256 protein-coding genes and 4 pseudogenes (2 of these 260 cut by a window edge) are annotated in these 214,736 nt (G+C 71.4%); 102 read left to right on the plus strand and 158 right to left on the minus strand.

All coding sequences use genetic code 11. The features are described 5' to 3' along the window. Together ACFPLC_RS25685 and ACFPLC_RS25690 are read left to right on the plus strand one after the other, a co-directional pair. Window positions 1-656, plus strand: the 3' portion of a protein-coding gene (locus ACFPLC_RS25685) for a hypothetical protein (RefSeq protein WP_378203565.1). 190 nt of this gene lie to the left of the window's left edge; the window shows 656 of its 846 coding nt (coding positions 191-846); the start codon falls outside the window, past its left edge; the stop codon is at window positions 654-656. Next, window positions 649-1,311 (plus strand): ribonuclease FAU-1 family protein, encoded by a 663-nt coding sequence (locus ACFPLC_RS25690; protein ID WP_378203562.1) that lies wholly within the window; start codon window positions 649-651, stop codon window positions 1,309-1,311. The genes ACFPLC_RS25685 and ACFPLC_RS25690 overlap by 8 nt, the downstream gene beginning before the upstream one ends. Here ACFPLC_RS25690 and ACFPLC_RS25695 read toward each other — a convergent pair. Beyond that, on the minus strand, window positions 1,268-1,567 hold the full coding sequence (locus tag ACFPLC_RS25695) for a hypothetical protein (RefSeq protein ID WP_378203559.1): 300 nt from the start codon (window positions 1,565-1,567) through the stop codon (window positions 1,268-1,270). The genes ACFPLC_RS25690 and ACFPLC_RS25695 overlap by 44 nt on opposite strands. Window positions 1,568-1,664: 97 nt before the next feature. Between ACFPLC_RS25695 and ACFPLC_RS25700 the strand changes: the two genes are divergently transcribed. After that, window positions 1,665-2,768, plus strand: coding sequence for a branched-chain amino acid aminotransferase (locus tag ACFPLC_RS25700; protein ID WP_378203556.1), 1,104 nt, complete (start codon window positions 1,665-1,667; stop codon window positions 2,766-2,768). A 78-nt stretch (window positions 2,769-2,846) separates the two neighbouring features. On the opposite strand, the gene cobT is transcribed toward ACFPLC_RS25700, so the two are convergent. Next, complete coding sequence (gene cobT, locus ACFPLC_RS25705) at window positions 2,847-3,923, minus strand: nicotinate-nucleotide--dimethylbenzimidazole phosphoribosyltransferase (RefSeq protein ID WP_191317002.1); 1,077 nt, start codon at window positions 3,921-3,923, stop codon at window positions 2,847-2,849. Window positions 3,924-3,997: 74 nt separating this feature from the next. Here cobT and ACFPLC_RS25710 point away from each other — a divergent pair, with 74 nt between their 5' ends. Beyond that, a complete protein-coding gene (locus tag ACFPLC_RS25710; protein ID WP_378203552.1) occupies window positions 3,998-4,675 on the plus strand; it encodes an IspD/TarI family cytidylyltransferase in 678 nt (225 codons plus the stop codon). On the opposite strand, the gene ACFPLC_RS25715 is transcribed toward ACFPLC_RS25710, so the two are convergent. Then, on the minus strand, window positions 4,672-5,118 hold the full coding sequence (locus ACFPLC_RS25715) for a hypothetical protein (RefSeq protein WP_191317004.1): 447 nt from the start codon (window positions 5,116-5,118) through the stop codon (window positions 4,672-4,674). The two genes, ACFPLC_RS25710 and ACFPLC_RS25715, sit on opposite strands and share 4 nt — an antisense overlap. A gap of 139 nt (window positions 5,119-5,257) precedes the next feature. Here ACFPLC_RS25715 and ACFPLC_RS25720 point away from each other — a divergent pair, with 139 nt between their 5' ends. Continuing rightward, a complete protein-coding gene (locus ACFPLC_RS25720; RefSeq protein WP_191317005.1) occupies window positions 5,258-6,007 on the plus strand; it encodes a GntR family transcriptional regulator in 750 nt (249 codons plus the stop codon). Further along, window positions 6,004-6,846, plus strand: coding sequence for a phosphoribosylaminoimidazolesuccinocarboxamide synthase (locus ACFPLC_RS25725; RefSeq protein ID WP_378203548.1), 843 nt, complete (start codon window positions 6,004-6,006; stop codon window positions 6,844-6,846). Before ACFPLC_RS25720 ends, ACFPLC_RS25725 begins: the two co-directional genes overlap by 4 nt. Before the next feature lie 53 nt (window positions 6,847-6,899). Here the strand turns inward: ACFPLC_RS25725 and ACFPLC_RS25730 are convergent, their stop codons facing one another. Continuing rightward, window positions 6,900-7,889, minus strand: a complete 990-nt coding sequence (locus ACFPLC_RS25730) for an aldo/keto reductase family protein (protein ID WP_378203545.1) — start codon at window positions 7,887-7,889, stop codon at window positions 6,900-6,902. A 115-nt stretch (window positions 7,890-8,004) separates the two neighbouring features. Then, window positions 8,005-8,652: a DUF3043 domain-containing protein gene (locus ACFPLC_RS25735; RefSeq protein ID WP_378203542.1), complete on the minus strand. Its 648-nt coding sequence runs from the start codon at window positions 8,650-8,652 to the stop codon at window positions 8,005-8,007. Window positions 8,653-8,800: 148 nt separating this feature from the next. On the opposite strand from ACFPLC_RS25735, the gene ACFPLC_RS25740 reads away from it, so the two are divergent. Further along, complete coding sequence (locus tag ACFPLC_RS25740) at window positions 8,801-9,178, plus strand: HesB/IscA family protein (RefSeq protein ID WP_004562664.1); 378 nt, start codon at window positions 8,801-8,803, stop codon at window positions 9,176-9,178. A 90-nt stretch (window positions 9,179-9,268) separates the two neighbouring features. Here the strand turns inward: ACFPLC_RS25740 and ACFPLC_RS25745 are convergent, their stop codons facing one another. Further along, a complete protein-coding gene (locus tag ACFPLC_RS25745; protein ID WP_378203539.1) occupies window positions 9,269-9,439 on the minus strand; it encodes a hypothetical protein in 171 nt (56 codons plus the stop codon). Between the two features lie 147 nt (window positions 9,440-9,586). On the opposite strand from ACFPLC_RS25745, the gene ACFPLC_RS25750 reads away from it, so the two are divergent. Further along, the gene (locus ACFPLC_RS25750) at window positions 9,587-10,579 is read left to right on the plus strand and encodes a carbohydrate kinase family protein (RefSeq protein ID WP_378203536.1); all 993 of its coding nucleotides are present in this window, start codon (window positions 9,587-9,589) and stop codon (window positions 10,577-10,579) included. A gap of 71 nt (window positions 10,580-10,650) precedes the next feature. Here ACFPLC_RS25750 and asnB read toward each other — a convergent pair whose 3' ends face one another. Continuing rightward, window positions 10,651-12,585: an asparagine synthase (glutamine-hydrolyzing) gene (gene asnB, locus ACFPLC_RS25755; protein ID WP_378203533.1), complete on the minus strand. Its 1,935-nt coding sequence runs from the start codon at window positions 12,583-12,585 to the stop codon at window positions 10,651-10,653. A gap of 185 nt (window positions 12,586-12,770) precedes the next feature. Here asnB and ctaC point away from each other — a divergent pair, with 185 nt between their 5' ends. Then, window positions 12,771-13,715, plus strand: a complete 945-nt coding sequence (gene ctaC / locus ACFPLC_RS25760; protein ID WP_378203530.1) for an aa3-type cytochrome oxidase subunit II — start codon at window positions 12,771-12,773, stop codon at window positions 13,713-13,715. 32 nt (window positions 13,716-13,747) lie between these two features. Continuing rightward, window positions 13,748-14,167: a cytochrome c oxidase subunit 4 gene (locus ACFPLC_RS25765; protein WP_378203527.1), complete on the plus strand. Its 420-nt coding sequence runs from the start codon at window positions 13,748-13,750 to the stop codon at window positions 14,165-14,167. A gap of 139 nt (window positions 14,168-14,306) precedes the next feature. Here the strand turns inward: ACFPLC_RS25765 and ACFPLC_RS25770 are convergent, their stop codons facing one another. Then, a complete protein-coding gene (locus tag ACFPLC_RS25770) occupies window positions 14,307-15,266 on the minus strand; it encodes a GlxA family transcriptional regulator (protein ID WP_378203524.1) in 960 nt (319 codons plus the stop codon). An 83-nt stretch (window positions 15,267-15,349) separates the two neighbouring features. On the opposite strand from ACFPLC_RS25770, the gene ACFPLC_RS25775 reads away from it, so the two are divergent. After that, a complete protein-coding gene (locus ACFPLC_RS25775) occupies window positions 15,350-16,288 on the plus strand; it encodes a DMT family transporter (RefSeq protein ID WP_378235936.1) in 939 nt (312 codons plus the stop codon). Here ACFPLC_RS25775 and trpD read toward each other — a convergent pair. From trpD to ACFPLC_RS25790, 3 genes are all read right to left on the minus strand, one after another. Continuing rightward, window positions 16,281-17,315 (minus strand): anthranilate phosphoribosyltransferase, encoded by a 1,035-nt coding sequence (gene trpD, locus ACFPLC_RS25780; protein ID WP_378203518.1) that lies wholly within the window; start codon window positions 17,313-17,315, stop codon window positions 16,281-16,283. The two genes, ACFPLC_RS25775 and trpD, sit on opposite strands and share 8 nt — an antisense overlap. Before the next feature lie 5 nt (window positions 17,316-17,320). Next, window positions 17,321-17,731, minus strand: coding sequence for a response regulator (locus ACFPLC_RS25785; RefSeq protein ID WP_378203515.1), 411 nt, complete (start codon window positions 17,729-17,731; stop codon window positions 17,321-17,323). A gap of 62 nt (window positions 17,732-17,793) precedes the next feature. Next, a complete protein-coding gene (locus tag ACFPLC_RS25790) occupies window positions 17,794-18,207 on the minus strand; it encodes a hypothetical protein (RefSeq protein ID WP_378203512.1) in 414 nt (137 codons plus the stop codon). A gap of 95 nt (window positions 18,208-18,302) precedes the next feature. On the opposite strand from ACFPLC_RS25790, the gene ctaE reads away from it, so the two are divergent. The 4 genes from ctaE (at window position 18,303) to qcrB (ending at window position 22,649) form a co-directional block, all read left to right on the plus strand. Next, a complete protein-coding gene (gene ctaE, locus ACFPLC_RS25795; protein ID WP_191316685.1) occupies window positions 18,303-18,926 on the plus strand; it encodes an aa3-type cytochrome oxidase subunit III in 624 nt (207 codons plus the stop codon). A gap of 62 nt (window positions 18,927-18,988) precedes the next feature. After that, a complete protein-coding gene (qcrC, locus tag ACFPLC_RS25800; RefSeq protein ID WP_176175746.1) occupies window positions 18,989-19,807 on the plus strand; it encodes a cytochrome bc1 complex diheme cytochrome c subunit in 819 nt (272 codons plus the stop codon). Further along, on the plus strand, window positions 19,804-20,970 hold the full coding sequence (qcrA, locus tag ACFPLC_RS25805) for a cytochrome bc1 complex Rieske iron-sulfur subunit (protein WP_378203508.1): 1,167 nt from the start codon (window positions 19,804-19,806) through the stop codon (window positions 20,968-20,970). Before qcrC ends, qcrA begins: the two co-directional genes overlap by 4 nt. Continuing rightward, window positions 20,967-22,649: a cytochrome bc1 complex cytochrome b subunit gene (gene qcrB, locus ACFPLC_RS25810; RefSeq protein ID WP_378203505.1), complete on the plus strand. Its 1,683-nt coding sequence runs from the start codon at window positions 20,967-20,969 to the stop codon at window positions 22,647-22,649. Before qcrA ends, qcrB begins: the two co-directional genes overlap by 4 nt. A 68-nt stretch (window positions 22,650-22,717) precedes the next feature. Here qcrB and ACFPLC_RS25815 read toward each other — a convergent pair whose 3' ends face one another. Then, complete coding sequence (locus tag ACFPLC_RS25815) at window positions 22,718-22,999, minus strand: Lrp/AsnC family transcriptional regulator (protein ID WP_191316689.1); 282 nt, start codon at window positions 22,997-22,999, stop codon at window positions 22,718-22,720. Between the two features lie 45 nt (window positions 23,000-23,044). Beyond that, window positions 23,045-23,782, minus strand: coding sequence for a maleylpyruvate isomerase family mycothiol-dependent enzyme (locus ACFPLC_RS25820; RefSeq protein WP_378203501.1), 738 nt, complete (start codon window positions 23,780-23,782; stop codon window positions 23,045-23,047). 44 nt (window positions 23,783-23,826) lie between these two features. On the opposite strand from ACFPLC_RS25820, the gene ACFPLC_RS25825 reads away from it, so the two are divergent. Further along, window positions 23,827-24,732, plus strand: coding sequence for a helix-turn-helix domain-containing protein (locus tag ACFPLC_RS25825; protein ID WP_378203498.1), 906 nt, complete (start codon window positions 23,827-23,829; stop codon window positions 24,730-24,732). A 364-nt stretch (window positions 24,733-25,096) separates the two neighbouring features. Here the strand turns inward: ACFPLC_RS25825 and ACFPLC_RS25830 are convergent, their stop codons facing one another. Then, window positions 25,097-26,800: a DEDD exonuclease domain-containing protein gene (locus ACFPLC_RS25830; protein ID WP_191316692.1), complete on the minus strand. Its 1,704-nt coding sequence runs from the start codon at window positions 26,798-26,800 to the stop codon at window positions 25,097-25,099. Between the two features lie 97 nt (window positions 26,801-26,897). Between ACFPLC_RS25830 and ACFPLC_RS25835 the strand changes: the two genes are divergently transcribed. The 4 genes from ACFPLC_RS25835 (at window position 26,898) to ACFPLC_RS25850 (ending at window position 31,343) form a co-directional block, all read left to right on the plus strand. Continuing rightward, on the plus strand, window positions 26,898-28,295 hold the full coding sequence (locus ACFPLC_RS25835; RefSeq protein ID WP_378235937.1) for an NYN domain-containing protein: 1,398 nt from the start codon (window positions 26,898-26,900) through the stop codon (window positions 28,293-28,295). 66 nt (window positions 28,296-28,361) lie between these two features. Continuing rightward, window positions 28,362-28,619, plus strand: coding sequence for a hypothetical protein (locus ACFPLC_RS25840; protein ID WP_378203491.1), 258 nt, complete (start codon window positions 28,362-28,364; stop codon window positions 28,617-28,619). A 441-nt stretch (window positions 28,620-29,060) separates the two neighbouring features. Further along, entirely contained in the window at window positions 29,061-30,116 is a 1,056-nt protein-coding gene (locus ACFPLC_RS25845) for a C40 family peptidase (RefSeq protein WP_378203489.1), read from the plus strand. A 69-nt stretch (window positions 30,117-30,185) separates the two neighbouring features. Next, the gene (locus tag ACFPLC_RS25850; protein ID WP_378203486.1) at window positions 30,186-31,343 is read left to right on the plus strand and encodes a glycosyltransferase family 4 protein; all 1,158 of its coding nucleotides are present in this window, start codon (window positions 30,186-30,188) and stop codon (window positions 31,341-31,343) included. Here ACFPLC_RS25850 and ACFPLC_RS25855 read toward each other — a convergent pair. Then, window positions 31,340-31,954: a nucleoside/nucleotide kinase family protein gene (locus ACFPLC_RS25855; protein ID WP_378203483.1), complete on the minus strand. Its 615-nt coding sequence runs from the start codon at window positions 31,952-31,954 to the stop codon at window positions 31,340-31,342. The genes ACFPLC_RS25850 and ACFPLC_RS25855 overlap by 4 nt on opposite strands. A 64-nt stretch (window positions 31,955-32,018) precedes the next feature. Between ACFPLC_RS25855 and ACFPLC_RS25860 the strand changes: the two genes are divergently transcribed. The 10 genes from ACFPLC_RS25860 to ACFPLC_RS25905 all read left to right on the plus strand — a co-directional run bounded on the left by ACFPLC_RS25860 (window position 32,019) and on the right by ACFPLC_RS25905 (window position 43,924). Beyond that, on the plus strand, window positions 32,019-32,432 hold the full coding sequence (locus tag ACFPLC_RS25860; RefSeq protein ID WP_378203480.1) for an SRPBCC family protein: 414 nt from the start codon (window positions 32,019-32,021) through the stop codon (window positions 32,430-32,432). Window positions 32,433-32,457: 25 nt separating this feature from the next. After that, the gene (locus ACFPLC_RS25865) at window positions 32,458-33,669 is read left to right on the plus strand and encodes a cytochrome P450 family protein (protein ID WP_378203478.1); all 1,212 of its coding nucleotides are present in this window, start codon (window positions 32,458-32,460) and stop codon (window positions 33,667-33,669) included. Between the two features lie 186 nt (window positions 33,670-33,855). Beyond that, a complete protein-coding gene (locus ACFPLC_RS25870; protein ID WP_378203475.1) occupies window positions 33,856-35,136 on the plus strand; it encodes an adenosylmethionine--8-amino-7-oxononanoate transaminase in 1,281 nt (426 codons plus the stop codon). A gap of 207 nt (window positions 35,137-35,343) precedes the next feature. Continuing rightward, window positions 35,344-37,575, plus strand: a complete 2,232-nt coding sequence (locus tag ACFPLC_RS25875) for a bifunctional SulP family inorganic anion transporter/carbonic anhydrase (RefSeq protein WP_378203472.1) — start codon at window positions 35,344-35,346, stop codon at window positions 37,573-37,575. Between the two features lie 211 nt (window positions 37,576-37,786). Further along, the gene (locus tag ACFPLC_RS25880; RefSeq protein ID WP_378203469.1) at window positions 37,787-39,967 is read left to right on the plus strand and encodes a SulP family inorganic anion transporter; all 2,181 of its coding nucleotides are present in this window, start codon (window positions 37,787-37,789) and stop codon (window positions 39,965-39,967) included. 135 nt (window positions 39,968-40,102) lie between these two features. Further along, on the plus strand, window positions 40,103-40,822 hold the full coding sequence (gene bioD, locus ACFPLC_RS25885; protein ID WP_191316715.1) for a dethiobiotin synthase: 720 nt from the start codon (window positions 40,103-40,105) through the stop codon (window positions 40,820-40,822). A 78-nt stretch (window positions 40,823-40,900) separates the two neighbouring features. After that, window positions 40,901-41,914 (plus strand): biotin synthase BioB, encoded by a 1,014-nt coding sequence (gene bioB / locus ACFPLC_RS25890; RefSeq protein ID WP_378203466.1) that lies wholly within the window; start codon window positions 40,901-40,903, stop codon window positions 41,912-41,914. Further along, the gene (gene bsaP / locus ACFPLC_RS25895) at window positions 41,901-42,107 is read left to right on the plus strand and encodes a biotin synthase auxiliary protein BsaP (protein WP_378203463.1); all 207 of its coding nucleotides are present in this window, start codon (window positions 41,901-41,903) and stop codon (window positions 42,105-42,107) included. Before bioB ends, bsaP begins: the two co-directional genes overlap by 14 nt. A gap of 132 nt (window positions 42,108-42,239) precedes the next feature. After that, complete coding sequence (locus ACFPLC_RS25900; RefSeq protein ID WP_378203460.1) at window positions 42,240-42,836, plus strand: DUF2567 domain-containing protein; 597 nt, start codon at window positions 42,240-42,242, stop codon at window positions 42,834-42,836. 47 nt (window positions 42,837-42,883) lie between these two features. After that, complete coding sequence (locus ACFPLC_RS25905; protein ID WP_378203457.1) at window positions 42,884-43,924, plus strand: M48 family metallopeptidase; 1,041 nt, start codon at window positions 42,884-42,886, stop codon at window positions 43,922-43,924. 25 nt (window positions 43,925-43,949) lie between these two features. Here the strand turns inward: ACFPLC_RS25905 and ACFPLC_RS25910 are convergent, their stop codons facing one another. Both ACFPLC_RS25910 and ACFPLC_RS25915 read right to left on the minus strand, forming a co-directional pair. Further along, window positions 43,950-44,666: an LON peptidase substrate-binding domain-containing protein gene (locus ACFPLC_RS25910; RefSeq protein ID WP_378203454.1), complete on the minus strand. Its 717-nt coding sequence runs from the start codon at window positions 44,664-44,666 to the stop codon at window positions 43,950-43,952. A 40-nt stretch (window positions 44,667-44,706) separates the two neighbouring features. Beyond that, window positions 44,707-45,339, minus strand: a complete 633-nt coding sequence (locus tag ACFPLC_RS25915) for an NUDIX hydrolase (protein WP_378203451.1) — start codon at window positions 45,337-45,339, stop codon at window positions 44,707-44,709. Window positions 45,340-45,451: 112 nt separating this feature from the next. Between ACFPLC_RS25915 and nadA the strand changes: the two genes are divergently transcribed. From nadA to ACFPLC_RS25935, 4 genes are all read left to right on the plus strand, one after another. Next, a complete protein-coding gene (nadA, locus tag ACFPLC_RS25920; RefSeq protein ID WP_378203448.1) occupies window positions 45,452-46,462 on the plus strand; it encodes a quinolinate synthase NadA in 1,011 nt (336 codons plus the stop codon). Further along, on the plus strand, window positions 46,459-48,102 hold the full coding sequence (locus ACFPLC_RS25925) for an L-aspartate oxidase (RefSeq protein WP_378203445.1): 1,644 nt from the start codon (window positions 46,459-46,461) through the stop codon (window positions 48,100-48,102). The genes nadA and ACFPLC_RS25925 overlap by 4 nt, the downstream gene beginning before the upstream one ends. Further along, window positions 48,099-48,992 (plus strand): carboxylating nicotinate-nucleotide diphosphorylase, encoded by an 894-nt coding sequence (nadC, locus tag ACFPLC_RS25930; protein ID WP_378203442.1) that lies wholly within the window; start codon window positions 48,099-48,101, stop codon window positions 48,990-48,992. Before ACFPLC_RS25925 ends, nadC begins: the two co-directional genes overlap by 4 nt. A gap of 88 nt (window positions 48,993-49,080) precedes the next feature. After that, a complete protein-coding gene (locus ACFPLC_RS25935) occupies window positions 49,081-50,223 on the plus strand; it encodes a S8 family serine peptidase (RefSeq protein ID WP_378203620.1) in 1,143 nt (380 codons plus the stop codon). A 65-nt stretch (window positions 50,224-50,288) separates the two neighbouring features. Here ACFPLC_RS25935 and ACFPLC_RS25940 read toward each other — a convergent pair whose 3' ends face one another. The 6 genes from ACFPLC_RS25940 to ACFPLC_RS25965 all read right to left on the minus strand — a co-directional run bounded on the left by ACFPLC_RS25940 (window position 50,289) and on the right by ACFPLC_RS25965 (window position 54,453). Continuing rightward, on the minus strand, window positions 50,289-50,642 hold the full coding sequence (locus ACFPLC_RS25940; RefSeq protein WP_378203439.1) for a hypothetical protein: 354 nt from the start codon (window positions 50,640-50,642) through the stop codon (window positions 50,289-50,291). Further along, window positions 50,639-51,910, minus strand: coding sequence for an alpha/beta hydrolase (locus tag ACFPLC_RS25945; RefSeq protein WP_378203436.1), 1,272 nt, complete (start codon window positions 51,908-51,910; stop codon window positions 50,639-50,641). Before ACFPLC_RS25945 ends, ACFPLC_RS25940 begins: the two co-directional genes overlap by 4 nt. A 75-nt stretch (window positions 51,911-51,985) precedes the next feature. After that, window positions 51,986-53,305 (minus strand): WXG100 family type VII secretion target, encoded by a 1,320-nt coding sequence (locus tag ACFPLC_RS25950; RefSeq protein ID WP_378203433.1) that lies wholly within the window; start codon window positions 53,303-53,305, stop codon window positions 51,986-51,988. After that, a complete protein-coding gene (locus tag ACFPLC_RS25955; protein WP_378203430.1) occupies window positions 53,302-53,685 on the minus strand; it encodes a hypothetical protein in 384 nt (127 codons plus the stop codon). Before ACFPLC_RS25955 ends, ACFPLC_RS25950 begins: the two co-directional genes overlap by 4 nt. Window positions 53,686-53,788: 103 nt before the next feature. Continuing rightward, window positions 53,789-54,091, minus strand: coding sequence for a hypothetical protein (locus ACFPLC_RS25960; protein ID WP_003057455.1), 303 nt, complete (start codon window positions 54,089-54,091; stop codon window positions 53,789-53,791). 17 nt (window positions 54,092-54,108) lie between these two features. Continuing rightward, window positions 54,109-54,453 (minus strand): WXG100 family type VII secretion target, encoded by a 345-nt coding sequence (locus ACFPLC_RS25965; RefSeq protein WP_152603733.1) that lies wholly within the window; start codon window positions 54,451-54,453, stop codon window positions 54,109-54,111. A 216-nt stretch (window positions 54,454-54,669) separates the two neighbouring features. On the opposite strand from ACFPLC_RS25965, the gene ACFPLC_RS25970 reads away from it, so the two are divergent. The 3 genes from ACFPLC_RS25970 to ACFPLC_RS25980 all read left to right on the plus strand — a co-directional run bounded on the left by ACFPLC_RS25970 (window position 54,670) and on the right by ACFPLC_RS25980 (window position 58,461). Then, entirely contained in the window at window positions 54,670-55,653 is a 984-nt protein-coding gene (locus tag ACFPLC_RS25970; RefSeq protein WP_378203427.1) for a hypothetical protein, read from the plus strand. A gap of 32 nt (window positions 55,654-55,685) precedes the next feature. After that, entirely contained in the window at window positions 55,686-57,089 is a 1,404-nt protein-coding gene (locus ACFPLC_RS25975; protein WP_378203424.1) for a class I adenylate-forming enzyme family protein, read from the plus strand. A gap of 115 nt (window positions 57,090-57,204) precedes the next feature. Further along, window positions 57,205-58,461: an IS4 family transposase gene (locus ACFPLC_RS25980; protein WP_378235794.1), complete on the plus strand. Its 1,257-nt coding sequence runs from the start codon at window positions 57,205-57,207 to the stop codon at window positions 58,459-58,461. Window positions 58,462-58,714: 253 nt separating this feature from the next. On the opposite strand, the gene ACFPLC_RS25985 is transcribed toward ACFPLC_RS25980, so the two are convergent. Then, window positions 58,715-59,419: a S1 family peptidase gene (locus tag ACFPLC_RS25985; RefSeq protein WP_446681643.1), complete on the minus strand. Its 705-nt coding sequence runs from the start codon at window positions 59,417-59,419 to the stop codon at window positions 58,715-58,717. A 204-nt stretch (window positions 59,420-59,623) separates the two neighbouring features. On the opposite strand from ACFPLC_RS25985, the gene ACFPLC_RS25990 reads away from it, so the two are divergent. From ACFPLC_RS25990 to ACFPLC_RS26000, 3 genes are all read left to right on the plus strand, one after another. Next, complete coding sequence (locus tag ACFPLC_RS25990; protein WP_378198778.1) at window positions 59,624-59,755, plus strand: hypothetical protein; 132 nt, start codon at window positions 59,624-59,626, stop codon at window positions 59,753-59,755. A 24-nt stretch (window positions 59,756-59,779) separates the two neighbouring features. Then, the gene (locus tag ACFPLC_RS25995) at window positions 59,780-60,400 is read left to right on the plus strand and encodes a hypothetical protein (protein WP_378198775.1); all 621 of its coding nucleotides are present in this window, start codon (window positions 59,780-59,782) and stop codon (window positions 60,398-60,400) included. A 238-nt stretch (window positions 60,401-60,638) separates the two neighbouring features. Then, window positions 60,639-60,860, plus strand: a complete 222-nt coding sequence (locus ACFPLC_RS26000; RefSeq protein WP_378198772.1) for a hypothetical protein — start codon at window positions 60,639-60,641, stop codon at window positions 60,858-60,860. Here the strand turns inward: ACFPLC_RS26000 and eccCa are convergent. Next, complete coding sequence (gene eccCa, locus ACFPLC_RS26005) at window positions 60,857-64,783, minus strand: type VII secretion protein EccCa (RefSeq protein ID WP_378198769.1); 3,927 nt, start codon at window positions 64,781-64,783, stop codon at window positions 60,857-60,859. The two genes, ACFPLC_RS26000 and eccCa, sit on opposite strands and share 4 nt — an antisense overlap. 143 nt (window positions 64,784-64,926) lie before the next feature. Between eccCa and ACFPLC_RS26010 the strand changes: the two genes are divergently transcribed. The 7 genes from ACFPLC_RS26010 (at window position 64,927) to xynC (ending at window position 71,692) form a co-directional block, all read left to right on the plus strand. After that, window positions 64,927-65,697 carry a WXG100 family type VII secretion target gene (locus ACFPLC_RS26010; protein ID WP_378198766.1) on the plus strand — a complete coding sequence of 257 codons (771 nt, stop codon included), beginning with the start codon at window positions 64,927-64,929 and terminating at the stop codon, window positions 65,695-65,697. A 32-nt stretch (window positions 65,698-65,729) separates the two neighbouring features. Beyond that, window positions 65,730-66,773 (plus strand): WXG100 family type VII secretion target, encoded by a 1,044-nt coding sequence (locus ACFPLC_RS26015; protein WP_378235938.1) that lies wholly within the window; start codon window positions 65,730-65,732, stop codon window positions 66,771-66,773. A 3-nt stretch (window positions 66,774-66,776) separates the two neighbouring features. Beyond that, entirely contained in the window at window positions 66,777-68,138 is a 1,362-nt protein-coding gene (locus ACFPLC_RS26020) for a WXG100 family type VII secretion target (protein ID WP_378198762.1), read from the plus strand. Next, entirely contained in the window at window positions 68,138-68,608 is a 471-nt protein-coding gene (locus ACFPLC_RS26025; protein ID WP_378198759.1) for a hypothetical protein, read from the plus strand. Before ACFPLC_RS26020 ends, ACFPLC_RS26025 begins: the two co-directional genes overlap by 1 nt. Continuing rightward, window positions 68,605-68,925 (plus strand): YbaB/EbfC family nucleoid-associated protein, encoded by a 321-nt coding sequence (locus ACFPLC_RS26030; RefSeq protein ID WP_004558471.1) that lies wholly within the window; start codon window positions 68,605-68,607, stop codon window positions 68,923-68,925. The genes ACFPLC_RS26025 and ACFPLC_RS26030 overlap by 4 nt, the downstream gene beginning before the upstream one ends. Beyond that, a complete protein-coding gene (eccD, locus tag ACFPLC_RS26035) occupies window positions 68,925-70,295 on the plus strand; it encodes a type VII secretion integral membrane protein EccD (protein WP_378198756.1) in 1,371 nt (456 codons plus the stop codon). The genes ACFPLC_RS26030 and eccD overlap by 1 nt, the downstream gene beginning before the upstream one ends. A gap of 122 nt (window positions 70,296-70,417) precedes the next feature. Continuing rightward, window positions 70,418-71,692 (plus strand): glucuronoarabinoxylan endo-1,4-beta-xylanase XynC, encoded by a 1,275-nt coding sequence (gene xynC / locus ACFPLC_RS26040; RefSeq protein ID WP_378235939.1) that lies wholly within the window; start codon window positions 70,418-70,420, stop codon window positions 71,690-71,692. Between the two features lies 1 nt (window position 71,693). On the opposite strand, the gene ACFPLC_RS26045 is transcribed toward xynC, so the two are convergent. After that, a complete protein-coding gene (locus ACFPLC_RS26045; RefSeq protein WP_378198751.1) occupies window positions 71,694-72,734 on the minus strand; it encodes a type VII secretion protein EccE in 1,041 nt (346 codons plus the stop codon). A 141-nt stretch (window positions 72,735-72,875) separates the two neighbouring features. Here ACFPLC_RS26045 and eccB point away from each other — a divergent pair, with 141 nt between their 5' ends. The 3 genes from eccB to ACFPLC_RS26060 are packed head-to-tail and all read left to right on the plus strand — an operon-like array spanning window position 72,876 to window position 75,630. Continuing rightward, window positions 72,876-74,297: a type VII secretion protein EccB gene (gene eccB, locus ACFPLC_RS26050; RefSeq protein ID WP_378198748.1), complete on the plus strand. Its 1,422-nt coding sequence runs from the start codon at window positions 72,876-72,878 to the stop codon at window positions 74,295-74,297. An 11-nt stretch (window positions 74,298-74,308) separates the two neighbouring features. Then, window positions 74,309-75,004, plus strand: coding sequence for a response regulator transcription factor (locus ACFPLC_RS26055; RefSeq protein ID WP_235190866.1), 696 nt, complete (start codon window positions 74,309-74,311; stop codon window positions 75,002-75,004). Further along, window positions 75,001-75,630: a response regulator gene (locus tag ACFPLC_RS26060; RefSeq protein ID WP_091307348.1), complete on the plus strand. Its 630-nt coding sequence runs from the start codon at window positions 75,001-75,003 to the stop codon at window positions 75,628-75,630. Before ACFPLC_RS26055 ends, ACFPLC_RS26060 begins: the two co-directional genes overlap by 4 nt. Before the next feature lie 72 nt (window positions 75,631-75,702). On the opposite strand, the gene ACFPLC_RS26065 is transcribed toward ACFPLC_RS26060, so the two are convergent. Further along, window positions 75,703-76,497 carry a carbon-nitrogen hydrolase family protein gene (locus ACFPLC_RS26065; protein ID WP_378198743.1) on the minus strand — a complete coding sequence of 265 codons (795 nt, stop codon included), beginning with the start codon at window positions 76,495-76,497 and terminating at the stop codon, window positions 75,703-75,705. Window positions 76,498-76,581: 84 nt separating this feature from the next. Here ACFPLC_RS26065 and hisD point away from each other — a divergent pair, with 84 nt between their 5' ends. From hisD to hisB, 3 genes are read left to right on the plus strand one after another with little or no spacing between them, the layout of a single operon-like run. Beyond that, window positions 76,582-77,907 (plus strand): histidinol dehydrogenase, encoded by a 1,326-nt coding sequence (gene hisD / locus ACFPLC_RS26070; protein ID WP_378198740.1) that lies wholly within the window; start codon window positions 76,582-76,584, stop codon window positions 77,905-77,907. Continuing rightward, window positions 77,904-79,004, plus strand: a complete 1,101-nt coding sequence (locus ACFPLC_RS26075; RefSeq protein WP_378198737.1) for a histidinol-phosphate transaminase — start codon at window positions 77,904-77,906, stop codon at window positions 79,002-79,004. The genes hisD and ACFPLC_RS26075 overlap by 4 nt, the downstream gene beginning before the upstream one ends. Next, window positions 79,001-79,600 (plus strand): imidazoleglycerol-phosphate dehydratase HisB, encoded by a 600-nt coding sequence (hisB, locus tag ACFPLC_RS26080; RefSeq protein ID WP_308675145.1) that lies wholly within the window; start codon window positions 79,001-79,003, stop codon window positions 79,598-79,600. The genes ACFPLC_RS26075 and hisB overlap by 4 nt, the downstream gene beginning before the upstream one ends. On the opposite strand, the gene ACFPLC_RS26085 is transcribed toward hisB, so the two are convergent. Continuing rightward, on the minus strand, window positions 79,597-80,319 hold the full coding sequence (locus tag ACFPLC_RS26085) for an MBL fold metallo-hydrolase (RefSeq protein WP_378198732.1): 723 nt from the start codon (window positions 80,317-80,319) through the stop codon (window positions 79,597-79,599). The two genes, hisB and ACFPLC_RS26085, sit on opposite strands and share 4 nt — an antisense overlap. Before the next feature lie 17 nt (window positions 80,320-80,336). On the opposite strand from ACFPLC_RS26085, the gene ACFPLC_RS26090 reads away from it, so the two are divergent. Then, entirely contained in the window at window positions 80,337-80,495 is a 159-nt protein-coding gene (locus tag ACFPLC_RS26090) for a hypothetical protein (RefSeq protein ID WP_378198729.1), read from the plus strand. 4 nt (window positions 80,496-80,499) lie between these two features. On the opposite strand, the gene ACFPLC_RS26095 is transcribed toward ACFPLC_RS26090, so the two are convergent. Then, entirely contained in the window at window positions 80,500-81,060 is a 561-nt protein-coding gene (locus ACFPLC_RS26095) for a TetR/AcrR family transcriptional regulator (protein ID WP_378198726.1), read from the minus strand. A gap of 37 nt (window positions 81,061-81,097) precedes the next feature. On the opposite strand from ACFPLC_RS26095, the gene ACFPLC_RS26100 reads away from it, so the two are divergent. Then, a complete protein-coding gene (locus ACFPLC_RS26100; RefSeq protein ID WP_378198723.1) occupies window positions 81,098-82,138 on the plus strand; it encodes an epoxide hydrolase family protein in 1,041 nt (346 codons plus the stop codon). Between the two features lie 39 nt (window positions 82,139-82,177). Here ACFPLC_RS26100 and ACFPLC_RS26105 read toward each other — a convergent pair whose 3' ends face one another. Next, entirely contained in the window at window positions 82,178-84,361 is a 2,184-nt protein-coding gene (locus tag ACFPLC_RS26105; RefSeq protein ID WP_378198720.1) for an MMPL family transporter, read from the minus strand. 205 nt (window positions 84,362-84,566) lie between these two features. On the opposite strand from ACFPLC_RS26105, the gene ACFPLC_RS26110 reads away from it, so the two are divergent. Next, entirely contained in the window at window positions 84,567-85,160 is a 594-nt protein-coding gene (locus ACFPLC_RS26110) for a TetR/AcrR family transcriptional regulator (RefSeq protein ID WP_191310895.1), read from the plus strand. 78 nt (window positions 85,161-85,238) lie between these two features. On the opposite strand, the gene ACFPLC_RS26115 is transcribed toward ACFPLC_RS26110, so the two are convergent. Both ACFPLC_RS26115 and soxR read right to left on the minus strand, forming a co-directional pair. Further along, window positions 85,239-85,772 (minus strand): RNA 2'-phosphotransferase, encoded by a 534-nt coding sequence (locus tag ACFPLC_RS26115; protein ID WP_378198717.1) that lies wholly within the window; start codon window positions 85,770-85,772, stop codon window positions 85,239-85,241. Window positions 85,773-85,805: 33 nt separating this feature from the next. Further along, entirely contained in the window at window positions 85,806-86,267 is a 462-nt protein-coding gene (gene soxR / locus ACFPLC_RS26120; protein ID WP_378198714.1) for a redox-sensitive transcriptional activator SoxR, read from the minus strand. 52 nt (window positions 86,268-86,319) lie between these two features. Here soxR and ACFPLC_RS26125 point away from each other — a divergent pair, with 52 nt between their 5' ends. Both ACFPLC_RS26125 and ACFPLC_RS26130 read left to right on the plus strand, forming a co-directional pair. Continuing rightward, complete coding sequence (locus tag ACFPLC_RS26125; RefSeq protein ID WP_378198711.1) at window positions 86,320-87,009, plus strand: thiamine pyrophosphate-dependent enzyme; 690 nt, start codon at window positions 86,320-86,322, stop codon at window positions 87,007-87,009. Window positions 87,010-87,011: 2 nt separating this feature from the next. Continuing rightward, window positions 87,012-87,905, plus strand: coding sequence for a transketolase family protein (locus tag ACFPLC_RS26130; protein WP_378198708.1), 894 nt, complete (start codon window positions 87,012-87,014; stop codon window positions 87,903-87,905). Here the strand turns inward: ACFPLC_RS26130 and ACFPLC_RS26135 are convergent. Both ACFPLC_RS26135 and ACFPLC_RS26140 read right to left on the minus strand, forming a co-directional pair. Further along, window positions 87,883-88,947, minus strand: coding sequence for a hypothetical protein (locus ACFPLC_RS26135; protein WP_378198705.1), 1,065 nt, complete (start codon window positions 88,945-88,947; stop codon window positions 87,883-87,885). The genes ACFPLC_RS26130 and ACFPLC_RS26135 overlap by 23 nt on opposite strands. 65 nt (window positions 88,948-89,012) lie before the next feature. Then, complete coding sequence (locus ACFPLC_RS26140; RefSeq protein WP_378198702.1) at window positions 89,013-89,225, minus strand: hypothetical protein; 213 nt, start codon at window positions 89,223-89,225, stop codon at window positions 89,013-89,015. Between the two features lie 251 nt (window positions 89,226-89,476). Here ACFPLC_RS26140 and ACFPLC_RS26145 point away from each other — a divergent pair, with 251 nt between their 5' ends. After that, a complete protein-coding gene (locus ACFPLC_RS26145) occupies window positions 89,477-89,902 on the plus strand; it encodes an NUDIX hydrolase (protein ID WP_378235941.1) in 426 nt (141 codons plus the stop codon). Here ACFPLC_RS26145 and ACFPLC_RS26150 read toward each other — a convergent pair. The 3 genes from ACFPLC_RS26150 to ACFPLC_RS26160 are packed head-to-tail and all read right to left on the minus strand — an operon-like array spanning window position 89,888 to window position 91,868. Continuing rightward, window positions 89,888-90,433: an NIPSNAP family protein gene (locus ACFPLC_RS26150; protein ID WP_378198696.1), complete on the minus strand. Its 546-nt coding sequence runs from the start codon at window positions 90,431-90,433 to the stop codon at window positions 89,888-89,890. The genes ACFPLC_RS26145 and ACFPLC_RS26150 overlap by 15 nt on opposite strands. Before the next feature lie 37 nt (window positions 90,434-90,470). Beyond that, on the minus strand, window positions 90,471-91,643 hold the full coding sequence (locus ACFPLC_RS26155) for an acyl-CoA dehydrogenase family protein (protein WP_378198693.1): 1,173 nt from the start codon (window positions 91,641-91,643) through the stop codon (window positions 90,471-90,473). 48 nt (window positions 91,644-91,691) lie between these two features. Beyond that, window positions 91,692-91,868: a hypothetical protein gene (locus ACFPLC_RS26160; RefSeq protein ID WP_378198690.1), complete on the minus strand. Its 177-nt coding sequence runs from the start codon at window positions 91,866-91,868 to the stop codon at window positions 91,692-91,694. 170 nt (window positions 91,869-92,038) lie between these two features. On the opposite strand from ACFPLC_RS26160, the gene ACFPLC_RS26165 reads away from it, so the two are divergent. The 6 genes from ACFPLC_RS26165 to ACFPLC_RS26190 all read left to right on the plus strand — a co-directional run bounded on the left by ACFPLC_RS26165 (window position 92,039) and on the right by ACFPLC_RS26190 (window position 95,983). Next, window positions 92,039-92,902, plus strand: a complete 864-nt coding sequence (locus ACFPLC_RS26165) for a hypothetical protein (RefSeq protein ID WP_378198687.1) — start codon at window positions 92,039-92,041, stop codon at window positions 92,900-92,902. 32 nt (window positions 92,903-92,934) lie between these two features. Further along, window positions 92,935-93,552: an imidazole glycerol phosphate synthase subunit HisH gene (hisH, locus tag ACFPLC_RS26170; RefSeq protein ID WP_378198802.1), complete on the plus strand. Its 618-nt coding sequence runs from the start codon at window positions 92,935-92,937 to the stop codon at window positions 93,550-93,552. A gap of 36 nt (window positions 93,553-93,588) precedes the next feature. Next, complete coding sequence (gene priA, locus ACFPLC_RS26175) at window positions 93,589-94,326, plus strand: bifunctional 1-(5-phosphoribosyl)-5-((5-phosphoribosylamino)methylideneamino)imidazole-4-carboxamide isomerase/phosphoribosylanthranilate isomerase PriA (protein ID WP_191310914.1); 738 nt, start codon at window positions 93,589-93,591, stop codon at window positions 94,324-94,326. A 142-nt stretch (window positions 94,327-94,468) separates the two neighbouring features. Further along, window positions 94,469-95,062 (plus strand): TetR/AcrR family transcriptional regulator, encoded by a 594-nt coding sequence (locus ACFPLC_RS26180; protein ID WP_378198683.1) that lies wholly within the window; start codon window positions 94,469-94,471, stop codon window positions 95,060-95,062. A 56-nt stretch (window positions 95,063-95,118) separates the two neighbouring features. After that, window positions 95,119-95,460, plus strand: a complete 342-nt coding sequence (locus ACFPLC_RS26185) for a DUF1330 domain-containing protein (RefSeq protein WP_378198680.1) — start codon at window positions 95,119-95,121, stop codon at window positions 95,458-95,460. A gap of 49 nt (window positions 95,461-95,509) precedes the next feature. Then, window positions 95,510-95,983, plus strand: coding sequence for a GNAT family N-acetyltransferase (locus ACFPLC_RS26190; protein WP_378198678.1), 474 nt, complete (start codon window positions 95,510-95,512; stop codon window positions 95,981-95,983). Here the strand turns inward: ACFPLC_RS26190 and ACFPLC_RS26195 are convergent. Further along, on the minus strand, window positions 95,967-96,353 hold the full coding sequence (locus ACFPLC_RS26195; RefSeq protein WP_378198675.1) for a PPOX class F420-dependent oxidoreductase: 387 nt from the start codon (window positions 96,351-96,353) through the stop codon (window positions 95,967-95,969). The two genes, ACFPLC_RS26190 and ACFPLC_RS26195, sit on opposite strands and share 17 nt — an antisense overlap. Then, window positions 96,350-96,916 (minus strand): putative glycolipid-binding domain-containing protein, encoded by a 567-nt coding sequence (locus ACFPLC_RS26200; protein ID WP_378198672.1) that lies wholly within the window; start codon window positions 96,914-96,916, stop codon window positions 96,350-96,352. Before ACFPLC_RS26200 ends, ACFPLC_RS26195 begins: the two co-directional genes overlap by 4 nt. A 133-nt stretch (window positions 96,917-97,049) precedes the next feature. Here ACFPLC_RS26200 and ACFPLC_RS26205 point away from each other — a divergent pair, with 133 nt between their 5' ends. After that, on the plus strand, window positions 97,050-97,988 hold the full coding sequence (locus tag ACFPLC_RS26205) for a hypothetical protein (protein ID WP_378198669.1): 939 nt from the start codon (window positions 97,050-97,052) through the stop codon (window positions 97,986-97,988). Here the strand turns inward: ACFPLC_RS26205 and ACFPLC_RS26210 are convergent. The 3 genes from ACFPLC_RS26210 to ACFPLC_RS26220 form a co-directional block, all read right to left on the minus strand. Continuing rightward, on the minus strand, window positions 97,978-98,952 hold the full coding sequence (locus tag ACFPLC_RS26210; RefSeq protein WP_378198666.1) for a hypothetical protein: 975 nt from the start codon (window positions 98,950-98,952) through the stop codon (window positions 97,978-97,980). The two genes, ACFPLC_RS26205 and ACFPLC_RS26210, sit on opposite strands and share 11 nt — an antisense overlap. Continuing rightward, on the minus strand, window positions 98,949-99,449 hold the full coding sequence (locus ACFPLC_RS26215) for a SigE family RNA polymerase sigma factor (protein WP_378198663.1): 501 nt from the start codon (window positions 99,447-99,449) through the stop codon (window positions 98,949-98,951). The genes ACFPLC_RS26210 and ACFPLC_RS26215 overlap by 4 nt, the downstream gene beginning before the upstream one ends. A 68-nt stretch (window positions 99,450-99,517) precedes the next feature. Beyond that, entirely contained in the window at window positions 99,518-100,690 is a 1,173-nt protein-coding gene (locus tag ACFPLC_RS26220; RefSeq protein ID WP_378198799.1) for a phytase, read from the minus strand. 107 nt (window positions 100,691-100,797) lie between these two features. Between ACFPLC_RS26220 and hisF the strand changes: the two genes are divergently transcribed. Genes hisF through ACFPLC_RS26240 form a run of 4 tightly spaced genes read left to right on the plus strand, consistent with a single transcriptional unit; the run spans window position 100,798 to window position 102,654 of the window. Further along, window positions 100,798-101,571: an imidazole glycerol phosphate synthase subunit HisF gene (gene hisF / locus ACFPLC_RS26225; protein ID WP_378198660.1), complete on the plus strand. Its 774-nt coding sequence runs from the start codon at window positions 100,798-100,800 to the stop codon at window positions 101,569-101,571. Beyond that, the gene (locus tag ACFPLC_RS26230) at window positions 101,568-101,945 is read left to right on the plus strand and encodes a hypothetical protein (protein ID WP_378235942.1); all 378 of its coding nucleotides are present in this window, start codon (window positions 101,568-101,570) and stop codon (window positions 101,943-101,945) included. The genes hisF and ACFPLC_RS26230 overlap by 4 nt, the downstream gene beginning before the upstream one ends. Beyond that, on the plus strand, window positions 101,942-102,304 hold the full coding sequence (gene hisI, locus ACFPLC_RS26235) for a phosphoribosyl-AMP cyclohydrolase (RefSeq protein ID WP_378198655.1): 363 nt from the start codon (window positions 101,942-101,944) through the stop codon (window positions 102,302-102,304). The genes ACFPLC_RS26230 and hisI overlap by 4 nt, the downstream gene beginning before the upstream one ends. Beyond that, a complete protein-coding gene (locus ACFPLC_RS26240) occupies window positions 102,301-102,654 on the plus strand; it encodes a DUF1304 domain-containing protein (RefSeq protein WP_191310939.1) in 354 nt (117 codons plus the stop codon). Before hisI ends, ACFPLC_RS26240 begins: the two co-directional genes overlap by 4 nt. A 1-nt stretch (window position 102,655) precedes the next feature. Here ACFPLC_RS26240 and ACFPLC_RS26245 read toward each other — a convergent pair whose 3' ends face one another. Together ACFPLC_RS26245 and ACFPLC_RS26250 are read right to left on the minus strand one after the other, a co-directional pair. Next, window positions 102,656-102,817 carry a DUF397 domain-containing protein gene (locus ACFPLC_RS26245; protein WP_378198651.1) on the minus strand — a complete coding sequence of 54 codons (162 nt, stop codon included), beginning with the start codon at window positions 102,815-102,817 and terminating at the stop codon, window positions 102,656-102,658. Between the two features lie 13 nt (window positions 102,818-102,830). After that, entirely contained in the window at window positions 102,831-103,664 is an 834-nt protein-coding gene (locus ACFPLC_RS26250) for a helix-turn-helix domain-containing protein (protein ID WP_378198649.1), read from the minus strand. Window positions 103,665-103,812: 148 nt separating this feature from the next. On the opposite strand from ACFPLC_RS26250, the gene ACFPLC_RS26255 reads away from it, so the two are divergent. Continuing rightward, the gene (locus tag ACFPLC_RS26255; RefSeq protein ID WP_378198646.1) at window positions 103,813-104,886 is read left to right on the plus strand and encodes a DUF3592 domain-containing protein; all 1,074 of its coding nucleotides are present in this window, start codon (window positions 103,813-103,815) and stop codon (window positions 104,884-104,886) included. Window positions 104,887-104,921: 35 nt separating this feature from the next. Here ACFPLC_RS26255 and ACFPLC_RS26260 read toward each other — a convergent pair whose 3' ends face one another. Further along, a complete protein-coding gene (locus tag ACFPLC_RS26260) occupies window positions 104,922-105,536 on the minus strand; it encodes a TetR/AcrR family transcriptional regulator (protein WP_378198643.1) in 615 nt (204 codons plus the stop codon). A gap of 46 nt (window positions 105,537-105,582) precedes the next feature. Beyond that, window positions 105,583-106,194, minus strand: coding sequence for a TetR/AcrR family transcriptional regulator (locus ACFPLC_RS26265; RefSeq protein ID WP_378198640.1), 612 nt, complete (start codon window positions 106,192-106,194; stop codon window positions 105,583-105,585). Window positions 106,195-106,246: 52 nt separating this feature from the next. Here ACFPLC_RS26265 and ACFPLC_RS26270 point away from each other — a divergent pair, with 52 nt between their 5' ends. The 8 genes from ACFPLC_RS26270 to ACFPLC_RS26305 all read left to right on the plus strand — a co-directional run bounded on the left by ACFPLC_RS26270 (window position 106,247) and on the right by ACFPLC_RS26305 (window position 113,711). Then, complete coding sequence (locus ACFPLC_RS26270; RefSeq protein WP_378198637.1) at window positions 106,247-107,170, plus strand: NADP-dependent oxidoreductase; 924 nt, start codon at window positions 106,247-106,249, stop codon at window positions 107,168-107,170. Window positions 107,171-107,374: 204 nt separating this feature from the next. Beyond that, window positions 107,375-108,934, plus strand: coding sequence for an anthranilate synthase component I (locus ACFPLC_RS26275; protein WP_378198634.1), 1,560 nt, complete (start codon window positions 107,375-107,377; stop codon window positions 108,932-108,934). 73 nt (window positions 108,935-109,007) lie between these two features. Then, the gene (locus ACFPLC_RS26280) at window positions 109,008-109,535 is read left to right on the plus strand and encodes a Trp biosynthesis-associated membrane protein (RefSeq protein ID WP_378198796.1); all 528 of its coding nucleotides are present in this window, start codon (window positions 109,008-109,010) and stop codon (window positions 109,533-109,535) included. Between the two features lie 124 nt (window positions 109,536-109,659). Continuing rightward, window positions 109,660-110,469, plus strand: a complete 810-nt coding sequence (gene trpC / locus ACFPLC_RS26285; RefSeq protein ID WP_191310952.1) for an indole-3-glycerol phosphate synthase TrpC — start codon at window positions 109,660-109,662, stop codon at window positions 110,467-110,469. Beyond that, window positions 110,466-111,677, plus strand: coding sequence for a tryptophan synthase subunit beta (gene trpB, locus ACFPLC_RS26290; RefSeq protein ID WP_378198631.1), 1,212 nt, complete (start codon window positions 110,466-110,468; stop codon window positions 111,675-111,677). Before trpC ends, trpB begins: the two co-directional genes overlap by 4 nt. After that, window positions 111,674-112,465 carry a tryptophan synthase subunit alpha gene (trpA, locus tag ACFPLC_RS26295; protein WP_378198628.1) on the plus strand — a complete coding sequence of 264 codons (792 nt, stop codon included), beginning with the start codon at window positions 111,674-111,676 and terminating at the stop codon, window positions 112,463-112,465. The genes trpB and trpA overlap by 4 nt, the downstream gene beginning before the upstream one ends. 59 nt (window positions 112,466-112,524) lie before the next feature. Further along, window positions 112,525-113,010, plus strand: coding sequence for a Uma2 family endonuclease (locus ACFPLC_RS26300; RefSeq protein ID WP_378198624.1), 486 nt, complete (start codon window positions 112,525-112,527; stop codon window positions 113,008-113,010). Window positions 113,011-113,057: 47 nt separating this feature from the next. Beyond that, window positions 113,058-113,711 carry a peptidoglycan recognition protein family protein gene (locus ACFPLC_RS26305; protein ID WP_378198621.1) on the plus strand — a complete coding sequence of 218 codons (654 nt, stop codon included), beginning with the start codon at window positions 113,058-113,060 and terminating at the stop codon, window positions 113,709-113,711. On the opposite strand, the gene ACFPLC_RS26310 is transcribed toward ACFPLC_RS26305, so the two are convergent. Then, window positions 113,703-115,061, minus strand: a complete 1,359-nt coding sequence (locus ACFPLC_RS26310) for a glutamine synthetase family protein (RefSeq protein ID WP_378198618.1) — start codon at window positions 115,059-115,061, stop codon at window positions 113,703-113,705. The two genes, ACFPLC_RS26305 and ACFPLC_RS26310, sit on opposite strands and share 9 nt — an antisense overlap. A 55-nt stretch (window positions 115,062-115,116) precedes the next feature. Here ACFPLC_RS26310 and ACFPLC_RS26315 point away from each other — a divergent pair, with 55 nt between their 5' ends. The 4 genes from ACFPLC_RS26315 to lgt are packed head-to-tail and all read left to right on the plus strand — an operon-like array spanning window position 115,117 to window position 119,917. Next, the gene (locus ACFPLC_RS26315; RefSeq protein ID WP_378198615.1) at window positions 115,117-116,544 is read left to right on the plus strand and encodes an APC family permease; all 1,428 of its coding nucleotides are present in this window, start codon (window positions 115,117-115,119) and stop codon (window positions 116,542-116,544) included. Beyond that, window positions 116,541-117,665, plus strand: coding sequence for an amidohydrolase family protein (locus ACFPLC_RS26320; RefSeq protein ID WP_378198612.1), 1,125 nt, complete (start codon window positions 116,541-116,543; stop codon window positions 117,663-117,665). Before ACFPLC_RS26315 ends, ACFPLC_RS26320 begins: the two co-directional genes overlap by 4 nt. Continuing rightward, entirely contained in the window at window positions 117,662-118,831 is a 1,170-nt protein-coding gene (locus tag ACFPLC_RS26325) for a M20 metallopeptidase family protein (RefSeq protein WP_378198609.1), read from the plus strand. The genes ACFPLC_RS26320 and ACFPLC_RS26325 overlap by 4 nt, the downstream gene beginning before the upstream one ends. 18 nt (window positions 118,832-118,849) lie before the next feature. Further along, on the plus strand, window positions 118,850-119,917 hold the full coding sequence (lgt, locus tag ACFPLC_RS26330) for a prolipoprotein diacylglyceryl transferase (RefSeq protein WP_378198606.1): 1,068 nt from the start codon (window positions 118,850-118,852) through the stop codon (window positions 119,915-119,917). Window positions 119,918-119,920: 3 nt separating this feature from the next. Here the strand turns inward: lgt and ACFPLC_RS26335 are convergent, their stop codons facing one another. After that, window positions 119,921-120,706: an SDR family oxidoreductase gene (locus tag ACFPLC_RS26335; protein ID WP_378235943.1), complete on the minus strand. Its 786-nt coding sequence runs from the start codon at window positions 120,704-120,706 to the stop codon at window positions 119,921-119,923. A 300-nt stretch (window positions 120,707-121,006) separates the two neighbouring features. Here ACFPLC_RS26335 and gltB point away from each other — a divergent pair, with 300 nt between their 5' ends. The 5 genes from gltB to ACFPLC_RS26360 all read left to right on the plus strand — a co-directional run bounded on the left by gltB (window position 121,007) and on the right by ACFPLC_RS26360 (window position 132,877). Continuing rightward, on the plus strand, window positions 121,007-125,560 hold the full coding sequence (gene gltB / locus ACFPLC_RS26340) for a glutamate synthase large subunit (protein ID WP_378198793.1): 4,554 nt from the start codon (window positions 121,007-121,009) through the stop codon (window positions 125,558-125,560). Then, window positions 125,553-127,061 carry a glutamate synthase subunit beta gene (locus ACFPLC_RS26345; protein WP_378198603.1) on the plus strand — a complete coding sequence of 503 codons (1,509 nt, stop codon included), beginning with the start codon at window positions 125,553-125,555 and terminating at the stop codon, window positions 127,059-127,061. Before gltB ends, ACFPLC_RS26345 begins: the two co-directional genes overlap by 8 nt. 113 nt (window positions 127,062-127,174) lie before the next feature. After that, entirely contained in the window at window positions 127,175-130,417 is a 3,243-nt protein-coding gene (locus ACFPLC_RS26350; protein WP_378198600.1) for a hypothetical protein, read from the plus strand. 113 nt (window positions 130,418-130,530) lie between these two features. Then, window positions 130,531-131,412: a trypsin-like serine peptidase gene (locus ACFPLC_RS26355; RefSeq protein ID WP_378198597.1), complete on the plus strand. Its 882-nt coding sequence runs from the start codon at window positions 130,531-130,533 to the stop codon at window positions 131,410-131,412. A gap of 82 nt (window positions 131,413-131,494) precedes the next feature. Further along, a complete protein-coding gene (locus ACFPLC_RS26360; protein WP_378198595.1) occupies window positions 131,495-132,877 on the plus strand; it encodes an alpha/beta hydrolase in 1,383 nt (460 codons plus the stop codon). Between the two features lie 9 nt (window positions 132,878-132,886). Here ACFPLC_RS26360 and ACFPLC_RS26365 read toward each other — a convergent pair whose 3' ends face one another. After that, the gene (locus ACFPLC_RS26365; protein ID WP_378198592.1) at window positions 132,887-133,483 is read right to left on the minus strand and encodes a hypothetical protein; all 597 of its coding nucleotides are present in this window, start codon (window positions 133,481-133,483) and stop codon (window positions 132,887-132,889) included. Window positions 133,484-133,507: 24 nt separating this feature from the next. Here ACFPLC_RS26365 and ACFPLC_RS26370 point away from each other — a divergent pair, with 24 nt between their 5' ends. After that, a complete protein-coding gene (locus ACFPLC_RS26370; RefSeq protein WP_191310980.1) occupies window positions 133,508-134,899 on the plus strand; it encodes a class II 3-deoxy-7-phosphoheptulonate synthase in 1,392 nt (463 codons plus the stop codon). Between the two features lie 16 nt (window positions 134,900-134,915). On the opposite strand, the gene ACFPLC_RS26375 is transcribed toward ACFPLC_RS26370, so the two are convergent. The 5 genes from ACFPLC_RS26375 to pknB all read right to left on the minus strand — a co-directional run bounded on the left by ACFPLC_RS26375 (window position 134,916) and on the right by pknB (window position 141,124). Then, complete coding sequence (locus tag ACFPLC_RS26375) at window positions 134,916-136,211, minus strand: wax ester/triacylglycerol synthase family O-acyltransferase (RefSeq protein WP_378198589.1); 1,296 nt, start codon at window positions 136,209-136,211, stop codon at window positions 134,916-134,918. A 185-nt stretch (window positions 136,212-136,396) separates the two neighbouring features. After that, window positions 136,397-137,101 carry a hypothetical protein gene (locus tag ACFPLC_RS26380; RefSeq protein ID WP_378198586.1) on the minus strand — a complete coding sequence of 235 codons (705 nt, stop codon included), beginning with the start codon at window positions 137,099-137,101 and terminating at the stop codon, window positions 136,397-136,399. Between the two features lie 138 nt (window positions 137,102-137,239). Continuing rightward, the gene (locus ACFPLC_RS26385) at window positions 137,240-138,745 is read right to left on the minus strand and encodes an SPFH domain-containing protein (RefSeq protein WP_378198583.1); all 1,506 of its coding nucleotides are present in this window, start codon (window positions 138,743-138,745) and stop codon (window positions 137,240-137,242) included. A gap of 148 nt (window positions 138,746-138,893) precedes the next feature. Then, a complete protein-coding gene (locus ACFPLC_RS26390) occupies window positions 138,894-139,103 on the minus strand; it encodes a hypothetical protein (RefSeq protein ID WP_003100783.1) in 210 nt (69 codons plus the stop codon). After that, window positions 139,100-141,124, minus strand: coding sequence for a Stk1 family PASTA domain-containing Ser/Thr kinase (gene pknB, locus ACFPLC_RS26395; protein WP_378198580.1), 2,025 nt, complete (start codon window positions 141,122-141,124; stop codon window positions 139,100-139,102). Before pknB ends, ACFPLC_RS26390 begins: the two co-directional genes overlap by 4 nt. Before the next feature lie 103 nt (window positions 141,125-141,227). On the opposite strand from pknB, the gene ACFPLC_RS26400 reads away from it, so the two are divergent. Beyond that, window positions 141,228-141,596, plus strand: coding sequence for an Rv2175c family DNA-binding protein (locus ACFPLC_RS26400; protein WP_378198790.1), 369 nt, complete (start codon window positions 141,228-141,230; stop codon window positions 141,594-141,596). Window positions 141,597-141,995: 399 nt separating this feature from the next. Here the strand turns inward: ACFPLC_RS26400 and ACFPLC_RS26405 are convergent. After that, window positions 141,996-142,703, minus strand: a pseudogene (locus ACFPLC_RS26405) (MFS transporter); the annotation flags it as partial. Here ACFPLC_RS26405 and ACFPLC_RS26410 point away from each other — a divergent pair. After that, the gene (locus ACFPLC_RS26410) at window positions 142,702-143,223 is read left to right on the plus strand and encodes a CGNR zinc finger domain-containing protein (RefSeq protein ID WP_378198577.1); all 522 of its coding nucleotides are present in this window, start codon (window positions 142,702-142,704) and stop codon (window positions 143,221-143,223) included. The pseudogene ACFPLC_RS26405 and the gene ACFPLC_RS26410 overlap by 2 nt on opposite strands. A gap of 4 nt (window positions 143,224-143,227) precedes the next feature. On the opposite strand, the pseudogene ACFPLC_RS26415 reads toward ACFPLC_RS26410, so the two are convergent. Then, window positions 143,228-143,890: pseudogene (locus ACFPLC_RS26415) on the minus strand (LLM class F420-dependent oxidoreductase); the annotation flags it as partial. 62 nt (window positions 143,891-143,952) lie between these two features. Here ACFPLC_RS26415 and ACFPLC_RS26420 point away from each other — a divergent pair. Continuing rightward, complete coding sequence (locus ACFPLC_RS26420; RefSeq protein WP_378198574.1) at window positions 143,953-144,207, plus strand: hypothetical protein; 255 nt, start codon at window positions 143,953-143,955, stop codon at window positions 144,205-144,207. Window positions 144,208-144,292: 85 nt separating this feature from the next. Here the strand turns inward: ACFPLC_RS26420 and ACFPLC_RS26425 are convergent, their stop codons facing one another. The 3 genes and pseudogenes from ACFPLC_RS26425 to ACFPLC_RS26435 form a co-directional block, all read right to left on the minus strand. Next, complete coding sequence (locus tag ACFPLC_RS26425; protein ID WP_378198571.1) at window positions 144,293-144,613, minus strand: hypothetical protein; 321 nt, start codon at window positions 144,611-144,613, stop codon at window positions 144,293-144,295. 306 nt (window positions 144,614-144,919) lie between these two features. Continuing rightward, window positions 144,920-145,102, minus strand: a complete 183-nt coding sequence (locus tag ACFPLC_RS26430; protein ID WP_378198568.1) for a DUF397 domain-containing protein — start codon at window positions 145,100-145,102, stop codon at window positions 144,920-144,922. Next, window positions 145,099-145,968: pseudogene (locus ACFPLC_RS26435) on the minus strand (helix-turn-helix domain-containing protein). The gene ACFPLC_RS26430 and the pseudogene ACFPLC_RS26435 overlap by 4 nt, the downstream one beginning before the upstream one ends. A gap of 148 nt (window positions 145,969-146,116) precedes the next feature. Between ACFPLC_RS26435 and ACFPLC_RS26440 the strand changes: the two are divergent. From ACFPLC_RS26440 to ACFPLC_RS26455, 4 genes are all read left to right on the plus strand, one after another. Further along, a complete protein-coding gene (locus tag ACFPLC_RS26440) occupies window positions 146,117-146,350 on the plus strand; it encodes a hypothetical protein (RefSeq protein ID WP_378198563.1) in 234 nt (77 codons plus the stop codon). Next, entirely contained in the window at window positions 146,347-147,171 is an 825-nt protein-coding gene (locus ACFPLC_RS26445; RefSeq protein WP_378198561.1) for an SAM-dependent methyltransferase, read from the plus strand. The genes ACFPLC_RS26440 and ACFPLC_RS26445 overlap by 4 nt, the downstream gene beginning before the upstream one ends. A 410-nt stretch (window positions 147,172-147,581) precedes the next feature. Next, on the plus strand, window positions 147,582-147,980 hold the full coding sequence (locus ACFPLC_RS26450; RefSeq protein ID WP_378198558.1) for a hypothetical protein: 399 nt from the start codon (window positions 147,582-147,584) through the stop codon (window positions 147,978-147,980). A 28-nt stretch (window positions 147,981-148,008) separates the two neighbouring features. After that, the gene (locus ACFPLC_RS26455; RefSeq protein WP_378198555.1) at window positions 148,009-148,548 is read left to right on the plus strand and encodes a hypothetical protein; all 540 of its coding nucleotides are present in this window, start codon (window positions 148,009-148,011) and stop codon (window positions 148,546-148,548) included. Between the two features lie 70 nt (window positions 148,549-148,618). Here the strand turns inward: ACFPLC_RS26455 and ACFPLC_RS26460 are convergent, their stop codons facing one another. The 55 genes from ACFPLC_RS26460 to ACFPLC_RS26730 form a co-directional block, all read right to left on the minus strand. Next, the gene (locus tag ACFPLC_RS26460) at window positions 148,619-148,882 is read right to left on the minus strand and encodes a hypothetical protein (protein ID WP_378198552.1); all 264 of its coding nucleotides are present in this window, start codon (window positions 148,880-148,882) and stop codon (window positions 148,619-148,621) included. Continuing rightward, on the minus strand, window positions 148,879-149,880 hold the full coding sequence (locus ACFPLC_RS26465; RefSeq protein ID WP_378198549.1) for a GH25 family lysozyme: 1,002 nt from the start codon (window positions 149,878-149,880) through the stop codon (window positions 148,879-148,881). The genes ACFPLC_RS26460 and ACFPLC_RS26465 overlap by 4 nt, the downstream gene beginning before the upstream one ends. 3 nt (window positions 149,881-149,883) lie before the next feature. Further along, window positions 149,884-150,555, minus strand: coding sequence for a hypothetical protein (locus tag ACFPLC_RS26470; RefSeq protein ID WP_378198546.1), 672 nt, complete (start codon window positions 150,553-150,555; stop codon window positions 149,884-149,886). Continuing rightward, window positions 150,552-150,785 (minus strand): hypothetical protein, encoded by a 234-nt coding sequence (locus ACFPLC_RS26475; RefSeq protein ID WP_378198544.1) that lies wholly within the window; start codon window positions 150,783-150,785, stop codon window positions 150,552-150,554. The genes ACFPLC_RS26470 and ACFPLC_RS26475 overlap by 4 nt, the downstream gene beginning before the upstream one ends. Then, window positions 150,778-151,299, minus strand: a complete 522-nt coding sequence (locus ACFPLC_RS26480; protein WP_378198541.1) for a hypothetical protein — start codon at window positions 151,297-151,299, stop codon at window positions 150,778-150,780. The genes ACFPLC_RS26475 and ACFPLC_RS26480 overlap by 8 nt, the downstream gene beginning before the upstream one ends. Window positions 151,300-151,301: 2 nt before the next feature. Then, window positions 151,302-152,087 (minus strand): hypothetical protein, encoded by a 786-nt coding sequence (locus tag ACFPLC_RS26485; RefSeq protein WP_378198538.1) that lies wholly within the window; start codon window positions 152,085-152,087, stop codon window positions 151,302-151,304. Beyond that, window positions 152,087-153,217: a hypothetical protein gene (locus ACFPLC_RS26490; RefSeq protein WP_378198535.1), complete on the minus strand. Its 1,131-nt coding sequence runs from the start codon at window positions 153,215-153,217 to the stop codon at window positions 152,087-152,089. The genes ACFPLC_RS26485 and ACFPLC_RS26490 overlap by 1 nt, the downstream gene beginning before the upstream one ends. Further along, window positions 153,217-153,861, minus strand: a complete 645-nt coding sequence (locus ACFPLC_RS26495) for an SGNH/GDSL hydrolase family protein (protein WP_378198532.1) — start codon at window positions 153,859-153,861, stop codon at window positions 153,217-153,219. Before ACFPLC_RS26495 ends, ACFPLC_RS26490 begins: the two co-directional genes overlap by 1 nt. Then, window positions 153,858-155,120 (minus strand): hypothetical protein, encoded by a 1,263-nt coding sequence (locus ACFPLC_RS26500; protein ID WP_378198529.1) that lies wholly within the window; start codon window positions 155,118-155,120, stop codon window positions 153,858-153,860. The genes ACFPLC_RS26495 and ACFPLC_RS26500 overlap by 4 nt, the downstream gene beginning before the upstream one ends. 12 nt (window positions 155,121-155,132) lie before the next feature. Next, entirely contained in the window at window positions 155,133-155,996 is an 864-nt protein-coding gene (locus ACFPLC_RS26505; RefSeq protein ID WP_378198526.1) for a phage tail family protein, read from the minus strand. Continuing rightward, a complete protein-coding gene (locus tag ACFPLC_RS26510) occupies window positions 155,996-158,593 on the minus strand; it encodes a phage tail protein (RefSeq protein ID WP_378198523.1) in 2,598 nt (865 codons plus the stop codon). Before ACFPLC_RS26510 ends, ACFPLC_RS26505 begins: the two co-directional genes overlap by 1 nt. After that, window positions 158,574-158,750 (minus strand): hypothetical protein, encoded by a 177-nt coding sequence (locus ACFPLC_RS26515; RefSeq protein WP_378198521.1) that lies wholly within the window; start codon window positions 158,748-158,750, stop codon window positions 158,574-158,576. Before ACFPLC_RS26515 ends, ACFPLC_RS26510 begins: the two co-directional genes overlap by 20 nt. A 32-nt stretch (window positions 158,751-158,782) precedes the next feature. Continuing rightward, window positions 158,783-159,283 carry a DUF7426 family protein gene (locus ACFPLC_RS26520; protein WP_378198518.1) on the minus strand — a complete coding sequence of 167 codons (501 nt, stop codon included), beginning with the start codon at window positions 159,281-159,283 and terminating at the stop codon, window positions 158,783-158,785. Window positions 159,284-159,294: 11 nt separating this feature from the next. Next, window positions 159,295-160,068: a phage tail tube protein gene (locus tag ACFPLC_RS26525; RefSeq protein WP_378198515.1), complete on the minus strand. Its 774-nt coding sequence runs from the start codon at window positions 160,066-160,068 to the stop codon at window positions 159,295-159,297. Window positions 160,069-160,079: 11 nt separating this feature from the next. Beyond that, on the minus strand, window positions 160,080-160,514 hold the full coding sequence (locus ACFPLC_RS26530; protein ID WP_378198512.1) for a minor capsid protein: 435 nt from the start codon (window positions 160,512-160,514) through the stop codon (window positions 160,080-160,082). Continuing rightward, on the minus strand, window positions 160,511-160,861 hold the full coding sequence (locus tag ACFPLC_RS26535; protein ID WP_378198509.1) for a hypothetical protein: 351 nt from the start codon (window positions 160,859-160,861) through the stop codon (window positions 160,511-160,513). The genes ACFPLC_RS26530 and ACFPLC_RS26535 overlap by 4 nt, the downstream gene beginning before the upstream one ends. Then, on the minus strand, window positions 160,858-161,181 hold the full coding sequence (locus tag ACFPLC_RS26540; protein WP_378235944.1) for a hypothetical protein: 324 nt from the start codon (window positions 161,179-161,181) through the stop codon (window positions 160,858-160,860). The genes ACFPLC_RS26535 and ACFPLC_RS26540 overlap by 4 nt, the downstream gene beginning before the upstream one ends. After that, window positions 161,163-161,612 carry a hypothetical protein gene (locus ACFPLC_RS26545; RefSeq protein ID WP_378198504.1) on the minus strand — a complete coding sequence of 150 codons (450 nt, stop codon included), beginning with the start codon at window positions 161,610-161,612 and terminating at the stop codon, window positions 161,163-161,165. The genes ACFPLC_RS26540 and ACFPLC_RS26545 overlap by 19 nt, the downstream gene beginning before the upstream one ends. Before the next feature lie 63 nt (window positions 161,613-161,675). Beyond that, the gene (locus ACFPLC_RS26550; RefSeq protein ID WP_378198501.1) at window positions 161,676-162,263 is read right to left on the minus strand and encodes a hypothetical protein; all 588 of its coding nucleotides are present in this window, start codon (window positions 162,261-162,263) and stop codon (window positions 161,676-161,678) included. Beyond that, window positions 162,260-162,628, minus strand: a complete 369-nt coding sequence (locus ACFPLC_RS26555) for a hypothetical protein (protein WP_378198498.1) — start codon at window positions 162,626-162,628, stop codon at window positions 162,260-162,262. The genes ACFPLC_RS26550 and ACFPLC_RS26555 overlap by 4 nt, the downstream gene beginning before the upstream one ends. A gap of 3 nt (window positions 162,629-162,631) precedes the next feature. Beyond that, window positions 162,632-163,690 (minus strand): major capsid protein, encoded by a 1,059-nt coding sequence (locus tag ACFPLC_RS26560; RefSeq protein ID WP_378198496.1) that lies wholly within the window; start codon window positions 163,688-163,690, stop codon window positions 162,632-162,634. 17 nt (window positions 163,691-163,707) lie between these two features. Further along, window positions 163,708-164,388 (minus strand): hypothetical protein, encoded by a 681-nt coding sequence (locus ACFPLC_RS26565; protein ID WP_378198493.1) that lies wholly within the window; start codon window positions 164,386-164,388, stop codon window positions 163,708-163,710. Window positions 164,389-164,412: 24 nt separating this feature from the next. Next, window positions 164,413-164,568, minus strand: a complete 156-nt coding sequence (locus ACFPLC_RS26570) for a hypothetical protein (RefSeq protein WP_378198490.1) — start codon at window positions 164,566-164,568, stop codon at window positions 164,413-164,415. Window positions 164,569-164,591: 23 nt separating this feature from the next. Beyond that, complete coding sequence (locus ACFPLC_RS26575) at window positions 164,592-164,993, minus strand: hypothetical protein (RefSeq protein WP_378198487.1); 402 nt, start codon at window positions 164,991-164,993, stop codon at window positions 164,592-164,594. Between the two features lie 10 nt (window positions 164,994-165,003). Beyond that, window positions 165,004-166,131: a phage minor capsid protein gene (locus ACFPLC_RS26580; protein ID WP_378198484.1), complete on the minus strand. Its 1,128-nt coding sequence runs from the start codon at window positions 166,129-166,131 to the stop codon at window positions 165,004-165,006. A gap of 6 nt (window positions 166,132-166,137) precedes the next feature. After that, the gene (locus ACFPLC_RS26585; protein ID WP_378198482.1) at window positions 166,138-167,724 is read right to left on the minus strand and encodes a phage portal protein; all 1,587 of its coding nucleotides are present in this window, start codon (window positions 167,722-167,724) and stop codon (window positions 166,138-166,140) included. Window position 167,725: 1 nt separating this feature from the next. Then, on the minus strand, window positions 167,726-168,055 hold the full coding sequence (locus ACFPLC_RS26590; protein ID WP_378198479.1) for a hypothetical protein: 330 nt from the start codon (window positions 168,053-168,055) through the stop codon (window positions 167,726-167,728). Then, complete coding sequence (locus ACFPLC_RS26595; RefSeq protein ID WP_378198476.1) at window positions 168,055-168,459, minus strand: hypothetical protein; 405 nt, start codon at window positions 168,457-168,459, stop codon at window positions 168,055-168,057. Before ACFPLC_RS26595 ends, ACFPLC_RS26590 begins: the two co-directional genes overlap by 1 nt. Next, window positions 168,456-169,760: a PBSX family phage terminase large subunit gene (locus tag ACFPLC_RS26600; protein ID WP_378198473.1), complete on the minus strand. Its 1,305-nt coding sequence runs from the start codon at window positions 169,758-169,760 to the stop codon at window positions 168,456-168,458. Before ACFPLC_RS26600 ends, ACFPLC_RS26595 begins: the two co-directional genes overlap by 4 nt. Next, window positions 169,747-170,277 (minus strand): helix-turn-helix domain-containing protein, encoded by a 531-nt coding sequence (locus ACFPLC_RS26605; protein ID WP_378198470.1) that lies wholly within the window; start codon window positions 170,275-170,277, stop codon window positions 169,747-169,749. Before ACFPLC_RS26605 ends, ACFPLC_RS26600 begins: the two co-directional genes overlap by 14 nt. A gap of 420 nt (window positions 170,278-170,697) precedes the next feature. After that, on the minus strand, window positions 170,698-170,988 hold the full coding sequence (locus tag ACFPLC_RS26610; RefSeq protein ID WP_378198467.1) for a hypothetical protein: 291 nt from the start codon (window positions 170,986-170,988) through the stop codon (window positions 170,698-170,700). A 2-nt stretch (window positions 170,989-170,990) separates the two neighbouring features. Next, entirely contained in the window at window positions 170,991-171,209 is a 219-nt protein-coding gene (locus ACFPLC_RS26615; RefSeq protein WP_378198464.1) for a hypothetical protein, read from the minus strand. Continuing rightward, entirely contained in the window at window positions 171,206-171,496 is a 291-nt protein-coding gene (locus ACFPLC_RS26620) for a hypothetical protein (protein ID WP_378198461.1), read from the minus strand. The genes ACFPLC_RS26615 and ACFPLC_RS26620 overlap by 4 nt, the downstream gene beginning before the upstream one ends. Beyond that, entirely contained in the window at window positions 171,493-172,149 is a 657-nt protein-coding gene (locus ACFPLC_RS26625; RefSeq protein WP_378198458.1) for a hypothetical protein, read from the minus strand. Before ACFPLC_RS26625 ends, ACFPLC_RS26620 begins: the two co-directional genes overlap by 4 nt. Further along, entirely contained in the window at window positions 172,146-172,769 is a 624-nt protein-coding gene (locus tag ACFPLC_RS26630; RefSeq protein ID WP_378198455.1) for a hypothetical protein, read from the minus strand. Before ACFPLC_RS26630 ends, ACFPLC_RS26625 begins: the two co-directional genes overlap by 4 nt. Further along, window positions 172,766-172,987: a hypothetical protein gene (locus tag ACFPLC_RS26635; protein ID WP_378198453.1), complete on the minus strand. Its 222-nt coding sequence runs from the start codon at window positions 172,985-172,987 to the stop codon at window positions 172,766-172,768. Before ACFPLC_RS26635 ends, ACFPLC_RS26630 begins: the two co-directional genes overlap by 4 nt. Next, window positions 172,984-173,310 carry a hypothetical protein gene (locus ACFPLC_RS26640; protein WP_378198450.1) on the minus strand — a complete coding sequence of 109 codons (327 nt, stop codon included), beginning with the start codon at window positions 173,308-173,310 and terminating at the stop codon, window positions 172,984-172,986. The genes ACFPLC_RS26635 and ACFPLC_RS26640 overlap by 4 nt, the downstream gene beginning before the upstream one ends. Next, entirely contained in the window at window positions 173,303-173,974 is a 672-nt protein-coding gene (locus ACFPLC_RS26645) for a hypothetical protein (RefSeq protein WP_378198447.1), read from the minus strand. Before ACFPLC_RS26645 ends, ACFPLC_RS26640 begins: the two co-directional genes overlap by 8 nt. Then, on the minus strand, window positions 173,967-174,431 hold the full coding sequence (locus tag ACFPLC_RS26650) for a hypothetical protein (RefSeq protein ID WP_378198444.1): 465 nt from the start codon (window positions 174,429-174,431) through the stop codon (window positions 173,967-173,969). The genes ACFPLC_RS26645 and ACFPLC_RS26650 overlap by 8 nt, the downstream gene beginning before the upstream one ends. Further along, window positions 174,428-174,631 (minus strand): hypothetical protein, encoded by a 204-nt coding sequence (locus tag ACFPLC_RS26655; RefSeq protein ID WP_378235945.1) that lies wholly within the window; start codon window positions 174,629-174,631, stop codon window positions 174,428-174,430. Before ACFPLC_RS26655 ends, ACFPLC_RS26650 begins: the two co-directional genes overlap by 4 nt. Further along, the gene (locus ACFPLC_RS26660; RefSeq protein ID WP_378198439.1) at window positions 174,628-174,939 is read right to left on the minus strand and encodes a hypothetical protein; all 312 of its coding nucleotides are present in this window, start codon (window positions 174,937-174,939) and stop codon (window positions 174,628-174,630) included. Before ACFPLC_RS26660 ends, ACFPLC_RS26655 begins: the two co-directional genes overlap by 4 nt. Further along, a complete protein-coding gene (locus ACFPLC_RS26665) occupies window positions 174,936-175,697 on the minus strand; it encodes a hypothetical protein (RefSeq protein WP_378198436.1) in 762 nt (253 codons plus the stop codon). Before ACFPLC_RS26665 ends, ACFPLC_RS26660 begins: the two co-directional genes overlap by 4 nt. Window positions 175,698-175,902: 205 nt before the next feature. Continuing rightward, window positions 175,903-176,115 carry a hypothetical protein gene (locus tag ACFPLC_RS26670; RefSeq protein WP_378198434.1) on the minus strand — a complete coding sequence of 71 codons (213 nt, stop codon included), beginning with the start codon at window positions 176,113-176,115 and terminating at the stop codon, window positions 175,903-175,905. Beyond that, entirely contained in the window at window positions 176,115-176,525 is a 411-nt protein-coding gene (locus tag ACFPLC_RS26675; protein ID WP_378198431.1) for a response regulator transcription factor, read from the minus strand. The genes ACFPLC_RS26670 and ACFPLC_RS26675 overlap by 1 nt, the downstream gene beginning before the upstream one ends. Before the next feature lie 115 nt (window positions 176,526-176,640). Beyond that, window positions 176,641-176,868, minus strand: coding sequence for a hypothetical protein (locus ACFPLC_RS26680; RefSeq protein WP_378198428.1), 228 nt, complete (start codon window positions 176,866-176,868; stop codon window positions 176,641-176,643). Then, complete coding sequence (locus ACFPLC_RS26685; RefSeq protein ID WP_378198425.1) at window positions 176,865-177,584, minus strand: hypothetical protein; 720 nt, start codon at window positions 177,582-177,584, stop codon at window positions 176,865-176,867. The genes ACFPLC_RS26680 and ACFPLC_RS26685 overlap by 4 nt, the downstream gene beginning before the upstream one ends. Continuing rightward, the gene (locus ACFPLC_RS26690) at window positions 177,581-177,964 is read right to left on the minus strand and encodes a hypothetical protein (RefSeq protein WP_378198422.1); all 384 of its coding nucleotides are present in this window, start codon (window positions 177,962-177,964) and stop codon (window positions 177,581-177,583) included. Before ACFPLC_RS26690 ends, ACFPLC_RS26685 begins: the two co-directional genes overlap by 4 nt. Next, window positions 177,961-178,299, minus strand: coding sequence for a hypothetical protein (locus tag ACFPLC_RS26695; RefSeq protein ID WP_378198419.1), 339 nt, complete (start codon window positions 178,297-178,299; stop codon window positions 177,961-177,963). Before ACFPLC_RS26695 ends, ACFPLC_RS26690 begins: the two co-directional genes overlap by 4 nt. Then, complete coding sequence (locus ACFPLC_RS26700; protein ID WP_378198417.1) at window positions 178,296-178,976, minus strand: hypothetical protein; 681 nt, start codon at window positions 178,974-178,976, stop codon at window positions 178,296-178,298. Before ACFPLC_RS26700 ends, ACFPLC_RS26695 begins: the two co-directional genes overlap by 4 nt. After that, window positions 178,970-179,788, minus strand: coding sequence for a hypothetical protein (locus tag ACFPLC_RS26705; protein WP_378235946.1), 819 nt, complete (start codon window positions 179,786-179,788; stop codon window positions 178,970-178,972). The genes ACFPLC_RS26700 and ACFPLC_RS26705 overlap by 7 nt, the downstream gene beginning before the upstream one ends. After that, window positions 179,761-180,069, minus strand: coding sequence for a hypothetical protein (locus tag ACFPLC_RS26710; RefSeq protein WP_378198409.1), 309 nt, complete (start codon window positions 180,067-180,069; stop codon window positions 179,761-179,763). The genes ACFPLC_RS26705 and ACFPLC_RS26710 overlap by 28 nt, the downstream gene beginning before the upstream one ends. A 2-nt stretch (window positions 180,070-180,071) precedes the next feature. Next, window positions 180,072-180,512, minus strand: a complete 441-nt coding sequence (locus ACFPLC_RS26715; protein ID WP_378198406.1) for a hypothetical protein — start codon at window positions 180,510-180,512, stop codon at window positions 180,072-180,074. After that, window positions 180,512-181,282 (minus strand): hypothetical protein, encoded by a 771-nt coding sequence (locus ACFPLC_RS26720; protein WP_378198403.1) that lies wholly within the window; start codon window positions 181,280-181,282, stop codon window positions 180,512-180,514. The genes ACFPLC_RS26715 and ACFPLC_RS26720 overlap by 1 nt, the downstream gene beginning before the upstream one ends. 143 nt (window positions 181,283-181,425) lie before the next feature. Beyond that, complete coding sequence (locus ACFPLC_RS26725) at window positions 181,426-181,704, minus strand: hypothetical protein (RefSeq protein WP_378235947.1); 279 nt, start codon at window positions 181,702-181,704, stop codon at window positions 181,426-181,428. Next, on the minus strand, window positions 181,701-181,934 hold the full coding sequence (locus tag ACFPLC_RS26730; protein ID WP_378198397.1) for a helix-turn-helix domain-containing protein: 234 nt from the start codon (window positions 181,932-181,934) through the stop codon (window positions 181,701-181,703). The genes ACFPLC_RS26725 and ACFPLC_RS26730 overlap by 4 nt, the downstream gene beginning before the upstream one ends. Window positions 181,935-182,182: 248 nt before the next feature. Here ACFPLC_RS26730 and ACFPLC_RS26735 point away from each other — a divergent pair, with 248 nt between their 5' ends. After that, complete coding sequence (locus ACFPLC_RS26735; protein WP_378236283.1) at window positions 182,183-182,605, plus strand: helix-turn-helix domain-containing protein; 423 nt, start codon at window positions 182,183-182,185, stop codon at window positions 182,603-182,605. A gap of 2 nt (window positions 182,606-182,607) precedes the next feature. Here the strand turns inward: ACFPLC_RS26735 and ACFPLC_RS26740 are convergent, their stop codons facing one another. Next, window positions 182,608-184,074 (minus strand): recombinase family protein, encoded by a 1,467-nt coding sequence (locus ACFPLC_RS26740; RefSeq protein WP_378198392.1) that lies wholly within the window; start codon window positions 184,072-184,074, stop codon window positions 182,608-182,610. Between the two features lie 94 nt (window positions 184,075-184,168). On the opposite strand from ACFPLC_RS26740, the gene ACFPLC_RS26745 reads away from it, so the two are divergent. Further along, window positions 184,169-184,423 carry a hypothetical protein gene (locus tag ACFPLC_RS26745; protein WP_378198574.1) on the plus strand — a complete coding sequence of 85 codons (255 nt, stop codon included), beginning with the start codon at window positions 184,169-184,171 and terminating at the stop codon, window positions 184,421-184,423. Between the two features lie 85 nt (window positions 184,424-184,508). Here ACFPLC_RS26745 and ACFPLC_RS26750 read toward each other — a convergent pair whose 3' ends face one another. From ACFPLC_RS26750 to ACFPLC_RS26760, 3 genes and pseudogenes are all read right to left on the minus strand, one after another. Then, window positions 184,509-184,829, minus strand: coding sequence for a hypothetical protein (locus tag ACFPLC_RS26750; protein WP_378198571.1), 321 nt, complete (start codon window positions 184,827-184,829; stop codon window positions 184,509-184,511). A gap of 305 nt (window positions 184,830-185,134) precedes the next feature. Next, window positions 185,135-185,317 (minus strand): DUF397 domain-containing protein, encoded by a 183-nt coding sequence (locus ACFPLC_RS26755; protein WP_378198568.1) that lies wholly within the window; start codon window positions 185,315-185,317, stop codon window positions 185,135-185,137. Continuing rightward, window positions 185,314-186,183, minus strand: a pseudogene (locus ACFPLC_RS26760) (helix-turn-helix domain-containing protein). The gene ACFPLC_RS26755 and the pseudogene ACFPLC_RS26760 overlap by 4 nt, the downstream one beginning before the upstream one ends. 148 nt (window positions 186,184-186,331) lie before the next feature. Between ACFPLC_RS26760 and ACFPLC_RS26765 the strand changes: the two are divergent. The 4 genes from ACFPLC_RS26765 (at window position 186,332) to ACFPLC_RS26780 (ending at window position 188,763) form a co-directional block, all read left to right on the plus strand. Continuing rightward, complete coding sequence (locus tag ACFPLC_RS26765) at window positions 186,332-186,565, plus strand: hypothetical protein (protein WP_378198563.1); 234 nt, start codon at window positions 186,332-186,334, stop codon at window positions 186,563-186,565. Continuing rightward, on the plus strand, window positions 186,562-187,386 hold the full coding sequence (locus tag ACFPLC_RS26770; RefSeq protein WP_378198561.1) for an SAM-dependent methyltransferase: 825 nt from the start codon (window positions 186,562-186,564) through the stop codon (window positions 187,384-187,386). Before ACFPLC_RS26765 ends, ACFPLC_RS26770 begins: the two co-directional genes overlap by 4 nt. Window positions 187,387-187,796: 410 nt before the next feature. Further along, window positions 187,797-188,195 carry a hypothetical protein gene (locus tag ACFPLC_RS26775; RefSeq protein ID WP_378198558.1) on the plus strand — a complete coding sequence of 133 codons (399 nt, stop codon included), beginning with the start codon at window positions 187,797-187,799 and terminating at the stop codon, window positions 188,193-188,195. Window positions 188,196-188,223: 28 nt separating this feature from the next. Next, window positions 188,224-188,763 carry a hypothetical protein gene (locus ACFPLC_RS26780; protein WP_378198555.1) on the plus strand — a complete coding sequence of 180 codons (540 nt, stop codon included), beginning with the start codon at window positions 188,224-188,226 and terminating at the stop codon, window positions 188,761-188,763. Window positions 188,764-188,833: 70 nt separating this feature from the next. Here the strand turns inward: ACFPLC_RS26780 and ACFPLC_RS26785 are convergent, their stop codons facing one another. The 40 genes from ACFPLC_RS26785 to ACFPLC_RS26980 form a co-directional block, all read right to left on the minus strand. Next, window positions 188,834-189,097, minus strand: a complete 264-nt coding sequence (locus tag ACFPLC_RS26785; RefSeq protein WP_378198552.1) for a hypothetical protein — start codon at window positions 189,095-189,097, stop codon at window positions 188,834-188,836. Continuing rightward, on the minus strand, window positions 189,094-190,095 hold the full coding sequence (locus tag ACFPLC_RS26790; protein WP_378198549.1) for a GH25 family lysozyme: 1,002 nt from the start codon (window positions 190,093-190,095) through the stop codon (window positions 189,094-189,096). Before ACFPLC_RS26790 ends, ACFPLC_RS26785 begins: the two co-directional genes overlap by 4 nt. A 3-nt stretch (window positions 190,096-190,098) precedes the next feature. Then, window positions 190,099-190,770: a hypothetical protein gene (locus ACFPLC_RS26795; RefSeq protein WP_378198546.1), complete on the minus strand. Its 672-nt coding sequence runs from the start codon at window positions 190,768-190,770 to the stop codon at window positions 190,099-190,101. Beyond that, a complete protein-coding gene (locus ACFPLC_RS26800; RefSeq protein WP_378198544.1) occupies window positions 190,767-191,000 on the minus strand; it encodes a hypothetical protein in 234 nt (77 codons plus the stop codon). Before ACFPLC_RS26800 ends, ACFPLC_RS26795 begins: the two co-directional genes overlap by 4 nt. Beyond that, a complete protein-coding gene (locus tag ACFPLC_RS26805; protein ID WP_378198541.1) occupies window positions 190,993-191,514 on the minus strand; it encodes a hypothetical protein in 522 nt (173 codons plus the stop codon). The genes ACFPLC_RS26800 and ACFPLC_RS26805 overlap by 8 nt, the downstream gene beginning before the upstream one ends. 2 nt (window positions 191,515-191,516) lie before the next feature. Next, window positions 191,517-192,302, minus strand: a complete 786-nt coding sequence (locus ACFPLC_RS26810; RefSeq protein WP_378198538.1) for a hypothetical protein — start codon at window positions 192,300-192,302, stop codon at window positions 191,517-191,519. Next, window positions 192,302-193,432 carry a hypothetical protein gene (locus ACFPLC_RS26815; protein ID WP_378198535.1) on the minus strand — a complete coding sequence of 377 codons (1,131 nt, stop codon included), beginning with the start codon at window positions 193,430-193,432 and terminating at the stop codon, window positions 192,302-192,304. The genes ACFPLC_RS26810 and ACFPLC_RS26815 overlap by 1 nt, the downstream gene beginning before the upstream one ends. After that, window positions 193,432-194,076 (minus strand): SGNH/GDSL hydrolase family protein, encoded by a 645-nt coding sequence (locus ACFPLC_RS26820; RefSeq protein ID WP_378198532.1) that lies wholly within the window; start codon window positions 194,074-194,076, stop codon window positions 193,432-193,434. The genes ACFPLC_RS26815 and ACFPLC_RS26820 overlap by 1 nt, the downstream gene beginning before the upstream one ends. Further along, the gene (locus ACFPLC_RS26825; protein ID WP_378198529.1) at window positions 194,073-195,335 is read right to left on the minus strand and encodes a hypothetical protein; all 1,263 of its coding nucleotides are present in this window, start codon (window positions 195,333-195,335) and stop codon (window positions 194,073-194,075) included. The genes ACFPLC_RS26820 and ACFPLC_RS26825 overlap by 4 nt, the downstream gene beginning before the upstream one ends. A 12-nt stretch (window positions 195,336-195,347) precedes the next feature. Beyond that, entirely contained in the window at window positions 195,348-196,211 is an 864-nt protein-coding gene (locus ACFPLC_RS26830; protein ID WP_378198526.1) for a phage tail family protein, read from the minus strand. Continuing rightward, a complete protein-coding gene (locus ACFPLC_RS26835; protein ID WP_378198523.1) occupies window positions 196,211-198,808 on the minus strand; it encodes a phage tail protein in 2,598 nt (865 codons plus the stop codon). Before ACFPLC_RS26835 ends, ACFPLC_RS26830 begins: the two co-directional genes overlap by 1 nt. Then, complete coding sequence (locus tag ACFPLC_RS26840) at window positions 198,789-198,965, minus strand: hypothetical protein (protein WP_378198521.1); 177 nt, start codon at window positions 198,963-198,965, stop codon at window positions 198,789-198,791. The genes ACFPLC_RS26835 and ACFPLC_RS26840 overlap by 20 nt, the downstream gene beginning before the upstream one ends. Before the next feature lie 32 nt (window positions 198,966-198,997). Further along, a complete protein-coding gene (locus ACFPLC_RS26845; RefSeq protein WP_378198518.1) occupies window positions 198,998-199,498 on the minus strand; it encodes a DUF7426 family protein in 501 nt (166 codons plus the stop codon). An 11-nt stretch (window positions 199,499-199,509) separates the two neighbouring features. Continuing rightward, window positions 199,510-200,283: a phage tail tube protein gene (locus ACFPLC_RS26850; RefSeq protein WP_378198515.1), complete on the minus strand. Its 774-nt coding sequence runs from the start codon at window positions 200,281-200,283 to the stop codon at window positions 199,510-199,512. Window positions 200,284-200,294: 11 nt separating this feature from the next. Continuing rightward, a complete protein-coding gene (locus ACFPLC_RS26855; RefSeq protein WP_378198512.1) occupies window positions 200,295-200,729 on the minus strand; it encodes a minor capsid protein in 435 nt (144 codons plus the stop codon). Next, on the minus strand, window positions 200,726-201,076 hold the full coding sequence (locus ACFPLC_RS26860) for a hypothetical protein (RefSeq protein WP_378198509.1): 351 nt from the start codon (window positions 201,074-201,076) through the stop codon (window positions 200,726-200,728). Before ACFPLC_RS26860 ends, ACFPLC_RS26855 begins: the two co-directional genes overlap by 4 nt. After that, window positions 201,073-201,396 carry a hypothetical protein gene (locus ACFPLC_RS26865; protein ID WP_378235944.1) on the minus strand — a complete coding sequence of 108 codons (324 nt, stop codon included), beginning with the start codon at window positions 201,394-201,396 and terminating at the stop codon, window positions 201,073-201,075. The genes ACFPLC_RS26860 and ACFPLC_RS26865 overlap by 4 nt, the downstream gene beginning before the upstream one ends. Next, window positions 201,378-201,827: a hypothetical protein gene (locus ACFPLC_RS26870; RefSeq protein WP_378198504.1), complete on the minus strand. Its 450-nt coding sequence runs from the start codon at window positions 201,825-201,827 to the stop codon at window positions 201,378-201,380. Before ACFPLC_RS26870 ends, ACFPLC_RS26865 begins: the two co-directional genes overlap by 19 nt. A 63-nt stretch (window positions 201,828-201,890) precedes the next feature. After that, complete coding sequence (locus ACFPLC_RS26875; RefSeq protein ID WP_378198501.1) at window positions 201,891-202,478, minus strand: hypothetical protein; 588 nt, start codon at window positions 202,476-202,478, stop codon at window positions 201,891-201,893. Further along, on the minus strand, window positions 202,475-202,843 hold the full coding sequence (locus ACFPLC_RS26880; protein WP_378198498.1) for a hypothetical protein: 369 nt from the start codon (window positions 202,841-202,843) through the stop codon (window positions 202,475-202,477). The genes ACFPLC_RS26875 and ACFPLC_RS26880 overlap by 4 nt, the downstream gene beginning before the upstream one ends. A 3-nt stretch (window positions 202,844-202,846) precedes the next feature. Beyond that, window positions 202,847-203,905, minus strand: coding sequence for a major capsid protein (locus ACFPLC_RS26885; protein ID WP_378198496.1), 1,059 nt, complete (start codon window positions 203,903-203,905; stop codon window positions 202,847-202,849). A 17-nt stretch (window positions 203,906-203,922) separates the two neighbouring features. After that, a complete protein-coding gene (locus ACFPLC_RS26890) occupies window positions 203,923-204,603 on the minus strand; it encodes a hypothetical protein (RefSeq protein ID WP_378198493.1) in 681 nt (226 codons plus the stop codon). Between the two features lie 24 nt (window positions 204,604-204,627). Next, window positions 204,628-204,783, minus strand: a complete 156-nt coding sequence (locus tag ACFPLC_RS26895) for a hypothetical protein (RefSeq protein WP_378198490.1) — start codon at window positions 204,781-204,783, stop codon at window positions 204,628-204,630. A 23-nt stretch (window positions 204,784-204,806) separates the two neighbouring features. Further along, window positions 204,807-205,208 carry a hypothetical protein gene (locus tag ACFPLC_RS26900; protein WP_378198487.1) on the minus strand — a complete coding sequence of 134 codons (402 nt, stop codon included), beginning with the start codon at window positions 205,206-205,208 and terminating at the stop codon, window positions 204,807-204,809. Window positions 205,209-205,218: 10 nt separating this feature from the next. Beyond that, window positions 205,219-206,346, minus strand: coding sequence for a phage minor capsid protein (locus tag ACFPLC_RS26905; protein WP_378198484.1), 1,128 nt, complete (start codon window positions 206,344-206,346; stop codon window positions 205,219-205,221). 6 nt (window positions 206,347-206,352) lie between these two features. Then, window positions 206,353-207,939 (minus strand): phage portal protein, encoded by a 1,587-nt coding sequence (locus ACFPLC_RS26910; protein ID WP_378198482.1) that lies wholly within the window; start codon window positions 207,937-207,939, stop codon window positions 206,353-206,355. 1 nt (window position 207,940) lies between these two features. Next, entirely contained in the window at window positions 207,941-208,270 is a 330-nt protein-coding gene (locus ACFPLC_RS26915; protein ID WP_378198479.1) for a hypothetical protein, read from the minus strand. Beyond that, entirely contained in the window at window positions 208,270-208,674 is a 405-nt protein-coding gene (locus ACFPLC_RS26920; RefSeq protein ID WP_378198476.1) for a hypothetical protein, read from the minus strand. Before ACFPLC_RS26920 ends, ACFPLC_RS26915 begins: the two co-directional genes overlap by 1 nt. Continuing rightward, window positions 208,671-209,975 (minus strand): PBSX family phage terminase large subunit, encoded by a 1,305-nt coding sequence (locus ACFPLC_RS26925; RefSeq protein ID WP_378198473.1) that lies wholly within the window; start codon window positions 209,973-209,975, stop codon window positions 208,671-208,673. The genes ACFPLC_RS26920 and ACFPLC_RS26925 overlap by 4 nt, the downstream gene beginning before the upstream one ends. Further along, window positions 209,962-210,492 carry a helix-turn-helix domain-containing protein gene (locus ACFPLC_RS26930; RefSeq protein ID WP_378198470.1) on the minus strand — a complete coding sequence of 177 codons (531 nt, stop codon included), beginning with the start codon at window positions 210,490-210,492 and terminating at the stop codon, window positions 209,962-209,964. The genes ACFPLC_RS26925 and ACFPLC_RS26930 overlap by 14 nt, the downstream gene beginning before the upstream one ends. Window positions 210,493-210,912: 420 nt before the next feature. Continuing rightward, the gene (locus ACFPLC_RS26935; protein ID WP_378198467.1) at window positions 210,913-211,203 is read right to left on the minus strand and encodes a hypothetical protein; all 291 of its coding nucleotides are present in this window, start codon (window positions 211,201-211,203) and stop codon (window positions 210,913-210,915) included. Window positions 211,204-211,205: 2 nt separating this feature from the next. Beyond that, window positions 211,206-211,424 carry a hypothetical protein gene (locus tag ACFPLC_RS26940; RefSeq protein ID WP_378198464.1) on the minus strand — a complete coding sequence of 73 codons (219 nt, stop codon included), beginning with the start codon at window positions 211,422-211,424 and terminating at the stop codon, window positions 211,206-211,208. Continuing rightward, on the minus strand, window positions 211,421-211,711 hold the full coding sequence (locus ACFPLC_RS26945; RefSeq protein ID WP_378198461.1) for a hypothetical protein: 291 nt from the start codon (window positions 211,709-211,711) through the stop codon (window positions 211,421-211,423). Before ACFPLC_RS26945 ends, ACFPLC_RS26940 begins: the two co-directional genes overlap by 4 nt. Then, complete coding sequence (locus tag ACFPLC_RS26950) at window positions 211,708-212,364, minus strand: hypothetical protein (RefSeq protein ID WP_378198458.1); 657 nt, start codon at window positions 212,362-212,364, stop codon at window positions 211,708-211,710. The genes ACFPLC_RS26945 and ACFPLC_RS26950 overlap by 4 nt, the downstream gene beginning before the upstream one ends. Then, on the minus strand, window positions 212,361-212,984 hold the full coding sequence (locus ACFPLC_RS26955) for a hypothetical protein (RefSeq protein ID WP_378198455.1): 624 nt from the start codon (window positions 212,982-212,984) through the stop codon (window positions 212,361-212,363). The genes ACFPLC_RS26950 and ACFPLC_RS26955 overlap by 4 nt, the downstream gene beginning before the upstream one ends. Beyond that, window positions 212,981-213,202 (minus strand): hypothetical protein, encoded by a 222-nt coding sequence (locus tag ACFPLC_RS26960; protein ID WP_378198453.1) that lies wholly within the window; start codon window positions 213,200-213,202, stop codon window positions 212,981-212,983. Before ACFPLC_RS26960 ends, ACFPLC_RS26955 begins: the two co-directional genes overlap by 4 nt. Continuing rightward, window positions 213,199-213,525 carry a hypothetical protein gene (locus tag ACFPLC_RS26965; RefSeq protein ID WP_378198450.1) on the minus strand — a complete coding sequence of 109 codons (327 nt, stop codon included), beginning with the start codon at window positions 213,523-213,525 and terminating at the stop codon, window positions 213,199-213,201. Before ACFPLC_RS26965 ends, ACFPLC_RS26960 begins: the two co-directional genes overlap by 4 nt. After that, window positions 213,518-214,189 (minus strand): hypothetical protein, encoded by a 672-nt coding sequence (locus ACFPLC_RS26970; protein ID WP_378198447.1) that lies wholly within the window; start codon window positions 214,187-214,189, stop codon window positions 213,518-213,520. Before ACFPLC_RS26970 ends, ACFPLC_RS26965 begins: the two co-directional genes overlap by 8 nt. Continuing rightward, entirely contained in the window at window positions 214,182-214,646 is a 465-nt protein-coding gene (locus ACFPLC_RS26975; RefSeq protein ID WP_378198444.1) for a hypothetical protein, read from the minus strand. Before ACFPLC_RS26975 ends, ACFPLC_RS26970 begins: the two co-directional genes overlap by 8 nt. After that, window positions 214,643-214,736 carry the final stretch of a hypothetical protein gene (locus ACFPLC_RS26980; protein ID WP_378235945.1) on the minus strand. 110 nt of this gene lie beyond the right edge of the window, so 94 of the gene's 204 nt are visible here — the last part of the coding sequence; its start codon lies off the right edge, out of view — the gene reads right to left on this strand; its stop codon occupies window positions 214,643-214,645. Before ACFPLC_RS26980 ends, ACFPLC_RS26975 begins: the two co-directional genes overlap by 4 nt.

The following is a 214,736-nucleotide window of genomic DNA, read 5'->3' on the forward strand; positions in this document are numbered from 1 at the left end:
CCATCGCGTTCGGCGCCTACGTCTTCCCGGCGCACCGCGCGGCGGCGGCCGCGGTGTTCGTCGTCGTGGTGACCGGCGCGGGGTTCGCCGGGCCGAAGATCCCGACGATCGTCGTGCGGGTCGCGGGGGGTCTGCTGCTCGCCGCGGGGCTCGTGCTGGTCGTCGTGTGCGTCGCCGTGCCGCCGGTGGGAACGGCGGACGGCCTGCGGCCCCCGGATTTCGCGGGTGTGCTCGTCGCCGCGGTGCTCGCGCTGCCGTTCCTGCGGCCGGCCGGACGCGGGAACGCGGGCCCGCGCGTACTGCTGCTCGGCGCGTTCGCCGTCCTGGCCGCCTTCGCCGCGCTCTACCAGCTCGGCGCGGTGCGGCTCGGGCTGTCGCTCACCTCGCTGCGCGACCTGCTGTCCGCCGCCGACGCCGACGCGCTGCAACCGCTGCTCACGGTCGTCGCGGTGGTCGCCACCGTGGTGCCCGCGCTCGCCGCCGGGGCCGAGGTCCGGGCGCGGGCGGGGACGCCGGGGCTCGCCGGGCTCGCCGCCGCCGCGGTCGCCGCGTTCTTCCTGCCGGTGCTGCCCGTGCTCGTCGTCGCGGGGCTGGCCACCGTGTTCGAGCTGCTACTGGGCGTACGCGCGCGCAGGTACAGTGAAGCGCGTGAGTGATCGACGCTGGCGGCCGGGGGAGACCGTGGTCGAACGGTTCCACCGCCCCGACGGCTCGATCGGCCAGGTCCACCCGCTGCGCGTCCTCGAAGACGACGGCCGCGTCCTGCTGGCCTGGCTGCCGGCGGGCACGCCGATCGTCGGCAGCAGGCTCGCCGACGGCCGCCTGATGCGGGACGCCCCGCTGGACCAGCGGTTCCGCATCCCGCGGGTGCCGGTCCCGGATTCCTGGCACGGTGCCTCGACGCTGCGCCGGATTCCCGAAGACGAGTGGTCGTCGGTCTGGTGGTTCTTCGACCTCGACGGCCGGTTCAAGAACTGGTACGTCAACCTGGAGATCCCGCTGGGCCGCACGCCGGGCGCGGTGGACCGGATCGACGGCGTGCTCGACGTCGTCGTCGAGCGCGACGGCAGCTGGCGCTGGGACGACGAGGACGAGGCCGAGGCGGCCATCGAGGTCGGCCGCCTGACCCTCGAGCAGTTCGACCGGCTGCGCGCGGAGGGCGAGCGGATCGGCGCGCTGGCCGAGCGCGGCGCCTACCCGTTCGACGGGACCGACACCGAATTCCGCCCGGATCCCGGCTGGCCGTTGCCGGAGCTGCCGCCGGAGCTCAGCCCGCGGTCAGGAGAAGGATCAGCGCCAGCACGGCGTTGACGACCGCGAGGATGACGACCGACTTCGTCGGCAGCACCTTCGGGAACGCCTTGCCGTGGATCTTCCGCCACCACACGACGCCGAAGACCCCGGCGATCAGGCCGAGGAAGCCGCCGAAGCCGCTGTCCAGCACGGCCCAGCCGACCATGCCGAGCAGGCCGACGCCGAAGGTCAGCAGCGCCGCGGCGACGAAGGTCTTGATGTCGGCGCCGGTCGTCTTGGGCCGGGGGACCGGCTCAGTGGAGTGGTAGGTCACGGCGTCATCCTAGAGGCGGCACGCCCCGGGCGCGGAAAACCCGGGAACAGATGGACATCCGACTAACGCGCGTCCGAGCAAGCGGTATCGTCTAGCCATGACGACCACGACACAGTTCGCCCATGTCCCGCACCCGAGTCCTGCGAGCGCGGACCGTGTCGCGGAGGTACTCGCCGCCCCCGGGTTCGGGGCGTACTTCACCGACCACATGGTCACCCTCAAGTGGTCCAAGGCCGAAGGCTGGCACGACGCCCAGGTCGGCCCCTACGCCCCCTTCACCCTCGACCCGGCGACGTCGGTGCTGCACTACGGCCAGGCCATCTTCGAGGGCCTCAAGGCCTACCGCCAGCCGGACGGCACGATCGCGTCGTTCCGCCCGGACGCCAACGCCGCGCGGTTCCGCGACTCGGCCGAGCGGCTCGCCATGCCGCAGCTGCCCGAAGAGGTCTTCGTCGAGTCGCTGCGCGAGCTCATCGCCGTCGACGGCCGCTGGGTGCCCACCCGCCAGGGTGATTCGCTGTACCTGCGGCCGTTCATGATCTCGACGTCCACCGGGCTCGGCGTCAACAGCCCGGCCGCCGACTACGTGTACACGGTCATCGCGTCCCCGGCCGGGTCGTACTTCTCCGGCGGCGTGAAGCCGGTAAGCGTCTGGCTGTCCACCGAGTACGTCCGGGCGGCGCCCGGCGGCACCGGCGCGGCCAAGTGCGCCGGCAACTACGCGGCGTCGTTCGTGGCGCAGGCGCAGGCCGTCGAGAAGGGCTGCGACCAGGTGGTCTGGCTCGACGCCGTCGAGCGGCGCTGGGTCGAGGAGATGGGCGGGATGAACCTGTTCTTCGTCTTCGGCTCGGGCGAGAACGCACGGGTGGTGACGCCCGAGCTGACGGGGTCGCTGCTGCCCGGCGTCACGCGCAAGTCGCTGCTGCAGCTGGCTTCGCGGCTCGGGTACAAGATCGAGGAGCGCCGCATCTCCACCGAGGAGTGGGAGAAGGGGGCGGCTTCGGGTGAGCTGACCGAGACGTTCGCGTGCGGCACCGCGGCGGTGATCACCCCGGTCGGGCACGCCAAGCACGCGGGCGGCGAGTTCACCATCGCCGACGGCCAGCCCGGTGAGCTGACGATGAAGCTGCGCGAAGAGCTGACCGGGATCCAGGAGGGCACCCGCCCCGACCCGGACCACTGGATGGTCAAGCTCGGCTGAGCGTCTTGAATGACTCATTCCTGGCGTCCGACGCCAGGAATGAGTCATTCATTGCGTCCGGGGCCGCTTCCGTCCGCGTCAGGAAGCGGGAGCGGCGATGAGCGGACCGGAAACCCCGGCCTGCTCGTGGGTGGCCGTCTCGGCGAGGACGCGGGCGGCCATCATCAGCAGCGGCAACGCGGTCACCGCGCCGGTGCCTTCGCCGAGCCGGACGTCCAGTTCCAGCAGCGGGCCCAGGTCCAGGTGCTCCAGGGCGAGGGCGTGCGCCGGTTCGGCCGTCCGCTGGCCCGCGACCCACCAGCGGCGCGCGCCGGGGGCGAGGTCCTCGGCGACCAGTGCCGCCGCGCAGGCGACGAGGCCGTCCAGCACCACCGGCGTCCGACGGACCGCGGCCTGGGCGAGGAACCCGGCCATCGCGGCGATGTCCGCGCCGGCCGTGGTGCGCAGCAGGTCGACCGGGTCGGCGAGCACCGCGCGGGCCCGGCGCAGGGCGTCGCGCACGGCGGTGGCCTTGCGCATCCACGCGTCGTCGTCGATGCCGGAGCCGCGGCCGACGACGGCGACCGGCTCGCTGCCGGTCAGGGCCGCCACCAGCACCGATGCGGGCGTGCTGTTGCCGATCCCGAGGTCGCCGGGGATGAGCAGGTCGGCGCCGCCGTCGACCTCGGCGTCGGCGATCGCGATCCCGGCGCGGATCGCCTTCTTCGCTTCGTCGGCGGTCAGGGCGTCTTCGACGTCGATGGAGCCGGAGCCGCGGCGGACCTTGAACTCGCCGATCGCGCGGGTCGCCGGGGCCTCGGTGTCGACCGCGAGGTCGACCACGCGCACGCTCGCGCCCGCGGCGGCGGCCAGCACGTTGATCGCGGCGCCGCCGGTGAGCATGGTGCCCAGCAGCTGCGCGGTGACCTCCGCCGGATAGGCGGAGACGCCCTTCGCGGCGATGCCGTGGTCACCGGCGAAGACGACGACCCGTGGCCGCGTGAACGGCCGTGGCGGCGACTGTCCCTGGCAGGCGGCGATCCAGACGCCCAGCTCTTCGAGCCGCCCGAGCGATCCCGCGGGCTTGACCAGCTTGTCGTGCAGCGCGATCGCGGCCGACCGGGCGTGGTCGTCGGGCGGGGTGATCTCGGGGAACTCGATGTTGTCCGGCTCCACACCAGGCCCTTCCTCTTCCAAGGCAACGCTGTGGCCAACTTACCGGGAAGGGCGGGCCGGTAGTCTCGCGGCTCGTGGAGACGACGGCGGCCGCGGTGGTGCTGGCCAGTGGCGCGGGCACCCGCGTCGGCGCGAAGCTGAACAAGGTCTACCTGCCCCTGGCCGGGCGGCGCGTGGTGGCCTGGTCGCTCGATGCCTTCCGCAAGGTTCCCGGCATCGGCGTGCTCGTGCTGGTCATCCGGCCGCAGGACCGCGAACTCGCCGACGAGGTGGCCGGCGACGGCGTCGAGATCGTGCACGGCGGCGACACCCGCCAGGCGTCCGAGCTGAACGCGCTGCGCCACCTCGCCCCCAGGATCACAGGCGGCCGGGTCGACGCCGTGCTGCTGCACGACGCGGCCCGGCCGCTGGTCCACCCCGAACTGGTCGGTGCGGTGCTGGCCCGGACACGCGAGGACGGGGGGGCTGTGCCGGGCCTGGCCGCGGACGACGTCGTCGAGGTGGATGCCGGGCACCTGGTCGCCCAGGTGCCCGGCGCGATCCGCGTCCAGACGCCTCAGGGCTTCCGGGCCGGACCGCTGCTCGAGGCCTACGAGAAGGCCGAGCGCGAAGGCTTCGTCGGAACGGACACTTCCTCGTGCATGGAGCGGTTCTCCTCCCTGCCGATCCGCTGGGTCCCGGGTGCTCCCGAGAACCTCAAGATCACCTATCCCCACGACCTCGTCGTCGCGGAGCGGCTGCTGGCCCGCTAGGCGCACGCGGGCGGCCCGCCGTCGTCTCCCTCCGTGGGCGTCCCGGTCGGCCGGATGGTCACGTCGTGGCGCAGTTCCGGCGGGATCCGGCAGTCCGGCTGTGGCCGGAGTGCCTGCAGCGGCGCGCCCGGGGTGCCGGGCTCCGCCAGGGTGAGCACCGCCCGCAGCGTCCACACCGGGCTGGCGTGGTACTGCCAGGTGACGACCTTCGGGCTGAACACGTCCGTGCCAGGGAAGGTCGGCACGCGGTAGGCGCTGGCCCGGTGCTCGTCGCGGAGGATGATGACGTCCGCGCAGGTCGGCCAGCGGTGCACGGCCGCGTAGACCTCCGGCGCCTCGCGGCCGCCGAACAGGTGCAGCACCCATTTGCGGCGCCGGAGTTCCTCGAGGAGTTCCTCGAGGCCCTGGCCGCTGGAGCCGGCGTGCGGTGTGGTCGGGGACACACTTTCGAGGGTAACTTGTGCACTAGAGCACAGTCCAGTGCGTGTACTAGTACACCTGGGTGGTTCTGAACAGGCCTTTGTGGGACACCCCCCGGCGTGCTAGAACACTTGTGCGTGTTTACCGGCGTGAGGAGCCGCCTTGCCCACCCTCGACCGCCCTGAGCCGCCGTACCTGCAGATCGCCGGCCGGATCCGGGACGACATCCTGTCCGGCCGGCTGCAGGAGGGCGACGCGGTGCCGTCCGCCCGCGAGATCGCGCGCACCTGGGCCGTCGCCATGGCGACGGCCACCAAGGTGCTGGCCACGCTGCGCTCGCAGGGCCTGGTGCGGCCCGTGCGCGGCGTCGGCACGGTCGTCGACCGCGGCGGCCTGCACCGCACGGCGCGCGATCGCGCTGCCGCGTCGGTGCGCACGGGCCGGATCTACCCGCCCGGCCACTACGCGGTGATCCGCTCGGCCGGCCTCGAGCCGGCGTCCGAGCGCGCCGCGGCCGCCCTCGGCCTGGAGGAGGGAGCCCCGGTGATCCGGCGGCGGCGTACCACCTACGGCCCGGACTCGCGGCCGCTGTCGACGTCGACTTCGTGGCTCGACGGTGCTCTGTCGGCGAAGGCGCCGGCGCTGCTGGTGGCGGAGCGCATCGTCGAGGGCACCGCGGCCCACGCGGCCGCCCGGCTCGGCACGAAGATCGCGACGACGCAGGAACGGCACGCGGCGGGGCGCGCGGGCGAGGAGGAGGCGGCCGAGCTCGGGCTGCCCGCCGGGTCGCCGGTGCTGCTGGGCCGGAGCACCTTCCTGGCGGCCGACGGGACGGTCGTCGAGTACGGTGAGTCCGCCGCCTTGCCCGACCACTGGGTTTTCTACGAGTACACGACTGAGGACGGCGAATGAAGCACATCCACGCGGGCAAGGTCCGTGACCTGTACGAACTCGACGGCGGGGACATCCTGCTGGTCGCGTCCGACCGCGTCTCGGTCTACGACGTCTCGCTGCCGACGCCGATCCCGGACAAGGGCAAGCTGCTCAACCAGCTCTCCGCCTGGTGGTTCGAGCGGATGGCCGACGTCGTCCCGAACCACGTCGTGTCGACCACCGACGTGCCGGAGCAGTTCGCGGGCCGCTCGATGCGCTGCAAGCCGCTGAAGATGGTCAAGGTCGAGTGCATCGCCCGCGGCTACCTCGCCGGCCTCGGCCTGCGGGAGTACCAGCGCGACGGCAAGATCTCCGGCGTCGCGCTGCCGCCGGGCCTGGTCGAGGGCGACAAGCTGCCGGAGCCGATCTTCACGCCGACGACCAAGGAGTCCGACACCGGGCACGACGAGTTCATGACCTTCGACGAGGTCCTGAACGAGATCGGCGAGGACACCGCGAAGCGGCTTCGCGAGCTGACGCTGGAGATCTACACGAAGGGCGCCGAACACGCGGCCGCCCACGGCGTCATCATCGCCGACACGAAGCTGGAGTTCGGCTTCGACGCCGACGGCACGCTGACCCTCGGCGACGAGGTCCTGACCTCGGACTCGTCCCGGTTCTGGCCGGCCGACGAGTGGGAGCCGGGCCGTCCGCAGCACGCGTTCGACAAGCAGTTCGTCCGCGACTGGTCGCGGTCGACGGGCTGGGACCAGACCCCGCCCGGGCCGGAGATCCCCGCGGACATCGTCGAGCAGACGCGGCAGCGCTACACCGAGGTCTACGAGCGGATCACCGGGAAGACCTGGGTCCGGGGCTGAAAAGCCCGTGAATGGCACACCGGGGGAATCGGTGTGCCAGTCACGGACTGGCGTCAGGGGCTCTTGGTGAGGGTGGCGTCGCGCTCGACGACGTCGCCGAGGACGTCGTCGATGGCGGTCAGCAGGTCGGCGTCGAGCTTCTTGCCGGCGGCCTTGACGTTCTCGTGCACCTGTTCCGGCCGCGAAGCCCCGATGATCGCGGAGGCGACGTTCGGGTTCTGCAGCACCCACGCGACGGCCAGCTGGGCGAGGCTCAGGCCGGCCTGCTCGGCGAGCGGTTCGAGCCGGGCGACGCGCTCGAGGACGTTTTCGTCGAGGAAGCGGGCGACCATGTCGGCCCCGCCCTTCTCGTCGGTCGCGCGCGAGCCTTCGGGGTAGGCCTGGCCGGGCTTGTACTTGCCGGTCAGCACGCCGTGGGCGATCGGCGACCAGACGATCTGGCTGAGGCCTTCGCGCTCCGAGGTGGGGATGACCTGCTCCTCGATGACGCGCCAGAGCATGTTGTACTGCGGCTGGTTCGACACGAGCGGGATGTGCAGCTCGCGGGCGAGGGCGGCGCCGCGGGAGATCTGCTCGGCGGTCCATTCGGAGACGCCGACGTAGAGCACCTTGCCCTGGCGGACGAGGTCGGCGAAGGCGACCATGGTCTCTTCGAGCGGGGTGTGCCGGTCGAACCGGTGCGCCTGGTAGAGGTCGACGTAGTCGGTGCCGAGCCTGGTCAGGGAGGCGTGCGCCGATTCCATGATGTGCTTGCGGGACAGGCCCTTGTCGTTGGGGCCCTTGGGGCCGGTCGGCCAGAAGACCTTGGTGAAGATCTCGAGGCTTTCCCGCCGCTGGCCCTTCAGGCCACGCCCGAGCACGGACTCCGCGGCGGTATTGGCATACGCATCAGCCGTATCGAACGTGGTAATCCCAGCATCCAGGGCGGCTTCGATGCACGCGCGGGCCTGGTCTTCCTCGACCTGGGAACCGTGGGTGAGCCAGTTCCCGTACGAGATCTCACTGACGTTGAGGCCGCTGCGGCCGAGACGACGAAACTCCATGGCCGCGAGCTTAGGCGGTAATCGTTTGCTCTGCTAACGACCTGGAGTGACTCCAGCCACGCGGACAGCAAGAAGCCGGGTCGAGCGTCGCTCGACCCGGCTTCTTCCAAGTCGCTCAGTTCGGGATCGGGTCCCCCGGCTTCAGCCGCGGCTTCGGCATCCGCAGCCGCCGGATCTGGGACGCCCGGACGAACGCGTACCAGCCGATCGACCGGCCGTTCACCGCTTCTTTCGGGAACTTCTCCCGCACCAGCTTCGCGATCTTCCGGCCGTTCACGAAGCCCTCGATCGCCATCACCAGCAGCATCGCCGTGCACAGCAGCGTGATGTACGACTGCACCTGGGGCAGCGGCACCAGCAGGGCCAGGAACACCACGATGGCCAGCGGCATGAACAGGCCGAGCAGGTTGCGCCGGCTGTCGACCAGGTCGCGGACGTACCGCTTGACCGGCCCCTTGTCGCGCGGCAGGAGCGCGCTGTCGTCGCCGCGCATCATCGCGTCGCGGCGGGCCTTGGCGGCCGCGCGGCGGTCTTCCTTCGTCTGGGGGTTCGCCTTGCGCAGCTCCTTGTTGCGCTTCATCGCCTCACGCATCGTCGTGGGCGGCGGCGCCACCGGGCCACGGCGCTTCGCCTCCGCCTCGCGGCGCTTCGGCGTAGCCTTGCCCTTACCGGGCGTGTACGCCTTGCCGGCGACGTCGACGGCTTCGGCCGTCTGCGGCTCTTCGGCGGCGGTGTCTGTGGTGCTTCGGCGCAGGAACCTCACCTCACCAGGGTATTGCAGGCGTCACGCCGCCGTTCACCAGGTCGATCCATGTGCGACCATGGTGGGGGAACAGATCGGACGTCCCCGGTGTTGAGCACGTCAGCACGAGGAGTATCCGCAGCGAGTTCGACTTTGATGAGGGAGTGCCATGACGACCGCTGAGCACGCCGGCGCGACGCAGGCCGAGACCGCCGAGGAGACCCACGGCGTCACGTTGACCGACGCCGCGGCTTCCAAGGCGAAGGCCCTGCTCGAGCAGGAGGGCCGCGACGACATGCACCTGCGCATCGCCGTCCAGCCCGGTGGCTGCGCCGGCCTGCGTTACCAGCTGTTCTTCGACGAGCGCACGCTCGACGGCGACCTGTTCCGCGACTTCGACGGCCTCAAGGTCGCCGTGGACCGGATGAGCGCGCCGTACGTGTCGGAAGCCGTCATCGACTTCGTGGACACGATCGAGAAGCAGGGCTTCACGATCGACAACCCGAACGCCACCGGCTCCTGCGCCTGCGGCGACTCGTTCCACTGAGCCGTCGGCCCGAAGAGCCACAGCACGCGAGAAGGCCCCGTCTCCCGGAAGGGAGGCGGGGCCTTCTCCGTTGCTGCGCAGATCGGGGGATCAGACGTAGGCGTCGAGCTCGGCCACCTGGGCGTGGCATGCCTCGTCGACCTGCCACGGTTCGGCCGTGACGGGGGCGGCCGGAAGGCTTTCGGCCTGGAGCGTCGCCGGGATGAAGGCACAGTCGGCGATCAGCTCGGACAGGGTCTCGGGTTCGGTGACGGCGTTCACGATTCGTAACGCTATTGATCCGCTCTCGACTGGAAAAGGAGTACCAGCCGGTAGTGTCGGCGGGGTACGCGCGAACTACCCGGATGGGTCATGACCCGGGGGTAACTTCGCGCCTTTTGCCGTGAGGTCGACCAGAAGGAGCAGCCGGTGGCAGACAGGGCCAGGATCGCGGTGTCCGGCAGTATCGCGACCGACCACCTCATGCACTTCCCGGGCAGGTTCGCCGAGCAGCTGGTCGCCGAGCAGCTGCACCGCGTCTCGCTGAGCTTCCTCGCCGACGACCTGGTGGTCCGGCGCGGCGGCATCGGCGCGAACATCGCCTTCGGCCTCGGGGTGCTCGGCGTCCAGCCGGTCCTCGTGGGCGCCGTCGGCGCCGACTTCGCCGACTACCGCTCCTGGCTGGAGCGGCACGGCGTCGACACCTCGGGCGTGCTCGTGTCCGAGGTCGCGCACACCGCGCGGTTCGTCTGCACCACCGACGAGGACCTCTGCCAGATCGCGACGTTCTACGCCGGCGCGATGGCCGAGTCCCGCAACATCGAGCTGTCGCCGATCGCCGAGCGCGTCGGCGCGCTGAGCCTGGTGCTGATCAGCCCGGACGACCCCGAGGGCATGATCCGCCACGCCGAGGAGTGCCGCCAGCGCGGGTACGCCTTCGCCGTCGACCCCTCGCAGCAGCTGGCCCGGATGACCGGCGAGCAGGCACGCGCGTTCGTCGCCGGCGCGAAGTACCTGTTCAGCAACGACTACGAGTGGGAGCTGCTGCTCCAGAAGACCGGCTGGACCGAGGCCGACGTCCTCGACCAGGTCGGCCTGCGGATCACGACGCTGGGCGAGAAGGGCGTCGAGATCGTCGGCAAGGACGGCGTCGCCCTGCAGATCGGCGCGGTCCCCGAGCGCACGAAGGCCGACCCGACGGGCGTCGGCGACGGTTTCCGCGCGGGCTTCCTGGCCGGCCTCGACGGCGGCCTCGGCGTCGAGCGCGCGGCCCAGCTCGGCTCGCTGATCGCGGTGCTCGTCCTGGAGACGGTCGGCACCCAGGAGTGGACGTTCGACCGCGCGGAGGCCCTGGCCCGCATCGGCGAGGCCTTCGGCCCGGACGCGGCGGAGGAGATCTCGGCGGTCCTCCCCGCCGCCTGACGCCCGCCCGGTCGTGAGTGAGAAACAGTGTTCTAACCCTGTTTCTCACTCACGACCGGCTGCGGCAGACCTCAGAGCTTGACCGGGTAGACCGGCTCGGGGATCTCCGGCTTGATGCGGTGCTCGACGAAGATGCCGTGCCACAGCATGAACACGATCAGCGCCCACAGCTGGCGGCTGCGGTCCAGCTGGCCCGCCTTGTGCTCCTCCAGCAGCGCCAGGATCGCCTTCTTGTCCAGCAGCTCCTCGGTGCGCGAATCGCTGATGATCCCGCGAGCCCAGTCGTACATCTCGTTGCGCAGCCACAGCCGGATCGGGACCGGGAAGCCCAGCTTGCGGCGGTTGAGCACGTGCGCCGGGATGATCTTGGCCAGGGCCTGGCGCAGCGCGTACTTCGTCGTGCCGTGGGCGAGCTTCTGGTCCAGCGGGATCGACGCCGCGACCTTGAACACCTCGGCGTCGAGGAACGGCACCCGCAGCTCCAGCGAGTTCGCCATCGTCACCTTGTCGGCCTTGACCAGGATGTCGCCGCGCAGCCACGTGTACAGGTCGACGTGCTGCATGCGGGCCACCGGGTCCCAGCCGCGCGAGACCTCGTACCAGGGCGCCGTGACGTCCTTGAAGCCGACACCCTCCTGGTACGTGCGAAGGACGTTCCGCAGCTGGTCGTCGCGGAAGTTGCGGGCGTTGCCGTAGTAGCGGTCCTCCAGCGGCAGCGCGCCGCGGCGCAGCAGGTCCTTGCCGCGGGTGCCCTCGGGGATCTTCGTCGACACCTTGCCGATCAGCTTCCGCATGCCGCCGGGGATCTTCTCGAACGGCGCCAGCGAGATCGGCTCGTTGTAGATCGTGTAGCCGCCGAACAGCTCGTCCGCGCCTTCGCCGGACAGCACCGCCTTGACGTGCTTGCGGGCCTCGCGGGCGATGAACCACAGCGGGACCAGCGCCGGGTCGGCCACCGGGTCGTCGAGGTACCAGACGATGAGCGGCAGCACCTCCATCATCTCGTCCGCCGACACCGTCCGGACCACGTGCTTCACGCCGATCGCGGCGGCCGACTCGGCGGCGACGTCGACCTCGGAGTAGCCCTCGCGCTCGAACCCGGTGGTGAACGCGATCAGGTTCGGGTTGTGCTCCTTGGCCAGCGTGCAGGTGGCCGTGGAGTCGATGCCGCCGGAGAGGAACGCGCCGACCGTGACGTCGGGGTCGGAGATCATGTGCTTGCCGACCGAGTCGCGCATCACATCGGCGATCCGCTGGTACAGCTCCTCGGCCTCGGCGGGCCCGTGGACCGGCTTCGCGCTGAACTGCGGGTGGAAGTAGCGCGTGAACTTCGCCTCACCGCCGGGCACCACCTCGAACGACGTCCCGGACTCGACGCGCCGGATCGCGGAGTGCAGCGACTCGGGCTCGGGCACGTACTGCAGGACCAGGTAGTGCTGCAGGGCGGTGCGGTCCAGCTCCTGCGTGACGCCGAGGACGTCCGACAGCTCCAGCAGGCTCTTCTTCTCGCTCGAGAACGCCACGCCGCCGGGGCCGGCCGAGTAGAACAGCGGCTTGATCCCGAACGGGTCGCGCGCGCCGAAGACCCGCTTCTCCTGCGAGTCCCAGATCATGAAGGCGAACATGCCGCGCAGGCGCTTCACCCAGTCCGCGCCGAGGTAGTGGAAGCCGGCGACGATGGCCTCGCCGTCACCCTCGGTCTCGAACTTCGCGCCGTGCTGCTCGGCGAGCTCCGCCCGCAGCTCGAGGTAGTTGTAGATCTCGCCGTTGAAGTTCATCGTGTACCGGCCCGGCGCCTCGGGCGGGCCCCAGACCAGCGGCTGGTGCGCGTGCTCGACGTCGATGAAGGCGAGCCGGTTGAAGCCGTAGACGACCTCGGCGTCGGCCCAGGTGTCCTGCTCGTCGGGGCCGCGGTGACGCTGGCAGCGCATGGCCGCGCCGACGGCGTCACGCGCGTTCGCAGCGTCGGTCTCGGTCGCGCAGATCAGTCCAAGCAGGCCGCACACGGGTACTCACACACCTTCAGGGTCTTCACCGGGCTGGGGGAAGGCCTCAGTATGCCGGGGCCGTCGTGGCGAGTACCACGCGCGTCGACGGTTACCCCTTAGTCAGCGGGACCGGTGAACTCGGCTAGAGTCCGGCTGTCACAAAGATCGGTCGTAGGAGGCTCTGGGTGAAAGGGCGAGGCGCAGTGGGACAACCCGAGCGCACCCTGGGGAAGCGGACCGTGCGCGTCGCCGCGCTGGCCGTGCTGGTCGCGCTGACCGCGACGGGCTGCTCCGGCGACGAGATCCTGCGGTTCGGCTGGCCGGTCGGTGTCACCGAACAGGCGAACCAGATGCGGACGCTCTGGACGTGGACCGTGGTCGCGGCGCTGGTCGTCGGCGTCATCGTGTGGGCCCTGATCTTCTGGACCGCCACGTTCCACCGCAAGAAGAAGACCGCCGACGGCGAGCCGGAGGAGCTGCCGCGGCAGTTCCAGTACAACATCCCGCTCGAGCTGTTCACGGTCGTCGTCCCGACGATCATGGTCTGCGTCCTGTTCTTCTTCACCGCGACGACGGAGTCGAAGGTCCTCGACAAGGTCCCGAACCCGGACGTCAAGGTCCAGGTCGTGGCCTTCCAGTGGAACTGGGAGTTCAAGTACGAGGACGCCAACGCGGCGAAGCCCGACGGCAGCGGCCAGGTCAGCACGGTCGGCTCGTCCGGCGAGATCCCGCTGCTCGTGCTCCCGGTGGGCAAGACCATCCAGTACGACCTGGTCTCCACCGACGTCATCCACTCCTTCTGGGTGCCGGAGTTCCACTTCAAGCGGGACGTCATGCCGAACCCGGAGAAGAACAACCAGGACAGCTCCTTCCAGAACAAGATCGACCGCGAAGGCTCCTTCGTCGGCCGGTGCGCGGAGCTGTGCGGCACCTACCACTCGGTGATGAACTTCGAGGTCCGCGCGCTGTCGGCGGACAAGTACGACCAGTACATCGAGCTGCGCAAGCAGGTGAACCCGGCGACGGGCCAGACGTTCACCGCCGCCGAAGCGCTGGCCAAGATGAACTGCGGCGAGCTGTGCACCCCGCACGCGGTGACCACCCAGCCGTTCAACACCGACCGCACGGCACGCACCGCGTCCAACTGACGCCCAGCGGACAACAGGAGTAGGAAAAGACCATGAAGGTCGAAGCCCGCATCTTCTTCATCGTGGCGATCTTCGCCGTGTTCATGGCGGGGGTCTACTGGGTGTGGACCGCGCTGGCCGCGACCCACGATGCCGAGCCGGTGGGCATCGTCGCGCTGTTCCTCACCGGTGGCCTGGCGTTCCTGGCGGGCAGCTACATGCAGTTCGTCGCCCGCCGCATCGAACCGCGCCCGGAGGACCGCGAGGACGCCGAGATCAGCGACGGCGCGGGCGAGCTGGGCTTCTTCAGCCCGGGCAGCTACTGGCCGATCGGCATGGCGGCCACCGCGGCGCTCGCTGCCCTGGCGCTGGCGTTCTTCCACATCTGGCTGCTGGTCATCGCGCTGGTCGCGCTGCTCATCACGATCGGCGGCCTGGTGTTCGAGTACCACACGGGCCCGTCGCACGACTGAGTCCCGAGTTCCGAACCGGCCGTCACGCACCCGCGTGGCGGCCGGTTTGCTGTCCACGGGAGGTCTGGGAGCGCCGCCGCGGTGCAGTGAATGACTCATTCCTTGCGTCCTACGTCAGGAATGAGTCATTCACTGCGGTTCAGCCGCGGAAGGCGGTGCGGTAGGACGACGGGCTCGTCCCGCGCAGGCGGCTGAACTGGTGCCGCAGCGCGGCCGCCGAGGCGTAGCCGCACGCCGCCGCGATGTCCTCCACCGACAGGCCGCCCTCCTCCAGCAGCGCCTGGGCGCGGTCCAGCCGCCGCTCGGTCAGCCAGCGGTGCGGAGTGGTACCCGTGGCGGCCGAGAAGCGGCGCAGGAACGTCCGCTCGCCCAGCCCGCTGCGGCGGGCCAGCTCCGCCACCGTGAACGGCTGGTCCAGCCGCCGCTCCACCCACTCCAGGGCCTCCGCGACCACGGCGTCGTCACCCGCCGCCGTCGCCGGCACGGGCGCCTGGACGAACTGCGCCTGGCCGCCCGCGCGGTGCGGGGCCGCCACCATCCGCCGGGCCAGCGTCGTGGCCGCCGCGACGCCGCGCAGCCGGCGGACCAGGTGCAGGCACAGGTCGACCGCCGCGACCGTGCCCGCGCTGGTCAGGATGCCGCCGTCGTCGGCGTACAGCGCCTGCGGGTCCACCTGAGCCGTCGGGAACCGCTGCCGGAACTCCGCCTCGTAGACCCAGTGGACCGTGCAGCGGCGGCCGTCGAGCAGGCCCGCGTACCCCAGCGAGAACACGCCCGCGCAGAACCCCGCCACCCAGGCGCCCCGCCCGGCGGCGTCGCGCAGGACGTCCAGCACCGGTTCGGGCGGCGGCGCGGTCCGGGGCGCGCACGTCGGCACGATCAGCAGGTCCGCCGACGCCGCGAAATCCAGGTCCCGCAGGCCGGAGAGCCCGAAGCCGGACCAGCTCTCGACCGCGCCCCCGGCCGGCGAGCAGACGGCGAAGTCCCAGCCCTCGATGCCGTCGGCGCTGCGGTCGGTGCCGAAGACCTCGCACGCGACCCCCAGCTCGAACGGCGAAACGCGGTCGGCGAGCACCACCGCGACCCGGTTGACGTCCATGGCGGCCAGTGTGTCACAAGTTTTGCGGCCGTTGTCATCTCTGACACTGGTCGCGGGGATCGAGTGCGACGAACCTGGTCGGCATGACGAACTCCGAAACCCGCCCGCTGCTCCAGTGGTCCGCGGCGATGGCGATGTCCGGCACGATCGGCGCCGTCGTCCTCGAAAGCGGCGCGGCCGCCCCGGCCGTGGCCTTCGCCCGCTGCTTCGTCGGCGGCGCGCTGCTCGTGCTCTGGTGCCTCTCCCGCGGCTGGCTGCAGGCCTGGCGGCCGTCCCGCCGCGACCTCGGCCTCGCCGTCCTGGGCGGGCTGTTCCTGGTCGGCAACTGGGTGCTGCTGTTCGCCTCGTACGCGCTGTCGTCGATCTCGGTCAGCACGGTCGTCTACCACACCCAGCCGCTGATCCTGGTCGGCCTGGCGGCGGCCTTCCTCGGCGAGAAGGTGGCGAAGAGCCACCTGGCCCGGGCCGCGATCGCGTTCGGCGGAGTGGCGTTGATCTCGCTGTCCGCCCACGGCGAGGACGGCAAACCGGTGCAGCTCGCCGGCATCGCCTTGGCCCTGGGCGCGGCGGTGCTCTACGCGGGAGCGTCCTTCGTCGCGAAGCAGCTGAAGCACATCCGCCCGCACCTGCTGGCCGCCGTGCAGACGACGGTGGGCGCGCTGGTGCTCGCACCCCTGCTGCTCGTCACGCCCCTGCCCACCACGACTTCCGGGCTGCTGTGGCTGGTTCTGCTGGGCACGGTCCACACAGCACTGATGTACGTGCTGATGTACGCGAGCATCGGCAAGCTGCCGACGACGACGGTGGCGCTGCTGTCCTACCTGTACCCGGTGGTGGCGGTGCTGGTGGACATCGCGTTCTACGGCCACCGTCCGAACTGGCCGGAGGCGCTGGGCATGCTCGCGGTCCTGGCGGCCGCGCTGGCCCCGCAGCGCCGCCGTCCGGCCGCCGCACCGGAGAAGCCGGCCGGTGCGGCGGCCGAGCCGGCCGGGCGCTGCCGAGCGGGTGAGCGGGTCAGCTGAAGGCGATCCAGCGGTCCAGCAGCGCGGCCGCGGCGCCCGAGTCGATCGCCTCGGCCGCCCGCGTCAGGCCGGCCCGCAGGTCGTCCTCCAGGGACTCCGAGAAGCCCGTGAACGCCGCGAGGGCCGCCGCCGCGTTGAGCAGGACGGCGTCGCGGACCGGGCCCGGCTTGCCGCCCACCAGCTCGCGGACCACCTCGGCGTTCGCCGCCGCGTCGCCGCCGCGCAGGTCCTCCGCCGTCGCGCGGGGGATGCCCACGGACGCCGGGTCGAAGCTGCGCTCGGTGACCGTGCCTTCGGAGACCACCCACACGGTCGACGTGGTCGTCGTGGTGATCTCGTCGAGGCCGTCGTCGCCGCGGACCACCAGGGCGCGCGTGCCGCGGCGGGCGAACGTCTCCGCCAGCACCCGCGTCTTGTCCGGGTACGCGCAGCCGATCAGCGCGGCGCCCGGCTGTGCCGGGTTGGTCAGCGGGCCGAGCAGGTTGAACGTGGTCGGGATGCCGAGCTCGCTGCGCACCGGGCCGGCGTGCCGCAGCGCCGGGTGGAACGCCGAGGCCAGGAAGAACCCGATGCCGACCTCGGTGAGGCTGCGCTGCACGTCCTCCGGCGGCAGCGAGATGGTCACGCCGAGCGCCTCGAGGACGTCGGCCGCGCCGGACTTCGAGGACGCGCTGCGGTTGCCGTGCTTGGCCACCGGCGCGCCCGCCGCCGCGGTGACGATCGTCGCCATCGTCGAGATGTTCACCGAGTTGGAGCCGTCACCGCCGGTGCCGACGATGTCGACCGCCGGGCGGTCCAGCTCGACCCGCTTGGCGTGCGCCAGCATCGTGGCCGCCATGCCGGCGATCTCCTCGGGCGTCTCGCCCTTGGCGCGCAGCGCCACCGCGAACCCGGCGATCCGGGCCGGGCTCGCCGCGCCGCTCATGATCTGGTCCATCGCCCACGCCGTGTCCTCCGCGGAGAGGTCGGCGCCCGCGATGAGCTGCTTGAGCAGGGGTGGCCAGGTGCGGGGGACCGGGGTGGTCACCGGGCTCAGCCGTTCACGACGGGGACCCGTCGCGCGCGCAGCACGTCGGCGACGGTCTCCGCGGCGGTCAGCGGGTCCAGCGGGTGCACCAGCACGGCGTCCGCCTGCGACCAGGTGGCCAGCCACCGGTCGTCCCTGCGCCGCACGGCGACCACGATCGGGGGGCAGTCGGTGATTTCACTCTTCAGCTGGCGGCACAGGCCGATGCCGCCGGTCGGCTGGGCCTCGCCGTCGAGGATCGCCAAGTCGACGTTCCCCTCGTCCACCTCGGCCAGCACGTCGGCGATGCCGGCCGCCTCGACGTACTCCACGCGCGCCAGGTCCGCCGCCGGACGACGGCCGACCGCGTTCACGATCGCCTCGCGCACCTCCGGCTTGTGGCTGAACACCAGGACCCGCATCGACTGCTCGCCCATTGAGCACGCCCTCTCTCGTCACCGCACGACTCGCACGCCGATCGTATCGGCCGAGACCGACATCACGCGGTCGGCTCCGGCTGTTGCGCGTCCCAGCCCAGCGCGTCGCCGCCCAATCGTTGCGCGAGGCCCGCCATCCGGGACCGTTCCTGGGCGCAGTGCAGCGCGTCGAGGACCTGGACGCGCACCGCGAGCACCCGCGCCGGATCACCCGGATCGGCCTGTTCCCGCAGCTCATAGCCGTCCTGGGCGAGGATCGACGCCGCCTCTTCGAGCCGGTCCGGCGGCAGCAGCAGGTGGTGCCGCAGGACGGCCGGTGCCGTGCTGACCCAGTCGGGTGAAGCGGCGAGGACGGCGGAGTCCGCGACGACCGGGTCGAAGGCCTCGGCGACGATCTTCAGCCCGGGCGCGTCAGCGCTCAGACCGGGCGTTTCCCGCTTCTTGACCAGGTCAAGCAGGCGGTCGAGTAAACCCATGAGTAGCTCTCACCTTCCCGGGCATCCGGTGTGATCGGTTACGCAGACGGCTCGCCGTGGACCCACCCGGCGGAGCGGCGGTGCGAGAGGACATAATGCGACGCGTGACAACGGCAGCTCCCACCATCAGTCAGCGGGTCCACTCGCTGAACCGGCCGAACATGGTCAGTGTCGGCACCATCGTGTGGCTTTCCAGCGAGCTGATGTTCTTCGCCGGACTGTTCGCGATGTTCTTCACCGTCAAGGCGCAGAACTCGTCCGGCCAGTGGCCGCCGCCGCTGCACGACGAGCCGTTCCACCTCAACGTGGCGTACGCGATCCCGTTCACGGTGATCCTCGTGCTGTCCTCGCTGACCTGCCAGTTCGGCGTGTTCGCCGCCGAGCGCGGTGACGTCTACGGGCTGCGCCGCTGGTACATCATCACGTTGATCATGGGCGCGATCTTCGTCGGCGGCCAGGCCAACGAGTACCACAACCTGGTCGAAGAGGGCATGACGATCCCGTCCGGCCCGTTCGGGACCGTCTTCTACCTCGCCACCGGGTTCCACGGCCTGCACGTCATCGGCGGGCTCATCGCCTTCGTGTACCTGCTCATCCGCACGAAACTGAGCAAGTTCACGCCCGCCCAGGCCACGTCGGCGATCGTCGTGTCCTACTACTGGCACTTCGTCGACATCGTGTGGGTCGGCCTCTTCGGTGTGATCTACCTCCTCCCGTAGGTCGCACCCAGCCGCCACCACCTTCACCATCGGCCTGAACTGACAGCAAGGGTTGCCGCAAGATGACCACCAGCACCAAGTCCTCGGAGCGCCGCTACCGCGCGCGGTCGAAGCTGCGGAGGCGGTTCGCCGGCCTGCTCGCGCTCGGTATCGCGCTGGTGGGCGCCGGCGCCCTGTACGCCGTGTTCGCCCCGGAGCCGCAGACCGCGCAGGCCCAGGGCACGCCGGCGCAGCTGCGCCTCGGCGAGCAGGTCTACAACAACACCTGCATCGCCTGCCACGGCGCGAACCTCGAGGGCGTGCAGGACCGCGGCCCGAGCCTGATCGGCATCGGCGACGCCGCGGTGTACTTCCAGACTTCTTCGGGCCGCATGCCCGCCGCGCGCCAGGAGGCGCAGGTCGAGCGGAAGCCGCCGAAGCTGACCGAGGCCGAGATCGACGCGGTCGGCGCCTACATCCAGGCGCACGGCGGCGGTGTCCAGCGTCCCGCCGAGAAGGGCGAGGCCCTGCGCGGCGACGACCCGGCCCGCGGCGGCGAGCTGTTCCGCCTCAACTGCGCGTCGTGCCACAACTTCACCGGCCGCGGCGGCGCGCTGTCCGCCGGCAAGTACGCGCCGAACCTGGACCCGGCCAGCGAAGAGCAGATCTACACGGCCATGCTCACCGGCCCGCAGAACATGCCGAAGTTCTCCGACCGTCAGCTGTCGCCGGAGGAGAAGAAGGACATCGTCGCCTACGTGAAGTCGGTGTCGGACGGCAACAATGACCCGGGTGGTAACGGCCTCGGCGGGGTCGGCCCCGCTTCGGAGGGCGTGATCGCCTTTATCGTCGGGATCGCCGCGCTGATCGGCGTGACGTTGTGGATTGGATCGAAGGCATGAGTGCCGAGGGGCCGAAGCCGCCGTCGGAGGCGGAGCTGGCTGAGATGGACCGCGACCAGCTGCTGAAGCTGGGCGGGCAGCTCGACGGGGTCGAGATCGTCGAGTACCCCACCCCGTGGCCCGTGGAGGGCACCCGGGCGGAGAAGCGGGCCGAGCGCCTGGTCGCGTTCTGGTTCGGCCTGTCCGCGCTGGCCGGAATCGGGTTCGTCGTCTCGCTCATCTGGTGGCCGTGGAAGTACGAGTCGCCGGACAACGAGAGCGGCCACTTCTGGTACAGCCTCTACACCCCGATGCTCGGCATCACGCTCGGCCTGGCCATCCTCGGCCTGGGCATCGGCGTGATCCTGTACACGAAGAAGTTCGTGCCCGCCGAGGTCGCGGTGCAGCAGCGCAGCGACAACCAGGGTGGGGGATCGGCCGAGGTCGACCGCCAGACGATCCTGGCGCACCTGGCCGACGCCGGGAACCGCAGCACCATCGCCCGCCGCTCGCTGATCAAGCGCTCGGCGATCGCCGGTGCGGGTGCGCTCGGCCTCGCGGCCGCGGCGCTGCCCGTCGCGTCCTTCATCAAGGACCCGTGGAAGGACAGCGAGTCCCGCGACTCGCTGTGGCACACCGGCTGGCAGCCGAACTTCCCCGGCGAGAAGGTCTACATGCGCCGCGCCACCGGCAAGCCGGTCGAGGTCGAGCACGGCAAGGAGACCGAGATCTCCCTGGTCAAGGCCGAGGACCTGGACGCCGGCGCGATGGAGACGGTGTTCCCGTTCCGCGAGTCCGAGCGCAACGACGCGGAGGCGCTGGCCAAGGCGCTGACCCGGGTCGACAACCCGGTCATGCTGATCCGCCTGCGCCCGACCGACGCCGCCAAGGTGGTCAAGCGGGCCGGCCAGGAGGACTTCAACTTCGGCGACTACTACGCGTACACGAAGATCTGCAGCCACGTCGGCTGCCCGACCTCCCTGTACGAGCAGCGGACCAACCGCATCCTGTGCCCGTGCCACCAGTCGCAGTTCGACGCCCTCCACTACGCCAAGCCGATCTTCGGCCCGGCGACCCGTCCGCTGGCCCAACTACCGATCACGGTGGACGAAGAGGGATACTTGATCGCGCGAGGCGACTTCATCGAGGCCATCGGTCCGGCCTTTTGGGAGCGTAAGTCATGAGTTCACTCACCACGCCGACCAAGGGCTCGAGTGCCGTCGAGCGGCACCTGGGCGAGGCCGCGAACAACGCCGACCAGCGGTACCACCTGGCCAAGGGCCTGCGGCACCAGATGAACAAGGTGTTCCCGACCCACTGGTCGTTCCTGCTGGGCGAGATCGCGCTCTACAGCTTCATCATCCTGCTGCTCACCGGTGTGTACCTGACGCTGTTCTTCGACCCCTCCATGCAGGAGGTCGTCTACCACGGCAGCTTCAAGAACATGCAGGGCCTGGAGATGTCCCAGGCGTTCCGCACGACGCTGGACATCTCGTTCGACGTCCGCGGCGGCCTGTTCATGCGGCAGCTGCACCACTGGGCCGCGCTGATCTTCGTCGCGTCCATGGCCGTCCACATGCTGCGCATCTTCTTCACCGGTGCGTTCCGGCGGCCGCGTGAGGCGAACTGGGTGATCGGTGGCCTGCTGCTGATCCTGGGCTGCTTCGAGGGCTTCTTCGGCTACTCGCTGCCGGACGACCTGCTCTCCGGTACCGGTATCCGCGCGACGCTGTCGGGCATCGTGCTCTCGGTGCCGGTGGCCGGCACCTGGATCCACTGGGCGCTGTTCGGCGGGGAGTTCCCCGGCGACCAGATCATCCCGCGCCTTTACACGCTGCACATCCTGCTGATCCCGGGCATCATGCTGGCCCTGGTCGGGGCGCACCTGGCGCTGGTCTGGTACCAGAAGCACACGCAGTTCCCGGGCGTGCGCCGCAAGGAGACCAACGTCGTCGGCGTCCGGATCATGCCGTACTTCGCGCTCAAGGGCGGGGCGTTCTTCACCCTGGTCGTGGGCGTGCTGGCGCTGATGTCGGGCCTGTTCCAGATCAACCCGGTGTGGAACTTCGGCCCGTACAACCCGGCGCAGGTGTCGGCGGGCTCGCAGCCCGACTGGTACATGGCCTGGGCCGACGGCATGCTCCGGATCTGGCCGGCGTGGGAGGTCTACCTCGGGAACTACACGATCCCGGCGGTGTTCTTCCCCGGCGCGGTCGGCATGCCGATCCTGTTCGGCCTGCTGCTGACCTACCCGTTCCTCGAGCGGAAGCTGTCCAAGGACACCGCGCACCACAACCTGCTCCAGCGGCCGCGTGACGCACCGGTCCGCACGGCGCTGGGCGCGATGGCGCTGGGCTTCTTCATGGTCATCGAGCTGTCCGGCTTCAACGACATCATCGCCGACCAGTTCGACATCTCCCTGAACGCGACGACGTGGGCGGGCCGCATCGGCGTGCTGATCGTGCCGCCGCTGGCCTACTACTTCACCTACCGCATCTGCCTCGGCCTGCAGCGGGCCGACCGCGAGGTGCTGGAGCACGGTGTCGAGACGGGCATCATCAAGCGGCTGCCGCACGGTGAGTTCATCGAGATCCACCAGCCGCTGGCGGGCGTGGACAGCCACGGCCACGCGGTCGCGCTCGAGTATCAGGGCGCGTCGGTGCCGAAGAAGATGAACAAGCTGGGTTCGGCCGGTCACGCGGTGCCGGGCACGTTCTGGTCCCCGGACCCGGCCGAGGAGACCGCGGCGCTGCAGCGGGCCAACGGCAACGGGCACTCCGGAGCCGAGAACGGCCAGCACGGCCAGCACGGCGAGTTCGACTCCGCCGAGACGGCGTCGACCGCGAAGCAGTCGGACCACTAGGTCCACCGAACGACGAAGGCCACCTCCTGCGCGGAGGTGGCCTTCGTCGTTCTCGGCTCTGGCCGGTGCTAGTCCTCGACGCCGATCGAGAAGGCCGATTCGGTGTCGGCGCGGCTGTAGGACCGGAACGCGATGTGCGTGACGGTGTCCAGCACTCCCGGCACCTTGCCGATCTTCCCGGGGATCAGGTCGGCCAGGTCCTCGTGCGTGGACACCTGCACGGTGGCGATGAGGTCGACGTCCCCGGCGCACGAGTAGACCTCGCCGACGCCCTCGATGTCGGCGATCGCCTGCGCCGCGTCCGGGATCGCGTCCGCCTCTGCCTGGATCAACACGATCGCGGTGATCACCTGGGTCCTCCAAGACTCGTCTGCGGGTGTCGCCCGCGATCCTAGCTACGCCGCGGTGTGGGCCAGCCAGTGCGCGGCGAGTGCTTCGTCGCCGGTGATCGTGACGCGGTCCGCGGGGAGGCGCCGGGTGAACACGAGCAGGAGGTCGGCGACCGGGCCGGTCAACGTCACGTCCGCGGGCCGGCTTTCGCGCGTCCACCGGACGCCGTCGGGGGTGCGGGTGATCAGCCAGCCCGGGCCCTCGCCGGGGTCCAGGAGGAGGGTCTGGCCGGTGCCGCGCAGCTCGGCGAAGCCCGGCTTGAGGCTCGCCGTGACGGGGTCGGACAGCAGTTCCAGCCACTCGCTGATCGCGTCGGCGGCGAGGTCCGGGGCCACGGTGAAGCTCTTGCCGGCGGCCAGGGCCGCGTCGGCGTGGTGGACGGTGGTGTCGTGCAGCATCCGCCGCAGCCAGAACCCGGCCGGCTGCGGGCCGAAGAACGTCCACACCGGGGTGTCGGCGGCGGCCTTGACGGCTTCTTCGAGGTCTGCGGCGCCTTGGTTCAGCCAGTCGGACCACTTGTCAGGAGTGCCCGGGTCGGCGTCGAACGGGTCCGGGACCGGCGAAGGTCCGGTGCGGACGATGCTCGCGGCCCAGCGGTGTGCCTGGCCGACGTGGCCGACGAGCACCCGCAGCGGCCACTCCGGGCAGGTGGGGACTCGTCGGTCCGGATCGGCGTTCTCGACGGCCGCGGCGAACCCGGCGGTGTGCTCGCGGAGGCCTGCGGCGAGTCTCGTGTTGTCCATGGCCGTACCGTAGGAATTCCACCCGGCTGGAGGTTCGACGGAAGGTGACCGGAAACACACTGGGGATCGGTGAGCTGGCGCGCCGGACGGGCGTGCCCGTCCGCACGATCCGGTTCTACTGCGACGAGGGCGTGCTCGAACCGGTGCGCAGCGCCGGCGGCCACCGCCGCTTCGACGGCGCGGCGATCGACCGGCTCACCCTGGTGCGCCGCCTGCGCGGGCTCGGGCTGGGCCTGCGTCCGATCACCGACGTCCTCGCCGGTCGCCGTTCCCTGGAGGAGGCGGTGGCGGCCGAGCGGACGGCGCTGGACCGCGAGCTGGCGACCCTCAACTGGCGGCGTTCGGTGCTGCGGGCGGTCTCGGAGGTGGCACCCGCCGACCGCGCGGCGCGCCTGGAGCTGCTGTCCGCGGTCGAGGACGGGTATGCGGCGCACGAGACGCTGGTGCGTCTCTGGCGCCCGATGACGACGGGCCCGATCCCGCCGGACACGGCCCGCATGTTCCTGGACATGAGTGCCCCGCAGCCGCCGTCCCAGCCGACGACGGGCCAGGTGGTGGCGTACGCGGAGCTGGTGCTGCTCGCGGCGGACGCCCGGCTGGCGTCGTCGCTCGCGGAGAGCACCCTGGCGGGCCACGACCGCATCGCGGACCTGGGCGCGCTCCACGCGGAGGTGGGGGAGGCGTGCATCCGGGCGGCGGTGCGCATGGCGGCAGGGGCCCCTCCTGCCCCGGGGCCGGAGCTGGACCGTTTCGTGGCGGCCCACGCGTCGGCCCTGGGAGCGGCGGACAGCCCGACGTTCCGCAGGGCGCTCAACCACCGGACGGCCCCGGACCGCAACCCGCGGCTGAGGCGCTACTGGCACCTGGCGGGGGAGATCACGGGGGAGGAGGTCCCGATGGGCCTCGCCCACACCTGGCTCCTGGACGCCCTGAACACCTCAGTCGCCTGACCCACCCAGCCGCTTCCGCTCACCTGGTGGGTCGGCCCACGTACCTGGAGGGTCGGCCTGCGTACCCAGGCGGTCGGCTCGCGTGCCTGGAGGGTCGGCTGGCGTACCCAGGCGGTCGGCTTGCGTCCTTGACGGTCGGCTTTGGACCGACCCTTCCGGTACGCAGGCCGACCCTTGGGGTACGCAGGCCGACCTTTCCGGTACGCAGGCCGACTCTTCCGGTACATCCCCGCGGAAGGCGGAGTCCGGCGAAGCCGCGGGGGTTAGGCGGCGGAGGATGTCTGGATGCAGTGAATGACTCATTCCTGGCGTCCGACGCCAGGAATGAGTCATTCACTGCGTTGGGGCGCGGTGGCCGATGTCCTCAGTGGATGTGTTCCAGGGAGTGGGCGTCCGCGACCAGGTCGAGCCATCCCCGCCAGCCCGCCACCGCGGCCGGCTCCGCCCACGGCCGGGTCGTGCGGACCAGCCTGACCCCCGGCCGGGCGAGCCAGCGCAGCAGCACCCCCACCTCCTCCGGCGGCGCTCCGTGCAACGGCCCCGGCTCCGGGAGCACCGTCTCCGCCGACGCCACCAGCGCCTCGACCACCGGCATCGGCGGTACTCCGCGCCGGGCCACGCCCGCCGAGGCCAAGCGGCCGTAGCGGATCACCGCCAGCTCCCAGCCGCCCGCTCCGTCCGGGCCCGCCGCGATCAGCTCGCCGATCGACGCCAGCGACGCCTGCCGGTGGGCCCGGCCCAGCGCCCGGATCAGGCCCGCCAGCTCGTCGCGGTGGCGGGCCGCCTGCTCGTAGTGCTGACCCGCCGCCAAGCGCTCCACGTGGGCCGCCGCCGTGTGCAGCGGCCCGCCGTCCACGCCCGCGATCAACCCCGACACCGACTCGACCGCCGGGCCGTACGCCTCCACGCTCTGCCGTCCCGCGCACGGCGCTCCGCAGCGCCCCAGCTCCGCCAGCACGCACGGGGTGCCGTTCGCCGAGCGCGGTGAGATCCGCTGCGTGCACGTCCGCAGGCCGGACGCCCCGGCCAGGGTGTCCGCCGTCACGCGGGCGTCCGCCTGGTTGCGGAACGGGCCCAGCACCCCCGGCCGCGGCAGGCGGACCACCGACAGCCGCGGGAAGGCCTCGTCCGTCAGCCCGATCCACCAGCCCTGGTGCCGGTTCTTCGACCGCCGGTTGTACGCCGGCCGGTGGGCCGCGATCAGCCGCAGCTCCCGCACCTCCGCCTCCAGCGCGTGCGCGCACACCACGTGGTCGACGCGCTCGGCGAGCGCCACCATCTCGCGGATCCGGCTGCGGTTCTCCGAGCCCGTGAAGTACGTCCGCACCCGCCGCCGCAGGTCCTTCGCCGTGCCGACGTACAGGACCTCGTCCTTCGGCCCCTTGAACAGGTAGACGCCCGGCGCCGCGGGCAGGTCCGCCGCCAGGTGCCGCTTCGCCCGCTGGGCGACGGTCACCTCCGGCAGGTACCCCATCAGCTCCTCGAGCGAGTGCACGCCCAGGTTCCCGACCCGCTCCAGCAGGCCGTGCAGGACGTCCACGGTCGCCCGCGCGTCGTCCAGCGCGCGGTGCGTCGGGCGCGTCCTCGCCCCGAACAGCAGCGCCAGCGCCGTCAGGTTGTACCGCCCGACCTCGTCCCGCGGCACCACCCGCCGCGCCAGCCGGACCGTGCACACCACCGTCAGCTTCGGCCACGCGTACCCGTGCCCCTCGCACGCCGCCCGCATGTGGGAGGTGTCGAAGCCGGAATTGTGCGCCACCAGCACCGCACCCCCGATGAACTCGAGGAACGCCGGCAGCACCTCCTCGATCGGTGGCGCGTCGTAGACCATGGCCTGGGTGATCCCGGTCAGCGAGACGATCTGCGGCGGGATCGGCGCGCCCGGGTTCACCAGCGTCGCGAACTCACCCAGCACCTCGCCGCCGCGCACCTTCACCGCCCCGATCTCGGTGATCCCCGACGGCCCCGGCGGGGCCCCGGTCGTTTCGAGGTCGAAGACGACGAAAGTGGTGTCCCGCAAGGGAGTTCCGAGCTCGTCGAACGCGAGCTGAGCCTGGACCGAACGCATGAGCGGGACTGTAGGGGTGACCACCGACAGTTTCCGCGCGCCGCCGGTCCGTGTGGTGCGCGGGGCGGGATGCGGAGGCGGGGCCTACCCTGGACCAATGCACCCGCAGCCGCTCGTGCCGGAGCCGCCGGAGGACCCCCAGGGTCCCTCGGGCGTCGCGTCGCGCCCCGAGCCGGCCGAGGAGCCCGCTGACCAGGCCGGACATCCCGAACCCGCCACCTGGCCTGCGCTGCCCGAACCGGTGCGCGAACGCATCGCCGAGCTCGCCGCGGCCGCCGTCGCCAAGCTGTCCGCCACCGACGTGCCGCGCCAGCTGCGGCCGGTCGCCAAGTTCGCCCCGGCCAAGCGGGCCAAGCTCGGCGGCGCCGCCCTGCTCGCCGCCCTCGGTGACTCCTCCCAGTTCCGGACCGCGGTCATCGAGTGGCTGCGCGAGCACCGCACCGACGCCCTCGACCCCAACGCCACCGACTCCGTCGCCGCGGCGGCCGCCGCCGTCCTGCTCGGCGAGTCCGGGGCCGCCGGGCGCGTCCGGCTGGTCGCCCGGAACGCCGAGGAAAACGCCCTGCGCGCCGAACGCGACGCCGCGCTGGCCCGCAGCCAGCGGCTCGAAGCCGAGCTCGCGCAGGTCCGCGCCGAACTCGCCGAAGCGAAACAAGCCGCCGAAAACGCCCGCGGCGAGCGAGAGGGCGAAGTCGAGAAGCTCCTGAAGCGCCTTCGCGAACAAGGCGTCCAGCTGCGCCAAGCCAGGGACGCGGCCGACGCCGCGGCCGCCGACGCCGAGCGCGGTTCCGCGGCGCACCACGACGAGATCGCCGCCCTCACCACCCAGCTCGAGCGCGAACGCCAGCGCGTCGCCGCCGAGCGGGCCCGCGCCGAGCGCGCGGTCGCCGACGCCGAGATCGCCCGCCAGTCCGCGCGCGAGGCCCGGCAGGCCGACGAGGTGCGGCTCGCCCTGCTCATCGACACCATCGACGGCGCCGTCACCGGCCTGCGCCGCGAACTCGCCCTCGGCGCGCGCGGCGCCCGCCCGGCGGACATGGTCCGCGGGGCCAGCGCCGGCACCGGCCAGGGCGGCAAGATCGCCGACGTGTCCGCGCTGGACCGCTACCTCGCGCTGCCCAACGTGCACCTGATCGTCGACGGCTACAACGTCACCAAGACCGGCTACCCGGAGCTCGCCCTCGCCGACCAGCGCGACCGGCTGATCCACCAGCTGTCCGCGCTGGCCGCGCGCACCTCCGCCGAGGTCACCGTCGTGTTCGACGGCGCCGGCGTGCTCTCCGTGCCCGCCTCGGTGCCCCGCGGGGTGCGGGTGCTGTTCTCCGACCGCGGGGTGCTGGCCGACGACGTCATCCGCAACCTCGTCGCGGCCGAGCCGGCGGGGCGGCCCATGGTCGTCGCGACGTCCGACCGGGCGGTCGCGGACTCCGTGCGGGGCCGCGGCGCCCATCCGGCGCCGTCATCGGTGCTGGTCAGCCGCCTTTCGCGGGTCTGAGCCACCGAAACTGTCGGTGGTGGCGCCTACCGTCGTCCTCAGTCAGCACCGACGTGAGGAGGACACATGACCGGCACTCCCGAGCTGTCCGAAGTGGACGTCTCGCACATCGCCGTTTCGGACATCGAGAACCTGGTGGTCGATTGCGACCGCTGCGTCGTGCGCGGCATCTCGTGCCACGACTGCGTGGTGAGCGTGCTGCTCGGCGCGCCACCCGCCGTGGTGTGGGACGCCGACGAGCGGCGCGCGATCGACGCGCTGGCTGAAGCGGGGATGGTGCCGCGGCTGCGGCTGGTCGAAGAACCGATCCGGCGCACCGCCTGATTTCGACCGTTTCGTGGCGGCGCGCCGAATGGTCGATTGAATCGGTGAACGGTCGGTAGTCGAAAGCGCGCCGGTGAAACCCCAGCGTGTAACGCCCATCACATGTTTTCTCCCTCCCTGGTCCGATGGTGTTCCGCGGCGTCACTCAGCGTTTTTGGCCGACGGATGGTGGACGTGGTGGCGCTCTTTTCGTAACCTGTCCGAGATCTCGTGGCCCTCGGCCGTCTGTGGAGGCGGCGACGCGAGATCGCCGCCGGACGCAGCTTTGTCGGGAAGCTGGGAACCGGAACCACCACCGCGTGCTTCACCTGTTGCGGCTCGTGCATGTCAAAACGCACGGCCCCGGGCGCGTGGTGGCGGGACAGCGGCGAAGAGGAATCCCCGGCCTCTTCGTGCCCCGGTCCCGTCGGCGGCCGAGACGCAAAGGAGACCCGCGCGACCGTGCAGTCGCATTCCCTCAGGCGCGTGGTTTCAGGTGCCCTCGCCGCGGCCTCGGTGATCACCCTCGTCACCGTGGCGCAGCCGACGGCCACCGCCGCCCCCGTCCCCGTTCTCCAGACCCCGCCCACCGGCTCCGACGCCCTCGCCCAGTACCGCGACCTCGCCGCCCAGGCCGAGAAGCTCAACGAAGACCTGCTTTCGGCACAGGACGACCTGAAGAAGAAGCAGGGCGAGCTCGACAAGGCCAACGCCGACGTCAACGCGGCGAAGCAGCAGGCCGCCACGGCGTCCGAGAGCCAGAAGAAGTACCAGACCGAGGTCGACAAGTTCGCCGGTGCGTCGTTCACCAGCGGTGTCCAGCTGAACAAGCTGTCGGCGCTGCTGGCCGGCACGTCCACCCAGGACTTCCTCGACCGCTCCTCGGCCCTGGAGGTCATCGCGACCGGCAAGAACGCCGCGATGGGCAACCTCACCGGCGCCGTCCAGCAGGCCACCGACGCGGCCGCCAAGGCCAGCGACGCGGCGAAGCGCGCGCAGGACGCGCGGGACGCCGCGGCCAAGCTGACCGAGGACATCAAGGCCAAGCAGAAGACGCTGAACGACCAGATCAAGCAGCTGGACGCGGCCAACAAGAACCTGAGCCAGGCGGACAAGAACGCCCGGAAGGACACCGGCGGGTCCGCGCCCACCAACATCAAGGCCCCGACCGCGGCCGCCCAATCGGCGGTCGAGGCCGCGCTGAGCAAGCTCGGCAGCGCGTACGTCTACGGGGCCACCGGCCCGACCAACTTCGACTGCTCGGGCCTGACGTCGTGGGCGTACAAGCAGGCCGGGATCACCCTGCCGCGGACCAGCCGCGAGCAGTCCACCTTCGGCGCCGCGGTGCCGCGGGACCAGCTCCAGCCGGGCGACCTCGTGTTCTTCTACTCGCCCGTTTCGCACGTCGGCATGTACATCGGCGACGGCAAGATGGTCCACGCGCCCGACACCGGTGACGTCGTGAAGATCTCGCCGCTGCAGAGCCAGTACTCGGGAGCGCGCCGCCCGACGGCGTAACCCGGACAGCACGCCGAAGGGGCGGTACCGCACACGCGGTGCCGCCCCTTCGCCGTTAGCCTCTGGGGCGTGCTCAAGACCCTGCTCGTGACCAACGACTTCCCGCCGCGGCCCGGGGGGATCCAGAACTACCTGAACTCCCTGGCCACCCGGCTGCCGTCGGACGACCTGGTCGTCTACGCGCCGTCGTGGGAGTCGCGGACCGGGTCGCACGAGGAGTTCGACGCGGAGGCACCGTTCGAGGTCGTCCGGCACCCGACGTCGCTGATGCTGCCGACGCCGGACGTGCTCCGCCGGGCGAAGCAGATCATGCGCGCGCGGGACTGCGAAGCCGTCTGGTTCGGGGCCGCGGCGCCGCTCGCGCTGCTGGGGCACCCGCTGCGCCGGGCCGGAGCGCGCCGCGTCGTCGCCTCGACGCACGGCCACGAGGTCGGCTGGTCCATGCTCCCGGCGTCGCGGCAGGCGCTGCGGCGCATCGGGGACACCGCCGACGTCGTCACCTACGTCAGCCGGTACACGCGGGCCCGCTTCGCCGCGGCGTTCGGCGCGATGGCCGGGCTGGAACTGCTGCCCTCCGGGGTCGACACCGAGGTGTACCGGCCGGATCCGGCCGGGCGCGCGGAAATCCGCGCCCGGCACGGCCTCGGCGACCGGCCGACCGTCGTCTGCGTGTCGCGGCTGGTCCCGCGCAAGGGCCAGGACCAGCTGATCCGCGCGCTGCCGTCGATCCGCGAACAGGTCCCGGACGCGGCGCTGCTGATCGTCGGCGGCGGCCCGTACCGCAAGAAGCTCACGGAACTGGTCGCCGGGCTGGGCCTGGAGCGCGACGTCGTGCTCACCGGGTCGGTGCCGTGGGCCGAGCTGCCCGCGCACTACGCCGCGGGCGACGTCTTCGCGATGCCCGCGCGCACCCGGGGGAAGGGCCTCGACGTCGAAGGGCTCGGCATCGTCTACCTGGAGGCCTCGGCGACCGGGCTGCCGGTCGTGGCCGGCAACTCGGGCGGGGCGCCCGAGGCGGTGCTCGACGAGGTCACCGGGCACGTCGTGGACGGCCGGGACGTCGTCCAGCTGAGCGAGACCCTGGCCAGCCTGCTGGCCGATCCGGTGCGTGCGCAGCGGATGGGCCGGGCCGGCCGGGAGTGGGTGACGGCGAACTGGCGCTGGGACGTCATGGCGGGCCGGCTGTCCGGCCTGCTCGACGGCGATCCGGTGGCCGTCGTCCGTTAAGGCGTGTAGAGCGCGGGGTGCCGGGGATCGTCGACGCGCACGACGACGTCGGCGAGCGAACTGGGGTCCACTTCTTCCTCGTAGCGTTCGTAGGCCGGGATCGCCCAGGCCTCCGGCACGCGGCGGCGCAGCGCGGCGGGGGAGAGCCACAGGTGCACGGCCAGGTCGACGGCCAGCCCGGCGCCGAGCAGCAGTTCGCCGTCGAGGAGCACGACCCCGCCTTCGGGTAGCGGCACCCGCTCGGCGCGGGTCGCCCGGTCGCGCTCGGCGTCCCACAGCGACGGCAGGACCTCTCCGGAGCCCTTCAGCGGCTCCAGGACTTCGCGGCGGAGGGCCCCGAGGTCGAGCCAATCGGTGTAGCGGGCGTCGGGGTTCGTGCGGCCGTGTTCGAAACGCAGGGAAGCGGGACGCAGGAAGTCGCTCGCCGACACGCGCAGGGTCGCGCGGCCGCGCAGGCGCAGGGGATCGACGAGGGCGTCCGCCAGTTGCGCGGTTTCGGTCGCGCCCGCCGCGCCGTCGACGGCCACCGCGATCCGTGGCCCGGTGAGCGCGTCGATGCGCTCGGTCAGTTCTTCGGCCAGGACGGCGGGGGAGATCGGGCGGTAGCGCACGGGATCCCATCCTGCACCCGGGCCGGTCGCCGGTTTTGTCGTACCCCGGTGCGAGGATGAAGTCATGACTTCTTCAGTGGGGAAGACAGCCGATGTCGGGTGGAACATCGGCGTCTCGCGCACCTTGCCGTACCCGGCCGAGGCGGTGTGGGACTTCCTGGTCAGCCGGGAGGGCGTCGCGATCTGGCTCGGCCCCGGCGTCGAGCTGCCCCGGGAACCGGGCGCGGAGTACGAAACGGCGAACGGCACGGTCGGCGAGATCCGCAGCTTCGCCGACGGCGACCGCGTGCGGCTCACCTGGCGGCCGAGCGACTGGGACCACGACTCCACCGTGCAGGTGCGGCTGAGCGGTTCGGGAGCGAAGACGACGCTGCGGTTCCACCAGGAATGGCTTGCGGACGCGGAAGAGCGCGAGGAACAGCGGGCATACTGGCAGGACGTGACCGAGCGCGTCGTGGCGGCCTTGGCCGAGCGCTGACGCGGTGAGTTCTGGGGGGTCTGGCATGACGACCGGCGAAATCGTCGAGGTGGCGGAGGACTTCGCGCAGGACGCGCACCTGTTCGCGGAAATGCTGCGCGGGGGCGGCCCGGTGCGCCGCGTGCGGCTGCCACCGCGCGGGCTGCCGGCCTACGTGGTCACCGGGTTCGCCGAGGCGCGGGCGCTGCTGTCGGATCCGCGGCTGCGGAAGAACAGCCAGGGCATCCGCGAGGTGTTCGAAGCGAAGCTGCCGCCGGAAGCGCTGCAGAACGGACTGGGGCAGGACCTGAGCTGGCACATGCTCAACTCGGACCCGCCGGACCACACCCGGCTGCGGAAGCTGGTGAACAAGGCGTTCACCGCGCGGACGGTGGCCCGGCTGCGGCCGCGGGTCGAGGAGATCACCGCGGAACTGCTGGACGCGCTGGCCGGGCAGGAGCGGACCGACCTGGTGGCCTCGTTCGCCGCGCCGCTGCCGATCACGGTGATCTGCGAGCTGCTCGGGGTGCGCGAGGAGGACCGCGCGGAGTTCTCCGGCTGGTCCAAGACACTGCTGAGCGCGGCGGTGCAGCCGGAGCAGATCCAGGCCGCGGCGGCGAGCATGTTCGCCTACCTGACCGGCCTGATCGCCCAGAAGCGCGCCGAGCCGGCCGAGGACCTGCTGTCGGACCTGGTGCACGCGAGCGACGACGGGGATTCGCTGTCCGAGCCCGAGCTGGTGTCGATGGCGTTCCTGCTGCTGGTGGCGGGCCACGAGACGACGGTCAACCTGATCGCCAATGGCGTCCTGGCGCTGCTGCGCGAGCCGGAGCAGCTGGCCCGCCTGCGCGCGGAGCCGGAGCTGCTGCCCGGCGCGGTGGAGGAGTTCCTGCGGTTCGACGGCCCGATCCACCTGGCGACGCTGCGGTTCACCGCGGAGCCGGTGGAGGTGGCCGGGGTGACCATCCCGGCGGGCGAGTTCGTCCTGGTCTCGCTGCTGGGCGCGAACCGCGACGCGGAGCGGTACCCGGAGCCGGACAAGCTCGACATCACCCGCGCGGCCGGCGGGCACCTGGCGTTCGGCCACGGGATCCACTACTGCGTGGGAGCGCCGCTGGCCCGGCTGGAAGCGGAGATCGCGATCGGCGGCCTGCTGGAGCGGTTCCCGGACCTCGCGCTCGACGCCAAGCCGGATGAGCTGGTGTACCGGACGAGCTCGCTGGTCCACGGCCTGGAAGTGCTGCCGGTCCGCCTCTGAGCCGCACCGCGGTCGTGAGTGGCAAAGCGGGTTAGAACCCTCCTTACCACTCACGACCGGGTGCGGACGGGCGTGGAGCCGCCTGCCTCCGCGGCTCGGGGCGGGGGAGGCCGTGTCGTAGGCTCCGCCTTCCTCCCCGCCACCACCCTCAACGGAGGCGCTTCGCGCCACTGTTTTAATGCGAGGATGGACTCCGCCGACCTGCTCGCCCTCGACGCCCAGCACGTCTGGCACCCGTACGCGCCCATGCCCGCGAAGGTGCCGTCCCTGCTGGTCACCGAAGCGAGCGGCGTCCGGCTGACGCTGGCCGACGGGCGCGAGCTCGTCGACGGGATGTCCTCGTGGTGGTCGGCCGTCCACGGGTACCGGCACCCGGTGCTCGACGCCGCCCTCGCCGCCCAGGCCGGGCGGATGAGCCACGTCATGTTCGGCGGGCTCACCCATGAGCCCGCCATCACCCTCGCCAAGACCCTCGCCGACCTCAGCCCCGAGGGCCTCGAGCACGTCTTCCTCTGCGACTCCGGCTCCGTCTCCGTCGAAGTCGCCGTCAAGATGTGCCTGCAGTACCAGCGTTCCCGCGGGCGCACCGGCAAGCACAAGCTGCTCACCTGGCGCGGCGGCTACCACGGCGACACCTTCACCCCGATGAGCGTCTGCGACCCCGAAGGCGGCATGCACTCGCTCTGGCGCGGGGTGCTGCCCGAGCAGATCTTCGTGCCCGCGCCGCCGTCCGGTTTCGACACCCCGCCCGATCAATCCTATGTGGACATCCTGGCCGCGGAAATCGAGCGGCACCAAGGCGAACTCGCCGCCGTGATCGTCGAACCCGTGGTGCAGGGCGCCGGCGGGATGCGGTTCCACCACCCCGCCTACCTGCGCGCCCTCCGCGAAATCACCGAAGCGCACGACGTGCTGCTGATCTTCGACGAGATCGCGACCGGCTTCGGCCGCACCGGCGCCCTGTTCGCGGCCGAACACGCCGGGGTCACGCCCGACGTCATGTGCGTCGGCAAGGCGCTCACCGGTGGCTACCTGAGCATGGCCGCCGCCCTGTGCACGCCGGAAGTCGCCGACGGCATCGCCCGCGGCGAACTGCCCGTCCTCGCGCACGGCCCGACCTTCATGGGCAACCCCCTCGCCTCGGCCGTCGCCAACGCCTCCCTCGGCCTCCTCGCCGACGGCCGCTGGCGCAAGGACGTCACCCGGATCGAAAAGGCCCTGCTCGACGGGCTGGCCGCGGCGCGAGACCTGCCCGCCGTCACCGACGTGCGGGTGCTGGGCGGGATCGGCGTGCTACAGCTCGACCACCCCGTCGACATGGCCGTCGCCACCGACGTCGTCACCGCGCACGGTGCTTGGCTGCGGCCGTTCCGGGACCTCGTCTACGCCATGCCGCCGTACGTTTCGACTGACGACGACCTCGCCGTGATCACCCGCGCGATGCTCGCGGTCGCCGAAAAGGCCTGAATTCAGCACATCGGGTGTGACCACCGGCACACCGAGACCCGAAGGTCCCTCACCGTCGCCCTGCGTGGCAGAGCATGATCGAAACCACGCGAACGGTCGAGGCGGTAAGTGTGAAGAAGCCGGGAAACCGGTCCGTCCTGTGCCCGTGCGAACGCGAGAAATGCTTGCGTAGCGGACTTTTCGCCCATTTTCGGCGATCCTGCCCCCATGATCGAGATCGTTCGTGGCGAACACGACACCGGACCCCCGAAGCCCGCCCCGCACCTGGAGAACCTCAAGCACGACTTCCTCGCGTCGATCGTCGTCTTCCTCGTCGCCGTCCCCCTGTCCCTCGGCGTGGCCTTCGCCGCCGGGGCGCCGTTGCTCTCCGGCCTGATCTCCGCCGTCGTCGGCGGGCTGGTCGCGAGCCTCTGCGGCGGATCGCCGCTGCAGGTCAGCGGCCCCTCCGCCGCCCTCACCGTGGTGCTGGCCGACACGATCGCCACCCACGGCTGGCCCGTCACCTGCGCGATCACCGTCGCCGCGGGCCTGTTCCAGATCCTCTTCGGCCTCACCCGGGCCGCCCGCGCGGCGCTCGCCGTCTCGCCGGCCATCGTGCACGGCCTGCTCGCCGGCATCGGCGTCACCCTGGTGCTCGGGCAGCTGCACGTCGTCCTCGGCGGCTCGGCGCAGGGTTCCGCGCTCGCCAACGTCCTGGCGCTGCCGGGGCAGGTGGCCGCGCACCACGACCAGGCCGTGCTGATCGGCGTCGTCACCCTCGGCGTCCTGCTGGCCTGGCCGCGGCTGCCGAAAGCCGTCCGCCGGGTGCCCGCGCCGCTCGCCGCCGTCGCCCTGGCCACCGGCCTGTCCGTCGCGACCGGCATGAGCCTGCCGCGCGTCGACCTCCCCGCCGGGCTGCCGGCCCTGCACATCGTCCCGCGGCTGCCGGACGGCGGCTGGGGGAGCTTCGCCGTCGCCGCGGTCACCATCGCGCTCATCGCCGGCCTGGAGAGCCTGCTGTCCGCGGTCTCGGTGGACAAGCTCCGCGGCGGCCCGCGCACCGACCTCGACCGCGAACTCATCGGGCAGGGCGCGGCGAACGTCGCCGCCGGCGCGCTCGGCGGGTTCCCCGTCACCGGCGTCATCGTGCGCAGCATGACCAACTACGAGGCCGGCGCGCGCACCCGCGCGTCGTCGATCCTGCACTGCGCCTGGATCCTCGCCGCCTGCCTGCTGCTCACCGGCGTGCTGCGGCTGATCCCGCTGGCCGCGCTGGCCGCGTTGCTGGTGTACGTCGGCACGAAGCTGGTGAACCTCCACCGGCTCAAGGAGGTCCGCCGGCACGGCGACCTGCCGGTGTACGTCGTCACGCTGGCCGGCGCGGTGGCCGTCAACCTGCTCACCGGGGTGGCGGCGGGGATCCTGCTGGCGCTCGCGCTGATGCTGCGGCGGATGATCTTCTCCGGCATCCACGTCGAGCAGGACGGCGACCGCCACCGCGTCGTCATCGAAGGCGCGCTGACGTTCCTGTCCGTGCCGCGGCTGACCCGCGTGCTCGCCGGGGTGCCGCCGCACGCCGAAGTCACCCTCGAGCTGCTCGTCGACTACCTCGACCACGCCGCGTTCGACTGCCTGCGCGGCTGGCAGCAGGCGCACGCGGGGCCGGTCACCGTCGACGAGATCGGGCACCCCTGGTTCGAACGCGGCCGCTCGGGTGAGCCGACCGTGCGCCGCAGCGTCGCCGCGCGCGTGGTGCCGCGGTGGCTCGCGCCGTGGTCGCAGTGGCAGGCCGAGCACGTCGTGCTGCCGGTCCAGCGCACCGCCAGCTCGCTGCTGTGCCGCGGTGCTTCGGAGTTCCAGCGCCGCACGGCGCCGTTGCTGCGCGAGACGTGGGACGGGCTGGCGCACGGCCAGCAGCCGCACACGCTGTTCATCACCTGCGGCGACGCGCGGATCGTGCCGAACCTGATCACCACCAGCGGGCCGGGCGACCTGTTCACCGTGCGGAACATCGGCAACCTGGTGCCGCCCGCCGACGGCACGGACTCGTCGGTCGGCGCGGCGATCGAGTACGCCGTCGGCGTACTGGAAGTCGCCGAAATCGTGGTGTGCGGGCATTCCGGCTGCGGCGCGATGAAGGCGCTGCTCGGCCGGGCCCCGGACGGGTTCGACCAGCTCGGCAGCTGGCTGCGGCACGGCGAAGCGACGCTCCGGCGCCGCAGCCGCGAGGCACCGCTGCTGGTCGGCGGCGAGCGGCCGGCCGCCGAAGCCGACCAGCTCGCGCTGCAGAACGTCGTGCAGCAGCTGGAAACCCTGCGCGGCTACCCGGTGGTCGCCGCCGCACTGGACCGAGGTGCGCTGCGGCTCACGGGGATGTACTTCGACGTCGGTGCCGCGCAGGTGTCCCTTTTGGACGATGCGGCACGCGGGTTCGTCCCCGCGGGGGCGCTGGAGCACTGATCCCCGGCGAGCGCCCCAAGGCCACCTTGGGGCGCTCGCCGACCGGACGAAAACCCTTGTATAGCCCCGAGTTTATCTATCGCTTGATCGAAAAGCTTCTGTTTCCAGCGTGTTAACGGCATGTCCGATTTGTGACAAAAGGGTGAAATATCGCCAGTCCTTCACTCGAACGGGTGGAACATAGCGGACATTTCACTCGATTTCCGGTTGCATGGCGATCATGAGACCCCTCGCCGTGCTCCGCCACGACCTGCCGGCCTCACTGGTCGTCTTCCTCGTAGCAGTCCCCCTGTCCCTCGGCATCGCCCTCGCTTCGGGCGCCCCGGTCGCCGCCGGGCTGGTCGCCGCCGTCGTCGGCGGCATCGTCGCCGGCGCGCTCGGCGGCTCCGCGCTCCAGGTGAGCGGGCCCGCCGCCGGCCTGACCGTGGTGATGGCCGAAACCATCCAGACGTTCGGGTGGGCGGTCACCTGCGCGATCACCGTCGCCGCCGGCGCGTGCCAGATCCTGCTGGGGCTGAGCCGCATCGCGCGGGCCGCGCTGGCCATCTCGCCGGCGATCGTGCACGGCATGCTGGCCGGTATCGGCGTCACGATCGTGCTCGGCCAGCTCCACGTCATCCTCGGCGGCAAGGCCCAGAGCTCGGCCGTGGAGAACGTCGCCGAGCTGCCCGCCCAGATCGTCGCCCACCACGACTCGGCCACCATCGTCGGCCTGCTCACCATCGGCCTGCTGCTGATCTGGCCGAAGCTGCCCTCCGTCGTCCGCAAGGTGCCCGGGCCGCTCGCCGCGATCGCGGTGGCGACCGTGGTGTCGGTCGCCTTCGGGATGACGCTCCCGCGCGTCGAACTGCCCGGCGACCTGCTGAACGTCCACCTCGTCCCGCAGCTGCCGGACGGCTGGGGCGGATTCGCCCTCGCCGTCGTCACGATCGCGCTGATCGCCAGCGTGGAGAGCCTGCTTTCGGCGGTCGCGGTCGATCGCATGCACACCGGGCCGCGCGCCAACCTCGACCGCGAGCTGGTCGGCCAGGGCACCGCCAACATGATCTCCGGCGCGCTGGGCGGCCTGCCCGTCACCGGCGTCATCGTCCGCAGCTCCACCAACGTCGCCGCCGGGGCGAAGTCCCGGGTGTCGGCGGTGCTGCACGGCGTCTGGGTGCTGCTGTTCGTCGTCCTGCTCGCCGGGCTGATCGAGAGCATCCCGCTGGCCGCGCTGGCCGGGCTGCTGGTGCACGTCGGCGCGAAGCTGGTCAACCCCGGGCACATGAAAACCGTGCTGGCGCACGGGGATCTGCCGGTGTACCTGCTCACCCTCGGCGGGGTCGTGGTCTTCGACCTGCTGACCGGCGTGCTCGCGGGCATCGGGCTGGCGGTGGTGCTGATGCTGCGGCGCACGGTCTGGTCGGGCATTCATGTCGAGCGCGAGGGTGAAGACTGGCGCGTCGTCGTCGAAGGCGTCCTGACGTTCCTGTCGGTGCCGCGGCTGTCGAAGGTGCTCGGGAGCATCCCGGGCGGGGTGACGGTGCGGCTGGAGCTGGTCGTGGACTACCTGGACCACGCGGCGTTCGAGAGCCTGCACACCTGGCAGACGGCGCACGAGCGGGCGGGCGGCACGGTGGAGGTCGACGAGGTCGGCCACCCGTGGTTCGGCGAGGGCAAGGCGGGCCGTCCCACGCGGTCCCGGATCGCCGCGCGCCGGGCGGTGCCGCGCTGGCTCGCGCCGTGGTCGGAGTGGCAGGCGGCGGAGGGGGTCGACATCCCGGCCCAGCAGACCCGCCGCGGCGCCACGGAGTTCCACCGCCGGGCCGCGCCGCTGCTGCGCGACACCCTGTCGGGCCTGGCCGACGGCCAGCGCCCCCGCACGCTGTTCATCACCTGCGGCGACTCGCGGATCGTGCCGAACCTGATCACCACCAGCGGGCCGGGTGACCTGTTCACCATCCGCAACATCGGCAACCTGGTCCCGCCGGGGCAGGCCGACGCGTCGATGAACGCGTCGATCGAGTACGCGGTGGGCGTCCTCGGGGTGGCGGAGATCGTCGTCTGCGGCCATTCCTCCTGCGGCGCCATGGCGGCGCTGGCGGACGGCCCGCCCCCGGGGCCGTTGTCGGCCTGGCTGCGCCACGCGGAGCCGAGCGCGCACCGGCTGGGTTCGGCCACGCTGGACGGCGCCGTCCCGGATCGGGAGGGCGACCGGCTGGCGCTGCACAACGTGCTCCAGCAGCTGGAGCACCTGCGCGAGTACCCCTCGGTGGCGGCGGCGGAGTCGGCCGGGAAGCTCCAGCTGACGGCGATGTACTTCCACGTCGGCAACGCGCAGGTCTACCTGTTCGACGCCACCGAGCGGACCTTCCGCCCGGCCGGGGCGCCGGTGGTGGTGCCGGGCGCCTGACCTGCGCGGCTCGGCTCGTGAGTGGTAAGGCGGGTTAGAACCCGCCTTACCACTCACGACCGGCTGCGGCAGAGCGTTGACCACGGCCCGCGTGCGCAGCCGGGCAGGGAGTCACTATGTTGATGGCCCGTGACCATGCTGGTGATGACGGGGACCGGGACCGGGGTCGGCAAGACGATCACCACGGCGGCGATCGCGGCCCTCGCGGCGGCCGGAGGGCAGCGGGTGGCCGTGCTGAAGCCGGCCCAGACCGGGGTGCGGCCCGACGAGCCCGGCGACCTCCAGGACGTCGTGCGCCTCGCGGGGCCGGACGTCACCACGCGCGAGCTGCGCCGCTACCCGGATCCGCTCTCCCCGGAAGCGGCCGCCCGGCGCAGCGGCCTGCCCACGCTCGATCCCGGCGAGATCGCCCAGGCCGCCTCCGACCTCGACACCGCCCACGACCTGACCCTGATCGAGGGCGCCGGCGGGCTGCTCGTGCGCTTCGACAGCGCCGGGGCTAGCCTCGCCGACGTCGCCTGGTCGCTCGGCTCGCTCGTGATCATCGTGGCCGAGGCCGGTCTCGGCACGCTCAACGCCACCGCGCTCACCGCCGAGGTCGCCGGCAAGCGCGGGCTGACCGTCGCCGGCGTGATCATCGGCGCCTGGCCGGCCGAGCCGGACCTCGCGGCGCTGTCCAACCTCGAAGACCTGCCGGTCGCGGCCGGTGCGCCCCTGCTCGGCGTGCTGCCCGCCGGCCTCGGCCAGGCCTCCCGCGAGGACTTCCTGGCCGCCGCGCGCGCCGGGCTCTCGCCGTGGTTCGGCGGCGAATTCGACCCGGAGCTGTTCGCCGGGTGCGCTTCCGCCGGGAAGTGACCTGCATCGCTGTCCCCTCGACGCCGCTTCGTGCACGATGAGGGACGTTTGCCGCACCACCTCGATCAAGGAGCGCCCGTGACCGCAGTCCCGGACACCGATGTCCTCACCCTCGCGCGCGAGCAGGTCCTGGAAAACGGCGTCGGCCTGGGTGAACAGCAGGTCCTCGACGTGCTGCGGCTGCCCGACGAGCGGCTGCCCGACCTGCTCGCCCTGGCGCACGAGGTGCGGATGCGCTGGTGCGGGCCCGAGGTCGAGGTCGAGGGCATCATCAGCCTCAAGACCGGCGGCTGCCCCGAGGACTGCCACTTCTGTTCCCAGTCCGGCCGCTTCCCGACGCCGGTGCGCTCGGCGTGGCTCGACATCCCGAACCTGGTCAAGGCCGCCCGGCAGACCGCCGAAACCGGCGCGACGGAGTTCTGCATCGTCGCCGCCGTCCGCGGCCCGGACAAGCGGCTGCTCTCGCAGGTCCGCGAGGGCGTGCGCGCCATCCGCGAGGACGGGAACGACATCCAGATCGCCTGCTCGCTGGGCATGCTGACGCAGGAGCAGGTCGACGAGCTCGTCGACATGGGCGTCCACCGCTACAACCACAACCTCGAGACGGCGCGCTCGCACTTCCCGTCGGTGGTCACGACGCACACGTGGGAAGAGCGCTGGGAGACCTTGCGCATGGTCGCCGACGCGGGGATGGAGGTCTGCTGCGGCGGCATCATCGGCATGGGGGAGACGGTCGAGCAGCGCGCGGAGTTCGCGGTGCAGCTGGCGTCGCTGAACCCGGACGAAGTGCCGATGAACTTCCTCATCCCGCAGCCCGGCACGCCGTACGAGCACTACGAGATCGTGGAGGGCCGCGACGCGCTGCGGACGGTCGCGGCGTTCCGGCTCGCGATGCCGCGCACGATGCTGCGCTTCGCCGGCGGGCGCGAGCTGACGCTGGGCGACCTCGGCGCGGAGCAGGGCATGCTCGGCGGGATCAACGCGATCATCGTCGGCAACTACCTGACCAACCTGGGTCGGCCGGCTTCGGCCGACCTGGAGATGCTGGACGAGCTCAAGATGCCCATCAAGGCGCTCAGTGACAGCCTCTGACGCACCGGAGTTTTGTGTCCACTGTGGACAATCGTCGCCGGGTGGGGCGGACCACCCGGCGTGCCACAACCCGCGGACGGCGCTGGAGCCGCCGCGGTACTGCACGTTCTGCGCGCGCCGGTTGGTGGTCCAGGTGAGCCCGCTCGGCTGGACGGCCCGCTGCAGCCGGCACGGGGAAACAGCGAGCGGCTGACGGGTAACGAACCAGATCGTTCATAAAGGCGCGGCTGGCGACCGACAAGGGTCGGCGACACGGCCAGCGGCTCACGGCGCCCACGCACCGACCGGTTACGCTCGGTGGGCACAACCGCAGGAGGGAGTCCGGGTGAGTGAGTCGTCGGGGCCCGCGCACCGGCCGTCGGCCGTGGCCGGGCCGTGGTCGGTGCCCGTGCTGTTCCGGGAGCGGCGGCCGCGCGTCGTCGTGAAAGCCGACCTGCTGCCCGCCGTCAGCGTCCTGGGCGTCCTCACCCTGCTGAGCTTCCCGCTCGCCTTCGCCTGGTCGCGGCTCGCGCCGCCGGAGCGGGTCCGCATCGTCGACGCCGACGGCACCCAGGGCGCCCTGGAGCTGGAGAGCTGGCACCGCTTCGACGACCTGGCCGTCTTCGGGTTCCTCCTGCTCGGCCTGGGGATCGTCGTCGGCGTCGTCGTCTGGCTGCTGCGCGAACGGCGCGGCCCGGTGGTGTTCCTCGCCGCGGTGGCCGGCGTCGCGCTCGCCGGGGCCCTCGCCAAGCTGCTCGGTCCCACCTGGGCGAACATGCACTACACCATCACCACCCCGCCCGCGCTGGGCGCGGTGATCGAACTGGCGCCGCGCCTGGAGTCGTGGTGGGTGGTGCTGACCGGCCCGCTCGGCGTGTCGATCGCCTACAGCCTGCTGGCCACCTGGAACGGGCGCGACGACCTGGGCCGCCGCCTCGGCTGACCGATTTGCCCTAGGCTGGTGACCTCGACTACAGGGGGGATCCAGGAGTGACCGAGGACATCGAGGTTTCGCGGCACAACGCCGTCCGCTTTCCCGGCATCAGCCCGCGCGCGTACGAGCACCCGGTGGACCGCGGCGCGCTCGCCACGCTGCGCGCGGTGCCGGGTTTCGCCCAGGTCGTCAAGACGGTTTCGGGCTTCTACAACGAACGCGGCGAGCGGCTGATGGCGCTGGCGTCGTCGATCCGTGTCGGGCCGAAGCAGTACCCGGAGCTCGAGCGGCTGCGCCACGAATGCGCCGAGACGCTCGACCTGCCCGCGGTGCCGAACCTGTTCGTCTTCCAGGACCCGCGGATCCGGGCGGAGACGGTCGGCATGGACGAGCCGTTCATCCGCGTCAGCACCGGGCTCGTCGAGCTGATGAACCAGGAGTCGCTGCGGTTCGTGCTCGGGCACGAGATGGGGCACGTGCTGTCCGGGCACGCGGTCTACCGCACGATCATGGTGCGCCTGATCGGCCTGCAGCTGGCGATGTCGTGGACGCCGGTCAGCGCGCTCGGCATCCGCGCGATCATCGCGGCGCTGCGGGAGTGGTTCCGCAAGGCCGAGTTGTCGTGCGACCGGGCCGGCCTGCTGTGCAGCCAGGACCCGACGGCGGCGTTGCGCGCCCAGATCCAGGTGGCGGGCGGCATCGACCCGGCCCGCATCGACGTCCCGTCGTTCCTGCAGCAGGCCGCCGAGTACGAGTCGGTCGAGGACATCCGCGACAGCTTCCTCAAGCTCAAGTCGGTCGAGACGGAGTCGCACCCGTTCGCGGTGGTCCGCGCGGCGCAGCTGCAGAAGTGGGCGGCCTCGGAGAACTACCGCGCCATCCTGGCCGGCGACTACGCGCGCCGCGATTCCGACACCCCCACGGCGGACTGGAAGGACGACCTGAAGTCGGCGGCCCAGTCGTACAAGGAATCGTGGAACTCGTCGACGGACCCGCTGACGAAGGTGTTCAGCGACGTCGGTGAAGCGGTTTCGGGCGCGGCGGGCAAGGTGTGGAACAAGTTCGGCAACGGGAACGGCGGCGGTTCGGAGTCCTGATCCGCTTTGCTGCCCAGAGCCAGGGTCAGTTCAAGCTGGCCGGGCGGCTGAGGTCCGTCAGCTCGCCCGGCGGCAGGGGCACCGCGCCCAGCGTGTTGAGAAAGCCCGTCTCGCGCGTCAGGAGGCGGCAGGCGATGCGGAGCCGGCGCAACGGGTGGCGTTCCTCCAGCAGGCGCTGGCGGTCCTCCAGGGGCAGCAGGCAGTCCGCCGCCAGCGTGTAGGCCAGCTCGGCGATCGTCGTGTCCGGGTCGGGGGCGTGCCAGTCGTCGCTGTGCCAGGCCGTTTCGCAGTACCTCTGGTGGGCCGCGCGGGCGACCGTGGCCAGGCGCTCGGCCATGCCGCCCGCCGGGGCGACCGGGTCGTCGTCGACCCACTCCACCGAGGCGATCAGGTACGGCGCCGACACGCAGTCGAGCTCGCGCAGGCGGAAGCGGCGCCGGGCCTCCGTCACCACGTCGAAGCGGCCGTCCGGCAGGCGCTTGGCCTCGCGCAGGACCGTGCTGCAGCCGATCTCGTACAACTGGTCCAGACCACGGACCTCGCGGGTCAGCGACGAGCGCAGCGCGACCACGCCGAACTCGCGGTCCGGCACCGTGCCGCTCACCAGGTCCGCCGTCAGCTGCCGGTAGCGCGGTTCGAAGATGTGCAGCGGGAGCTTGGTGCCGGGCAGCAGCACGGTCTGAAGCGGGAACAACGGCAGGATCGTCGTCGTCGCGTCGCTTTCCGGTTCCGGCTCGGTCACGCGTCCACCGTAAGGGCAGAACGCCGCCGCCGCAGGATGGTCACCGGTTGGGTGGTTTGAACACCGCAAAGGGGTCGGTGATCTGCATGCCCTTGCCGGCGAAGGAGAACAGGGCCGCCGGTCGCCCGCCCGCGCGGCCCGGCGGTGCCGTGTGGCCGGTGGGCACCAGCAGCCCGCGCCGGGACAGCACCCGCTGCAGGTTGGTCGCCGAGACGCGGTAACCCAGCGCCGCCGAATACAGGCCGCGCAGCGCGGAAATCGTGAACTCGTCGGGGGCCAGTGCGAAGCCGAGGTTGGTGTACGACAGTTTCGACCGCAGCCGGTCGCGGGCGCGCAGCACGATCGCCTCGTGGTCGAACGCCGTCCTCGGCAGCGAGGCGACGTCGTGCCACTCGGTGTCCTCGGGCACCTCGGGGTCGACGTCCGACGGGACGAGCCCGAGGAACGCCGTCGCCACCACGCGCGGCCCCGGCACCCGGTGCGGGTCGCTGAACACCGCCAGCTGCTCGACGTGCTTGAGCTGCCGGACGTCCACCTTCTCGGCGAGCTGGCGCCGGATCGACGTCTCGACGTCCTCGTCGGGCCGCAGCCGGCCGCCCGGCAGCGACCAGCGGCCCAGGTGCGGGTCGAGGGCCCGGCGCCACAGCAGCACCCGCAGTGTGTCCGAGCGCACTTGAAGGACCGCGCCCAAAACCTCGTGGGCCAGGGGGGCCTGGGTGTTAAGATGACTTCGCACGGTTTTCGATTGTAAGGCGAAAACCGGAGACAGGTCCAGGAGGGCCAGCATGACTTCGACGCTCGATCAAGACCTCACCCCCTACGGCGGGGTCGAGGCGAACGCGGCCTGGGCGGAGGAGGTGCGGCGCCTGGCGAAGCAGCGCGACGCGGTCCTGCTCGCGCACAACTACCAGGTGCCGGAGATCCAGGACATCGCCGACCACACCGGCGACTCCCTCGCGCTCAGCCGCATCGCGGCGAGTAGCGACGCCTCCACCATCGTCTTCTGCGGCGTGCACTTCATGGCCGAGACCGCGAAGATCCTCGCGCCGGAGAAGACGGTGCTGATCCCGGACGCGCGGGCCGGCTGCTCGCTGGCCGACTCCATCACCGGCGCCGAGCTGCGCGCCTGGAAGGCCGAGCACCCGGGCGCGGTGGTCGTCTCCTACGTCAACACCACGGCCGAGGTCAAGGCCGAGACCGACATCTGCTGCACGTCGTCGAACGCGGTCGACGTCGTCGCTTCCATCCCGGCCGACCAGGAGGTTCTCTTCCTGCCGGACCAGTTCCTCGGCGCGCACGTCAAGCGCGTCACCGGCCGGGACAACGTCCACGTCTGGGCGGGCGAGTGCCACGTCCACGCGGGCATCAACGGCGCCGAGCTGGCCGAGCGCGCCGCGGCCGACCCGGACGCCGACCTGTTCATCCACCCCGAGTGCGGCTGCGCGACGTCGGCGCTCTACCTGGCCGGCGAGGGTGCCGTGGCGCCGGACCGGGTCAAGATCCTTTCCACCGGCGACATGGTCCACGAGGCCCGCGACACGAAGGCCAAGACCGTGCTGGTGGCCACCGAGATCGGCATGATCCACCAGTTGCGCAAGGCCGCGCCGGGCATCGACTTCCGCGCGGTGAACGACCGCGCGTCCTGCCGGTACATGAAGATGATCACGCCCGCCGCGCTGCTGCGCTGCCTGCGTGACGGCCTCGACGAGGTCCACGTCGACGTCGAGACGGCCGCTCGCGCGCGGGCTTCCGTGCAGCGGATGATCGAGATCGGGCAGCCCGGCGGCGGCGAATGACCACGCCGGTTAATGACCCACGGGCGAAAACCCCGGTCTGGGAAGCTCGTGCCGATCTGGTCGTGATCGGCAGCGGGGTCGCGGGGCTGACCGCGGCGCTGCGCGCGCAGGCGCTCGGGCTGCACGTCCTGGTGGTCACCAAGGCCGCCGTCGCGGACGGCAACACGCGCTGGGCCCAGGGCGGCGTCGCCGTGGTCCTGGCGGACCAGCACGACCTCGGCGACTCGGTCGCCAAGCACGCGGAGGACACCCTCACCGCGGGCGCCGGCCTCTGCGACGAGCCGGCGGTGCGCTCGATCATCGACGGCGGCCCGGCCGCGGTCGCCCGGCTGCGGGCGGACGGCGCGAAGTTCGACGTCGCCGCCTCCGGGCTGCTCGCGCTGGGCCGCGAGGGCGGGCACAGCGCGTTCCGCGTGATCCACGCGGGCGGCGACGCGACCGGCGCCGAGGTCGAACGCGCCCTGGTCGCGCAGGCCGGGCGGGCGGGGGTGCCGGTGCTGGAGCACCACATCGCGGTCGACGCGCTGCTCACCCCCGGCGGACGGGTCGCCGGCGTCACGGTGCTCGACCGCCACGGCGTGCCCGGCGCCGTCCGCGCCTCGGCCGTGCTGGTGGCCAGCGGCGGGATCGGGCAGCTCTACCAGGCGACGTCGAACCCGGAGATCGCCACCGGCGACGGGCTCGCGCTCGCGCTGCGGGCCGGGGCGGCCGTGGCGGACATCGAATTCGTGCAGTTCCACCCGACCGTGCTCTACACGCCGGGTGCGCGCGGCCGCTGCCCGCTGGTCACCGAGGCGGTGCGCGGCGAGGGCGCCACCCTGGTCGACGGCGCCGGCCTGCCGGTGATGCGGGGCGTGCACCCGCTCGGCGACCTCGCGCCGCGTGACGTCGTCTCGGCGGCGATCACCCGGCGGATGGCGACCGCGCCCGGCGGCGTCGACGACCACGTCTTCCTCGACGCGACCGGCGTCGAGGGGTTCGCGCAGCGCTTCCCGACGGTGTTCGCCGCCTGCGCGGCGCTCGGCCTCGACCCCGCCGTGGACCCGATCCCGGTCACCCCCGCGGCGCACTTCTCGTGCGGCGGTGTGGTGACCACTGTGGACGGACGCTCGTCGGTGGCCGGGCTCTACGCGGCCGGCGAGGTCGCGCGGACCGGGCTGCACGGCGCGAACCGGCTGGCGTCCAACAGCTTGCTCGAAGGACTGGTCGTCGGGCAGCGCGTGGCCGAAGCGGTCGCAGCGGACCTCGCGGCCGGGCTGCTGGCCGACCCGGCCCGCGGGCGGCTGCCGTCGCGGACCACCGCGCCGGCGGCCGAGCGCGACTCCCTGCAGCGGGTGATGAGCCGGTACGCGGCCATCGGACGCGACGCCGACGGGCTGGCGGCCGCCGGTTCGGTGCTCGACCTGTCGCTTTCGGACACTCCGTTGTGGACGCACGCGGGTGTCGAAGACGCGGCGCTGACCGTGGTGGCGCAAGCGCTGCTCGCCGCGGCCGTCCGGCGCACCGAGTCGCGGGGCTGCCACGTGCGGACCGACTTCCCGGCCCGCGACGACGGCTGGCGGCGCAGCCAGCTCATCCGGCTCAGCCCGTCCGGTCAGCCCGTGCTGGCCGACCCGATCGCACTGGAAGGCGTGGCATGACGTTCCCGATCTCCGACTCCGTCCGCCGCCTGATCGCCGCTTCGGGCCTCGACGTCGACGACGTCGAGCGCGTGGTGTCCACGGCGCTGGGCGAGGACCTGCGGTACGGGCCGGACGCGACGACGGCGTCGACGGTGCCGGCCGACGCGGCCGCGGTCGCCGAGCTGACCCCGCGCGTGGACGGGGTGGTCGCCGGGCTGCCGGTGGCGCTCGCGGTGTTCGACCTGGTCCTGGGCGACGGGTACGAGGTGCTGGCCCGGCGCGAGGACGGCGACCGGCTGGTCGCGGGGGAGCCGGCGCTGGTGCTGGCCGGCCCGGTGCGCGGCCTGCTCACCGCCGAGCGCACGGCGCTGAACCTGCTGTGCCACCTCTCCGGCGTCGCCACCGCGACCGCCGCCTGGGTGTCCGAAGTGGACGGCACTGGCTGCGCGATCCGGGACTCCCGCAAGACGTTGCCGGGGCTGCGGCTGCTGCAGAAGTACGCCGTCCGCTGCGGCGGCGGGGTCAACCACCGGCTCGGCCTCGGCGACGCGGTGCTGATCAAGGACAACCACGTCGTCGCCGCGGGGTCGGTGACGGCGGCGCTGGCCGCGGCCCGGGCGCACGCGCCGGAACTGGCCTGCGAGGTCGAGGTGGACACGCTTGCGCAGCTGGAGGAAGCCCTGGCCGCCGGGGCGGACGAGGTGCTGCTGGACAACTTCACGCCGAAGGAGTGCCGCCGCGCGGTGGCGCGCCGCGACGAAGTTTCGCCGAAGACGCGGCTGGAATCCTCTGGTGGACTCACCCTCGACCGTGGTAAGGCCTACGCACTGTCCGGTGTGGACTACCTGTCGGTGGGCGGGCTGACCCACTCTTCACCGGCGTTGGATCTGGGCATGGACCTTCGCTGAGCCGGCGTTCCGGGCTAGACTGGCGGTGGCGGACTTCCTTGTCCGCCACCGTCTTTCGGCTTCGGGGGTGCGGGTGCGGATACCGGCGGTGCTCGCGGTTTCGGGTCTGGTGGCGGCCTTCGGCGTCTTCGGGGCACCGGCCGCTTCGGCGCAGGGCTGCGCGAACCCGTCCGGCACGTACACCGGCGAGGTCCCGTGGGGGCAGCGCCAGGTCGACCCGGCGCGGCTGTGGCCGCTGACGCGGGGCAGCGGTCAGCTCGTGGCCGTGATCGGCACCGGCGTCGACGCGCAGAACACGCAGTTCGGCCCCGGCCAGCTCGACTCGGGCGCCGGCACCGAGCGCACGGACTGCGACGGCCGTGGCACGATCGCGGCCGGGATCGTCGGCGCCCAGCCGGATCCGTCGACGACCTTCACCGGCGTCGCGCCCGGCGTCCGGCTGCTGCCGATCCGGTACACCACCGGCGACGGCGACGGCGGCGACCCGGGCGAGCTGGCCGCGGCGATCGACCGGGCGGTGGACCGGCGCGCGGGCGTCATCCTGGTCGCCGTGCCCGCGGCGGCCGACAGCCCGGCGCTGTCGGGGGCGGTTTCGCGGGCGCGCTCGCGAGGAGCGGTGGTCGTCTCGGCGGCGTCGGCGACCCAGCAGGGCGCGCGGACGTACCCGACGGCGACGTCCGGTGTCCTGGCCGTCGGCTCGGTGAACCCCGCGGGCGCGCCGGTGCAGACGGAGGCGGGGGATTACGTCGGTATCGCGGCGCCGGGCGCGGAGCTGGTGAGCACGTCGGCGGGGGCGGGCGGCGCGGTGGCGCACCGCTGGCCGCTGACCGACCCGGGCCTCGCGGCGGCGTACGTCGCCGGGGTCGCGGCGCTGGTGCGGGCCTACCACCCGGAACTGTCCGGCGACCAGGTCGTCACGCGCTTGACGTTGACGGCCCACCGCCCGCCGTCCGGTGGGCACGACCCGCGGCTCGGCTGGGGAGTCCTGGACGCCTACGCGGCGGTGTCGTCGACCCTGCCTGCCGACATCGCTCCGCCGGGCGCGGTTCCGTCCGCGGCCTCGGCGCCGGCGGTGGTCCCGGCCGAGGCTGCTGCGGCACGTCCGCGGGACATCGCCGCGGGCACGATCGCCGTGGCCGGGGTGGCGCTGGCCGCGGCCGCGGGGGTGGCGGTGGCGGCGGTCCGGCGTGCTCGGCGCCGGGGCTGGCGCCCCTCCCGCTTCACCCCGTAGCCCGGGTTGTGATCAGCGGGGCATCACGGGTGATTGGCGGGGCATCACGCGTGATCGGAGGGGCATCAGGCGGGGACGGGGCGGGTCGAGCCGATGATCGTCACCGCTCCGGCGACGTGGATCGTGAAGTCCGCGCCGGCGCGGGTGAAGCGGGTGATCTGCTCGCGGGGGGTGCTGCGGTCGTGGGACTCCCAGCCGTCGCGGTGCAACGCCGGGAGGAGCGACGCCAGGCGGGTTTCCGGTGCGTCCGGGTGGTCCACGCGGACGCCGTACTGCCAGCACAGCAGGTTTCCCGGGTGAATCGGGTCGCAGTCCAGCTCGCCCGAGACCGTCGGGTCCGCCGGGCCGCCGAAGGCCGCCGCGACGTCGTCGATCACCGTGGTCAGCTCGCCCGCCAGGCGGGTCAGTTCCGGGGTCACCGCGCCAGGCTCCCATCGGAGGTGAGGACGCGGTAGATGTTCGTCCACGAATCGGAACCCGGCTTCAGCACGTCGTTGTGCGACGACACGCCCCACAGCGGCGAGCCGTCGGCCTCGGCGCCGGTGCCGAGCTCGGTGACGCCGGGGAAGACGTCCGGGTCCGCGCCGTGGCCGATGCCGGTCCACTCCAGGCCCCACGCGTTGCCCTGGGCGAGGACGATCGGGTCGAGCGGCGCCGTCATCGAGAACCGCTGGACCCCCGCCTGGCTCGGCGGCAGGTCGGACGGCGACCACACGCCGTGGCCCATGCCGGCCGACTCGACGTGCAGGACGCGGTCGACGTCGAGGCCGTGCGCCTCCGCGAGCCCGACCGTCGCCCCGCCGTAGCTGTGCCCGATCGCGGTCAGCGTGACGCCGGAGCCCGCGTGGCTGGCGATCTCGCCGCGCAGGTCGTCGGCAAAGTGCTTGAGGTCCGGGGCCATCGCCTGCGCGTACGCCGCGTCCGGCCCCTGCGCCACCGGGCCCTGCGGGAACACCCCGTCGGCCCAGACGACGACCGCCGTGCGCCCGGCCGGGTCCGCGGCCACCAGGCTGCGTCCCAGACCGGCGTAGGCGTCGAAGTTGGCCATCTGCGTGTTGACGCCGGGCACGAACAGCCCGACGTTCCGCGTCCCCGGCTCGATGTGCCCGACGAGCTCGGCGATCCGGCCGTTGCCGGCAGGATCGAACCGGAGGATCTGCCGGTCGTGCGCGAGGATGTCCTCGTACAGCTTGATCCTGGCCTGCGACCGGGCGATTTCGTCCGCATTGGTCGTCGTCGCCAGCCGCAACCGCTCGGCGGTCAAGGCATCGGCGACCTTGACGCGGTTGTCCGCGATCGCGTGCGCCCACGCGCCGGTGTCGGCCGCACCGCCGATCCCCGCCGGGTTTCCTGCGCGCGGCAACGGATCCTCGGGCAGGAGCGCCCGGTACATCGCGGCGACCTGCGCGTCGGCGCGCCGGTAGCCGGCCGCGCAGGCGGTAAGTCCACTTTGGATGGTTCGCAGCCGGGAGACGCTCGACTCGAGTTTCGCGCCCAGCTCGGTCATGGTCTTCTCGAACGTCTTGGCCGCGGCGGCGGACTCGCTCACCTGGCCGAACGCCGTGGCGGGCAGCTTCTCGGCCGCCACCGCCGACTGCACCTCGGCCAGTGCCCCGGCCCGGGAACCGGACTCGCCCGCCTCCGCGTCGAGGCGGGCCGGGGCCACGCGATATCCAGCCGCCGTCACGGCCGCCTCCCGTTCCGCCGCAGGGGTCGTGAGTGGTAAGGCGGGTTAGAACCCGCCTTACCACTCACGACGGGGTCAGTACGCTTCCGGGTCTTCGCCGATGACCGGTGGTGCGACCGGCGCCGACTGGCCCCAGACGTTCTCCGTCTCCACCAGCCAGGCCGGGATCCGCCGCCCGGACCCCATGTCTCCGCCGCCGCCCATGCCCATCGGCATCATGGGCATCATCGGCATCGCGCCCTTGGCCGCCGACGCCGCCGCGGCTCCGGCCGCACCGCCGGCCAGCCCGCTCAGCGCGTTGCCCGCGCCGCCGTCGCCGGCCAGGCCGGAGTGCGCCGCCGGGGCTTCACCGGGACCGCTCAGGCCGCCGCCGCCGACCGGGACGCCACCGCCCCCGCCGCCGAGCGAAGGCGCGTCACCGCCGCCGATCGGGATGCCGCCACCGGAGCCACCCGCGACGCCGGCACCACCACCGCCGCCGAGCTTCGTGCCCGGCGGTTGTTCCTTGTCTTCCTTCGGGTCCTTGCCGGTCGCCCACGACGGCACCTTCGGCATGATCGAGCCGAACCGGCCGAACGCGGCGGCCGAAGCCGCGGCGAGCCCGGCGGTGAACATGTCGCCGAACAGCGGGTTCGACGTCGGCACGGTCGTCCCGGGCTGCGTCGTCGTCGTGCCGCCGCCGGGCAGCGGGTGCCCGTCGGCCGGGGTGACGACGACACCGCCACCACCGGTCATGCCGTTGCCGACGAGGCCGGGCGAACCGGCGCTCCCGGAGCCCCCGCCGGCGGGCGGGGTCGAAGGGGTCTGGACGGCGTTCGGCGACGCCGGGATCGACTCCTCCGCGGCGGTGTACTCCCCGGCGAGCTGGGTCATGACCACGATCGCTTTGCCGTGCGCGGACCCGGCGGCGTTCGCGGCGGCCTGCTGCGCTTCGACGTTCGCGATGGCCTGCTGACGCTGCTGCGCCGCGGCCTGCACGACGGCGGGCGAGGCGTCCGGCGGCAGCAGCGGCGGATTCACCGCGAGCGCGACGTCGGCCGGGGCGACGTCCGGCACCGGGACCGGCGGCGGCATCTCCTTCTTGGCCTTCACCAGCGCGTCGGCGGCGTCGCCGAGCGTCACGTTCATCGCCTCCGCGGTCTGCGCCACCTTCGAGATGCCGTTCGCGAGGTCGATGATCATCCGCTGGTACTGGTCGGCCGCGCCCCCGGTCCACTGGCCGGAGAACTCGGTCAGTTCGGAGTTCAGGTTGTGGGCCTGCTCGTGCAGGTGCAGCGCGGCGGACTTCCACTTCTCGGCGGCGTGCCGCGCGCTGTTCGGGTCGCCGGCCTGCAGCATCGCGTAGAGCTGCTGGTGGCTGTAGGCGGCGAAGTTCGTGTGCGCGGTGTTCGTCATCCCTTGCCGCTCCCGTTCGTGTCGCCGCCCAGCAGGCCCAGCACCGGGTCGAGCAGGCCGGTGACTGCGCCCGAAGCGTGCAGGTCCCCGGCCACCGACTGGTCGGCGTGCTGGTAACCGTCGGCCACCGTCGTGGTGACGTCCTGGGCGAACCCGATCGCGCTGCGAACCTGGTCGAGCAGGCCCTGCATCTCCGAGACGGCGGCGCGGTGGGCCTCGGCCAGCGACCCGGCCTCGCCGAACTCGCCGAACAGCAGCGGCTCCTCGCCGAGGGTGAGCAGGAAGTCGTTCGGTTTCGACATCGCGTGGATCTGGGTTTCCAGCTCCCGCACGAAGTCCTTCAGCGATTCCAGGTGGACGTAGTACGACTGGTCTGGCATCGGTCCCGGCTCTCTGGGCGCGACTGGCGGACAGGGGGAAAGCCGGTCGGCCGGTGCGAGCGGGGGGTTTCCCGCACCGGCCGACCGACGTCTGGGGCGCGGATCAGCCCGCGAACAGTCCCTGGTTGCGGTTCTCCAGCGACTGCTGGAGGTCGTGCGCCTCGCCGACCTTCCCGCCGAACTGCGCGATGATCGCGACGATGTCCGCGGTGGCCTGGCGCAGGCGCGTCTCCGCCTGGCGGGCGGCGTCACCGGCGGAGCTGCCGGAGGCGTACCAGGTCGCGGTGATCGGCTGCAGGTTCTGGTGCAGCTGCTCCAGCTGCGAGGTGAGCGCCTTGGCCTTGGCGGCCAGGGATGCCGAGCTGTGCTGCAGCGCGGCGAAGTTGATTTCGACGACGTCGGCCATGGTGGGCGTCCTCTCGGTCAGGGGTTGAGGCGGGGGAGCACGCCCGAGCCCTCGAGGGTGTTGCCGACCCCCTGGAAGCTCTGGTGGACGTCGGCGTCGCCGCGGCCGTAGTTCGCGTGGCTGGTGTGCACGAGCTGCGACATCGTGTCGAGCTCCTTCACCGCGGCGGACATCTTCTCCTGCAGCCGGCGCTGGAGGTCCCAGAAGGCCACGGCCTGGTCACCCTTGTAGTTGCGCAGCGCCTCGGTCAGCTCGGACTCCAAGCTGGCCATCGTGGACTTGGCGTTCGTCGCGGTTTCCTCGAAACCCTGGACGGCGCGCGTCATGGCAGCGGAATCTGCCTGGAATCCCGGACTGGACATCGACGGGCCACCTCCTTCCTGAAGCGAATTCCCCTGGCGCGGTGGTCCGCGCGGTGTGAAAGTCACGCTAGAAAAGAGGCCAGTGTGGTCAAACGGCACAACTGCCGGTCGCGGTGACGGCACTATTACCCACGTGGACCGGGGTAGGGCGTTCCCCACCCCGGGACGGTGGTGCGCTCCAGTGCCTCCGCGGTGTCCCCGAGCCAGGCTTGAGCCATGGCAGACAAGGGAAATCCGCTGGTCACGCTCCGCGCGTGGCACCGCCCGCTGGTGGTGCTCGCCGGGGCGATGGGGGTGCTGTGCGCGGTCTCGCTGCTCGGGCTCCTAATCGATGATCGCACGCTGGTCAACGCGCCGATCTGGCTCAAGCCGTTCAAGTTCTCCGTGTCGATCGGACTGTACGCGCTGACGCTGGCGTGGCTGCTGACGCACGTGCGCCGCGGCCGCCGCGCCGGCTGGTGGTTCGGGACGCTGTTCGCCGCCGGCATCGGCCTGGACTTCGTGCTGCTGGTGTGGCAGATCGTCGTCCGCGGCCGCACACTGCACTTCAACCAGTCGACGCCCACCGACGCCGCGATCAACAACGTCGTCGCGGGCGGCGCGTACACGGCGTGGCTGATGACCGCGGCCGTCGCCGTCCTGCTGCTGTTCCAGCGCATCCCGGACCGGGCCCTGAGGTCGGCCTTGCGCTGGGGCGCCGCTCTCGCCGTGGCGGGGATGTACGTCGCGACGCTGATGTTCTCGCCGACGCCGGCGCAGCAGGCGGTGCTCGAGGCGAACGGCAAGTACTCGACGTTCGGCGCGCACTCGGTCGGCGTCGACGACGGCGGCCCCGGCCTGCCGGTGCTCGGCTGGAGCACGACCGGCGGGGACCTGCGGATCCCGCACTTCATCGGCATCCACGGCCTGCAGGTGCTGCCGCTGGTCGCGTTCGGGCTGCTCCTGCTGGCCCGCCGCCACCGGGTGCTCGAATCCGACGTCGTCCGCCGCCGGCTGGTCCGGACCACGGGCGCGGGCTACGCGGGCCTGCTCGCGTTGCTCACCTGGCAGGCCGAGCGCGGCCAGTCCGTCGTGCACCCGGACTTCTGGACGCTCGCGGCCGCCACCGGCCTGATCGCGGCGCTCGCCGTCGCGGTCAAGCTGTCCCTGCGGGTGCGGCCCCCGGTCGGCTCTGCCGAAATTCTGAGATCCGCCCGGTAGACCGGGATCCCCCGGGCGAGAGGTGAGTCGCGATGGTCCACCCGCAGGCACTGCTGGACGAGCTGGAGCGCGCTCCGGAGATCCCCGCGTTCGAACACGGCGCGCGGGTGACCACCCGCGGCGAGTTGCGGGAGCTGATCGGCCGGTTCACCGCGGGTCTGCGGGCGGCGGGTCTCGGCCCGGGTGACGGCGTCGGCCTCGCCACCGCCGTCACCCCGGAGGGGTTCGCGGCGCTGATCGCGGTGCACGTGCTCGGCGCCCGCGCGGTCGCGGTGCGGCCCGGGCTGCCGGAGGCGCAGCTGCGGCACATCCTCGGCGACGTCGCGGCGGTGGTCGCCGACGAGCCGTGGGAAGCCGGAGTTCCGGTGCTGCCGGTGGACTCCCTGGTGGCCCGCTTCACCGAGCCGGTGCCGCAGGGACGCCTCGACGACATCGCGACGGTCGTGTTCACCAGCGGCAGCACCGGTGTCCCGAAGGGGGTGGCCTACCGCTACCGCGCGCTGACCGAGGGCCGGGTCTGGCGGCCGCCGGTACCGGGCTCGGCGCACGAGCGGCTGGGCGCGGGGTTCGGGCGGTACCTGCTGTTCGGGTCCCTGGCCAGCGCGGTGATGGTCGAGCAGCTGGGGGTGTGCCTGCTCGCGGGCGGAACGGCGGTGATCCCGCAAGCGCCGCCGGACTTCCCGGCGGTGCTGCCGCGGCTGGGCATCACGGCGGCGCTGACGACCGTGCCCCGGCTGCACCGGATCCTCGACGTGCTCCGCTCCGAAGACGTCGACCTGAGCGCCTTGCGGACGCTGATCGTGGCCGGGTCGCCGGTGCCGCCGCACACGCTCGCCGAGGCGGCCGAGCGGATCGGGCCCGCGATGCACCACGCGTACGGCCAGACCGAGACCGGGATACTGACCGTCTGCCGGGCCGACGAGGGCCTCGGCTCGGTCGGGAAGCCCTGCGACACCGTGGAAATCTCGGTGCGCGAGGGCGAGGTGTGGGTGCGGACGCCGTCGGCCTTCTCGGGCTACTGGCGCGACGGGGCGGCCACGGCCGAGGTGCTGCGCGACGGCTGGGTGCGCACGCAGGACCTCGGGTTCCTGGACGCCGAGGGCTACCTGCACCTGTCCGGCCGCGCGCGGGACGTGGTGATCGTGAACGCGATCATCCACTACTGCGGGCCGATCGAGCGGGCGATCGCCGCGCACCCGGACGTCGACCAGGCGTACGTCGTGGCGGTGCCGGACTCCTTGACGGGCGAAGCGGCGCACGCGTTCGTGGTCCCGGCGCCGGGCCGGTCGCCGGACCTGGACGAGGTGCGCAAGGCGGTGGCGGCCGAACTGGGGGAGGCGGCGGTGCCGGCGCGGTTCAGCTTCGTGGGTGCGGTTCCGGTGGCGCCGTCCGGGAAACCGGACAAGGCCGCGCTGCGAGCCTCCATTGTGGACTGACCCGGTCGTGAGTGGTAAGGCGGGTTAGAACCCAATGCCGCTTAGCTTAAGTTGATGTTGTGCTGGTCGGTGTGGTGCTTCTGGCGGTGTCGGTTGGCTGGTTAGTGTCGCTGCCGTGAGCGGGATTGGTGGCGGGTGGGCGGACTCGATGTCGGTGGGGGTGCTGGCCACGGCGGTGCCACGGGACGCGGTGGACACTGCGATCGCGGTGACCCGCCGGGGCGCGAAGCGCTCCGGCGGGAAACTGCCCCCGCACGTGATGGTGTACTACGCGATGGCGCTGTCGTTGTTCGCCGACGACGATTACGAAGAGGTCATGACCCGCCTCGCCGGCACGCTGGCCTCGTGGGGATGCTGGGATCCGGGCTGGGACATTCCCACCACAGGCGGGATCACCCAGGCCCGCCAGCGGCTGGGCGCCGAGCCGCTGGCGGAGGTGTTCGACACGGTCGCGGTCCCGGTAGCCGATGAGCTGACCCAGGGCGCGTTTCTGGGGCCATGGCGGCTGATGAGCATCGACGGATTCGAGTGGGACGCCCCCGACACCGACGCCAACGTCGCCGAGTTCGGGTATTCCGGCGGCACCGGCGAGAAAGCATCCGCGTTTGCAAAGGTTCGGGTACTGACCATCGCCGAGTGCGCCTCCCACGCAGTCGTGGCCACCCGGATCGGCGGGCGCGGGACCGGCGGGAAGCGCCAGGGCGAACAGACCCTGGCCCGCCGGCTCTGGCCCGCACTGGCCGAGGACTGGCTGCTGATCGCCGATTCCGGTTTCTACAGCTACCAGGACTGGAGCAAGGCGGCCGCCACCGGCGCGGCCCTGCTCTGGCGGCTGCCCGCCACGGTGAAGACCCCGAAGCTGATGGATCTGGACGACGGATCCTACCTGTCGGTACTGATCAACAAGACCGTGCGCAGCACCACCCGCCGCGCCGAGATCCTGCAGACCGCCCGCGACGGCGGTGACCTCGACCCCGCCGAGGCGACCGTGGTGCGCGTGATCGAGTACACCGTGCCCGACCGCGGACCCGACCCGGACGAGGTGATCCGCGTGATCACCACCATCGGCGATCCCGCCGACGCCCCGGCCGAGATACTCGCCCAGGCCTACCACCAGCGCTGGGAGCACGAGACCGGCAACGACCAGCTCAAAACCCACCTCCGCGGCCCCGGCCGGGTCCTGCGATCGAAAAGCCCGGACATGATCCGCCAGGAAATCTACGGCTACCTGCTCACCCACTACGCCATCAGCACACTGATCTGCCGAGCCGCCACCGAAGCCGACATCGACCCCGACCGGGTCAAATTCCTGCGCACCGTCCGCCTCGTTCGCCGCCAGACCACCTCCGGCCCGGCGGCCTTTTCCCCCTAACCAGCAGACCAGAACACTCACCACCGCCATCACCACCCGCCGTCACCTCAACCCGCAACGCCGGCACAGAACCTACCCACGCGTGGTCAAACGAGCCCGCCACACCGCATACCGGATTAAGAAACCCACCGACACCGGCACCCACCACAACGGACCCGCCACCATCACCCTCACCACCGCCGCATGATCAACACAAGCTAAGTGGCATTGGGTTAGAACCCGCCTTACCACTCACGACGAGCTGCGGCAGGCTTCAGACGCCGGCGGTGGTGCGGATCCAGCTGCGGCTGGAGGCGATGCTGGCGTAGTTCTGCGTGCCCTGCGGGTTCGAACCGGAGTTGTTGCCCGTCGAGCACACCCCGACCTGCATGCCGTTGTAGAGCTGCGGGCCGCCCGAGTCGCCGTGCCAGGCCGAGCCGTTGATGCCCTGGCTGGCGATCGCCGTGCCGCCGTAGGCGTCCGAGCTCAGGCCCGTCACGCGCACGTTGGCCGTCTTCAGGGTGCTCGACGGCGGGCTGCTGCCCTGCGTGCGGCCCCAGCCGTAGATCTGGTTGGTCGACCCGGTCGGCGGGTTGCCGGTGCCGAGCGTCATGTACGTCGTATTGACCGCCGTCGACAGGTGCAGCAGGGCGATGTCCCCGTTCGGGGACGCCTTCTGCTGGTCGACGTTCGCGTTCGTGCCCTGCTGGAGGGTCACGCTGCCGACCTTGACGTGCATGCCCGGCGAGTTCAGGCAGTGCCGGGCGGTGAGCACCCACTGCGGGGCGATGATCGTGCCGGAGCACTCGAAGCCGCCGTAGGTCGTCACGTTGTTCCAGTAGATCTGGGCGCCCCAGGGCGCGGAGGAGACCGTGGTCCCGCCGATGATGTCCTGCTGGGCGTCCGCCACCCCCGCTGAGACCAGGCTCAGCGCCGCGGCGGCGGCGCCCACCGCGGCTACAGCCCTCGACATTCGCATGAAAATGCCCTTCGGCCAAGGTGATCCGGGTATCCGTCCCGAACGGGACGTCCAGCTCAACGTAAGAGCCGTGAAGGATTTTCGGAACCTACCGAAGTCGGTTACCCGTGGGCGTGTGCCGGTTCGCCGGACTGGTGGATCGCCTCGAGCGGCACCTACTACTGGGTCCTCGGCTACCTCGCCTCGGCCGTCACCGACGAAGCGGTGGCGGAGCGGTTCCGGGCGGCGGTCACCCACGGCTTCCGCACGATCGATCTCGGCGACCTCACCGAGGCGGCGCGGAAGTTCGCCGTCGAGCTCGAAAAGGTGGCGAAGTCCTGGGCCGGCCCCCGCTAGGCTCCCGGCGCGGGAGGGGGAGACATGACAGCACCACAGCACGATCCCGAGCTCTTCGACGAGCTCATGCGCACCGAGCTTCGCAACCAGCCGGTGAGCCGCTACGCGGTCGCCACGCTCGTGTCGGGGTTGCTGGGCGGCCTGCTCGCGCCGGTGTTCGGCGCCATCGCGATCGCCCGGATCAGGAAGCAGCGCCAGCGGGGGCTGGTGCTGGTGATCTGCGGGTTGGTGGCCTTCACGGCGTGGATGGGCGTGCTCGGGTACAAGATCGCCCACGGGACGGCGTGGTGGCAGCAGCTCGGCCGGGACCGGCTGCCCGAGAGCGTGGTGCACGGGCTCGACCTGGCCGCGGGCGCATGCTTCTGGTCCCCGTCCACCTCGGGCGAGGCCGACGTGCTCCGGACGTCGTGCACCGAGCGGCACACCGGCGAGGCGTTCGGGGTCATCCCGCTGGGCGAGGGCCCGATGCCCGACATCCTCGAGCTCTACCGGGCCACCCTGGCCCGGTGCGAGGCCGGCGCCGGCTCGGTGTCCGGCGTCCGCGTCCAGGTCATGACGCCGACGTCGTCGAGCTGGGCGCAGGGCAAGCACCGGGTGGTCTGCTACTACCACTTCGACGCCGAGAAAACCGGGCCGGCGCGATGACCACGGCTCCCGTGGTCGCACTGTCCGATGTGGACGGCCGCTGCTCGACCTGGTCCGGTCGGGCGGGCTGCCGCTGGACCACCGGCTGACACCGGAGCTGGTCGGTGGTGCTCGTCTTCCTCGGGACGGGTGCCGCGCAGGTCGCCGGCCTCGGGTACGCCCTGTTCGCCGGCACACCCCGGTTTCTCCGTGGTGCGCTGCCCGCCGGGTCGACGACGCGCGAGCCCGATTCGTCCGCGTGGCCCGGCGGCGGGCGGACGAGGGCGACGAGCGGACGGGAGAGGCGGTGGGGCAGGCCCTCGGCGAGGTGTTCTTCCTGCTCGAGGACTACCCGATCGACCCCGATCTCCGCGAGCCGGGCGACCTCACCGACGCCGAACTCCTCGACGGCGTGCGGGCCGCGCTGGAGGCCGTGCGCCGGGGTTCTGCGCGCAGAACCGATCCCGGCCCCGAAGCCTAGGCTTCCGCCGGTTTCGTCCACGCCACCTGCACGAGCCCCGTCCCGTGCCGCCGCGACACGAGCGTTCCGCGGCCCGGCGGCTGGGGTGACGGCTTCACGTCCGCCAGCAACGCGCCCTCGTCCTTCGCTCCCGACATGATCAACCCCGGCGAGCCCAGCTCCCGCAGCCGCTGCAGCACCGGCTCGAACAACGCCCGCCCGGCACCGCCGGACCCGCGGACGATCACCAGGTGCAACCCGATGTCCCGGGCCTGCGGCAGGAACTCCAGCAGCGGCTGCAGCGGGTTGCGGCCCACCGTGGCCACCAGCTCGTAGTCGTCCACCAGCACGAACAGCTCGGGCCCGCGCCACCAGGACCGGTTTCGCAGCTGCTCGGGCGTCACCGACGGGCCGGGCAGGCGGTTGCGCATCGCCTGCGCGCACTCCGCGATCAGGTCGGTCAGCTTGCCCTCCGCACCCGCGTACCCCAGCAGGTGCGGCTCGGACACCGCACCCAGCAGACCCCGCCGGTAGTCCGCGACGATGATCGCCGCTTCCTCCGGCGTGTACGCCGACGTGATCCCGGACGCGATCGCGCGCAGCAGCGACGACTTGCCGGACTCCACGTCGCCGAACGCGACGAAGTGCGGGTCCGCCGCGAAGTCCAGGTACACCGGCCGCAACGTCGACTCCGCGACACCCAGGGTGACCTGCCGCGAAGGCGCGGGCGGCAAGGTGTCCAGCGGCACTTCCGGCGGCAGCAGCCGGACCTGCGGGGCGCGCGGCCCCTGCCACGCCTCGGAGATCCGCCGCACCAGGTCGACGCCGCCCGCGCCGATCGTCTCCGGGCGCTGGTCGGAGTCGATGCGGGGCAACGCCGCCAGGAAGTGGAGCTTCTCCGCCGTGATGCCGCGGCCCGGGCGGTCGGCGGGGACGTTGGCCGCCACCTTGCGGTCGATCGAGGAGTCCATCGGGTCGCCCAGGCGCAGCTCGAAGCGCGTCCCGATCGCGTCGCGCAGCTGGGCGCGGACGCCGATCCACTGGTTGAGCGACACGATCACGTGGATGCCGAAGCCGAGCCCGCGCGCGGCCAGGCCGGTGATCTGCTCCTCCAGCTGCTCGTACTCCTGGCGGATCGTGGTCCAGTTGTCCACGAACAGGAACACGTCGCCGAACTCGCGCTCGTCTGTGCTCTCGGTGTACTCCGCACGGCGAGCGCGGAACGCGGCCATCGACTCGATGCCCTGCGCGGCGAAGAACTCCTCGCGCTGCTCCAGCAACGTCGTCAGCTCGGCGACGACCCGGCGGCAGCGCTGCGCGTCCCGGCGCGTGGCGTACCCGGACACGTGCGGCAGCCCGGCGATCGGCGCCAGTGCGCCACCGCCCATGTCGAGCACGAAGATCTGCACCTCGGCCGGCGTGTGCGTCAGCGCGAGCACGCCCGCGATGTCCTTCATCAGCGTCGACTTCCCGCTCTGCGGCGCGCCGACGATCAGCGCGTGCCCGGCCGCGCCGGAGAAGTCGGCCCACAGCAGGTCGCGGCGCTGCTCGAACGGCTTGTCCACCAGCGCCACCGGGATCGTCAGCTTCCCGTTGCCGCCCCAGCCGAGCGGGCAGAGGCCGCGCCCGGCGTCCTCGCCGAGCGGCGGCAGCAGCTGGTCCAGCGTCGGCGGTTCGGCCAGCGGCGGCAGCCAGATCTGGTGCGCGGCCGGGCCGCGGCCCTCCAGGCGCGAGAGCATCGCGCCGATGATCGTCTCGCCGGTGCCCTCGGCTTCCGAGACGGAAGACACCTCGGTCGTCACCGGGATTTCCACCGGCGCCAGGGAGAACGGCAGCACGCCCAGTTCCCGCCCGTCCTCGCGCACGACCGTGCTGCGCGGCGGCAGCTCGCCGGAGACGTAGGCCGCCTTGAGCCGGATCAGTGTTTCGGTGTCGGATTTGAGGTACGCCGAGCCCGGCACCGGCGGCAGGTGGTAGGCGTCCGCGACCCCCAGCACCGCGCGGCTTTCGGCGGCGGAGAACGTCCGGAGCCCGATCCGGTACGACAGGTGGGAGTCGAGCCCGCGCAGCCGGCCCTCTTCCAGCCGTTGCGAGGCCAGCAGCAGGTGGATCCCGAGCGACCGCCCGAGCCGGCCGATCGCGACGAACAGGTCGATGAACTCCGGGCGGGAGGACAGCAGCTCGCTGAACTCGTCGATGATCACCAGCAGCGACGGCAGCGGGTCCAGCGGCGCGCCGTCCGCCCGGGCCTTCTCGTAGTCGCGCACCGACGCGTAGTTCCCGGCCGCGTGCAGCAGTTCCTGCCGCCGCAGCAGCTCGCCGTTGAGTGCGTCCGCCATGCGGTCGACCAGCGCGAGGTCGTCGGAGAGGTTGGTGATGACGGCGCACGTGTGCGGCAGCCCGGTCATCCCGGCGAAGGTCGCGCCGCCCTTGAAGTCGATGAGCGCCAGGTTGAGCGTCTCCGAGCTGTGCATCACGGCCAGCGCCGTCACCAGCGTCCGCAGCAGCTCGCTCTTGCCCGACCCGGTCGCGCCGATGACCAGGCCGTGCGGGCCCATCCCGCCCTCGGCCGACTCCTTGAGGTCCAGCTCGACCGGCCGCCCTTCCGGGTTGACGCCCAGCGGGATCCGCAGCCGGTCGCGGGCCGGCCGGGGCGCCCAGGTGACGGCGGTGTCGGTGTCGCGCGGGTCGCCGATGCCGAGCAGCCCGGCCAGCCCGAACGTCGACGACATCGGCTTCTCGCCGACGACCGCGGCCGGGGTGTGCAACGGCGTCAGCATCCGGGCGAGGGCTTCCGCGGCGCCCCGGTCGAGGACGTCCGGGCGGCCGAGGAAGCCGAGCCGCTGCTCGCCGCCTTCGCCGACGACCATGCCGAGGGAGTCCGGTGCGGTGTGCAGGCTCAGCAGCTTCTCGGACGACGACGCCCGCGGGTGCTCCTGCCCGACTTCGAGCACCGTGACGCCGAGCCTGCCGTCCGGGCCGACCAGCCGGGGCTCGCCGTGGGCGTTGCCGCCGTCGACCAGGACCACCAGGTGGGGCAGGTCGAGTTCGGCGGCCGCGCGCCGGCTGAACGCGGGGCGTTCGCCGAGGTCGGCGCCCAGGAGCTCGGCCAGCCCGGCCGCGGTCTCGGCGGCCAGGCGCCGCGAGCCGACGGCGTCGGCCGCGCCGGCCGCGGTCGCGTGCGGCAGCCACTTCGCCCATTCCCAGTCGTGCTGCCGGTCCGGCGACACGCAGAGCGCGATCCGCAGGTCCGCGGGGGAGTGGAAGGTGACGAGCTGGCACAGCAGCGCGCGCACCAGGCCGAGCACGGCCGGCCGCCGCCCGGCCACGGTGACCGCGGCGAACGACCGCAGCGACAGCGCGACCGGCAGGCCGTCCACCGTCGAGTAGGTGCGGATGAAGTGCTTGAGGCTGGTGGAGGACACCGGGTCCAGGTCCTCCAGCGGCACGGTCTGCGGCGCCTTCAGCGGGGTCGCGAGCCGCTGCGGCCCGGTGCCCGCGCGCACCTGCGCGAACTGCGGTTCGCCGCGGCGGCGGTCCCACAGCTTCCCGGTCTCGACGTAGGCCCACAGGTCGGCCGGGTCGGGCTGGACGGCGACCATGGCCGCGCGCTGGCCGTCGGCGATGTCGCGGACCTGGGTGCGCAGCCCGGAGAGGTAGCGCTGGTAGTCCCGGCGTTCGTCGTTGATCTGCGCCTTCTTCGCCATCCCGCCGCGGCCCAGCGACATCACCACCATGCCGCCCATGGCGCAGAGGAAAAGGGCGCCGAAGATCCACGTCATCACGCCGCCGTCGCGTCCGATGTAGACGAACGACATCGCGCCCATGCCGAGCATCATCGGCAGGAACATCATCAGCTGCACCATGCCGCCGGAAGAGCTCTTCGGGAGCATCGGCGGCGACTGCAGCACGATCTCGGACGGGCGCTCGGGCGGGATGCTCATGCGGCAATGCTCCAGCGGATCGGGGCGGCTCTGACCGGTATTTTGGCCACTCGCCGCCCGGGCACGGTGGGTACTTTTGCCGTCCGCCCGCTTCCGGGGCCGAACTTACGCTCGGGCCGTGCAAGCCACCCGGAAGGAGAGCCATGGCCGGCGAGTACCGGGCTGAGCCCGAGGCGATGCGCTCCGCCGTGGGCAACGTCGGGGGCATCCTCGCGCACGGCATCAACGCCGTGGCCGACCTCGAACGGCTCGTCGTGCCGCCGATGTCGTTCGCGACGTTCGGCAGCGCGGTCGCCGCCGCGAACGCGGCCCTGCACTCCGGCCAGATCACCGCCGTCCGGACGCTGCTGCAGCTGCTGCAGCAGATCAACGGGCTGGTCAAGGCCAGCGCCGACGCCTACCAGGCGGCCGACCAGGACGTGGCCTCCGGCTACGGCGGCGGGCACGCGCCGAGCGGCACCGCGTCGTCGATCTGGGGCAGCTCGCACGCTTCCGAGCTGGCCACCCTGGCCATCAACGACAGCGCGGGCGCCCACGGCGAGCCGTCGTCGGTCGGCAACGTGCTGCGCTACCTGGGGGACGCGCGGCTGGGACGGCTCGGCGACCACCCGATCACCGACACGCGCTTCCACGGCGTCGCCGACTTCAACGACTGGCTCGCCGGTGACGCCGACAACCAGGCGCGGGTCGGGCTGATCGAGGTCTACGCGGGCACCGCGCGGACGTTCTCCGACGTGCCCGGCGGCGTGCACAGCGGCGACGTCGTGGTCGTGGAGCCGCTGCTGTTCTCCGACCGCCAGCCGGTCATCGGCGTCGCCGGCGACGGCGGCCGCCTCTACAACCACGGGCTGCTCGACGCCCGCACCGGCGGGCTGGCGAAGGTCAGCGTCTACCGGCCCGCCTCCGTCGTCTGATCGTCCGCCCCTCGAACTTCATGTGAGGACCGATGCTGACTTTCCCGAACTCCAGCGCGATGGACGCGACCGCGTCCTCGGGCGGGCCGATCACCATCCTCCCGCAGATCGTCACCGGCCAGCCGGAGCAGATCGCGAAGCACGTGGCGGACCTGGTCCGCAAGGCCGAGCAGTTCCTCTCGATGTACCAGGAGCTGACCAAGGCCGCCGACCAGCTGGGCAAGATCTGGTCCGGGGCGGCGAGCGAGTCGGCGCTGAAGAAGATCAGCGACTCGCTCGACCAGCTGACGAAGATCATCACCGTCGTCCAGAAGGGCGCCGAGCTGCTCGGCGTCTCCGGGACGCTGATCAAGACCGCGCAGGAGGCCTACCGCGCGGTCGTTTCCGCGGTGAACCCCACGGTCGCCGCGCTGATGTCGAACTGGTGGACCTACGGTGCCGCGGTCGCTTTGTCGACCGCGACGAGCGCGTCGCTGCGGGCGTTCATCACCGCGATCGGCGCGCTGCTCAAGGCGCTCGGCGCAGTCGACCTCGCCCAGCAGGTGACCACACTCGCGCAGGTCATCGGCGAGATCGAGAAGCTCTTCCACCACTCCTCCGGCAGTTCGGGCGCCACGACGCCGTCGATCGGGAGCACCCCGGTCACCGCGCCGCAGACCCCGCCGCCGGTGGCGAGCCCGTCGGGGCAGCAGGCGGTGGCAGGCGGGAGCGGCGGGGGGATCCCGCAGCAACCCTCGTTCACCGACTACACCCCGCCCGCGCTCGCCACCGGCGGCGGTTCCAGCGGCGGCACCGCGGTGACCGGCAACGGCGCCCCGCTGAACCCGGCCAACAGCTGGATCGCCGTCGACCACCCCGGGACGACGCCGTCGATCCCCGCACCCGCACCCGCACCCGCACCCGCGCCGGTGCCCGCGGCCGGGCACGCCGACGAGGTCGTCATCCACACCAACCTCACCACCGGTGAGTCCACTGTGGAGGCTCCGGGCGGGCAGGACTTCGACCTGGACATCGCCCTGGACTACAACGGCAAGCACTTCAGCCAGCACGTCGGCTACGACGCGGCCGGGAACTGACCGGTGGCGGGCTCGGGGGTGGTCGACGCGTCCGGGGTGGTCAGCTCCGTGCTGTCCGGGTACCGGCGCGTGCTCGTCGAGTGCCGCCGGCGCGTCACCGGCGATCCGGGTGCGCTGAGCGCCGCCTCGCAGCGGGTCGCGACCCGGGCGTCGGCGGTTTCCGGCCAGGCGAAGGAAATCGGCGAGTCCGCGAAGACGCTGCACGCGGACTGGGACGGTGACGCCTACACCGCGTTCGCGACGGCCGCGGGCGAGCTCGGCGAGGACCTCGCCGAAACGGCCGCGAAGCTCGGCGACCAGGCGAACCGGCTCGCCACCGCGGCCCGGCTCGTGCAGTCCGCGGAAGCAGCCGTCGACTCGGTGCTCGCGCAGTTCGACTCCTACGCCGCCCAGCTGACCGCCCAGGCCCGCGCGGTGAACTCCGCTTCGGTCGGCGCGTTCATCCAGGCCGCGCGGCACCTCGGGGAACAGAGCGTCGCCGCGGCCCGCCAGGTCGTCGACGAGTTCGCCGACGCGCTCGCCGAGTTGTTCCCGCCCGAAGGCGTCGGACGCCTGGAACACGAGCTCGGCAAGTGGGCCCGCGGGCCGCTGCACTGGCTCAACGGCGAGCCCCTGGACGGCCGGAAGCGGCCGCGGACCGTGCCGTCGTGGTTCGGCAACTCCGGCTGGAAGAAACTCACCTGGGACGGCCTCGAAGGCACCCGCGCGCCGAAGAAGGCCGACACGCCGTTCGGGCAGCCGGAAGCCGAAGGCCTGAAGAACAAGATCGGCCGCAACACCGAGATCACCTACTACAAGTTCCAGCACGAGCAGGACGGCTGGTCCCCGGAGTACGACGGGAAGATCACCTCGAAGGGCTGGGACGCGTCGGCCTCCGGGCACGCGGAACTCGCGGCGCTGCACGGCGAGGCCGAAGCCAAGAAGGCGTGGGGCGTGGCCGAAGCCCACGCCAAGGGCACGGTGTTCGCCGGCGGCGAGGCGAGCGCGTCCGGCACGATCGGCGCCCACGGCGTCGGCGCGCACGCGAACGCTTTCGTGGGCGGGAAGGTCGAGGGCGAGGTCGCCGCGGACGTCGCGGGCATCGGCGTCGGCGCGAACGGCACGCTGCAGTACGGCCTCGGCGCGCAGCTCGACGCCCAAGCCGTCTACGACGCCGGGCACCTCAAGGTCAACTTCAAGGCGGGCGCGGCGCTCGGCCTCGGCATGGGGGTCGGCGCGAAGATCGACATCGACCTGCCGAAACTCGGCCACACGATCGGCGAGTACGGCGGTGCGGCGGTCGACGCGGTCAGCCACGCGGCAACGGACGCGGCCGACGCCGTCGGCGCCGCTTGGGACGACGCCGTGGCGTACGTGGGGCTGTGATGACCCTCCCCCTCGACTTCGTCATCCCGGACGGCTGGACCGCCGTCGACCCCGGCGACTCCGGCGCGGTGTTCGTCGCCGTGCACGACGCCGCCCCGGGCGAGTTCGTCCCGAACATCACCGTGAGCGTGCAGCAGCGGCCCGACGACACGACGATCGACGCCATCGCGGAAGAAGCGGTCGAACGCCTTTCGCGGACGCTGGCCGGGCTCGACGTGCTGAACCGCCGCGACGTCGGCGACACGGCCGCCCCCGCCGTGATGCAGCTGCTGCGCCTGCGCACCGGCGAAGGCACCGAGCTGATCCAGACCCAGGTGCACCTGACGGTCCCCGGCGCCACGCCGGCGGAGCGCCTGGTGCTCGAGCTCGCCTGCACGGCCGCACCCGCGACCGCCCGGCGGCTCTCGCCCGGTTTCCAGCGGTTCGTGGCCAGTGTCCACGTCCGGCAGCAAGAAGGGAAAGCACAGTGACCGATCCGTACGCGGTGCCCGACATGGACGAGCTGCTGGCGCAGGTGCGCAAGCAGACCGAAGAGGTCCAGCGGATCCAGCGCACGGTCGAGGCGATGGAGGTCAAGGCGCACTCGCGGCAGAACGAGGTCACCGTCACCCTCCGCGGCGACGGCCGCTTCACCTCGATCGACATCGACCCCCGCGCGATCCGCGAGTACGACGCCCGCAACCTCTCGGAGATCGTGCTGGAGGCGGTGAACGCCGGGCTGCAGAAGCTCGCCGAGGCGTCCTCCGCCAAGTTCGCCCCGGTGATCGCGGCCGCGAAAGACGTGTGATGACGGCATCGCTCACCGGGACGACCCGGCGGGTCACGGTGGTCACGCCGCGGGCCCGCGTCGACGTCGCTCTCCCGCAGCAGTCGACGTTCGCCGAGCTGGTCCCGCAGCTCGTGCGGCTGGCCGGGGCGTCCGGGCAGGCGTCGGCCGAGCACCCGGGCTGGGTGCTGTCGAGGCTCGGCGGTGCGCCACTGGCACTGGGCCTGAGCGTCGCCGCGGCCCAGATCCGGGACGGCGAAGTGCTGCACCTGACCCCGCGGGAGCGCCCGCGGGGTCCGCTGCTGTTCGACGACGTCGTCGACTCGATCGCCAGCGTCGCCGACACGTCCGGTGGCTGGGGCCCCTCGGTGGCCCGGCGGTCCGGCCTGGTGGCGGCGGTGGTCCTGCTCCTGGCCGGTGGCTTGCTGGTGCAGGCGGCGGCGTCGGGCAGTGTCCTGGCCCCGATCGGGACCGGGCTGCTCGCCCTCGTGCTGCTGCTCGGCGGCGGCGCGTTGAGCCGCGCCTACGGCGACGCCGAGGCGGGTGCGGCGGGCTCGCTGGCCGGCGTCGGCGTGGCGTTGCTGGCCGGGATGTCGGTGCTGCCACCGCATCCGCTGTTCTCGCTGTCGGCGGGCCCGCTCGCCGCGGGCCTGGCGGCGGTGACGGTGTACGGCGTCTTGGCGGCGGTCTCGGTGGCCGACCGCCTGCCGTGGTTCGTGGCGATCACCGGCGCGGCGGGCTTCGGCGCGCTGACCTGCGGGGTCGTCCTGCTGGCGGGGGTGTCCCCGCGCTCGGCGGCGGCGGTGGCCGCGGTGCTGTGCACGGCGCTGGCCGCGGTGGCGCCGATGCTGGCGTTGCGCCTGGCCCGCCTGCCGCTGCCGCGCGTCCCGGACGACATGGAGGCGTTCCGCGCGGACGAACAGCCGTCGCTGGGCACGGAGATGATCGGCCGGACGTCCCGGGCGCAGGCGGTGCTGACCGGGTTGCTGGTGGCACTGGGATCGGTGGTGCTGGCCGGTTCCGTCGTGCTGGCCTCGGGTGGGCCGTGGGAAGCCGGGCTCGCGGGTTTGCTGGGGCTGGCGTGGATCCTGCGGTCACGGTCGTACGCGGGCCGGGCGCAGCGGCTGGTGCTGATCGGCTTCGGCGTCGCCACGCTGGTGTCCGCCGGGGTGTGGCTGGTCGCGTCGGGCCAGCGCACGGCGGTGTTCGCGGTGGGCTGCGCGGTCGTGTGCGCGGCGGTGCTCTGCCTGGTGTACGCCACGCGGGTGGCGCGCGGGCTGCGGTCGCCGTACTGGTCCCGGCTGCTGGACGTGACGGAGTTTCTCGTGCTGCTGTCGCTGGTGCCGGTGGTTGCGATGATTGCCGGGGTGTACGAAGCCGTCCGCGGCTGAGTCGTCGTCCGGCGGTCGACATATTCGACTGAACGTTTCATTGACCGTGCCGCACGGCCACTGTTAGGACTGTTTCGGGAGCGCTCCCAGGCTGTTGGTCCAGACGACTCCAGGGAGATGCCATGACCGCACGTCCAGAGCAGTCCGAAATCGAGGGTTCGCCGCTCCTGCGCCGGCGGACCGTGCTGGCCGCCGGCGCCGCCCTGCCGGTGGTGCTGGCGGCGACCGCGTCCCCGGCCGCGGCCGCCGCCGCGGTGGTCGTCGAGCCGTCGAACGTGCAGCAGACGATCCAGGGCTTCGGCGGGATGAACCACACCGTCTGGGCCGGCGATCTCACCGCCGCCCAGCGCGAGACGGCGTTCGGCAACGGCACGAACCAGCTGGGGTTCAGCGTGCTGCGCATCCCCGTCCACGAGGACCGCAACAACTGGAGCCGCGAGGTCGCCACGGCCAAGCGGGCGAGCGACCTCGGCGCCAAGGTCTTCGCCTCGCCGTGGAACCCGCCCGCCTCGATGACCGAGAGCTTCTCCGGCGGCAAGCGGCTGAAGTACGGCTCCTACGGCGCCTATGCCCAGCACCTGAACGACTTCACCGCGTTCATGAAGAACAACGGCGTGAACCTGTACGGCATCTCGGTCCAGAACGAGCCGGACTACGCGCACGACTGGACGGCGTGGACCGCCGCCGAGATCGTCAAGTTCCTGCGCGAGAACGCCGGCTCGCTCACCACCCGGGTCATCGCGCCCGAGTCGTTCCAGTACCGCAAGAACATGTCCGACCCGATCCTCAACGATCCCACCGCACTGGCCAATGTGGACATCATCGGCGCGCACCTCTACGGCACCTCGTTCGCGGACCTGCCCTACCCGCTCTTCCAGCAGAAGGGCGCCGGCAAGGAACTGTGGATGACGGAGGTCTACTACCCGAACAGCACCGACTCGGCCGACCTGTGGCCGCAGGCGCTCGACGTCGGCGAGCACATGCACCGCGCCTTGGTGGACGGCCGGTTCCAGACCTACGTGTGGTGGTACATCCGCCGCTCGTACGGCCCGATGCGCGAAGACGGCCAGATCAGCAAGCGCGGCGCCTGCATGGCGCACTTCGCGAAGTGGGTCCGCCCCGGCTACCAGCGGATCACCGCGACCGCGAACCCGCAGGCGAACGTCTACATCTCGGCGTACAAGAGCGGGGCCAGGATCGTCATCGTCGCCATCAACAAGAACACCGCGGCGGCCGACCTCGCGTTCACCCTCCGGGACACCGGTTCCGCGACCGCGCAGACCTGGTTGACCAACCAGAGCGCGAACCTCGCGCCGTATACCGGCATCACCATCTCCAACGGAGCTTTCAACGCCCAGCTGCCGGCCCGCAGCATCCGGACGTTCGTCGTGAACTGAGTCAGGAATCCAGGGCGAGGGGCAGCGTCCGGCGCACCCCGGCCCCGTGCCGCCCGTGCAGCGGAACCACCGCGGGCGGCACGGGGACCGGAGCGCCCGCCCGTGCCCCCACGCGGATCGTGATCTCCGCTTTCTCCTGGCCGCCGGCCGTCTGTGTCAGCGTGTACGACGTCGCCGTGAACGCCGCCCCGGGCACCGCCACGTCCAGCACCCGGGCGGACCGCGGCGTGAAGCACATCTGCGTGGAATCACCCCACACCCACGACTTCCACCGGTCCGGCGGCCCGGCCGCCGTCCCCTGGACGCCCAACGCCACCCGGAGCTCCTTCGCCAGCTCGCCGGCCTCCAGCACCGTGCTCTGGTACCCGGCTTCCGCCACCGCGCCCATCAGGCTCAACGCCGCCGACGCCGTGCTCCGCAGCGCGCCGAGCTCACCCCCGCCGCGGGCCAGCGCCGCGATCGGCGCTAGGTCCGGCCGGTAGCGCACCGCCAGCCACCGCACCCGCAGCACCTGGTCGCCGTGCGGGATCGCCCAGGTCAGCAGCTGGGCCGAGGCCAGCGGGATGTCCGCCCGCGCGTACGCCGAGCGCAGGGCGTCGACCAGCGGTCCCGGCGCACCCGGGCCGGGGGTCAGGCGGATCAGCGCGCTCCACCCGCCGTCGATCTCCGCGACGCCGAAGCGGTTGCCCGCGCGGTCGACGTGCTGGCGGACCTTCACCGGCCCGGCCACGTGCAGCAGCGGGTCCGGGCCGTCGCGGCGGGTGTCGTGGCGGCGCAACCGGAACGCCGTCCACGTCAGTGCCCAGCCGGCCGGGTGCCGCCCGGCGAAGCGCACCGACGTCAGCAGCACCACCAGCCCCGCGGCGGCGCTCACGGCGATCTTCACCGGCTGCGTGACGCTGTCGACCAGCCACGCGAGCAGCACGGCGATCGCGGCGAGCTCCCACACCGCGGCCTGCAGCGGGCGGATCGGCAGCAGCCACGGCAGCGGCGTGGCCGCGGGCCGGGACGGTGGCGGGTGGACGGCGGTATCGACGGACACGGGCTCCCCTTTCCCCGGCCTCCGACGCTACTGCCTGCCCGGATAGGGCGTGGGCGTAAAAATTACCCTCGCCGCACCCTCCTCCGGTGCCTAGCATCGGCTGCTCGGGAGGATGACGCACACATCCGGGGGCACAGCAGCGTGTGGACGCAGCGGGACCAGATCCAGGCGTACCAGTTCCTCCGCCGCAGGCTCGTCTCCGCGCTCGTCGCCGCCGACGCCAACCACCCCGTCTCGCCCAGCCGCCGTCTCGTGCTCGGCACGGTGCTCGGGGTCGTGGCCGCTCTCCTGGTCACCGCCGTCTTCGGCATCATCGGCCTGCTGAACCCCTCCGGCGGCAAGGACTGGCTGGCCGGCGGCAAGGTGATCGTCGAGGAGGGCACCGGCGCCCGGTTCGTGCTCGGCGCCGACGGCGTCCTGCACCCGGTGCTCAACTACGCCTCCGCGCGGCTGCTGGCCGGGGGCAACGGCAGTGCGACCGTGTCCGTGTCGCCGGAGAACCTCGGCAAGGCCGGCCGCGGCACCCAGATCGGCATCCCCGGCGCGCCCGACTCGCTGCCTTCGCCGAACGCGCTCGTGACCGTCCCCTGGACGAGCTGCAGCCGGACCACCCAGGACGCGCCCGCGTCGGCCGAGCCGCGCACCGCGGTCCTGCTGGCCGCGCCCGCGTCCGGCGTCGACCTGCCGCGCGACCAGGGCGTGATCGTACGGCTGCCGCGGGGGGAGCGGTTCCTGCTCGCCGGCGGACGGCGGCACAAGCTGAGCGACGAAGCCGCGACCGCGCTGCAGTTCGACAGCTACCCGACGATCGCGGTGGCCTCGCGGTGGCTCGACACCGTTCCGGCCGGCCGCGACCTGACCGCGCTGCCGGTCGCCGGCGCCGGGAACCCGGGGCCGGCCGTGGGCGGCCGCGGCACCCGCGTCGGCGAAGTCCTCGCGGTCGTCGACGCGATGGCCGCGCCCGGCACCGCGACGTCGTACTACCTCGTCCGCCGCGAGGGTCTCGAACCGGTCGGGCAGACCGAGGCGAGCCTGCTGGTGACGACGGAGGCCAACGCCGCCGCCTACCCCGGCCCGCCCGCGCCGGTGGAGGTGCGCGCGGCCGACGTCGCCGCGGTCGCGAAGGTCGCCGCGCCGCGCGCGGGCGGTGCCGACCCGGCCGGCTACCCCGACCGCATCCCCGGCAAGGCCGCGATCACCGGCAGCTCCGTCGCGCTGTGCGTTCAGGGCAGCCGGCTGCTCGTTTCGGCCGAATTCCCGCTTCCCGTTGGCGCCAAAGCCATCCAGGTCGCCACCCGGACCGAAGCAAGGGTGGCGGACGAGGTGTTCGTGCCTCCCTCGGGGGGAGCCGTCGTCGTCGAAGCCGGTTCGGCCACCGCGTACCTGGTGACCGACACGGGCCGGAAGTACCCGGTGGTGAACGCGCAGGCCCTGGCCTCGCTCGGCTACGGAGGCGTTGCCGAACCGCCGGTCGCAGGTAGTTTGCTGGCATTGGTGCCGACGGGCCCCGCGCTGGACCCGGCCACGGCCGGGCGGCCGGCTCCGTCGGGTGGAACGGGGTGAAAGTCGTGCACATGACAGAAGAGCGTCCGACCGAGGGTGAGCTGGACCAGGGGCGGGTCCGGGTCGCGGTCATCGAAGACCACCCGCTGTACCGCGTCTCCGTGGAACGTGTGCTGGCCGAGGCGGACTTCGTCGAGCTCGGCGCGGTCGTCGACTCGGTCGCCCGGTTCCACGTGCACCGGCAGCCGCCGGGCAGCGTGGTCCTGCTCGACCTGGGCCTGCCGGGCGTCGCGGGGGCGGCGGCCGTGCTGGAGGTGTGCGAGCTCGGGCACCACGTGCTGGTGGTGTCCGCGCAGGCGGAACCGGAGGTCGTGCTCGGCGCGATCGCCGCGGGGGCGCGGGGGTTCCTGTCGAAGGACGTCGACGCCGACGAGCTGCTGATCGCGATCAAGACGGTCGCCGGCGGCGGCGCGTACGTCTCGGCGGTGGTCGCCGGGATGATCATGAAGGACAACGCCGACCGGCCCGCCGTGTCGGCCGAAGCGGAGCTGTCCCCGCGCGAGGAGCAGGTGCTGCGGCTGGTGGCGGCGGGGGAGCGGGACGTCGACATCGCGCTGATCCTCGGCATCGGCGTCCGGACGGTCCGCGGTTACCTCGACCGCATCCGCGACAAGACGGGCGAGCGGCGGCGGCCGGGCCTGGTCAAGGAGGCCATCCGGCGCGGCCTGATCGGTGAGGCCGGCCCCCGGCGCGGCGGCCGCAAGTGAGCGGGCGCATCGCGGTCGGGGTCATCGAGGACCACCCGCTCTACCGGTACGCGCTGACCCGCGTGCTCACCGAGGCCCCGGACATCGAGCTCGGCGCGGTGGCGGATTCGGTGGCCCGGTTCGCGGTCCAGGACCAGCCCGCGGGCAGTGTCGTCGTCCTCGACCTCAAGCTGCGCGGTGTCCAGGACGCGGCCGCGGTCCTGGAAGTGGGGCAGATGGGGCACAAGGTGCTGGTGGTGTCCGCGCACGCGGAACAGCCGGAGGTCCTGGGCGCGATGCAGGCGGGCGCGAAGGGCTTCCTGTCCAAGGACGTCGACGGCGACGAGCTCCTGCGCGCGATCCGCACGATCGCCGACGACAACGCGTACGTGTCGCCGACGCTGGCCGGGATGATCATCCAGGACAGCGAGGAGCGGCACGCGGGCCCGAAGATCGTGCTGTCGGAACGGGAGAAGCAGGTGCTGCGCCTGGTGGCGGCGGGGGAGCGGGACGTCGACGTCGCGGAGATCCTGAACATCAGCGTCCGTACGGTCCGGTCGTACCTGGACCGCATCCGCGACAAGACCGGCGAACGCCGCCGCGCGGGCTTCGTCCGCGTCGCCATCCGCGAAGGCCTCCTCCGCTAGCCCCCGGCCCCCATGCAGTGAATGACTCATTCCTGGCATCGGACGCCAGGAATGAGTCATTCACTGCGTCGGTCAGAGGCGGCGGTTGGCGAGGGCCCCCGTCGCTGTGCGGGCCTGGGCCGAGATGGCCGGGTCCACGTCCACCAGCAGCGTCTCCGGGCCCGCGCCCGCGGCGGCGTGCACCCGGCCGAAGCCGTCCGCGACCAGCGAGTACCCGATTCCCGTCGGCGCCTTCGGGTTGACCGTGCCCCCCGTCGCCGCGGGGTCGGCCTGGCCGCAGGCCAGCACCCAGCACCCCGAGTCGAGCGCCCGCGCCCGCACCAGGACCTCCCACTGCTCACGCTTGCCCTCGCCCGCGCCCCACGACGCCGGCAGCAGCACGACGTCGGCGCCGTCGTCGGCCAGCGCGCGGAACAGCTCCGGGAACCGCAGGTCGTAGCAGGTCGCGACGCCGTAGACGACGCCGTCCAGCTCGAACGTCATCGGGGCGGTGCCCGGCGCGACCGTGTCGGACTCGGCGAACCCGAACGCGTCGTAGAGGTGGATCTTGTCGTAGCCGCGGTGGTGCCCGCCGCCGGTGATCAGAAGCGTGTTGCGGACTCGCCCGGCGTCCGCGGGGGTGAACATCCCGGCGACCACGACCACGTCGTGCTCGGCGGCCACCGCGGCCACGGCCGACGCCCACGGGCCGTCGAGAGGCTCCGCGACCGGCTCCAGTGGCCGCCCGAACCGCGCCATGGCCGCTTCGGGGAACACGACGATCCGCGCGCCGTCGGCCACCGCGGCCTCGACGCCTTCGCGAACGAGCTTCAGGTTCGCCTCCGGATCGTCACCCGAGTTGACCTGGCACAACGCGATTCGCGCCACCGCTGCCTCCTGCATGCTGGGATCGGCCGTCACCGGGGAGTATCGCTGAAAAGGTGCTGGACGTGACCTCGTACCCTGGTGGTCATGTTGAACCGCACCGACCTGCGTGGGCAGGTCCCGACCGCCGCCGAACTGCGCGCCACGCTGCCCCGCGCCGAATACGACGTGGACGCGGCGCTGCATCACGTGCGCCCGGTGGTCGAGGCGGTCCGTGACCGCGGTGTCGAAGCCGTCCTCGAGTACACCGAAAAGTTCGACAAGGTGCGCCCGGCGTCCGTGCGGGTGCCGCGGGCTTCCTTGACGCAGGCACTGGCGGAGCTGGACCCCGCCGTGCGTGCCGCGCTCGAGGAATCGATCAGCCGCGCCCGGAAGGTGCACGCCGAGCAGCGCCGCACCGACGTCACGACGACCGTCGTCGAGGGCGGCACGGTCACCGAGAAGTGGGTGCCTGTCGAGCGCGTCGGGCTGTACGCGCCGGGCGGGCTGGCCGTGTACCCGTCCACCGTGGTGATGAACGTCGTCCCGGCGCAGATCGCCGGCGTCGGTTCGCTGGTCGTCTGCTCGCCGCCGCAGGCCGCGTTCGGCGGGCTGCCGCACCCGACCATCCTCGCCGCGGCCGAGCTCCTCGGCGTCGACGAGGTGTGGGCGGCCGGCGGCGCGCAGGCCGTCGCGCTGCTGGCGTACGGCGGCACGGACACCGACGGCGCCGAGCTCGCGCCGGTCGACATCGTCACCGGGCCGGGCAACATCTACCTCACCGCGGCCAAGCGGCTGCTGCGCGGCCTGATCGGCATCGACGCCGAAGCCGGGCCCACCGAGATCGCCATCCTCGCCGACGAAACGGCCGACCCGGTGCACGTCGCCGCCGACCTGATCAGCCAGGCCGAGCACGACCCGCTCGCTGCGAGCGTCCTGGTCACGACGTCGATCGAGCTGGCCGACGCGGTCGACAAGGAGCTGGTGAACCGTGTCGCCGCGACGAAGCACAGTTCGCGGGTCGCCGAAGCCCTGTCCGGCAAGCAGTCCGGCGTGATCCTGGTGTCCACTGTGGACGACGGACTGCGGGTGGTGGACGCCTACGCCGCCGAGCACCTGGAGATCCAGACGGCGGACGCGCGTTCGGTCGCGGCCCGGGTCCGCAACGCGGGCGCGATCTTCGTCGGCGCGTACGCCCCGGTGTCGCTCGGCGACTACTGCGCGGGGTCCAACCACGTGCTGCCCACCGGCGGCTTCGCCCGCCACTCCTCGGGCCTGTCGGTGCAGAGTTTCCTCAAGGGCATCCACGTCGTGGACTACTCCGAGGACGCGTTGCGCGAGGTCGCCGGCCGCGTCGTCGCGCTGGCCGACGCCGAGGACCTGCCCGCGCACGGCGAGGCCGTCGCCGCGCGCTTCGGGGGTTCGGTCCGATGACGATCGGCGAAGAGGTCACCCTGGACCGGCTGCCGCTGCGCGAGGACCTGCGCGGCAAGTCGCCCTACGGCGCGCCGCAGCTGGACGTCCCGGTCCGGCTGAACACGAACGAGAACCCGTACCCGCCGCCCCCCGAGCTGGTCGCGGACGTGGCGGAGGCGGTGCGGGCGGAGGCGGCCGAGCTGCACCGCTACCCGGATCGCGACGCCGTGGCGCTGCGGCAGGACCTGGCCGACTACCTGAGCGTGTCGACGCGGGTGGTGCTGTCGGAGGCGAACGTCTGGGCCGCCAACGGGTCCAACGAGGTGCTGCAGCAGATCCTGCAGGCGTTCGGCGGTCCCGGGCGCAGCGCGCTGGGCTTCGAGCCGTCGTACTCGATGCACCCGATCATCGCGTCCGGCACCCGCACCGAGTGGGTGCCGGCGCCGCGCCGCGAGGACTTTTCGCTGGACACGGCGGCGGCGGCCGAGGTCATCGCTTCCCGGCGGCCGGACGTCGTGTTCGTGACCAGCCCGAACAACCCGACGGGTGGGTCGATCCCGCTCGACGAGCTGCGTTCCGTCTTGGACGCGGCCACCGGGATCGTTGTGGTCGACGAGGCGTACGCGGAGTTCTCGTCCCAGCCGAGCGCGGTCTCACTGCTGGCGGACTACCCGGCTTCGCTGATCGTGTCGCGGACGATGAGCAAGGCGTTCGCCTTCGCGGGCGGCCGGCTCGGTTACCTGGCGGCGGCGCCGGCGGTGGTCGACGCGCTGCAGCTGGTGCGCCTGCCGTACCACCTCTCGCGGCTCACGCAGGCGGCGGCCCGGGCGGCGCTGCGGCACGCGGACGCCACTTTGGACAGTGTGCACAAGCTGGCCGCGGAGCGCGACCGGGTCGTGGAAGCGTTGGCGGGACTGGGGTACGACCCGGTGCCGAGCGACTCGAACTTCGTCCTCTTCGGACGATTCACGTCTCCGTCGGCGGCCTGGCAGTCCTACTTGGACGCCGGAGTGCTGATCCGCGACCCGGGCATCCCGGGTCACCTGCGCGTGAGCATCGGCACCCCGGAAGAGAACGACGCCTTCCTCGAGGCGAGTAAGGAAGTCTCGCGATGACCCGCATCGGCAAGGTCGAACGGACCACCAAGGAGTCCTCGATCTCCGTGCAGCTGGACCTGGACGGCACGGGCGAGGTCGAGATCTCGACCGGCGTCCCGTTCTACGACCACATGCTCACGGCGTTCGGCGTCCACGGCTCCCTCGACCTGAAGGTCGAGGCCACCGGCGACGTCCACATCGACGCCCACCACACGGTGGAGGACACGGCGATCGTGCTGGGCCAGGCGATCCGCCAGGCCCTGGGCGACAAGAGCGGCATCCGCCGCTTCGGTGACGCGTGGATCCCGATGGACGAGACGCTGGCCCACGCGGCGATCGACGTCTCCGGGCGCCCGTACTGCGTCCACGTGGGCGAGCCGGAGCAGTTCAACACGTTCACCATCGGCGGCAACTACCCGTTCGTCCTGACCCGGCACGTGTTCGACTCGCTGGCGTTCCACGCCCAGATCGCGCTGCACGTCCGGGTGATCCACGGCCGCGACCCGCACCACATCGCGGAGGCGGAGTACAAGGCGGTGGCCCGAGCCTTGCGAGCGGCGACGGAGCCGGACCCGAGGGCGGGCGGCATCCCGTCGACGAAGGGCGTGCTCTAAACCGCGTAGACGGCCCCGGGCGTGGCGACCGCGTCGGTTCCGGCGCGGTCGGCAGCCTCGCCCGGTGCGAGGAACGGGCCGAGGTGGGTGAGCACGAGCTTCCCCGCGGCTTGGGCGGCGCGGGCCGCGTCCTCCGGAGTCAGGTGCACGGCCGAAGGCTCAGGCCCGTCGGCTTCGCAGAGGAACAGGTCCGCGCCGCCGGCCAGCCGGTCGAGCGCCGCGCACGGGCCGGTGTCCCCGGAGTAGGCCAGCACCCGGTCGCCGTCGGTGACGCGCACGCCGAAGGCGGGGAAGCCGTGCTCGACCGCGGCGGTGGCCAGGGTGAGGCCGTTGACTTCGGCGAAGTGCCCGTCGTGCAGCTCGTGCACGGCGAAGGCCTGCTCGATCGGCGCGGGGCCGGTGTTGCTCAGGAAGGCACCGAGCCGTTCGCCGATCCCCGGCGGCCCGTAGAGAGGAAGCGGTTTCGCAGGCCGGAGATCGGCGAACAGCAGCGCGTAGACGGCGGGCAGCAGGTCGGCGACATGATCGGCGTGCAGGTGCGAAATCCAGACGGCGTCGACCTCGGTCAGCGTGGCGTGGTCCTGCAGCGCGGCGAAGGTGCCGGGCCCGGCGTCCAGCCAGACGGTGGCGCTTTCGCCGCGCACGAGGTAACCGGAACACGGCTCACCGGGCCGCGGGTAGGGGCTCGCACTGCCCAGCACGATCAGTTCCAGGGGCATGTGGCACCCTAACCGGCGTGAACAGTGGTGTGGTCGGCGTGCTCCTGCTCGCCCTCGGCGGTTTCCTGGTCGGCGGCGTCTACTCGACCTGGAAGACGGCCAAGTTCATGGCGGTGGTCCTGGGGATCGCGGCGGCCCTCGCCATCGGCGGCGCCATCTTCTGGTTCGTCAGCTAGACGCTCACTCGTCGGCCAGTCGCTGGATGGTGGTGGCCAGCCACGCCTCGAGCTCGGCGGGATCGCCGGGCTCGGACCGCAGCACCCGGCGGCGCGTCGAGACTCCGAGCACGAAGGCGTCGATCGCGGCGGCCCGGCTGCGGGCCTCGGCGTCGTCGAGGCCGCTGTCGCGCAGGTAGCGGTGCAGCGGTTCCAGCGAGTTCGTGTCGAGGAACGCGGCGAGCGCCTCCGCCGCCTCCGGGCGCTCGCCTGACGCACGCTGCAGCACCAGCAGCGGATCCGCGCCCGGGGCACCGGACCAGCGCCGGACGATGTTCGCCGCGAGCCGGGCCCCCAGCGTGGCGCGGTCGCCGTCGAAGGAGTCCGCGACGGGGATCTCCACGCGGGTCGCGGCCAGGAACAGGCCGTCCTTGCCGCCGAAATAGCGCGTGATGAGGTTGGGTGACACGCCAGCGGCGTCGGCCACACCTTTGACCGTGACCGCCGTGTAGCCGTGCCGGGCGAACTGGTGCCGGGCCTGCTCGAGGATCCGCTGCCGGGTGGCGGCCGCGTCGCGCGCGCTCATGTGTACGAGCATACACATAATGTGTACGCTGATACACATGGACGACGAGACACGTGACCGGCTCCGGCGGACGCGGCGGGTCACGACCCCGTGGAGCGAAGACCGCACGCGCGGCATCGGCGGCACCCGCCTCGACGCGCTCCTCGAGCGCTGGGCGGACGGATACGACTGGGAAGCGCACGAGCGCCGCATCGCCGGATACCCCTGGGTGACGGTGCGGGCGGACGGTACCGACCTGCGGGTCATCCACCAGCGGTCCGCGGATCCGGACGCGCCGGTCGTCGTGCTCCTGCACGGCTGGCCGGACTCGGTGCTGCGGTTCGAGCGCGTGCTGCCGCTGCTCGCGGACGTGCACGTGGTGGTGCCCGCGCTGCCGGGCTTCCCGTTCGCGGCTCCGCTCACCACGCCCGGGATGTCGGCCACCCGGATCGCCGGCGTCGTCGCGGCCGCCCTCGCGGACCTCGGCTACGAGCGGTACACGGTGTCCGGCGGCGATGTGGGCGGCACGGTCGCCGAGATCCTCGCGGCCGAACACCCCGACCGGGTGGCCGCCCTGCACCTGACGAACGTCGCCCCGCAGCGCGCGCTCACGGCGGACCCGGCGAAGCTCCCACCGGACGCGGCGGCTTACCTCACCCGGACGGGGCAGTGGTTCCGGGCGGAGGGCGGGTACATCGCCGCGCAGTCGACGCGGCCGAACACCCTTTCCGTCGCCCTCGGCGACTCGCCCGCCGGACTGGCGGCGTGGATCGTCGAGAAACTCGAGTCCTGGTCCGACGCGGGGGCGTTCACCACGGACGAGCTGCTCACCTGGGTCACCGCGTACTGGGTCACCGGCACGATCGGCACCTCGTTCGCCACCTACACCGAGCCGGCGGCCCTCCCCGCCCGGGTCGGCGCGCCGACCGTGCTTTCGGTGTTCCCGCGCGACACCAAACCGGAGCCGCGGAGCTACGCCGAGGCGTTCCTGAACGTCCGCGAGTACGTGGAGCACGCGGCCGGAGGGCACTTCGCGGCGTGGGAGCAGCCGGAGTGGTATGCCGACGACGTCCGCCGCGCGGTCACGCTGGGCAGCTGAAACCGGGCCCGCCCTGGTGAAGGCGGGCCCGGTTTCGCGTCAGCGGCTCGCGCCGACCAGTTCCCGCCCGTCGTCGCCAGGGGCGTCGTCCAGCTGCTTCGTCAGCTTCTCGCCCTCCACGTCCACGTCCGGCAGGATCCGGTCCAGCCACTTCGGCAGCCACCACGCGCTGCGGCCGAGCAGGGACATCACCGCCGGCACCAGCGTCATGCGGACCACGAACGCGTCCACCAGCACACCGAACGCCAGCGCGAAGCCGATCGACTGGATCAGCGACGACTCGGCCAGGACGAACCCGGCGAACACGCTGATCATGATCAGCGCCGCCGCGACGACCACGCGTGCTCCGTGCCGGAAGCCCGTGACCATCGCTTCCTGCGGCTCCGCGCCGTGCACGTGCTCCTCGCGCATCCGCGTCACCAGGAACACCTGGTAGTCCATCGCGAGCCCGAACAGCACGCCGATCAGCAGGATCGGCAGCATGCTCATGATCGGGCCGGTCGACTCGACGCCGAGCAGGTCCGTGAGCCAGCCCCACTGGAACACCGCGACCACCGCACCGAACGTCGCCGCGACCGAGCCGAGGAAGCCGATCGTCGCCTTCAGCGGGACCACCACCGAGCGGAACACCAGCATCAGCAGCAGGAACGCCAGCCCGACGATCAGCGCCAGGTACGGCAGCATCGCGTCCGACAACTTCTCCGAGACGTCGATGTTCGCCGCCGTCTGGCCGGTGACGGCCAGCTTCGCGTCCAGCGACCCCGATTCGGCGCGGATCGCACTCACCAGGTCTTCGGTCTGCGTGCTGCTCGGGCCGCTCTTCGGGATCACCGTGAGCAACGCCGTGTCGCCGGCCTGGTTGAGCCGCGGCGGCGTGACGGCGGCGACGTCCGGCAGCTTCTGGATGCCGGCCGCGGCCTGGCCGAGCGCGGCCTGGCGGTTGGCGCTCCCGGAGACGTCGACGACGACCAGCAGCGGCCCGTTCGAGCCTTCGCCGAAGCTGCGGCTCGCGATCTCGTACGCCTTGCGCTGCGTCGACTCCGGCGCCGCGGTGCTGTCGTTGGGCAGGCCGAGCTGCATGCTCAGCGCGGGCAGCGCGACGACGGCCATCCCGGCCAGCGCGACCAGCAGCACGGCGATCCGGTGGCGGCCGACGAACCGCGCCCAGCGTTCGCCGTGCGTCGGTTCGACCGGCTTGCGGCGCAGCCGGATGCGGCCGCCGGCGACCCGGGCCCCGGCGAAGCCGAGGATCGCGGGCAGCAGCGTCAGGGCGATGAGCACGGCGATCGCGACGGTGGCGGCGGCCGCGACGCCCATCTGGCCGAGGAACGGGATGCCGATCACGGTGAGGCCGGCCAGCGCGATGATGACGGTGAGCCCGGCGAAGACCACGGCGGACCCGGCGGTGCCCGCGGCCCGTCCGGCGGCTTCTTCGGGGTCGCGGCCGATGCTCAGCTCGTGGCGGTAGCGCGACACGATGAACAACGCGTAGTCGATGCCGACGGCCAGGCCGATCATCAGCGCCAGGACCGGCGTGTTCGAGTTCAGCTCGAGGAACCCGGACGCGAGGAAGATGCCCGCCATCCCGGTGCCGACGCCGATCAGCGCGGTGAGCAGCGGGATCCCGGCCGCGAGCAGCGAACCGAACGTGATGATCAGCACGACGGCGGCGACCGCGACGCCCAGGCCTTCGGTGGCGCCGGTCGCAGGCACGCCCTGCACGGCGTCCCCGCCGAACTCGACGGTGAACCCGGCGGCGCGGGCGGTGTTCGCGGTGTCCAGCAGCGCCTGACGGTCTTCGTCGGTCAGTTCGAACGCTTTCGCTCCGTAACTGACCTGGGCGAGGGCGACGCGTCGATCGGGTGAGACCGACTGCGCCTGGAACGGGTCGACCACGGCCGCGACCTTCGGCGCCGTCTTCAGCTGCCCGACGAGGGCTTCGACCGCCGCCTTGCCCTTGGCGTCGGCCACCGTGGTCCCGGCCGGAGCCTCGATGACCACGCGCGCGGTCGCGCCACCGGCGTTGGCCTGCGGAAACTTCTCGGTGAGCTGGTCGATCGCCCGCTGCGACTCGGTGCCGGGGATCGTCACCGAGTTCGACAGCTGGCTCGAGAGCGTCAACGCGCCCAGGCCGAGTGCCACCAGGACCGCCGCCCAGACGGCCGCGACCAGCGCTCTGCGCCGGAAGGAAAACCGGCCGAGCCGGTACAGGAAGGTCGCCACGAGTCAGCTCCGTTTCGCCCGAACGGGGTCAGTTCACTCCACAGGGTCCTTTCCAAGCTAGCCGATCGGCAAGGACGACTCCAAGCCGATCGGCAAGTATGTGACTTGCCGAACAGCAAGGTTTATTCCTTGCCGTTCGGCTAGTAAGGCGGTTTGCCGATCGACAAGGCGTGACGTAGGCTCCGACGGCTGCTGAGGAGGAAGAATGACCGCCGGCCCGGCCGAGGACACCCGGACCCGACTGCTGCAGACCGCGCTGCGCCTGTTCACCGAACACGGGGTCGAGGGCACGTCGCTGCAGATGATCGCCGACGCGCTGGGCATCACCAAGGCGGCCGTGTACTACCACTTCAAGACGAAGGCGGAGATCACCGAGGCGGTCGCCGAGCCCGGTGTCCGCGACCTGGACGAGCTCGTGCGCCGGGCCGCGGCGCAGAAGCGCCGGGGCGCGCAGGTGGACCTGCTGCTGGAGGGGTTCGTCGACCTGGTGATCCGCCACCGCGCGCTGGTGGCGCTGTTTTCGAGCGACCCGGGCATCGCCCGCGCGATCGAGAAGTCCGCCCACGGCGGCATGGAAGGCTTCGGCCGCGCGTTGCTGGGCATCCTGTCGGGGCCCGAACCGGACACGACGGCCCGCGTCAACGCCCTGGTGACGTTGACGGGCATCGCCATGGCGGGCGGCTCCCCGGACCTCGCCGGGCTGGGGGACGAAGAGTTGCGCGCGGAGCTCCTGGACGTGGGCCGCCGCCTCCTGGGGCGCCCCCGCCGCCGCGCCGCCACCCCGCTCGCCACCCTCTGACCCCGAGCCGACCCTTCAGGTACGCAAGCCGACCCGCCAGATACGCAAGCCGACCCGCCAGGTACGCGCGGGCGCCGGTCAGCTGGTGAAGGTCAAGTACTCCGGCGGTACCGCCGACGTCAGCCAGACCTTGTTGGCGCTCACCTGGAAGGCGTGACCTTCCGCGGCCATCGCGGCGGCGTCGACCCGGAGGATCACCGGCTTGCCGCGGCGGGCGCCGACGATTCTCGCCGTCTCCATCGTCGCCGACAGGTGGACCGCGTGGCGGTTCATCGGGCGCAGGCCCTCGCGGAAGATCGCGTCGAGGTACTTCGCGACCGTGCCGTGGTACAGCACGTCCGGCGGCGTCGCGTCCGGCAGGCCCAAGTCGACCGCGACGCTGTGGCCCTGGCTCGCGCGGATGCGCGTGCCCGTTTCGTCGAAGGCGAAGCGGCGCTTGTTGTTCTTCTCGACCACTTCGTCCAGCTCCGGGCGGGTGATCGCGAGCGCGCGCAGGAGCGCGTCGACCGGTGTCCAGCCACCGGGGGCGAGGGTGAGGCCGAGAGCGGCCGGATCGTGGCGGAGGTGCCGGGACAGCCGCTTCGAGATGCGGATGATTTCCTTTTCGTTCATGGCCTTTCCAGCATCTCCCCGCGCGCAAGCGGTTTAGATGCCGCCTTCGACCGCAGGCCGCAGCTTGCTCGCGCCCGGCCCGAAGCGGGCCAGCTCGTCGTCGTTGTTGTACAGCGCGCAGCTGCGCAGCGACAGGCAGCCGCAGCCGACGCAGCCGGTGAGCCGGTCGCGCAGCCGCTGCAGGGCGTCGATCCGCGCGTCGAGCTCGTGCTGCCAGTCGCGGGAAAGGCGCGCCCAGTCCGCCTTCGTCGGGGCGTGGTCCGCCGGCAGCGTCGCCAGCGCCGAGCTGATGTCCTCGAGGGAGAGCCCGACCCGTTGCGCGGCGCGGATGAACGCGATCCGGCGCAGTACCGAACGCCCGTAGCGGCGCTGGTTGCCCGCCGACCGCTCCGAGCTGATCAGCCCCTTCTCCTCGTAGAACCGCAGTGCCGTGTGCGGAACCCCGCTGCGTTCCGCCACCTGTCCGATGCTGAGATGTTCAGCGAGCCTGGTCACCTGGTCAGGCTATCCTTGACTTCGAGTTTAGTCGAGGTTGCATCGTCGGGTCATGACCACTGTGACCGCACCGGGCCACGCCGATCTGCCCCGGCTGATTTCGCTGATGACCGGCGACGAAAAGCACAGCGCCGCCGCGGAGTCCACATTGGACGTGTTGTGGGTGCTCTACGACCGCGTGCTCGACGTCACGCCCGAGAATTTCCGTGATCCCGGCCGCGACCGGTTCCTGCTGTCCAAAGGGCACGGGCCGATGGCGTACTACGCCGTGCTCACCGCGAAAGGCTTCATCGACGAGGCGGAACTGGCAACGTGGTCCGACGCGGTGTCGCGGCTGGGCTACCACCCCGACCGGCGCCGCATCCCCGGCGTCGAAATCTCCAGCGGCTCCCTCGGCCACGGCCTGCCGATCGCGTTCGGCACCGCGCTCGGCCTGCGCGCCCGCGGCCTGACCGCGAAGGTCGTGACGCTGGTGGGTGACGCCGAGCTGGACGAAGGCTCGAACCACGAGGCGATCGTCGTCGCAGCGCGCGAAGGCCTCGAAAACCTGACCACCGTGGTGATCGACAACCAGTCGTCGACGCGCGGCTGGCCGGGCGGCATCGCGCGCCGCTTCGCCGCCGAAGGCTGGGAGACGCGCACGGTGTCCGGCCGCGACCACGCCGCGCTGTACGACGCCTTCACCGCCGCCCACCCCGGCCGGCCGCTGGCCGTGGTCGCCGTCGTCGAACCGAAAGGCTGACCATGCTGCCGATGCGGGAAACCTTCCTCGCCACCACCGAACGGATCGTCGACGCCGACCCGGACGTCGCGGTCGTGCTGGCCGACATCTCGGCCGCGCAGCTCGCCGGCGCCGCGCGGCGGCACCCGGACCGGGTGATCAACGTCGGGATCCGCGAACAGTTGCTGGTCAGCACGGGCGCCGGGCTGGCGCTGGCCGGACTGCGGCCGATCGTGCACACGTTCCCGCCGTTCCTGGTCGAGCGCGCCTTCGAGCAGATCAAGCTGGATTTCTCGCACCAGGAGGTGGGCGGCGTCCTGGTGTCGTGGGGAGCGTCGTACGACATGCCGGCGGCGGGCCGCACGCACCAGTCCCCGGGCGACGTCGCGCTGATCGATTCCCTGCCGGGCTGGACGGTCCACGTGCCGGGCCACCCAGCCGAGGCCGAGCGCCTGCTGCTGGAGTCGATCCCCGGAGACGGCCGCGTCTACCTGCGGCTTTCGGCGCAGGAGAACGCTTCCCCGCACCTGGGGGTGGGGTTCACGCGGCTGCGGCAGGGAGCGCGCGGCGTGGTGGTGGCGGTGGGCCCGGTGCTCGACCGCGTCCTGCGCGCGACGGCGGGCCTGGACGTGACGGTGCTGTACGCCTCGACGATCCGCCCGTTCGACGGCGCCGGCTTGCGCTCGGCGGCGCTGGCGGCCGCGGCCGACGTGGTGCTGGTGGAGCCGTACCTGGCGGGGACGTCGGCTCACTGGGCGGCGGAGGCGCTTTCCGGCGTGCCGCACCGGTTGCGGTCGCTGGGCGTGCGGCGGGACGCGGAGGTCCGGACGTACGGGGGGATCGGGGACCACGATCTGGCGCACGGGCTGGACGCCGGGTCGCTGGGGTTGTCGATCAGGGAGTTTTTGGGGGAGTAGAAGCGCTGTCGCCGGTGCTGGGGGTACCGGCGACAGGGTGCACGTAGCTGAGGTTTGCCTCATCGTCTCCGGCGAGCAGATCCATCAGCTTGACGTTGTTCGCGCGTTCCGCTTCGGTGTCGCCCGGCTGCTCCAGGTGCAAGCTCTCGTAAAGCTTGAACCGATTGAGATCGAGTACCGTCCGCACCATTTCCATGTACTCGGCGGCAGCGGCGATCGAGGCGCGATAGGCGATGTAGGCGAGGAAGTACGGCCCGAGTGCGGTCAGGAGCCACCAGCCGTCCGTGCACAGGAAGCCGACCGTTTCGGCGGTGACGAGAAGGGCGACGACGCACAGCCGGACGGAGGTGTCCAGCTGTTGCCTGGCGTCTTGGAGGTAGCTCAGATGGGTCTCCGGTGCGATCAGGGCGATGTATGGGGTCGTCCGGACGGCGTCCAGCGCGTACTGGCGGCCGATGGAATCTTCGGCGGAGCGCAGCGTGTTGCCCAGCCGGGTCGGCATCATCCGATCCGGGTCGGGATAGTGCGCGAGCAGGGCTGGAATCGACGCCATCGCTGCGTGTGTTCCGCTGGCGCGATGGGCCTCGGTGCTGAACATGAGGTTTTCGAGCTCTCGCTTCAGCTGCTCCGGGTCCCACTTGATCGGGTCCTGCGCGGTGGCGGGGTCGTCCGCCAACGCGCGGAGATAACGGCCGACGAGCAACTTCGTGAGCACACGGTTTCGGCGTTGTTCGAGTTCGTCCCTTCGAGCCAGAAGGCGTTCGAACCGCTTTCGGTGGTGCGTGATGCGCCGGCGGAGCAGGGCGACGGCGATCCGCGAACTTCCCCAGTACCCTTCCAGGATTTTCGTCATGGCGAGCTGCAGTGGGTGCAGGAACAGGGCCACCAGCACGGTGCCCAGCAGCAGCCAGGCGACGTCGCTCACCTTCACGGTGGTCAACTCGTGGGCCAGACGGCCGAGGGACGGCGGTCCCCACCACGCCCCGCTTTCGATGAGGAAAAACGTCCACGCGCTCAGGAAGAGAGCCGGCAGGATGCTCACGACGCTGAAATAGCGGCCGATTCGTGAGCCCAAGTTCATTGCCGTGTCCGGAAGCGAAGGAGCGGTCACGGGATCCGCTTTTCGCGGGGCACCATGTCACGGCAATCCCGGCACCAATATCCTCTGCGCGTCTTGAGGAGCTTGGTCGTGCGGTGCTTCGGGCAGTGGCCGTCGCCCTGCGGCCGCTCGCTGTCGCCGGGCGGCTTGATCGGCGGGTTCTGGATCGGCAGGAGCCGCTGGGTACGGGCGAGTGCGACGAGGAGCCGAAGCCTGCGCATGCGCCTCACCCCGCCCTCCAGGATCCGACCATGGTAGGTCAGCATTCAGGCCCAGTCGAGGAGTGTGGGACGAGGTCAGGATGGGGTTTTCGCCCTGGGCGGTGCCTGCCGTGGGGATCGTCGCCGTGGCGGTGGCCGGGGTTTTCGGGGTTGGGTGGGCGTGGCTGACCGTCGGGGTGCTCGTCGTCGCCGGGGGCGGGTGGCTCGGGCGGGGCGTGCTTCGGGAGCCGCGGGTCGATAGCGTGATCGCCATGCCAGCGATCCGGCCGATCGTCCTTGCCGTCATCCGGCGGGGGAGTGCCCTCCTCGTCTTCGAAGCGCGCGATGAGGTCAAAGGCGAGACCTTCTGCCGGCCGCTCGGGGGTGGGATCGAGTTCGGGGAGACCAGCCAGGACGCCCTCGTGCGGGAGTTCCGCGAAGAGCTCGACGCCGAGATCGAAGTCAAGCAGCTGCTCGGCGTGCTCGAGAACGTCTTCACCTGGCAGGACCGGCCCGGGCACGAGATCGTCTTCCTCTACGCCGCCGAGTTCGCCGACCGCGGCCGGTACGAGCGCGACGAAATGAAGATTCTCGACGATCCCGCCACCGCGCGCTGGGTCGACCTCGCCGAGTTCCGCGAGGGCCGCAAGATCCTTTACCCCACGGGGCTCATCGAACTCCTCTCACCGGATCAGTGACCGCGAAGTCGGCACGAGCTCGAACGACGACTCCGAAGCGACCCGGCTGAACGACACCGAGAACGGCCCGTCCGTGCGGACCGGCAGCTGCGGGAAGGTGTTCGGGGACGGCTCCGTCTCGAACGCCGCGAACGCCTCCTCCGGCGGTGGCGCCGGCGCGGCGGAAACCGTCACGTGCACCCCCGGGCCCGGCGGTGGCGAAGCCAGGCCGCGGCGCACCGGGCGCAGCAACAGCACGTTGTCGGAGTCGATCATCGTGGCGTTCGCCGCCGCGCGGTGTTCCTTCCAGACCGGGCCGAAGTAAAACTCCTCGAGCGCCTGCTTGCGGGCCTCCATCGAGCGGAACCCGCGCAGCCACACGAACTCGTCCGGCGACGCCCGCGCGCGGAACAGCCCGAACAAGTGCGCGCCCGCCGCCTCCTGCGGCTCGACGAACTCGCGCTCGAACAGCTCGATCAGCTCATCGCGCCGACCTGGGTGCAGGGTGTATCGCCGCAGCTCCACCACGGTCTCGAATTCGGAAAACGTCATGCCGCAGAAGCTAGCGGGTACCACCGACAAAAACTGATCATCGGAACGCGGCCAGCCCCGTGACCGCCTGGCCGAGCGACAGCGCGTGCATCTCTTCGGTGCCCTCGTACGTCAGCACCGTCTCGAGGTTCGCCATGTGCCGCATCACCGGGTACTCCAGCGAAATCCCGTTCGCGCCCAGCATGGAACGGGCCTCGCGCGCCACCGAAAGCGCCGACCGGACGTTCGCCAGCTTCCCGAAGCTGACGTGGTTGTGGTGCAGGGCGCCGGCGTCCTTCAGCCGCCCGATCTGCAGCGCCACCAGCCCGGCCCGGTTGACCTCCACGACCAGGTCGGCGAGCTTGCGCTGGGTCAGCTGGAACCCCGCGAGCGGCTTGCCGAACTGCGACCGCGAAAGCGTGTACTCCAACGCGGCTTCGTAGCACGCCCGCGCCGCGCCGACGACCCCGAACAGGATCCCGAAGCGGGCCTCGTTCAGGCAGGACAGCGGCCCGCGCAGTCCGCGGACCTCGGGGAACGCCGCCGACGACGGCAGCCGGACGCCGTCGAGCACCAGTTCCGCCGTCAGGGACGCCCGCAGCGACAGCTTGTGCTTGACCTCGTTCGCGGTGAAGCCCGGCGTCGACGTCGGGACGACGAAGCCGCGGATCCCGTCGTCGGTCTGGGCCCAGACGACGGCCACGTCGGCGACGGTTCCGTTGGTGATCCACATCTTCGTGCCGGACAGCACCCAGTCGCCGCCGTCGCGCACCGCGCGCGTCCGCATCGAGCCCGGGTCGCTGCCCGCGTCCGGTTCGGTCAGGCCGAAGCAGCCCAGGGCGTCCCCGGTGGCCATCCGCGGCAGCCACTCCTGGCGCTGCTCTTCGCTGCCCCACCGGTGGATCGCGTACATCGCCAGCGAGCCCTGCACCGAGACGAAACTGCGCAGCCCCGAGTCGACGGCCTCGAGTTCGCGGCAGGCGATGCCGTACGCGACGGCGCTGGTGCCGGCGCAGCCGTAGCCTTCCAGGTGCATGCCGAGCAGGCCGAGCGAGCCGAAGCCCTTCGCCAGCTCCGCGGCGGGGAGGGCGCCCGTTTCGTACCAATCGGCGACGTGGTCGAGCAGCTGGTCCTTCGCGTACGCGCGGACGGCGTGGCGGATGGCGCGGTCCTCCTCGGCGAGCCCGGCGTCGAGGTCGAGGAAGTCGTGCGGGTCAGGGCTGCTGCTCATGAGGACTCCCGGGGGACGCGTCGATGCGGCCCCCGCAGGAAACCACAGTCAGGCTTCTGTTCTCCGCGTGGCGTTCGTCACGCGCGCAGCAGACGTACCCGGCGTGCACCGCGAGCGGGTCTGCTGTCGGGGGATCAGCAGCTCGGTGAACTGCGGGAACGGCACGCTTTCGATGTCGTCGCGCCAGGCGTGCAGCATCTGGGACAGCAGATCGTCCTCGGCCATCTTCGCCTCCCTGGCGTCCGGTCGCGCAGCATCAAGGCACACGATCGGGTGAAGTGATACCCGGCGAGCGGGACGGTCAAACGGGTGTCTTCAAGATTTTTTCGGGAAGTGCGTGCTCTGTGGCAGGATGACGTCGCCGCCGCCAAGGCCTCAACTCCTGAGGAGCGCACATGCGCGCACTGCGGACGGCAAGTCTGCTCGCCCTCACCACCGCCACCTTGCTCGCCGCCACCGGCGTCGCCGCTGCGCACGGCACCCGCTGGCAGCAGGTCGGCCACACCACCGCCGAGAACCGGATCAGCGGCGAAGGCCTCGCGACCCTCCGGCTGCCCGGCCACGCTCCCGAGATCGTCTACCGCAACGGCGCCACCATCCCGCAGCCGCTCAAGGACGAGGGCTGGGGCCACGTCGGCGACCCCGACTCCCTGCGCGGCTACGTCTTCGACGTCTACCAGGACACCCGCACCGCGACGCCCACGACCAAGATGTACCTGGTCACCAAGCCCGACGGGACGACGACGGAGTTCGTCCACCCGCTGCAGCCCGACGAGCCTGCCGCCAACGCGAACGCCCAGGTCGCGGCCACCCCCGACGGGCAGTGGCTCGTCTCCGGCCCGCTGGGGGAGGTCGATCGCCTCTTCGTCTCGCCGACGCCCTTCCTCAACCCGCGCGGCCCGCGGCAGGCGGGCGATCTCCCGGTCGCCGCGCGCATCCACCTCGACCACCACATCCGCAGCGCCCAGGGATGCGACTTCGTCGGCGCGACCCGCCTGATCTGCGCCACCAGCGACCCGTACAACGACCTGTACCCGACGAACCTGCAGCTCCTGCAGATCGACCTCGCGCGACCGCTGACCGGCCGCGACGTCACCGCGCGGGTGCGCGAGCTCGGCCAGGTCCCGCTGGTCAGCACCTGCACGGGGACCTTCACGCCGGAAGGCGTCGACTACGACGACGGCATGCTGCGCGTCGAGGTCGTGCCGCCGTCACCCTGCAACACGGTGACCGACGTCTATTCGTTCGAACGCCGCTGAGCGCGACGGCTACGCTGGGTGGCGTGTCTCGTGTGGTGATCCTCGACTACGGTTCCGGCAACCTCCGCTCCGCCGAACGCGCTGTGGCGCGCGCCGGGGCCGACGTCGAGGTCACCGCCGACCCGCATGCCGCCGTCGAAGCCGATGGGCTGGTCGTCCCCGGCGTCGGCGCCTACTCCGCCTGCATGGCCGGGCTGCTCGACGTGCAGGGCCACCGGATCATCGGGAAACGGCTGGCCGGCGGGCGTCCGGTGCTCGGCATCTGCGTCGGCATGCAGATCCTCTTCTCCCGCGGGGTCGAGCACGGCGAGGAGACCGAGGGCACCGGGGAATGGCCCGGTGTCGTCGACCGGCTGCACGCCGACGTCCTGCCGCACATGGGGTGGAACACCGTGCGCGCGCCCGCGGACTCGCAGCTGTTCGCCGGGCTCGACCCGCAGGAGCGGTTCTACTTCGTGCACTCCTACGCCGCGCGCAAGTGGGAACTCGACGGCCTGGCCGGGCAGGAACCGAAGGTCACCTGGGCCCACCACGGCGAGGACTTCGTCGCCGCGGTCGAGAACGGGCCGCTGTGGGCCACCCAGTTCCACCCGGAGAAGTCCGGGGACGCCGGGGCGCAGCTGCTGCGCAACTGGCTGGCGACCCTCTGACCGGGTGATCCGGGGCTCCGCCCTAGAGTTACCCGCGTGACTTTCACGCTGCTTCCCGCCGTTGATGTGGCCGATGGCCAGGCCGTGCGACTCGTCCAGGGCGAGGCCGGCACCGAGACCTCCTATGGCAGCCCGCTCGAGGCCGCGCTCGCCTGGCAGCGCGACGGCGCCGAGTGGATCCACCTGGTCGACCTCGACGCCGCCTTCGGCAAGGGCAGCAACCGCGAGCTGCTCGCCGAGGTCGTCGGACGGCTCGACGTGCAGGTCGAGCTCTCCGGCGGCATCCGCGACGACGCCTCCCTGAAGGCCGCCCTGGACACCGGGGCCCGCCGGGTCAACCTCGGCACCGCCGCGCTCGAGGACCCGGAGTGGACGGCCCGGGTCATCGGCGAGTACGGCGACCGCGTCGCGATCGGCCTCGACGTGCGCATCACCGAGGCCGGCCACCGGCTCTCCGCCCGCGGCTGGACCTCCGACGGCGGCGACCTCTGGGACGTCCTGGAGCGCCTGGACCGCGACGGCGCGTCCCGTTACGTCGTCACCGACGTCAGCAAGGACGGCACGCTGCGCGGCCCGAACCTCGACCTCCTGCGCGACGTCGTCGCCCGCACCGACGCACCGGTGATCGCCTCCGGCGGCGTGTCGAGCGTGGCGGACCTCGTCGCGCTGGCGGGCTTGGCCGCCGACGGTGTCGAAGGCTCGATCGTCGGGAAGGCGCTCTACGCCGGCGCGTTCACGCTGCCGGAAGCTCTCGCGGCGGTCGCGAAGGCCTAGGCGAGCAGGGACACCGCGGTCCGGCGGGGCAGCAGCCCCGCGGCCGTGGGTGAGCCGGATGCCCGGCCTTTCTGCCGAATTCACTCCGGATGTAGTACTTTGAAGCGGAACTCAGTACTACGTCTGGAGTGGTGTCAACGTCATGGTGCGACGCAACCCCGAGCGGCGGGCCGCCCTGCTCGACGCCGCGATCGAAGTCCTCGCCCGCGAAGGCGCGCGCGGCCTGACCTTCCGCGCGGTCGACCAGCAGGCCGGGGTACCGGTCGGCACGGCCTCCAACTACTTCTCCAGCCGCGCCGAAATCCTCAAGCACGCGGGGGAGCGGGTCTACGAACGGCTGGTGGACGACGCGGTGATCGCGGGCGGCCTCGAAGGGCCGCGCGACCGGGCCCGCGTCACGCAGCTGATGCACGAACTGGTCGACCGCGTCGCCGCGTTCCCCACGGGATTCCTCGCGCTGCTGGAACTGCGGCTCGAAGCCGCGCGCCGTCCGGAGCTGCGGGAGGTGCTGACCCGCCGGATCCGCGCGGACGTCGACTTCAACGTCGAGTACCACGAGAAGTCCGGCCTGCCCGGCGACGGCACGATGGTGGTCCTGCTGTGGCTGGCGCTGAACTGGCTGATCATGGAACGGCTGACACTGCCGGACCTGTTCACCGACGAGCAGCGCCACGACCTCGTCACGGCGCTGGTCGAGCGGCTGCTGGCCGGGCAGCCGGCATTACCTCCGGCGTAATCGACGCCGGGCACGCGAGCGGCGAGGATTTCCCTACGTCACGCGAAAGGAACGCCATGACCGCCTACGGACTCGCCCACCTGCGCCCGCCCGCCGTGCTGCCGGAGGAGGTCTTCGAGTACCTGGAGCGCATCCAGGCGACGCTCGACCCCTACGGCGGCAAGTTCCTCGTGCACGGCGCGCCGGTGCAGGTCAAGGAGGGCGAGTGGGCTGGTGGGCTCGTGCTCATCGAGTTCCCGAGCCTCGCCGCGGCGCACGAGTGGTACGGCTCGCCCGCCTACCGGGAGATCCTGCGGCTGCGGGCGGACCACATCCCCGGTGACCTCATCGTGGTCGAAGGCTGCGGACCCGGCCACGACTCCGCCGCGATGGCCGCGGCCCTGCGCGCCGCCGCTTGAGGCCGAAAAGCGGCTGACAGCGGCCCGCGGCCGTCGTAGGTTGCCGCGGGTGGAGGAGATCGTCACCCAGCTCGAAATGACCGCCGCGAGTCAGCTCAACCCCGCGCCGCTCGTCGACGGCGTTGCGCTGCGGAGCACCGGGCCGGGGCCGCTGATCCGCGAGCTGCACGTCCGGATCGGGACGCCGTACCGGTGGCCGAGCGCCACGCGCGGCGACGGTGAGTGGGCGCGCTGGCTCGCCGAGCCCCGCGAATACCGGCTGATCGAGTACCGCGGCGAAATCGCCGGCGCCGCGGATTTCGCGGCGCAGCCCGGCGGTGACGTCGAGATCACCACGTTCGGCCTGGTGCCGGAGTTCGTCGGCAAAGGTCTCGGCGGGTTCGCGCTCACCCTCGTCGTCGCCGACGCCTGGGCGCTGCCGGGGACGCGGCGCGTCTGGCTGCACACCTCGACCCTCGACCACCCGAACGCGCTGCCGAACTACCTGCGGCGCGGCTTCCGCAGCTTCAGCCGTCCAGTTTGACCGCGATGCCGACGGTCCGGTCCGCCGGGCCGCGCAGCTTCGAGAAGAACATCGTGACGCGCCCGACGACGCCGTACTTGCGGGCGATCGCCCGGCGGACCCGCTCGGTTTCGGCGGCGTCCAGCAGCCGCGCCTGCCCCGACACCTTCGCACCGTGCGTCTTCTGCCCGCGCAGGTCACACGCCTGGACCTCGACGCGGCCGTCGTTGCGGATGCGCTTGACCTTGCCCGCCTTCCGCTCCGACCACAGCACGAGCTCGCCGTCCTGGCCGGCCACCCAGAGCGGGGTCGGCACGGCCCGCCCGTCGCGCCGGAACGTGGTCAGGACGACGTAGCGCTCGGCGGCGAGGCGGTCGGTCTCGGAGGTCATGCGCCCACCGTAGCCGGGTGGCGGACGGCGATGCCGGGGTAGCGGGTGATCAGGCCCGTGTCGTCGTATTCGAGGACGCAGGCGAAGCCGAACGCCGGTGCCGCGTAGCCGTACCGGCCCGGGCCCAGGCGCTCGTAGGTCTGCTCGAGCCGGTCGACGCCGAGATCGGCCGCCCGGACGTAGGCGGCAGGCGCCTCGGCCCGGCCGCCGTCCGCCAGGGCGAGCCGGTGCACCGGGAAGGTGTTCGTCATCGCGGACGCCTCCAGGTCGAGGTCGAGGCAGCCGTCCAGGTGCGGCGCGGGCACCCCGTCGAGCCGCCAGTGCCCGCGGCCGTCCGCTTCGACCGTCAGATCCGGGCCTCCGAGACCGCCGATCCGCGCCGAGCGCAATGTCCATTGTGGACTTACCGTGAGGGAGTACCGCACCGCCCACGCGGCGCCGTCCTCGACCGCGGTCGTGGCGCCTTCGACCAGCCAGCCGCCGTCGTGGCGGCGGAAGCGGGTCACCTCGAAACCGGTGCGGGCGTCTTCGTGCCGCCAGGCGGCGCTGCCGGGAAAAGTCATGTTCCACCGTAACCCCGGCCCGGGACTGCTTACGCCTTTTGGCGCCGAAACCCCACACGCCCGGCCGAAGCGTTTCAACGCCTGCACCTGCAACGCTTTACCGGCTGGATTCCCCGCACACTGGAGGGCGTAGATGGCGGTCGGACAGCAGGTACCGGTTCATCCTCGAGCAAATTTCTTCGGCGCCGGGCCGTACCCCGCGCGCCGGGCGGCCATCGCGGTGGCCGCGGTCGTGGCGGGTTTCGTGCTGACCGCGATCTGGTCGGCACCGTTCGTCGACTCCGTGATCGGGGACAGCGTCGCCAACGGGCTCCTCGGCCACGACGCCAAAGCCACCCCGATCAGCGGGGTCCTCGCCGGGACCCTCTTCGCGTTCGTCTCGGGCCTCGCAGGCTCCTTCACCGCCTGCAACATCGCCGCTTTCGGCGCCGTCGCGCCGCTGGTGGGCGAGCAAGCGAACGCAAAGCGCAGCGCGCTCAAGCCGCTCGGCTGGATCGCGGCCGGCATGCTCACCGTGTCGGTCGTCTACGGCGTCATCGTCGCGCTCGTCGGCACGCGGATGCCGCAGTTCGACACCGCGAAGACCATCGGGCTCTCCCCGCGCAGCATCCAGTCCATGATCGCCTTCGGCGTCGTCGGCCTGGTCTTCCTGCTGATGGGCCTGATCGCCCTCGGCATCTTCCGGAACCCGTTCGCAAGCTTCACCCGCCGCCACCCCGCCGCGCCGCTGGTGCTGATGGGCGCGCTCATCGGCGGGTTCCTCATCGGACGGCCGTACCCGCTGTTCCGGATCATGTTCCGCGACGCCGCCGAGCAGCACAACGTGCTCTACGGCGCCGCCGCGTTCGCGCTGCAGTCGCTCGGCAACATCGTCGTCATGGCGGTGCTGTTCCTGACCCTGACCTACGCCACGGGCGGGCGCGTGCAGCGCTGGCTGGCCGCGAAACCGGCCCGGATCGCCACGGTGACCGGCGCGGCCCTGCTCGTCGGCGGCACGTTCACGCTGCTCTACTGGGACGTCCGCGTGCTGGGCAGGCTCGGGTACATCTGGTTCCCGATGATCAACTGGTAGTCCCGAGCCAGCGGTAGTCGGGCGCCGGGTCGAGCTGGACGCCGTTCGCGACGGCGATCAGCTCGGCCTCCGGCCGGGTCCCCGACACCGTCAGCCAGCGCCCCGACGGCAGCCGGACGAAGACCATCGCGTCCCGCCCCGCCGCCGGCGCCGCGAAGAACCCTTCGCCGCCGCGGACGGGCACCGGCTCGGCACCCGGCACACCGGGAGCACCGGGGCCGACGACGGCCCGCACCACGGCGATCGACGGCCGGGCCGGGTCGGCCGCGGTCAGCTCGGTACCGGCGTCGCCGGGACCGGAGCCCCGCACCACGGTCGACCGTTCGGCCAGCCCCGGCGGCAGGGCGCCGAACCGCAGCTCGCCGCGGACGCCGACCGGCTCGGTGGTGACCGAGTCGGCGATCCGCTGGGCGACCGTGCGGGCGTCCGGGAGCCCGGCGACGGACACGACCAGGACGTGCCGGTCGTCGGCCAGCCAGGTCAGCTGCGCGGCCTCGCCGGAGCCGGTGAGCATGGCGACCCGGCCGTGCACCAGCGCCTGGTCCTTGATCGACGCGATCTTCAGCGCGGTCTGCGACCACTCCGGGTCGGCGGTGGAGTACGCCTGCAGCGTGATCGACGCGGGGCCGTCGAGCCACCGCCGGACCTGCGGGGTGGTCCCGGGCCCGCCTTCGCGGTACTGCTCGGTGAAGCCGTCCGGCAGCCACTCCGTGCCGTAGGCGAGCACCGGGCGGCCCGCGGCCGGCGCCAGGTCCGTCCTGGTCAGCAGCTGGATACCGGAGAAGGCGCCGACGACCACCAGGACCACCGCGGCGGCGACCAGGGCCAGCCGGGTCGCCGGACGGCGCTCCCGCCCGGCGCGGGCGAGCGCGTCGCGCACCGCGTGGCCCTCGGGGGCGCGGGCGGCGAGGCGGTCCAGGCTGTCCCGGATCAGCGTCTCGGTCTCGGACTCGCTGCGGGTCATTCGGAGGCTCCGGTGGTGACGGCGGTGTGCTTCAACCCGGCTTCGCGCAGGGTGGCCAGTGCACGCGAGATCTGGCTGCGCACGGTGGACGCGCCGCACCGCAGGACCGCGGCGATCTCGGTGTCGGTGTAGTTCTCGTAGTACCGCAGCACGACAGCCGCGCGCTGCTTGCGGGGCAGCGTGGCGAGCAGGCCGAGCATGGCGTCCCGCTCGTCGTAGGCGGCCGACGGGTCGGGTTCGGGCGGGCCGAGCGCGTCGAGGACGTCGTGGCTGCTGGCCACCATCCGCCGCACCGCGCGCCGCCGCCACGAGAGGTACTCGTTGGTGATCATCCGCCGCACGTAGGTCGAGGGTGCGGCGATGCCGTCCCACCGCAGCTGGGCGCGCAGGAGCACGTCCTGGACGACGTCCTGGGCCAGGTGCGGGTCGTTCGTCAGGACGGTGGCGTAGCGGAGCAGCCCGTCCAGCCGCTCCGCCACGAACTCTTCGAAGGTCACACGCGTCCTCTCGTCACCACTGTGGACGCGTGAGGGGGCCGTGCCGCTGCACGGCGGACGGAACTTTTTCACCGCCCGAGGACGTCCTCCAGCCGGACGAAGGCGAAGCCGGTGGTCGGGAGGTCGCCGGCCGCGGGACGGCGCTCGCCGTCGTGCACCACCAGGAGGCCGTGCGGGAAGCGGCGGCCCAGGGACGCGGTGCTGATCGCCGAGCCGTCGGAGTGCTCGACCGAATCCGTGCCGCGGCCCGCGACGATCCGCAGGTCACGGACGTGCTTGCCGTACACGACGAACCGCGAGTCGCCCTGGCTGGAGGCGAACAGCGTGCCGTTCGCCACCGCCAGGCCCTCCGCGTCGGCCGTCAGCCACCGGCCGCCGAAGCCGGGGTCGGCGCCGTCCGGGACGCACTCCTCCGAAGCCGCGTCCCAGCGCGAGGGGACGCCGAACGAGCGCACGCGGTCGATCAGTTCGGGCCGCCCGAAGCCGGTCGAAGTCAGCGGGATCCGCCAGATCCCGACGTCCTCCTGGGCGGTGTAGAGCACGCGCCCGTCGAACACCGAGCCTTCCAGCTGCGGCCGCTCGCCGGGCTCCTCGCACGGCGACCAGCTCGAGCCGTCCGGCAGGCGGAACCGCGACGGCAGGTCCACGGTGGCGATCGGCGCGGTCCCGACGGTCCCGTCCGGCCGGTCGACGAGCCGCAGCAGCGCCACCCGCGTCTCGTGCCGCCGGGTCACCGCCACCCACCGGACGCCGGTGCGCGGGTCCCGGCCCGCGGCCAGGCCGTAGGCGGTCCGCTGCTCGTCCACTTCGGACTCCGACGCCGAGAACACCGGCGCGGCGGCGGGGTCGGTGACGTCACGCAGCACGTGCGCCCCGGCCGCCGCGCCCGCGGGGTCGATCCGGTAGACGCGGACGCGGTCCCGGCCCCGGTCGCTGACCACGGCCAGGTCCCCGACGACGTCGACGTTGTTGAACCGACCGCCCGGCCCCGCCGGCACCAGCTGCAGGGTCCGCGCGCCCAGGTCGAACGCGGCGAGCCCGCCCTCCTTGAGGGTGCCGAGGACGACGCTGCGGTCCGGGTCGCCCGGGTGCACCCAGATGGCGGGGTCGTCGGCGTCGGCGTTGGCGGGGGAGGCGCCGTCGTCGTCGACGAAGGCCCGGGTCTGGAGGACGGGCGCCGGGTCGCGGGGAGCGGCCGAAGCGGGGACGGCGGTCAGGACGGAGACGGCGGCCACGGCCACCGGGAGGAGTCTGCGCACGGGCGGAAAATAGACGAATCGGGTGGCCGGGACGTGAACGGCGCGTGCCATCCGCAGAGGTCCGGACCCTCTTGACTACGCTGGTGGGCATGTCTGTCGCGGTGCGGGTGATCCCCTGTCTCGACGTCGACGCGGGCCGGGTCGTGAAGGGTGTCAACTTCGCCGGCCTCCGCGACGCCGGTGACCCCGTCGAGCTGGCCCGGCGCTACGACGCCGAGGGCGCCGACGAGCTCACCTTCCTCGACGTCACGGCCTCTTCCGGCGACCGCGAAACGACGTACGACGTCGTCCGCCGGACCGCCGAGCAGGTCTTCATCCCGCTCACCGTCGGCGGTGGCGTCCGCAGCAACGACGACGTCAACCGGCTGCTGCGGACCGGGGCCGACAAGGTGAGCATCAACACGGCCGCCATCGCGCGGCCCGAGTTCCTCAGCGAGGCGTCGAGGCGGTTCGGCGCCCAGTGCATCGTGCTGTCCGTCGACGCCCGGCGCGTGCCCGAGGGCGGCGAGCCGACCGCCTCCGGCTTCGAGGTCACCACCCACGGCGGCCGCCGGGGGACCGGCATCGACGCCGTCGAGTGGGCCGCCCGCGGCGAGGAACTGGGGGTCGGCGAGATCCTGCTGAACTCCATGGACGCCGACGGCACGAAGACCGGCTTCGACCTCGAACTCCTCGAACTGGTGCGCAAGGCCGTGCGCGTCCCGGTGATCGCCAGCGGCGGGGCCGGTGCCGTCGAGCACTTCCTGCCCGCGGTGCGGACCGGGGCCGACGCCGTGCTCGCCGCCAGCGTGTTCCACTTCGGACAGCTGAAGATCGGCGACGTCAAGGACGCCCTGCGCGAAGGCGGGGTCGAAGTCCGGTGAAGTCCTGGCAGGCACCCGTAGAGGTGAAAGTGACGGCCGGCCTGCTGGTCGGGCTGCCCGTCGCGTGGGCGCTGCTCGACCTGATCCCGGTGCTGAGCGCCGGGGCCGGCCTGGCCATCTACCGGATGCCCGCGCTCGCGCTGCTCCTCGGCGGCGTGGTCACCACCGGGCTCGTGCTGAAGATGGGCAGCGCGCGGATCGGCGGCCTGGTCGTCGCCGTCCTCTTCGCGCTGCTGCACGCGTTCCTGCTGCTCGGCGCCGAGCTGTGGTTCAACAAGCTGTTCTCCGGCCTCTCCTTCGCCGGGTACGGCTACGCCTTCGTCCTGCTGAACTCGATGCCGCTCAAGCGGCACATCCTGGGAGCCAACGCATGACCATGGACGCGGCCGTCTCGGCGCGCCTCAAGCGCAATGCCGACGGCCTGATCGCCGCGGTCGTCGTCGAGCACGCCACTTCGGACGTGCTGATGATGGCCTGGATGAACGACGACGCCCTCGCCGCGACGCTGGCCACCCGCCGCGGGACGTACTGGTCGCGCAGCCGGCAGAAGCTGTGGGTCAAGGGCGAGACGTCCGGCCACTACCAGCACGTTCGCGAAGTGCGGATCGACTGCGACGGCGATACGGTCCTGCTGCGCGTCGACCAGACCGGCCCGGCCTGTCACACCGGCACGCACACCTGCTTCGACACCGAGGAACGCCTCCTCCTGGCCGATGAGAAAGAGCTCGCGTGACCATCGTCGCCGACATCCTGGTCGGGCTCGTCGCCCTGATCCACCTCTACATCCTCGTGCTCGAGATGTTCCTCTGGACCTCGCCGCGCGCTCGGGCGGGCTTCGGCACGACGAAGGAGTTCGCGGAGCAGACCAAGACGCTCGCCGCGAACCAGGGGCTGTACAACGGCTTCCTGGCCCTCGCGCTGATCTGGGGGCTCATCGCCGGCGAGTTCCAACTGCAGCTGTACGGTCTGGTTTGCGTGATCATCGCGGGGCTGTACGGCGCCGCGACGGCCAGCAAGCGGATCCTGTTCGTGCAGGTGGTCCCGGGCGCGCTGGCGCTGATCGCGCTGCTGCTGGCGCGGTAGGTCAGCGCAGCCGCTCGAGGGCGGCGCGCCAGGCCCGGGCGGAGACGGTCAGGTGACCGGACTGGCGGGCCTTGGTGTCCCGCACGCCCACGACCGGCCCCAACGCCACCTCCACGCAGCTGTAGTTCTCCCCGCTGTGAGAGGACTTCCGCCAAACAGCCATGTGGTCGCCTCCGCTAGTGTGCCACCTCCTCGAGCAGCTCCCGGGAGGCGGCTTCGCTCAACGCCTGCTCACCGAGCATCTTAACCACCCGCTGGTGGGCATGGGTTTGTGTTTCTTCGTGGAGGAATGCACTTGAGTGGACATGCTCGACGAAGGTGATCGGGGGCGTGCCGGGAAACTCGTAGATTTCGAATGGTCCGAGCAGGCCGATGTGGTAGCCGATTCCCGAGGGCACCACGCGCACCGAAACGTTGGTCCGCTGCGATATTTCGAGCAGATGATCGATTTGGTCGGACATGATCTCCGGAGTGCCGACCGTTTCCCGCAGCGCCCATTCGCCGACCAGGGCGCGAAACACGACCGGGTCCCGCCGGGTGAGTACCCGTTGGCGCTTGAGCCTGGTCTGCAGCCGCTTGTCGGCTTCCTCGACCGCGACCGAAGAGGCCTCCATGATCGACCGGATGTAGTCCGGGGTCTGCAGCAGCCCGGGAATGAGCAGGGGAGACCAGGCGGTGATCTTGGTCGCGGTGCTTTCGAAGGCCAGCAGTGCCGTGAGGGCGTGGGAGATGTCGGCGTTGCTCGACGCCAGCCAGTTGGGCTCGCGGGCGTGCCGGGCGAGCGTCCGGATCCGGTCGCGTTTCTCCCCTCGGATGCCGAGCAGCGCCAGGATCGCCGACACATCCTCCACGCTCGGCAGGCGATGCCCCTTTTCCCATGCCGACAGCAGCTGCGGCAGGATCCCCAGTTCATCGGCGAGAGCGCGAAGACCGACTTTCATCGTTTCGCGTTCTTCGCGCAGTGAAGCGGCGAGAGTTCTTGCGGCGGGTCCCGAAGACGTTGGCTTCATGAGTCGATAATACGAATACCGTCGATTCCCCGAATGTGCGAATGGTGTCCACGAAATGCGAGAAATGGCCATTGCGTCCGGCATCCGGGTGATGAGCGCTTGTCCGCCGGGCGCGGGCGTCCGGTCGCCACGGTCCTAAGCTCGGCTGATGGTGCTCGACGATCCCCTCCGCGGCCTCACCCGGCGGCGGGCGGGGTGGCTGGCCGTGACGGCCGTCGGGATGGTCGTTTTCGTCTTCTTCGGGGTGGCCGTGGCGGTTTACCGGCTCTCCGCCGCGGATCCCGTTTTCGACCGGGGGGACGTCATCGGCCTGAGCGTCGTTTTTGCCGTCTCCCTCGCCTGCCTGGCCCTGGGCGGCCGGTGCCTGCGGAAGACCACCGGCCGGATCCGCGCCACCGCGCGCGAAAACGGCTTCGGGAGCTGGCTTCCCGCGGCCACCGCCGAAGACCACGACCGCCGCATCGACTTCGATGCCGAAACCGGACGGCTGCGGCGGATCACCGGCCGCGCCGCCGCGCTGATCCTGGTCTGGGTCGCGCTGTTCGCGAGCGGGCTCGCCGGGATGAGCCTGCTCGACGCGGCCGCCGACGAGCTCCTCGCGACCGGTCACCGGGTGCCCGGCGTGGTGGTGTCCGTGGACACCCCCGCCAAGGGCACGCCGTCGATGCAGGTGCGCTTCGGCGGCCGGACCGTGAAGATCGTCCGCGACTCGGGGCGCCGCTACCAGGCCGGCGAGGCGGTCACCGTTGTCGTGGACCCGGCCGATCCGGCGCGCGTGCGGACCACCGAAGAGGAGAACGAGAACCAGGTCGTCTTCTTCCTCTGCCTCTTCGCCGTCCTGCTCGGCCTCGCCGGAGCACCGGTGGCGGCCGGGGCCGCGCTCGGGTGGCGGCGCCGGGCCCGGGCGGTCGCGGCCACCGGGTGGCGGGTCGCCACCGTCGACGTCGTGCCCGACCGGTCCGCCACCCGCCGGAAGCGGCTGCCGCCGACCCTGCACGTCCGCTACCGGGACGGCACCGGGATCGTGCTGCGCGCGGTGCCGTCGACGCACGGTGCGAACGCCCTCGCCGACTTCACCGACCGGCTCGCGTGGGTCGGCGGCTGGGGCCGGGAGATGGTCGTCCTCTTCCCGCAGGGGCCGCGCCGGCCCGGGCCGTACGCGGTTCCGGCCGCGGCGAAGACGCCTCGGGCGGCCAGCGGGTTCCGCCGGTCCCGCCGATGACGCGCCGCGGTGCCTTGGGGCCCCGGCCCGCGGGTTCAGCCGATGTCGCCGGTCAGGTAGCGCTGCAGGTTCGGCGCGATCGCCCGCACCAGGACCTCGACCTCCTCGGTGGCGAGCGGCTCGAACTTCGCCACGTACCGGACCATGCCCAGGCCCACCATCTGGGTCGCGCACAGGTTCATCCGCAGCGCGGTGCGGTCCGCGCCGATCGAGGTGATCACCGCGCTGAAGAACCGCTGGAAGAAGTCGCGCAGCACGTGGCCGGCCTGCTCGTGGCCGGTGATGCTGCGGATGAGCGCCACGAACTGGCCGCCGCCCGCGGTGTCCCAGCGGGTGACGAAGGTGCGGACGATCCGCTCGGCCAGCTCGTCGTCGGGGCCCTGGCGCAGGGCTTTTTGCAGTTCCATCGGGTCGAACGGCAGCTCGAGGACCGCCTGGGCGAACAGGCCTTCCTTGCTGCCGAACCAGTGGTTGACCATCGCCGCGTCGACGCCGGCGCGGGTGGCGATCGCGCGGACGGTCGCGCCGTCGTAGCCCGTTTCGGCGAACACGGCCCGCGCGGCGTCGATCAGCGCCGTGCGGGTGTCCTGGCCGGCCGGCCGTCGCCCGCGGCGGCGGGCCGTAGGCTCGGTGTTCTCGGTGGTGCTCACGGCTCCATCATGACGCACCGCGCGGTGGAATTCAACAATCATTGAATTAGGGCCCGGTGAGCCGGAGGCCGTCCATCAGCAGGTCCAGCAGGCGGCCGGCCTTGGCTTCGTGCCGCGGCCGGGGCGCCACGGTGAAGATGCCGATGAGCGCGGCGGCGATGTCCTCGGCGCCGACGTCGGCGCGGAGTTCCCCCGCCGCGTGGCCGGCGTCGAGGATCGCGGTGATGGCCGCCAGGAGCTCGGTGCGGGTCCGGGCGTGGGCGATCTCGCCCGCCTCGATCATCGCGAGCAGCGTGTCGAGCATCCCGTTCTTGGTGGCGATCCAGTCCCCGAACAGGTCCATCCAGCGTCGCATCGCCGCGGCCGGGGGCAGCCGGTCGAGCAGGTCGTGCGCGCCGGTGGTCAGCCGGGCGACCTGGTCGCGGTAGACCGCGTCGACCAGCGACTCGCGGGTCGGGAAGTGCCGGTAGAGCGTGGCGATGCCGACCCGGGCCTCGCGGGCGATCGCGCGCAGGGACGGTTCGGTGTCCCCCGAGGCGAACAGCCGGGTCGCCACCGCGAGGAGCTGGTCGCGGTTGCGGGCCGCGTCCGCCCGCGCCGCGCGGCTGTCCGGGTCGGCCGAAACGGATCGCGCTCCGCTTGTGTTATGGTCGTCCATGGAAACGGAGCATAGTCCGTTTCGTTGCGGTCCTCGGCTGAAGGAGACAGGCATGGGCAAGGCGGTCCGGCTCGACGCGTTCGGCGGTCCCGAGGTCCTGGCCGTGCGGGAGGTGCCCGTTCCGCAGGCCGGCGCCGGACAGGTCCGGGTGCGGGTCACCGCGGCCGGGCTGAACCCGATGGACTGGATCATGACGGCCGACGCGGACACCGCCGCGCGGTTCGGCTTGAGCCTTCCCGCCGGGTTCGGCACGGACTACGCGGGGGTGATCGACGAGGTCGGCCCGGGAGTGACCGGTTTCGCGCCCGGAGACCGGGTGTTCGGGAGCGCCCTCTCGCGCGCGGTGGCCGACTTCGTGGTGGTCGACGCGGCCGGGGAAGCCGCGGCGAACGAGGTCCACCACACCCCCGGCGGCGTCGACGACCGCACCGCCGCCACCCTGGCGATCGCCGGCCGCACGGCCGCCGCCGCCCTCGCCGTCGTCGATCCGGGGCCGGGCGACACCGTGCTGATCGGCGGCGCGGCGGGCGGGGTCGGGGTGTTCGCCGTCCAGCTCGCCCGGATCGCGGGAGCGCGCGTGCTCGGCACGGGCTCGGCGGGCTCGGCCGGCTTCCTGCGTGAGCTCGGAGCCGAGCCGGTCACCTACGGCGACGGCCTGGCCGCCCGGGTCCGCGCCCTCGCGCCCGGCGGGGTCACCGCCGCCCTCGACCTGCACGGGACGGACACCGTGCACGCCGCCCGCGAACTCGGCGTCCCGGACGCCCGGATCGGCACGATCGCCGCGCAGGTCGACGGCGTGGCCGCGGCCAACGGCGCGAACGCGGCGCCCGGCGCACTGGACGAGATCGCCCGCTGGGTCGCGGCCGGCCGGGTGCGCGTGCCGATCGCGGCGAGCTTCCCGATCGGCGAAATCCGTCGTGCGGTGGAGCTCCAGGCCGGTCGGCACGTGCACGGCAAGGTGGTCATCGAGCTGTAGCGCGAGTCCGCGGCCGCACTGCCCCCTGGACCCTCGTGAGTGGTAAGGCGGGTTCTAACCCGCCTTACCACTCACGACGCGGGTGCCGATCGGGGTGAGTTTTCCGGTTGGGGAGGTCCGGCGGGCGGTGGTCATCGACCTGTAGCCGTCCCGGCCGATCGCCCGCGCCACCGGGCGGTCGGCCGGAACGGCACAATGAGGTGCATGGTCAGCGCATCCGCCGGTTCGACCGGTCCCGGCACGGTCAGCCCGTCCCGCGAGGACTTCCGCGTCCTCGCCGAGAACCGCCGCGTGATCCCGGTCGTGCGCCGGGTCCTCGCCGACGGCGAGACGCCGATCGGGGTGTACCGCAAGCTCGCCGCCGACCGGCCCGGCACCTTCCTCTTCGAGTCCGCCGAAAACGGCGCGTCCTGGACCCGCTGGTCGTTCATCGGCGTCCGCAGCCCGGCCGCGCTCACCGTGCGCGACGGCGAAGCGGTCTGGACCGGCACCCCGCCGGTCGGGCTGCCGAGCGAGGGCAACCCGCTGACCGTGCTGCGCGAGACGATCGAGGCCCTGCACACCGAGCCACTGCCCGGCATGCCGCCGCTGACCGGCGGCATGGTCGGCTACATCGGCTACGACGCCGTTCGCTGGCTGGAAAAGCTGCCGGAGCTGGCCGAACGCGACCTCGACGTCCCCGAGCTGACCATGCTCCTGGCCACCGACCTGGCCGCGTTCGACCACCACGAGGGCACGGTCACGCTCATCGCGAACGCCGTCAACTGGGACGACTCGCCCGAGCGCGTGGACGCGGCCTACGACGACGCCGTCGCCCGGCTGAGCGCGATGACCGAGCAGCTGCAGGTGGCCGCGCCCGCCACCGTCGCGGCGTTCGAGCGGCCCGCGCCGGAATTCACCCGCAAGCGCTCCAAGGAAGACTTCCACACGGCCGTGGAGAAGGCCGTCGAGGCGATCAAGGCCGGCGAAGCGTTCCAGATCGTGCCGTCGCAGCGGTTCGAGATCCCGACCGCGGCCGACGCGCTCGACATCTACCGCGTGCTCCGGACGTCGAACCCGAGCCCGTACATGTACCTGCTACGGCTCGAGGGCTTCGACATCGTCGGCTCGAGCCCCGAATCCCTGGTCACCGTGCGGGACGGCAAGGCGACCACGCACCCGATCGCGGGCACCCGCTGGCGGGGCGCCGACCCCGAAGAGGACGCGCAGCTGGCCAAGGACCTGCTGGCCGACGAGAAGGAGCGCGCCGAGCACCTGATGCTCGTCGACCTCGGCCGCAACGACCTCGGCAAGGTCTGCAAGCCGGGCACCGTGCGCGTGGTCGACTTCTTCCAGATCGAGCGGTACAGCCACGTCATGCACATCGTGTCCACCGTCACCGGCGAGCTGGCCGAGGGCAAGACGGCGTTCGACGCGGTCACGGCGTGCTTCCCGGCCGGGACGCTCTCCGGCGCGCCCAAGGTCCGCGCGATGGAGCTGATCGAGGAGCTCGAGCCGGTCCGCCGCGCGCTGTACGGCGGGGTCGTCGGCTACCTCGACTTCGCCGGCGACGCCGACACCGCGATCGCGATCCGCACGGCACTGGTGAAGGACGGCATCGCGCACGTCCAGGCCGGGGGCGGGGTGGTCGCCGACTCGGTGCCGGACTACGAGGACACCGAGTCGCTGAACAAGGCCCGCACCGTGCTCTCGGCCGTGGCCGCCGCGCAGACGATGGTGGCGGCGGGGGCCCTCGACCCGGCCGCGGACGCCGCCCATGTCTGACACGCCGGACGCGCCGCGCGCCGCCTCCCCGGTCGCTCCGGCGACGGCGACGGCGTCGAGGCGTCCACTGTGGATGATCGTGGTGGCGCTCCTGCTGGGCGCGCTGGCCCTGTGGGGTGCGTCACGGCTGACCTGGTTCGCCGAGTTCCGCGACGGCGGCGTGCGCGGGACGGTCCTGTACCGCGAAATCGGCGAGCAGCGGGCGGGCGCGCTCGTGCCGCTGGCCCTGCTGGCCCTGGCCGGCATCGCCGGGCTGGTGGCCACGGGCGGCTGGGCGCGGCGGGTGCTCGGCGTGGTGCTCGCGCTGGCGGGCGCCGCGGCGATCTGGACCGGCGTGGCCGGGATCCGGTTCTCCGGCTTCGCGGCCGGGCTGCCGGTGACGGAGATGCTGCTGGGCCGCGGCCTCGCCGTGGTCGCGGGAATTCTCGTCGCCGCCGGCGGGTTGGCAGCCGTCAAGGGCGCCGGCCGGGCCACCCGGCTCGGGGCGAAGTACTCGGCACCCGCCACCCGGAAAAAGGTCCGTGACCCCGACGCGGAGCTGTGGGAAGCCCTGTCCGACGGGGAAGATCCCACGGACGTCCGCGGCAGGCATTCGGAGTAACGCGCACACCCGGAACCGGGCGTCTCGGATGCGGGGGTTAGCATCGTTTCGGCGGGAAGGGGAAGGTTTTTGTGAGCGACCTTGCGAGTGAATCCGTGAGCACGCGCCCTGGTGGGGGCGCCCGGTGAGCGTGCTCGAAGACATCGTCGCCGGCGTGCGGGAAGATCTCGCCGTGCGGGAATCCGCGCTGCCGTTCGACGAGCTGAAGATCCGCGCGGCCGCCGCCCCGGCTCCGCGAGACGTGATGGCCGCCCTGCGCGAGTCCGGCATCGGCGTGATCGCCGAAGTCAAGCGGCGCAGCCCCTCGAAGGGCGAGCTGGCCGACATCCCCGACCCGGCCGCGCTGGCGAAGGACTACGAAGCCGGCGGCGCGCGCGTGATCAGCGTGCTCACCGAGCAGCGCCGCTTCGGCGGCTCGCTGGCCGACCTGGACGCGGTCCGCGCGGCGGTGGACATCCCCATCCTGCGCAAGGACTTCATCGTCAGCCCCTACCAGGTGCACGAGGCCCGCCTGCACGGCGCCGACATGGTGCTGCTGATCGTCGCCGCCCTGGAGCAGAACGCGCTCGTCGCGCTGCTCGACCGCGTCGAATCGCTCGGCATGACCGCGCTGGTGGAGATCCACAACGCCGAGGAGGCCGACCGGGCCCTCGAGGCGGGCGCGAAGGTCATCGGCGTCAACGCGCGCAACCTGCACACCCTCGAGGTGGACCGGGACGTCTTCTCGCGGCTGGCCCCCGGCCTGCCGATGGACGTCTACAAGGTCGCCGAGTCCGGCGTCCGCGGCCCGGGCGACCTGATGTCCTACGCCGGCCACGGCGCCGACGCGGTGCTCGTCGGCGAGGGCCTGGTCGCCTCCGGCGACCCGAAGGGCGCCCTGGTCAAGCTGGTCACCGCCGGCTCCCACCCCGCCTGCCCGAGGCCGTCGCGATGACCCAGGAGCGCGACAAGCACGACCCGGACGAGCGCGGCTACTACGGCCCGTACGGCGGGCGGTTCATGCCGGAGGCGCTGATCGGCGTCGTCGACGAGGTCGCCACCGAGTACGACAAGGCCCGCCACGACCCCGAGTTCCTGAACGAGTTCAACCGCCTGCTGCGCGAGTACGCCGGCCGTCCGTCGCTGCTGACCGAGGCCAAGCGCTTCGGCGAGCACGCCGGTGGCGCGCGCGTGTTCCTCAAGCGCGAGGACCTGAACCACACCGGCTCCCACAAGATCAACAACGTGCTGGGCCAGGCGCTGCTCACCAAGCGGATGGGCAAGAAGCGCGTCATCGCCGAAACCGGCGCGGGCCAGCACGGCGTCGCGACGGCCACCGCGTGCGCGCTGCTCGACCTCGACTGCGTCGTCTACATGGGCGAGGTCGACACCGAGCGCCAGGCGCTGAACGTGGCCCGGATGCGGCTGCTCGGCGCCGAGGTGATCCCGGTCAAGACCGGCTCGCGGACGCTGAAGGACGCGATCAACGAGGCGCTGCGCGACTGGGTCACCAACGCCGACACGACGCACTACCTGTTCGGCACGGCCGCCGGGCCGGCGCCGTTCCCGACGATGGTGCGCAACTTCCACCACGTCATCGGGGAAGAGGCCCGCTCGCAGATCCTCGAGCAGGCCGGGCGCCTGCCGGACGTCGTCGCGGCGTGCGTCGGCGGCGGGTCGAACGCGATCGGCATCTTCTCGGGCTTCTACGACGATCCGTCGGTGCGGCTGGTCGGCCTGGAGCCGGGCGGCGAGGGCATCGAGGGCCACCGCCACGGCGCCACGCTGACCAAGGGCACCCCGGGCAACCTGCACGGCGCGATGACGTACCTGCTGCAGGACGAGGACGGCCAGACGGTCGAGTCGCACTCGATCTCGGCCGGGCTCGACTACCCGGGTGTCGGCCCCGAGCACGCGTGGCTCAAGGACACCGGCCGCGCCGAGTACCGCCCGGTCACCGACGCCGAGGCGATGGAGGCGTTCAAGCTGCTGTCCCGCACCGAGGGCATCATCCCGGCGATCGAGTCGGCGCACGCGCTGGCCGGCGCGCTGGTGCTGGGCCGCGAGCTGGGTCCTTCGGGCCTCATCGTCGTGAACCTCTCCGGCCGCGGCGACAAGGACATGGACACGGCGGCCAAGTGGTTCGGACTGGTGAACGAATGAGCGGGCTCGACGACCTCTTCGCGACGACCCGCGCGGAGGGCCGCGGCGCGCTGATCGGCTACCTGCCGGCCGGGTTCCCCACGGTCGAGGGATCGAAGGACCTGATCGCGGCCTGCGTCGACGGCGGCGCGGACCTGATCGAGGTCGGCGTCCCGTATTCGGACCCGGTGATGGACGGCCCGACCATCCAGGCGGCGTCGGTGACGGCGCTGGACAACGGCTTCCGCCTCAAGCACCTGTTCGAGGTGGTCGAGTCGGTGTCGGCCCGGGGTGGTCGCGCGGTCGTGATGACGTACTGGAACCCGGTCAACCGCTACGGCGTCGACCGCTTCGCCCGCGACCTCGCGTCGGCGGGCGGGCTCGGCCTGATCACGCCGGACCTGATCCCGGACGAAGCCGGGGCGTGGCTTTCCGCGTCGGAGACCCACGGCCTCGACCGGATCTTCCTGGTGGCCCCGTCGTCGTCGGAGGAGCGGCTGGCTTTGACGGCGGCCGCGTCGTCGGGGTTCATCTACGCGACCGCGGTGATGGGCGTGACGGGCGCGCGTGACCAGGTCGGCGCGGGAGCGGAGACGCTGGTCCGCCGCACCCGGGCGCACACGTCGCTGCCGATCGGCGTCGGCTTGGGTGTGCGGTCGGGTGAGCAGGCGGCCGAGGTGGCCTCGTTCGCGGACGCGGTGATCGTCGGATCGGCTCTGGTCACGGCGGCGGCCGAGGGGCCGTCGGGGGTCCGCGCGCTGTCCGCCGAGCTGGCCGATGGCGTGCGCCGGGCGGTTGCCACCGCTTGACCGGGAGTGCTGCCATTCCTCCGCGCCCGGACGGCTGGAGGATCGACGAGGTTCTCGGTTTGCCCGAGGACCAAACCTCGCTGCAGCGGGTCGAACTCGTCGACGGGATGCTCCTCGTCAGCCCATGGCCGGGACCGGAGCACCAGCGGCTTCTCGGCAAGCTCCAGTCCGCCTTCGCGTCCGCGCTGCCGGGCGGCACCGAGCTGCTGCCCGGCGTGAACGTGCGCATCGGCACACAACGGCTGCTGATCCCCGACCTGGTGATTCTCAACTGCCCCGGCATCGACACCGTGGCCTACGCGGCGAGCGATGTCCTGCTGGCCGCGGAAATCGTCTCCCCGTCGACCAAAATCCAGGACCGGGTCCTCAAGCGAGCCGTCTACGCCGAGGCCCTGATCCCGTACCACCTCCTGGTCGAGCCCGGCGAGCCCATCGCGGCCACCCTCTTCGAACTCCACGACGGCGAGTACCAGCCCATCGCCAAGAGCGGCGAAACGGATATCGAGCTCACCCGCCCCTTCACCGCCACAATCCGCCTCACCTGACCGGCGTTTGTACGAAAGCTGTACGCCCCCGCGGCAAAGTCCGCCCCATGGACATCGCACACCTCCCGCGGCGCAGCTTCCTCCGCGGTGCCGCCGGTCTCGCCGTCGCCGGCGCCGCCGGGCTCGTACTCCCGAGAGCCGCCCAGGCCGTGACCGAGCCGCGGATCTACAGCTGTGCCGAATGGGGCGCCCGGCCGCCCGCCGATGCGCTCACCACGCTCGACCACCCCGCCAACCGGATTCTCATCCACCACATCGCCAGCGCCAACAGCACCGACTACTCCCTCGCCCACGCCTTCCAGGTCGCGCGCGACGACCAGCACGACCACATCGACAACAACGGCTGGTCCGACACCGGCCAGCACTTCACCGTCAGCCGCGGCGGGTACCGGCTCGAAGGGCGGCACGGCAGCCTCGACGCCCTGCGCGGCCGGACCACCATGATCCAGGGCGCGCACTGCCCGGGGCAGAACACCAACGCCATCGGCATCGAAAACGAAGGCCTCTACACCAGCGTCGAACCACCCCGGCCGCAGTGGGAATCGCTCGTCGTCTTCTGCGCCTACATCTGCCGCCAGTACGGCATCCCGGTCGAGGAGATCAAGGGCCACCGCGACTTCTACAACACCGAATGCCCGGGCGACAAGCTCTACGCCAAGCTCCCGCAGCTCCGGAGCGAGGTCGCGAAAGCGCTAGTGTAGGTACCGCATCACGGCGCACAGCTCGTCCGGCGGCAGCGCGCCGAGCCGGTCGAGCTCGCCGCGGCGGACGTCCATCAGGGTCGTCGCCAGCTCGGGGCCGAACGCCGACGTCAGCGCCGAGTCCGCTTCGAACGCCGTCACCGCTTCGGCCAGCGAGGTCGGCAGCCGGGACGCCCCCGGGAGCGTTCCGGGGTCGACGTCGACCGGCTCCGGCAGCGTCGCCTCCTCCGAAACCCCGGCCAGCCCCGCGAAGATCAGCGCCGCCACCAGCAGGTACGGGTTCGCCGTCAGGTCGAAGCACTTGACCTCGAAGTTCGCCGCCCGGTCGCGCTGCCCGGCCGGGCCCTGCACCAGCCGCAGCGGTGCCTCGCGGTTCTCCAGCCCCCACGCGTGGAACACCCCCGCCCAGTGGTGCGGTTGGAGCCGCAGATAGCTGACCACCGAGGGCGCGCCGATCGCCAGCAGCGCCGGCAGCCGCGAGAGGATGCCCGCGCCGAACGCCTCCGCCGTCTCCGTGAGGCCGAACCGCCGGTCGCCGCCCGCGCAGAGGTTGCGGTCGCCGTCCCAGAGGCTCACGTGGACGTGCCCGCCGTTGCCGACGCCGTCCGGGGCGAACTTCGGCGTGAACGACGCCCGCAGCCCGTGGTGCTCGCTGACCGTCCGGATCGTTTCGCGCGTCAGCACGGCGACGTCGGCCGCGCGCACCGGGTCGCCGGCCGCCACCGACACCTCGAACTGCCCGGCCGCGTACTCGGGGTGGATCTGTTCCACCGCGACCCCCTGGGCGGTCAACGCGGACACCAATGCCCGCAGGTAGCGCGCCTGCGAGGACAGCCGCGCGTAGCCGTAGGCCGGGCCCGCGGTGGCCGAGCGCGGGTCGTCCGGCGCGTCGGCCGCCGTGACCACCCACTCGATCTCGAACGCCGTCCGCGCGTTGTAGCCCAGGTCCGCGAGCCGGGCCGTCGCGGCGGCGGCCAGCGCCCGCGCGTCCTGCGGGTGCGGCTCGCCTTCCTGGTCGTACCGCCACGCCGGCGCCCACGCCCAGCCCGGCTGCGCCGCCAGCGGCACGAGCGCGTCGAGGTCCGGGTGCAGCCGCAGGTCGCCGACCGGGCCGCGCGAATGCGTGCCGGCCGCGATGTCGTCGGTGGCGAGGAAGAAGTCGAAGGAGTTCGACGCGCCGACGCCCCACGCCGCTGCCGACCACAGCCGGTCGACCGGCACGGCCTTCACCCGCGCGATCCCGCTGTTGTCCACGAAGGTCAGCGCGACCAGCTCCACGCCGGCGGCGCGCAGGCCGTCGGCCCGGAGTGCGCCCTGTTGCGCGAGTTCTGCCCGATCGAGCTGGCTCATCCTGCCCCCGTCGCTGTTCACTGGATCCGCTCACCTGAGAAGAGAGGTGAAGATCGTGTCAGACACCGTCGAAACCCGTCCAGGGCTGCGCCGCTCCCTGACCGTCTGGCAGGCGGTCGGCCTGTCCGTGGCGCTGATGGCCCCGAGCATGGCCGCCAACATCAACCCCCAGCAGACCGCGGCGGCCGCCGGGCGTGCCGTGCCGCTCGCCTTCCTGCTCTCCGCGGTCGGCGTCCTGCTGGTCGCGTACGGCTTCGTCAAGCTCTGCCAGTACTACCAGCACGCCGGTTCGGTGTACGCCTTCGTCGGCGCGACCCTCGGCCCGCGCGCGGGTGTCGTCTCCGGCATCGGTCTTCTCGGGACGTACACGTTCTACGCCGTCGTCACGAGCTCGGCCGCGGGCACGCTGGGCACGGCTTTCCTGACCCAGACCGGGATCTGGCCGGATCCGCCGTCCTGGGGCCCGTTCGTGCTGACGGCCGTCGCGCTGATCGGCGCCTGGCTGCTGGCCGTGCTGCCCGCCCGCCGCGGCACGAGCACCCTGCTCGCCGTCGAAGGCGCGACGATCGCGGTGATCCTGCTGGTCACCGTCGTCATCCTGGTCCGGCTCCTGGCCGGGAACGCCCCCGGCGGCGCCCGGTTCTCGATGGCCGTCTTCGTCCCGGGGACCGGCCTGTCCGGGGTGTTCCTCGGCGCGGTGTTCGGCTTCCTGTCCTTCGCCGGGTTCGAAGCCGCCGCGACGCTCGGCGAGGAAACCCACGACCCGGAGCGCAACATCCCGCGCGCCATCCTCGGCACGGCGATCTTCGGCGGCCTCTACTTCGTGGTGGTCACGGCCGTGGAGATGATGGCGTTCGGCAGCGACGCGGGCGCGTTCCACGACTCGCCGTCCCTGCTCGGCGACCTCGGCAGCCGGTACGCGGGCGCCTGGGCAGGCGACGTGATCAGCGTCGGCGCCGCGATCAGCGCGTTCGGCTGCTGCCTCGCCTGCGTGGTCGGCGGTTCGCGGCTGCTCTACGCCCTGGGCCGCGACGCGGGTGGCGGCCTCGGCCGGACGTCCTCGCGGGGCACGCCGGTGGCCGCGGTGACGGCCGTGACCGCCATGGCGGCGCTGATCATCGTGGTGTGCGCGGTCTTCTTCGGCGCGACGGCCTCGGACACGTTCGCCTGGTCCGGCTCGATCGGGACGCTCGTCCTGCTGGTCATCTACCTGCTCACCACGATCGGCGCGATCCTGCTGCTGTTCGTGAAACGCCGGATGCGCGTGCCGGCCTGGCACCTCGTCTTCCCGATCGGCGCGCTCGCCGTGCTCGGATACACCGTGTACGTCAACGTCGTGCCGTACCCGACCGAAGGCCCGGCGCGCTGGTTCCCGGTGGTGGCCGCGGCGGTGCTGGTGCTCGCGGTGCTCGCCGTCCTGTCCGCGCCGCGGTTCGCTCGTAGGGTGGGGGAGAGGCTGACGAGTGTGAACGGAGGCGCATGAGGAGCTTGCTCCCGTTCGTCGCGGACCTCCCGGTGGTGGACCACCACTGCCACGGCGTCGTCACCCGGGACGTCGCCCGCGGGGAGTTCGAGGCGATGCTGACCGAGGCCGACGCGCCCTCGCCGCTGGGTACGAGCCTGTTCGACTCGCTCATCGGGCTGGCCGTGCGCGAACGCTGCGCCCCCGTGCTCGACCTGCCGAAACACGCGGACGCCGACACCTACCTCGAGCGCCGCGCCGCACTGGGCGCCGCCGAGGTGGCCCGGCGGTTCCTCCGGGCCGCCGGCACGACCGACTTCCTCCTCGACGGCGGCTTCCTGCCGGACGCGCTCACCACCACGCCGGAATTCGCCGAGCTCGCGGGCACGCGCGCGCACGACGTCGTCCGGCTGGAACAGGTGGCCGAGGCGGTGATCCGCGGAACCACCGCGGCCGGGTTCGCCGCGGCTTTCGCCGACGAACTGGGGAAACGCGCCGCCACCGCCGTCGGGCTCAAGTCGATCGCGGCCTACCGCGTCGGCCTGGAGCTGGCGGGAGAGCGGCCGACGCCGTCGGAGGTCGAAGCCGCCGCCGGGCGCTGGCTGGCCGCGGGTGGCGGCCGGCTGGCCGACGAGGTGCTGCACCGCCACCTCGTGTTCACCGGCCTCGACCTGGGCCTGCCGGTGCAGTTCCACGTCGGCTACGGCGACGCCGACGTCGACCTGCACCGCTGCGACCCGCTGCTGCTCACCGGGCTGCTGCGGGCCACGCGCGACCTCGGCGTGCCCATCCTGCTGCTGCACAACTACCCGTTCCACCGCCATGCCGCGTATCTGGCGCAGGTCTTCGAGCACGTGTTCGTCGACGCCGGGCTCATCACGCACAACGCGGGGTTCCGGGCCCCGGCCGTGCTGGCCGAGCTCCTGGAGCTCGCGCCGTTCGGGAAGGTGCTCTTCTCCACCGACGCCTTCGGCCTGGCCGAGCTGTACCACCTGGGCACGGCCCTGTTCCGGCAGGGACTGTCGGACTTCCTGCGTGCCGCTCTGGCGGCCGACGCGATGTCCGAAAAGGACGCCGTCCGGCTGTGTGCTTTGGTGGGACACGAGAACGCGAAGAGGATCTACCGCTTGGAGCACGTGTGACTGATCTGTGGACCCGGTGGACGCAGGCGATCGCCGACGAACTGCCCGCCGCCGTCGAGCTGCGGCACGCCGTGCACGCCGACCCGCGTGGTTCCGGCGACGAGGAGGACACCGCCCGCCTGGTGGCCGGCGCGCTCGGTGCGGGTGACGGCACCCGCGTCGCCAAGACCGGCCGGGCCATCCCGCTGCCCGGTGGGGACGGCCCGGCCGTGGCGCTGCGGGCCGAGCTCGACGCCCTCCCGGTGCTGGAGGGCACCGGCGTGCCGTGGGCGTCCGGGAACGAGTTCATGCACGCCTGCGGCCACGACGTCCACCTCGCCGCGGTGGTCGCCGTCTGCCGGGCCGCGCGGCGCGTCGGCGTGCCGCGGCCGATCCTGGCGCTGCTGCAGCCGCGGGAGGAGACCTCCCCGCCCGGCGCGCTCGACGTCGTCGAGTCCGGGGTGCTGGCCGAGCACGGGGTGGACACGGTGATCGGCGCGCACGTCCAGCCGCGGATCGCGCACGGCGTCGTCTCGGCGGTGCCGGGCCCGGTGAACGCCTCCACCGACGAGTTCGAGGTCACCATGCACGGCCAGGGCGGCCACGCCGGCTACCCGCAGCTGCTGCGCGACCCGATCCTGGCGTTGTCGCAGCTGGTGGTGAGCCTGCAGCAGATCGCGTCCCGCCGGATCGACCCGGTGTTCGGCGCGGTCTGCTCGATCGGCCGCATCCAGGGCGGCGCGGCGGCCAACGTCGTCCCGAACAGCGCGAGCGCGTTCGGTTCACTGCGCCTGATGCGCACGAAGGACCGTGAGCGCGCCCTGGAGACCCTGGCCGACATCGTGCACGGCACCGCGCGGGCCTACGGCTGCACCGCGGAGCTGGAGATCAGCCCGTGCGAGCCGGTGCTGGACAACGACGCCGCGCTGGCGTCGGGTGCCCAGCGGTGGCTGCGGCACGCCGGCTTCACCGTCGACGACCAGTTCCGGTCCTTCGGCGCCGACGACTTCGCCCACTACTGCGGCGGCGCGACCCGCGGGCTGATGATGTTCGTCGGCCTCGGCGACACGGCGGGGGTGCCGAGCCTGCACGACGAGCGGTTCCTGCCGCGTGACCAAGCCGTCACCCAGGTCGCGCACGCGCTGGTGGCGGGGTACCTGGCCGCCTTGGATGCTCCGGCGCCTTAGCGCTACGGTGGCCGCGTGATGAGCGCCTACCTCGCGACGATCCCCAGCCCCGACCGCGGTGTCTGGCACCTGGGACCGATCCCGCTCCGCGCGTACGCCCTGTGCATCATCGCCGGCATCATCGTGGCGATCTGGTGGGGCGAGCGCCGCTGGGTGGCCCGCGGCGGCACCAAGGGCACGGTGATCGACGTCGCGGTGTTCGCGGTGCCGTTCGGCCTGGTCGGCGGCCGGTTGTACCACGTGATCACCGACCCGGAGCTGTACTTCACCGAGGGCCGCAACCCGTGGAACGCGTTCGCGATCTGGGACGGCGGCCTGGGCATCTGGGGCGCAATCGCCCTCGGCGCGGTGGGTGCGCTCATCGCCTGCCGCCGCAAGGGCATCCCGCTGCCGGCCATGGCGGACGCGGTGGCGCCGGGCATCGTCGTCGCGCAGGCCATCGGGCGCATCGGCAACTACTTCAACCAGGAGCTGTACGGCGCGCACACGGACCTGCCGTGGGGCCTGGAGGTCTACCAGCGCTTCAACCCGGAGGACCCGGACAACCTGCTGAACGGCGTCGCGACCGGGCACATCCCGCTGCCGGAGAGCCCGGTGCACCCGACGTTCCTGTACGAGCTGATCTGGAACCTGCTGGTCGCGCTGCTGGTGGTGTGGGCGGACCGTCGCTTCAAGCTGGGGCACGGGCGGGCGTTCGCGCTGTACGTGGCCGGGTACACGGTGGGCCGCGGCTGGATCGAGATGATGCGGACCGACACGGCGAACCACATCCTCGGGCTGCGGGTGAACGTCTGGACGTCGATCCTGCTGTTCCTCGGCGCGGCGGCGTACTTCGTGGTCGCGGGCAAGCGGGGGCCGCGGGAGGCGCCGGAGACCCTGGTGAGCAAGGACGCTGTTCCGGAGGTTCCGGCTTCGGAGACTTCGGAGGCTGGGGTTGCGCCTTCGGCTTCGGCATCGGCATCGGCATCGGGCGAGCCTGAGGTCACGGAGGAGCCCGAGCACGCCACGGTGGCGGCCGAGGCGCCGGAGAAGCCCGCTTCGGAGGACACCCCCGCCGAGAAGCCGAAGAAGACCGACGAGAGCTGAACGTCAGAGGTCGGGCAGGCCCAGCTCGAGGTTCGGTGTCTGCAACCCGCCGTCGACCTCGAGGATCTTGCCCGTGATGTACCCGCCCGCCCGCGACGCCAGGAACACCACCGTCGCCGCGATGTTCTCGGCCTCGCCGATCTTCCCCAGCGGTGTCGCGGCCTCCATCTTCTCCTTCAGCTCCGGGTTCCCCACCACGATCTCCAGCGCCGACGTCGCCACCGAGCCCACCGAGATCGCGTTCACCCGCACCTTCGGGGCCAGGTCCGCCGCCGCCAGGCGCGTGTAGTGCGCCAGAGCCGCTTTCGCCGTTCCGTACGCCGCGAAGCCGCGGCCGCTCACCCGGCCCATCACCGACGAGATGTTGACCACCGAGCCGCCCGTCTCCAGCAGCGAAGGCGCCGCCGCCACCGTCAGCGCGTGGGCCGTCGCGACGTTGAAGCGGAACGCTTCCTCCATGAACTCGACGGTGCTCTCCAGCAACGGGCGCGGGTACGTGCCGCCGACGTTGTTGACCACCAGGTCGAGGCGCCCGAACTCCGACACCGCCGTCGCGGCCAGCGCGGCCGCCGCCTCGGGGGAGGAGAGGTCGACGGGCACCGGGAACGCCCGGCGGCCGGCCGCCGAGACGCGGGCAGCCACCTCGTCGAGCTGGGCGGCGGTGCGGGACGCGATCACCACGTCGGCGCCCGCTTCGGCGAGAGCGACGGCGGTGGCCGCGCCGATCCCGCGTCCGGCGCCGGTGACCACCGCGACCTGGTCGGTGAGCTTGAACCGATCGAGGATCATGCGGCGAAATGTAACACGTTCTAGTGACCGGGGACACAGGGCGCCGATCAGGTCACGTTCGTCTTGACCGGAGTTTCCGGGCCGTATACTTAGCGGAACGAACTACCGGGAAGCCATCAGGAACTACGTCGTTCCGCGCAGCCAGATCGTTACCGTCCGACGTCGCTCGAGGCGCTCTGGAGTGCTGCTGCGGTGTTTCCCAGGTGTTAAAGTCGCGCTAACGAAGCGGGCCATCGTCGTCCCGTGCGCTCCCCGGCCGGTAGCCCGGCCCCGCACGACAAGACGACGAAGGAGGTCCCGTTGATCTTCTCCGCCATTCCCGGCAAGCAGGGTCTGTACGACCCGGAGACCGAGCAGGACTCCTGCGGTGTGGCCATGGTGGCCGACATCCGCGGGCGCCGCTCCCACGGCATCGTCACCGACGGCCTGGCCGCGCTGACCAACCTCGACCACCGCGGCGCCGCGGGTGCCGAGCCCACCTCCGGCGACGGCGCCGGCATCCTGCTCCAGCTGCCCGACGCGCTGCTGCGCGCCGAGGCCGGCTTCGAGCTGCCCGCCCCGGACGAGCACGGGCACCACACCTACGCCGCCGGCATCGCGTTCCTGCCGCAAGACGCCGAGCAGCGCCGCAAGGCCGTCGAGCTGGCCGAACGCATCGCCGTCGAAGAAGGACTGGAGGTCCTCGGCTGGCGGGAGGTGCCCGTCGACGCCGACCGCGCCGACATCGGCCCGACCGCCCGCTCGGTCATGCCCCACTTCGCCATGCTTTTCGTCACCGGCGACGGAAAATCGGGCCTGGAGCTGGACCGGCTGGCCTTCTGCCTGCGCAAGCGCGTCGAGCACGAAAGCGCGAACTCCGGCTGCGGCACGTACTTCCCGTCGCTGTCCTCGCGGACGATCGTCTACAAGGGCATGGTGACGCCGGAGCAGCTGCCCGCGTTCTTCGGCGACCTGCGCGACGAACGCCTGGAAAGCGCCATCGCGCTGGTGCACTCCCGCTTCTCCACCAACACCTTCCCGTCGTGGCCGCTGGCCCACCCGTTCCGGTTCGTCGCCCACAACGGGGAAATCAACACCATCCGCGGCAACCGCAACCGCATGCGGGCCCGCGAGGCGCTGCTCGAATCCGACGTCATCCCCGGCGACCTGTCCCGGCTGTTCCCGATCTGCTCGCCGGACGCGTCGGACTCGGCGTCCTTCGACGAGGTCTTGGAGCTGCTGCACCTGGGCGGCCGGTCGCTGCCGCACGCGGTGCTGATGATGATCCCGGAGGCGTGGGAGAACCACGCCACCATGAAGCCCGAACGGCGCGCGTTCTACCAGTTCCACGCGAGCCTGATGGAGCCGTGGGACGGCCCGGCCTGCGTCACCTTCACCGACGGCAGCCTGGTCGGGGCGGTCCTCGACCGGAACGGCCTGCGTCCGGCGCGCTGGTGGCGCACGGCCGACGACCGCGTGGTCCTGGCCAGCGAGGCGGGTGTGCTGGACGTCGCCCCGAAGGACGTCGTGGCGAAGGGCCGGCTCAAGCCCGGCAAGATGTTCCTGGTCGACACCGAAGCCGGCCGGATCGTGGACGACGAAGAGGTCAAGTCCGCCCTGGCCGCCGAGCTGCCCTACGACTCGTGGCTGCACGCGGGCCTGCTCAAGATCGCCGAGCTGCCCGACCGCGACCACGTCGTGCAGAGCCACGACTCCGTGCTGCGCCGCCAGCTTTCCTTCGGCTACACCGAAGAAGAGCTCAAGATCCTGCTCGCGCCGATGGCCGAGAAGGGCGCCGAGCCGATCGGCTCGATGGGGTCGGACACCCCGCCCGCGGTGCTGTCGAAGCGGTCCCGGCTGCTCTACGACTACTTCAAGCAGAACTTCGCCCAGGTGACCAACCCGCCGCTGGACGCGATCCGCGAGGAGCTCGTCACCTGCATGGCGCGGATCATGGGCCCGGAGCGCAACCTGCTGGCCCCCGGTCCGGCGTCCTGCCGCCACCTGAAGCTGCCGTACCCGGTCATCGACAACGACGAGCTGGCCAAGCTCATCCACATCAACGACGACGGCGACCTCCCCGGCTTCGCCTGCAGCGTCCTTTCCGGACTGTACGAAGTGGACGGTGGCGCGGAAGCGCTCGCCGCGGCCATCGAGCGCGTCCGGCGGGAGGCGTCCGAGGCGATCGCGGCCGGAGCGCGCACGCTGGTGCTGTCCGACCGCGACTCCGACCACCGGATGGCGCCGATCCCGTCGCTGCTGCTCGTGTCCGCGGTACACCACCACCTGGTCCGCACCAAGGAACGCCTGCGCGTCGCGCTGGTCGTCGAATCCGGCGACGCGCGCGAGGTGCACCACATCGCGCTGCTGCTCGGCTACGGCGCCGCCGCGGTCAACCCGTACCTGGCCTTCGAGACCATCGAGGACATGATCGGGCAGGGCGCGGTCACCGGCATCGAGCCCGCGAAGGCCGTGCGCAACTACGTGCACGCGCTGGTCAAGGGCGTCCTGAAGATCATGTCCAAGATGGGCATCTCCACGGTCGGCGCGTACACCGCCGCCCAGGTCTTCGAATCCCTCGGCCTCAGCCAGGACCTGCTCGACGAGTACTTCACCGGGACGTCGTCGAAGCTCGGCGGCGTCGGCCTGGAGGTGCTCGCCGAAGAGGTCGCGACGCGGCACCGCCGCGCGTACCCGGAGAACCCGACCGACCGCGTCCACCGTGGACTCGAGACGGGCGGCGAGTACGCCTACCGCCGCGAGGGCGAGCTGCACCTGTTCACGCCGGAGACGGTGTTCCTGCTGCAGCACGCGTCCAAGACCGGCCGCGACGAGGTGTACCGCAAGTACACCGACGAGGTACACCGTCTTTACCGCGAGGGCGGCACGCTGCGCGGGCTGTTCTCGTTCAAGGAAGGCGTCCGCGAGCCGGTGCCACTGGACGAGGTCGAGCCCGCTGAAGCGATCTTCAAGCGCTTCAACACCGGCGCGATGTCGTACGGCTCGATTTCGGCCGAGGCGCACGAAACCCTGGCCATCGCGATGAACCGGATCGGCGGCCGGTCCAACACCGGCGAGGGCGGCGAGGACCCCGAGCGGCTCTACGACCCCGAACGCCGCAGCGCGATCAAGCAGGTCGCGTCGGGCCGCTTCGGCGTCACGAGCGAATACCTGGTCAACGCCGACGACATCCAGATCAAGATGGCGCAGGGCGCGAAGCCCGGCGAGGGCGGCCAGCTGCCGCCGAACAAGGTGTACCCGTGGATCGCGCGGACCCGGCACTCCACGCCGGGCGTCGGCCTCATTTCGCCGCCGCCGCACCACGACATCTACTCCATCGAGGACCTGGCCCAGCTGATCCACGACCTCAAGAACGCCAACGAGCACGCCCGCATCCACGTGAAGCTGGTGTCCTCCCTCGGCGTCGGCACGGTCGCGGCGGGTGTGTCCAAGGCGCACGCGGACGTCGTGCTCATCTCGGGCCACGACGGCGGCACCGGCGCGTCCCCGATGAACTCGCTCAAGCACGCGGGCACGCCGTGGGAGATCGGCCTGGCCGAGACCCAGCAGACGTTGCTGCTCAACGGGTTGCGCGACCGGATCACCGTGCAGGTCGACGGCGCCATGAAGACCGGGCGCGACGTCGTCATCGCGGCGCTGCTCGGCGCCGAGGAGTACGGCTTCGCGACGGCCCCGCTCGTCGTGGCGGGCTGCATCATGATGCGCGTCTGCCACCTCGACACCTGCCCGGTCGGCGTCGCCACGCAGAGCCCGGAACTGCGCAAGCGCTACACCGGCCAGGTCGAGCACGTGGTCAACTTCTTCAAGTTCGTCGCCGAAGAAGTCCGGGAAACCCTGGCGGCGCTCGGCTTCCGCACGCTCGACGAGGCCATCGGCCACGCCGAGCTGCTGAACACCGACGAAGCCGTCGACCACTGGAAGGCGTCCGGTCTGGACCTCGCGCCGATCTTCGAGATGCCTTCGGAGACGCCGTACGGTGGCGCCAAGCGGCGCACCCGCGGCCAGGACCACGGTCTCGAGCACGCCCTGGACCGCACGCTCATCCAGCTCGCCGAGGCGGCACTGGAAGACGCGCACCAGGTGAACATCGAGCTGCCGGTGCGCAACGTCAACCGGACCGTCGGCACGCTGCTCGGCTCGGAGATCACCCGCCGCTACGGCGGCGACGGCCTGCCCGAGGGCACGATCAACGTCAAGCTGACCGGTTCGGCGGGGCAGTCGCTCGGCGCGTTCCTGCCGCGCGGCATCACCCTCGACATGGTCGGCGACGCGAACGACTACGTCGGCAAGGGCCTCTCCGGCGGCCGGGTCGTGGTCCGCCCCGACCCGGAGGCGTCCTTCGCCGCCGAAGCGCAGACAATCGCGGGCAACACGATCGCCTACGGCGCCACCGGTGGCGAGATCTTCCTGCGCGGCCAGGTCGGCGAACGCTTCTGCGTCCGCAACTCCGGCGCCACGGTCGTCGCCGAAGGCGTCGGCGACCACGCCTTCGAGTACATGACCGGCGGCCGCGCGGTGGTGCTCGGGCCGACCGGGCGCAACCTGGCGGCCGGCATGTCCGGCGGCATCGCCTTCGTCCTCGACGTCGACGCGAAGAAGGTCAACCAGGACATGGTGGACCTGCTGCGCCCGACCGCCGACGATCTGGCGTGGCTCAAGAAAACCGTGCAACAGCACTACGATCTCACCCGCTCCGCGGTGGCGGCCTCGCTGCTCGGCGACTGGCCGCGCCGGTCGGTGGCGTTCACGAAGGTGATGCCGCGCGACTACCAGCGGGTCCTGGACGCGGCGAAGGCAGCGCGCGCTGCCGGCCGCGACGTCGACGAGGCGATCATGGAGGCCGCTCGTGGCTGACCCGACCGGTTTCCTGAAGTACGAACGCGAAGAGCCCGCGAAGAAGTCCTATGAGGAGCGGCTTTCCTCGTGGGGCGAGGTCTACGCGGACGTCGACCCGAACGAGCGCAACGAGCAGGTGCGCAAGCAGGCGTCGCGCTGCATGGACTGCGGCATCCCGTTCTGCCACTCCGGCGGCTCGGGCTGCCCGCTGGGCAACCTGATCCCGGAGTGGAACGACCTGGTCCGCCGCGGCGACTGGGCCGCGGCGAGCGACCGGCTGCACGCGACCAACAACTTCCCCGAGTTCACCGGGAAGCTGTGCCCGGCGCCGTGCGAGGCGGGCTGCGTGCTGTCGATCTCGCCGCTGTCGGGCGGGCCGGTGTCGATCAAGCGCGTCGAGCAGACGATCGCCGACCAGTCCTGGGAAGCGGGCTACGTCCAGCCGCAGGTGTCCGAAGTGTCCAGTGGCCGCCGGGTGGCGATCGTCGGCTCCGGCCCGGCCGGGCTGGCGGCGGCCCAGCAGCTGACCCGCGCGGGCCACGAGGTCACGGTCTTCGAGCGCGACGACCGGCTCGGCGGGCTGCTGCGCTACGGCATCCCCGAGTTCAAGATGGAGAAGAAGGTCCTCGACCGGCGCCTGGCGCAGCTGCGCAAGGAGGGCACCCGGTTCGTGACGGGCTGCGAGGTCGGCGTCGACCTGTCGGTGGAGGACCTGCGCGCGCAGTACGACGCGGTGGTCCTGGCGGTGGGAGCACTGCGCGGCCGCGACGACACGACGACGCCGGGCCGCGAGCTGGCGGGCATCCACCTGGCGATGGAGCACCTGGTCCCGGCCAACAAGTACGTCGAGGGCGACGGCCCGCCCGCGATCGACGCCCGCGGCAAGCACGTGGTGATCATCGGCGGCGGCGACACCGGCGCGGATTCGTACGGAACGGCCACCCGCCAGGGCGCGCTGTCGGTGACCCAGCTCGACCAGTACCCGATGCCGCCCACGGTCCGCGACGACGAGCGCTCGCCGTGGCCGACGTGGCCGTACATCCTGCGCACGTACGCGGCGCACGAAGAGGCGGGCGAGCGCAAGTTCGCGGTGGCGGTCAAGCGGTTCGTGGGTTCCGAAGAAGGCCGCGTGACGGCGGTCGAGCTCCAGCAGGTCCGCGTCCAGAAGGACCCGGCCACCGGACGGCGCGAGGTCATCCCGGTCAACGACGAGGTCGAGACGCTGCCGGCGGACCTGGTCCTGCTGGCGATCGGCTTCGAGGGCGTCGAGGAGATGCCGCTGCTGTCCGGGCTCGGCTTGTCCTTGACCCGGCGCGGGACGCTTTCGTGCGGCGCGGACTGGCAGACGGAGACGCCGGGGGTGTTCGTCTGCGGGGATGCGCACCGAGGCGCGTCGCTGGTGGTGTGGGCGATCGCGGAGGGCCGGTCGGTGGCCAACGCGGTGGACACGTACCTGACGGGGGCGTCGGACCTGCCGGCGCCGGTGCACCCGACGGCGTTGCCGCTCGCGGTCGTCTGATCCGTTCGTCTCGGAAGCCCCCTCGCCACTGGTGAGGGGGCTTCCGGCGTAACACGGGGCGTTATCGTGGCGACGCAGGGGAGAGCCAGGGACGGGTTCGGGGAGGACTGTCGATGAGCCAACCGGAGGAAGACGAACCGGACACCAGCGCGAACTCGGTGATCATCGGCGGCGACCTGACCGGCAACGTGCTCCAGATCGGTACGGTTGCCGGCGACGTCCACTACGGTGCGCCCGGCATGGCGCAGTCGTGGTACCTCGGCACAGTCCGCGACGTGGCACCCGGCAACTTGCTGGGGCGTACGACCGAGCTGGCGGAGCTGAGGCGGTTTTGCCTGGACCCCGACCCCGCACCTGCCTATGCGTGGTGGCGGGCGGAAGCGTGGAGCGGGAAAACCGCATTGATGTCGTGGTTCGTGCTCAACCCGCCCAAGGATGTCCGGGTGGTCTCGTTCCTCATCACGGCTCGGGACACGAGGGCCGACACCCGCGCGGGCTTCCTGGCCGAAGTGGTTCCGCAGCTGGCGGTAGTGGCGCGAGTCAAGTCCCCCGAGCAGGCGAGCGAATCCGACTTCCGCGGTCTGCTCGATGCCGCTGCGAAGGCGTGCTCGGACGGCGGCCGGCGGCTGATCCTCGTCGTTGACGGGCTCGACGAAGATCGGGGTGCGGGCGAGGACCACGGAGCCAAGAGCATCGCTGCCCTGCTGCCCCGGCGGCCGGTCCACGGCCTCCGGGTCATCGTCTCGGGACGGCCGAATCCCGGCATCCCGCCCGTCCTGCCCGACGATCACCCCCTCCGTGACCCGGCTATCGTCCGCGAACTCGCGCCCTCGCCCGCGGCCATCGCGGCGAAATACGCGATGAAGCAGGACCTGGATCGATTGCTCGGTGCGGACGCAGGCGAAGCGAAGGATGTCCTCGGCCTGCTCGTGGCCGCTCGCAGCGGCCTCAGCCGCCGGGATCTCGGGGAACTTGTGGGCGGAACCCGCATAAGTGAGGTCCTGGACAGTGTCGAGAGCCGGGCATTCAGCCGTCGGCACGCCCGTTGGCGGCCCGAATTCACTCCCGAGGTCTATCTGCTCGGCCATCAGGGCTTGTACGCCGAAGCGGCCGACAGGCTCGGTGAGCAGGCGGTGCGCACATATGGTGAGCAGATCACGAGATGGGCCGAGAGCTACCGCGTCCGGGGATGGCCGCCCGAGACGCCGCAATTCCTGCTGCACGGCTATCCGCGGTTGCTCCAGGAAACCGGTCAGCACGATCGGTTGGTCGAGTGCGTTACAGATCTGGCGAGGCAGAGTCGTCTCATCGAGGTCACCGGGGGCGAAGCGGGGGTTCAAGCCGAGGTCGCCGAAGTCCAAGCGGTGATCTGCAACTCATCAGAACCTGATGTCGTGAGCCTGGTCAAAATCACCATGCAAAGCGATGACCTCAGGGACCGGAACGCCCGGACCCCCGCGCGGCTTCCGGTATTGTGGGCCAGGATGGGGGACTTCGACCGGGCCGAGGCACTTGCACGGTCGATCTCGTCGGAGAATCGACGAGGTGAAGCCGTCGGCGAACTGCTCGCGGTCATGGTGGAAGCCGGGCTGACCGATCGCGCCGACCGGTTAGTTGCCGAGTCCTTGCCCGAAGCTCAGCACCCCTATCTCCGCGCCCAGCTCGCGGGCGCGATCGCCCGAACCGGGGACTTCGCCCGCGCAAGGTCGATGGCCGAAGACATGGCGGATCCCGATTGGCGTGCACAAGCGGCTCTCGCCGTCGCCGCTGCTGAAGGCCCGGAAGATGTCGAAGTGCTCCTGACCATCGCCGGTCGCATCGGGGATGGAATCCTTCGGCAAGAGGCGATCCACTCGGTGGCCCAGTATCTGCTTAAGGCGGGATTCGCCGAGTCCGCGATCGAACTTTCGTCGGTTTTGGTTTCTATGTACCGGTTCGGTTTGATCGCGCAGGCTGCCCGGGTGCTCTTGTCGTCTGGCGCGACCTCCAAAGCCCAACGGGTGATGAGCAGGCTCGACGACGAGTCGGCACGAAAGCTGTGGGCGCGTCTGGAACTCGAGGAGACGGCGCGGACCGATCTCGAATCGGCGGTCGCCGGATTGGCCACGATAGAAGAGCACCATCGCGAGAGCGTGTTGCTGAAAATTCTCGAAATCGCCATCGAGGACGACAACGTCGGGTTTGCGGATTTCGCACTCAGTGGGCTGGGTTCCCACTACGACGAGCTCGGTCTTCACACGGTGCTGAAACACCTCAGCTTCAAGGGGGAACTGGAACGCGCCGAGGCGCTGTTGCTAACCAAGTCGCCGGGGCTGGAGAGTGAGAGGGACTTCGCTGCACGGGCCGGCGCCTTCACCGCGATGGCGGAGGGAGCTCTTCTGTCAGGTGACTTCGACGCGACCCGGATGTTGGCGGAGCGAGCGGAAGCGATCGCTCGGCGGGTGGGCGGCTCTTACCTCTACAGTGATGCGTTGCGGAGCTTCGCGGACTTCGTCACGACGACAAAGAATGTCGAAGCCGCCGAGCGGCTCGCCGGCGTTCTCCTGACCTCCGATCCGGCTTATGTCGACAGCGAGCAAGTTGCCCGGTTCCTGGCGGAGTCGGGCGATGTGAAGGTCGCGGAGTCGCTGGCGTTCCGGCTCGGCGATCCGACAGAGGTATTGAGGACGCTTGTGCCGTTGCTCCGCCGTCTCCGAACTCGTGATGAAAGCGCCGAAATAATCCGCATCGTCGAACGCGCCGAAGGCTTGGCGGGCGGGCGGATCGACGAGATCGACGTGCGGTGTGTGGTCGAGTTTCTCTGCGCGGCGGGAGTCCCTGACCGTGCACTCGAGCGAGCGGACGCCCTCGCAAGCGGACGTGTGCGGGAACAGGCGCAGAGCCAGGTGGTCGAAGAACTGTGCGCCATGGGAAGGATCGATGACGCCGTCGGCATCGTCCGGCGAGGGCGCAGTGTTGATTGGGTCGAGTACGAGCTTACCGAGACACTGGCGAAGGCACTGGGAGCAGCGGGACGCGATGATGGTCTCGAGATCCTGAACGATCTCGGGGTCAAATCCGGCTCGATGGCCCGCGCGTTCCTCGAGGAACTCGCCGGGCGCGATGGTGAGCGGGCGCTTGAGTTGACACTGACTTTGCTTGACGATTTCGACAAAGAATCGGCGTTGCTGGCGATCGCCGGCCGGATCGACGGGCCTCTTCGATCGCGTGTGCTCGCCGAGTACCTGCGGCGTGGTGACTGGGCGCGAGTCCTCCCCTTGCTCAACCCGGTTGAGCAATCCGGGCTGACCGACGTCGTCGATCAGTTCGTGGCCCTGCAGGAGGCCCGGTTGGGTCTGGGCTCCGAGGACGCCTGACCAGTCTGAAAGCGTTACGCCGGACGGCGGCTGTGCAGTCTGTACACGGCCAACTACTTTCGAGTGGTTGTGTCGCCTTTGCGACGATTCACTTCTGCGGAAGGTGGGGCGTCTTGAAGCACACGAAAACCGCGGTGATCACCGCCATCCTCGCTCTCGCGTTCGCCCTGGTCGGCACCCCCGCTCAGGCCGCCGCGAAACCCTTCTGGACGCCCGATGCGATGCGGGCGGCCGTTCCGATGGACTCCCTCGTCCAAGCTCCCGCCGCAACGCCGGCTGACGTCGCCAGAGGGCAGAGCGCGATCATCCAGAGCATCCCGAACGGTGGTGGGCCCTGGACCGGCGGCGGCAAGGTCACCCAGACCGCCGGGCGCGTGTTCTTCCTCTTCAACGGCCAGAAAGCGTCCTGCTCCGGGGACGCCGTCACCAGCACCAACGGCAGCGTCGTCGTCACCGCCGGGCACTGCGTGAAGTACCAGGGCAGCTGGCACACCCAGTGGGTCTTCGTGCCCGGCTACGACAACGGCAACGCTCCCTACGGCCAGTGGTCCGCCAAGACCACCCTCACCACGCCGCAGTGGGAAGCCAGCGAGGACATCAACTACGACGTCGGCATGGCCGTCGTGAACCCGCTCAACGGGCAGCGGCTCACCGACGTCGTCGGTGCTCAGGGCATCGCCTTCAACCAGCCGAAGAACCAGAACATGTACACCTTCGGCTACCCGGCCGCGGCGCCCTACGACGGCACGAAGCTGATCTACTGCAGCGGCAGCACCTTCACCGACTTCCTGCTGACCAAGGACCACGGCATGAGCTGCAACATGACCGGTGGCTCCAGCGGCGGTCCGTGGTTCCTGTCGTTCAACGAGAGCACCGGCACCGGCGTGCAGGCCTCGGTGAACAGCTTCGGCTACAACTTCCTGCCCGGCTACATGTTCGGGCCGTACTTCGGCACCGACGCGCAGAACCTGTACAACCGCGCGCAAGCCGCGTGAGGCGCCGTCAGCCCAGGGGCGGAGCGGGAGTTCCGGTCCCTGGGCTGACGTCCACGCGCCCCCGGCCGAGCAGGCTCAAGGTATGCGGAAAACCCTGATCGCCCTGATCTTCCTGCCCCTGCTCGCCGCGCCACCGGCGGAGGCGGCTCCAAGACTGCAGTGGACGTCCCCCTGCCCGGACTACGGCATGACGCCGTCCCCGACGGCCGGGCTCGAGTGCGCGACCCTGCGCGTGCCGCTCGACTACGCGCACCCTGGCCGCACCATCGAGCTCACGCTCTCCCGCCACGCCGCCCTCCCCGGCAAAAGACGAGGCGTGCTGCTGATGAACCCCGGCGGGCCCGGCAGCCCCGGGCTCGCCATGCCCGCCCAGCTGCTGCAGCGCGCGGGCGGCACCGGCCTGCCGGACGCCTACGACGTCATCGGGTTCGACCCGCGCGGCACCACCTACAGCACGCCGGTGACGTGCGGCATGACGACGGCGGAGGAGCGCGGCGCGGTCCTCGGCCCGTACGCGGACGGGCCGCGGGACGTCGCCGCCACCGCGGCGAAAGCGCGTGCCGTCGCGGAAAAGTGCGGGAGTGCGTCCACAAAGGACCTGCTGCCGCACATGACGACGGCGAACACCGCCCGTGACCTCGACCGGATCCGGGAAGCGCTGGGGGAGAAGAAGATCTCCTATTACGGCGTCTCCTACGGCAGCTACCTCGGCGCCGCCTACGCGTCGATGTTCCCCGGCCACACCGACCGGATCGTGCTCGACAGTGTCCTCGGCCCGCGGGGCCTCGACGTCCGCGCCAACCAGCGCTTCGCCGAGGGCTTCGACGACCGCTTCCCGGACTTCGCCGCGTGGGCGGCCCAGCGTGACGACGTCTACCACCTGGGGCGGACCCCGGCGGCGGTGACGGCGAAGTTCTTCGAGCTCGCCGCCGTCCGCGGACCCGAGTTCCGGTCGAACACGTGGAACGGCCTCTACGACGACGCCTCCTTCCCGGCGGTGGCCCGGGACTGGGCGGGCACCGCGCGCGCCGCGGCCGGGCCCGTCGACGGCGACAACCACGCCGCGCTGCAGCTGCAGGTGATCTGCAACGACGCCGACTGGCCCGAGCGGATCGGTTACTACCAGCACGCCGTCGAGCGCGAACGGGCGCGGCACCCGATGTTCGGCCCGGCCGCGGCGAACGTGAACCCGTGCGCGTTCTGGCCGGTCGAACGCACCGAGCCGCCGGTGCGCGTCGGCGGCCCCGGCCCGGCGAACGTCCTGCTGGTGCAGAACCTGCGCGACCCGGCGACCCCGCTGTCCGGCGCGCGGGAGACGCGGGCGGCGCTCGGGGACCGTGCGCGGATGGTGACCGTCGACGCCGGCGGGCACGGGGTGTTCACCCGGGAAAACGCCTGCGGAAACGAGGTGGTGCTGCGCTACCTGCGGGACGGGGTCTTCCCCGCGGCGGACGGTTCCTGCTGATTCCCGGGGTCAGGTCAAGGTGGTGAGCAGCGCCCAGTAGCCGCCCCCGCCGGCGACGACCCCCATCAGCAGTCCGGCCAGCACTTCCGGGGTGGTGTGGTCGCGCAGCGCCACGCGTGACCACGCCACCCAGGCCGTCGGCAGGACGAGCAAGAGCGCCCACGGGCCGTACGTCAGCGTCAGCACGACCACGGCGGCCGAGGCGACCGCGGCGTGCAGGGAGATCTTGAACTTCGCGCCGAAGGTGATCGCCACCGCGACCACCAGGCTCGCCAGCATCGACGCGGCCAGCGCGACCAGCTGCGCAGGCGAGCCGCCGGCGAGCAGCACGGCGAAACCGAGACCGAGCGACGCCCCGGCGACCAGCAGCGGGACCCGGCGGCCGGCCCGGTTCGTCACGTGGTGGCCGTCCCACTTGCCGCGTCTCGCGCCGCGGACGATCACCGCCATCGGGATCAGCGAACCGGTGACGGAGATGAGCAGGCCCCAGGTCAGCGCCGGGAGCGGCCGGTGCCCGGTGGCGGCCCAGGCCACGGCGAGCGGCAGCGTCAGGACCCACACCCAAGGGGCCAGGACCTCGGTGGCCAGCCGGGAGAAGCGGAGCACGGCGCGAACCTTATCCTGGACCGCGTGAACTGGACTGTGGACGTCCCCGTCGACACACTGCCCGAGCTCCCGCCGCTGCCGCCCGAACTGCGGGAGCGGCTCGACCAGGCGCTGGCCCTCCCGGCCGCTCAGCAGCCGGAGTGGCCCGACCCCGAGGCCACCCGCCGGGTCCGCGGCGTGCTGGAGAGCGTGCCGCCGATCACCGTCCCGGCCGAGATCGACCGGCTGAAGAGCCACCTGGCCATGGTCGCCCGCGGCGAGGCCTTCCTCCTGCAGGGCGGCGACTGCGCGGAGACGTTCGAGTCCAACACCGAGCCGCACATCCGCGCCAACCTGCGCACGCTGCTGCAGATGGCCGTCGTGCTCACCTACGGCGCGAGCCTGCCGGTGGTCAAGGTCGGCCGCATCGCCGGCCAGTACGCGAAGCCGCGCTCGGCCGCGACGGACGCACTGGGCCTGCCGGTTTACCGCGGCGACATCATCAACTCCCTGGTCGCCAAGCCCGAGCTGCGCGTGCCGGACCCCGGCCGGATGATCCGCGCCTACGCGAACGCGGGCGCCGCGATGAACCTGGTCCGCGCGCTCACCGCCGCCGGCATGGCCGACCTGCACCAGGTGCACGACTGGAACAAGGACTTCGTGTCGGCGTCGCCGGCCGCGCAGCGCTTCGAGTCGCTGGCCAACGAGATCGACCGCGGCCTGCGGTTCATGTCGGCGTGCGGCGTCACCGACACGTCGCTGCAGTCGACGGAGATCTTCGCCAGCCACGAGGCGCTGCTGCTCGACTACGAGCGGGCGATGCTGCGCATGGACAACGCGGACGCGGCCAACCCGAAGCTCTACAACCTCTCGTCGCACTTCCTGTGGGTCGGCGAGCGGACCCGCCAGCTGGACGGCGCGCACATCGCGTTCGCCGAGCTACTGGCCAACCCGATCGGGTTGAAGATCGGCCCGACGACCACGCCGGAGCAGGCGCTCGAGTACGTCGAGCGGCTCGACCCGCGCCACGAGCCGGGCCGGCTGACGCTGATCGCGCGGATGGGCAACGGCAAGGTCCGCGAGGTGCTGCCGGCGATCGTGGAGAAGGTCGAGGCGTCCGGGCACAAGGTCATCTGGCAGTGCGACCCGATGCACGGCAACACCCACGAGTCGTCGACCGGCTACAAGACCCGCCACTTCGACCGGATCGTCGACGAGGTCCAAGGCTTCTTCGAGGTGCACAACAAGCTGGGCACCTACCCGGGCGGCATCCACGTGGAGCTGACGGGCGAGGACGTCACCGAGTGCCTGGGCGGGGCCCAGGAGATCTCGGACATCGACCTGTCGGGCCGCTACGAGACGGCCTGCGACCCGCGGCTGAACACGCAGCAGTCTCTGGAGCTGGCGTTCCTGGTCGCGGAGATGCTGCGCGGCTAGCCCGGCCCCGCTTGGATCAGCAGGCGTCGAGCAGGCGGGCCGCCGACTTCAGGACCGCGTCCCGCAGCGAGCCCACGTCCGGCACCGCCGCGCCGTTGGCCTGCAGTCCGATGTGGACCGAATCCCGGTACGTGGCGACCGCGATGCCCACCGCGTGGCGCGGGGCCAGCGGCACGAACGGGTAGACCTCCGCCAGCCTCGCGCCGTCGAGCGACAGGCGGGCCGGGGGCAGCGGGACCGTGGTGATCACCAGGTCGAACAGCATCGGCGCGGCCCGGCCCGCCGTGCGGGTGCCCAGGCGGTGCAGCAGCGGCGGGACCCGGTCGGCCAGCAGCGGCAGTGCGCCGGCACCGCGGCTCGGGCCCGCCGCCTTGTTGCGGGTCATCGCCCGGCGGACCACCCGCAGCCGCTCGACCGGGTCGTCCTCGCCGACCGGCAGGTCGCACAGGTACCCCGAGAGCTTGTTGCCGCCGAGCTGCGCACCGGCCCGGCCGCGCACGCTCACCGGGATCAGCGCGCGCAGCGTGCGGCCGTCGGCCCGCTGCCCGCGGTTGACCAGCCACTCGCGCAGGGCTCCGGACAGCACCGCGAGCACGACGTCGTTGGTCGTGCCGCCGTGGGCGCGGCGCACCCGGCGCAGCTCGGTCAGCGGCAGCCGGGCGAACCCGAGGCGGCGCTCGGCCGACGGCGGTGCCGACACCGGCGACAGCGGCGGGCGGGCCGCCCGCACCAGCGACGAGGCGATCCCGGCCTGGTCCCGGACCGTGCCGAGGGCGTCCTTCACCGTGTCCAAAGTGGAGCGCGGGGCGGAGATCGGCGCGGACGCCCGGTCCGGCAGCTTGACGCCGTCGAGCAGCCCGGCCGCAACCGCGTACGCGCCGGCGCCGTCGGTCAGCGCGTGGTGCAGTTTCAGCAGCAGCGCGAAGTTCCCGTCCGGCAGGCCGGTGACCAGCGTGAGGTCCCACAGCGGCCGGGTCGTGTCGAGCGGCTCGGCGATCCACTGCGACGCGTACGCCGCGAGGGGGTCCGGCTCGTACAGCGAACTCAACACGACGTGGTGAACGTGGTCGGCCGCGGTGAAACCCGGGTCGTCGCTCCAGCTGGCCGAGCCCGGCGGGAACAGTTCCGCGCGCGCCCGCTGGCGCAGCTTAGGCAGCCGCGCGGCCCGTTGGGCGAGCAACGCGGTCAACGCGGCCGGATCCACCGGGCCGCGGGCGGTGAAGGTGACCACCGCCCCCATGTGCATCGGGGTGGTTTCGCTTTCCAGGCACAGGAAAGCGACGTCGAGCGCGCTGAGCGGCGAGCCTGCCATGGGCGACCTTTCCGGGTTCGCGGGGGGCGCACGGCCACGTGCGTCGGAAGGGAAGGAACCCACTGCACCAGCCCGACGTGACGGCCGGGTGGTCGAAGTGTTTCCACGACGCTAACTACCCACCCCGTTCGTCCGTTCGAGACACCCCGGGCCGCGGTGCCCCGGCTCACAGATCGAAAACGGGCTCATTCCCCCGGAGCATGCCCGGGTTCTTCCGCCCGGGCCACCGGCGTGCCCCAATCGGGGGTGAGCGCGACCTGCTTGCCGACGCGGCGCACCGGCAGGCCGTTCACCTGCCGCTTGCCGAGCCCCGGCCAGATCTCCGCGGCGTCCTTCGCCGCGGCGCGGATCGCGCCGCCGTCGAGCGTGGTGCGGGTCTCCGGGATCTCCCGGTCCGTCCACTGCACGACCAGCTTCAGCGGGCCGGCCGAGGGGAGGGGCCACAGGAAGATCTCGTGCTCGACGGCGAACCGCGTGCCGCCGACCGGCGTGGCCCGCAGCACCGGGGCCTCCGGTTCGGACGCGGACGGCACCGAGATCGTCTCGGAGCTCGCCCGGCTGCCGTCGGCGTAGAGCACGCCGATGAGCAGCCCGTTGTAGTCGGGCTTGCGCCGGTGGTCGATCAGGCCCTCGGCGGGGTCGTCGACCAGGCTGTCCCGGGAGTACACCGTGACGCGCAGGGTCAGCGCCTGCGGCCACACCTCGATGGCCCGCAGCGCGACCACCGTGCGTTCGGAGCGGCCCAGCGGCTGCGCCCACGGCAGCACGGCCGGGACGATGTATTCGCGCGGGGGATCGGTCCAGTGCCGCCCGTTGAACGCGTAGAGCTCCTGTTCGGGGACGGGGAACAGGGGACGCTCGCGCGGACCGCCGGTGAAGAAGCTGCTCATCGGGCGGCCCGCGACACGCTGTCCGGCACCATGCGCCCACGGTAGGACAACCGCCCGGGAATTTCCGCCCCCGATCGGGCGTACGGCCCTTGCTCCCCGTGATCCGGGACACAAGGGCCGTACACACACGGTGATCCGTCAGTCGCTGAGCTTCAGTTCGCCGTTCTTCCGCGCGGCCTCGTCGAGCTCCTTCTCCGTCGGCTTGCCCATGGCGTCCATCAGCTGGCGGGCCAGGCCGAGGCCGGTCCCGCCGAGCGACAGCGCCTTGGCGAACATGTCGGACATGCCGTCGGCGCCGTTGAGCACGACCATGTGGTCGACGTTGCCGAACGCGCTCGCGCCCGCCTCGACGATCTCCGGCCAGCGCTCGGCCAGCTGCTGCGCGACGACGGCTTCCTGGTTCTCCGCCAGCGCCGCCGCCCGCGCCTTGATCGCGTCCGCCTCGGCCAGGCCCTTCGCACGGGCCGCCTCGGCTTCGGCGAGGCCGCGCGCCTTCGCGGCTTCCGCCTCCGCCAGGCCGCGGGCCTTGGCCGCGGCGGCCTCGGCCTCACCGGTGGCCCGGGTCGCGCCCGCCGTCGCTTCGGCGCGGGCCTTGGTGGCCTGGGCCTCGGCCTCGGCGGCGGTCTTCACGCGGGTGGCGTCCGCTGCGGCCCGCAGCTCGGTCTCCTTCGCCTCGGCCTGTGCCTTGGCGATGGAGGCGTCGCGGGCGGCGTCGGCCGTGGTCCGGGTGTCGTACGCCTTCGCGTCGGCCGGCTTGCGGACCTGCGACTGCAGCCGCTGCTCGGCCAGCGCCGCCTCCAGCTCGGCGGCCCGCGTCTCTTGGACGACGACCTCCTGGCGCGCGGTCGCCTCGGCCAGCGGCCCGGACTGCGACGCCTTCGCCCGCGCCTGGTCCACCTCGGCCTGGTAGCCGGCCTGCTGGATCTGGCTCTCGCGGACGGCGGCGGCCTTCTTCGCGGCCGAGACCTGCTCGACCTCGGCGGCCTCCTGGTCGCGCTGCGCTTCGGCGATGCGGGCGGACGCGGCGATCGCGGCAGCGTGCGGCTTGCCGAGGTTGAGGATGTAGCCGGACTCGTCGTCGATCTCCTGGATCTGCAGCGAGTCGACGATCAGCCCGAGCTTGATCATCTCGGTGGCCGAGGACTGGCGCACCTCGCCGGTGAGCGCGTCCCGGTTGTGGATCATCTCCTCGATGGTCAGCCCGCCGACGATCGAGCGCAGGTGCCCGGAGAACAGCTCGTGGATCGTGTCGTTCATGCCCTTCTGCTGGTCCAGGAACCGGCGGGCGGCGTTGGCGATCGAGGCGTAGTCGTCCCCGACCTTGTAGATCACGACGGCCCGCACGGTGACCGGCAGCCCCTGCTTGGTGACGCAGGAGACCTGCAGGTTGACGCCGCGGGTGTCCAGCGACAGCCGCCGCGCGGTCTGGAAGCCGGGGATGACGTTCACCCCGCGGCCGGTGATGATCTTGAAGCCCAGGCTGTCCGCGGTCTCCGCGCGGTCGACGCGGACCCCCAGCCCGGAGATGATCAGCGCCTCGTTCGGTTCGGCCACTTTGTACAGCAGCCGCAGGATCCCGAAGACGACGATCAGCACGGCGATGACGCCACCGGCGGAAACCAGCAGGATTTCCACGAGGCTCATGGCACCGACCCCCTCGCTCTTTTCTGTTGTGCGTGTGTTGGTGCCCCTTCCACGCCGCCCGGCGCCCGACGGTTGCCACCGTCGTGAGTGAAAAAGAGGGTTCTAACCCTCTTTTTCACTCACGACGGACTGTGGCACGGCGGCCGGGTCAGCGGCTCAGGGGTTGCCACCGTTCCACGTAAACCGTCCGCGGGGGTTCGAAGTCGACCACGAGCACCTGGGTGCCCGACGTGAACGTCTCCTCCGGGTCGGCCGGGTAGGCGTAGAACGCCTCCGTGCCGCCCCGGACGTTCAAGAGCACCTCACCGATGAGGCCGGGGCCGATCGTGCCCGTCACGCGGCCCCGGCTGCCGATCATCCCCCGAACCCCTTCAGCTTGACCTTGGAGTTCTTCGCCACGAACGTGCCCGGCTCCGGGTCCTGCTGGAAGACGAAGTCGAACCCGCCGCCACCGCCGCCGGGGCCGCGGCCCCGGCCGCCGTCGCGGTCGGCCTTCAGCCCGGCCTGCTCGAGGATCTTCTGCGCGTCCTCGAACGAGCGGAACCGGACGTCCGGCACCTGGACGGCGTTGTTGACGAACACGCCGATCCGCTTGGCCTTCGCCGCCGCGCCGGCCGGCGGGTCGGTCCGGGTGACGGCGCCGGCCGGGACGTTCTGCTTGAACTCCTCGCCCGCCTGGAACGGCTCGAACCCGGCCGCCTGCAGCTGCTTGAAGGCGTCGTCCTTGGACTGGCCGGTGACGTCCGGGACCGGCGGCAGCGGGATCGGGCCCTTCGACACGGTGATCGTCACCTGGCCGCCGATGGTGAGCTGGCTGCCCGCCGCCGGCGTCGTGCGGATGACCGCGCCCTGCGGAACGTCGGCGTCGAAGTCGTCGGTGCCGCGGACCGGCGTCAGCTGGGAGGCCTTGATCGCCTTCTCGGCGTCGGCCAGCGCGGTGCCCGGCCGGATGTCCGGCACCGCCGGGCGCCCCTTCGACAGCACCACCGACACGGTCGCGTTCGGCGAGAGCGTCGTGCCCTCCGGCGGGTCGGCGCGCAGGACGGTGTTCGACGGCGCGGTGTTGTCGTACTCCTGGGTGAACTGCGGGTTCAGCTTCACCGCCCGCAGCGCGTCTCCGGCCGCGGCCTGGTTCAGCCCGACCAGCTTCGGCACCCGCGCGGTCTTGTCGCCGCCGGTGTCGGTGAGGATGAAGGCGAACGCCCCGATCAGCCCGCCGAGCAGCAGCACCGCGGCGGCGATCACGAGGATCCGCTTGCGGTTGTCCGGCGGCGGCTTCTCCGGCTCGGGCCGGCTCCGGCGCCGCGGCGGCGGGGCCACCGGCGGCACCTGCGTGGTCACCGGCCCGGCGGCGTGGCTCAGCGCCCGCGTCACGTTCGGACGGTGCACCGGCATCGTCTTCTCGGTGTCCGGCACCTGCGGGATCCGGGGGAGCGTGCGTTCGGTGTCGGCGAGGTCGCCCTGGCCGTGGGACACCGGGATCGGCACGGTCACCGGCAGCAGCCCCAGCTGGGCGCGCACCGCGGTCAGCTCGGTGAGGAACTCCCCGGCGTCGGCCGGGCGCCGCTGCGGGTCCCGCCGCGTCGCGCGCACGACCAGGTCGTCGAGCGCGGGCGGCAGGTCCGGGCGCAGCTCGCTCGGCCGCGGCACGTCGTCGTTCACGTGCCGGTAGGCCACCGAGATCGCCGTGTCCCCGGTGTAGGGCACCCGGCCGGTCAGCATCTCGTACAGCAGGATCCCGGCCGAGTAGACGTCGCCGCGCGCCGACGCCGCGCCGGTGGCGACCTGCTCGGGGGAGAGGTAGGCGACCGTGCCGAGGATGACGCTCGAAGACGTCGTGCCCGCGCTCGCCACGGCCCGCACCAGGCCGAAGTCCGCCACCTTCACCGCCCCGCCGGTGTGCTGCCCGACCCGGCCGATCAGCACGTTTTCCGGCTTTACGTCCCGGTGCACCAGCCCGGAGGCGTGCGCGGCGGCCAGCGCCGACAGCACCGGCTCCGCCACGCTCAGCGCCACCGCGACGTCCAGCGGGCCCTCGTCGTCGAGCAGGTCGCGCAGCGTCCCGCCGTCGACCAGCTCCATCACCAGGAAGGCCAGCCCCGACTCCGCACCCGGTGGCAGGTCGAAACCCTGGTCGTGCACCGCCACCACGTGCGGGTGGTGCAGCTGCGCCGCGGACTGCGCCTCCCGCACGAACCGGTCCACGAACGACCGGTCGTCGGCGAAGCGCGGATCCATGATCTTGATCGCGACCGGACGGTCCAGCCGGGTGTCCGTCCCCCGATAGACGGAAGACATTCCGCCGTGGGCGAGCAGCCGGTCCACCCGGTAGCGGCGCTCCAAAAGCGTGCCGACCAGGCTGGGTTGGGTGCGTGTCACGAGTATGGATCGTACGGAATCGGCCACGCCTCGTGGAGGAGACCTCGCGGGTCACCCGTGCGCACTAGCGGGTGAGGGGACGAAATGTGGCACAGTGTCACCTGTGAGTGGGATTCGTGTCGCCGAAGACATCCTCGACACCGCCATCGCGGTCCTCCCGTTGCCGGAGGTGGCGACCGTCCTCGGGACTTCGGCCAACAAGGTCCGGCAGATGCTGCGCGACGGGCAGCTGATCGCGCTCAAGCGCGGCGGTGAACTGTGCGTGCCCAGCGACTTCTTCGTGAAGGACGGCGTCGTCAAGGGCCTGGCCGGCACGATCACCGTGCTCGCCGACTCCGGCTTCTCCCGGACCGAGATGCTGCGGTGGCTGTTCACCGCGGACGACACCCTGCCCGGGAGCACGCCGATCAACGCCCTGCGGACCAGCCACGGCACCGAGGTCAAGCGGCGTGCCCAGGCGATGGCGTTCTGACCTGCTGAAACAGGCTGCGATCAGCTGAACGCCCGCCGCGGTGAGCAGGCAGGCGGGGAGCGACCACGCGGCCAGCGGTCCGGCCAGTGCCGCGCCCGCCGCCAGCCCGGTGATCTTCACGCTCGCCGCCGTCGTGAACACCTGCGCCCGGACGTGCTCCGGCGCTTCGCGGTGGCGGATCGCGAACAACGCGGTGAGCTGCGGACCTTCGGCGAAACCGGCCAGCACGGCGGCCACGATGACACCGTGCCCACCGGCGGCGAGCAGGCAGCTCGCCGCCAGCAGGAGGGTGCTCAGCCGGACGATCCGGTCGGGTGCCCACGGCAGTGGTTTCTTCGCGAGGACCGCGTTGGCCAGCAGGGAGGCCACGGCCAGGACGGCCAGCAGCAGTGCGCCGTCCGCCGGGCCGCGCAGGTGCGCCGCGCCCAGCAGCGGGTAACAGACGGTGACCATGCCGATGCCGGCGCAGGAGATCGTCGAGGTGACGGTCGCCCGCCTGAGCGGGACGTTGCGGACGAGGACCCGGAAGCCGTCCTTGAGGCGGGTCTTCTTCGGTGTCCGCTTCGGCAGGGCCCACGCCACCGGGATCGCCGCGGCGACCAGGCCGACCGCGACGACCAGCCCGGCGGAACCGCCGAGCAGCCCGGCGAGACCGGGTCCCGCGAGCGCGGCGGCGGTGAACGTCATGGCGTCGAAGCGGCTGGCCTTCGGCAACCGCTCCGGTCCGGCGACCGCGGGGAGCTGCGCGGTCCAGCCGCCGGCGATGGCGGGGTTGAGCAGGCCCGTCACGACCGCCACCGCGACGACGGCTTCGAGCGGCAGCCGCCCGAAGAGCGCGCTGACCAGCGCAATCCCGCCCGCGTAGCCGCCGAGGGCGAGGGCCAGCAGCCGTCCCGGGGTGGCGCTGCGGTCCAGCAGGGCGCCGAACACCGGCCCGCCCGCGGCGGCGGCCGCGGTCAGCCCGGCGAGCAAGGCCGCGCCGGCGTGCGGACCCGTGGTCATCCCGAGCAGCAGCAGCGCGGGGCCCGACAGCTCATCGCCGGTCCGGGCGAGCGTGGCGCCGACCAGGTAACGCCTTATCATGGGCGAGACGTTACAGTGGGGCATGGCTTTTCCGCACCGGGATTCCGTGCAGCGCGCGGTGGACCTGCTGGTCGTGTTGCTGGTGCCGTCCCCCGACCCGGCCGCGGTGGCGCAGGTGTTGCGCGACCACGGCGAACCGGACGTTTTGCTGTCGCCGGACGACGTGACGGAACTGCGTACGGCGGCGCTGGAGCTGCGTGAAGTCTTCGCGGCGCCCGACGTCGCTTCGGCGGCTTCGGTGCTCAACGCGTTGTTCGCGGCGTACGCGGGCCCACCGCGCCTGACCGACCACGAAGAGGGTTACGGCTGGCACCTGCACGCGGACGCGGCGGATGACGGGCCCTGGGGTGCGTGGCTGGTGACGTCGTCGGCGCTGGGGCTGGCTTCGCTGCTGGCGGAGCGCCAGGACGTCCCGGGCGGGCTGTGCGCGTCACCGTCGTGCGGGAGGCCGTTCGCCCACACGGGCGGCGGGAGCCCGCGGAGGTTCTGCTCGCCCCGGTGCGCGACGCGCGAACGCGTCGCCGCGCACCGGGCGCGCGGGTGAAGCGTCAGCCCTGGGTCTTGTCCCGCCAGGCGATCCACGACTTGAGGGCGTCGAGGTCGTAGTCCGGGCCGCCCACGCCGACGGTGAACGTCGTGACCCCCAGCTCCAGGAGCTTCGGGCCGAGCTCGTCCGGCTCGCCCTGGACACCGCACGACCGCTCGATCTCGCCCGGGTCGCGGCCGACGTCCGCGCAGTGCTGGTCGAGGATCTTGACCTTGCGGCCGACGACCTCCGGGTCGCCGAAGCCGTGCCAGATGTCGCCGTGCTTGGCCACCAGCTTGAGCGTCTTCTTCTCGCCGCCGCCGCCGATCAGGACCGGGATCTTGCGGGTCGGGGCCGGGTTCAGCTTGCTCAGGCGCGACTCGATGCGCGGGAGGGACTCCGCGAGGTCGTCGAGGCGGCCGCCCGCGGTGCCGAACTCGTAGCCGTACTCGTCGTAGTCCTTCTCGAACCAGCCCGAGCCGATGCCGAGGATGAGCCGGCCGCCGGAGATGTGGTCGACCGTGCGGGCCATGTCGGCCAGCAGCTCGGGGTTGCGGTAGCTGTTGCAGGTGACGAGCGCGCCGATCTCCACCCGGGACGTCGACTCCGCCCACGCACCGAGCATCGTCCAGCACTCGAAGTGCATGCCTTCGGGGTCGCCGTAGAGCGGGTAGAAGTGGTCCCAGAAGCGCCTATAGACACTTAACGCTCTCTGGCCGGCGGCCCACTGCCCACCGGGAGCACTCGATGACCGCCGCCACGGGAGGCTATCGCCTCTTCGCCATCCGCCTGATGGTCGCCCGAGCGAGCCTCATCAGCTTCGTCACGCTGGCGCTCGTCCTTGGATCGAGTGTGGGCCACCTTGCGATCCAGGAGCGGAACTGGCCCGCCCGAATCGTCATGCTCACCATTCTCGCGGGCATCTGGTGTAGCTTCTTCGCACTGGCCGCCGTGCACGCTCACTCGCCACGCCAGCTGCGCCGGATGAAAAAGACGCATTAGACGCCCCCCCCCGCAGTTTCAGGACTTCGGCCCGAGGGCTGCGGAGGGGGCATGGCCGGGGGAGCGGCCAGCCTCCGGTCACGCATCACTCGTCGTTCAGGTCGAGCAACGCGTTAAGCCTGTCGATTTCGCTCATCGCCAGTTGTTGCTTAGGCGAGAGCGGGCGCGCAACGATTTCAGTAGCCCCGGATGGTCTCCGGGTCAGGAAAACGACGCCAGCGATCCAGAACCCCAGCGTGATCAGCATGTGCAAGTTGGCGAGCGTGGGCGGCCACTGCCACTCGAACGCGAGGATCGCGTGCGGGATGACGAAGACAGTGCTGACTACGGCGGTGGCGAACATCCAGATATGGATCGTTTGCGGCACGGCGGAGTTTTGAACCTGTACCTGCGTCTGGTTGCTCACGGGTGGTTACCTCCTTTAGGGCATTGGGATGACCCGGTTGCACCAGAGGTATCTCTGACCCGTGACCGATCGTTAGGCGACCTCAGCGATGTTTTCGGGATTTACCTCGTACGGCCGAAGATCCAGGTCACGCGACGGTTGCAGATCGGTACGGGGTTCACTTTCAGCATCACTTCTACTACGGTGACGCGCTTCGTTGCTCCTTTGGGGAATGTCCCCAATGGACTGGTGCAGATGCATTAGTCCGGTTGAACGGCGACGCCCCCGGCACCGTACGGGTATGCCGGGGGCGTCGTTGTGTGCGTGTTACGCCTGGCGCAGCTGCTCGATGAGGCCGCGCCACCCGGCAGCGGGCAGCTTGAAGTACCCGCCCTCGGGGTCCTTGCTGTCGCGCACGGCGGCCTGGTCTCCGAGCTTCGCGACCTCGACGCAGTTGTCGTCGTTGCTGCTATAGCTGCTCTTGGACCAGGCGTTTTCGGGTATCGTCATCCTTTCTCCATCTCTTCAATGGCGGTGGCGATGCGCTCGGCTGACTCGTCTTTGCTCAGCGCCACCGCCTCCCCGGCATCCACTGTTCTGGCGTACTCGGCCAGGTCCTCGCTTTGGTCGAGGATCTGGCCACTTCGCCGGGTTCCGAGGTGGACGATCGACAGCGCGGCTTTGTCGCGCGGCTCGATCATCGAGAACGCACCGGTCATGCCGGGGTACCAACCAGCGCGGTCGGGCACGATGCGGATCGTGGCGTTCGACTACTCGGTCGCGATCTTGTGCAAGAACCGCAGGGCATCGGCCATGACCTCGCGTCCACCGATGCACTTGCGGAGCGCCGCTTCGTCGATCAAGGCCTTGTAGGTCACCGGCCGGCGGGTGCGGTTCGGGTCGATGACGGCGCCACGGCCAGCGCGCATCGCGACGCGGGCGCTGATCTCGTGAGCCGGGACGGTGCCGCCGGACATGATGGCGCGGGTGTAGCCCGAGTCCTGCACCAGGCCGGGAAGAAGCACGAGCGCGCCGTCGGTGATGGTGGCTGCGTTGGCTTCGAAGTCGGCGAGGGCGGCGTTCATCGCGGCCTGCTCGCTCAGGGTGGTGGCGGTCCAGCCGTGCTGGGCTTCGTCGCCGTTGACCATGGCGACGATCTGGTCGAAGCGCTCGCCTCGAACACCCAAGAGGGTCAGCATCCGCGCGACATCCTCGACCTTCACCGGCGAGATACCGGTCTCGATCCGCGACAGGTGCGCCTTCGAGATGCCCACTTCGTCGGCGAACGCCGTCAACGTGACATCGCGCTGAACGCGCTCGGCACGCAGGTGAGCACCGATTTTCGCGGACTTCGCGGAGGCCTTGTTTTCTGCCATGGAACGAGGATAGAGCAGGCATCCAGCGGATACAGCGTCGCCCGATCGGCTCACTTGCGACGGTCGTTCCCTTGTGTTCCACTTGTTGTGGAACGAGAGGGAACGTCAGGTAACGCCCTCTACCTCGAACTGTACCGCGGGGGCGGCGATGGAGATGCAGGTACGCGGGTGGCGCGAGGAGCGCACCGCTTGGGCGTTCGACACGACCGGGCGGCGGATCCCGATCGTGACCGGGCTGACCACGAGCGAAGGCCGGACGGTCGCCGTGCTGGCGGTCGCCGACGGGCCCAGCGTCATCCTCGACGGCGACGCGTCCCAGCTGCGCACCAACATCGTCCAGACCCTCGAAGACCTCAAGGACGCGCGACGGGCGGGCCGATGATCGTGCACGAGACCAGCGACACCCGGCAGTCCCGTGCGCGTATCTGGAACGCGATGCTCGGCGGCGGCGAGGCCTACGAGGACGACCGATTCGTCCTCCAGAAGCTGAAGGCCATAGCGCCGGACGTCAGCCTGCTCGCGGTCCACGAGGTGGAGTTCATCGAGCGGGCCTGGCGGCACATCGTCGGGCGCCGCGGCATCCGCCAGGTCATCTACTGCGGCGCCCCGATCCCGCCCGGCGCGCCACCGCACGCCGCGGACCTCGAGTCCATCGCCCTCGGCCGCCTGGAGCGGGTGGTCTACCTCGAGCCCGATGCGGTACTGAGCGCCAAGGGCGCCGGCTACCTCGCCGACAACATCGCGACCGTCCGGCACGTCGACCCGCTCGATCTGCCCAAGGTCGACGCGAAGCTGAAGCACTACCTCGTGTGGGACGAGCCGGTCGCGATCGTCGCACCCGGCGTGCTGCACTGGCTCGGCGAAGACGCGGCGCGCGAATGGCTGCGGGACCTGAGCACGATGTTCCCGCAGGGCGGCTACCTGATCGCGTCGCACTTCCTCGACCCCGAACCGGCAGACCCGGCCGTGGTGGTGCTCGTCGAGCAGCTGATCCAGCGACTCGACAGCACCGGCGTCCTCGCCGGCGGATTCTTCCGCCGGGCGGCGGCGATCGAAGCGCTGTTCGACGGCTGGGACCTGATCGGGCCTGGCGTCGTCCCAGCGCGAGACTGGTGGCCGCACGGTCCGAAGCTGCTCCACATCGAGACGCCGTGCGACCGGCTGATGGCCGGGGTCGTCGCGACGATTCCCCGCTCGCCCTGATCAGCCCGGCCGGCGCGCGACCACCCCTCGCACGCGCCGGCCGGGTGCCGCGCCCCACAGGGGGTGGCGCGGCACGCTGCCGGGCCCGCGCCCCTCGAGGGCCCGGCAGCACTCCAGCTCCGCCCGCCCCACCCCGCTCCCCGCACGGCCTGCAGGGTCCGCGTCGAGGGGCGGGCGGACCAGACCGCGCCCCGTCGCGTACGGGCGGGCGCGGAGCCGGACCCCCAGGCCCTCCCGCCGGGGGTCCGGTCTACAACTCCACGCCGGCCGCGCCGACACCCCGCCAGCCCCCGCGGAGGTGGTCATCCCCGGGCAGCGGCGGCACCTCGCGCACCGGTCCCGCACACCGGCGCGCCCGCCCGGCCCCCGAGCTGCAGACGAGGGCCGGGCCCGTTTCCAGGGAGCCATTCGTGTCGCCGGAAATCGCCGCCTACCTGCTCGCCCTCGACCTCTGCTTCCGCTACGCCGACGGCGCCACGATCCAGGAGATCGTCGCCGCGACCGGACTCAACTACCGGCAGGTGAGGGAGACGTTGCTGGCGTTCGGTGTGACGCTGCGGGCGCCGAAACCGCGGATGCCGCCGGCGCCGCCGGGCATGGTCGATGCGTACGTCGTCCAGCGGAAGTCTCTGGCGGAGGTCGGAGAGCCGTGGGGGTGTCGGCCGAGACGGGGCCAAACGGATGCTGCAGCAGGCGGGAGTCACGATCCGGCGCCGCGGCCGTCAGCCGAAGTCGTAACGACGGACATGATCCACCGAAACCGAGTGATCCGGAGATTTCGTAACAGCTGGCACGCCGCCAGCGACTGATCGTCTGCAAGTGGACAGAGGGGACACCATGAAGATCCGTACGTCGCTCGTCGCCGCTGCAGCCGCCGTGCTGCTGCTCGCTGGCTGCGGCTCGCCGCCCGTCAACACCGGCAGCGTCAGCCCCGCGTCCGGTGGGGCGCCTGCGAGCGCCGCGGCCGCCGACGCGAAGAAGCCGCCGACCTGGGGCGAGCGCTACACCTGGCCCAACGGCGTCGCGATCGAGGTCACCCAGCCGGCCGGGTGCAAGCCGGGCCAGTATGCCCAGCCGCCGAACATCGAACGCGCCGTCACGCTGCAGGTGACCGTGACCAACGGCTCCGACAAGCCCTTCGACGCGACCCTGCTCTCCACCGCGCAGGCCCAGTTCGGCGGCGCGCACGCCGATGCGGTGTTCGACTCGAACGGCAAATGCAAGAACTCCACGATGAACGGCGCCGCCACGGTGCTGCCCGGGAAGACCCTCAAGCTCGACATGAGCTTCGCCGTCGGCAAGGACCCGGGCGAACTGCAAATCGAGCTGCAGCCGGACTTCGTTGGCGACAAGGCCGTGTTCGTCGGCCAGGCCTGACACACCGCGACAAAAGCGGCCCCTCGCACCCGAAGGTGCAAGGGGCCGCTGTCGTGTGCCTGCGGCGAAATCAGCCCGGATCGGGCGGCGCCTCCGGAGCACTGCCGGGCGCGGGCTCGTTCGCCTTGGCCCGGTACACCGCCGCCGGCGCGAGGACTGCGGTGCCGACCCCGAGGATCAGCACCGCGGTGGCGGTGTCGATGTGCACCCCGGCGAGCGCCAGGACGCCGACGACCGCGGGCGGGGTGAGGGTGCCCCACACCGCGGCCGTGGTCTTGCGGATCCGCGGCAGCGCCGTTCGGACGGTCCGCCACCAGGCGGCGAGCCGGATCACTGGCTGACCGCCTGCGTGGTGGCCTGCGCGTCTGGCCCGCTGATGGGTTCGATGTGGAGCTGGCCGGACACCTGGATGCTCTCGGCCACGGCCTTGGTGAGCATCTCCTGCATCTTCTCCGGCGTGATGTCCTTGTCGGTGGCCAGCTCCGCGAGCGCGGCCGCCACGGCGTCGGCCTTGGCGTTCGCCGCGAACGCCTGGCGGAGGAGCTCCACCAGGATGTCGACGATGTTGCGGTCGCCGAAGATGAACGAGCGGGGATCTTGGGGGTCGTGCGGGGTCGCGAGGACCTCGTAGCGCACGGTGTCGCGGGTGCCCGCGTTGATCGCGCCGAGCTTCGAGTCGATCACCTGGGATACCCAGGTCTTGAACGTGGCTTCGTCGGGCATGTCGTCTTCTCCGATCAGGTGTGCGGTGGTGTAGGCGCGGTTCATGTCGACCGACCCGGCCGAGCCCGGCAGCGTGCCGGACGAGCTGAACTGGTGGACGTCGTAGTGGCCCGTGTACCGGGCGCCGTCCTCCGGCTTGAGGCCGCTGTACCGCGGCGCCCAGATCACCGGGTCTTCGGGCCATTCGTCCGGGCGGCAGGCCTGCAGGAGCCAGAGGTCCATGTAGATCGCGGGGCGTACCCCGCGGGCGCGGGCCCGCGAGCAGAACGACCGACCTCGGGCCGTGGCGTTCGTCTTGTTCCAGCCGTCGCCCTCGATGTCCGTGGCCGGTGCGACGCCGGTGCCGCCGAGACGCTGACACTCGCCCCACAGGACGTCGAACGCCCGCCCGCCGTCGGTGCTGGCCGAGGCGAACTCGTACCCGCCGAAGGGGAGACCGAGCCGCCGGAACAGCGCTGCGTGCGCGTCGGCGGTCCACAGCTTGCCGTCGGCCTGCTTGCGGTAGACCGCGGCGCCGTCGGCCATCTTGATCCATCCGAACGAGACGTTCGGCAGCGCGTTCGTGCCGCGCTGGTAGTACGGGTGGAGATCCACCCCAGTTCCGGACATGGTTCAGTCCCTCCGTCGGAGCGTGGGGCCGGTCGGCAGCACCGCCGACGGCGTGGTGGTCGGCGGCGGCGTAGCGGGTGCGCACGCCGCATCCCCGGCCGGACCCTCGTCGATCCGGGTCCGGCCGTCGGAAAAGTCGTTGAAGTTCCGGCACCGGCCGTCGGCGTCGCGGTCGAAGTACTGGCGCGTGACCGAGACGCCGTCGGCGCCGTCTTTGCCGTCGGTTCCGTTGGCGCCGTCCTTGCCCGGCTGCCCTGGCTGGCCGTCGACACCGTTGGTGCCCGGCTGGCCGGGTTGCCCGTCCTTGCCCGGCGCCCCGACGCACTGCGTGGCGGTCAGCAGGCACGGCGGCGTCTGGCCCGGCTCGCCGCGCTGCCCGGTCGCGCCCGTGGCGCCCACGGCGCCCGGCTGGCCGGGCGCAGCCACCGGGACAGCGCCGAGGCCGCGGACCTGGTCGGCAAGCTTCCCGACGGCCTGCTCGGCGGTGTCGGCCCGGGCAGTGAGTGCGGTGACCTTGTCTGCGAGGGCGTCGTTCTGGGCACGGCCGATGAACACGGCGGCGGCGAGGGCGAGCACGCCCAGCAGCAGCAGGCCGCCGGAGAGCCAGATGCGGAGGTGCCCGCGGTGGTCCTTCGATTCGCGGGCGGCGCGGTCGATCACGTCATCGCGCGTCATGTGTCCTCCTCACCGAGCTGCCGGATCGCCTCGGCGATCTCCTCAGGTGTGAGCTCGCCGTCCTCGGCCGCGGCGGCGAGTTCCTTTGCGAACCGGGACGCGCCCTTGCTCGCGGCGGCGGGCCGTTCGCGCCCGGAGGTGCGGATCGCGGTGACGAGTCCGGCAACGCCGCCGAGAATCGCGGCGACCATCCCTCCGATGGCGACGAGCAGCTGAGCGAGGTCACTCACCGACACCTCTTCCGTGCCCTGTAACGGCCGTGCGAAGCACGGCGATCCGGTCTGGCGGTGCGGCGTCGCGCGCGTGGGTGTGCGCGGCGCGTGCTTGGGCGACGAACTGCTGTTTCAATTCGATCGCTTCGGGGTGCAGCGGGGATTCGACGGCGACCCGGCGGCATGGGTGGGCGGCACCGCGGGTAGAGATGCGGTGCCGGAGTTTCGCGCGGGCGCAGCGGGCGAGGTGGTCGGCGCGGGCGGTGTCGATGTCCGGCGCGTCGTGTAGCTGGTGCCCGCGCGACCAGTCCTCTTCGGACAGGTACGGCTCGGCGAGCACGATGTCCAGCAGGGTCGCGGTGTCGGTGGGTTCGATGCCGTACTCGGCGGCCCGCCACTCCAGAGTCTCAAGGGGGAAGAAGTGCCGGAACCGCATCACGGTGCCGTCGTCGGCGGTGCGCACGCCATCGACCGCCCAGATTTGCTGGCCACCCTCGGCGACGACCTGCGCGTCGGTGTGTTGAACTCGCATGATCACGTCCTAAATACCCAGAGGTGGAAGGTGTTGCTGGACCCGCCGCTGGCGGTGACTTCGAAGCCGGTGGCGCTCGACGCGGTGACCGCCCAGTAGCAGTCAGCTAGCGGCCCTTGGCGAGTGGCGATAGGCCGCATGGTGCCGAGCATCGTCGCGCCATAGGAGATCACTCCGGTGATCGGGCCAGCGCCCAGCGACATCGAGTTGACGAATAGCGCGGAATGGCCGCCGTTCGCGTCGGAGGTGCCCCACTTCCCTCGGATGTAGACCCGCTCGTCGTCGTAGAACCGGATGTACGCGTCTGCGCCGGTGGAGTTGAGCTGATGGCCGAAGACGCTGTTCCCGCTGTAGAACGAGACCTTCCCGCCGGTGATCCCCGAGCCGTCTTGGGCCTCGCGCTGTTGCACGAAGTTGGCCCCGAACATGGTCATCGATACGCGGTCGCTGCTGCTGGCGTCGTCGTAGAACTCGATCCGGGCGGGGCCGCCGGGGTTCGGGTTGATCGCGACACGCTGGCTGGCCCCGCCGCCGGACACACTCGCGAAGATGATGTTTCCGGCTCCGTCGCGGATCCGGATGACCTGGTTCGGACCATCGGGTCCGATGTAGAGGATTTCGTTGTCGGTCGGGCCGAGCATTTTGAGGAAGGCGTTGTTCAGCAGCGTCAGGCCGCCGGCGGCGATGGTGGCCGAGGACAGCCCCACTGCCTTCCACAGGCGGGAGATCTGGTTCTCGACGCGCTTGAGCCGGTCGAGGATGTTGGTGGGGAGGCTGATCTGTCCCATCAGGCAACTCCGTCCAGCAGCGGCGCGAGCGTGAGGTCGACGCGTTCGGCGTCGGCGCCCGGCTTGAAGCCCATGTCGACGATCCTGACCGGGCCTTCGAAGCCGGCGCGGTGGAACGGGTCTGGGGGGAGCACGAGCCAGCCGTCGTCGCCGCGGTTGACCTCGGCGGCGGTGGGGGAGACGTCGCCGCGGACGACGATGGTGGGCAGCGCGACCGGCATCCGCGCGGTCTGCTGGTCGGCCTCGGCGTGCCCGTCGAGGGTGTCCTCGTCTTCGGCGGACCCGTACTGCTTTTCCAGCTCCAGCAGGGGGAACCCGTCTGCGTACTTGCTGGTGTCCTCCGACACCGAGATCGGCATCCCGAGCTCGACGCCCTGGCCGGTCGCGAAAGCCCGTGTCGCCATGCGGGTCCCGTCGGAGGGCCAAGTGTAGGAGGCGACGTTGCCGCCCATCTCCCACCGCCACGCCGAGCCTTGCTGCCCCAGCCACGGTGTGCCGACCCGGAGCACCCGCCGGGGCGCCGCTGTGCCGGGGGCGACGTCGAAGACGAGGTCGGGGCCGTCGATGACGTTGCTCAGGTTCTCCAGGGCGTGGCCGACGTCGGTGAGGTCCCACCCGTTGTAGGTCCGGTCGCGGGGGATGTTCGACAGCTCGGTGTCGGCCGGGACGACGAGGATGTTCCCGCCGGTGTGCGTCTGTGCGAGCGCGACCAGCCCGCGGGCGATGTTGTTCTGGTCGGCGTTGGTGTAGGTCACCGACAGGCCGGCGACGGTGGTGAGGTCCGGGCTGCCGGGGATCAGCGGCAGGACCTTGCGGTGGTCGAAGTACGACCACCACTCGGCCGCGCCGAGCGCGACGGTCTGGGTGGCGCTGTCGTACTTGCGGGTCCAGACGATCCCGCCCCACATCGGCCGGTCGTCGCGGAACGCGTAGATGACGCGCCGGCACGGCATCGACAGGTCGTAGGGGTCCAGGTGCGCCGTCTTCGCGCCGAGCTTCCACGTGCCGTTGAAGGTGCCACAGTCGTTGAGCGGCTTGTTGAACGACACGTTGGTGAGCCGGATCTCCTCGAGGATCCGGTTCGTAGCCAAGTCGGCCAGCAGGTAGGTGTAGACGGGATTGGCGACCATCACGCGGCCCCGCACATGCCGAGCAGGAAGGCCCGCACCGCGGTGTACATGGTGTTCTGGCCGGCTGCGTTGAGGTGGACCCGGTCCGGTGTGGCCTGCTGGTACCGGTCGTCGCCCGGGAAGTACCACTCCAAGCCGAGGTAACCGGCGCCGTTGGCGGCGGCGAGCGCTTGGATCGCGTCCCGGTACGGCGCCTGGGGCCCGCGGGTCGCGGTCAGGTCCGGGTTGTACACCCACGGGGTGTGGATGAACGCCAGAGTGGAGCCCTCGGACAGGGCCCGGATCCGGTCGATGATCTGCTGGTACTGCGACGCGAACAGTGCCGGCGGGATGCCCGCAGCCCAGTCGTTGATGCCCCAGCCCAGCAGGATCAAGCTCGGGTGGTGGACGGTGAACTCGACGTGCCCGGCGTACCTCGCGCCGGGCAGGTAGTCCGCCGTCGCGCTGCCAGGGATGGCGCCGCCGATCCACACCTGCGTCCCGGGCGCGCCGTCGCTGCGGAACGAGTCGCCGAGCATCTGGTGCCAGCGGAGCGGGGGATCGACAGCGCCGCCCTCGAAGAGGGAGTCGCCGAGCAAGTGGATGGTCGGCGACCCGGCCGCCAGCGCTGCAGGCCACGCACCCGGTGTGGCTGGGCGGGTCACAGGATCACCGCCGTGTTCGGCGGCGCGACACCGATGTCTTCGATCATGAGGAGGATGGGCGACGCCGTGTTGTCGCCGTACACCTGGACGGTGCCGCTGCCGGTGTTTCGCTCGCCGGTCAGCAGAAAACTGGCGGTCTGGTTGGCGCCGGGGATGTAGGTGGTGTCGACCTTGGCTTGGACTGCGGCCCCGCCGCCGTTGATCAGCTTGCCCTCAGCACGGGCGCCCGATAGCTGCGAGCTGTTGGGGTCGCCTGCGATGGCGACACCGGTTGTGCTGATCCACACGTTGAGGCTGTCGGTGTCGTTGGCGGTGCCGAAGAGGTTGATGGCGCAGGTGAACACCCGGTACGCCCGCCCGGACAGGAGCGAGACATTGTCGATCCGCAGGACGTTGGTCGGGTTGCCCGCGGTGGATGAGCTGGTGCGCTTGCCGTAGGCGATGATGCCGCGGGCGGGGACCCAGGCGGTGCCGGTGTAGCGGTAGAGCTGGCCGTCGGTGGTGTTCTGCGCGTACTGCCCGGCGTACGGGTTGGTGATGCTGGCGTTGCTGGCGGTTTTGACGAACGCGGGCGCGCGCCAGGCGGTGCCGTCGTAGACCTCGATCCAGTCGAGGTCACGCCGGTAGATCTGCTGCCCGTCGAACGGGTTGGCCAGCGCGGCGCGTTCGGTGGCGTCGGCGACGGGCAGCAGGCCGCCGACGGTGACCGCGGAGGGGAGCGCGACGTTGGCGATGTTCGCCGTCTGGATGGTCGTGGCGTTGGCCGGCACCGTGATGCGGGCGAGCAGCACGTAGTCGGCGCTGCCGGTGACGGTCGGATCGAGCGGGGTCCCGGCCGGGGTACCGGTGACGCGCTTGACGACCATGTTGCTGTTCGCGTCGCCGAAGAAGGTGTCGGACTGCTGGGCGATGATCAGGTCTATCCGCGCGTTCGACGGATCGGCGGCCGTGCCGCCGTTGGCGGGGTTGAGGACGTCGATGTCCTTGATCGAGTCGAGGATCATCGTGTAGGTGCCGCCGCCGCGGCTGGACTGCCGCACGTACCGGAACGGCTGGACGTGCACGGTGGTATTCGCGGTCGGCAGGGTCGCGAGCACGCTGCCCGGCACCGCGGCCGTCCCGGTGGGGACCATCCCGGAACGGGAGGTGACCGCCCCGGCCGGAGTCCACAGCGCGGCCATGGAGTGCCGGACGTCCTCGGCGCTCTGCACGCCGACGCCGGAGACCTGCTGTACGGCCCAGGAAGCTCGCTCAGCCACGGGAATTCCCCCTCACATCGAGGTCGAGTAGTAGAGCGCTTCGAGCTGGCCGAGCCCGTTCGCGCTGGTGAATCGGACCCGCGTGGTCCCGACTGGGAGGGTGAACCAGCCGCGGGTGATCAGCTGGTTCGAGCGCGAGACGCCGTCGGGGAACAGGACGCTGCGGTCCTCGTAGGACAGCAGCAGCTGCGCGCCCGACGGCAGCGCGTAGGCCGGATCGAAGGCCAGCTGGGCGCCGGTGTCCGCGTTGGTGATCACGGGCCCGGTGCACGGCCCGGTAATGCGGAAGACCGGCTGCGCGGGGGCGTTGCCTGCGTTGGTGAGCCGAAGCTCGCCGCCGGACTGCCCCGAGCCGTAGACGAGCGGGTAGACCAACGGGTAGATCAGGCCGCCGGTGCCGCTGGTCGGCGGGCTGACGGGCCCGGCGATGATCTGCGGGAGGTGCAGCTGGCGGGGGTTGGTGGCGCGCCACTGGATGGCGCCCTGGCTGTAGCCCATGCCGTTGCTGCGCGGCGATGGGATGTTGCGGCGGATGACGCGGGCGTTGACCATCGCCTTGACGCCGTCCCACTGCACCACCAGCGGCTCTTCGACGGGGTTCTCTGACGGCGCGGTGGCGGCCCGGAGGGCGCGCTGGGCGGCGCCGAAGTCCGCGGTGGACAGCGACATGGTGAACGACAGCGTGACCGTCCGGCGCCCGACGAGCAGCTGACCTGGCTGGGAGCCGTGGTAGTTGTCGAACTCGATGTCCCCGTCTCGGGTCTCCGGCAGGTCGAGCCAGCCCTCGAGGTCGGCGTACCGGTAGGCGGTGCCGGCGCCGAGCAGCAGCCCGCGCCATTCGACCTGGCCGTCCTTGGTGATGAGCTCGCCGGCCATCAGCCCCCCGTCCGCGAGAGCCAGTCGAGGTCCTCGGCGACCTCGTGCGGAGACGCGTCGGCCGGCGGGTGGTAGTTCTCGATCTGCACCGTGGCGCGCTGCTGCTGGTCGATGACCTTCTGCAGGAACGCGGTCATCTGCGTGGCGTCGAGCTGGCCACCGCCGCGGTAGAAGGCCTGGGCGAGGTCGTCGTTGTAGCGGTCGACGTTCGCGCTGCTGCCGCGGTAGGAGAAGTCTTCGAAGACGTCGCCGCCGTTGTTGATGCGGTCGAGGATTTCCCGGGCCGCTGCGGCCATTCCGGAGGTGTTTGTGGTGATGGTTCCGGCGATGGTGTCGGCGACTCCGGAGACCCACGTCTCGATGGGCTTGAATCCGTCCTTGAGGCCAGCGTGCAGGCCGCTCATGATCGCGAGACCGGCGGGCACGAGCAGCTGCCGGTCGTAGGGCAGCGGGCCCTTCAGGCTCCTGATCTTGTCGGCGATGCCGCCCACGAAATCCCACACCGCGCCCACGGCGGACTTGAGACCGTTGAGCAGGCCGCGGATGATCGCGGCACCGGCGTCCCAGAGCAGGCTCCCGAGGTTGCCCAGGCCGTCGAGGATCCGGCCGGGGATCGAGCGAACGAAGCCCCAGACGCCCTCGGCGGTGCTGATCATGGTGCTGATGAACCAGCGCCACGCTGCCCCGGCGGCGTTGGACAGCATCGACCCGAGCGCCGAGATCCCGTCGATGATCCGCTGCGGCAGCGTCCGGACGAAGTTGATGATGTTGAAGATCAGGTCGACGGTGGTGTTGAGCGCCCAGTTCCACGCGCCGGTGAACAGCCCGACGAGCAGGGACCCGATCACGATCAGCCCGTCGACGACTCGGCCCGGGAGCTGTACGACGAAGTCGACGACCGCGTTCACGCCGGCCTTGACGGCCTCGACGGCGAAGTTCCACGCCGCGACCAGCAGGTCCCACAGCAGCTGCCCGAGCTGAGACACCACCCAGATGATCTGCAGCGGCAGTGCGATGACTTCGGCGATCACCCACTCGATGCCCTGCACCACGGCGTTGAGCGCGAACTGGAACGCGGCGGTGAAGGCGTTCCACAGCGTGCCGGGCAGGCTGGCGAGGAAGCCGCCGATCTTGCCCGGCAGCGACGCGAACCAGTCGATCACCGAGGAGAACGCGGACCCGATCTTCGACCCGAGGCCGGCGAACCAGTCGACGATCCCGTTCCACACGTTGACGATGAAGTCGCGGATGTCGCTGATCCGGTCGGACGTCCACTTCCACACCGTGTTCCACAGGTCCACGAAGAACCCGGCGATCGGCTCCCAGTAGGTGATGATCGTCGCGACGATCGCGATCAGCGCGCCGATCGCGAGGATGATCAGCCCGATGGGGTTGGCGTCGAGGGCGATGTTGAGCGCCCACTGCGCGGCGGTCCACACGCCGAGCGCGATCGCGAGCGGGCCGATCCAGTCGATGTTCTGCTGGATGAACGTCGCGATGTTGAGCAGCACCGGGGCAAGGAACGTGATCGCTCCAACGAGCAGCGGCACCGCTTGCGTGGCCAGCTGCACGAATGCGCCGAGCAGCGGCGGCAGCAGCGGCGCGACCGCCTGCAGGGCCGCGGTGAGTACCTGGCCGACCAGGGCGGACACCTGCGCGATCGCGTTGGCGAGGGCGACCAGGACGTCATGACCCTGTGCGGTCTCGAGGAAGTCGCGGATGGCGGCGACCGCGACGCCGATGGTGCCGCCGAGCCCGACGCCGGCGTCCTGCAGCGCGCCGAACACGTCGGCGAAGATCCCGATGACGTTGTCGAGGATCGTGCCGAGGCTCCGGAAGGCGTCGATCGCGGTCTGGATCCACTGGGTGATGTTGCCGGTGTCGGCCATCCGCTGCACCCAGGCGTTGAACCGCTCTGCCGCCGCGCCGGCCCCGTTGGTCAGCTGCAGCAGGATCGGCATCGCGACCGCGCCGATCCGGATGAACGCCGCGATCACCGGCGCGGCGGCCTTGCCGATGTTGTCCACCAGCCGCGCCGTGAACGCGAGGATCGACTGCAGCTGAGCCGACTGGGCACCGGAGTTGAGCATCGCGGTGACCTTGGTCGCGACACCACCGACCGCGGTCGCGATCTGCTGGAGTCCGCCTTGGAGCTTCGGCAGCAGGCCCTTGAGGTTGTTCACCGCGGGGATCAGCGCCGACTCGAACGACTTCGAGACGTTCGCCTTCAGCCGGTCCAGCGTCGGGTCGAGCGCCTCGAAGGCTCTCTTCGCCCCGTCTGCCCCGAGCTTCACCGCGGCCATCACGCCGGCGGCCGCGAGCCCGGCCGCGACCGCGAGGCCCAGCGCTCCGGACATGGAGGCGAGCAGCCCGACGACGGACACGAGGACGTTCGCGCCCGCGCCGACGGCGGCGATCTTCGTGGCGAGGGTGACGAAGCCCTTGGCGGCCCGGCCGACCGCGTGCTCGATCTCGTTGAGGTCCTTGTTGCCCGCGCCGAGCCGCTTCAGCTGCGCCCGCGCGGCCACGAGGCCGGCGTTCCACTGCTTCCGGTCGAGCTTGAGGTAGCCCACCAATTCACCGATGTTGAGCGCCACGGGCCACCTCCTCTTCGGGTGCGAACTTGCGGGTGATGCGGGTGTCGCTGGCGAGCAGGCCGAGGATCCGGGCGCGCAGCCACCGCCACGAGCGGGTGGTGAGCAGCTGGTGGTCGCCGACGTCGAGGCCGTAGGTCTCGTGCAGGTCGGCTTCCACCAGCTGCCACTCGCTCAGCAGCTGGCGCCAGGTCAGGCTTTTGCCCTCGGCTTGCGCGCGGGCGGTTTCGCCGACGTCGTACCAGCGGTGGAGGTCCGACGCTTCGTCGTAGTCGCCGCGCCCCGTGACCCCGCGCGGCGTGCCGCGCGGTTCGGGGCCGGGGCTTCCCCCGTCAGCGCACCGCTCTTGAGCGCGTCGTCGGCGGCCTCCTCGCCGATGGCGAAGTGGATGAAGCAGTAGCGGGCGAGCCGCTGGATCTTCGTCCACTTCACGCCGTCGGCGACGAGCTCGGCGAGCGTGTTGCCGAGGACCATCTCCATGAAGTCCCGCTCTTTGGCGTCGTCGAGGTCGAGCTTCTCGACGTCGGCCTCGTCGACGTCGGCGCCGGACGCAGCCTTGACGCCGACGTTCGCCAGCGAGGCCAGCAGCAGGCCGGTCTTCGCATCCGGCGACTCGACGCGGTAGGTCTTGCCGTCGATCGGGACATCGATCGCGTCGTCGTCGAGGAACGACGAGAGATCCTTCAGTGCCATCGCCGTGTGCCTTACGCGTAGGTGTACTTGGTGAGGGCGGTGTTCGCCGAGGCGCCGGCGCCGTTGGTGACGACGACGTCGACCGCGCCGGCCGCGTGCGCTGGGGTGATGGCGACGATCAGGCCGTCGGAGATGAGGTCGTAGCTCGTGGCGTTGGTGCCGCCGACCTTGACGCCGGTCGCTCCGGTGACGCCCGTGAAGTTGTTGCCCTTGATCCGGACGAGCGCACCGCCGGCAGTCGAGCCGCCCGCCGGGGTCAGCGAGGTGATAACCGGGATCACGGCGCCGGTGTTCGGGTGGGTGATCTGGTTGAGCTTGCCCTGGCCGTCGAGAGTGACCGACACGAGGTTGAGGTCCTCCATCTTGCCGCCGTCCGGCGACCAGGAGACCGACGCCCAGCCCTCGTAGGCCTCGACACGGGGGCCGCCGGGCTGCATCTCGTAGTAGCGGATGTGCACGCTGTTCGCCGGGCCCATCTGCCCGATCGCTTTGGTGCGGAGGAACTCCTGGCCAACGTCGTACTGGGTGCCGTCGGCGACCTGGACCTTGCGGCCCAGCTTGGCCTCGACCGACCATGCTTCAGCGGTCTTGGTCTTGGACTGGAAGCCGCCCGAGTCGAAGTCGCCGTCGTCCTGCTTCGTGGATTCGAACGCGGGCTTGAACTCCGTCATGCCGAACACGCCGACCCAGGTCGGGTTGACGGTGCTGCTGGAGGTGTCAACGTCGAGGTAGTACTGCAGCATCGTGGTCGATGCGCCGAGCGGGACCTTGGTGGTAGCGGGCATGATCGCTTCTCCTATGTGCGGTAGGTCGAGGGCCGGTGGACGGTCAGGTAGTAGTTCTCCGAGCGCTCCCACCGGTTGCTGTCGTCCCGGCCGAGTGGGGCGCCGGACTGGTGCAGGGCCTGCACGATGTGGACCGTCCCGGCCTGGAAGGCGGTGCGTCCGTGCAGCAGGTCGAACACCGCCCCGGCGACGTCCTCGACGTCGTGCGGGTCGGCGCTGCCGCGGCAGCGGACCTGCAACCCGATCACCGAGTCCGAAAGGGACGCGTCGTCGGTGACCGTGTACGTGGCGAGCACGATCGCGCGGTCCGGGCTCTGGGGCATCGCCGCGAAGAAGATGCCCGTCTCGCCCGGGGCGTACGCGCTGCCGTCGGCCCGGTAGGTGCCGACGCCGCCGCCTGCGAGCAGCTGCGCCAGGCCGTCGAGGAGATCGCCGGTGAAGCTCACGCGGTCCTCCGACGGATCGCCGCAGCGATGATCTCCCCGATCGTCTCGGCCTCTTCGTTGGCCGGGCCCTCGAGGTACTTCGCCGTGCGGCCGGGCGCGTGCCGCCAGGTGAGCTCCTCGTGCTGACGGCAGGCGTACACGGTGTCGTAGGACACCGCTGCGGTCAGCGACTCGCGGTCGGAGCTGGCCACGCCGGACCGTTCGAGGGTGCCTTCCTCGAGCGGCACGCGCGCACGCGACGCCTGCAGCAGGTGCTCGGCGCCCTGCTGCAGCCCGTTGAATGCGGCCTCCTCCACGAGGAAGCCGACACGCTCGCCGTTCCAGTCGAGGTCCCACTTGATGCTCACGTGCAGCTCACCTCCACATGCGACGGAACCGGGAGGTCGCCGCCGTCGCGGTCAGCGCAGGTGATCACGGTCGCTACCCGGGTACCGAGGTCGATCCGGGATTCCGGCGGGGCGACGGTGCCGGGCTGGCAGTACACGGTCGCCTCGGAGACGACCTGGTTGCCATTCGGCGCCCGGACGAGGCGCCGCTTGTCGTCGCGGAAGCACGGCACCTCGACGGGCGCCCCGTACACCGGTCCGTTCGCGCCGTTGCCCTCGAACGGCTCGATGGTGACGGTGTGCTGGAGAAGGAAGTCCGGGATCACAGCCAGCCCTCCCACAGGTACGAGGCGACGATCGACCCGGCGAGCACGCCGGCGTCGCGTAGCTCGGTCTCGGCCTTCGTCGCCAGCCGCGGCCCGCCGCCGCCCGAGCCGCCGCGGTTGCTGCCGTTGCCTGAGCCGCGGCTGAGCGACAGCGACCCGATGGACACGTTCGTGAACTGGCCGGCCGTGCCGTCCTCCTCGCCCGGGTTGGCGACCCACCACAGCGCCTGCGCGCACGTGGCGTTCTGGAACGCCGTCCGGACCGCGGTGTCGGTCGGGTAGCCGTCGACGTCGGTGGCGTAGATCGCCGTCTTGGTGGCTCGGCGGATGTCCTTCGACGCGGAGGTGAGCAGCCGCGTGGCCTCGGGCTCGTCCGGCACGCGGGTCTTGAGGTTCGCGGGCGCGTAGTCGACGAGCTGGGTACGGGTGGCGTAGACGAGCGGCACGGGGTGTTCACCTCCTCCGAAGGGGTTGCGCGGGCCCGGTCTCCCGTCCGGGCCCGCGCGGGCTCAGCTGGCGACGACGAGCGGCGCGAACGACTGGACGGTCGGCGTCGCGATCGTGGCCGGTGCGGTCGCGACGAGCGCGGAGCCGCTGGACTGCGCGAGGTTGCGCTCGCCGGTCAGGATCGGCTTGGGCACCAGGCTGCCGAGCAGGCTCGGCGCCGCGGTGGCCTTGACCATCGCGGCCGCCCAGTAGACGCCGGTCTTCAGCACCGTGTAGGGCGCCGAAAGCGCCAGCGTCTTCGCGGTGAACGCCGCCCACGCCGCGGTGGTCTGGTCGGCGGTCTGCGCGACCAGCGCCGGGACGGCCTGGGTGTCGTACAGCGCGAACCACCAGTTCGTCGGCGTGTTCGCCGCGGTCTGGCCACTGTGGAACGTCAGGTTGGTGACGACGTCGCCGGCCGCGAGGAACAGCGGGACGGAGGTCATCACCTGCGAGACGAGCGCCGCCGATCCGGAGTCGCCACCGGAGTCGGCCAGGCCGAGCCGCGGGAGGTTCCGCCGGAAGAAGGTGTCCGGGCTCGCCGGGTCGGCCGGGTTGAAGTGCGCGAGCGCGTCGCGCACGTTGCGGAGGTAGCCGCCGAGCTGGGTCATGCCTTCTGCTCCTTGTCCTTGGCGACCTTGGCCGCCAGCTCGCGGAGCTGGTCGCGGCCGAGGTCCTTGACCTGGTCCTCGGTGGCGCCGATGGCGAGCGCGTGCCGGCGCCAGTCCTTCTCCGAGGCGTTGCCCGCGGGCGCGATCTTCGGGTCGTCGGCGAACGTCTTCGCCGGGGTTTCGGCCGGTGCCGGTGCCTCGGCCGGTTCGGCCTCGACCTTCTCGACGCGGTAGCCGGCGCCCCGGAAGTAGTTGAGCGCCCCGGTCGAGGCAGGGCCTTCGTAGCGGCCGCGGGCGAACGCGCAGCCGGCGACTTCGCCGGTGTAGTCCGTGACCGGCGAGCTGATCTTCCACGTGGTGGTCATGGGTCACCGCACCTTCAGGTTCCGCAGCACGGCCGCGGAACGCGTGTTCTTGAGGACCATCGCGGCCGGGCCGAGCTGGACCTCGCCGGTCTTCACCGCGCCGGCGGTGGAGAAGTCGGGCAGCCAGGTCCGCAGCAGCTGCGAACCGGCCTTCGACGCGCCGTGCAGCGAGTCGATCCCGAAGGTGACCGCGTAGAGGTCGGTCAGGCCGGTGATGTTGCCGCCGGCGCCCGCGCCGTCCGGGTCGCGGGTCTCGATCGGGACGATCGGCGCGGAGCCGTCCTCCCGGTCGCCGAGGTCGACGAGGACCCAGTCGCCGTACTTCTTGATCTGGCGGCCGAGCTCGTCCTTGGACTCGGTGTAGGTGCCCGCGCGGCGCGCGATCGACTTCACGCGGGTGATCGAGTCGGTGTTGCCCATGATCGCCTTGACCCCGGGCGGGAGTTCGCCGGCGTCGTTGCCGGTCATGCCGCCGGTGCGGGACGGGACGACCTTGGACAGGAACAGGTCGAGCAGGTCCATCGCGTCGTGGGCCTTGTCGACGGTGTTGATCGTCGCGTTGGTCCAGTCCGCGTAGGCGGTCGTGCCCGAGTTCGGGATGACCTCGGTGGTGGTGCCGGCCAGCGCCTTGTTCAGGCCATCGAAGCCGAGCGGGTCGACCGCGGTGTCACCGAAGAGCAGCTCGCGCGCGAACCGAACCGGAATCGAGGCGAGCAGCTGCTGCAGCTGGAAGGTGTTCTCGTTGGTCGAGGACGGGCCGAGGTTGGCGAGGTCGCGGTCCAGGGTGTAGGCACCACCCAGCGGCTTCAGGTTGACCGTCGCCTGCGCGCGGGTCGCCTGGCCGGGCACGAATTCCTGGTTGAACGCGCGGAACCCGGCCGAGGCCGCCGTGATCAGGCGGGTGTAGCCGTACTGCAGGCTGGCACCGCCAGTGCCGGGCGTAACCGTGTCGTCGAAAACGATCTGGTCGAACAGCCACGACGAGCGGCGCAGGTTGTCGATCACCGCGTAGTCGAGGTCGACCGCGGCGTTGAGCTGCGCCTGAGCGAGCGTCACAGGCATTTCGTGCTCCTAGTGGGCTATCGGCTGCCGAGCGCTTTGGACACGGCGGCCTGGAGGGAACGAGGTCGGGTGGTCGGGGTGCCGCCACCGCCGGGGTGGTCACCGCCGGACCGCGTCGCCGTCGGGGCGGCGGGTGCGGCCTTGTGCTTGGGGTGCTTGTCGACCCACACGGTGATGTGGGCCTGCAGCTTGGTCCGGAACTCGGCGGACTTCGGGTCCAGGGCGATGAGGTCGCCGAGGCTGTCGAGGAAGGCGTTCGAGTCGAGGAGAGCGTCCGCGTCCGCGCCGGCCGTCGGCGCGACCCGGAGGATCGCGTTCTCGGCCGCGGTTTCCCAGTTGATGGCCTGCTGCTGCGTGACCTGGGCCGCCAGGGCCTCGGGGTCAGGCGGAGCTTCCGAGCCGTCGGCCTTGAGGCCGAGGGCCTTCATGACCGCTTCGAGCTGCTGCTGGGCCGCCTGGGCCTGCTGTGTGCTCGTCTGGTTGTTGGTGCGGTGCTTCGCGTTCTCCTTGCGGAGATCTTCGATGATGCTCTTGGCCTTCTCGAGCGTCATCTCGTCCGCGGGCTGCTGGCTGGCCGGCGCCTGGCCGGTCGCCTGCTGCTGTGCGGGCGGTGTTGCGGGCGGCTGGGTCCCCTGCAGCGCCTGGCCACCGGTCCCCGCGTCGGTCGGGGTGCCTGACCCCTGCGACGTGTCTGCCATGATCGTACGTCCTTCCTGGACGGTCTACTCGGACTGCTGCTTTTTTGCGGCGAGTCGCCCGAACTTGCTGGCGCTCGGGCGGCGCGCGGGGGGCGCGTCGGCCGTGGCGCCCTTCGCCGCCACCTGGGCGACGAGGCGTTTGAACCGGGCACCGCTGCCCAGCTTCGGTGTGGTGGCCATGGAGGGGTTCTCCTGTCGTGGGTTCAGCGCAGCGCGCGCAGTGCGGCGAGCTGCGCCTGGTCCTTGGAGCTGAGCCGTTTCCGAGCCCGCAGCTGCGCGATCCTGGTGCGGACTCCCGCGGAGCCGTGCATCTGCAGGTACCGGCGGGCGAGGATGCCGTGGTCCTCGGGGGTGGGCTTGCCGCCGCGGAGGTAGCTCTGCGACAGCTCGCCAGTGGGGTGTGACGGGCCGGTGAAGACCGGCTCGCGGGACGCCTCGGCGGCGCGCGGCGTCGGCTTCGCCGGGCTGGCCTTCTTGGACTCGGCGGTCATCGCGCGGTGCCGCGCGCCGCTGCCGAGCCGTCGCTTGCCCTTCCCCTTGCCGTCCATGTGCGCGAACGCGGCGCGCCGGGCTTCCGGGGTCAGGTCCATGAAGTCGAAGGCCACAGTGGACTCCTCAGCGTGCGACGCCGATCCGCTCGCGGTTCGGCTGGCGGAACAGCGTGGTGGGTGCGGTCTTGATGTGCTCGCGGATCTGGGCCTGGGTGTCGCGGACCTTCTTCTCGAACGCCCGGCGGGCGGCGGGGTCGAGTGCGGCCGCGGCCTGGAGCTTGTCCTTGCGGACCTTCCGCTCGAGCGCGCGGAGCTTCTGCCGGGCCTCGTCGCCGTCCGGGTCGGCGGTGTCGGTGGGGAGCCGGGTCACGCCGGGCAGGTACGCGCTCAGGGAGTGCCGGCAATTCGGGTGCATCAGCCCGGCTTCGACGGCTTCGAGGACCGACCCGGCCACGTGCACGGTGACGGTGCGGTCCTGGGTGCCGTGTCGGGCGCGCACGGTGCGCGCACCCGGGCCCGTGCGCGAGAGGACCTTCCCCTCCCACGGCCGGCACCGCTTGCACTCCTGCGGGGCGTCGGAGACGACCACCAGATCGATCCCGGCGTCGGCGAGCCGGTCGAGGTTGCCCTGCACCGCGGCCTGCGCCGTGCCGGTGCGGGTGGCCATCTCCACGTAGGAGGCGAGCTGCCAGTTCCGGCCGGCCTTGTCGGTGAACCCGGTGACGCCGCGGCTGAGGAGCTCTTCCCAGGCGCGCTGGGCGGTGCGAAGGCGGGTTTCCCGGCCGACGAGCGTGCCGGTGGCGATGGTCTTGGCGATGACCTCGCGGTAGGCGTCCAGCTCCCAGCGGAGGATCCGCACATGCGTGGCGAGCAGCTTGCTGGTGAGCGCGTACACCAGGCGCTGGATCGCGCCCAGCTGCGGCAGCGCCTGGCGCAGCTGGGCCAGCTCGGCGGGGGTGAGGGCGCCGCGCTTCGCCAGCTCGGCGACGGCGGCTTCTCCGCCGCGGTGGTAGGCCAGCACGACGGCCTGCTCGACGGTGCCGGACAGGTCGGTCTCAATCGCGCCGAGCATCCGCTCACCGGCGCGGCGCAGCGTCGTGATCGCGGTGAGGCTCTGCTGCACCTGGTCGCTGACCTCGATCCCGGCCCGGATCTCCCGGGCGACGAGCGCGGCCAGGCGCTGCTCAAGGTCGGCGTACAGCTCGACGATCGTGCCGGCGAGGTCGCTGCCGAGCGTCCGGTCGACCGGCACGGGACGCTACTTCTCCGCCGGGGGCTCGTCGGCCGGCGGTTCGTCGCCCGGGTCGCCGGTGAAGGTCTCGGGGTTCTCGACCTGCAACGGCCCGGCTTCTTTCAGGATCCGGCCGACTTCTTCCTTGACCTCGGTGTCGTCCCAGTCGGAGTGCAGCATCCGGACCTTCGTCTCGGTCGATGCGGCGCGGGCGGCTTCGAGCTGGGCGAGGGTCTGGGCGAGGCTGGCCTGGTCCGGCTGTACCGCGGCGGGGAAGTTCACGTCGGGGGCTGCGCTGGCGTCGACCCTCCATCCGAAGTGGACGACCCCGATCTTCAGCTGGGCGTGCAGGATCTCGGCCAGCCGCGGCCGGAAGTAGCCGACCTTCTTGCCGCGGGTGGTGAGGCTCTTCCGCTCGCGCGCGGACACCTCGGTCGCGGTGATCGCGACGTCGCCGGTGAGCCCGAACGACTGCTGTGAGTAGCCGGCGGTGGTGACGATCCGGCCGACGAAGTCGAGCGCGGACTTCTCGTGAGCCTCGAACCGGATCTCGAACTGCTGCAGCGTCAACGGCGTGCTGCCGTCGGCGGCCGCGAGCATCGGCAGACCTTCGTAGGCCTCGCGGTCGGCGTCGAACGTCGCGCCGCGGCCCGGCCCGCGGTCCTGCAGATACGCCTCCGGCACGATGATGCGGCCCTTCGCGAGCCGGATGTCCCGCATCCAGGAGGTGTAGATTTCGTCGACCGCGTCCATCAGTGGCTCGGTGGCCGCGAAGTCCGAGCGCCCGAACGGTGCGCACGCGGGCAGGTGTCCCCACTCGCGGTTCGGCTTGATGTTGGGCACGTAGACGGCGGTCAGCTGGTCGATCCCGGTCGCGATCGCGCCGTTCTCGTCGACCTCCTTGGCCAGCCCCGCGACCTCCGGGTACTCGGCCAGCGGCGCCGGCTTGCCCAGCGATGTCTCGGTGCCGACGTACACGCCGTGGAAGATCATGCCCTGGCCGTTGACGACCTCGTGCCGCTCGAGGTGCCGGACGATGATCTGCGCATCGCACTGCAGCTGCTGCACGAACGTCACTGCCGTCAGCCGGCCGTAGCGCCACTCGGGAATGGCGGCGTCGGGGTGGACGGCCTGCAGCCACGGTCCGGAGGCGTCGACGTCCTTGTCCCACACGATCCGCAGGTACACGCCGGACTTGGCCGCGGCGATCTCGGCGGCTTCCGAGAGCGTGGAGTGCAGGTCGTCGGTCATCAGGTCGTCGAGCTGCTTCTGGACGCCCTTGTTGTCCGAGGTGAGCGTGATCTTCTCGGAGAACAGCAGATCCGACGACGTGGACGCCATGTCCGACGCGACGGGCACGTGCAGCTTGGAGCGCTTCTCGCCCTGCGGGATCGGCTGCCCCCAGAACCAGCGGGCCAGCGTGCCGGTGATCCCGCCGCGCAGCTGAGACGGCCGGGTCTGCGGGTGGTTGACGAGTCGGCCGCCGATCCGGCCGTAGACGTCGGCGAGGTGGTCGGGGTTGCCGGAGTACCAGGCGCCCCACTCGCGCATGGTGTCGAAGGCGTCGGCGAACTCCTTCGGCGGCCACGGTGTCTCGCCTTGGGGCAGCGGCACGTCAGGCCTCCTCTTCGACGGTGATCTTCACGAGGGCGTCGACGGGGACGTGCAGCTCGGCCAGGCCCTCCAGCGCGGCGAGCGCGAGGTCTTCCCAGCTGACGTCCATGTCGTTGGCGCCGCGCATGTGCGCGGCCATCGGCTCGGCCAGCTCGGCCCGGGTGGCGTACCGCCGACGGGTGACCGTGCGCTTCTCGACGACCGGCGCGGCGTCGTGCGCGCAGATTGGGCACATGGCGGGCCCACCGCAGCGCGCGACGAGGCGCGGCTGGACGTCCTCGGCCGTCGGCGCGTCGGCCCCGAACCAGTGGCCGTGGCTGGTGTACGGCATCAGGCGCGCGCCGGCCAGTGCCAGGTGCCGCCCGCGTAGCCGGGACCCTCGTGGTTCGGGTCCGGGGAGTAGCGCGGCGTCCGCTCGACGTCTGGGTCGTCCCAGACGCGCGAGGTGGCCCAGTAGTCCGCGTGGCCGTCGAGCAGAACGCGCAGGTTCGCGCAGCCGCTGTCCGCGCTCCACACGCGGATGATGACGGCCGGGTACACCTCGCCGGCCTCGACGCTGTTGCGCATCAGCTTGCCGTCGACGGCCCGCGGCGTGCGCTCGTTGATCAGCGCGACGTCGCCTTCGCTGAGGGTGTAGTGGACGATGCGCCCGATGCTGGGCTTCTGGACGATCTTGTCCACCTCGGACAAGTCGGGGATGACCTTGACGTGCAGCTCGTGCTCGGACTTCGTCATGCTGCCTGTCCTTCCTGGACGTAGGGGCGCCAGAGCGCCTCTGTGGTGTGGATGCCGTACCGGCCGCCGTCGAGCGAGTGATCAGCCGCCTTGATCGGGGCGTCTTCGCCCTTCTCGGCCTTGTCGGGGTCCCAGCTGTAGCCGCCGACCTCGGAGATCCAGCCCTCACAGGACTCGTGCACCCGCAGCAGGTCCCGGGCGAGCAGGCTCGACACGGTGCGGATGCCGTCGAGGACCTCGTTCCGCGCGAGCGTGGGGGTGAGGCCGTCGCGGTGCAGCTGCTGCACGAACGACGCGGCCGAGGGGTCGACGACCGTCCACTCCGGCCAGATCCCCTTCGCCGCAGGGAAGTGCGGGTGCGGGAGCTCGCCGAGCCAGGTCCGGAACTTCTCGCTGTACTCGACGTCGGTGAGCGCCCGCCGCTGGTGCTTGCTGTCCCAGCGCCACTCGTGGGTGAGGTACAGCCGGCGGGTGCCGTCCTGCTCGGGGTGGCCGAGGCCGAGGATCAGTGCGGCGAATGGGTTCGTGGTGCCGTAGTCGATGCCCGCGCTCAGCCAGCGGTCGATCTGCGGCAGCTCCTTGACGACGTGCCGGGCCGGGTCCCACATGTCGTACACGGCGCCCTCGGCCAGGCACCACTCGCCGAGGATGAACCGGCGGTACCAGAGCCCGACGTACTGCTTCTTGAGCAGCTCGACGTACACCGGGTCGAGGCTCGGGTTGTCGTCGAGGGTGAAGTGCCAGCTGCGCAGCCCGACCTCGGCGGCGCGGAGGATGAAGTCTCGGCGCAGCCAGTGCGCGGGCCCGTCGGGGTTCGTGGTGGCGAGCAGCTTCGCGCCCGGCACCCGCAGGCGGGAGAGCAGCATCATCCAGAAGCCGCGAGGGAGCAGCGTGGCCTCGTCGGCGTAGGCGAGCGCGATCGTGGCGCCGCGGATCTTGCCCTCGGCGAGGGAGTCGTTCGCGCCGACGATGTGCACCGTGCGACCGAGGATCGTCGCGGTCCCGGCGCCGCGGGTGTGGTGCACGTGCTTGGCCAGCGCGCCGAACAACTCGACCGACTGGAGCGGCTCGATCAGGTTCCGCTCAATCGTTTCCTTCGTCTTGCCGCTGATCACGATCAGCCCGCGCGTGGGCGCGTCAGCGAGGGCGATCAGAAACGCCAGCAGCGACGCGATGGTCTTGCCGGACGACACCGCGCCGGACCAGAGCGCGATCTGCGGTGTCTGGCCGGACTCGACGATGGAGCGGATCTGCTTCCGCGACATGGTCGAGAGCAGGTGGGAGAAGTCAGGTGCCGGCATCCTCGGCCGGGCCTTCCGCCTCCATGTGGTCGTACGCGGCCTGCAGCCCGGCGGCGAGCGCGCCGATCATGCTCTTCGCCTCGTCGATGTCGTCGCCGACGGTGTCGTGGTCGTCGAGCCGCATCGAGGTGTTCGCGGCGGCGGCCGCGGCCTGCATGAGCTTGAGCTTGTCCGCGGCGGTCGGCTCGCGCTGCGTCCACTCGGCACGGAGGAAGTCCTTGCCGCCGTGGTCGACGTAGGTCGTCTCCACCCACAGCTGCGCCCGCAGCCGCGCGGCGTCGTCGAGGAGCTCGAGCATCAGCGCGGCCCGGCGCGCGCGGGCGTCGGCGACCTTCGCCTCAGTGGCGGCCTTGACGGCGGAGCGGTCGAAGGACAGGCCCAGCTCGTCCGCGATCTTCGAGACCGTCGCGCCGGAGCGGCCGAGCGCGTCGGCGATCGCGTTGCGGGACTCGCCGGCGGCGTGGAGGTCACGCACCTTGCGGCGGTCCTCGTCGGTGATCGGGCGCGCCTTGGCCATGCTGGGTCACCTCCGCTCATGATCGTTCTTGCCCGCCGGTGAGCGAAGGAGACTTTCCGCAGGTAGTCGGGGTGCCCTCCGCGTCCCGCTCGTGCGCGAGCCTGGGCCGAGGGCTCTCGCCCGACTTGGCCGGCGAGCCCCGGGTACGAAGAACCCCCGCGGGCGTGATGACCCGCGGGGGTTCAGGGTGCTGCTGGCCTGGACTTGAACCAGGAATCCGCGGCGCGCTCAGCAGCACCAGGGGCCCCGCGCCAGATTTGGGCGGCCACGCGGAGGTCGTCTGCCTTCAATCCTCACGCTGTCGCTGTACGCCTTGCAGCCGGACGCACCCGGGTCGCGAGCAGAGCTCCGCCGAAGATCAGCGTGACACAGCGTCTGAGCAGGCGTCAAACCGACCCGCCGACCAGTCGCGACCAGTGGTCACGGCGTGGTCGGCTGCTGCTCGACGGCGTGCGGGCGGATCCCGGTGGGCCCGGCGTTGTACAGGTCCTGCTCCAGCCGTCGAATGGTGCGGACGAAGTCGGTCAGGTCGTGCGTCGCGAGGTGGGCGCGGATGTGGCGTTCGAGGGCGCTCGCCCGCCCTCTGGCCATGGCGTTGATCGCGTCCTCCAGCGTCGGGCCGAAGCTGCGGTCGGCCTCGAACTGGATCTCGCTCTCCAGCATCCGCCAGTCGCAGCCGTCGACGGGACACACGGTCAGGGTGTCGAGCATGATCAGGTCTCCTGCTGTTCGCGTTGTTCGAGGTAGGTGAGTATCTCGCGGAGGTCGTATCCGCCGTCCCCGCGGGTGATGTGGCCGCGCTCCACCCACTTCCGCAGGGTCGGCGGCTTGATGCGCAGCCGGGCCGCGCCCTCGGTGTCACCGTCGAGGGCGCGGGCGTCGGCTTCCTGGTGCAGCAGCAGCACGGCCAGCGCGGCTGGAACGCGCTTCACGGCAGCCGTCGCTCCAGCACGGCTTCCCGCGAGACCAGCGAGAGGTCACGGTCCCAGACCTCGCCCCACTCGACCGGGCAGTTGCGGCATGCTTCCCCGGCGCAGAACCAGCCCTCATCGGTACGGCGCCACGCGACGACGTCGCTGCCCGGGACGCCGTACTCCGTGCCGACCGGCGGCTCCGGCGGGTTGTCCGGGTAGAAGTCGGCAGCCTCGCGCAGCCGTTGCTCGGCGGCCTTGGCGCGCGCCCGCCAGTACTCGACCTCCTGCTCCAGGTACGTCGTCATGCTGCTGCCTCCTGTGCCTGCTGGAGCTTCAGCAGCCCGAACCCGACGTAGGGCCGGTCGCACTGCTCGCAGCGCCCGCCCGCGCCCGCCGCGACGACCCGGCCGCCGCACCGCTCGCACGCGCCGAGCGCCCCGTCCGGCCGGTCGTGTGCAAGCCCCTGCGCTCTGCGGTGCAGCTCCTGCACCGCGTCCGCGACGTCCCCGAATCCCTCGTGGCCCGCGGCCCACTGCAGCTGGGTGAGGACGTAGTAGAGGCCCGGGTCGCGCTTGTCCCCGCGCTCGGCCGCGATCCAGTCGGCGAGCCGCACGATCGTGCCCGGGATCGACCACACGTCGTCCTCGGGCGTCGGCAGGCTGTTCGGGTCCAGCGCGGCCAGCACGTCGAGGCGAAGCGGCGCCCGCGACCCATACCCCGGCGACCCGCGGCCGGCCGAACCGCGCACCGGCTCGACCATGAACGGCAGGACACCCCAGTACTCGGCGACCTCGCGCAGCTGCACCCCGAGCTCGGCCACGCACTCGGGGCACGCGTGTCCGGTGTAGACCGCGCGGGTGCAGCCGCGGACGACGCACACCGCCGCGGCCGTAGAACGCGCGAGAGCCGGACGCGACCGGTCGCGCGGACCGGTCGCCGGGACGGATGTCGTGGTCATGGGTTCGTCCCTTTCGTGTGCTGCCACTCGGCGTCAGCGCGGGCGTCGCGGGCCAGGTCGACGGCGGCGTCCAGCTCGGCCGCCGTCGGCATCGGCACCTCGACGTACGGGCTCAGACCGGCTGGGATGGTCCACTCGCCGTCGGTGGTGAAGTGGGCGCCGGAGTCGAGGCCAGACTTCGAGACGACGCAGACACCGCTCGGCACGGTGTCGCCCGGGAAGAACACCCGAGGACCGGCGGGTGCGGGCGGGGCCGGGGCGTCTCGGAGGACGGCGCGGACGGTGTCGGCCAGGTACTCGAGGGGCACCGCCCGATCGGCGTCGCACGCCGCCAGGGCCGAGCGGATCTCGTGCAGCTGGCCGGACAGCACGCCGTGCTCCTGCTTGAGCTCGGCGATCTCCTGGTCCTTCGCCTCCACCTGCTCGGGGGACAGCGTCACCTTCGCCCGCAGGACGGCGAGCTCCTCGTCGACGACGGCCAGCGCCGCGCGCCCGACGTCCTCCACGCTCGCGCCCATCGGGACGATGGCACCCGGCAGGTACGCCGGTGGTGGAAACTTCTTCACCTCGGCGAAGACCGCCTCCCCGACCGCGCGCACCAGCTCCTCGCGGGCGGTCATCGGCGGAACCAGCCGATCGCACGAGCGAGCGGGCCAGGGCGGCGCGTCGAGTCGACGTCGCGCATCAGCTGCGCGAGGCGGTCCGGGTGCTGGCCGCCGTTGCGGTGGAGCGCCATGGCGACGGCCTGGAAGACGCGCACGTACCGGACGGGGTAGTTGGTGTCATTGGGCTCGATCTCGCCGAGCGCCAGGCGCAGGGCTTCGTGGGCGGTCGTCATCGGTCCTCCAGGGCGGGGTGGGGGTCGTGCCACGAGTAGGTGCCGCCCGGAATGAGGGCGCGGTGGGCGCTGTCGTGGCCGGCGCGGTGGACGCACGGCCACTTCCAGCGTGTCGGGGTTCGGGCCTCGCACTGCTTCGGGGCGGGTAGCCCGGCGAGGTCGTCGGCGGTGATCCGGATCGACCAGGTGCCGTCCAGGTCGGTGGTGGCCTTGCCGATCCGGACGCTGTTGCCGTGGTCGTCCTCCAGCTCGACGAAGGTCGAGCCGCCGCCGGGCCGGTCAGCGGCGAGGCGGATGTTCAGGCCGGGGTCGAGCTCAGCCACGGTCCACCTCCCCGGTGGACTGGGCGGCGGCCTCGGCCGCCAGGCGGTCGGCGAGCTCGCGCGCCGGCCGGAGGTCGACGCGGCCGGTGAAGCGGCGGCCGTCGGCCAGCTCGCCGCGCACCTCGGCGAAGTCGGGCGGGCCCGCGGGCTGGTCGCCCTGCAGCGCGGCGCGGATCTGGTAGAGCTGGCCCGCCGGAGTCAGGTCCTGCGGGTCGTCGAGCCAGCGCTTCGCGGCGTCGATGCGGGCCTGCCGCGCGTCCCGCTCGCCGGTCCGCTCGCGCAGCAGCGTTTCCAGCTCGCCGATCCGGGTCATCTGGCCGTCGGTGGCGTTGTAGTGGTCGATGAACAGGTTCCGGGCCTGCTCCCGCTGCCACTCAGCCTCGGCGTGCAGCCACACCGCCAGGTCGAGCGCGTCGACCGGCTCCGGGCCGTGCGGGCAGTCCGCGTACGGCGGCGTGCAGTCGCAGGCCTCGGCGAGCAGCAGCACGACCGGACGGAGCTGCCAACCGGCGGCGAGGATCCTCGCCGCCGCACGGCGAGCGTTCTCGCAGAACGGGCACTTGGCGGCCGGCGGGTGCAGTCCGACCTCGATCAGGCCAGCGAGCTGGTCGACGGCCTCGGGCCCTGGGGTGCGGCGCACGGCGCCGGCAGCGTCCTCAGCCACGGAGCACCTCGGCGCCGGCCGCGACGACGTCAGCGAAAGACTCGGTCGTGCGGTCGTCCGGGTGGCCGATCGCCTCGATGGTGATCATCTGGTCGGTCTTGTCGACGGCGACGATCCGGTACATGCCGCCGGTGAGCGGGAAGTGAAGGCGTTCGCCGACGTCGTCGGAGGTGAACGGCAGAGGCTCGGCGGCCGGTCCGTCGTCGTGCGATGCGGCCTCGGCCGCGCAGCGGGCCGCGACGTCCAGCGCGGCCGCATCGAACCGGGCCTCCCGATCGCGGTCCTCGTCGTCGTGCGGTCGGGCCTCGACGGCCGCGCGCGAGGCACGGCGCCAGTGGCGGTCGGCGAGGTGTCCGGCGATCTCGTCGAGGCACATGTCGCGGTTCTCGCGGGTGATCTGCTCGAGGTCGGCGAGCAGGTCGACCGCCGCGCGGTCGCGGGGTGAGAGCTCGGTCATGGGTTGTCCCTTTGTGGTTGGGGGTCGGCGTAGGGGCCGTGGAGCTTCGCTTCGAGGCGCTCCCGCGCAAGGTGCGGGCGGCAGATCGGGCACGGTTTCAACGGCGGGTCCGCGTGCTGGCGTCCGCCGATGAAGCCGTCGCAGTTGTCGGGGTGGCGGTCCGGGTCGATCACCTCGCCGGTGCGGTCGTGGGCCATCACGTGCCGCCTCGGGCGATCACCGCGGCGATGACCTCGGCCAGGCCGGCCACGTGGGCGGCGTGGCCCAGGCAGGGCCGGCACCAGCGCCACGGCGCGTGGTCGCAGCCGTCGTCGTGCTGATGCGTGGTCTTCGTCCAGCCGAGCGCGTCGGCGAGCGGCACGAGGCGCCGGTTCCGGATCGAGCCAGAGCCGTTGCACAGCACCGTTTCGGCGGGGTGGCGCTTCTTCTTGCCGGGCTGGTAGCCCGGGCTGAACAGGTGGATCGTGGTGCCGTTGCCCCACGGGCGGACGGCGAGGATCTCGGTCACGCGGGTTCCTTCCGGGCCGTTCGGCGGCAGTGCGCGCAGGTGGCGGACTTGCCGGTGTCGGGGTGGGTGAACAGGCCGCCGTCGACGCCGTGCTCGCAGCGCTGGCGCGGGTCGCGGCGGGCCTCGTCGATGGCTTCGGCGATGAGGGCGCGGCGGGTGTCGGCGGTGGCGTCGTGCGCCTCGGCAGCGCGGCGGGCCGCACCGCAGGCGCCGCACGGCGGCGGGTGCTCGTCGTGCTCGTGCCGTGGGCAGCGGGGGGAGGGTCGTTCGGCCGGACTGGGCGCGGTGGTGACGGGCTCTACGGACTCTTCCCCCTGTTCTTGGGTGAGGGTGAGGGTGAGGGAGTCGTGAACGTTCGCCGCAGGTGCGTCCGAAGTTCGGCCGGACGTTCGCTGCTTGTTCGGGCGAACATTTCCCGAACGAATGCGCTTCATTCGGTCCCTGGCCTTGGCTTTCTCGTCCTCGATGGACGCTGCGGAGCGTTGCTCGTCGAGCCAGTTCGTGTACTGCCAGCCGGTCACGCCGTTGCGCTTGTCCGGCGTCCAGAGACCGACCTCGACGAGCTTCGCGGCGAGCTTTTTTCCGCTCGGCCAGCTCATGACGTAGTGCACGGGAACCCAGCCGTCGGTCAGGTGAGCGGGGTTCATGCACCACGAGCCAGCGGCCGCCCAGAGCCCGAAGGCGGCAATTCCCGCCGCGCGCAGCTGGTCGCTCTCGGCGGCGGTGTCGGGGACACGGAAGTCGGGGATCGGGCTCACCTCCAAGGTGTGAAGCCGCCGGCCGGGCTGGTGGGGAAGGGACCAGCCCGACCGGCGACGGATACGGGGGATGTGCGGGGCAGGCAGGGCTACTTCACGACCGCGACCACGAGGTGTTCGGCTTCGGGGTCGTCGACGAGCGGCGCAGAGATCGCGCCGAGCCCGTTGCGGTCGTCGTTGGGCAGGCTGCTGCCGAACTTGACGCTCATGGTCGGGGTTCCTTTCCTTGCGGGTTCAGGTCGAGGCGCTGGCGGGCGAGCCGCTTCCCGAGGCTCAGCTGCTCGCAGAGCGGCGATCCGCCGTTGAAGAGGCTCAGCAGCCGGGAGACGTCGTGCGTGCCGGTGACGACGAGCACGACGACCGGGTCAGGCCCGAAGCCGTCGCCGGTGTCCTTGTCGTAGGCGCGGGACTCGTACATCAGGAGCCGCCGAGGATGCCGCGCTGGTAGCCCACCGCGACCGCGTGCGCGCGGTCGCCGACGCCGAACTTCTGGAACATCCGGCGGATGTGCGTCTTCACCGTGTCCTCGGTGAGGTAGAGCTGCTGCCCGATCTCGCGGTTCGACAGCCCCTCAGCGATCAAGGTCAGGACCTCGAACTCGCGGTCGGTCAGCTTCATCCGCCGCGCGTGCTCAAGGTTCGCGATCCGGACCCCGGACGGCAGCACGTTGAACCGCGGCAGTTGCTCGGGGCTGACCTTCACAGCCTGGACGTGCACGCCGATCTGCGTCAGCAACGCGTGGATGGGGCCGACGAGGGTGGCATCGACGACGTAGGCGGCGCCGGGCGACGCGGCCGGCGCCGGGCTGATGGCGGTGGGAGCAGCCATGGTGTCCTCGTTTGAGCGGAGATGCGGAGGTCGGTGTAGGGCCAGCCGTCGTGGACGGGTGGCGGTGCGTCGGCGGCCCGGCGCAGGCGAGCCGCAAGCCGGGCCAGGCGGGTCCTCACGGCGTGCCCGCCTTGCGCCAGCTGTCGACGGCGTCGCAGACCATCTGCACGCGCCGGGGGCCCAGGCCGGACACGCGGGAGAGCGCGGACTGGATCGCCGGCGCCGCGCGGTGAGCGTCGACGAGGTAGGCGACGGCCTCGGCGGTGGTGTGGCCGGCGATCCGGAGCGGGGTGGTCTGGTGGTGGCTCAGGCCGTGCGCGTGCAGCTCTTTCAGTTCGGTCACGACTTCCACCCGGCCTTTTTGGCTTCGGCGCGGATCTGGTCGAGCAGCTTCGCCCAGGGCTCCGGCGGGGACGGGGGTACAGGTTCCGTCGGGACGACGGCACGCGGGTACGGGTGGCCGCACTCACAGGCCCGCGGTTCGGTGCCCGGAGCGTCCACGGCGTAGCGGTGTTGGTGCGGCGGCTTGGCCTGCTCGGCGGCAGCCAGCTTCGCGCGGAGTTCGTCGACGGTGGCGTGCAGCTGTTCGGCGTCGGCGTCGCGGCGTTCGATGATCGCGCCGCGGGCCTGCACCTGCTTTTCCAGCTCGGTCACGTGCGCGGTGAGGCGCTCGACGTCGGCCCCGGCCGCAGCGAGCTTTTCGCGCGCCGCGGTGAGGTCCTTCTCCAGCAGCTTGAACGCGGCCGTTCGCTCCTCGAGGGACTTGTCCCGCGCGGCGAGGTCTGCCTTCTGCCGTTCGATGACCTTGCCGCGCGTCTCGGCGGTCTTGCGCAGCTCCGCGATGAGCTCGCCCAGGCGCTGCTTGTCGTCGAGCAGCTGCTGCACCTGGCCGCCGTCGACGGGCCCGGCGGGCGCCTGGCCGAGCAGCGGCCGGACGGCGTCGGTGATCTGCTTCAGGTAGCCGGGTGCGGCGGGTTCGTCGCCGTGGCGGCGGGCCCAGCGGTCGTCGGCGCGGCGGACAACGTCGTCGAGGTCGGCCGGGGCGAGCGTGGTCGTCATGGCTGCACCGGCCGGTGGGCGAAGCACTCGTCGTGCCAGTCGGCCAGGAGCACGCACACGAGGCGCATGTCGCCGCCGAGCAGCAGCGGCCGGAATCCCTGGATGTAGGCCGTCGTCGACGCGGTGGCGTAGCACGCACCACCGAGGACCGTGCAGTCCTCGGTGAAGTCCTGGGCCACCACCGGCCGGGAGGTCGGCGAGTGCACGGTCACCAGGCCGTCGGCCGGGGCCGGGTCGTCGCCGCACGTCCAGGCCAGCTGGACGGCGCCGTTGGCGTTGTGGGCGATGATCGACAGGTCGCCGTCGGCGATCTGGCCGCGGAAGCTGAGCCCGGGGATGTAGAAGGTCGACGGGACAAGTTCGTCCACTGTGGTCGTCACGATGCCTCCAGAGCGGGTTTGCGTTGGTGGTAGTCGCCGAGGTCGTCGAGGTAGACGGGGCCCCAGAGCCAGTGGTCGAACGGGGTGAGGGCGGGGTCGGCGGTCGGGTGGACGAGCCAGCCGCGGTCGTAGTGCTCGGCGCGCTTGTTGGTCACGAGACCGTGGCAGCCGGTCGTGCCGTCTCCGCAGAGGTGGACGATGTTCGACGGCTGCCACGGCCCGCCCTGGCCCCGGCCCTTCCGGTGGTGCAGGGACTCGGCGCGGTGCTGGCCGCAGATCTCGCACACACCGGACGAGCGGACCGGGACGAACTTCCTGCACCGGGACTCGCTCACGTCTTCTCCAGGTGCTGGATGAAGCCGCGGAGCGTGGCCGGGTCGGCGGTGCTCCAGTCGACTTTTCCGTTGGCCCACTTGTCGAACTCGCGCAGCACGTGGATGAACTTCATGCGCTTGCGGTGGCCGACCTTCTGGGCCTCCTTCTTCAGCTGCTTCACCGTCTGCTCGACCGGACCGGCGGTCGACTCCTCGCCAGCGGGTTCCGGCGAGCCGTGCTGTACCTGGGCCTGTTGCCGCCGGAGGTACAACGCGACCTTGAAGCCTCGCTCGGCGGCGATCCGGATCGCGTGGCCGATGGCGATGAGCGCGGCGTCGCCACCCTTGCGGCCGTCGGCGTGGCCGTAGCCCTTGCGGCGCACGCCTTTCACGATGAGCCAGATCCAGAAGCCGCCGTACTCGTCGAACACCGGCAGTCCGTCGGGCCCGACCGCGAACGGTTCGTAGTCCCATTCCGGGTCGACGGAGAACAGCCGTTCGGTGACCTCGGCGTGCCCGATGTACTGGTGGTGCTCGTGGGCGGTGGTGATGATCTGGCGGCAGGTCTCGCACGGCTCGGCGTGGTGCTCGGCGCACTCGCGGAGCTCGCAGTCCCGGCACACGATGATCGGCTTGTGGCCGATCGCCTCGGGTGGGAACGGCGCCGCGAGTGCGTCGCGGTCTTCCTGGGTCAGCATGGCTGCTCGTCGAACGGGTTCGGCAGCTTGACCGCGCCGGAGCGGACCAGCTCGACGATGACAGCGGCCGCGTCGTCGTCGGGCAGGAACCGGACGGTCGACGGGGCTTCCTCGGCGATGACGATGCCGGGGACGTCGGTCTCGCCGCCGGGCCCGAGCGGCATCTTCGCCAGGTTGGACGCTTCGAGGATTTCGGCGCGCAGCTTCGGGGCGACGCGGTCGCGGGCGGTCATCAGGTGTCGGCCGCCGTTGGACCAGAGGAACGCCTTTACCTCGTCCTCGGGCGCGGTGATATCCGCATCGGCCTCGACCGACTTCGGGTAGTGCTCGCGGACCCACTCCAGCAGCGCGCCGGCGTCGCCGACCTGGGCGGTCTTCTTCGGCGCGGACTTCGAGACGGCGCCGAGCTTGGTCACGCCGTCGGGGGCGTAGACCATCTTCCGGTCGCCGCGCGCCATCACCTGCTCGGCCTCGGCGCGCACCGCCTGTAGGCCTCGGTGGCGGCGTCGGCGGCGAGCTTGCGCGCGGCGACGCGCAGCCAGAGGTCGGTCACGGTGGGTCCTTTCGGTGATGAACTGCTCGTAGAGGTCCGCGGCGTTGACCCGCGTGCCGTCGTGGGCGACGTAGAACTCGGCGAAGTCCTCGTCGTCGGCCTGGTCGAGGCGGTCGTCTCCGGCGTCGATGCGGGCGATGAGGTAGCCGACGCCTTCGGCGTGGCGGGTCGCGCGCAGGTGGAAGGCCACGCTGCGCTCGATCGCGGCCAGCTCCGGGTCGGCGGCGGCGGTCACCGCTGCGCCCCGGCGTCGCACCACGACGCGGGCTCGTCGCACGTCGGCCGGGCGGCAGGCGTGCCGTCCTCGCCGGTGCGGCAGCCCGCCGTGCTGAGCAGCACCGCGCCCGCCGTGACGGCGGCGAGGTGGAGCCGGAGCGAGCGGCGGAGCCCGCGGGCGAGCCGGGCGGCGCGCGGGTCTTCGGGCGGCTCGGGCGCGGCCGGGGGCGTGGTCTCCGGTTCGGGCGCCGGGCGGGGCGCCTCGAACTCGGAGACATTCTCGACCCAGCGGGCCGCGTCCTTGAACTTGCGGACGATGCCCATCGTCAGAACCTCGTTTCGAATTTCGTCCAGCGGCCGTCGCGGCCGAGGTGGTCGATGTGGATGTCCCGGTCGTCGTGCGCTTCGCGGCGGAGGCGGTCGAGCAGCGGCTCGGCGATCCGGAGCGGGCCGCGCCCCCAGAGGCAGCAGCGGCAGCCCTCGACCGGCTCGGTGAGGACGTCGCCGGGCGGGCACGGGCCCGGGTCGAGCACCGGGTAGGCGCGCCAGCGGATCCAGTGGCCCTCGTGCTGGCACCACGGACACGGCCGCAGCTCGCCCTCGTGCGCGACGGCCTGGTAGGTGCGGAGGTAGTCGCCGAGCGTGCCGGCGGAGCCGACCAGCGACGGGAACGCAGCGACAGCGGCCACGCTGACCTCGACCGCGGATCGGCAGGCGCGCTGCACGACATCGGTGGGCAGGGTGAGGAGCACGGTGGTGGCGGACATCAGCCCATCACCAGCCAGGCCACGAACCAGGTGGAGACGACGGCGGCGAGGACCGACAGCGCGAGGACGCGGGGCGGGGTGAGGTTGCGGCGCAGCCAACCCGGCTCGTCGGCGAGGTCGGCCTCCAGGTCGGCCCATTCGTCGGCGGTGTGCGGTTCGGCGAGGTACTCGGCGACGTCGTCCGGGCTCGGCATGTCCTCGATGGCCGCGAGGAGACGCTCGGCGCCTTCTCGGTCGGTGAGGATCTTGGCGACCGGGATTTCCGGGAGCGTGCCGCCCAGCGCAAGCGGCTCGGTCGGCAGGTCGACGCGGGCGATCGTCTCGGTGGGCCGGTCGTCGGCCGGGACCGCGCGGTGCCGGCCCGTGCTCTCCGCCGTCTGGTCCTCGGCCGCAGCGCGGCGGCTGTCGAGGACGTCCTGGCACACCTCGATGTCCATCAGGGCGCGGTCGCGCAGCTCCGCGGGCAGCGTGGGGAACGCCGCCTTGAGTTTCTCGATGGTGTCCTGCAGCAGGTCGGCATCGGCGTCGAACAGGAACGCCTCGGCGTCGGCGGCGTCGCGGACCCGCTCGACCACGGCCTCCCGGCCGGCGTCGGTGATCTCGAAGCCGCAGTCTTCGGTCCAGCGGACCAGGCCAAGGCCTTCCAGGTTGGTGAGGGTGCTCTCGTCGCGGGCGACCGGCGGCCGGTAGGCGACCCCGCCCGGGGTGGTGTCGGCGAGCAGGGCCTCCAGCTGCTCCAGCTGGACGGCCGTAAGATGCGTGGTGATCAAGAGGAGGTCCTTTCCTCGGGTCAAGCCCCGGCTTCAGGGCTCTGCCTGCTCCGCGCCCGGCATGGCGCGGGGCAGGCCTTTCTTCTGGGGGTCGTGCACCGGCGGTTCAGGCGGTGTCGGGTCACGCCTGAACCGCCGGCAGATCAGGCAGCCGCGGACACGCGGCGAGCGGTGAGCCGTTCGTAGGCGGGCGCGAAGATCGCGCGGAGGTGGTCTTCCTGCTCCCGGGTGAACGGGGGAGCAGCGGCGACGAGCTCGTCCACGTACGCCTCGATCTCGGCGCCGAGGTCGGCGTGTACCCGGGTCGGGGAACGCGTCGGCCGCGGCGGCGCGACCGGGGTAGTCGGTCCCGGACGCCGCGTCGGGTACGCCGGGCGTGTCGGCGCGGGCTGCGCAGGCTGCGGCTGCTGCGGCGACATCACGCCGCTACCGGGTCCGGCTCGCGGATTCGCTCGACGTCGACGCCGAGCGCGTTCGCCATCCGTTGGAGCACCTCGCGCGACACGCGGGGGTTGTAGCCGTTCTCGACGTTGTAGACGGTCTTCCAGGCGACTTCGGCCTTCTCAGCGAAGGTGCGCCTGGACATGCCCTGGCTCACCCTGATCGCCTCGATCTCGGCGCCCTTGGGGATCGGGTTGGGAACTCTTGCCATGCGAGTCACCTTAGGACTCTTTAGGACTATTGACAAGTCATCTCAGGTCGAGGGTTAATGAAGACGACATAAGGAGTCCTAAGGAGTCCTTGATTCGGGGAGGGTACGTGCGCCACGTGAGAAAGATCCGCAGGTCAAGACCCAAAAGTCGCATAGACAGCACCAGGCCGTTACGGCATGCTGTCTACGTGTCCGAAGGAGTCGTAAAGAGTCCTAGTGCCGCCCAGGAGCGCCTCGCGCTGGGCGTCGTGGCCGCGCGCGAACAGCTTCAGCTGACGCAAGAGGAGTTCGCCGAGAAGGCCAGCCTCTCCCTGAAGACCGTGCAGCGCGTGGAGCTCAAACGCGCCGCTCCGCAAGCCAAGACCTTCAACGGACTGGACCAGGGCGCCGGCTGGCTCCCCGGTAGCGCCCGGCTGCTCTACGAAGAGGGGCGCGAGCCCGTCGAGATCGGCCGGGTTGCTGAGTCGGCCTCCGGCGGGCGGCCGGCCGGGTTGCTCGAGTCCTGGACCGACGAGGAGATCGAGCGCCTCCGCGGTGCAACTCGTCAGCAGATCGCGGACGAGGCAGCCTCGATCGCGAAGTTCGCGGGCGAGGACGCCCACTTCAGGTTCCTGCACGACGTCGCGTTGATCAAGCTCGCTGCGGCCGGCGCCGACTCGGCATCACGGTGAAACTAGCTGGCCGCCGCTGAGGACGTGAACTCGATTCGCACGCTCCGCGGATCCGGGCGGCTTCGCGTTGCCGCCCGGTCCAGGTGCACGGTTATGATCGAGCGCACCACCTCGCGCCGCTGTGCAACCGACAGCTCGTCATCCCACACGGACGCTGCGTCGCCCTCGACCAGCCGGGTGATTAGCGGCGACTGCGCGGTCCGCACAGCGGCCAGCTGCCGCTCGGCCTGCTCGATCTGCGGCAGGTACTTCCGTTCCATGCGCGCGAGCCCGGCCGGTGAAAGGCGCTCGTCCTCGTCGTCGGACTCGGCCTGCTGGTAGTACTGCTCCATCTGCAGCTTGAGCATGGCCAGGTGGTCTCGGGCGCGGCGCGCTTCGTCGGAGGTGTCGCGTAGGTACAGCCGACTCGCGTCCTCCCGGTCCATCCGCTTGATCACCGCCAGCCGCACGATGCTGTCGACGAAGGCCTCGCCGCGCATCACGCAGTACTTCCCGCTGCACTGGTACTTCGGCCCGGTCTTGTGCGGGAGGAACCGCAGCGATGCCTCGCACACCGCGCACCGAGCGAGACCGGTCAGCAGGTGCTTGATCGCGCCGTCGCGCTGCTGCCGTTTGGCTGGGTCGTTGAGCCGCTCGACGAGCTGGTGATGCTCGTCGATGGTCAAAAGCGGCTTCCAGTCGCCCTCGCCTACGACCGCGCCCTGGTGCACTCGCAACCCCGCCAGTGCCGGCCGGGTCAGGGCCTGCTTGAGCGTCGCGTTGTGCCACTGCTTTCCCCCGCGGGGAGTCGGCACCTCGCGTGCATTGAGGTCGCGGATCACCGCGTACACGGTCTCCCCGGCGACGATCCGGTCCGCGACCTCCCGAACAAGCGGTGCGGTCACCGGATCGGGCTCCTGGCCGGCCAGCACGCCGGTCCGCTCGTCGTAGACCCGGCGGTACCCCCATGGCGCCGATCCGACCGGCGGCCTACCGCGTGCCGCTCCGCCGCGGTGACCTCGTGCCGCGCGTTCGGAGATCTGGTCGGCTTCGTCCTCGGCACGGAGCGCGTCCAGACCGGTCCGGAACCGGTCCTCGCGCTTCGACATGTCGAAGATCGTCCCGCCGTACCACCACAGCACACGGGCATCCGCGCAGGCGTTCCGCAGACCGGCGTAGAACTCCAGCTCTCTCGTGGCGCGGGAGAACTCCACCGTCATCAGCATGTCGACCTGGCCATCGGCGATCAGCTGCGCGACCTCCGGCCAGCGTTTGCGGGCCTTCTTCGCGTGGCGCGACGCCGAGCCGCTCTCGACGATGACCGCGACGACGACGTACCCTTCGCGCTCGGCCCAGGCGCGGCACTCAGACACCTGGCCTTCGGTCGACTTCCCGCGGTCGACGGACACGCGGGCGTAGATCACGACGCGGTTGCCGCGCTTCGGGACCGGGGTTACAGCGTCGATCAGTTGCTTTTTCGCAGGTCGCACGTTATAAGTGTATACGTAATCCGCTGGTCCCAGAAGCGCCTATAGACACTTAACGCTCTCTGGCCGGCGGCCCACTGCCCACCGGGAGCACTCGATGACCGCCGCCACGGGAGGCTATCGCCTCTTCGCCATCCGCCTGATGGTCGCCCGAGCGAGCCTCATCAGCTTCGTCACGCTGGCGCTCGTCCTTGGATCGAGTGTGGGCCACCTTGCGATCCAGGAGCGGAACTGGCCCGCCCGAATCGTCATGCTCACCATTCTCGCGGGCATCTGGTGTAGCTTCTTCGCACTGGCCGCCGTGCACGCTCACTCGCCACGCCAGCTGCGCCGGATGAAAAAGACGCATTAGACGCCCCCCCCCGCAGTTTCAGGACTTCGGCCCGAGGGCTGCGGAGGGGGCATGGCCGGGGGAGCGGCCAGCCTCCGGTCACGCATCACTCGTCGTTCAGGTCGAGCAACGCGTTAAGCCTGTCGATTTCGCTCATCGCCAGTTGTTGCTTAGGCGAGAGCGGGCGCGCAACGATTTCAGTAGCCCCGGATGGTCTCCGGGTCAGGAAAACGACGCCAGCGATCCAGAACCCCAGCGTGATCAGCATGTGCAAGTTGGCGAGCGTGGGCGGCCACTGCCACTCGAACGCGAGGATCGCGTGCGGGATGACGAAGACAGTGCTGACTACGGCGGTGGCGAACATCCAGATATGGATCGTTTGCGGCACGGCGGAGTTTTGAACCTGTACCTGCGTCTGGTTGCTCACGGGTGGTTACCTCCTTTAGGGCATTGGGATGACCCGGTTGCACCAGAGGTATCTCTGACCCGTGACCGATCGTTAGGCGACCTCAGCGATGTTTTCGGGATTTACCTCGTACGGCCGAAGATCCAGGTCACGCGACGGTTGCAGATCGGTACGGGGTTCACTTTCAGCATCACTTCTACTACGGTGACGCGCTTCGTTGCTCCTTTGGGGAATGTCCCCAATGGACTGGTGCAGATGCATTAGTCCGGTTGAACGGCGACGCCCCCGGCACCGTACGGGTATGCCGGGGCGTCGTTGTGTGCGTGTTACGCCTGGCGCAGCTGCTCGATGAGGCCGCGCCACCCGGCAGCGGGCAGCTTGAAGTACCCGCCCTCGGGGTCCTTGCTGTCGCGCACGGCGGCCTGGTCTCCGAGCTTCGCGACCTCGACGCAGTTGTCGTCGTTGCTGCTATAGCTGCTCTTGGACCAGGCGTTTTCGGGTATCGTCATCCTTTCTCCATCTCTTCAATGGCGGTGGCGATGCGCTCGGCTGACTCGTCTTTGCTCAGCGCCACCGCCTCCCCGGCATCCACTGTTCTGGCGTACTCGGCCAGGTCCTCGCTTTGGTCGAGGATCTGGCCACTTCGCCGGGTTCCGAGGTGGACGATCGACAGCGCGGCTTTGTCGCGCGGCTCGATCATCGAGAACGCACCGGTCATGCCGGGGTACCAACCAGCGCGGTCGGGCACGATGCGGATCGTGGCGTTCGACTACTCGGTCGCGATCTTGTGCAAGAACCGCAGGGCATCGGCCATGACCTCGCGTCCACCGATGCACTTGCGGAGCGCCGCTTCGTCGATCAAGGCCTTGTAGGTCACCGGCCGGCGGGTGCGGTTCGGGTCGATGACGGCGCCACGGCCAGCGCGCATCGCGACGCGGGCGCTGATCTCGTGAGCCGGGACGGTGCCGCCGGACATGATGGCGCGGGTGTAGCCCGAGTCCTGCACCAGGCCGGGAAGAAGCACGAGCGCGCCGTCGGTGATGGTGGCTGCGTTGGCTTCGAAGTCGGCGAGGGCGGCGTTCATCGCGGCCTGCTCGCTCAGGGTGGTGGCGGTCCAGCCGTGCTGGGCTTCGTCGCCGTTGACCATGGCGACGATCTGGTCGAAGCGCTCGCCTCGAACACCCAAGAGGGTCAGCATCCGCGCGACATCCTCGACCTTCACCGGCGAGATACCGGTCTCGATCCGCGACAGGTGCGCCTTCGAGATGCCCACTTCGTCGGCGAACGCCGTCAACGTGACATCGCGCTGAACGCGCTCGGCACGCAGGTGAGCACCGATTTTCGCGGACTTCGCGGAGGCCTTGTTTTCTGCCATGGAACGAGGATAGAGCAGGCATCCAGCGGATACAGCGTCGCCCGATCGGCTCACTTGCGACGGTCGTTCCCTTGTGTTCCACTTGTTGTGGAACGAGAGGGAACGTCAGGTAACGCCCTCTACCTCGAACTGTACCGCGGGGGCGGCGATGGAGATGCAGGTACGCGGGTGGCGCGAGGAGCGCACCGCTTGGGCGTTCGACACGACCGGGCGGCGGATCCCGATCGTGACCGGGCTGACCACGAGCGAAGGCCGGACGGTCGCCGTGCTGGCGGTCGCCGACGGGCCCAGCGTCATCCTCGACGGCGACGCGTCCCAGCTGCGCACCAACATCGTCCAGACCCTCGAAGACCTCAAGGACGCGCGACGGGCGGGCCGATGATCGTGCACGAGACCAGCGACACCCGGCAGTCCCGTGCGCGTATCTGGAACGCGATGCTCGGCGGCGGCGAGGCCTACGAGGACGACCGATTCGTCCTCCAGAAGCTGAAGGCCATAGCGCCGGACGTCAGCCTGCTCGCGGTCCACGAGGTGGAGTTCATCGAGCGGGCCTGGCGGCACATCGTCGGGCGCCGCGGCATCCGCCAGGTCATCTACTGCGGCGCCCCGATCCCGCCCGGCGCGCCACCGCACGCCGCGGACCTCGAGTCCATCGCCCTCGGCCGCCTGGAGCGGGTGGTCTACCTCGAGCCCGATGCGGTACTGAGCGCCAAGGGCGCCGGCTACCTCGCCGACAACATCGCGACCGTCCGGCACGTCGACCCGCTCGATCTGCCCAAGGTCGACGCGAAGCTGAAGCACTACCTCGTGTGGGACGAGCCGGTCGCGATCGTCGCACCCGGCGTGCTGCACTGGCTCGGCGAAGACGCGGCGCGCGAATGGCTGCGGGACCTGAGCACGATGTTCCCGCAGGGCGGCTACCTGATCGCGTCGCACTTCCTCGACCCCGAACCGGCAGACCCGGCCGTGGTGGTGCTCGTCGAGCAGCTGATCCAGCGACTCGACAGCACCGGCGTCCTCGCCGGCGGATTCTTCCGCCGGGCGGCGGCGATCGAAGCGCTGTTCGACGGCTGGGACCTGATCGGGCCTGGCGTCGTCCCAGCGCGAGACTGGTGGCCGCACGGTCCGAAGCTGCTCCACATCGAGACGCCGTGCGACCGGCTGATGGCCGGGGTCGTCGCGACGATTCCCCGCTCGCCCTGATCAGCCCGGCCGGCGCGCGACCACCCCTCGCACGCGCCGGCCGGGTGCCGCGCCCCACAGGGGGTGGCGCGGCACGCTGCCGGGCCCGCGCCCCTCGAGGGCCCGGCAGCACTCCAGCTCCGCCCGCCCCACCCCGCTCCCCGCACGGCCTGCAGGGTCCGCGTCGAGGGGCGGGCGGACCAGACCGCGCCCCGTCGCGTACGGGCGGGCGCGGAGCCGGACCCCCAGGCCCTCCCGCCGGGGGTCCGGTCTACAACTCCACGCCGGCCGCGCCGACACCCCGCCAGCCCCCGCGGAGGTGGTCATCCCCGGGCAGCGGCGGCACCTCGCGCACCGGTCCCGCACACCGGCGCGCCCGCCCGGCCCCCGAGCTGCAGACGAGGGCCGGGCCCGTTTCCAGGGAGCCATTCGTGTCGCCGGAAATCGCCGCCTACCTGCTCGCCCTCGACCTCTGCTTCCGCTACGCCGACGGCGCCACGATCCAGGAGATCGTCGCCGCGACCGGACTCAACTACCGGCAGGTGAGGGAGACGTTGCTGGCGTTCGGTGTGACGCTGCGGGCGCCGAAACCGCGGATGCCGCCGGCGCCGCCGGGCATGGTCGATGCGTACGTCGTCCAGCGGAAGTCTCTGGCGGAGGTCGGAGAGCCGTGGGGGTGTCGGCCGAGACGGGGCCAAACGGATGCTGCAGCAGGCGGGAGTCACGATCCGGCGCCGCGGCCGTCAGCCGAAGTCGTAACGACGGACATGATCCACCGAAACCGAGTGATCCGGAGATTTCGTAACAGCTGGCACGCCGCCAGCGACTGATCGTCTGCAAGTGGACAGAGGGGACACCATGAAGATCCGTACGTCGCTCGTCGCCGCTGCAGCCGCCGTGCTGCTGCTCGCTGGCTGCGGCTCGCCGCCCGTCAACACCGGCAGCGTCAGCCCCGCGTCCGGTGGGGCGCCTGCGAGCGCCGCGGCCGCCGACGCGAAGAAGCCGCCGACCTGGGGCGAGCGCTACACCTGGCCCAACGGCGTCGCGATCGAGGTCACCCAGCCGGCCGGGTGCAAGCCGGGCCAGTATGCCCAGCCGCCGAACATCGAACGCGCCGTCACGCTGCAGGTGACCGTGACCAACGGCTCCGACAAGCCCTTCGACGCGACCCTGCTCTCCACCGCGCAGGCCCAGTTCGGCGGCGCGCACGCCGATGCGGTGTTCGACTCGAACGGCAAATGCAAGAACTCCACGATGAACGGCGCCGCCACGGTGCTGCCCGGGAAGACCCTCAAGCTCGACATGAGCTTCGCCGTCGGCAAGGACCCGGGCGAACTGCAAATCGAGCTGCAGCCGGACTTCGTTGGCGACAAGGCCGTGTTCGTCGGCCAGGCCTGACACACCGCGACAAAAGCGGCCCCTCGCACCCGAAGGTGCAAGGGGCCGCTGTCGTGTGCCTGCGGCGAAATCAGCCCGGATCGGGCGGCGCCTCCGGAGCACTGCCGGGCGCGGGCTCGTTCGCCTTGGCCCGGTACACCGCCGCCGGCGCGAGGACTGCGGTGCCGACCCCGAGGATCAGCACCGCGGTGGCGGTGTCGATGTGCACCCCGGCGAGCGCCAGGACGCCGACGACCGCGGGCGGGGTGAGGGTGCCCCACACCGCGGCCGTGGTCTTGCGGATCCGCGGCAGCGCCGTTCGGACGGTCCGCCACCAGGCGGCGAGCCGGATCACTGGCTGACCGCCTGCGTGGTGGCCTGCGCGTCTGGCCCGCTGATGGGTTCGATGTGGAGCTGGCCGGACACCTGGATGCTCTCGGCCACGGCCTTGGTGAGCATCTCCTGCATCTTCTCCGGCGTGATGTCCTTGTCGGTGGCCAGCTCCGCGAGCGCGGCCGCCACGGCGTCGGCCTTGGCGTTCGCCGCGAACGCCTGGCGGAGGAGCTCCACCAGGATGTCGACGATGTTGCGGTCGCCGAAGATGAACGAGCGGGGATCTTGGGGGTCGTGCGGGGTCGCGAGGACCTCGTAGCGCACGGTGTCGCGGGTGCCCGCGTTGATCGCGCCGAGCTTCGAGTCGATCACCTGGGATACCCAGGTCTTGAACGTGGCTTCGTCGGGCATGTCGTCTTCTCCGATCAGGTGTGCGGTGGTGTAGGCGCGGTTCATGTCGACCGACCCGGCCGAGCCCGGCAGCGTGCCGGACGAGCTGAACTGGTGGACGTCGTAGTGGCCCGTGTACCGGGCGCCGTCCTCCGGCTTGAGGCCGCTGTACCGCGGCGCCCAGATCACCGGGTCTTCGGGCCATTCGTCCGGGCGGCAGGCCTGCAGGAGCCAGAGGTCCATGTAGATCGCGGGGCGTACCCCGCGGGCGCGGGCCCGCGAGCAGAACGACCGACCTCGGGCCGTGGCGTTCGTCTTGTTCCAGCCGTCGCCCTCGATGTCCGTGGCCGGTGCGACGCCGGTGCCGCCGAGACGCTGACACTCGCCCCACAGGACGTCGAACGCCCGCCCGCCGTCGGTGCTGGCCGAGGCGAACTCGTACCCGCCGAAGGGGAGACCGAGCCGCCGGAACAGCGCTGCGTGCGCGTCGGCGGTCCACAGCTTGCCGTCGGCCTGCTTGCGGTAGACCGCGGCGCCGTCGGCCATCTTGATCCATCCGAACGAGACGTTCGGCAGCGCGTTCGTGCCGCGCTGGTAGTACGGGTGGAGATCCACCCCAGTTCCGGACATGGTTCAGTCCCTCCGTCGGAGCGTGGGGCCGGTCGGCAGCACCGCCGACGGCGTGGTGGTCGGCGGCGGCGTAGCGGGTGCGCACGCCGCATCCCCGGCCGGACCCTCGTCGATCCGGGTCCGGCCGTCGGAAAAGTCGTTGAAGTTCCGGCACCGGCCGTCGGCGTCGCGGTCGAAGTACTGGCGCGTGACCGAGACGCCGTCGGCGCCGTCTTTGCCGTCGGTTCCGTTGGCGCCGTCCTTGCCCGGCTGCCCTGGCTGGCCGTCGACACCGTTGGTGCCCGGCTGGCCGGGTTGCCCGTCCTTGCCCGGCGCCCCGACGCACTGCGTGGCGGTCAGCAGGCACGGCGGCGTCTGGCCCGGCTCGCCGCGCTGCCCGGTCGCGCCCGTGGCGCCCACGGCGCCCGGCTGGCCGGGCGCAGCCACCGGGACAGCGCCGAGGCCGCGGACCTGGTCGGCAAGCTTCCCGACGGCCTGCTCGGCGGTGTCGGCCCGGGCAGTGAGTGCGGTGACCTTGTCTGCGAGGGCGTCGTTCTGGGCACGGCCGATGAACACGGCGGCGGCGAGGGCGAGCACGCCCAGCAGCAGCAGGCCGCCGGAGAGCCAGATGCGGAGGTGCCCGCGGTGGTCCTTCGATTCGCGGGCGGCGCGGTCGATCACGTCATCGCGCGTCATGTGTCCTCCTCACCGAGCTGCCGGATCGCCTCGGCGATCTCCTCAGGTGTGAGCTCGCCGTCCTCGGCCGCGGCGGCGAGTTCCTTTGCGAACCGGGACGCGCCCTTGCTCGCGGCGGCGGGCCGTTCGCGCCCGGAGGTGCGGATCGCGGTGACGAGTCCGGCAACGCCGCCGAGAATCGCGGCGACCATCCCTCCGATGGCGACGAGCAGCTGAGCGAGGTCACTCACCGACACCTCTTCCGTGCCCTGTAACGGCCGTGCGAAGCACGGCGATCCGGTCTGGCGGTGCGGCGTCGCGCGCGTGGGTGTGCGCGGCGCGTGCTTGGGCGACGAACTGCTGTTTCAATTCGATCGCTTCGGGGTGCAGCGGGGATTCGACGGCGACCCGGCGGCATGGGTGGGCGGCACCGCGGGTAGAGATGCGGTGCCGGAGTTTCGCGCGGGCGCAGCGGGCGAGGTGGTCGGCGCGGGCGGTGTCGATGTCCGGCGCGTCGTGTAGCTGGTGCCCGCGCGACCAGTCCTCTTCGGACAGGTACGGCTCGGCGAGCACGATGTCCAGCAGGGTCGCGGTGTCGGTGGGTTCGATGCCGTACTCGGCGGCCCGCCACTCCAGAGTCTCAAGGGGGAAGAAGTGCCGGAACCGCATCACGGTGCCGTCGTCGGCGGTGCGCACGCCATCGACCGCCCAGATTTGCTGGCCACCCTCGGCGACGACCTGCGCGTCGGTGTGTTGAACTCGCATGATCACGTCCTAAATACCCAGAGGTGGAAGGTGTTGCTGGACCCGCCGCTGGCGGTGACTTCGAAGCCGGTGGCGCTCGACGCGGTGACCGCCCAGTAGCAGTCAGCTAGCGGCCCTTGGCGAGTGGCGATAGGCCGCATGGTGCCGAGCATCGTCGCGCCATAGGAGATCACTCCGGTGATCGGGCCAGCGCCCAGCGACATCGAGTTGACGAATAGCGCGGAATGGCCGCCGTTCGCGTCGGAGGTGCCCCACTTCCCTCGGATGTAGACCCGCTCGTCGTCGTAGAACCGGATGTACGCGTCTGCGCCGGTGGAGTTGAGCTGATGGCCGAAGACGCTGTTCCCGCTGTAGAACGAGACCTTCCCGCCGGTGATCCCCGAGCCGTCTTGGGCCTCGCGCTGTTGCACGAAGTTGGCCCCGAACATGGTCATCGATACGCGGTCGCTGCTGCTGGCGTCGTCGTAGAACTCGATCCGGGCGGGGCCGCCGGGGTTCGGGTTGATCGCGACACGCTGGCTGGCCCCGCCGCCGGACACACTCGCGAAGATGATGTTTCCGGCTCCGTCGCGGATCCGGATGACCTGGTTCGGACCATCGGGTCCGATGTAGAGGATTTCGTTGTCGGTCGGGCCGAGCATTTTGAGGAAGGCGTTGTTCAGCAGCGTCAGGCCGCCGGCGGCGATGGTGGCCGAGGACAGCCCCACTGCCTTCCACAGGCGGGAGATCTGGTTCTCGACGCGCTTGAGCCGGTCGAGGATGTTGGTGGGGAGGCTGATCTGTCCCATCAGGCAACTCCGTCCAGCAGCGGCGCGAGCGTGAGGTCGACGCGTTCGGCGTCGGCGCCCGGCTTGAAGCCCATGTCGACGATCCTGACCGGGCCTTCGAAGCCGGCGCGGTGGAACGGGTCTGGGGGGAGCACGAGCCAGCCGTCGTCGCCGCGGTTGACCTCGGCGGCGGTGGGGGAGACGTCGCCGCGGACGACGATGGTGGGCAGCGCGACCGGCATCCGCGCGGTCTGCTGGTCGGCCTCGGCGTGCCCGTCGAGGGTGTCCTCGTCTTCGGCGGACCCGTACTGCTTTTCCAGCTCCAGCAGGGGGAACCCGTCTGCGTACTTGCTGGTGTCCTCCGACACCGAGATCGGCATCCCGAGCTCGACGCCCTGGCCGGTCGCGAAAGCCCGTGTCGCCATGCGGGTCCCGTCGGAGGGCCAAGTGTAGGAGGCGACGTTGCCGCCCATCTCCCACCGCCACGCCGAGCCTTGCTGCCCCAGCCACGGTGTGCCGACCCGGAGCACCCGCCGGGGCGCCGCTGTGCCGGGGGCGACGTCGAAGACGAGGTCGGGGCCGTCGATGACGTTGCTCAGGTTCTCCAGGGCGTGGCCGACGTCGGTGAGGTCCCACCCGTTGTAGGTCCGGTCGCGGGGGATGTTCGACAGCTCGGTGTCGGCCGGGACGACGAGGATGTTCCCGCCGGTGTGCGTCTGTGCGAGCGCGACCAGCCCGCGGGCGATGTTGTTCTGGTCGGCGTTGGTGTAGGTCACCGACAGGCCGGCGACGGTGGTGAGGTCCGGGCTGCCGGGGATCAGCGGCAGGACCTTGCGGTGGTCGAAGTACGACCACCACTCGGCCGCGCCGAGCGCGACGGTCTGGGTGGCGCTGTCGTACTTGCGGGTCCAGACGATCCCGCCCCACATCGGCCGGTCGTCGCGGAACGCGTAGATGACGCGCCGGCACGGCATCGACAGGTCGTAGGGGTCCAGGTGCGCCGTCTTCGCGCCGAGCTTCCACGTGCCGTTGAAGGTGCCACAGTCGTTGAGCGGCTTGTTGAACGACACGTTGGTGAGCCGGATCTCCTCGAGGATCCGGTTCGTAGCCAAGTCGGCCAGCAGGTAGGTGTAGACGGGATTGGCGACCATCACGCGGCCCCGCACATGCCGAGCAGGAAGGCCCGCACCGCGGTGTACATGGTGTTCTGGCCGGCTGCGTTGAGGTGGACCCGGTCCGGTGTGGCCTGCTGGTACCGGTCGTCGCCCGGGAAGTACCACTCCAAGCCGAGGTAACCGGCGCCGTTGGCGGCGGCGAGCGCTTGGATCGCGTCCCGGTACGGCGCCTGGGGCCCGCGGGTCGCGGTCAGGTCCGGGTTGTACACCCACGGGGTGTGGATGAACGCCAGAGTGGAGCCCTCGGACAGGGCCCGGATCCGGTCGATGATCTGCTGGTACTGCGACGCGAACAGTGCCGGCGGGATGCCCGCAGCCCAGTCGTTGATGCCCCAGCCCAGCAGGATCAAGCTCGGGTGGTGGACGGTGAACTCGACGTGCCCGGCGTACCTCGCGCCGGGCAGGTAGTCCGCCGTCGCGCTGCCAGGGATGGCGCCGCCGATCCACACCTGCGTCCCGGGCGCGCCGTCGCTGCGGAACGAGTCGCCGAGCATCTGGTGCCAGCGGAGCGGGGGATCGACAGCGCCGCCCTCGAAGAGGGAGTCGCCGAGCAAGTGGATGGTCGGCGACCCGGCCGCCAGCGCTGCAGGCCACGCACCCGGTGTGGCTGGGCGGGTCACAGGATCACCGCCGTGTTCGGCGGCGCGACACCGATGTCTTCGATCATGAGGAGGATGGGCGACGCCGTGTTGTCGCCGTACACCTGGACGGTGCCGCTGCCGGTGTTTCGCTCGCCGGTCAGCAGAAAACTGGCGGTCTGGTTGGCGCCGGGGATGTAGGTGGTGTCGACCTTGGCTTGGACTGCGGCCCCGCCGCCGTTGATCAGCTTGCCCTCAGCACGGGCGCCCGATAGCTGCGAGCTGTTGGGGTCGCCTGCGATGGCGACACCGGTTGTGCTGATCCACACGTTGAGGCTGTCGGTGTCGTTGGCGGTGCCGAAGAGGTTGATGGCGCAGGTGAACACCCGGTACGCCCGCCCGGACAGGAGCGAGACATTGTCGATCCGCAGGACGTTGGTCGGGTTGCCCGCGGTGGATGAGCTGGTGCGCTTGCCGTAGGCGATGATGCCGCGGGCGGGGACCCAGGCGGTGCCGGTGTAGCGGTAGAGCTGGCCGTCGGTGGTGTTCTGCGCGTACTGCCCGGCGTACGGGTTGGTGATGCTGGCGTTGCTGGCGGTTTTGACGAACGCGGGCGCGCGCCAGGCGGTGCCGTCGTAGACCTCGATCCAGTCGAGGTCACGCCGGTAGATCTGCTGCCCGTCGAACGGGTTGGCCAGCGCGGCGCGTTCGGTGGCGTCGGCGACGGGCAGCAGGCCGCCGACGGTGACCGCGGAGGGGAGCGCGACGTTGGCGATGTTCGCCGTCTGGATGGTCGTGGCGTTGGCCGGCACCGTGATGCGGGCGAGCAGCACGTAGTCGGCGCTGCCGGTGACGGTCGGATCGAGCGGGGTCCCGGCCGGGGTACCGGTGACGCGCTTGACGACCATGTTGCTGTTCGCGTCGCCGAAGAAGGTGTCGGACTGCTGGGCGATGATCAGGTCTATCCGCGCGTTCGACGGATCGGCGGCCGTGCCGCCGTTGGCGGGGTTGAGGACGTCGATGTCCTTGATCGAGTCGAGGATCATCGTGTAGGTGCCGCCGCCGCGGCTGGACTGCCGCACGTACCGGAACGGCTGGACGTGCACGGTGGTATTCGCGGTCGGCAGGGTCGCGAGCACGCTGCCCGGCACCGCGGCCGTCCCGGTGGGGACCATCCCGGAACGGGAGGTGACCGCCCCGGCCGGAGTCCACAGCGCGGCCATGGAGTGCCGGACGTCCTCGGCGCTCTGCACGCCGACGCCGGAGACCTGCTGTACGGCCCAGGAAGCTCGCTCAGCCACGGGAATTCCCCCTCACATCGAGGTCGAGTAGTAGAGCGCTTCGAGCTGGCCGAGCCCGTTCGCGCTGGTGAATCGGACCCGCGTGGTCCCGACTGGGAGGGTGAACCAGCCGCGGGTGATCAGCTGGTTCGAGCGCGAGACGCCGTCGGGGAACAGGACGCTGCGGTCCTCGTAGGACAGCAGCAGCTGCGCGCCCGACGGCAGCGCGTAGGCCGGATCGAAGGCCAGCTGGGCGCCGGTGTCCGCGTTGGTGATCACGGGCCCGGTGCACGGCCCGGTAATGCGGAAGACCGGCTGCGCGGGGGCGTTGCCTGCGTTGGTGAGCCGAAGCTCGCCGCCGGACTGCCCCGAGCCGTAGACGAGCGGGTAGACCAACGGGTAGATCAGGCCGCCGGTGCCGCTGGTCGGCGGGCTGACGGGCCCGGCGATGATCTGCGGGAGGTGCAGCTGGCGGGGGTTGGTGGCGCGCCACTGGATGGCGCCCTGGCTGTAGCCCATGCCGTTGCTGCGCGGCGATGGGATGTTGCGGCGGATGACGCGGGCGTTGACCATCGCCTTGACGCCGTCCCACTGCACCACCAGCGGCTCTTCGACGGGGTTCTCTGACGGCGCGGTGGCGGCCCGGAGGGCGCGCTGGGCGGCGCCGAAGTCCGCGGTGGACAGCGACATGGTGAACGACAGCGTGACCGTCCGGCGCCCGACGAGCAGCTGACCTGGCTGGGAGCCGTGGTAGTTGTCGAACTCGATGTCCCCGTCTCGGGTCTCCGGCAGGTCGAGCCAGCCCTCGAGGTCGGCGTACCGGTAGGCGGTGCCGGCGCCGAGCAGCAGCCCGCGCCATTCGACCTGGCCGTCCTTGGTGATGAGCTCGCCGGCCATCAGCCCCCCGTCCGCGAGAGCCAGTCGAGGTCCTCGGCGACCTCGTGCGGAGACGCGTCGGCCGGCGGGTGGTAGTTCTCGATCTGCACCGTGGCGCGCTGCTGCTGGTCGATGACCTTCTGCAGGAACGCGGTCATCTGCGTGGCGTCGAGCTGGCCACCGCCGCGGTAGAAGGCCTGGGCGAGGTCGTCGTTGTAGCGGTCGACGTTCGCGCTGCTGCCGCGGTAGGAGAAGTCTTCGAAGACGTCGCCGCCGTTGTTGATGCGGTCGAGGATTTCCCGGGCCGCTGCGGCCATTCCGGAGGTGTTTGTGGTGATGGTTCCGGCGATGGTGTCGGCGACTCCGGAGACCCACGTCTCGATGGGCTTGAATCCGTCCTTGAGGCCAGCGTGCAGGCCGCTCATGATCGCGAGACCGGCGGGCACGAGCAGCTGCCGGTCGTAGGGCAGCGGGCCCTTCAGGCTCCTGATCTTGTCGGCGATGCCGCCCACGAAATCCCACACCGCGCCCACGGCGGACTTGAGACCGTTGAGCAGGCCGCGGATGATCGCGGCACCGGCGTCCCAGAGCAGGCTCCCGAGGTTGCCCAGGCCGTCGAGGATCCGGCCGGGGATCGAGCGAACGAAGCCCCAGACGCCCTCGGCGGTGCTGATCATGGTGCTGATGAACCAGCGCCACGCTGCCCCGGCGGCGTTGGACAGCATCGACCCGAGCGCCGAGATCCCGTCGATGATCCGCTGCGGCAGCGTCCGGACGAAGTTGATGATGTTGAAGATCAGGTCGACGGTGGTGTTGAGCGCCCAGTTCCACGCGCCGGTGAACAGCCCGACGAGCAGGGACCCGATCACGATCAGCCCGTCGACGACTCGGCCCGGGAGCTGTACGACGAAGTCGACGACCGCGTTCACGCCGGCCTTGACGGCCTCGACGGCGAAGTTCCACGCCGCGACCAGCAGGTCCCACAGCAGCTGCCCGAGCTGAGACACCACCCAGATGATCTGCAGCGGCAGTGCGATGACTTCGGCGATCACCCACTCGATGCCCTGCACCACGGCGTTGAGCGCGAACTGGAACGCGGCGGTGAAGGCGTTCCACAGCGTGCCGGGCAGGCTGGCGAGGAAGCCGCCGATCTTGCCCGGCAGCGACGCGAACCAGTCGATCACCGAGGAGAACGCGGACCCGATCTTCGACCCGAGGCCGGCGAACCAGTCGACGATCCCGTTCCACACGTTGACGATGAAGTCGCGGATGTCGCTGATCCGGTCGGACGTCCACTTCCACACCGTGTTCCACAGGTCCACGAAGAACCCGGCGATCGGCTCCCAGTAGGTGATGATCGTCGCGACGATCGCGATCAGCGCGCCGATCGCGAGGATGATCAGCCCGATGGGGTTGGCGTCGAGGGCGATGTTGAGCGCCCACTGCGCGGCGGTCCACACGCCGAGCGCGATCGCGAGCGGGCCGATCCAGTCGATGTTCTGCTGGATGAACGTCGCGATGTTGAGCAGCACCGGGGCAAGGAACGTGATCGCTCCAACGAGCAGCGGCACCGCTTGCGTGGCCAGCTGCACGAATGCGCCGAGCAGCGGCGGCAGCAGCGGCGCGACCGCCTGCAGGGCCGCGGTGAGTACCTGGCCGACCAGGGCGGACACCTGCGCGATCGCGTTGGCGAGGGCGACCAGGACGTCATGACCCTGTGCGGTCTCGAGGAAGTCGCGGATGGCGGCGACCGCGACGCCGATGGTGCCGCCGAGCCCGACGCCGGCGTCCTGCAGCGCGCCGAACACGTCGGCGAAGATCCCGATGACGTTGTCGAGGATCGTGCCGAGGCTCCGGAAGGCGTCGATCGCGGTCTGGATCCACTGGGTGATGTTGCCGGTGTCGGCCATCCGCTGCACCCAGGCGTTGAACCGCTCTGCCGCCGCGCCGGCCCCGTTGGTCAGCTGCAGCAGGATCGGCATCGCGACCGCGCCGATCCGGATGAACGCCGCGATCACCGGCGCGGCGGCCTTGCCGATGTTGTCCACCAGCCGCGCCGTGAACGCGAGGATCGACTGCAGCTGAGCCGACTGGGCACCGGAGTTGAGCATCGCGGTGACCTTGGTCGCGACACCACCGACCGCGGTCGCGATCTGCTGGAGTCCGCCTTGGAGCTTCGGCAGCAGGCCCTTGAGGTTGTTCACCGCGGGGATCAGCGCCGACTCGAACGACTTCGAGACGTTCGCCTTCAGCCGGTCCAGCGTCGGGTCGAGCGCCTCGAAGGCTCTCTTCGCCCCGTCTGCCCCGAGCTTCACCGCGGCCATCACGCCGGCGGCCGCGAGCCCGGCCGCGACCGCGAGGCCCAGCGCTCCGGACATGGAGGCGAGCAGCCCGACGACGGACACGAGGACGTTCGCGCCCGCGCCGACGGCGGCGATCTTCGTGGCGAGGGTGACGAAGCCCTTGGCGGCCCGGCCGACCGCGTGCTCGATCTCGTTGAGGTCCTTGTTGCCCGCGCCGAGCCGCTTCAGCTGCGCCCGCGCGGCCACGAGGCCGGCGTTCCACTGCTTCCGGTCGAGCTTGAGGTAGCCCACCAATTCACCGATGTTGAGCGCCACGGGCCACCTCCTCTTCGGGTGCGAACTTGCGGGTGATGCGGGTGTCGCTGGCGAGCAGGCCGAGGATCCGGGCGCGCAGCCACCGCCACGAGCGGGTGGTGAGCAGCTGGTGGTCGCCGACGTCGAGGCCGTAGGTCTCGTGCAGGTCGGCTTCCACCAGCTGCCACTCGCTCAGCAGCTGGCGCCAGGTCAGGCTTTTGCCCTCGGCTTGCGCGCGGGCGGTTTCGCCGACGTCGTACCAGCGGTGGAGGTCCGACGCTTCGTCGTAGTCGCCGCGCCCCGTGACCCCGCGCGGCGTGCCGCGCGGTTCGGGGCCGGGGCTTCCCCCGTCAGCGCACCGCTCTTGAGCGCGTCGTCGGCGGCCTCCTCGCCGATGGCGAAGTGGATGAAGCAGTAGCGGGCGAGCCGCTGGATCTTCGTCCACTTCACGCCGTCGGCGACGAGCTCGGCGAGCGTGTTGCCGAGGACCATCTCCATGAAGTCCCGCTCTTTGGCGTCGTCGAGGTCGAGCTTCTCGACGTCGGCCTCGTCGACGTCGGCGCCGGACGCAGCCTTGACGCCGACGTTCGCCAGCGAGGCCAGCAGCAGGCCGGTCTTCGCATCCGGCGACTCGACGCGGTAGGTCTTGCCGTCGATCGGGACATCGATCGCGTCGTCGTCGAGGAACGACGAGAGATCCTTCAGTGCCATCGCCGTGTGCCTTACGCGTAGGTGTACTTGGTGAGGGCGGTGTTCGCCGAGGCGCCGGCGCCGTTGGTGACGACGACGTCGACCGCGCCGGCCGCGTGCGCTGGGGTGATGGCGACGATCAGGCCGTCGGAGATGAGGTCGTAGCTCGTGGCGTTGGTGCCGCCGACCTTGACGCCGGTCGCTCCGGTGACGCCCGTGAAGTTGTTGCCCTTGATCCGGACGAGCGCACCGCCGGCAGTCGAGCCGCCCGCCGGGGTCAGCGAGGTGATAACCGGGATCACGGCGCCGGTGTTCGGGTGGGTGATCTGGTTGAGCTTGCCCTGGCCGTCGAGAGTGACCGACACGAGGTTGAGGTCCTCCATCTTGCCGCCGTCCGGCGACCAGGAGACCGACGCCCAGCCCTCGTAGGCCTCGACACGGGGGCCGCCGGGCTGCATCTCGTAGTAGCGGATGTGCACGCTGTTCGCCGGGCCCATCTGCCCGATCGCTTTGGTGCGGAGGAACTCCTGGCCAACGTCGTACTGGGTGCCGTCGGCGACCTGGACCTTGCGGCCCAGCTTGGCCTCGACCGACCATGCTTCAGCGGTCTTGGTCTTGGACTGGAAGCCGCCCGAGTCGAAGTCGCCGTCGTCCTGCTTCGTGGATTCGAACGCGGGCTTGAACTCCGTCATGCCGAACACGCCGACCCAGGTCGGGTTGACGGTGCTGCTGGAGGTGTCAACGTCGAGGTAGTACTGCAGCATCGTGGTCGATGCGCCGAGCGGGACCTTGGTGGTAGCGGGCATGATCGCTTCTCCTATGTGCGGTAGGTCGAGGGCCGGTGGACGGTCAGGTAGTAGTTCTCCGAGCGCTCCCACCGGTTGCTGTCGTCCCGGCCGAGTGGGGCGCCGGACTGGTGCAGGGCCTGCACGATGTGGACCGTCCCGGCCTGGAAGGCGGTGCGTCCGTGCAGCAGGTCGAACACCGCCCCGGCGACGTCCTCGACGTCGTGCGGGTCGGCGCTGCCGCGGCAGCGGACCTGCAACCCGATCACCGAGTCCGAAAGGGACGCGTCGTCGGTGACCGTGTACGTGGCGAGCACGATCGCGCGGTCCGGGCTCTGGGGCATCGCCGCGAAGAAGATGCCCGTCTCGCCCGGGGCGTACGCGCTGCCGTCGGCCCGGTAGGTGCCGACGCCGCCGCCTGCGAGCAGCTGCGCCAGGCCGTCGAGGAGATCGCCGGTGAAGCTCACGCGGTCCTCCGACGGATCGCCGCAGCGATGATCTCCCCGATCGTCTCGGCCTCTTCGTTGGCCGGGCCCTCGAGGTACTTCGCCGTGCGGCCGGGCGCGTGCCGCCAGGTGAGCTCCTCGTGCTGACGGCAGGCGTACACGGTGTCGTAGGACACCGCTGCGGTCAGCGACTCGCGGTCGGAGCTGGCCACGCCGGACCGTTCGAGGGTGCCTTCCTCGAGCGGCACGCGCGCACGCGACGCCTGCAGCAGGTGCTCGGCGCCCTGCTGCAGCCCGTTGAATGCGGCCTCCTCCACGAGGAAGCCGACACGCTCGCCGTTCCAGTCGAGGTCCCACTTGATGCTCACGTGCAGCTCACCTCCACATGCGACGGAACCGGGAGGTCGCCGCCGTCGCGGTCAGCGCAGGTGATCACGGTCGCTACCCGGGTACCGAGGTCGATCCGGGATTCCGGCGGGGCGACGGTGCCGGGCTGGCAGTACACGGTCGCCTCGGAGACGACCTGGTTGCCATTCGGCGCCCGGACGAGGCGCCGCTTGTCGTCGCGGAAGCACGGCACCTCGACGGGCGCCCCGTACACCGGTCCGTTCGCGCCGTTGCCCTCGAACGGCTCGATGGTGACGGTGTGCTGGAGAAGGAAGTCCGGGATCACAGCCAGCCCTCCCACAGGTACGAGGCGACGATCGACCCGGCGAGCACGCCGGCGTCGCGTAGCTCGGTCTCGGCCTTCGTCGCCAGCCGCGGCCCGCCGCCGCCCGAGCCGCCGCGGTTGCTGCCGTTGCCTGAGCCGCGGCTGAGCGACAGCGACCCGATGGACACGTTCGTGAACTGGCCGGCCGTGCCGTCCTCCTCGCCCGGGTTGGCGACCCACCACAGCGCCTGCGCGCACGTGGCGTTCTGGAACGCCGTCCGGACCGCGGTGTCGGTCGGGTAGCCGTCGACGTCGGTGGCGTAGATCGCCGTCTTGGTGGCTCGGCGGATGTCCTTCGACGCGGAGGTGAGCAGCCGCGTGGCCTCGGGCTCGTCCGGCACGCGGGTCTTGAGGTTCGCGGGCGCGTAGTCGACGAGCTGGGTACGGGTGGCGTAGACGAGCGGCACGGGGTGTTCACCTCCTCCGAAGGGGTTGCGCGGGCCCGGTCTCCCGTCCGGGCCCGCGCGGGCTCAGCTGGCGACGACGAGCGGCGCGAACGACTGGACGGTCGGCGTCGCGATCGTGGCCGGTGCGGTCGCGACGAGCGCGGAGCCGCTGGACTGCGCGAGGTTGCGCTCGCCGGTCAGGATCGGCTTGGGCACCAGGCTGCCGAGCAGGCTCGGCGCCGCGGTGGCCTTGACCATCGCGGCCGCCCAGTAGACGCCGGTCTTCAGCACCGTGTAGGGCGCCGAAAGCGCCAGCGTCTTCGCGGTGAACGCCGCCCACGCCGCGGTGGTCTGGTCGGCGGTCTGCGCGACCAGCGCCGGGACGGCCTGGGTGTCGTACAGCGCGAACCACCAGTTCGTCGGCGTGTTCGCCGCGGTCTGGCCACTGTGGAACGTCAGGTTGGTGACGACGTCGCCGGCCGCGAGGAACAGCGGGACGGAGGTCATCACCTGCGAGACGAGCGCCGCCGATCCGGAGTCGCCACCGGAGTCGGCCAGGCCGAGCCGCGGGAGGTTCCGCCGGAAGAAGGTGTCCGGGCTCGCCGGGTCGGCCGGGTTGAAGTGCGCGAGCGCGTCGCGCACGTTGCGGAGGTAGCCGCCGAGCTGGGTCATGCCTTCTGCTCCTTGTCCTTGGCGACCTTGGCCGCCAGCTCGCGGAGCTGGTCGCGGCCGAGGTCCTTGACCTGGTCCTCGGTGGCGCCGATGGCGAGCGCGTGCCGGCGCCAGTCCTTCTCCGAGGCGTTGCCCGCGGGCGCGATCTTCGGGTCGTCGGCGAACGTCTTCGCCGGGGTTTCGGCCGGTGCCGGTGCCTCGGCCGGTTCGGCCTCGACCTTCTCGACGCGGTAGCCGGCGCCCCGGAAGTAGTTGAGCGCCCCGGTCGAGGCAGGGCCTTCGTAGCGGCCGCGGGCGAACGCGCAGCCGGCGACTTCGCCGGTGTAGTCCGTGACCGGCGAGCTGATCTTCCACGTGGTGGTCATGGGTCACCGCACCTTCAGGTTCCGCAGCACGGCCGCGGAACGCGTGTTCTTGAGGACCATCGCGGCCGGGCCGAGCTGGACCTCGCCGGTCTTCACCGCGCCGGCGGTGGAGAAGTCGGGCAGCCAGGTCCGCAGCAGCTGCGAACCGGCCTTCGACGCGCCGTGCAGCGAGTCGATCCCGAAGGTGACCGCGTAGAGGTCGGTCAGGCCGGTGATGTTGCCGCCGGCGCCCGCGCCGTCCGGGTCGCGGGTCTCGATCGGGACGATCGGCGCGGAGCCGTCCTCCCGGTCGCCGAGGTCGACGAGGACCCAGTCGCCGTACTTCTTGATCTGGCGGCCGAGCTCGTCCTTGGACTCGGTGTAGGTGCCCGCGCGGCGCGCGATCGACTTCACGCGGGTGATCGAGTCGGTGTTGCCCATGATCGCCTTGACCCCGGGCGGGAGTTCGCCGGCGTCGTTGCCGGTCATGCCGCCGGTGCGGGACGGGACGACCTTGGACAGGAACAGGTCGAGCAGGTCCATCGCGTCGTGGGCCTTGTCGACGGTGTTGATCGTCGCGTTGGTCCAGTCCGCGTAGGCGGTCGTGCCCGAGTTCGGGATGACCTCGGTGGTGGTGCCGGCCAGCGCCTTGTTCAGGCCATCGAAGCCGAGCGGGTCGACCGCGGTGTCACCGAAGAGCAGCTCGCGCGCGAACCGAACCGGAATCGAGGCGAGCAGCTGCTGCAGCTGGAAGGTGTTCTCGTTGGTCGAGGACGGGCCGAGGTTGGCGAGGTCGCGGTCCAGGGTGTAGGCACCACCCAGCGGCTTCAGGTTGACCGTCGCCTGCGCGCGGGTCGCCTGGCCGGGCACGAATTCCTGGTTGAACGCGCGGAACCCGGCCGAGGCCGCCGTGATCAGGCGGGTGTAGCCGTACTGCAGGCTGGCACCGCCAGTGCCGGGCGTAACCGTGTCGTCGAAAACGATCTGGTCGAACAGCCACGACGAGCGGCGCAGGTTGTCGATCACCGCGTAGTCGAGGTCGACCGCGGCGTTGAGCTGCGCCTGAGCGAGCGTCACAGGCATTTCGTGCTCCTAGTGGGCTATCGGCTGCCGAGCGCTTTGGACACGGCGGCCTGGAGGGAACGAGGTCGGGTGGTCGGGGTGCCGCCACCGCCGGGGTGGTCACCGCCGGACCGCGTCGCCGTCGGGGCGGCGGGTGCGGCCTTGTGCTTGGGGTGCTTGTCGACCCACACGGTGATGTGGGCCTGCAGCTTGGTCCGGAACTCGGCGGACTTCGGGTCCAGGGCGATGAGGTCGCCGAGGCTGTCGAGGAAGGCGTTCGAGTCGAGGAGAGCGTCCGCGTCCGCGCCGGCCGTCGGCGCGACCCGGAGGATCGCGTTCTCGGCCGCGGTTTCCCAGTTGATGGCCTGCTGCTGCGTGACCTGGGCCGCCAGGGCCTCGGGGTCAGGCGGAGCTTCCGAGCCGTCGGCCTTGAGGCCGAGGGCCTTCATGACCGCTTCGAGCTGCTGCTGGGCCGCCTGGGCCTGCTGTGTGCTCGTCTGGTTGTTGGTGCGGTGCTTCGCGTTCTCCTTGCGGAGATCTTCGATGATGCTCTTGGCCTTCTCGAGCGTCATCTCGTCCGCGGGCTGCTGGCTGGCCGGCGCCTGGCCGGTCGCCTGCTGCTGTGCGGGCGGTGTTGCGGGCGGCTGGGTCCCCTGCAGCGCCTGGCCACCGGTCCCCGCGTCGGTCGGGGTGCCTGACCCCTGCGACGTGTCTGCCATGATCGTACGTCCTTCCTGGACGGTCTACTCGGACTGCTGCTTTTTTGCGGCGAGTCGCCCGAACTTGCTGGCGCTCGGGCGGCGCGCGGGGGGCGCGTCGGCCGTGGCGCCCTTCGCCGCCACCTGGGCGACGAGGCGTTTGAACCGGGCACCGCTGCCCAGCTTCGGTGTGGTGGCCATGGAGGGGTTCTCCTGTCGTGGGTTCAGCGCAGCGCGCGCAGTGCGGCGAGCTGCGCCTGGTCCTTGGAGCTGAGCCGTTTCCGAGCCCGCAGCTGCGCGATCCTGGTGCGGACTCCCGCGGAGCCGTGCATCTGCAGGTACCGGCGGGCGAGGATGCCGTGGTCCTCGGGGGTGGGCTTGCCGCCGCGGAGGTAGCTCTGCGACAGCTCGCCAGTGGGGTGTGACGGGCCGGTGAAGACCGGCTCGCGGGACGCCTCGGCGGCGCGCGGCGTCGGCTTCGCCGGGCTGGCCTTCTTGGACTCGGCGGTCATCGCGCGGTGCCGCGCGCCGCTGCCGAGCCGTCGCTTGCCCTTCCCCTTGCCGTCCATGTGCGCGAACGCGGCGCGCCGGGCTTCCGGGGTCAGGTCCATGAAGTCGAAGGCCACAGTGGACTCCTCAGCGTGCGACGCCGATCCGCTCGCGGTTCGGCTGGCGGAACAGCGTGGTGGGTGCGGTCTTGATGTGCTCGCGGATCTGGGCCTGGGTGTCGCGGACCTTCTTCTCGAACGCCCGGCGGGCGGCGGGGTCGAGTGCGGCCGCGGCCTGGAGCTTGTCCTTGCGGACCTTCCGCTCGAGCGCGCGGAGCTTCTGCCGGGCCTCGTCGCCGTCCGGGTCGGCGGTGTCGGTGGGGAGCCGGGTCACGCCGGGCAGGTACGCGCTCAGGGAGTGCCGGCAATTCGGGTGCATCAGCCCGGCTTCGACGGCTTCGAGGACCGACCCGGCCACGTGCACGGTGACGGTGCGGTCCTGGGTGCCGTGTCGGGCGCGCACGGTGCGCGCACCCGGGCCCGTGCGCGAGAGGACCTTCCCCTCCCACGGCCGGCACCGCTTGCACTCCTGCGGGGCGTCGGAGACGACCACCAGATCGATCCCGGCGTCGGCGAGCCGGTCGAGGTTGCCCTGCACCGCGGCCTGCGCCGTGCCGGTGCGGGTGGCCATCTCCACGTAGGAGGCGAGCTGCCAGTTCCGGCCGGCCTTGTCGGTGAACCCGGTGACGCCGCGGCTGAGGAGCTCTTCCCAGGCGCGCTGGGCGGTGCGAAGGCGGGTTTCCCGGCCGACGAGCGTGCCGGTGGCGATGGTCTTGGCGATGACCTCGCGGTAGGCGTCCAGCTCCCAGCGGAGGATCCGCACATGCGTGGCGAGCAGCTTGCTGGTGAGCGCGTACACCAGGCGCTGGATCGCGCCCAGCTGCGGCAGCGCCTGGCGCAGCTGGGCCAGCTCGGCGGGGGTGAGGGCGCCGCGCTTCGCCAGCTCGGCGACGGCGGCTTCTCCGCCGCGGTGGTAGGCCAGCACGACGGCCTGCTCGACGGTGCCGGACAGGTCGGTCTCAATCGCGCCGAGCATCCGCTCACCGGCGCGGCGCAGCGTCGTGATCGCGGTGAGGCTCTGCTGCACCTGGTCGCTGACCTCGATCCCGGCCCGGATCTCCCGGGCGACGAGCGCGGCCAGGCGCTGCTCAAGGTCGGCGTACAGCTCGACGATCGTGCCGGCGAGGTCGCTGCCGAGCGTCCGGTCGACCGGCACGGGACGCTACTTCTCCGCCGGGGGCTCGTCGGCCGGCGGTTCGTCGCCCGGGTCGCCGGTGAAGGTCTCGGGGTTCTCGACCTGCAACGGCCCGGCTTCTTTCAGGATCCGGCCGACTTCTTCCTTGACCTCGGTGTCGTCCCAGTCGGAGTGCAGCATCCGGACCTTCGTCTCGGTCGATGCGGCGCGGGCGGCTTCGAGCTGGGCGAGGGTCTGGGCGAGGCTGGCCTGGTCCGGCTGTACCGCGGCGGGGAAGTTCACGTCGGGGGCTGCGCTGGCGTCGACCCTCCATCCGAAGTGGACGACCCCGATCTTCAGCTGGGCGTGCAGGATCTCGGCCAGCCGCGGCCGGAAGTAGCCGACCTTCTTGCCGCGGGTGGTGAGGCTCTTCCGCTCGCGCGCGGACACCTCGGTCGCGGTGATCGCGACGTCGCCGGTGAGCCCGAACGACTGCTGTGAGTAGCCGGCGGTGGTGACGATCCGGCCGACGAAGTCGAGCGCGGACTTCTCGTGAGCCTCGAACCGGATCTCGAACTGCTGCAGCGTCAACGGCGTGCTGCCGTCGGCGGCCGCGAGCATCGGCAGACCTTCGTAGGCCTCGCGGTCGGCGTCGAACGTCGCGCCGCGGCCCGGCCCGCGGTCCTGCAGATACGCCTCCGGCACGATGATGCGGCCCTTCGCGAGCCGGATGTCCCGCATCCAGGAGGTGTAGATTTCGTCGACCGCGTCCATCAGTGGCTCGGTGGCCGCGAAGTCCGAGCGCCCGAACGGTGCGCACGCGGGCAGGTGTCCCCACTCGCGGTTCGGCTTGATGTTGGGCACGTAGACGGCGGTCAGCTGGTCGATCCCGGTCGCGATCGCGCCGTTCTCGTCGACCTCCTTGGCCAGCCCCGCGACCTCCGGGTACTCGGCCAGCGGCGCCGGCTTGCCCAGCGATGTCTCGGTGCCGACGTACACGCCGTGGAAGATCATGCCCTGGCCGTTGACGACCTCGTGCCGCTCGAGGTGCCGGACGATGATCTGCGCATCGCACTGCAGCTGCTGCACGAACGTCACTGCCGTCAGCCGGCCGTAGCGCCACTCGGGAATGGCGGCGTCGGGGTGGACGGCCTGCAGCCACGGTCCGGAGGCGTCGACGTCCTTGTCCCACACGATCCGCAGGTACACGCCGGACTTGGCCGCGGCGATCTCGGCGGCTTCCGAGAGCGTGGAGTGCAGGTCGTCGGTCATCAGGTCGTCGAGCTGCTTCTGGACGCCCTTGTTGTCCGAGGTGAGCGTGATCTTCTCGGAGAACAGCAGATCCGACGACGTGGACGCCATGTCCGACGCGACGGGCACGTGCAGCTTGGAGCGCTTCTCGCCCTGCGGGATCGGCTGCCCCCAGAACCAGCGGGCCAGCGTGCCGGTGATCCCGCCGCGCAGCTGAGACGGCCGGGTCTGCGGGTGGTTGACGAGTCGGCCGCCGATCCGGCCGTAGACGTCGGCGAGGTGGTCGGGGTTGCCGGAGTACCAGGCGCCCCACTCGCGCATGGTGTCGAAGGCGTCGGCGAACTCCTTCGGCGGCCACGGTGTCTCGCCTTGGGGCAGCGGCACGTCAGGCCTCCTCTTCGACGGTGATCTTCACGAGGGCGTCGACGGGGACGTGCAGCTCGGCCAGGCCCTCCAGCGCGGCGAGCGCGAGGTCTTCCCAGCTGACGTCCATGTCGTTGGCGCCGCGCATGTGCGCGGCCATCGGCTCGGCCAGCTCGGCCCGGGTGGCGTACCGCCGACGGGTGACCGTGCGCTTCTCGACGACCGGCGCGGCGTCGTGCGCGCAGATTGGGCACATGGCGGGCCCACCGCAGCGCGCGACGAGGCGCGGCTGGACGTCCTCGGCCGTCGGCGCGTCGGCCCCGAACCAGTGGCCGTGGCTGGTGTACGGCATCAGGCGCGCGCCGGCCAGTGCCAGGTGCCGCCCGCGTAGCCGGGACCCTCGTGGTTCGGGTCCGGGGAGTAGCGCGGCGTCCGCTCGACGTCTGGGTCGTCCCAGACGCGCGAGGTGGCCCAGTAGTCCGCGTGGCCGTCGAGCAGAACGCGCAGGTTCGCGCAGCCGCTGTCCGCGCTCCACACGCGGATGATGACGGCCGGGTACACCTCGCCGGCCTCGACGCTGTTGCGCATCAGCTTGCCGTCGACGGCCCGCGGCGTGCGCTCGTTGATCAGCGCGACGTCGCCTTCGCTGAGGGTGTAGTGGACGATGCGCCCGATGCTGGGCTTCTGGACGATCTTGTCCACCTCGGACAAGTCGGGGATGACCTTGACGTGCAGCTCGTGCTCGGACTTCGTCATGCTGCCTGTCCTTCCTGGACGTAGGGGCGCCAGAGCGCCTCTGTGGTGTGGATGCCGTACCGGCCGCCGTCGAGCGAGTGATCAGCCGCCTTGATCGGGGCGTCTTCGCCCTTCTCGGCCTTGTCGGGGTCCCAGCTGTAGCCGCCGACCTCGGAGATCCAGCCCTCACAGGACTCGTGCACCCGCAGCAGGTCCCGGGCGAGCAGGCTCGACACGGTGCGGATGCCGTCGAGGACCTCGTTCCGCGCGAGCGTGGGGGTGAGGCCGTCGCGGTGCAGCTGCTGCACGAACGACGCGGCCGAGGGGTCGACGACCGTCCACTCCGGCCAGATCCCCTTCGCCGCAGGGAAGTGCGGGTGCGGGAGCTCGCCGAGCCAGGTCCGGAACTTCTCGCTGTACTCGACGTCGGTGAGCGCCCGCCGCTGGTGCTTGCTGTCCCAGCGCCACTCGTGGGTGAGGTACAGCCGGCGGGTGCCGTCCTGCTCGGGGTGGCCGAGGCCGAGGATCAGTGCGGCGAATGGGTTCGTGGTGCCGTAGTCGATGCCCGCGCTCAGCCAGCGGTCGATCTGCGGCAGCTCCTTGACGACGTGCCGGGCCGGGTCCCACATGTCGTACACGGCGCCCTCGGCCAGGCACCACTCGCCGAGGATGAACCGGCGGTACCAGAGCCCGACGTACTGCTTCTTGAGCAGCTCGACGTACACCGGGTCGAGGCTCGGGTTGTCGTCGAGGGTGAAGTGCCAGCTGCGCAGCCCGACCTCGGCGGCGCGGAGGATGAAGTCTCGGCGCAGCCAGTGCGCGGGCCCGTCGGGGTTCGTGGTGGCGAGCAGCTTCGCGCCCGGCACCCGCAGGCGGGAGAGCAGCATCATCCAGAAGCCGCGAGGGAGCAGCGTGGCCTCGTCGGCGTAGGCGAGCGCGATCGTGGCGCCGCGGATCTTGCCCTCGGCGAGGGAGTCGTTCGCGCCGACGATGTGCACCGTGCGACCGAGGATCGTCGCGGTCCCGGCGCCGCGGGTGTGGTGCACGTGCTTGGCCAGCGCGCCGAACAACTCGACCGACTGGAGCGGCTCGATCAGGTTCCGCTCAATCGTTTCCTTCGTCTTGCCGCTGATCACGATCAGCCCGCGCGTGGGCGCGTCAGCGAGGGCGATCAGAAACGCCAGCAGCGACGCGATGGTCTTGCCGGACGACACCGCGCCGGACCAGAGCGCGATCTGCGGTGTCTGGCCGGACTCGACGATGGAGCGGATCTGCTTCCGCGACATGGTCGAGAGCAGGTGGGAGAAGTCAGGTGCCGGCATCCTCGGCCGGGCCTTCCGCCTCCATGTGGTCGTACGCGGCCTGCAGCCCGGCGGCGAGCGCGCCGATCATGCTCTTCGCCTCGTCGATGTCGTCGCCGACGGTGTCGTGGTCGTCGAGCCGCATCGAGGTGTTCGCGGCGGCGGCCGCGGCCTGCATGAGCTTGAGCTTGTCCGCGGCGGTCGGCTCGCGCTGCGTCCACTCGGCACGGAGGAAGTCCTTGCCGCCGTGGTCGACGTAGGTCGTCTCCACCCACAGCTGCGCCCGCAGCCGCGCGGCGTCGTCGAGGAGCTCGAGCATCAGCGCGGCCCGGCGCGCGCGGGCGTCGGCGACCTTCGCCTCAGTGGCGGCCTTGACGGCGGAGCGGTCGAAGGACAGGCCCAGCTCGTCCGCGATCTTCGAGACCGTCGCGCCGGAGCGGCCGAGCGCGTCGGCGATCGCGTTGCGGGACTCGCCGGCGGCGTGGAGGTCACGCACCTTGCGGCGGTCCTCGTCGGTGATCGGGCGCGCCTTGGCCATGCTGGGTCACCTCCGCTCATGATCGTTCTTGCCCGCCGGTGAGCGAAGGAGACTTTCCGCAGGTAGTCGGGGTGCCCTCCGCGTCCCGCTCGTGCGCGAGCCTGGGCCGAGGGCTCTCGCCCGACTTGGCCGGCGAGCCCCGGGTACGAAGAACCCCCGCGGGCGTGATGACCCGCGGGGGTTCAGGGTGCTGCTGGCCTGGACTTGAACCAGGAATCCGCGGCGCGCTCAGCAGCACCAGGGGCCCCGCGCCAGATTTGGGCGGCCACGCGGAGGTCGTCTGCCTTCAATCCTCACGCTGTCGCTGTACGCCTTGCAGCCGGACGCACCCGGGTCGCGAGCAGAGCTCCGCCGAAGATCAGCGTGACACAGCGTCTGAGCAGGCGTCAAACCGACCCGCCGACCAGTCGCGACCAGTGGTCACGGCGTGGTCGGCTGCTGCTCGACGGCGTGCGGGCGGATCCCGGTGGGCCCGGCGTTGTACAGGTCCTGCTCCAGCCGTCGAATGGTGCGGACGAAGTCGGTCAGGTCGTGCGTCGCGAGGTGGGCGCGGATGTGGCGTTCGAGGGCGCTCGCCCGCCCTCTGGCCATGGCGTTGATCGCGTCCTCCAGCGTCGGGCCGAAGCTGCGGTCGGCCTCGAACTGGATCTCGCTCTCCAGCATCCGCCAGTCGCAGCCGTCGACGGGACACACGGTCAGGGTGTCGAGCATGATCAGGTCTCCTGCTGTTCGCGTTGTTCGAGGTAGGTGAGTATCTCGCGGAGGTCGTATCCGCCGTCCCCGCGGGTGATGTGGCCGCGCTCCACCCACTTCCGCAGGGTCGGCGGCTTGATGCGCAGCCGGGCCGCGCCCTCGGTGTCACCGTCGAGGGCGCGGGCGTCGGCTTCCTGGTGCAGCAGCAGCACGGCCAGCGCGGCTGGAACGCGCTTCACGGCAGCCGTCGCTCCAGCACGGCTTCCCGCGAGACCAGCGAGAGGTCACGGTCCCAGACCTCGCCCCACTCGACCGGGCAGTTGCGGCATGCTTCCCCGGCGCAGAACCAGCCCTCATCGGTACGGCGCCACGCGACGACGTCGCTGCCCGGGACGCCGTACTCCGTGCCGACCGGCGGCTCCGGCGGGTTGTCCGGGTAGAAGTCGGCAGCCTCGCGCAGCCGTTGCTCGGCGGCCTTGGCGCGCGCCCGCCAGTACTCGACCTCCTGCTCCAGGTACGTCGTCATGCTGCTGCCTCCTGTGCCTGCTGGAGCTTCAGCAGCCCGAACCCGACGTAGGGCCGGTCGCACTGCTCGCAGCGCCCGCCCGCGCCCGCCGCGACGACCCGGCCGCCGCACCGCTCGCACGCGCCGAGCGCCCCGTCCGGCCGGTCGTGTGCAAGCCCCTGCGCTCTGCGGTGCAGCTCCTGCACCGCGTCCGCGACGTCCCCGAATCCCTCGTGGCCCGCGGCCCACTGCAGCTGGGTGAGGACGTAGTAGAGGCCCGGGTCGCGCTTGTCCCCGCGCTCGGCCGCGATCCAGTCGGCGAGCCGCACGATCGTGCCCGGGATCGACCACACGTCGTCCTCGGGCGTCGGCAGGCTGTTCGGGTCCAGCGCGGCCAGCACGTCGAGGCGAAGCGGCGCCCGCGACCCATACCCCGGCGACCCGCGGCCGGCCGAACCGCGCACCGGCTCGACCATGAACGGCAGGACACCCCAGTACTCGGCGACCTCGCGCAGCTGCACCCCGAGCTCGGCCACGCACTCGGGGCACGCGTGTCCGGTGTAGACCGCGCGGGTGCAGCCGCGGACGACGCACACCGCCGCGGCCGTAGAACGCGCGAGAGCCGGACGCGACCGGTCGCGCGGACCGGTCGCCGGGACGGATGTCGTGGTCATGGGTTCGTCCCTTTCGTGTGCTGCCACTCGGCGTCAGCGCGGGCGTCGCGGGCCAGGTCGACGGCGGCGTCCAGCTCGGCCGCCGTCGGCATCGGCACCTCGACGTACGGGCTCAGACCGGCTGGGATGGTCCACTCGCCGTCGGTGGTGAAGTGGGCGCCGGAGTCGAGGCCAGACTTCGAGACGACGCAGACACCGCTCGGCACGGTGTCGCCCGGGAAGAACACCCGAGGACCGGCGGGTGCGGGCGGGGCCGGGGCGTCTCGGAGGACGGCGCGGACGGTGTCGGCCAGGTACTCGAGGGGCACCGCCCGATCGGCGTCGCACGCCGCCAGGGCCGAGCGGATCTCGTGCAGCTGGCCGGACAGCACGCCGTGCTCCTGCTTGAGCTCGGCGATCTCCTGGTCCTTCGCCTCCACCTGCTCGGGGGACAGCGTCACCTTCGCCCGCAGGACGGCGAGCTCCTCGTCGACGACGGCCAGCGCCGCGCGCCCGACGTCCTCCACGCTCGCGCCCATCGGGACGATGGCACCCGGCAGGTACGCCGGTGGTGGAAACTTCTTCACCTCGGCGAAGACCGCCTCCCCGACCGCGCGCACCAGCTCCTCGCGGGCGGTCATCGGCGGAACCAGCCGATCGCACGAGCGAGCGGGCCAGGGCGGCGCGTCGAGTCGACGTCGCGCATCAGCTGCGCGAGGCGGTCCGGGTGCTGGCCGCCGTTGCGGTGGAGCGCCATGGCGACGGCCTGGAAGACGCGCACGTACCGGACGGGGTAGTTGGTGTCATTGGGCTCGATCTCGCCGAGCGCCAGGCGCAGGGCTTCGTGGGCGGTCGTCATCGGTCCTCCAGGGCGGGGTGGGGGTCGTGCCACGAGTAGGTGCCGCCCGGAATGAGGGCGCGGTGGGCGCTGTCGTGGCCGGCGCGGTGGACGCACGGCCACTTCCAGCGTGTCGGGGTTCGGGCCTCGCACTGCTTCGGGGCGGGTAGCCCGGCGAGGTCGTCGGCGGTGATCCGGATCGACCAGGTGCCGTCCAGGTCGGTGGTGGCCTTGCCGATCCGGACGCTGTTGCCGTGGTCGTCCTCCAGCTCGACGAAGGTCGAGCCGCCGCCGGGCCGGTCAGCGGCGAGGCGGATGTTCAGGCCGGGGTCGAGCTCAGCCACGGTCCACCTCCCCGGTGGACTGGGCGGCGGCCTCGGCCGCCAGGCGGTCGGCGAGCTCGCGCGCCGGCCGGAGGTCGACGCGGCCGGTGAAGCGGCGGCCGTCGGCCAGCTCGCCGCGCACCTCGGCGAAGTCGGGCGGGCCCGCGGGCTGGTCGCCCTGCAGCGCGGCGCGGATCTGGTAGAGCTGGCCCGCCGGAGTCAGGTCCTGCGGGTCGTCGAGCCAGCGCTTCGCGGCGTCGATGCGGGCCTGCCGCGCGTCCCGCTCGCCGGTCCGCTCGCGCAGCAGCGTTTCCAGCTCGCCGATCCGGGTCATCTGGCCGTCGGTGGCGTTGTAGTGGTCGATGAACAGGTTCCGGGCCTGCTCCCGCTGCCACTCAGCCTCGGCGTGCAGCCACACCGCCAGGTCGAGCGCGTCGACCGGCTCCGGGCCGTGCGGGCAGTCCGCGTACGGCGGCGTGCAGTCGCAGGCCTCGGCGAGCAGCAGCACGACCGGACGGAGCTGCCAACCGGCGGCGAGGATCCTCGCCGCCGCACGGCGAGCGTTCTCGCAGAACGGGCACTTGGCGGCCGGCGGGTGCAGTCCGACCTCGATCAGGCCAGCGAGCTGGTCGACGGCCTCGGGCCCTGGGGTGCGGCGCACGGCGCCGGCAGCGTCCTCAGCCACGGAGCACCTCGGCGCCGGCCGCGACGACGTCAGCGAAAGACTCGGTCGTGCGGTCGTCCGGGTGGCCGATCGCCTCGATGGTGATCATCTGGTCGGTCTTGTCGACGGCGACGATCCGGTACATGCCGCCGGTGAGCGGGAAGTGAAGGCGTTCGCCGACGTCGTCGGAGGTGAACGGCAGAGGCTCGGCGGCCGGTCCGTCGTCGTGCGATGCGGCCTCGGCCGCGCAGCGGGCCGCGACGTCCAGCGCGGCCGCATCGAACCGGGCCTCCCGATCGCGGTCCTCGTCGTCGTGCGGTCGGGCCTCGACGGCCGCGCGCGAGGCACGGCGCCAGTGGCGGTCGGCGAGGTGTCCGGCGATCTCGTCGAGGCACATGTCGCGGTTCTCGCGGGTGATCTGCTCGAGGTCGGCGAGCAGGTCGACCGCCGCGCGGTCGCGGGGTGAGAGCTCGGTCATGGGTTGTCCCTTTGTGGTTGGGGGTCGGCGTAGGGGCCGTGGAGCTTCGCTTCGAGGCGCTCCCGCGCAAGGTGCGGGCGGCAGATCGGG

Source organism: Amycolatopsis plumensis (assembly GCF_042652605.1).
GTDB lineage: Bacteria > Actinomycetota > Actinomycetes > Mycobacteriales > Pseudonocardiaceae > Amycolatopsis > Amycolatopsis plumensis.

Coding starts and splice junctions, on each gene's coding strand:
- ACFPLC_RS25700 (WP_378203556.1), top strand. CDS start 1,665: ATGACGACCACGACACAGTTCGCCCATGTCCCGCACCCGAGTCCTGCG.
- ACFPLC_RS25725 (WP_378203548.1), top strand. CDS start 6,004: ATGAAGCACATCCACGCGGGCAAGGTCCGTGACCTGTACGAACTCGAC.
- ACFPLC_RS25730 (WP_378203545.1), bottom strand. CDS start 7,889: ATGGAGTTTCGTCGTCTCGGCCGCAGCGGCCTCAACGTCAGTGAGATC.
- ACFPLC_RS25740 (WP_004562664.1), top strand. CDS start 8,801: ATGACGACCGCTGAGCACGCCGGCGCGACGCAGGCCGAGACCGCCGAG.
- ACFPLC_RS25765 (WP_378203527.1), top strand. CDS start 13,748: ATGAAGGTCGAAGCCCGCATCTTCTTCATCGTGGCGATCTTCGCCGTG.
- ACFPLC_RS25770 (WP_378203524.1), bottom strand. CDS start 15,266: ATGGACGTCAACCGGGTCGCGGTGGTGCTCGCCGACCGCGTTTCGCCG.
- ACFPLC_RS25775 (WP_378235936.1), top strand. CDS start 15,350: ATGACGAACTCCGAAACCCGCCCGCTGCTCCAGTGGTCCGCGGCGATG.
- ACFPLC_RS25785 (WP_378203515.1), bottom strand. CDS start 17,731: ATGGGCGAGCAGTCGATGCGGGTCCTGGTGTTCAGCCACAAGCCGGAG.
- ACFPLC_RS25790 (WP_378203512.1), bottom strand. CDS start 18,207: ATGGGTTTACTCGACCGCCTGCTTGACCTGGTCAAGAAGCGGGAAACG.
- ctaE (WP_191316685.1), top strand. CDS start 18,303: ATGCGACGCGTGACAACGGCAGCTCCCACCATCAGTCAGCGGGTCCAC.
- qcrC (WP_176175746.1), top strand. CDS start 18,989: ATGACCACCAGCACCAAGTCCTCGGAGCGCCGCTACCGCGCGCGGTCG.
- qcrA (WP_378203508.1), top strand. CDS start 19,804: ATGAGTGCCGAGGGGCCGAAGCCGCCGTCGGAGGCGGAGCTGGCTGAG.
- qcrB (WP_378203505.1), top strand. CDS start 20,967: ATGAGTTCACTCACCACGCCGACCAAGGGCTCGAGTGCCGTCGAGCGG.
- ACFPLC_RS25820 (WP_378203501.1), bottom strand. CDS start 23,782: ATGGACAACACGAGACTCGCCGCAGGCCTCCGCGAGCACACCGCCGGG.
- ACFPLC_RS25830 (WP_191316692.1), bottom strand. CDS start 26,800: ATGCGTTCGGTCCAGGCTCAGCTCGCGTTCGACGAGCTCGGAACTCCC.
- ACFPLC_RS25835 (WP_378235937.1), top strand. CDS start 26,898: ATGCACCCGCAGCCGCTCGTGCCGGAGCCGCCGGAGGACCCCCAGGGT.
- ACFPLC_RS25840 (WP_378203491.1), top strand. CDS start 28,362: ATGACCGGCACTCCCGAGCTGTCCGAAGTGGACGTCTCGCACATCGCC.
- ACFPLC_RS25860 (WP_378203480.1), top strand. CDS start 32,019: ATGACTTCTTCAGTGGGGAAGACAGCCGATGTCGGGTGGAACATCGGC.
- ACFPLC_RS25865 (WP_378203478.1), top strand. CDS start 32,458: ATGACGACCGGCGAAATCGTCGAGGTGGCGGAGGACTTCGCGCAGGAC.
- ACFPLC_RS25870 (WP_378203475.1), top strand. CDS start 33,856: ATGGACTCCGCCGACCTGCTCGCCCTCGACGCCCAGCACGTCTGGCAC.
- ACFPLC_RS25875 (WP_378203472.1), top strand. CDS start 35,344: ATGATCGAGATCGTTCGTGGCGAACACGACACCGGACCCCCGAAGCCC.
- ACFPLC_RS25880 (WP_378203469.1), top strand. CDS start 37,787: ATGGCGATCATGAGACCCCTCGCCGTGCTCCGCCACGACCTGCCGGCC.
- bioD (WP_191316715.1), top strand. CDS start 40,103: ATGCTGGTGATGACGGGGACCGGGACCGGGGTCGGCAAGACGATCACC.
- nadA (WP_378203448.1), top strand. CDS start 45,452: ATGACTTCGACGCTCGATCAAGACCTCACCCCCTACGGCGGGGTCGAG.
- ACFPLC_RS25925 (WP_378203445.1), top strand. CDS start 46,459: ATGACCACGCCGGTTAATGACCCACGGGCGAAAACCCCGGTCTGGGAA.
- nadC (WP_378203442.1), top strand. CDS start 48,099: ATGACGTTCCCGATCTCCGACTCCGTCCGCCGCCTGATCGCCGCTTCG.
- ACFPLC_RS25950 (WP_378203433.1), bottom strand. CDS start 53,305: ATGACGAACACCGCGCACACGAACTTCGCCGCCTACAGCCACCAGCAG.
- ACFPLC_RS25955 (WP_378203430.1), bottom strand. CDS start 53,685: ATGCCAGACCAGTCGTACTACGTCCACCTGGAATCGCTGAAGGACTTC.
- ACFPLC_RS25960 (WP_003057455.1), bottom strand. CDS start 54,091: ATGGCCGACGTCGTCGAAATCAACTTCGCCGCGCTGCAGCACAGCTCG.
- ACFPLC_RS25965 (WP_152603733.1), bottom strand. CDS start 54,453: ATGTCCAGTCCGGGATTCCAGGCAGATTCCGCTGCCATGACGCGCGCC.
- ACFPLC_RS25970 (WP_378203427.1), top strand. CDS start 54,670: ATGGCAGACAAGGGAAATCCGCTGGTCACGCTCCGCGCGTGGCACCGC.
- ACFPLC_RS25975 (WP_378203424.1), top strand. CDS start 55,686: ATGGTCCACCCGCAGGCACTGCTGGACGAGCTGGAGCGCGCTCCGGAG.
- ACFPLC_RS25985 (WP_446681643.1), bottom strand. CDS start 59,419: ATGCGAATGTCGAGGGCTGTAGCCGCGGTGGGCGCCGCCGCCGCGGCG.
- ACFPLC_RS25995 (WP_378198775.1), top strand. CDS start 59,780: ATGACAGCACCACAGCACGATCCCGAGCTCTTCGACGAGCTCATGCGC.
- eccCa (WP_378198769.1), bottom strand. CDS start 64,783: ATGAGCATCCCGCCCGAGCGCCCGTCCGAGATCGTGCTGCAGTCGCCG.
- ACFPLC_RS26010 (WP_378198766.1), top strand. CDS start 64,927: ATGGCCGGCGAGTACCGGGCTGAGCCCGAGGCGATGCGCTCCGCCGTG.
- ACFPLC_RS26015 (WP_378235938.1), top strand. CDS start 65,730: ATGCTGACTTTCCCGAACTCCAGCGCGATGGACGCGACCGCGTCCTCG.
- ACFPLC_RS26025 (WP_378198759.1), top strand. CDS start 68,138: ATGACCCTCCCCCTCGACTTCGTCATCCCGGACGGCTGGACCGCCGTC.
- eccD (WP_378198756.1), top strand. CDS start 68,925: ATGACGGCATCGCTCACCGGGACGACCCGGCGGGTCACGGTGGTCACG.
- xynC (WP_378235939.1), top strand. CDS start 70,418: ATGACCGCACGTCCAGAGCAGTCCGAAATCGAGGGTTCGCCGCTCCTG.
- ACFPLC_RS26055 (WP_235190866.1), top strand. CDS start 74,309: ATGACAGAAGAGCGTCCGACCGAGGGTGAGCTGGACCAGGGGCGGGTC.
- hisD (WP_378198740.1), top strand. CDS start 76,582: ATGTTGAACCGCACCGACCTGCGTGGGCAGGTCCCGACCGCCGCCGAA.
- ACFPLC_RS26075 (WP_378198737.1), top strand. CDS start 77,904: ATGACGATCGGCGAAGAGGTCACCCTGGACCGGCTGCCGCTGCGCGAG.
- hisB (WP_308675145.1), top strand. CDS start 79,001: ATGACCCGCATCGGCAAGGTCGAACGGACCACCAAGGAGTCCTCGATC.
- ACFPLC_RS26085 (WP_378198732.1), bottom strand. CDS start 80,319: ATGCCCCTGGAACTGATCGTGCTGGGCAGTGCGAGCCCCTACCCGCGG.
- ACFPLC_RS26095 (WP_378198726.1), bottom strand. CDS start 81,060: ATGAGCGCGCGCGACGCGGCCGCCACCCGGCAGCGGATCCTCGAGCAG.
- ACFPLC_RS26100 (WP_378198723.1), top strand. CDS start 81,098: ATGGACGACGAGACACGTGACCGGCTCCGGCGGACGCGGCGGGTCACG.
- ACFPLC_RS26110 (WP_191310895.1), top strand. CDS start 84,567: ATGACCGCCGGCCCGGCCGAGGACACCCGGACCCGACTGCTGCAGACC.
- ACFPLC_RS26115 (WP_378198717.1), bottom strand. CDS start 85,772: ATGAACGAAAAGGAAATCATCCGCATCTCGAAGCGGCTGTCCCGGCAC.
- ACFPLC_RS26125 (WP_378198711.1), top strand. CDS start 86,320: ATGACCACTGTGACCGCACCGGGCCACGCCGATCTGCCCCGGCTGATT.
- ACFPLC_RS26130 (WP_378198708.1), top strand. CDS start 87,012: ATGCTGCCGATGCGGGAAACCTTCCTCGCCACCACCGAACGGATCGTC.
- ACFPLC_RS26140 (WP_378198702.1), bottom strand. CDS start 89,225: ATGCGCAGGCTTCGGCTCCTCGTCGCACTCGCCCGTACCCAGCGGCTC.
- ACFPLC_RS26145 (WP_378235941.1), top strand. CDS start 89,477: ATGCCAGCGATCCGGCCGATCGTCCTTGCCGTCATCCGGCGGGGGAGT.
- ACFPLC_RS26150 (WP_378198696.1), bottom strand. CDS start 90,433: ATGACGTTTTCCGAATTCGAGACCGTGGTGGAGCTGCGGCGATACACC.
- ACFPLC_RS26155 (WP_378198693.1), bottom strand. CDS start 91,643: ATGAGCAGCAGCCCTGACCCGCACGACTTCCTCGACCTCGACGCCGGG.
- ACFPLC_RS26160 (WP_378198690.1), bottom strand. CDS start 91,868: ATGGCCGAGGACGATCTGCTGTCCCAGATGCTGCACGCCTGGCGCGAC.
- ACFPLC_RS26165 (WP_378198687.1), top strand. CDS start 92,039: ATGCGCGCACTGCGGACGGCAAGTCTGCTCGCCCTCACCACCGCCACC.
- ACFPLC_RS26180 (WP_378198683.1), top strand. CDS start 94,469: ATGGTGCGACGCAACCCCGAGCGGCGGGCCGCCCTGCTCGACGCCGCG.
- ACFPLC_RS26185 (WP_378198680.1), top strand. CDS start 95,119: ATGACCGCCTACGGACTCGCCCACCTGCGCCCGCCCGCCGTGCTGCCG.
- ACFPLC_RS26195 (WP_378198675.1), bottom strand. CDS start 96,353: ATGACCTCCGAGACCGACCGCCTCGCCGCCGAGCGCTACGTCGTCCTG.
- ACFPLC_RS26200 (WP_378198672.1), bottom strand. CDS start 96,916: ATGACTTTTCCCGGCAGCGCCGCCTGGCGGCACGAAGACGCCCGCACC.
- ACFPLC_RS26205 (WP_378198669.1), top strand. CDS start 97,050: ATGGCGGTCGGACAGCAGGTACCGGTTCATCCTCGAGCAAATTTCTTC.
- ACFPLC_RS26210 (WP_378198666.1), bottom strand. CDS start 98,952: ATGACCCGCAGCGAGTCCGAGACCGAGACGCTGATCCGGGACAGCCTG.
- hisF (WP_378198660.1), top strand. CDS start 100,798: ATGTCTGTCGCGGTGCGGGTGATCCCCTGTCTCGACGTCGACGCGGGC.
- hisI (WP_378198655.1), top strand. CDS start 101,942: ATGACCATGGACGCGGCCGTCTCGGCGCGCCTCAAGCGCAATGCCGAC.
- ACFPLC_RS26245 (WP_378198651.1), bottom strand. CDS start 102,817: ATGGCTGTTTGGCGGAAGTCCTCTCACAGCGGGGAGAACTACAGCTGC.
- ACFPLC_RS26250 (WP_378198649.1), bottom strand. CDS start 103,664: ATGAAGCCAACGTCTTCGGGACCCGCCGCAAGAACTCTCGCCGCTTCA.
- ACFPLC_RS26255 (WP_378198646.1), top strand. CDS start 103,813: ATGGTGCTCGACGATCCCCTCCGCGGCCTCACCCGGCGGCGGGCGGGG.
- ACFPLC_RS26265 (WP_378198640.1), bottom strand. CDS start 106,194: ATGGACGACCATAACACAAGCGGAGCGCGATCCGTTTCGGCCGACCCG.
- ACFPLC_RS26270 (WP_378198637.1), top strand. CDS start 106,247: ATGGGCAAGGCGGTCCGGCTCGACGCGTTCGGCGGTCCCGAGGTCCTG.
- ACFPLC_RS26275 (WP_378198634.1), top strand. CDS start 107,375: ATGGTCAGCGCATCCGCCGGTTCGACCGGTCCCGGCACGGTCAGCCCG.
- ACFPLC_RS26280 (WP_378198796.1), top strand. CDS start 109,008: ATGATCGTGGTGGCGCTCCTGCTGGGCGCGCTGGCCCTGTGGGGTGCG.
- trpB (WP_378198631.1), top strand. CDS start 110,466: ATGACCCAGGAGCGCGACAAGCACGACCCGGACGAGCGCGGCTACTAC.
- trpA (WP_378198628.1), top strand. CDS start 111,674: ATGAGCGGGCTCGACGACCTCTTCGCGACGACCCGCGCGGAGGGCCGC.
- ACFPLC_RS26305 (WP_378198621.1), top strand. CDS start 113,058: ATGGACATCGCACACCTCCCGCGGCGCAGCTTCCTCCGCGGTGCCGCC.
- ACFPLC_RS26310 (WP_378198618.1), bottom strand. CDS start 115,061: ATGAGCCAGCTCGATCGGGCAGAACTCGCGCAACAGGGCGCACTCCGG.
- ACFPLC_RS26320 (WP_378198612.1), top strand. CDS start 116,541: ATGAGGAGCTTGCTCCCGTTCGTCGCGGACCTCCCGGTGGTGGACCAC.
- lgt (WP_378198606.1), top strand. CDS start 118,850: ATGAGCGCCTACCTCGCGACGATCCCCAGCCCCGACCGCGGTGTCTGG.
- ACFPLC_RS26335 (WP_378235943.1), bottom strand. CDS start 120,706: ATGATCCTCGATCGGTTCAAGCTCACCGACCAGGTCGCGGTGGTCACC.
- ACFPLC_RS26350 (WP_378198600.1), top strand. CDS start 127,175: ATGAGCCAACCGGAGGAAGACGAACCGGACACCAGCGCGAACTCGGTG.
- ACFPLC_RS26360 (WP_378198595.1), top strand. CDS start 131,495: ATGCGGAAAACCCTGATCGCCCTGATCTTCCTGCCCCTGCTCGCCGCG.
- ACFPLC_RS26375 (WP_378198589.1), bottom strand. CDS start 136,211: ATGGCAGGCTCGCCGCTCAGCGCGCTCGACGTCGCTTTCCTGTGCCTG.
- ACFPLC_RS26380 (WP_378198586.1), bottom strand. CDS start 137,101: ATGAGCAGCTTCTTCACCGGCGGTCCGCGCGAGCGTCCCCTGTTCCCC.
- ACFPLC_RS26385 (WP_378198583.1), bottom strand. CDS start 138,745: ATGAGCCTCGTGGAAATCCTGCTGGTTTCCGCCGGTGGCGTCATCGCC.
- ACFPLC_RS26390 (WP_003100783.1), bottom strand. CDS start 139,103: ATGATCGGCAGCCGGGGCCGCGTGACGGGCACGATCGGCCCCGGCCTC.
- ACFPLC_RS26410 (WP_378198577.1), top strand. CDS start 142,702: ATGGCTTTTCCGCACCGGGATTCCGTGCAGCGCGCGGTGGACCTGCTG.
- ACFPLC_RS26420 (WP_378198574.1), top strand. CDS start 143,953: ATGACCGCCGCCACGGGAGGCTATCGCCTCTTCGCCATCCGCCTGATG.
- ACFPLC_RS26430 (WP_378198568.1), bottom strand. CDS start 145,102: ATGACGATACCCGAAAACGCCTGGTCCAAGAGCAGCTATAGCAGCAAC.
- ACFPLC_RS26440 (WP_378198563.1), top strand. CDS start 146,117: ATGGAGATGCAGGTACGCGGGTGGCGCGAGGAGCGCACCGCTTGGGCG.
- ACFPLC_RS26445 (WP_378198561.1), top strand. CDS start 146,347: ATGATCGTGCACGAGACCAGCGACACCCGGCAGTCCCGTGCGCGTATC.
- ACFPLC_RS26455 (WP_378198555.1), top strand. CDS start 148,009: ATGAAGATCCGTACGTCGCTCGTCGCCGCTGCAGCCGCCGTGCTGCTG.
- ACFPLC_RS26465 (WP_378198549.1), bottom strand. CDS start 149,880: ATGTCCGGAACTGGGGTGGATCTCCACCCGTACTACCAGCGCGGCACG.
- ACFPLC_RS26470 (WP_378198546.1), bottom strand. CDS start 150,555: ATGACGCGCGATGACGTGATCGACCGCGCCGCCCGCGAATCGAAGGAC.
- ACFPLC_RS26480 (WP_378198541.1), bottom strand. CDS start 151,299: ATGCGAGTTCAACACACCGACGCGCAGGTCGTCGCCGAGGGTGGCCAG.
- ACFPLC_RS26485 (WP_378198538.1), bottom strand. CDS start 152,087: ATGGGACAGATCAGCCTCCCCACCAACATCCTCGACCGGCTCAAGCGC.
- ACFPLC_RS26490 (WP_378198535.1), bottom strand. CDS start 153,217: ATGGTCGCCAATCCCGTCTACACCTACCTGCTGGCCGACTTGGCTACG.
- ACFPLC_RS26505 (WP_378198526.1), bottom strand. CDS start 155,996: ATGGCCGGCGAGCTCATCACCAAGGACGGCCAGGTCGAATGGCGCGGG.
- ACFPLC_RS26520 (WP_378198518.1), bottom strand. CDS start 159,283: ATGGCACTGAAGGATCTCTCGTCGTTCCTCGACGACGACGCGATCGAT.
- ACFPLC_RS26525 (WP_378198515.1), bottom strand. CDS start 160,068: ATGCCCGCTACCACCAAGGTCCCGCTCGGCGCATCGACCACGATGCTG.
- ACFPLC_RS26550 (WP_378198501.1), bottom strand. CDS start 162,263: ATGACCCAGCTCGGCGGCTACCTCCGCAACGTGCGCGACGCGCTCGCG.
- ACFPLC_RS26555 (WP_378198498.1), bottom strand. CDS start 162,628: ATGACCACCACGTGGAAGATCAGCTCGCCGGTCACGGACTACACCGGC.
- ACFPLC_RS26560 (WP_378198496.1), bottom strand. CDS start 163,690: ATGCCTGTGACGCTCGCTCAGGCGCAGCTCAACGCCGCGGTCGACCTC.
- ACFPLC_RS26565 (WP_378198493.1), bottom strand. CDS start 164,388: ATGGCAGACACGTCGCAGGGGTCAGGCACCCCGACCGACGCGGGGACC.
- ACFPLC_RS26570 (WP_378198490.1), bottom strand. CDS start 164,568: ATGGCCACCACACCGAAGCTGGGCAGCGGTGCCCGGTTCAAACGCCTC.
- ACFPLC_RS26590 (WP_378198479.1), bottom strand. CDS start 168,055: ATGCCGTACACCAGCCACGGCCACTGGTTCGGGGCCGACGCGCCGACG.
- ACFPLC_RS26595 (WP_378198476.1), bottom strand. CDS start 168,459: ATGACGAAGTCCGAGCACGAGCTGCACGTCAAGGTCATCCCCGACTTG.
- ACFPLC_RS26600 (WP_378198473.1), bottom strand. CDS start 169,760: ATGCCGGCACCTGACTTCTCCCACCTGCTCTCGACCATGTCGCGGAAG.
- ACFPLC_RS26605 (WP_378198470.1), bottom strand. CDS start 170,277: ATGGCCAAGGCGCGCCCGATCACCGACGAGGACCGCCGCAAGGTGCGT.
- ACFPLC_RS26610 (WP_378198467.1), bottom strand. CDS start 170,988: ATGCTCGACACCCTGACCGTGTGTCCCGTCGACGGCTGCGACTGGCGG.
- ACFPLC_RS26620 (WP_378198461.1), bottom strand. CDS start 171,496: ATGACGACGTACCTGGAGCAGGAGGTCGAGTACTGGCGGGCGCGCGCC.
- ACFPLC_RS26625 (WP_378198458.1), bottom strand. CDS start 172,149: ATGACCACGACATCCGTCCCGGCGACCGGTCCGCGCGACCGGTCGCGT.
- ACFPLC_RS26630 (WP_378198455.1), bottom strand. CDS start 172,769: ATGACCGCCCGCGAGGAGCTGGTGCGCGCGGTCGGGGAGGCGGTCTTC.
- ACFPLC_RS26635 (WP_378198453.1), bottom strand. CDS start 172,987: ATGACGACCGCCCACGAAGCCCTGCGCCTGGCGCTCGGCGAGATCGAG.
- ACFPLC_RS26650 (WP_378198444.1), bottom strand. CDS start 174,431: ATGACCGAGCTCTCACCCCGCGACCGCGCGGCGGTCGACCTGCTCGCC.
- ACFPLC_RS26670 (WP_378198434.1), bottom strand. CDS start 176,115: ATGTACGAGTCCCGCGCCTACGACAAGGACACCGGCGACGGCTTCGGG.
- ACFPLC_RS26675 (WP_378198431.1), bottom strand. CDS start 176,525: ATGGCTGCTCCCACCGCCATCAGCCCGGCGCCGGCCGCGTCGCCCGGC.
- ACFPLC_RS26685 (WP_378198425.1), bottom strand. CDS start 177,584: ATGACGACCACGCTCGCCCCGGCCGACCTCGACGACGTTGTCCGCCGC.
- ACFPLC_RS26700 (WP_378198417.1), bottom strand. CDS start 178,976: ATGCTGACCCAGGAAGACCGCGACGCACTCGCGGCGCCGTTCCCACCC.
- ACFPLC_RS26710 (WP_378198409.1), bottom strand. CDS start 180,069: ATGGGCATCGTCCGCAAGTTCAAGGACGCGGCCCGCTGGGTCGAGAAT.
- ACFPLC_RS26715 (WP_378198406.1), bottom strand. CDS start 180,512: ATGTCCGCCACCACCGTGCTCCTCACCCTGCCCACCGATGTCGTGCAG.
- ACFPLC_RS26730 (WP_378198397.1), bottom strand. CDS start 181,934: ATGGCAAGAGTTCCCAACCCGATCCCCAAGGGCGCCGAGATCGAGGCG.
- ACFPLC_RS26745 (WP_378198574.1), top strand. CDS start 184,169: ATGACCGCCGCCACGGGAGGCTATCGCCTCTTCGCCATCCGCCTGATG.
- ACFPLC_RS26755 (WP_378198568.1), bottom strand. CDS start 185,317: ATGACGATACCCGAAAACGCCTGGTCCAAGAGCAGCTATAGCAGCAAC.
- ACFPLC_RS26765 (WP_378198563.1), top strand. CDS start 186,332: ATGGAGATGCAGGTACGCGGGTGGCGCGAGGAGCGCACCGCTTGGGCG.
- ACFPLC_RS26770 (WP_378198561.1), top strand. CDS start 186,562: ATGATCGTGCACGAGACCAGCGACACCCGGCAGTCCCGTGCGCGTATC.
- ACFPLC_RS26780 (WP_378198555.1), top strand. CDS start 188,224: ATGAAGATCCGTACGTCGCTCGTCGCCGCTGCAGCCGCCGTGCTGCTG.
- ACFPLC_RS26790 (WP_378198549.1), bottom strand. CDS start 190,095: ATGTCCGGAACTGGGGTGGATCTCCACCCGTACTACCAGCGCGGCACG.
- ACFPLC_RS26795 (WP_378198546.1), bottom strand. CDS start 190,770: ATGACGCGCGATGACGTGATCGACCGCGCCGCCCGCGAATCGAAGGAC.
- ACFPLC_RS26805 (WP_378198541.1), bottom strand. CDS start 191,514: ATGCGAGTTCAACACACCGACGCGCAGGTCGTCGCCGAGGGTGGCCAG.
- ACFPLC_RS26810 (WP_378198538.1), bottom strand. CDS start 192,302: ATGGGACAGATCAGCCTCCCCACCAACATCCTCGACCGGCTCAAGCGC.
- ACFPLC_RS26815 (WP_378198535.1), bottom strand. CDS start 193,432: ATGGTCGCCAATCCCGTCTACACCTACCTGCTGGCCGACTTGGCTACG.
- ACFPLC_RS26830 (WP_378198526.1), bottom strand. CDS start 196,211: ATGGCCGGCGAGCTCATCACCAAGGACGGCCAGGTCGAATGGCGCGGG.
- ACFPLC_RS26845 (WP_378198518.1), bottom strand. CDS start 199,498: ATGGCACTGAAGGATCTCTCGTCGTTCCTCGACGACGACGCGATCGAT.
- ACFPLC_RS26850 (WP_378198515.1), bottom strand. CDS start 200,283: ATGCCCGCTACCACCAAGGTCCCGCTCGGCGCATCGACCACGATGCTG.
- ACFPLC_RS26875 (WP_378198501.1), bottom strand. CDS start 202,478: ATGACCCAGCTCGGCGGCTACCTCCGCAACGTGCGCGACGCGCTCGCG.
- ACFPLC_RS26880 (WP_378198498.1), bottom strand. CDS start 202,843: ATGACCACCACGTGGAAGATCAGCTCGCCGGTCACGGACTACACCGGC.
- ACFPLC_RS26885 (WP_378198496.1), bottom strand. CDS start 203,905: ATGCCTGTGACGCTCGCTCAGGCGCAGCTCAACGCCGCGGTCGACCTC.
- ACFPLC_RS26890 (WP_378198493.1), bottom strand. CDS start 204,603: ATGGCAGACACGTCGCAGGGGTCAGGCACCCCGACCGACGCGGGGACC.
- ACFPLC_RS26895 (WP_378198490.1), bottom strand. CDS start 204,783: ATGGCCACCACACCGAAGCTGGGCAGCGGTGCCCGGTTCAAACGCCTC.
- ACFPLC_RS26915 (WP_378198479.1), bottom strand. CDS start 208,270: ATGCCGTACACCAGCCACGGCCACTGGTTCGGGGCCGACGCGCCGACG.
- ACFPLC_RS26920 (WP_378198476.1), bottom strand. CDS start 208,674: ATGACGAAGTCCGAGCACGAGCTGCACGTCAAGGTCATCCCCGACTTG.
- ACFPLC_RS26925 (WP_378198473.1), bottom strand. CDS start 209,975: ATGCCGGCACCTGACTTCTCCCACCTGCTCTCGACCATGTCGCGGAAG.
- ACFPLC_RS26930 (WP_378198470.1), bottom strand. CDS start 210,492: ATGGCCAAGGCGCGCCCGATCACCGACGAGGACCGCCGCAAGGTGCGT.
- ACFPLC_RS26935 (WP_378198467.1), bottom strand. CDS start 211,203: ATGCTCGACACCCTGACCGTGTGTCCCGTCGACGGCTGCGACTGGCGG.
- ACFPLC_RS26945 (WP_378198461.1), bottom strand. CDS start 211,711: ATGACGACGTACCTGGAGCAGGAGGTCGAGTACTGGCGGGCGCGCGCC.
- ACFPLC_RS26950 (WP_378198458.1), bottom strand. CDS start 212,364: ATGACCACGACATCCGTCCCGGCGACCGGTCCGCGCGACCGGTCGCGT.
- ACFPLC_RS26955 (WP_378198455.1), bottom strand. CDS start 212,984: ATGACCGCCCGCGAGGAGCTGGTGCGCGCGGTCGGGGAGGCGGTCTTC.
- ACFPLC_RS26960 (WP_378198453.1), bottom strand. CDS start 213,202: ATGACGACCGCCCACGAAGCCCTGCGCCTGGCGCTCGGCGAGATCGAG.
- ACFPLC_RS26975 (WP_378198444.1), bottom strand. CDS start 214,646: ATGACCGAGCTCTCACCCCGCGACCGCGCGGCGGTCGACCTGCTCGCC.